The sequence below is a fragment of the Polaribacter butkevichii genome (assembly GCF_038024105.1).
Lineage (GTDB): Bacteria > Bacteroidota > Bacteroidia > Flavobacteriales > Flavobacteriaceae > Polaribacter > Polaribacter butkevichii.
In genome coordinates this window covers 1,769,388-2,000,073 of record NZ_CP150661.1, presented here as the reverse complement: position 1 = coordinate 2,000,073, position 230,686 = coordinate 1,769,388, and the positions used below count along the sequence as shown (strand labels likewise).

General features: G+C 31.4%; 177 protein-coding genes, 10 tRNA genes, 3 rRNA genes and 3 riboswitches (1 of these 193 running past the window's edge). Of the genes, 110 read left to right on the top strand and 80 right to left on the bottom strand.

Annotation, left to right across the window (positions count from 1 at the left end; genetic code table 11):
• Positions 1–127: 127 nt before the first annotated feature.
• From WG951_RS08430 to WG951_RS08420, 3 genes are all read left to right on the top strand, one after another.
• Entirely contained in the window at positions 128–1,069 is a 942-nt protein-coding gene (locus WG951_RS08430) for a GYDIA family GHMP kinase (protein WP_105050218.1), read from the top strand.
• Between the two features lie 131 nt (positions 1,070–1,200).
• Positions 1,201–2,412, top strand: a complete 1,212-nt coding sequence (locus tag WG951_RS08425; protein ID WP_105050219.1) for an NAD(P)/FAD-dependent oxidoreductase — start codon at positions 1,201–1,203, stop codon at positions 2,410–2,412.
• Between the two features lie 95 nt (positions 2,413–2,507).
• Entirely contained in the window at positions 2,508–3,062 is a 555-nt protein-coding gene (locus WG951_RS08420; RefSeq protein ID WP_105050220.1) for a thioredoxin family protein, read from the top strand.
• Positions 3,063–3,139: 77 nt separating this feature from the next.
• Here WG951_RS08420 and WG951_RS08415 read toward each other — a convergent pair whose 3' ends face one another.
• The 5 genes from WG951_RS08415 to WG951_RS08395 all read right to left on the bottom strand — a co-directional run bounded on the left by WG951_RS08415 (position 3,140) and on the right by WG951_RS08395 (position 5,611).
• On the bottom strand, positions 3,140–3,637 hold the full coding sequence (locus WG951_RS08415; RefSeq protein ID WP_105050221.1) for a hypothetical protein: 498 nt from the start codon (positions 3,635–3,637) through the stop codon (positions 3,140–3,142).
• 113 nt (positions 3,638–3,750) lie between these two features.
• Entirely contained in the window at positions 3,751–4,125 is a 375-nt protein-coding gene (locus WG951_RS08410; RefSeq protein WP_105050222.1) for a hypothetical protein, read from the bottom strand.
• Between the two features lie 214 nt (positions 4,126–4,339).
• Positions 4,340–4,573: a hypothetical protein gene (locus WG951_RS08405; protein ID WP_105050223.1), complete on the bottom strand. Its 234-nt coding sequence runs from the start codon at positions 4,571–4,573 to the stop codon at positions 4,340–4,342.
• 11 nt (positions 4,574–4,584) lie between these two features.
• Positions 4,585–5,190, bottom strand: coding sequence for a thiamine diphosphokinase (locus tag WG951_RS08400; RefSeq protein ID WP_105050224.1), 606 nt, complete (start codon positions 5,188–5,190; stop codon positions 4,585–4,587).
• Positions 5,191–5,254: 64 nt separating this feature from the next.
• The gene (locus WG951_RS08395) at positions 5,255–5,611 is read right to left on the bottom strand and encodes a MotA/TolQ/ExbB proton channel family protein (RefSeq protein ID WP_105050225.1); all 357 of its coding nucleotides are present in this window, start codon (positions 5,609–5,611) and stop codon (positions 5,255–5,257) included.
• Between the two features lie 277 nt (positions 5,612–5,888).
• Between WG951_RS08395 and WG951_RS08390 the strand changes: the two genes are divergently transcribed.
• From WG951_RS08390 to WG951_RS08360, 7 genes are all read left to right on the top strand, one after another.
• Positions 5,889–6,875, top strand: coding sequence for a sensor histidine kinase (locus WG951_RS08390; protein ID WP_340916096.1), 987 nt, complete (start codon positions 5,889–5,891; stop codon positions 6,873–6,875).
• A gap of 199 nt (positions 6,876–7,074) precedes the next feature.
• On the top strand, positions 7,075–7,797 hold the full coding sequence (locus WG951_RS08385) for a LytR/AlgR family response regulator transcription factor (protein ID WP_105050227.1): 723 nt from the start codon (positions 7,075–7,077) through the stop codon (positions 7,795–7,797).
• 28 nt (positions 7,798–7,825) lie between these two features.
• Positions 7,826–8,905 carry a diphosphomevalonate/mevalonate 3,5-bisphosphate decarboxylase family protein gene (locus WG951_RS08380; RefSeq protein WP_105050228.1) on the top strand — a complete coding sequence of 360 codons (1,080 nt, stop codon included), beginning with the start codon at positions 7,826–7,828 and terminating at the stop codon, positions 8,903–8,905.
• Positions 8,906–8,930: 25 nt separating this feature from the next.
• Positions 8,931–9,326 (top strand): toxin-antitoxin system YwqK family antitoxin, encoded by a 396-nt coding sequence (locus tag WG951_RS08375; RefSeq protein WP_146105309.1) that lies wholly within the window; start codon positions 8,931–8,933, stop codon positions 9,324–9,326.
• Between the two features lie 54 nt (positions 9,327–9,380).
• A complete protein-coding gene (locus WG951_RS08370; protein ID WP_105050230.1) occupies positions 9,381–10,307 on the top strand; it encodes a mevalonate kinase family protein in 927 nt (308 codons plus the stop codon).
• Between the two features lie 4 nt (positions 10,308–10,311).
• Entirely contained in the window at positions 10,312–11,229 is a 918-nt protein-coding gene (locus WG951_RS08365; RefSeq protein WP_105050231.1) for a geranylgeranylglycerol-phosphate geranylgeranyltransferase, read from the top strand.
• A 36-nt stretch (positions 11,230–11,265) separates the two neighbouring features.
• Complete coding sequence (locus WG951_RS08360) at positions 11,266–12,120, top strand: pseudouridine synthase (RefSeq protein ID WP_105050232.1); 855 nt, start codon at positions 11,266–11,268, stop codon at positions 12,118–12,120.
• A 286-nt stretch (positions 12,121–12,406) separates the two neighbouring features.
• Here WG951_RS08360 and WG951_RS08355 read toward each other — a convergent pair.
• The 5 genes from WG951_RS08355 to fbp all read right to left on the bottom strand — a co-directional run bounded on the left by WG951_RS08355 (position 12,407) and on the right by fbp (position 15,256).
• A tRNA-Leu gene (locus WG951_RS08355) sits at positions 12,407–12,492 on the bottom strand.
• A 347-nt stretch (positions 12,493–12,839) separates the two neighbouring features.
• A tRNA-Leu gene (locus WG951_RS08350) sits at positions 12,840–12,925 on the bottom strand.
• Positions 12,926–12,940: 15 nt separating this feature from the next.
• Positions 12,941–13,012: transfer RNA gene (locus WG951_RS08345), tRNA-Gly, on the bottom strand.
• 511 nt (positions 13,013–13,523) lie between these two features.
• Entirely contained in the window at positions 13,524–14,132 is a 609-nt protein-coding gene (locus WG951_RS08340) for a superoxide dismutase (protein WP_105050233.1), read from the bottom strand.
• A gap of 113 nt (positions 14,133–14,245) precedes the next feature.
• Positions 14,246–15,256, bottom strand: a complete 1,011-nt coding sequence (gene fbp, locus WG951_RS08335; RefSeq protein ID WP_105050234.1) for a class 1 fructose-bisphosphatase — start codon at positions 15,254–15,256, stop codon at positions 14,246–14,248.
• Positions 15,257–15,447: 191 nt separating this feature from the next.
• Here fbp and WG951_RS08330 point away from each other — a divergent pair, with 191 nt between their 5' ends.
• Genes WG951_RS08330 through WG951_RS08320 form a run of 3 tightly spaced genes read left to right on the top strand, consistent with a single transcriptional unit; the run spans position 15,448 to position 19,040 of the window.
• Entirely contained in the window at positions 15,448–15,927 is a 480-nt protein-coding gene (locus tag WG951_RS08330; protein WP_105050235.1) for a GNAT family N-acetyltransferase, read from the top strand.
• Position 15,928: 1 nt separating this feature from the next.
• Positions 15,929–17,182: an aspartate kinase gene (locus WG951_RS08325; protein WP_105050236.1), complete on the top strand. Its 1,254-nt coding sequence runs from the start codon at positions 15,929–15,931 to the stop codon at positions 17,180–17,182.
• A 52-nt stretch (positions 17,183–17,234) separates the two neighbouring features.
• Positions 17,235–19,040: a GNAT family N-acyltransferase gene (locus WG951_RS08320; protein ID WP_105050237.1), complete on the top strand. Its 1,806-nt coding sequence runs from the start codon at positions 17,235–17,237 to the stop codon at positions 19,038–19,040.
• 205 nt (positions 19,041–19,245) lie between these two features.
• Here WG951_RS08320 and WG951_RS08315 read toward each other — a convergent pair whose 3' ends face one another.
• The 5 genes from WG951_RS08315 to WG951_RS08295 form a co-directional block, all read right to left on the bottom strand.
• Positions 19,246–20,445, bottom strand: coding sequence for a glutamate-5-semialdehyde dehydrogenase (locus WG951_RS08315; protein ID WP_105050238.1), 1,200 nt, complete (start codon positions 20,443–20,445; stop codon positions 19,246–19,248).
• A 10-nt stretch (positions 20,446–20,455) separates the two neighbouring features.
• Positions 20,456–21,226, bottom strand: coding sequence for a glutamate 5-kinase (gene proB / locus WG951_RS08310; protein WP_105050239.1), 771 nt, complete (start codon positions 21,224–21,226; stop codon positions 20,456–20,458).
• Position 21,227: 1 nt separating this feature from the next.
• A complete protein-coding gene (gene proC, locus WG951_RS08305; protein ID WP_105050240.1) occupies positions 21,228–22,034 on the bottom strand; it encodes a pyrroline-5-carboxylate reductase in 807 nt (268 codons plus the stop codon).
• A 46-nt stretch (positions 22,035–22,080) separates the two neighbouring features.
• Positions 22,081–22,485: a GNAT family N-acetyltransferase gene (locus WG951_RS08300; protein WP_170062928.1), complete on the bottom strand. Its 405-nt coding sequence runs from the start codon at positions 22,483–22,485 to the stop codon at positions 22,081–22,083.
• 522 nt (positions 22,486–23,007) lie between these two features.
• Positions 23,008–23,259, bottom strand: a complete 252-nt coding sequence (locus tag WG951_RS08295) for a hypothetical protein (RefSeq protein WP_105050242.1) — start codon at positions 23,257–23,259, stop codon at positions 23,008–23,010.
• A 157-nt stretch (positions 23,260–23,416) separates the two neighbouring features.
• On the opposite strand from WG951_RS08295, the gene WG951_RS08290 reads away from it, so the two are divergent.
• From WG951_RS08290 to dnaG, 5 genes are all read left to right on the top strand, one after another.
• Positions 23,417–23,776, top strand: coding sequence for a phage holin family protein (locus WG951_RS08290; RefSeq protein ID WP_105050243.1), 360 nt, complete (start codon positions 23,417–23,419; stop codon positions 23,774–23,776).
• Positions 23,777–23,868: 92 nt separating this feature from the next.
• Positions 23,869–25,191, top strand: coding sequence for a trigger factor (gene tig / locus WG951_RS08285; protein WP_105050244.1), 1,323 nt, complete (start codon positions 23,869–23,871; stop codon positions 25,189–25,191).
• 167 nt (positions 25,192–25,358) lie between these two features.
• Entirely contained in the window at positions 25,359–26,021 is a 663-nt protein-coding gene (clpP, locus tag WG951_RS08280) for an ATP-dependent Clp endopeptidase proteolytic subunit ClpP (protein WP_105050245.1), read from the top strand.
• Positions 26,022–26,099: 78 nt separating this feature from the next.
• The gene (clpX, locus tag WG951_RS08275; RefSeq protein ID WP_105050246.1) at positions 26,100–27,338 is read left to right on the top strand and encodes an ATP-dependent Clp protease ATP-binding subunit ClpX; all 1,239 of its coding nucleotides are present in this window, start codon (positions 26,100–26,102) and stop codon (positions 27,336–27,338) included.
• 119 nt (positions 27,339–27,457) lie between these two features.
• Positions 27,458–29,476 carry a DNA primase gene (gene dnaG / locus WG951_RS08270; RefSeq protein WP_105050247.1) on the top strand — a complete coding sequence of 673 codons (2,019 nt, stop codon included), beginning with the start codon at positions 27,458–27,460 and terminating at the stop codon, positions 29,474–29,476.
• 293 nt (positions 29,477–29,769) lie between these two features.
• On the opposite strand, the gene nadE is transcribed toward dnaG, so the two are convergent.
• Positions 29,770–30,558, bottom strand: a complete 789-nt coding sequence (gene nadE / locus WG951_RS08265; RefSeq protein WP_105050248.1) for an NAD(+) synthase — start codon at positions 30,556–30,558, stop codon at positions 29,770–29,772.
• A 59-nt stretch (positions 30,559–30,617) separates the two neighbouring features.
• Here nadE and gldB point away from each other — a divergent pair, with 59 nt between their 5' ends.
• A complete protein-coding gene (gene gldB / locus WG951_RS08260; RefSeq protein ID WP_105050249.1) occupies positions 30,618–31,577 on the top strand; it encodes a gliding motility lipoprotein GldB in 960 nt (319 codons plus the stop codon).
• On the top strand, positions 31,577–31,909 hold the full coding sequence (gene gldC, locus WG951_RS08255) for a gliding motility protein GldC (protein WP_105050250.1): 333 nt from the start codon (positions 31,577–31,579) through the stop codon (positions 31,907–31,909). The genes gldB and gldC overlap by 1 nt, the downstream gene beginning before the upstream one ends.
• 162 nt (positions 31,910–32,071) lie before the next feature.
• Here gldC and WG951_RS08250 read toward each other — a convergent pair whose 3' ends face one another.
• From WG951_RS08250 to WG951_RS08220, 7 genes are all read right to left on the bottom strand, one after another.
• On the bottom strand, positions 32,072–33,583 hold the full coding sequence (locus WG951_RS08250) for an OmpA family protein (protein ID WP_340916074.1): 1,512 nt from the start codon (positions 33,581–33,583) through the stop codon (positions 32,072–32,074).
• Between the two features lie 67 nt (positions 33,584–33,650).
• On the bottom strand, positions 33,651–34,775 hold the full coding sequence (folK, locus tag WG951_RS08245; RefSeq protein ID WP_105050251.1) for a 2-amino-4-hydroxy-6-hydroxymethyldihydropteridine diphosphokinase: 1,125 nt from the start codon (positions 34,773–34,775) through the stop codon (positions 33,651–33,653).
• A gap of 121 nt (positions 34,776–34,896) precedes the next feature.
• On the bottom strand, positions 34,897–37,131 hold the full coding sequence (locus WG951_RS08240) for a polyribonucleotide nucleotidyltransferase (protein ID WP_105050252.1): 2,235 nt from the start codon (positions 37,129–37,131) through the stop codon (positions 34,897–34,899).
• 286 nt (positions 37,132–37,417) lie between these two features.
• Positions 37,418–37,687 (bottom strand): 30S ribosomal protein S15, encoded by a 270-nt coding sequence (gene rpsO, locus WG951_RS08235; RefSeq protein ID WP_105050635.1) that lies wholly within the window; start codon positions 37,685–37,687, stop codon positions 37,418–37,420.
• Positions 37,688–37,844: 157 nt separating this feature from the next.
• Positions 37,845–38,702 carry an acetyl-CoA carboxylase, carboxyltransferase subunit beta gene (accD, locus tag WG951_RS08230; protein ID WP_105050253.1) on the bottom strand — a complete coding sequence of 286 codons (858 nt, stop codon included), beginning with the start codon at positions 38,700–38,702 and terminating at the stop codon, positions 37,845–37,847.
• Between the two features lie 166 nt (positions 38,703–38,868).
• The gene (gene fbaA, locus WG951_RS08225; protein WP_105050254.1) at positions 38,869–39,936 is read right to left on the bottom strand and encodes a class II fructose-bisphosphate aldolase; all 1,068 of its coding nucleotides are present in this window, start codon (positions 39,934–39,936) and stop codon (positions 38,869–38,871) included.
• A 101-nt stretch (positions 39,937–40,037) separates the two neighbouring features.
• Positions 40,038–42,548, bottom strand: coding sequence for a BamA/TamA family outer membrane protein (locus WG951_RS08220; RefSeq protein WP_105050636.1), 2,511 nt, complete (start codon positions 42,546–42,548; stop codon positions 40,038–40,040).
• A gap of 69 nt (positions 42,549–42,617) precedes the next feature.
• Here WG951_RS08220 and WG951_RS08215 point away from each other — a divergent pair, with 69 nt between their 5' ends.
• Complete coding sequence (locus WG951_RS08215) at positions 42,618–43,349, top strand: TrmH family RNA methyltransferase (protein ID WP_105050255.1); 732 nt, start codon at positions 42,618–42,620, stop codon at positions 43,347–43,349.
• Positions 43,350–43,415: 66 nt separating this feature from the next.
• Here the strand turns inward: WG951_RS08215 and WG951_RS08210 are convergent, their stop codons facing one another.
• The 5 genes from WG951_RS08210 to WG951_RS08190 all read right to left on the bottom strand — a co-directional run bounded on the left by WG951_RS08210 (position 43,416) and on the right by WG951_RS08190 (position 48,621).
• Positions 43,416–44,132: a porin family protein gene (locus tag WG951_RS08210; protein ID WP_245893549.1), complete on the bottom strand. Its 717-nt coding sequence runs from the start codon at positions 44,130–44,132 to the stop codon at positions 43,416–43,418.
• Positions 44,132–44,860, bottom strand: coding sequence for a bifunctional demethylmenaquinone methyltransferase/2-methoxy-6-polyprenyl-1,4-benzoquinol methylase UbiE (gene ubiE / locus WG951_RS08205; RefSeq protein WP_105050257.1), 729 nt, complete (start codon positions 44,858–44,860; stop codon positions 44,132–44,134). The genes WG951_RS08210 and ubiE overlap by 1 nt, the downstream gene beginning before the upstream one ends.
• A gap of 5 nt (positions 44,861–44,865) precedes the next feature.
• A complete protein-coding gene (locus WG951_RS08200; RefSeq protein WP_105050258.1) occupies positions 44,866–45,774 on the bottom strand; it encodes a NifU family protein in 909 nt (302 codons plus the stop codon).
• 127 nt (positions 45,775–45,901) lie between these two features.
• Entirely contained in the window at positions 45,902–47,308 is a 1,407-nt protein-coding gene (locus WG951_RS08195; RefSeq protein ID WP_105050259.1) for an OmpP1/FadL family transporter, read from the bottom strand.
• Between the two features lie 44 nt (positions 47,309–47,352).
• On the bottom strand, positions 47,353–48,621 hold the full coding sequence (locus WG951_RS08190; protein WP_146105310.1) for a hypothetical protein: 1,269 nt from the start codon (positions 48,619–48,621) through the stop codon (positions 47,353–47,355).
• A 155-nt stretch (positions 48,622–48,776) separates the two neighbouring features.
• Here WG951_RS08190 and proS point away from each other — a divergent pair, with 155 nt between their 5' ends.
• From proS to WG951_RS08165, 5 genes are all read left to right on the top strand, one after another.
• On the top strand, positions 48,777–50,255 hold the full coding sequence (gene proS / locus WG951_RS08185; protein WP_105050262.1) for a proline--tRNA ligase: 1,479 nt from the start codon (positions 48,777–48,779) through the stop codon (positions 50,253–50,255).
• Positions 50,256–50,351: 96 nt separating this feature from the next.
• Positions 50,352–50,423 (top strand) — tRNA-Glu (locus WG951_RS08180).
• Between the two features lie 38 nt (positions 50,424–50,461).
• Positions 50,462–50,713 carry a 30S ribosomal protein S20 gene (gene rpsT / locus WG951_RS08175; protein WP_105050263.1) on the top strand — a complete coding sequence of 84 codons (252 nt, stop codon included), beginning with the start codon at positions 50,462–50,464 and terminating at the stop codon, positions 50,711–50,713.
• Positions 50,714–51,149: 436 nt separating this feature from the next.
• Positions 51,150–51,271: riboswitch (FMN riboswitch) on the top strand.
• Positions 51,272–51,370: 99 nt separating this feature from the next.
• A complete protein-coding gene (gene ribB / locus WG951_RS08170) occupies positions 51,371–52,027 on the top strand; it encodes a 3,4-dihydroxy-2-butanone-4-phosphate synthase (RefSeq protein WP_105050264.1) in 657 nt (218 codons plus the stop codon).
• A 146-nt stretch (positions 52,028–52,173) separates the two neighbouring features.
• Positions 52,174–52,251: transfer RNA gene (locus WG951_RS08165), tRNA-Val, on the top strand.
• 81 nt (positions 52,252–52,332) lie between these two features.
• Here WG951_RS08165 and WG951_RS08160 read toward each other — a convergent pair.
• The 11 genes from WG951_RS08160 to WG951_RS08110 form a co-directional block, all read right to left on the bottom strand.
• Entirely contained in the window at positions 52,333–52,464 is a 132-nt protein-coding gene (locus WG951_RS08160; RefSeq protein WP_317044741.1) for an ArsC/Spx/MgsR family protein, read from the bottom strand.
• 44 nt (positions 52,465–52,508) lie between these two features.
• The gene (locus WG951_RS08155) at positions 52,509–53,207 is read right to left on the bottom strand and encodes a hypothetical protein (RefSeq protein WP_105050266.1); all 699 of its coding nucleotides are present in this window, start codon (positions 53,205–53,207) and stop codon (positions 52,509–52,511) included.
• Between the two features lie 55 nt (positions 53,208–53,262).
• The gene (gene pulA / locus WG951_RS08150) at positions 53,263–55,530 is read right to left on the bottom strand and encodes a type I pullulanase (RefSeq protein ID WP_105050267.1); all 2,268 of its coding nucleotides are present in this window, start codon (positions 55,528–55,530) and stop codon (positions 53,263–53,265) included.
• A gap of 102 nt (positions 55,531–55,632) precedes the next feature.
• A complete protein-coding gene (locus tag WG951_RS08145; protein WP_105050268.1) occupies positions 55,633–56,550 on the bottom strand; it encodes a glutaminase in 918 nt (305 codons plus the stop codon).
• A 176-nt stretch (positions 56,551–56,726) separates the two neighbouring features.
• Positions 56,727–58,421 carry a lysine--tRNA ligase gene (gene lysS / locus WG951_RS08140; protein ID WP_105050269.1) on the bottom strand — a complete coding sequence of 565 codons (1,695 nt, stop codon included), beginning with the start codon at positions 58,419–58,421 and terminating at the stop codon, positions 56,727–56,729.
• 599 nt (positions 58,422–59,020) lie between these two features.
• Positions 59,021–60,484 (bottom strand): glutamate synthase subunit beta, encoded by a 1,464-nt coding sequence (locus WG951_RS08135; protein WP_105050270.1) that lies wholly within the window; start codon positions 60,482–60,484, stop codon positions 59,021–59,023.
• 4 nt (positions 60,485–60,488) lie between these two features.
• Positions 60,489–65,000 (bottom strand): glutamate synthase large subunit, encoded by a 4,512-nt coding sequence (gene gltB / locus WG951_RS08130; protein ID WP_105050271.1) that lies wholly within the window; start codon positions 64,998–65,000, stop codon positions 60,489–60,491.
• A 214-nt stretch (positions 65,001–65,214) separates the two neighbouring features.
• A complete protein-coding gene (locus WG951_RS08125; protein WP_105050272.1) occupies positions 65,215–66,456 on the bottom strand; it encodes an ammonium transporter in 1,242 nt (413 codons plus the stop codon).
• Between the two features lie 19 nt (positions 66,457–66,475).
• Complete coding sequence (locus WG951_RS08120) at positions 66,476–66,814, bottom strand: P-II family nitrogen regulator (RefSeq protein ID WP_105050273.1); 339 nt, start codon at positions 66,812–66,814, stop codon at positions 66,476–66,478.
• A gap of 116 nt (positions 66,815–66,930) precedes the next feature.
• Complete coding sequence (locus WG951_RS08115) at positions 66,931–68,220, bottom strand: ammonium transporter (RefSeq protein ID WP_105050274.1); 1,290 nt, start codon at positions 68,218–68,220, stop codon at positions 66,931–66,933.
• A 41-nt stretch (positions 68,221–68,261) separates the two neighbouring features.
• Entirely contained in the window at positions 68,262–69,257 is a 996-nt protein-coding gene (locus WG951_RS08110) for an outer membrane beta-barrel protein (protein ID WP_105050275.1), read from the bottom strand.
• A gap of 274 nt (positions 69,258–69,531) precedes the next feature.
• On the opposite strand from WG951_RS08110, the gene WG951_RS08105 reads away from it, so the two are divergent.
• Positions 69,532–70,314, top strand: a complete 783-nt coding sequence (locus WG951_RS08105) for a tRNA pseudouridine(38-40) synthase TruA (RefSeq protein ID WP_105050276.1) — start codon at positions 69,532–69,534, stop codon at positions 70,312–70,314.
• A gap of 307 nt (positions 70,315–70,621) precedes the next feature.
• Here WG951_RS08105 and WG951_RS08100 read toward each other — a convergent pair whose 3' ends face one another.
• Positions 70,622–71,764 carry an acyl-CoA dehydrogenase gene (locus WG951_RS08100; protein WP_105050277.1) on the bottom strand — a complete coding sequence of 381 codons (1,143 nt, stop codon included), beginning with the start codon at positions 71,762–71,764 and terminating at the stop codon, positions 70,622–70,624.
• Positions 71,765–71,856: 92 nt separating this feature from the next.
• On the opposite strand from WG951_RS08100, the gene WG951_RS08095 reads away from it, so the two are divergent.
• The 8 genes from WG951_RS08095 to WG951_RS08060 all read left to right on the top strand — a co-directional run bounded on the left by WG951_RS08095 (position 71,857) and on the right by WG951_RS08060 (position 79,333).
• Positions 71,857–72,924 carry an anhydro-N-acetylmuramic acid kinase gene (locus tag WG951_RS08095; RefSeq protein WP_105050278.1) on the top strand — a complete coding sequence of 356 codons (1,068 nt, stop codon included), beginning with the start codon at positions 71,857–71,859 and terminating at the stop codon, positions 72,922–72,924.
• Between the two features lie 172 nt (positions 72,925–73,096).
• The gene (locus WG951_RS08090) at positions 73,097–74,323 is read left to right on the top strand and encodes a Glu/Leu/Phe/Val dehydrogenase dimerization domain-containing protein (protein ID WP_105050279.1); all 1,227 of its coding nucleotides are present in this window, start codon (positions 73,097–73,099) and stop codon (positions 74,321–74,323) included.
• A gap of 22 nt (positions 74,324–74,345) precedes the next feature.
• A complete protein-coding gene (gene nhaD, locus WG951_RS08085) occupies positions 74,346–75,743 on the top strand; it encodes a sodium:proton antiporter NhaD (protein ID WP_105050280.1) in 1,398 nt (465 codons plus the stop codon).
• A 146-nt stretch (positions 75,744–75,889) separates the two neighbouring features.
• Positions 75,890–76,579, top strand: coding sequence for a MotA/TolQ/ExbB proton channel family protein (locus tag WG951_RS08080; protein WP_105050281.1), 690 nt, complete (start codon positions 75,890–75,892; stop codon positions 76,577–76,579).
• 88 nt (positions 76,580–76,667) lie between these two features.
• On the top strand, positions 76,668–77,060 hold the full coding sequence (locus WG951_RS08075; RefSeq protein WP_105050282.1) for an ExbD/TolR family protein: 393 nt from the start codon (positions 76,668–76,670) through the stop codon (positions 77,058–77,060).
• Positions 77,061–77,081: 21 nt separating this feature from the next.
• The gene (locus tag WG951_RS08070; RefSeq protein ID WP_105050283.1) at positions 77,082–77,969 is read left to right on the top strand and encodes an energy transducer TonB; all 888 of its coding nucleotides are present in this window, start codon (positions 77,082–77,084) and stop codon (positions 77,967–77,969) included.
• 17 nt (positions 77,970–77,986) lie between these two features.
• On the top strand, positions 77,987–79,195 hold the full coding sequence (locus WG951_RS08065) for a bifunctional folylpolyglutamate synthase/dihydrofolate synthase (RefSeq protein ID WP_105050284.1): 1,209 nt from the start codon (positions 77,987–77,989) through the stop codon (positions 79,193–79,195).
• Between the two features lie 60 nt (positions 79,196–79,255).
• Positions 79,256–79,333 (top strand) — tRNA-Val (locus WG951_RS08060).
• A 182-nt stretch (positions 79,334–79,515) separates the two neighbouring features.
• Here the strand turns inward: WG951_RS08060 and rodA are convergent.
• From rodA to WG951_RS08020, 8 genes are all read right to left on the bottom strand, one after another.
• Positions 79,516–80,796, bottom strand: coding sequence for a rod shape-determining protein RodA (rodA, locus tag WG951_RS08055; protein ID WP_105050285.1), 1,281 nt, complete (start codon positions 80,794–80,796; stop codon positions 79,516–79,518).
• The gene (gene mrdA, locus WG951_RS08050) at positions 80,777–82,663 is read right to left on the bottom strand and encodes a penicillin-binding protein 2 (protein ID WP_105050286.1); all 1,887 of its coding nucleotides are present in this window, start codon (positions 82,661–82,663) and stop codon (positions 80,777–80,779) included. The genes rodA and mrdA overlap by 20 nt, the downstream gene beginning before the upstream one ends.
• Positions 82,663–83,166 (bottom strand): rod shape-determining protein MreD, encoded by a 504-nt coding sequence (gene mreD / locus WG951_RS08045; protein ID WP_105050287.1) that lies wholly within the window; start codon positions 83,164–83,166, stop codon positions 82,663–82,665. The genes mrdA and mreD overlap by 1 nt, the downstream gene beginning before the upstream one ends.
• Entirely contained in the window at positions 83,159–83,983 is an 825-nt protein-coding gene (gene mreC / locus WG951_RS08040; protein WP_105050288.1) for a rod shape-determining protein MreC, read from the bottom strand. The genes mreD and mreC overlap by 8 nt, the downstream gene beginning before the upstream one ends.
• Positions 83,984–84,002: 19 nt before the next feature.
• Positions 84,003–85,031, bottom strand: a complete 1,029-nt coding sequence (locus WG951_RS08035) for a rod shape-determining protein (RefSeq protein ID WP_105050289.1) — start codon at positions 85,029–85,031, stop codon at positions 84,003–84,005.
• Between the two features lie 77 nt (positions 85,032–85,108).
• Positions 85,109–86,635: a bifunctional phosphoribosylaminoimidazolecarboxamide formyltransferase/IMP cyclohydrolase gene (purH, locus tag WG951_RS08030; RefSeq protein WP_105050290.1), complete on the bottom strand. Its 1,527-nt coding sequence runs from the start codon at positions 86,633–86,635 to the stop codon at positions 85,109–85,111.
• Between the two features lie 133 nt (positions 86,636–86,768).
• Positions 86,769–86,897, bottom strand: a complete 129-nt coding sequence (locus WG951_RS08025) for a hypothetical protein (RefSeq protein ID WP_262510188.1) — start codon at positions 86,895–86,897, stop codon at positions 86,769–86,771.
• Between the two features lie 76 nt (positions 86,898–86,973).
• Positions 86,974–87,426 (bottom strand): GAF domain-containing protein, encoded by a 453-nt coding sequence (locus tag WG951_RS08020; protein ID WP_105050291.1) that lies wholly within the window; start codon positions 87,424–87,426, stop codon positions 86,974–86,976.
• Between the two features lie 50 nt (positions 87,427–87,476).
• Between WG951_RS08020 and xrtF the strand changes: the two genes are divergently transcribed.
• The 5 genes from xrtF to WG951_RS07995 all read left to right on the top strand — a co-directional run bounded on the left by xrtF (position 87,477) and on the right by WG951_RS07995 (position 91,694).
• Positions 87,477–88,013: an exosortase family protein XrtF gene (gene xrtF / locus WG951_RS08015; RefSeq protein WP_105050292.1), complete on the top strand. Its 537-nt coding sequence runs from the start codon at positions 87,477–87,479 to the stop codon at positions 88,011–88,013.
• Positions 88,010–88,441, top strand: a complete 432-nt coding sequence (locus WG951_RS08010; protein WP_105050293.1) for an exosortase F system-associated membrane protein — start codon at positions 88,010–88,012, stop codon at positions 88,439–88,441. Before xrtF ends, WG951_RS08010 begins: the two co-directional genes overlap by 4 nt.
• 32 nt (positions 88,442–88,473) lie before the next feature.
• On the top strand, positions 88,474–88,872 hold the full coding sequence (locus WG951_RS08005; RefSeq protein ID WP_105050294.1) for an HYC_CC_PP family protein: 399 nt from the start codon (positions 88,474–88,476) through the stop codon (positions 88,870–88,872).
• A 155-nt stretch (positions 88,873–89,027) separates the two neighbouring features.
• The gene (locus WG951_RS08000; RefSeq protein ID WP_245893550.1) at positions 89,028–91,190 is read left to right on the top strand and encodes a TonB-dependent receptor; all 2,163 of its coding nucleotides are present in this window, start codon (positions 89,028–89,030) and stop codon (positions 91,188–91,190) included.
• Between the two features lie 96 nt (positions 91,191–91,286).
• Positions 91,287–91,694, top strand: coding sequence for a heavy-metal-associated domain-containing protein (locus tag WG951_RS07995; protein ID WP_105050296.1), 408 nt, complete (start codon positions 91,287–91,289; stop codon positions 91,692–91,694).
• Between the two features lie 103 nt (positions 91,695–91,797).
• Here WG951_RS07995 and groL read toward each other — a convergent pair whose 3' ends face one another.
• The 8 genes from groL to miaB form a co-directional block, all read right to left on the bottom strand.
• Positions 91,798–93,432: a chaperonin GroEL gene (gene groL, locus WG951_RS07990; protein ID WP_105050297.1), complete on the bottom strand. Its 1,635-nt coding sequence runs from the start codon at positions 93,430–93,432 to the stop codon at positions 91,798–91,800.
• Positions 93,433–93,493: 61 nt separating this feature from the next.
• Entirely contained in the window at positions 93,494–93,844 is a 351-nt protein-coding gene (locus WG951_RS07985; protein WP_105050298.1) for a four helix bundle protein, read from the bottom strand.
• A gap of 34 nt (positions 93,845–93,878) precedes the next feature.
• Positions 93,879–94,154 carry a co-chaperone GroES gene (locus tag WG951_RS07980; protein WP_105050299.1) on the bottom strand — a complete coding sequence of 92 codons (276 nt, stop codon included), beginning with the start codon at positions 94,152–94,154 and terminating at the stop codon, positions 93,879–93,881.
• 176 nt (positions 94,155–94,330) lie between these two features.
• Positions 94,331–94,663, bottom strand: a complete 333-nt coding sequence (gene secG / locus WG951_RS07975; RefSeq protein ID WP_105050300.1) for a preprotein translocase subunit SecG — start codon at positions 94,661–94,663, stop codon at positions 94,331–94,333.
• Entirely contained in the window at positions 94,660–95,457 is a 798-nt protein-coding gene (locus tag WG951_RS07970) for a hypothetical protein (RefSeq protein ID WP_105050301.1), read from the bottom strand. Before WG951_RS07970 ends, secG begins: the two co-directional genes overlap by 4 nt.
• Positions 95,458–95,499: 42 nt before the next feature.
• A complete protein-coding gene (gene lptE / locus WG951_RS07965; protein WP_105050302.1) occupies positions 95,500–96,006 on the bottom strand; it encodes an LptE family protein in 507 nt (168 codons plus the stop codon).
• 120 nt (positions 96,007–96,126) lie between these two features.
• Positions 96,127–97,350, bottom strand: a complete 1,224-nt coding sequence (locus tag WG951_RS07960) for a sigma 54-interacting transcriptional regulator (RefSeq protein WP_105050303.1) — start codon at positions 97,348–97,350, stop codon at positions 96,127–96,129.
• A 192-nt stretch (positions 97,351–97,542) separates the two neighbouring features.
• The gene (gene miaB, locus WG951_RS07955; protein WP_105050304.1) at positions 97,543–98,997 is read right to left on the bottom strand and encodes a tRNA (N6-isopentenyl adenosine(37)-C2)-methylthiotransferase MiaB; all 1,455 of its coding nucleotides are present in this window, start codon (positions 98,995–98,997) and stop codon (positions 97,543–97,545) included.
• A gap of 201 nt (positions 98,998–99,198) precedes the next feature.
• Between miaB and topA the strand changes: the two genes are divergently transcribed.
• The 7 genes from topA to WG951_RS07920 all read left to right on the top strand — a co-directional run bounded on the left by topA (position 99,199) and on the right by WG951_RS07920 (position 108,767).
• A complete protein-coding gene (gene topA, locus WG951_RS07950; RefSeq protein ID WP_105050305.1) occupies positions 99,199–101,715 on the top strand; it encodes a type I DNA topoisomerase in 2,517 nt (838 codons plus the stop codon).
• Positions 101,716–101,752: 37 nt separating this feature from the next.
• Positions 101,753–102,913 (top strand): formimidoylglutamase, encoded by a 1,161-nt coding sequence (locus WG951_RS07945; protein ID WP_105050306.1) that lies wholly within the window; start codon positions 101,753–101,755, stop codon positions 102,911–102,913.
• A gap of 106 nt (positions 102,914–103,019) precedes the next feature.
• On the top strand, positions 103,020–104,396 hold the full coding sequence (gene gldK / locus WG951_RS07940; protein WP_105050307.1) for a gliding motility lipoprotein GldK: 1,377 nt from the start codon (positions 103,020–103,022) through the stop codon (positions 104,394–104,396).
• A 39-nt stretch (positions 104,397–104,435) separates the two neighbouring features.
• The gene (gene gldL, locus WG951_RS07935; RefSeq protein WP_105050308.1) at positions 104,436–105,071 is read left to right on the top strand and encodes a gliding motility protein GldL; all 636 of its coding nucleotides are present in this window, start codon (positions 104,436–104,438) and stop codon (positions 105,069–105,071) included.
• A gap of 45 nt (positions 105,072–105,116) precedes the next feature.
• Positions 105,117–106,643: a gliding motility protein GldM gene (gene gldM / locus WG951_RS07930; protein ID WP_105050309.1), complete on the top strand. Its 1,527-nt coding sequence runs from the start codon at positions 105,117–105,119 to the stop codon at positions 106,641–106,643.
• A gap of 17 nt (positions 106,644–106,660) precedes the next feature.
• Positions 106,661–107,515, top strand: a complete 855-nt coding sequence (gldN, locus tag WG951_RS07925; protein WP_105050310.1) for a gliding motility protein GldN — start codon at positions 106,661–106,663, stop codon at positions 107,513–107,515.
• 181 nt (positions 107,516–107,696) lie between these two features.
• A complete protein-coding gene (locus tag WG951_RS07920) occupies positions 107,697–108,767 on the top strand; it encodes an NAD(P)/FAD-dependent oxidoreductase (RefSeq protein ID WP_105050311.1) in 1,071 nt (356 codons plus the stop codon).
• Positions 108,768–108,935: 168 nt separating this feature from the next.
• On the opposite strand, the gene WG951_RS07915 is transcribed toward WG951_RS07920, so the two are convergent.
• A complete protein-coding gene (locus WG951_RS07915) occupies positions 108,936–109,325 on the bottom strand; it encodes a DUF983 domain-containing protein (protein WP_105050312.1) in 390 nt (129 codons plus the stop codon).
• A gap of 75 nt (positions 109,326–109,400) precedes the next feature.
• Between WG951_RS07915 and WG951_RS07910 the strand changes: the two genes are divergently transcribed.
• Entirely contained in the window at positions 109,401–111,317 is a 1,917-nt protein-coding gene (locus tag WG951_RS07910; protein WP_105050313.1) for an ABC-F family ATP-binding cassette domain-containing protein, read from the top strand.
• 143 nt (positions 111,318–111,460) lie between these two features.
• On the opposite strand, the gene WG951_RS07905 is transcribed toward WG951_RS07910, so the two are convergent.
• Complete coding sequence (locus WG951_RS07905; RefSeq protein WP_146105311.1) at positions 111,461–111,856, bottom strand: hypothetical protein; 396 nt, start codon at positions 111,854–111,856, stop codon at positions 111,461–111,463.
• A gap of 69 nt (positions 111,857–111,925) precedes the next feature.
• Between WG951_RS07905 and prfA the strand changes: the two genes are divergently transcribed.
• The gene (prfA, locus tag WG951_RS07900; protein ID WP_105050315.1) at positions 111,926–113,002 is read left to right on the top strand and encodes a peptide chain release factor 1; all 1,077 of its coding nucleotides are present in this window, start codon (positions 111,926–111,928) and stop codon (positions 113,000–113,002) included.
• A gap of 289 nt (positions 113,003–113,291) precedes the next feature.
• Here prfA and WG951_RS07895 read toward each other — a convergent pair whose 3' ends face one another.
• From WG951_RS07895 to thrS, 10 genes are all read right to left on the bottom strand, one after another.
• On the bottom strand, positions 113,292–115,697 hold the full coding sequence (locus WG951_RS07895) for a glycoside hydrolase family 31 protein (protein ID WP_105050316.1): 2,406 nt from the start codon (positions 115,695–115,697) through the stop codon (positions 113,292–113,294).
• Positions 115,698–115,963: 266 nt separating this feature from the next.
• Entirely contained in the window at positions 115,964–117,871 is a 1,908-nt protein-coding gene (gene glgB / locus WG951_RS07890; RefSeq protein ID WP_105050317.1) for a 1,4-alpha-glucan branching protein GlgB, read from the bottom strand.
• A gap of 43 nt (positions 117,872–117,914) precedes the next feature.
• Positions 117,915–119,852, bottom strand: a complete 1,938-nt coding sequence (locus WG951_RS07885; RefSeq protein ID WP_105050318.1) for an alpha-1,4-glucan--maltose-1-phosphate maltosyltransferase — start codon at positions 119,850–119,852, stop codon at positions 117,915–117,917.
• 41 nt (positions 119,853–119,893) lie between these two features.
• Complete coding sequence (locus tag WG951_RS07880) at positions 119,894–121,159, bottom strand: glucose-1-phosphate adenylyltransferase (RefSeq protein WP_105050319.1); 1,266 nt, start codon at positions 121,157–121,159, stop codon at positions 119,894–119,896.
• Positions 121,149–122,369 carry a glycogen synthase gene (gene glgA, locus WG951_RS07875; protein WP_105050320.1) on the bottom strand — a complete coding sequence of 407 codons (1,221 nt, stop codon included), beginning with the start codon at positions 122,367–122,369 and terminating at the stop codon, positions 121,149–121,151. Before glgA ends, WG951_RS07880 begins: the two co-directional genes overlap by 11 nt.
• A gap of 210 nt (positions 122,370–122,579) precedes the next feature.
• A complete protein-coding gene (locus WG951_RS07870; protein WP_105050321.1) occupies positions 122,580–123,167 on the bottom strand; it encodes a hypothetical protein in 588 nt (195 codons plus the stop codon).
• A gap of 86 nt (positions 123,168–123,253) precedes the next feature.
• A complete protein-coding gene (rplT, locus tag WG951_RS07865) occupies positions 123,254–123,598 on the bottom strand; it encodes a 50S ribosomal protein L20 (RefSeq protein ID WP_068450935.1) in 345 nt (114 codons plus the stop codon).
• A gap of 94 nt (positions 123,599–123,692) precedes the next feature.
• Positions 123,693–123,890, bottom strand: coding sequence for a 50S ribosomal protein L35 (rpmI, locus tag WG951_RS07860; RefSeq protein ID WP_105050637.1), 198 nt, complete (start codon positions 123,888–123,890; stop codon positions 123,693–123,695).
• Positions 123,891–123,997: 107 nt separating this feature from the next.
• Positions 123,998–124,516, bottom strand: a complete 519-nt coding sequence (infC, locus tag WG951_RS07855) for a translation initiation factor IF-3 (protein ID WP_170062934.1) — start codon at positions 124,514–124,516, stop codon at positions 123,998–124,000.
• Between the two features lie 115 nt (positions 124,517–124,631).
• On the bottom strand, positions 124,632–126,572 hold the full coding sequence (gene thrS, locus WG951_RS07850) for a threonine--tRNA ligase (RefSeq protein WP_105050323.1): 1,941 nt from the start codon (positions 126,570–126,572) through the stop codon (positions 124,632–124,634).
• Positions 126,573–128,019: 1,447 nt separating this feature from the next.
• Here thrS and WG951_RS07845 point away from each other — a divergent pair.
• The 5 genes from WG951_RS07845 to rrf all read left to right on the top strand — a co-directional run bounded on the left by WG951_RS07845 (position 128,020) and on the right by rrf (position 133,237).
• Positions 128,020–129,537, top strand: a 16S ribosomal RNA gene (locus tag WG951_RS07845).
• An 84-nt stretch (positions 129,538–129,621) separates the two neighbouring features.
• A tRNA-Ile gene (locus WG951_RS07840) sits at positions 129,622–129,695 on the top strand.
• An 82-nt stretch (positions 129,696–129,777) separates the two neighbouring features.
• Positions 129,778–129,854 (top strand) — tRNA-Ala (locus WG951_RS07835).
• A 213-nt stretch (positions 129,855–130,067) separates the two neighbouring features.
• Positions 130,068–132,953, top strand: a 23S ribosomal RNA gene (locus WG951_RS07830).
• 174 nt (positions 132,954–133,127) lie between these two features.
• Positions 133,128–133,237 (top strand): 5S ribosomal RNA (gene rrf, locus WG951_RS07825).
• Together the 16S, 23S and 5S rRNA genes with 2 tRNA genes alongside form the textbook arrangement of a ribosomal RNA operon.
• Positions 133,238–133,880: 643 nt before the next feature.
• Here the strand turns inward: rrf and WG951_RS07820 are convergent.
• On the bottom strand, positions 133,881–136,448 hold the full coding sequence (locus WG951_RS07820; protein WP_105050325.1) for a T9SS type A sorting domain-containing protein: 2,568 nt from the start codon (positions 136,446–136,448) through the stop codon (positions 133,881–133,883).
• 546 nt (positions 136,449–136,994) lie between these two features.
• Between WG951_RS07820 and WG951_RS07815 the strand changes: the two genes are divergently transcribed.
• The 14 genes from WG951_RS07815 (at position 136,995) to WG951_RS07750 (ending at position 161,666) form a co-directional block, all read left to right on the top strand.
• Positions 136,995–139,376 carry a polysaccharide lyase 6 family protein gene (locus tag WG951_RS07815; protein WP_105050326.1) on the top strand — a complete coding sequence of 794 codons (2,382 nt, stop codon included), beginning with the start codon at positions 136,995–136,997 and terminating at the stop codon, positions 139,374–139,376.
• Positions 139,377–139,543: 167 nt separating this feature from the next.
• Positions 139,544–140,464, top strand: coding sequence for a polysaccharide lyase family 7 protein (locus WG951_RS07810; protein WP_105050327.1), 921 nt, complete (start codon positions 139,544–139,546; stop codon positions 140,462–140,464).
• Positions 140,465–140,482: 18 nt separating this feature from the next.
• A complete protein-coding gene (locus WG951_RS07805; RefSeq protein WP_105050328.1) occupies positions 140,483–142,792 on the top strand; it encodes a chondroitinase-B domain-containing protein in 2,310 nt (769 codons plus the stop codon).
• Positions 142,793–143,329: 537 nt separating this feature from the next.
• The gene (locus tag WG951_RS07800; protein WP_105050329.1) at positions 143,330–145,609 is read left to right on the top strand and encodes an alginate lyase family protein; all 2,280 of its coding nucleotides are present in this window, start codon (positions 143,330–143,332) and stop codon (positions 145,607–145,609) included.
• A gap of 26 nt (positions 145,610–145,635) precedes the next feature.
• Positions 145,636–146,010, top strand: coding sequence for a cupin domain-containing protein (locus WG951_RS07795; RefSeq protein ID WP_105050638.1), 375 nt, complete (start codon positions 145,636–145,638; stop codon positions 146,008–146,010).
• 276 nt (positions 146,011–146,286) lie between these two features.
• A complete protein-coding gene (locus tag WG951_RS07790) occupies positions 146,287–149,520 on the top strand; it encodes a SusC/RagA family TonB-linked outer membrane protein (protein ID WP_105050330.1) in 3,234 nt (1,077 codons plus the stop codon).
• 6 nt (positions 149,521–149,526) lie between these two features.
• A complete protein-coding gene (locus tag WG951_RS07785; protein ID WP_105050331.1) occupies positions 149,527–151,101 on the top strand; it encodes a RagB/SusD family nutrient uptake outer membrane protein in 1,575 nt (524 codons plus the stop codon).
• A gap of 12 nt (positions 151,102–151,113) precedes the next feature.
• Positions 151,114–152,289 (top strand): hypothetical protein, encoded by a 1,176-nt coding sequence (locus WG951_RS07780; RefSeq protein WP_105050332.1) that lies wholly within the window; start codon positions 151,114–151,116, stop codon positions 152,287–152,289.
• A gap of 22 nt (positions 152,290–152,311) precedes the next feature.
• A complete protein-coding gene (locus tag WG951_RS07775) occupies positions 152,312–153,718 on the top strand; it encodes a PKD domain-containing protein (RefSeq protein WP_105050333.1) in 1,407 nt (468 codons plus the stop codon).
• 457 nt (positions 153,719–154,175) lie between these two features.
• Positions 154,176–157,352: a SusC/RagA family TonB-linked outer membrane protein gene (locus tag WG951_RS07770; protein ID WP_105050334.1), complete on the top strand. Its 3,177-nt coding sequence runs from the start codon at positions 154,176–154,178 to the stop codon at positions 157,350–157,352.
• Positions 157,353–157,362: 10 nt separating this feature from the next.
• Positions 157,363–158,694 carry a RagB/SusD family nutrient uptake outer membrane protein gene (locus WG951_RS07765; RefSeq protein ID WP_105050335.1) on the top strand — a complete coding sequence of 444 codons (1,332 nt, stop codon included), beginning with the start codon at positions 157,363–157,365 and terminating at the stop codon, positions 158,692–158,694.
• Between the two features lie 155 nt (positions 158,695–158,849).
• Positions 158,850–159,551, top strand: a complete 702-nt coding sequence (locus WG951_RS07760) for a FadR/GntR family transcriptional regulator (protein ID WP_105050336.1) — start codon at positions 158,850–158,852, stop codon at positions 159,549–159,551.
• Positions 159,552–159,570: 19 nt separating this feature from the next.
• Positions 159,571–160,860, top strand: a complete 1,290-nt coding sequence (locus WG951_RS07755; RefSeq protein ID WP_105050337.1) for an MFS transporter — start codon at positions 159,571–159,573, stop codon at positions 160,858–160,860.
• 41 nt (positions 160,861–160,901) lie between these two features.
• A complete protein-coding gene (locus tag WG951_RS07750) occupies positions 160,902–161,666 on the top strand; it encodes an SDR family NAD(P)-dependent oxidoreductase (RefSeq protein WP_105050338.1) in 765 nt (254 codons plus the stop codon).
• A gap of 147 nt (positions 161,667–161,813) precedes the next feature.
• Here the strand turns inward: WG951_RS07750 and metK are convergent, their stop codons facing one another.
• Entirely contained in the window at positions 161,814–163,070 is a 1,257-nt protein-coding gene (gene metK, locus WG951_RS07745) for a methionine adenosyltransferase (protein WP_105050339.1), read from the bottom strand.
• A 452-nt stretch (positions 163,071–163,522) separates the two neighbouring features.
• Positions 163,523–163,634: riboswitch (SAM riboswitch) on the top strand.
• 125 nt (positions 163,635–163,759) lie between these two features.
• On the opposite strand from metK, the gene WG951_RS07740 reads away from it, so the two are divergent.
• The 26 genes from WG951_RS07740 (at position 163,760) to rpsT (WG951_RS07615) (ending at position 189,364) form a co-directional block, all read left to right on the top strand.
• Complete coding sequence (locus WG951_RS07740; protein WP_105050340.1) at positions 163,760–165,034, top strand: O-acetylhomoserine aminocarboxypropyltransferase/cysteine synthase family protein; 1,275 nt, start codon at positions 163,760–163,762, stop codon at positions 165,032–165,034.
• Between the two features lie 105 nt (positions 165,035–165,139).
• Positions 165,140–168,541 carry a bifunctional aspartate kinase/homoserine dehydrogenase I gene (gene thrA, locus WG951_RS07735; protein ID WP_105050341.1) on the top strand — a complete coding sequence of 1,134 codons (3,402 nt, stop codon included), beginning with the start codon at positions 165,140–165,142 and terminating at the stop codon, positions 168,539–168,541.
• Between the two features lie 142 nt (positions 168,542–168,683).
• On the top strand, positions 168,684–169,850 hold the full coding sequence (locus tag WG951_RS07730; RefSeq protein ID WP_105050342.1) for an O-succinylhomoserine sulfhydrylase: 1,167 nt from the start codon (positions 168,684–168,686) through the stop codon (positions 169,848–169,850).
• 124 nt (positions 169,851–169,974) lie between these two features.
• Positions 169,975–170,388, top strand: coding sequence for an RrF2 family transcriptional regulator (locus WG951_RS07725; RefSeq protein ID WP_105050343.1), 414 nt, complete (start codon positions 169,975–169,977; stop codon positions 170,386–170,388).
• Positions 170,389–170,701: 313 nt separating this feature from the next.
• Entirely contained in the window at positions 170,702–170,965 is a 264-nt protein-coding gene (locus tag WG951_RS07720; RefSeq protein WP_105050344.1) for a DUF2061 domain-containing protein, read from the top strand.
• Positions 170,965–171,579 carry a phosphoadenosine phosphosulfate reductase family protein gene (locus WG951_RS07715; RefSeq protein WP_105050639.1) on the top strand — a complete coding sequence of 205 codons (615 nt, stop codon included), beginning with the start codon at positions 170,965–170,967 and terminating at the stop codon, positions 171,577–171,579. Before WG951_RS07720 ends, WG951_RS07715 begins: the two co-directional genes overlap by 1 nt.
• A gap of 9 nt (positions 171,580–171,588) precedes the next feature.
• Positions 171,589–172,494, top strand: coding sequence for a sulfate adenylyltransferase subunit CysD (gene cysD / locus WG951_RS07710; protein ID WP_105050345.1), 906 nt, complete (start codon positions 171,589–171,591; stop codon positions 172,492–172,494).
• Between the two features lie 108 nt (positions 172,495–172,602).
• Positions 172,603–173,850: a sulfate adenylyltransferase subunit 1 gene (locus WG951_RS07705; RefSeq protein ID WP_105050346.1), complete on the top strand. Its 1,248-nt coding sequence runs from the start codon at positions 172,603–172,605 to the stop codon at positions 173,848–173,850.
• Positions 173,851–173,896: 46 nt separating this feature from the next.
• The gene (locus WG951_RS07700) at positions 173,897–175,987 is read left to right on the top strand and encodes a HEPN domain-containing protein (RefSeq protein ID WP_105050347.1); all 2,091 of its coding nucleotides are present in this window, start codon (positions 173,897–173,899) and stop codon (positions 175,985–175,987) included.
• A gap of 19 nt (positions 175,988–176,006) precedes the next feature.
• Positions 176,007–176,777: a uroporphyrinogen-III C-methyltransferase gene (cobA, locus tag WG951_RS07695; RefSeq protein ID WP_105050348.1), complete on the top strand. Its 771-nt coding sequence runs from the start codon at positions 176,007–176,009 to the stop codon at positions 176,775–176,777.
• A gap of 12 nt (positions 176,778–176,789) precedes the next feature.
• Positions 176,790–177,383 (top strand): HPP family protein, encoded by a 594-nt coding sequence (locus WG951_RS07690; protein ID WP_105050349.1) that lies wholly within the window; start codon positions 176,790–176,792, stop codon positions 177,381–177,383.
• Positions 177,384–177,394: 11 nt separating this feature from the next.
• A complete protein-coding gene (locus tag WG951_RS07685) occupies positions 177,395–177,979 on the top strand; it encodes a precorrin-2 dehydrogenase/sirohydrochlorin ferrochelatase family protein (protein WP_105050640.1) in 585 nt (194 codons plus the stop codon).
• 1 nt (position 177,980) lies between these two features.
• Positions 177,981–179,036 carry an NAD(P)/FAD-dependent oxidoreductase gene (locus WG951_RS07680; protein ID WP_105050350.1) on the top strand — a complete coding sequence of 352 codons (1,056 nt, stop codon included), beginning with the start codon at positions 177,981–177,983 and terminating at the stop codon, positions 179,034–179,036.
• A gap of 142 nt (positions 179,037–179,178) precedes the next feature.
• Positions 179,179–179,508, top strand: coding sequence for a 2Fe-2S iron-sulfur cluster-binding protein (locus tag WG951_RS07675; protein ID WP_105050351.1), 330 nt, complete (start codon positions 179,179–179,181; stop codon positions 179,506–179,508).
• Between the two features lie 9 nt (positions 179,509–179,517).
• Positions 179,518–180,276, top strand: a complete 759-nt coding sequence (gene epsC, locus WG951_RS07670; protein ID WP_105050352.1) for a serine O-acetyltransferase EpsC — start codon at positions 179,518–179,520, stop codon at positions 180,274–180,276.
• A 1-nt stretch (position 180,277) separates the two neighbouring features.
• On the top strand, positions 180,278–181,171 hold the full coding sequence (gene cysM / locus WG951_RS07665) for a cysteine synthase CysM (RefSeq protein ID WP_211296751.1): 894 nt from the start codon (positions 180,278–180,280) through the stop codon (positions 181,169–181,171).
• A 71-nt stretch (positions 181,172–181,242) separates the two neighbouring features.
• Positions 181,243–181,358, top strand: a riboswitch (SAM riboswitch).
• A gap of 47 nt (positions 181,359–181,405) precedes the next feature.
• Positions 181,406–182,404: a homocysteine S-methyltransferase family protein gene (locus tag WG951_RS07660; RefSeq protein WP_105050354.1), complete on the top strand. Its 999-nt coding sequence runs from the start codon at positions 181,406–181,408 to the stop codon at positions 182,402–182,404.
• An 11-nt stretch (positions 182,405–182,415) separates the two neighbouring features.
• Positions 182,416–182,697: an antibiotic biosynthesis monooxygenase family protein gene (locus WG951_RS07655; protein WP_105050355.1), complete on the top strand. Its 282-nt coding sequence runs from the start codon at positions 182,416–182,418 to the stop codon at positions 182,695–182,697.
• Positions 182,694–185,369 (top strand): methionine synthase, encoded by a 2,676-nt coding sequence (gene metH / locus WG951_RS07650; protein ID WP_105050356.1) that lies wholly within the window; start codon positions 182,694–182,696, stop codon positions 185,367–185,369. The genes WG951_RS07655 and metH overlap by 4 nt, the downstream gene beginning before the upstream one ends.
• A 28-nt stretch (positions 185,370–185,397) precedes the next feature.
• Entirely contained in the window at positions 185,398–185,634 is a 237-nt protein-coding gene (locus tag WG951_RS07645) for a hypothetical protein (RefSeq protein WP_105050357.1), read from the top strand.
• Between the two features lie 280 nt (positions 185,635–185,914).
• On the top strand, positions 185,915–186,871 hold the full coding sequence (metF, locus tag WG951_RS07640) for a methylenetetrahydrofolate reductase [NAD(P)H] (RefSeq protein WP_105050358.1): 957 nt from the start codon (positions 185,915–185,917) through the stop codon (positions 186,869–186,871).
• Positions 186,872–187,088: 217 nt separating this feature from the next.
• Positions 187,089–187,406: a thioredoxin gene (trxA, locus tag WG951_RS07635; RefSeq protein WP_036823499.1), complete on the top strand. Its 318-nt coding sequence runs from the start codon at positions 187,089–187,091 to the stop codon at positions 187,404–187,406.
• A 157-nt stretch (positions 187,407–187,563) separates the two neighbouring features.
• Positions 187,564–188,484, top strand: coding sequence for a DUF58 domain-containing protein (locus WG951_RS07630; RefSeq protein ID WP_105050359.1), 921 nt, complete (start codon positions 187,564–187,566; stop codon positions 188,482–188,484).
• Between the two features lie 64 nt (positions 188,485–188,548).
• Positions 188,549–188,622, top strand: a tRNA-Asp gene (locus WG951_RS07625).
• Positions 188,623–189,003: 381 nt separating this feature from the next.
• Positions 189,004–189,075: transfer RNA gene (locus tag WG951_RS07620), tRNA-Glu, on the top strand.
• Positions 189,076–189,112: 37 nt separating this feature from the next.
• Positions 189,113–189,364 (top strand): 30S ribosomal protein S20, encoded by a 252-nt coding sequence (gene rpsT / locus WG951_RS07615; RefSeq protein WP_105050360.1) that lies wholly within the window; start codon positions 189,113–189,115, stop codon positions 189,362–189,364.
• A 223-nt stretch (positions 189,365–189,587) separates the two neighbouring features.
• Here the strand turns inward: rpsT (WG951_RS07615) and WG951_RS07610 are convergent, their stop codons facing one another.
• A complete protein-coding gene (locus WG951_RS07610; RefSeq protein ID WP_105050361.1) occupies positions 189,588–190,088 on the bottom strand; it encodes a DUF456 domain-containing protein in 501 nt (166 codons plus the stop codon).
• Between the two features lie 166 nt (positions 190,089–190,254).
• On the opposite strand from WG951_RS07610, the gene WG951_RS07605 reads away from it, so the two are divergent.
• The 9 genes from WG951_RS07605 (at position 190,255) to WG951_RS07565 (ending at position 202,750) form a co-directional block, all read left to right on the top strand.
• Positions 190,255–190,617 carry a BlaI/MecI/CopY family transcriptional regulator gene (locus WG951_RS07605; RefSeq protein WP_105050362.1) on the top strand — a complete coding sequence of 121 codons (363 nt, stop codon included), beginning with the start codon at positions 190,255–190,257 and terminating at the stop codon, positions 190,615–190,617.
• A gap of 148 nt (positions 190,618–190,765) precedes the next feature.
• Positions 190,766–192,316, top strand: coding sequence for a M56 family metallopeptidase (locus WG951_RS07600; RefSeq protein ID WP_105050363.1), 1,551 nt, complete (start codon positions 190,766–190,768; stop codon positions 192,314–192,316).
• A gap of 186 nt (positions 192,317–192,502) precedes the next feature.
• Positions 192,503–192,979 (top strand): hypothetical protein, encoded by a 477-nt coding sequence (locus WG951_RS07595; RefSeq protein ID WP_105050364.1) that lies wholly within the window; start codon positions 192,503–192,505, stop codon positions 192,977–192,979.
• Between the two features lie 324 nt (positions 192,980–193,303).
• Positions 193,304–193,885, top strand: coding sequence for an RNA polymerase sigma-70 factor (locus WG951_RS07590; RefSeq protein WP_105050365.1), 582 nt, complete (start codon positions 193,304–193,306; stop codon positions 193,883–193,885).
• 119 nt (positions 193,886–194,004) lie between these two features.
• The gene (locus WG951_RS07585) at positions 194,005–195,144 is read left to right on the top strand and encodes a FecR family protein (protein ID WP_105050366.1); all 1,140 of its coding nucleotides are present in this window, start codon (positions 194,005–194,007) and stop codon (positions 195,142–195,144) included.
• Positions 195,145–195,293: 149 nt separating this feature from the next.
• A complete protein-coding gene (locus WG951_RS07580) occupies positions 195,294–198,878 on the top strand; it encodes a SusC/RagA family TonB-linked outer membrane protein (RefSeq protein WP_105050367.1) in 3,585 nt (1,194 codons plus the stop codon).
• An 11-nt stretch (positions 198,879–198,889) separates the two neighbouring features.
• A complete protein-coding gene (locus WG951_RS07575) occupies positions 198,890–200,383 on the top strand; it encodes a RagB/SusD family nutrient uptake outer membrane protein (protein WP_105050368.1) in 1,494 nt (497 codons plus the stop codon).
• Between the two features lie 2 nt (positions 200,384–200,385).
• The gene (locus WG951_RS07570; protein ID WP_105050369.1) at positions 200,386–201,366 is read left to right on the top strand and encodes a substrate import-associated zinc metallohydrolase lipoprotein; all 981 of its coding nucleotides are present in this window, start codon (positions 200,386–200,388) and stop codon (positions 201,364–201,366) included.
• 10 nt (positions 201,367–201,376) lie between these two features.
• Entirely contained in the window at positions 201,377–202,750 is a 1,374-nt protein-coding gene (locus WG951_RS07565) for a DUF4302 domain-containing protein (protein ID WP_105050370.1), read from the top strand.
• A 211-nt stretch (positions 202,751–202,961) separates the two neighbouring features.
• On the opposite strand, the gene obgE is transcribed toward WG951_RS07565, so the two are convergent.
• The 4 genes from obgE to WG951_RS07545 all read right to left on the bottom strand — a co-directional run bounded on the left by obgE (position 202,962) and on the right by WG951_RS07545 (position 208,985).
• Positions 202,962–203,963, bottom strand: a complete 1,002-nt coding sequence (obgE, locus tag WG951_RS07560; protein ID WP_105050371.1) for a GTPase ObgE — start codon at positions 203,961–203,963, stop codon at positions 202,962–202,964.
• Between the two features lie 72 nt (positions 203,964–204,035).
• Positions 204,036–205,154 (bottom strand): adenylate kinase, encoded by a 1,119-nt coding sequence (locus WG951_RS07555; protein WP_105050372.1) that lies wholly within the window; start codon positions 205,152–205,154, stop codon positions 204,036–204,038.
• Between the two features lie 97 nt (positions 205,155–205,251).
• Positions 205,252–208,227 (bottom strand): protein translocase subunit SecDF, encoded by a 2,976-nt coding sequence (gene secDF / locus WG951_RS07550; RefSeq protein WP_105050373.1) that lies wholly within the window; start codon positions 208,225–208,227, stop codon positions 205,252–205,254.
• Between the two features lie 155 nt (positions 208,228–208,382).
• Positions 208,383–208,985, bottom strand: a complete 603-nt coding sequence (locus WG951_RS07545; protein WP_105050374.1) for a hypothetical protein — start codon at positions 208,983–208,985, stop codon at positions 208,383–208,385.
• 189 nt (positions 208,986–209,174) lie between these two features.
• On the opposite strand from WG951_RS07545, the gene WG951_RS07540 reads away from it, so the two are divergent.
• Positions 209,175–210,851 (top strand): formate--tetrahydrofolate ligase, encoded by a 1,677-nt coding sequence (locus tag WG951_RS07540; RefSeq protein WP_105050375.1) that lies wholly within the window; start codon positions 209,175–209,177, stop codon positions 210,849–210,851.
• Positions 210,852–210,902: 51 nt separating this feature from the next.
• Here WG951_RS07540 and recQ read toward each other — a convergent pair whose 3' ends face one another.
• From recQ to gyrB, 4 genes are all read right to left on the bottom strand, one after another.
• Positions 210,903–213,014, bottom strand: coding sequence for a DNA helicase RecQ (gene recQ, locus WG951_RS07535; protein ID WP_105050641.1), 2,112 nt, complete (start codon positions 213,012–213,014; stop codon positions 210,903–210,905).
• 268 nt (positions 213,015–213,282) lie between these two features.
• A complete protein-coding gene (locus tag WG951_RS07530; protein ID WP_105050376.1) occupies positions 213,283–214,209 on the bottom strand; it encodes a malate dehydrogenase in 927 nt (308 codons plus the stop codon).
• A 132-nt stretch (positions 214,210–214,341) separates the two neighbouring features.
• The gene (locus WG951_RS07525; protein WP_105050377.1) at positions 214,342–215,343 is read right to left on the bottom strand and encodes a DUF6588 family protein; all 1,002 of its coding nucleotides are present in this window, start codon (positions 215,341–215,343) and stop codon (positions 214,342–214,344) included.
• Between the two features lie 264 nt (positions 215,344–215,607).
• Positions 215,608–217,545: a DNA topoisomerase (ATP-hydrolyzing) subunit B gene (gene gyrB, locus WG951_RS07520; RefSeq protein WP_105050378.1), complete on the bottom strand. Its 1,938-nt coding sequence runs from the start codon at positions 217,543–217,545 to the stop codon at positions 215,608–215,610.
• A 594-nt stretch (positions 217,546–218,139) separates the two neighbouring features.
• Between gyrB and WG951_RS07515 the strand changes: the two genes are divergently transcribed.
• The 5 genes from WG951_RS07515 (at position 218,140) to gatB/aspS (ending at position 227,863) form a co-directional block, all read left to right on the top strand.
• Positions 218,140–220,644, top strand: a complete 2,505-nt coding sequence (locus tag WG951_RS07515; protein ID WP_105050379.1) for a TonB-dependent receptor — start codon at positions 218,140–218,142, stop codon at positions 220,642–220,644.
• A gap of 76 nt (positions 220,645–220,720) precedes the next feature.
• Positions 220,721–222,484, top strand: coding sequence for a glycerophosphodiester phosphodiesterase family protein (locus WG951_RS07510; protein ID WP_211296752.1), 1,764 nt, complete (start codon positions 220,721–220,723; stop codon positions 222,482–222,484).
• 374 nt (positions 222,485–222,858) lie between these two features.
• A complete protein-coding gene (locus WG951_RS07505) occupies positions 222,859–223,125 on the top strand; it encodes a hypothetical protein (RefSeq protein ID WP_211296753.1) in 267 nt (88 codons plus the stop codon).
• Positions 223,126–223,127: 2 nt separating this feature from the next.
• Entirely contained in the window at positions 223,128–224,528 is a 1,401-nt protein-coding gene (locus WG951_RS07500) for an amidase family protein (protein ID WP_105050380.1), read from the top strand.
• Positions 224,528–227,863, top strand: coding sequence for a bifunctional amidotransferase subunit GatB/aspartate--tRNA ligase AspS (gatB/aspS, locus tag WG951_RS07495; RefSeq protein WP_105050381.1), 3,336 nt, complete (start codon positions 224,528–224,530; stop codon positions 227,861–227,863). Before WG951_RS07500 ends, gatB/aspS begins: the two co-directional genes overlap by 1 nt.
• A 278-nt stretch (positions 227,864–228,141) precedes the next feature.
• Here gatB/aspS and WG951_RS07490 read toward each other — a convergent pair whose 3' ends face one another.
• Positions 228,142–229,047, bottom strand: coding sequence for a 3-hydroxyacyl-CoA dehydrogenase (locus WG951_RS07490; protein ID WP_105050382.1), 906 nt, complete (start codon positions 229,045–229,047; stop codon positions 228,142–228,144).
• A gap of 458 nt (positions 229,048–229,505) precedes the next feature.
• Between WG951_RS07490 and WG951_RS07485 the strand changes: the two genes are divergently transcribed.
• Positions 229,506–230,686 carry the 5' portion of an anthranilate synthase component I family protein gene (locus tag WG951_RS07485; protein WP_105050383.1) on the top strand. 211 nt of this gene lie beyond the right edge of the window, so 1,181 of the gene's 1,392 nt are visible here — the first part of the coding sequence; the start codon lies at positions 229,506–229,508; the stop codon falls past the right edge of the window.

Sequence of the window (230,686 nt, the reverse complement as noted above, 5' to 3'; positions counted from 1 at the left end):
TGGCTAAAGCCAATTTGTATGTAATTTATTTTGTCATCCAGCTAAAGCTGGATGCAATTCAGCAGAAGATTGTAATTAATAAATTTATAAAAATCAATAGGTTGAAATCTATTGAAATTAAATAATAATGAAGAACTATTATTCCAACGGAAAACTTTTACTAACAGGAGAATATCTAGTTTTAGATGGAGCTAAATCTTTAGCAATTCCAACTAAATTTGGACAAGATTTAAGTGTTGAAAAAATAAAAGAACCTCAAATTATTTGGGGAAGTTTTACGCATACAGGAGCATGTTGGTTCGAAGCTGTTTTCGATTTACAAAAACTACGTTTAGTAAATTGTACATTTAATGCTGATAAAGAAGGAAATGCTGATGTAATAGCAGAAACGTTGTTAAGTATTTTGGTAGAAGCAAAAAACTTAAATCCAGATTTTTTAAAGTCAGAAAATGGGTTTATGGTAAAAACAAACCTTACATTTCCAAGAAATTGGGGTTTAGGTACATCATCAACTTTAATAAACTCTATTGCTGCTTGGGCAAAAGTAGATGCTTTTAAATTACTTTGGAATTCTTTTAAAGGAAGTGGTTATGATATTGCTTGTGCTCAGAATGATACACCAGTTTTTTATCAAATAGAAAATAAAAAACCTGTTGTAGCACCTGTTGAATTTAACCCTATTTTTAAAGAGAATTTGTTTTTTGTGCATCTAAATCAGAAACAAGATTCTAAAGAAGGAATTGCAAAATTTAGAGAACATCTCGACTGCGCTCGACATGACGTTCAAGGAAAAATAAAAAGAATTTCAGAGATTTCTGATGCCTTTTTAAAAGTTGAATCCTTAGAAAAGTTTGAGGCGTTAATTGTAGAACATGAGCAAATTATTAGTTCGATTATCAAATTGAAACCGGTAAAAGAAAAATTATTTCCAGATTATTTTGGAGCCATAAAAAGTTTAGGCGCTTGGGGAGGAGATTTTGTGCTAGTAACAGGAAATGCTGATACGCCAACGTATTTTAAAAATAAAGGATTTACAACCATTCTTAGGTATCAAGAAATGGTTTTATAACATAATGTCACATCGAGTGAATTTATTGAAGAATGAAATAAATTTGTATCGAGATGAAGATGATTTAATATAAGGTTCTCGATACAATTTTGAAAAAAATCAAAATCACTCGAACTGACAACATAGAAAAAATGAAAAAAGTAATAATTATTGGAGGTGGAGCAGCAGGATATTTTACAGCGATAAACGCAAAAGAAAATAATCCTGAATTAGATATTACGATTCTCGAAAAAGGGAAAGACGTTTTACAGAAAGTAAAAATTTCTGGAGGTGGAAGATGTAATGTAACACATGCTTGTTTTGAACCTAAAGAATTGGTGAAATTTTATCCAAGAGGAGAAAAAGAATTGCTAGGACCTTTTCATCAATTTATGACAGGTGATACTTTTGAGTGGTTCGAAAATAGAGGCGTTCCTTTAAAAATTGAAGATGATAATCGTGTTTTTCCAGAAGCAAATAAGAGTCAGGTAATTATAGATTGTTTTCAGAATGCTGTTGATAACTTAGGTATTAAAGTGTTCACAAACTGTGGTGTAAATTCAGTTTCTCAACAAGATAACAAATGGGTTATTAACACAAAAGAACAAGTTTTTGAAGCAGATAAATTAGTAATTGCAGCAGGGAGCTCTAAAAAAGTGTGGGAATTGTGCGAAACTTTAGACCATGATGTTATAGAACCTGTTCCGTCTTTATTTACCTTTAATATCAATGATAAACGTTTGGTAGATTTATTGGGAACTTCAGTACCAAACGCTACCGTAACGATCGCTGGAACAAAATTAGAAGCATCCGGACCTTTGTTAATTACGCATTGGGGAATGAGTGGACCAGCAGTTTTAAAATTATCCGCCTTTGGCGCAAGAATTTTAGCGGATAAAAATTATCAATACAACGTAGCAGTAAATTGGTTGTCTAGACCAACAGATAAAGTTTTAAATGTGCTTTTAAATTTAAAAAAGAAAGAACCTAGAAAAACAGCTATTTTAAAATCGCCATTTGCTGAGGTTTCTAAAAGATTGTGGGAACGTTTTGTAATTGCAGCAGGAATTAAAGCAACTCAGAATTGGGCAGATTTAAAGAATGCGCAGTTAGAAGGTTTAGCAAATCAGTTAACAAAAGGAGTTTTTAATGCAAACGGAAGAACTACTTTTAAAGATGAATTTGTTACTGCTGGTGGAGTAGATTTAAAAGAAATTAATTTTAAACGTTTTGAAAGTAGAAAACATAAAAACCTCTTTTTTGTAGGTGAAGTTTTAAATATTGATGCCGTTACTGGAGGCTTCAACTTTCAGAATGCGTGGACAGGTGGTTTTATCTGTGCAAATGCTTTGGCAGAGGATTAAAATATTAAAAATGTCATTGCGAGGAACGAAGCAATCTACTGTTTAAAAGAGAGATTGCTTCGTTCCTCGCAATGACAAATCAAAAGATAATTATTATGGCAAGAACAGAATCTAACGAGTTTAAAAACGGAACAAAAGCACCTGATTTTACTTTATTAAATACAGTTGATGATTCTTTTGTTTCTTTAAACGAAGCTAAAGGAGAAAAAGGAACTGTAATTATGTTTATTTGTAATCATTGTCCGTTTGTAATTCATGTAAATAGTGAGTTGGTGAAAATGGCAAATGACTATCAGCAAAAAGGAATTGCGTTTATTGCAATAAGCTCTAATGATGTTGATAATTATCCGCAAGATTCGCCTGAATTGATGAAGCAATTGGCTGAAGAAGAAAACTATCCTTTTCCGTATTTGTATGATGAAACTCAGGAAGTAGCAAAAGCCTATGATGCTGCTTGTACGCCAGATTTTTATGTGTTTGATGCTGATTTAAAAGCGGTTTATCACGGACAATTAGATGCTTCTAGACCAGGAAACGGAAAACCAGTTACAGGTATCGATTTAAGAACTTCTTTGGATAATTTATTAGAAAACAAACCTGCTTTAGAAAACCAAAAACCAAGTATGGGGTGTGGTATTAAGTGGAAATAGTTTTATGTATTATAAAAAAATAAAAACGAATCTTACAGGCCATTTTTTAGGTAAGTAAGATTCGTTTTTTATGCAGACTATGCTGCTTTACTTTGTTGTTTGCTAATTAGCAGACTATTAATTGTTTTATTCCATTTTTCTATAGAATCGAACTCGTTACCTGGCTGAAAACTAATGTCAGAATTGTAAAATTCTAGCACAATGCTTGGTTTTTTTTTGTCGATGGCACTTAACTTAAGTATTAATTTATCAAGTGTTGTTTCGTTCTTTCCTAAAGACTTACTAATGTTGTTTATCTCACAATTTTTAATAGTTGTAAGGTTTACAAACTGAAGGCTTACTTTTTCTTTTGTTTTTTGTAAAAATGAAACCGTGTTTTTAGAGGTGTCTACACCAATGGCATAATTTTCTCCTATTTCATGTTGTGTTATTTCAGAGCCATTTTTTTTAGCAAAGTCTTTAAGCGTGTTTAATAATTCTTTTTGTTTTTTCTTTTTATTGTTGTTTGTTAATACAAATGGTAATGCACATACGGCAATACATATTAATCCTATAATAGCTGTTCCTAAATCCATGTTATTTATTTTTAATTTTTTTGAGATACTAATTTTTGTATGAGACGATAATTCGCAACATAGCAGTGTTTTAATGTAACTATGCAAATGATAGTTCTAATAAAAAAGAAGTATTACCAAAAATTATGGAAAGGAAAAATAAGGTCAGACTTTCTATGTCTGATTAAAGTATTGTCTAAGTAGTTTTTATACTGTTTAAATTTAGAATTAAAGTCTAATTTATTCGCATAAGAAATTGCGATAAAATCGTCTGAAGACAATTCGAAATTAGGTAATGAAAATTCTACAAGCTCAGAAATTGAGTTTTCTGATTGCTGTGTATGTGTATAAAAAACTTTAGAAGCAGTGGTAGAAAACGTTGCTTTTTCTGTATTGGTAGAAACGTTATGCGTACCTAAATAAGGAAGTGTATTTGCAGATAGATATATTCCAGAGCAATAAATTGCAATGAGTAGAATTACTTTAAATATCTGATGCTTTTTCTTCATTATTTCTTTGTCATACAAATTACGACACTGCAAATTTAGTTTTTTTTACAACAGAATAAATTAAAAAGTGTATTTGTTATAAAATATTTAATCGCAGGGCGATAGCCAAGGGTTTAATTCCCCGAGGTTTGCCTCGAAATGAAAAAACATGTTTCGGAAGCATACCTCGTACCCTTGGGGCGAGGTTGTTGGTCTATTGTAAAATGTAACCGGATTAACCAACTTCACCTCGATGAGGTTTTAAGGCATCTCTATAGGTTTTCATGTCTTTTTCATCAACAGTAATAAAAGCAGCAAACAACATTGGGTTCTTTTCTTCAATATCAATTTCATGAAAAGTTAAGTTTTCTAAAGCTGCAAATTCTTTTAAATGAATGGTATGATGTTTTGCGGTTTCTTGTGCATCAGGCCCTCTAAAATCCCACAATAATTTTATTTTTCTACTCAATTTTTTTATTTTTAATGGTTGATGAAAATGAATAATTCTCCGCTTTCAAAAGTGATTTTTATATTATTTGTTATTGCTTTATTTCTTGTGCCAATTCTTTCTCCGAAAGTTAAATCTTCCTTATCTAAAGGATATTGCAATCCTAAAGTGCTAATGTTTTTTGCTTTAGGAAAAGGAACTAAAGAAATTGTTTTGTTTACACAGTTAGAAATAGAAGTGCTTTTATCCGCTAAAAAATAACGACTATGATTATCGAAAAAAGTAAGCTTTAATTTGTTTTTCCACTGAATTGCTGTGTGCAGGTTTCCTAAAAAATGGTCTTGTTCTTTTCCGCTTGCACCAAAAACATCAACGTTTTTAAAACCTTTATCGAAAAGGATTTTCAGCATTTTATCAAAATCTGTAAAATCTTGATTCGGAGTATGAATTATTTCAATATTTTCTGGTAGGTTTTCTATAGAATCAAAATCGCCGCTAATAAAATTAGGTTTCATTTTATTCTTTTCTAAAAATTGATAAGCGCCATCTGTAGCGCAAATAATTTCATATTCCTCTAAATTAGGAATTGCTTTTGGAGGTTCTCCGTTTAGAAGTAGAAAAACTTTTTTTGTATGCATAGAATGCAAAAATACCCATTTCAGAATTAATGAAATGGGTAATAATAAACGTTTAAAAGTGAGTTTATTTTTCTTTTAAAATAAGTCCTATAATTCCAAGTCTTGCAATTAAAAAAGTTACCATACCAAAGGCAGGAGATAGCAAAGCTATTTTTAATCCACCAGCTAAAACTCCATGAGAAATTCCATCGGTTATAGAAATGGCATCAAAGGCACCAATTAAACCAATCATCATCCCTAAAAAGCCCCAAACTAAGGCAAATAAACTAACAGATTTTATCAGTTTTAATGCTTTTCCATTTGCATCGCCCTTTAATAGCGCTTTAAGTATTAAAGAGATACAAATTAAAAGAGCAGCCAAAATTGTATACATAAATAATGGGCCACCATCGTTAAAAATATTGATAATTAAGAATTTCATAATAAGTTGTTTTTTAGTGTTAATATAAAACAAAAGTATTTTAAAGTAACTTTCTATATTTTAAAAAACGATGTTTTTAGATCATAGCGCTGTAAACTACCAAATAATTACTGTTTTTAACAAAAAGGGCTTAATTTGGTAAATGAACCTTTATTTTTAGAGTTTCGTCGCAAAAATAGCATAAGTATTAATAAAATATAGATATTGCCCATTAATGAAAAATGTAAGTCCTTTTGTTCGCTTGATTTTAAAAATAGTTTTGCACACTTTTTTTTGGGTGATTGTATATTTTTTTTACACCTATTTTTTAGGCTATGGCAGTGATAATATAAAGTATGTAAATGCATTTTCTGGATTTTTAATGCCTAGTACAATAGTTGTTTGTTACTTTTTTTTATATTATTTAATTCCTAAATACCTTCAAAAAAAGAAATATGTTTCTTTTGTTATATACAGTATCTATTCGTTTATAATATCTACAAGCTTTTTAATATTGTCTGTTTTATATGGCTTTGTATTGTTAGAAAACCCAGATAAAGAGGCTGTAATTCCTTTAACTAAAAGTTTACCTAATATAATTTTTGGAGTTTATATGGTTATTCTATTTGTTATTGTTATTGGGTTAGTGGGATACAATTATTTAGCACAAGTTAAAACAGACGATTTAAAAAGTAAGTTTTTAGAAACCCAACTCCAACTAAAAGAACAAGAATTAAAGTTTTTAAAGATGCAAATTCATCCGCACTTTTTGTTTAATTCTCTAAATACTATTTATGGTTTTGCAATCGCTAAAGCGGATGAAGCTCCAGAAATGATTTTAAAATTATCTAATTTGTTAGATTATATTTTATATCAAGCTGATAAACCTAAAGTACTTTTAATAGAAGAAGTAAATCATTTAGAAGACTATATTTCTTTAGAAAAAATGCGTTTTCATGATACTTTAAACGTTAATTTTATAAAAGAGAAACTAAATGATTCTCTTCAAATTCCGCCAATGTTATTAATTCCGTTTGTAGAAAATAGTTTTAAACATGGTGTAATTATTGATGGAATTTTAAAAGTAGACATTCAACTTAAAGTTGATGTTGATTATTTGTTTTTTGAAATAGAAAACTCATCCAAAGAAAAAGAAGATATAAATGGCGGAATTGGTTTAGAGAATATTAAAAAAAGACTAGAAATGTTGTATCCGAAGAAACATCAACTAGAAATAATTGATAAAAAGGATGTATTTAAAGTGTCTTTAAAAATTGAATTTTAATAGAGATTGTCATTTCGACCTTTTGGGAGAAATCACATAAAGTAACTCAACATTGTGTTATCACTGTTATGCGACTTCTCACGCTGTTCGAAGTGACAAGACAAGTTTTGGAGGTTTTTTTTACCCGGTTTGTCATTTCGATAGAATGAGGTACGGATGATGAGAAATCTCATTTTATTTAATCAAATACAGTATAAAAATGAATATAATTAATTGTGTTATTGTTGATGACGAGCCAGTCGCAAGAAAAATTATAGAAACTTTTGTGGCTAAAATTCCGAATTTAACTTTAGTAAAAAGTTGCAAAAACGCCATGGAAGCTTTCGAGATCGCAAATTCTAATAATATAGATTTATTCTTTTTAGATATTAATATGCCAGACATTTCTGGTTTGTCTTTGGCTAAATCAATAAACAAGAAGTCTAAAATTATTTTTACAACTGCTTACAGAGAATATGCTGTTGATGGTTTCGATTTGCAAGCGGTAGATTATTTGTTAAAACCTATAGCTTTTGATCGTTTTTTACAAGCCGTTAATAAGTTTTTTGAAACGCAAACTGTTATTGTGAAACAAGTGGATGTTGAGGAAGTGCCAGTTAAGAATGATTATATTTTTGTGCGTTCAGAACGTAAAATGGTAAAGGTTAATTTTGATGATATTCTATATGTTGAGAGTTTATCCGATTATATCAAAATTCATACAAAAGACATCGTTTTAGTAACTAGAGAAACGATTAGTAATTTGGAAATGAAATTGCCTTCTCAACAATTTTTAAGAATCCACAGATCTTATATTATCAATTTAAGTAAGGCTGATTCTTATACGAATGAATTTATTGAAATTGAAAAAAATGCAATTCCTATAAGTAGAACGTACAAAGAAAATGTACTTAAAAAGTTAAACGGAAATTCTTTGAAATAGTTTTATCTTTGAGGCAAATTTTAGAAGTTTGGATACAGCACAATTTATTTCAAAATCAAATAACAATTCGGTAGAAAAAGCAAGCTTTACGTGGCAAACACCAAGTAATATTGCGTTGGTAAAATATTGGGGAAAGAGCAATCCGCAAATACCAAAAAACGCTTCTATTAGTTTTACGTTAAACAATTGTCATACCATTACTACAATTGATTTTGAGAAAAAAGAAACATCAGAAAAAGTAGATTTCGATTTGTTTTTTGAAGGAAAACAGAAAGATGCTTTTAAACCAAAAATTGCAGAATTCTTTACAAGAATACAAGAATATTGTCCGTATATTTTTGATTATAAAATGACCATTAATTCAGAGAATTCTTTTCCGCATTCTAGTGGTATTGCTTCTTCCGCAAGCGGATTAAGTGCCATTGCTATGTGTTTAATGAGTTTAGAGTCTGCCTTAAATCCTGATTTATCAGCAAAAGAAATCAACCAAAAAGCCTCTTTTTTAGCACGTCTAGGTTCTGGAAGCGCAAGTAGAAGTATAGAAGGACCAATGGTTGTTTGGGGAAATCACCCAGAAATAGAAGGCAGTTCAGATTTGTTTGGTGTAAAATTTCCTTACAAAGTACATTCGGTTTTCGAGAATTATCAAGATGCTATTCTTTTAGTAGACAAAGGCGAAAAGCAAGTTTCTAGTACTGTTGGTCATAATTTAATGCATGAGCATCCGTATGCAGAAAGTCGTTTTACACAGGCTAATGATAATTTATCAAAAATATCAGAGATTCTTAAAAACGGAGATATAAAAGCTTTTATCGGTTTGGTAGAAAGTGAAGCCTTAACATTGCATGCAATGATGATGACAAGTAATCCGTATTTTATTTTGATGAAACCAAACACGTTAGAGATTATCAATAGTATTTGGGCATACAGAAATGAAAACAATAGCAATATTTGTTTTACGTTAGATGCTGGTGCAAACGTACATGTTTTGTATCCGGAGAATGAAAAAGAAGCTGTAAATCAATTTATAGAAAAAGAACTTTCTAAATACTGTCAAAAAAATCAGTATATTTATGATTCTGTGGGGTTTGGAGCGAAAAAAATGTAAAAAAATAATAAAAAAACACTCTTAAATGAAAACTTTTGTAAAGTTTATGCCAATGCTCGTTTTTCTTTTTACGATATCCGTAGCGGCACAGAAAACCACTTGGTTAGACGCTAATTTAAAAGAAACTAATCAGGCAAAGTCTGTTTACTATAAAGTAATTTCTTCAAATAATAAAGAAGTAACTTTTTTTTACAAAAGTAGTAGTATTTTTAGAAATATTGGCTATTCTAAAGGAGTGTTTGATGGGGCTTTTTCTGAATTTTATGAGTCTGGTGAGTTAAAAACTTCTGGCAGATATGAAAACGGATTAAAAGAAGGTGTTTGGAAAACCTATTATAAAAACGGAAAAAATAAAGAAAAAGGGAAATATGTAAAAGGAGAAAAGGTAGGAGTTTGGAAAACTTTTTACAAGAATTTTTAATAATACCACCTTAACATAATATGTTGTATTTTTGCAGTACTATAAAAAAGAAAAATGAAAGGACCATTATTTTATGCTAAAATCCTTCTCTTCGGAGAATACGGAATCATCAAAGATTCTAAAGGTTTAGCAATTCCGTTTAACGCCTACCGAGGAGTTTTAAAAACTGATTCTAATTTATCTGGAGAGCCTAAAGTTTCCAATCAAAATTTAGAACGCTTTTATAAACACTTATCTTCTTTAAAAACAGATTTAGTTTCTTTTAATTTAAAAGAATTAAAAAAGGATATAGATAACGGTATGTATTTCGATTCATCAATACCACAAGGTTATGGTGTTGGTAGTTCTGGAGCTTTAGTGGCATCTATTTATGATAAGTATGCAGCTGATAAAATAACGGTATTAGAAAACTTAACAAGAGATAAGTTGTTAAAGTTAAAAGAAGTTTTTTCTTTAATGGAATCTTTTTTTCATGGTAAGAGTTCTGGTTTAGATCCTTTAAATAGTTACTTAAGTTTGCCTATTTTAATAAATTCTAAAACCAATATAGAGCCTGCAGGTATTCCTTCTCAAAAACAAGGTAAAGGAGCCGTTTTCTTGTTAGATTCAGAACAAATAGGAGAAACCGAGCCAATGGTAAACATCTTTATGAATAAGATGAAAAATGAAGGGTTTAGAAAAATGATTAGCGAGGAGTTTGCAACAACAACAGACGCTTGTATTGAAGATTTTTTAGGCGGAAATGTAAAATCGTTATTTGGTAATGTAAAATCATTGTCTAAAATTGTTTTAAAGAACTTTAAACCGATGATTCCTGATGCTTTTCATAAAGTTTGGGAAAATGGAATTATCAGTAACGATTATTACCTGAAACTTTGTGGTTCTGGAGGTGGTGGTTATATTTTAGGTTTTACAGAAGATTATGAGAAAGCTCAAATAAGTCTTAAAAATTACAAGTTAGAGTTGGTTTATAGATTCTAGTTTTATGCCCAGTTTTAAAGCAAAAAGATTCCTTTTTAAACTTTTTAGTTTAGTTTCAGTTATAAGAGGCTATAATATTCTTGTTTTAGTTTTAGCACAATACTTAGCGGCTATTTTTATTTTTTCACCTAAAAACACACTTAGAAGTGTTGTTTTTGATGTAGATTTATTATACATCGTTCTGGCAAGTATCTGTGTGGTTGCAGCAGGATATATTATCAATAATTTTTATGATGCAAAAGTAGATAGAATTAATAGACCTTTAAAAACAGGCATTGATAATTATGTAAAGCAGTCTACCAAACTAAAACTATATTTTACTTTAAATTTTTTAGGATTTATTTTTGGTCTTCTTATTTCTGGTAGGGCAGCTTTATTCTTTGCCATCTATATTTTTGCTATTTGGTTTTATTCGCATAAGTTAAAAAAGTATCCTTTTACGGGGTTGGTTTCTGCCACTATACTTACAATTCTTCCTTTTTTTGCTGTATTTGTGTACTTTCAAAACTTCTCAAAAATAATTTTTGTGCATGCAATTTTTTTGTTTTTGGTAATTATGGTAAGGGAATTACTAAAAGATTTACAGAACATGAAAGGGGCAATAGTGAATGATTATGATACTTTTCCGGTAGTTTACGGAGAGGTAAAAACAAAACAGTTATCAATATTTTTATTGCTATTAACTTTGTTTCCTGTAGTTGTTTTGTTTAGTTATCCTGCGTTAAGTTATATGAGATATTATTTTTATTTTGCTTTAATTGTGTTGGTTTTTTTAGGGTTTTATCTTTGGAAATCTACAGAAACAAAACAATATAGAATGATGCATAATGTTTTGAAAGTGTTGCTTTTAATAGGTGTTTTTTCTTTAATTTTTATTGATACCTCTCTAATTGTAGAAAAAGTAATAGACAGATTGAATTAAGATTTTTTATGCGTATTTTTGCAAAAATTTTAAGTAATGAATTCAAATAAAAACTCGTCGAGAGGACGACAAGAAGGTAAAAAAAGCACTCCACTAAGTAGAAAAAGTAAACCTTTAGCTAGAAAGAGTCCTAAAAAAACTTTTACCAAAATTAAAGAAACTCCAAAATCTGATGAAACATCAGGAATCCGTTTAAACAAATACATTGCAAATTCAGGAGTATGTTCTCGTAGAGAGGCAGATACTTATATAGAGCATGGTAGTGTTGAGGTAAACGGAAAGCTTGTAACAGAAATGGGGTATAAAGTTCAGCCAGATGATATTGTTCGTTTTGATGGAACTTCTATTACGCCAGAACAAAAGAGGTATATTCTTTTAAATAAGCCTAAAAATTACATCACCACTATGGATGATGATAGAGGAAGAAAAACCGTAATGGAATTGATTTCAAATGCATCTAAAGAAAGAATTTATCCTGTAGGTAGATTAGATAGAAATACAACAGGTTTGTTGTTGTTTACAAATGATGGTGATTTAGCTAAGAAACTAACGCATCCAAAACACAATGTTCGTAAATTATATCACGCATCTTTAGATAGAAAACTAGAGTTAAGAGATTTAGAGAAATTACGAGGAGAAGTTATTATTGAGGGTAGAAAAGTGTTTATTGATGCTGTTTCTTATGTAGATGGTCAGCCAAAATCAGAAATAGGTATCGAAATACATTCTGGTAGAAACAGAATTGTTCGTAAGATTTTTGAACATGTAGGTTATAAAGTAAACAAACTAGATAGAGTTATTTTTGCCGAATTAACAAAAAGAAACTTACCAAGAGGTAGATGGAGAGAGTTAACCAATTTAGAGGTTTCTAATCTTCAGATAATGAAATAGAATCATTTAAAATCCAGCTTTTAGTTGGATTTTTTTTTTGTCTTATTTTAAGATGGTTTTATCATCTATATGAACTTACTTTAAAGTGATAGTTTTTTCAGTTTATATAAAACTTGTTAGGGGTATTTAATGTTTTTGATTTTCTTAATCTAATAGAATTAACAACTTAATAATTAAACTCACTTAGTTCTCGTCAATGGAAAATAGTGAGTTTTAAATAGGGTTAGCCCGAAAGCTCCTAAAAGCAAAAAACCGTTGAAAATCGTAAGATTAACAACGGTTATTGTACTGAAGGCGGGACTTGAACCCGCACGGCCATTACTGACCACTGGATTTTAAGTCCAGCGTGTCTACCAATTCCACCACTTCAGCATTGGTATTTTATGTAGTAAAGCAAAAAAAATATACATTTTTAATATGATATACTTTTTACTTTATTTTTTTAAGAACTTTTATTATTACTCTTGTTTTTAAGAGAGGTGCAAATATAGTGTCTTTTTATTATAAAATCACGATTTTTAAGATAAAAAAACACTTTTTATTTTATTTTTTAAGAAGTAATTTTTGTTTAGGTGGTAACTGGTTTATTTCTATGTGTTTAACTTTTTTAAAAAAAATATAAAAACTTAAAATTATTGAATTTTTAAAAAAAAGAAGGAAGTTTTAAGTTTGTAAAAGCAAAAAACCGTTGAAAATCGTAAGATTAACAACGGTTATTGTACTGAAGGCGGGACTTGAACCCGCACGGCCATTACTGACCACTGGATTTTAAGTCCAGCGTGTCTACCAATTCCACCACTTCAGCATGGAAATTGAACAGAGCGAAAGACGGGATTTGAACCCGCGACCCCCACCTTGGCAAGGTGATGCTCTACCCCTGAGCTACTTTCGCAGTCATTATTTTAAAAGAACTTTTCTTTTTGTTACTCTTATTTCTAAGAGCGGTGCAAATATAATATCTTTTATTGTTTTGGCAAATTTTTATTTAATTTTTTTTTGTTTTTTTTAATAAGTTTGAATTGCTTACTAAACGAATAGTTTTTTTTAATTTAAAGAGTAGTCAAAATTGTATAATCAGTTCTTTAGTTTGTCAAAATAACCTTGCTTAAAGATTAAATTTTATTATGAAAAAAAAGTTTTTTAACGGTTTTTTTTTAATGAATTGATAACGTATGATTATGGTCTATATTTTTTAATTAGAGTTAAATATAGTGTTTTAAAAGTAATTGTTAAAGGTGTTTTATCAAGAAGAATAAGTAAGATGTTTTTTAGAGATCATCTGGTAACCATATATTCTTAATAAAAAAAGCATCCTAAATTAAGGATGCTTTTTACTATATGAAATTTAAGTAAAATCACTTTATCCGTTAAGATTTAATGATTGCTTAAAGCAACTGTGTTGCTTATTTTGCTGCTGCGTAACGTTTTTCAACTTCGTTCCAGTTAATTACATTAAAAAATGCATTAATATAATCTGGTCTTCTGTTTTGGTAGTTTAAGTAGTATGCATGTTCCCATACATCTAATCCTAAAATAGGAGTTCCTTCACAAGTTACACCTGGCATTAATGGATTGTCTTGGTTTGGAGTAGAACAAACTTCTACTTTACCTCCAGGTAAAACACATAACCAAGCCCAACCAGAACCAAATTGAGTAGCTGCTGCTTTAGAAAAAGCGGCAATAAAATCATCTTTAGTACCAAAAGCCGCTTCAATAGCATCTTTTAATTCACCAGATAAATATCCTCTATCATTTGGGTTTAAAACTGTCCAGAATAATGAATGATTGTAAAAACCACCACCATTATTTCTAACAGCTCCATTGCTCATATCTAAATTAGCAAGAATATCTTCAATAGATTTTCCTTCTAAATCTGTACCTGCAATTGCATTGTTTAAGTTGTTTGTATATCCTTGATGATGTTTTGTATGGTGAATTTCCATAGTTCTTGCATCTATATTAGGTTCTAAAGCATCGTAAGCATATCCTAATTCTGGTAATTGAAAAGCCATTTTTTTATATTTTTTAAAAGTTAGTATATTATATTGAACCGTAAAATTAACTATAAAAATATAGTTTTACAAGAAGATTACGGTGTGATAATTTATTACAGTATAAAGAAGATTTATTCTCCGTGAATCTGCATAAATTCTTCTAGTTGGTTTACCATGTTTTTACTTCCACAAATAAAAGGGACTCTTTGATGTAACTCAGTAGGTTCTACATCCATAGTTCTTGTATAACCGTCAGAAGATTTACCGTTTGCTTGTTCTGCTATAAACGCCATTGGGTTACATTCATACAATAAACGTAATTTACCATTTGGGTTTCTAGAACCTTTTGGGTACATGTAAATTCCTCCTTTAATCATATTTCTATGAAAATCAGAAACTAATGAGCCAATATATCTACTTGTATATGGTCTGTCTCCTTCTTCTTCCTGACAATATTTTATGTATTTTTTTACTCCTAAAGGAAAATCTAAATAGTTTCCTTCATTTACAGAATACATCGTACCGTCTTCTGGAAACTCCATGTTTGGGTGTGATAAATAAAATGAACCAATTGCAGGGTTTAATGTAAAGCCATTAACACCGTCTCCGGTGGTATAAACAATCATTGTAGAGGTTCCGTAAACAACATAACCTGCAGCAACTTGTTCACTACCTTTTTGTAAAAAATCTTCTAACTGAACCGGAGTTCCTGTTGGAGTAATACGTCTATAGATAGAAAAAATGGTTCCTACAGAAACATTTACATCAATGTTAGATGAACCGTCTAAAGGATCTATTAAAACAACATATTTGTTTTGATGGTTTTCATCGTTACTATTAATAGAAATAAAACTGTCTTCTTCTTCACTAGCAATACCACAAACAATGTTTCTTCTGGTTAGCGTTTGAATAAATTTATCATTGGCATACACATCTAATTTCTGTTGATCTTCACCTTGAATATTTGTATCTCCAGCTGCACCAATAATATCTACTAAACCAGCTTTGTTTACTTCGTGGTTTACCACTTTTGCTGCTAATCTAATTGAATTTAAAAGACTTGAAAGCTCTCCAGAGCTATATTTAAAAGCATGTTGATTTTCAATAATAAATTCACCTAAAGTTTGTTTTTTTACTGCCATGTTGCTTAAAATGTTATTTTTTTAACAAATATCTATTTTTTTTAATTATTATCTGACTTTTTGTATCTGTTTTTGGGTAATAATTGCTATTTATTTTGAAATTTTTAAACAAATCAAAAAATATTGTATAAAATATTCAAATATTTTTAATGGATATGAAAAGAACTATCTTTGATTAAAATTTGTAAAAAATGGATTTTATTATAAGAAAAGGAGTAGAAAATGACATGGAATCTGTGTTCGATTTAATTACAGAATTAGCCGTTTTTGAAAAAGAACCGGATGCCGTAGAAATAACTGTAGAAGATTTAAAAAAAGATGGTTTTTCTGAGAATCCTAAGTTTAAAATTTTTGTTGCAGAACAAGAAAATAAAATTATTGGTATTGCTTTGTTTTATGAACGTTATTCTACATGGAAAGGTAGATCTATTCATTTAGAAGATTTAATAGTTACAAAAAGTAAGCAGAAAATAGGGGCAGGAAAAGCATTATATACTGCTGTTTTAAAATATGCGTACGACAATAATTTTAATAGAGTTGCTTGGGAAGTTATCGATTGGAATACCAATGCAGTAGAATTTTATAAAAGTACAGGAGCCACTTACTTAAATGATTGGTCTGTGGTACAAATGAACAAAGAAAACTTATCAAAATTTATTCAAAATAATTAAAATGAAAATTTTTAAATTTGGTGGAGCGTCAGTAAAAGATGCAGCTAGTGTAAAAAACGTAACTGAAATTTTACAAAGTGAAGGAACAGAAAGTACATTAGTTGTAATTTCTGCAATGGGTAAAATAACCAATGCTTTTGAAGAAGTAATAGATGCCTACTATAATAAGACAGATTTATTGTCAGAAAAATTAGGTATTGTAGAAGATTTTCATAAAAACTTAATGAATGATTTATTTGATAAAGATGATGAAATTTATAAAGAAATAGATATCCTTTTAGGGGAGTTAAGTTGGTTTTTAGCAAGAAACACTTCGCAAAGATATAATTATGTATATGATCAAATTATTTGTTTTGGAGAGCTTTTATCAACCAAAATAGTAAGTGCTTATTTAACAAAAATTGGTGTAGAAAATAACTGGTTTGATGTTAGAAATTACATAAAAACAGATAGTAATTATAGAGATGCTAAAGTAGATTGGGATTTAACTCAAAATATTATTACTAATAAAATAGACAAGCAAAAATTAAATATAACACAAGGTTTTATTGCTGCCAATGATACAGAAAACACCACCACTTTGGGTAGGGAAGGGTCTGATTATACTGCAGGTATTTTTGCCTACTGTTTAGATGCAGAAAATGTAACTATATGGAAAGACGTTCCAGGAGTTTTAAATGCAGATCCAAGAGTATTTACAGATACTACTTTATTAGAACAGATATCTTATGAAGAAGCAATAGAAATGGCATTTTACGGAGCCTCTGTAATTCATCCTAAAACTTTACAACCCTTAGAAAGAAAAGACATTCCGTTGTTGGTTCGATCTTTTATCAACCCAAAAGAAAAAGGAACAAGAGTTTCTAAAGGAACTAGGTTAGTACCATATATACCCTGTTTTATTGTAAAGAAAGATCAAATTTTAGTATCTATTTCTGCGGTAGATTTCTCTTTTATGGTAGAAGATAATATTAGTTATATTTTTAAGAAATTACACGAATATCAATTAAAAGTAAACTTAATTCAGAATTCGGCTCTTAGTTTTTCTGTTTGTATCGATAATAAGTTTAATAAGTTCGATGCTTTTTATGAAGAGTTAAAAACTCAGTTTAAAATTGATGTTCAAAAAGGAGTAGATTTATTTACGGTTCGTCATTTTGATGATAAAGCAATTACAAGTATTGAAGAAAAAGGAGTATCTTTATTGACGCAAGTGAATAAGGAAACAATTCAAATTGTTTTAGCTGCAAATTAATAATGTAATAATTCTTTTTTAGTATGTTTGCAGTTCCGTCTAATTATAATTTATGGCATTAGTAACATCTAAAGAAATTGCACAAGTAATTGGTTTACATAAACTTGGGTTTTTGGGAACTTTTATTGGGTGGGTTCTGTTAAGAATACTCCGCATCTCTGCGATCAATAGAATATACGAAAAAAACAAAAATAAGACTGATTTAGATTTTTTAAACGGTATTTTAGATGATTGCAATATCAATTTTGAAATTCCTGAAGAAGATTTAAAAAGAATTCCTAAAGAAGGACCTTTTATTACCGTCTCTAATCACCCTTTGGGTGGTATAGACGGTGTTTTACTGTTAAAATTACTGATAGAAAAAAGAGATGACTATAAAATAATAGCCAACTTTTTATTGCATAGAGTAGCGCCTTTAAAGCCTTATGTAATGCCTGTAAACCCTTTTGAAAATAGAAAAGATGTAAAGTCTAGTGTTTCGGGGATTAAAAGTGCATTGTTACATTTAAGAGAAGGAAATCCTTTAGGTATTTTTCCTGCAGGAGAAGTTTCTACCTATAAAGACGGAAAGTTAAATGTAGACAAACCTTGGGAAGAGGGCGCTGTAAAGTTTATTAAAAATGCAAATGTACCTGTAATTCCTATTTATTTTCACGCAAAAAACAGCCGTCTTTTTTACTTTTTGTCAAAAATATCAGACACGTTAAGAACCGCAAAATTACCATCAGAAGTTATCTCACAAGGAGGTAGAGTTATTAAGGTAAGAATAGGAAAACCAATTTCTGTAAAAGACCAAGAAGAGTATAAAGATATTTCTTCTTACTCTGAGTTTTTAAGAAAGAAAACCTACATGTTGGCAAATCCTTTTGAGAAAGCTAGTAAATTAATTTCTACGCAAAACATCAAAATAAAAAAATCAGCTAAAAAAATTACACCTCAAAAAAGTACAGATCTATTTGTAAAAGAAGTAGCTGCTTTAAGAGAAGGAGAGGGTAGGCTGTTAGAAAGTAAAAACTACGAAGTGTTTTTTGCAAGTGCAAAAGAAATTCCTAATTTATTACATGAAATTGGTAGGTTAAGAGAAATTACTTTTAGAGATGTAGGCGAAGGAACAAACAAGGCAATAGATTTAGATAAATTCGATAAATATTATCACCATTTATTATTATGGGACAGAGAAGCAAAATGTTTAGCTGGTGCTTATAGAATGGGGCTTGGTAAAGATATTTATAAGAAATTTGGTATTAATGGTTTCTATATTCAAACCTTATTTAGAATAGAACCAGAGCTTTTTCAGATGATGGAAAACACCATAGAAATGGGGCGTGCTTTTATTATAGGCGAATATCAACAGAAACCAATGCCATTATTTTTATTATGGAAAGGAATTGTACATGTTACATTGCGTTATCCAGAATATAAATTTTTAATGGGTGGTGTATCTATTAGTAACCAGTTTTCAGATTTTTCTAAATCGTTAATGATAGAGTTTATGAAATCTCATTATTACGACCCATATATTGCCCAATATATTTATCCGAAGAAAGAATTTAAGGTAAAATTAAAAGATGCCGATAAAGATTTTGTGTTCGATTCTACAAAAGCAGACATGCAAAAGTTCGATAAAATTATCGACGAAATAGAACCAGGAGCATTAAGAATTCCGGTGTTAATTAAAAAATACGTAAAACAAAATGCACGCTTGGTGGCCTTTAATGTAGACCCTAAATTTAATAACGCAGTAGATGGACTAATGTATATTAAAGTGGCCGACATACCAGATAGCACTGTAAAACCTGTGATGGAAGAATTTCAGGCAGAGTTAGAGCGTAAGGCTACAGAAATGCAAAATAAGTAATAAAACTAATTTTTATTTGGGCGTTCCCCAAAAGGTGGCGGGATTTACGTTACAAGTCCTCGGTCGTTCCTCCCTGTGGGCTTTTCACTGCAATCCCTAACGCGAGCTTGTTTATATAAATAAGTTTTCTAATTATTTTTATAAACTTCTGATTTCCCTTTTATTAAATAGGGAAATCAAAAGCGAACATAGTTCATAAAATATCTTATACACGTACGTTACCATCTCCAATAATATAATATTTATTGGTCACTAATTTTTTTAACCCTAACGGACCTCTGTGATGCAACTTGTCTGTACTAATAGCTAATTCTGCGCCAACACCTAACTGACCTCCATCTGTAAACCTTGTAGATGAATTTTTATACACAGCAGCACAATCTACTTGTTCCATAAAACTTTCTGCACTTTCATCATTTGTGGTCATTATGGCTGCAGAATGTCCTCCGGAATATTTATTAATCTTTTCGGTAGCTTCGTCTAAATTTTCTACAGCACCAATACAGCATTTTAAAGCTAAAAATTCTTCTTTCCAAACACTCTCTTCAGAAATAATAGCTTCGTCTTTTAATATTTCTTTTACGCTTTTATCAACCAAAATAGTTACATTTTTTTCTTTTAAAACAGCTTCCAACTCTTTTAATTTTTTAGTGTAATCTTCTATGTTTTTGTTGATGAGGATTTTATCTAAAGCATTGCATGCAGAGATTTTAGCTGTTTTTGCATTAATAATAACGGCTAAAGTTTTGTTCCATTCTGCACTTTTATCAATATATATAAAGTTATTTCCTCTACCGCTAATTAAAACTGCACAAGTTGCATGTTCTTTTACAAAACTAATTAAGCGTTCGCCACCTCTAGGTACAATTAAATCTAATTGTTCTGTTGGGTTTTTTAAAAACGCTTGTGTTTCTGTTCTGTCCATTTGTAAGAACTTTATATAATCTTCACTTAGCTTATTTTCGATTAATGCCTTGTGCCAAAGAGCTACTAAGAACTTGTTACTATGTATGGCTTCTTTACCACCTTTTAGTAAAATTCTATTATTAGATTTAAAAGCTAAAACGGCAGCTTCTACGGTAACATCGGGTCTAGATTCGTAAATAATCATAATGGTGCCAAACGGAGCCGTTTTATTAGTAACTTTTAATCCGTTTTCTAAGGTTTTATGACTAATAATTTGATTTACTGGGTCTTCTTGCGCTTTTACTTCATTGATGGCTTTTATCATTCCATCAATTTTTTGATCATTTAAAATCAAACGTTCAAACATTGCTTGATCTTCTTTGTTAAAAGCGTCTAAATCTCTTTTATTGGCTTTTAACAAAGCTTCTCGATTTTCATCAAGAATTCTGGTCATGCTTTTTAATACGTTATTTTTAATGGTTGTATGTAATAATTTCATCTTATAGGTTTTAAAGTGCCACTTTTGTACCGACAGACTTTCCGTCAATAATATCAATAATCGTGTTATCCCTTTTTCCATTTGCTATATAAGTAGGTATGTTGTTAGAGGCTGCTTCTTGTGCATAATCTAATTTAGAGCCCATTCCGCCTCTGCCTTCACCGGGTTTCTTATTACTGTCTTTTATATATCTATCTAAATCTTCATCCGGATTTACATTGGTAATTAAATTACTACTTTCTGCTTCTGGATGTCCTGTGTAGAGTCCGTCAATATCTGTTAGAATAATTAATTTATCAGCATTTATTAACTGAGCAATTAAACTCGCTAACTCATCATTGTCAGAAAACATAGACATGGTAACAGAGACTGCGTCATCTTCATTGGCGATGGGAATGACTCCTTCGGCCAATAAACCTTCACAACAATTAATCATGTTTTGTCTGTGTACACCCGGAGTAAAATCTCTCTTTGTTGGTAAAACTTGTGCACATTTCATTCCGTAATCATTAAAAATATTGTAATAATGACGCATCATTCTTGGTTGTCCAATAGCAGAATATACTTGTCTTCTTTGTGTTTCGTTTTCTATATTAGAAGCTCCTAAAACTTCTTTACCAGCAATTACAGATCCAGAAGAAACTAGGATACAAATAATTCCACGTTCATATAATTCTGCAACCTGTTTTACTAAGCGTCTTAAAACAGGTCTAACAATTCTGTTATCCTTGTTTGTCATAACGTTGGTACCTACTTTTATTACGATTCTTTCTTTATACATTTTAATGTTCTTTACCCATTTCTACAGCTCTATTAAAAGCGGCAAAAGCGGCGTCTTTAATTAATTCGTTTACATTATTATCTTCCATAGAATCTAACGCAGCACGTGTTGTACCGCCTTTAGAAGCTACTTTTTCCATCCAAGAATTTGGCGATAAATTAGATTGGTTAAACAATTCTATAGCACCTGTAAAAGTCTGACTGACCAATACAGAAGAATCATTTTTAGAAAACCCCATTTTTAAGGCGGCTTCCATCATACTTTGCATAAAGTAAAATACATAAGCAGGCCCACTACCAGAAATCCCTGTAGATGCATCAATCAATTTTTCACTACTTACTTCCATAGATTTACCTGTGGTATCTAATAGGCTTTCTACAGTTAATTTTTCTATTCTAGATACTTCTGCAGAAGTTACATAAGAGGTTAAACCTTTACCAATTTGTGCTGGTAGGTTTGGCATTGCTCTTACTATTTTGTTTAGTCCAGAATATTTTTTGATGTTTTCTATGTTAACACCCGCCATAATAGATACAATAACCTGACCCGGTTTTGTAAATGGTTTTAGTGCTTTAAATAGATTTTCTGCATGATATGGTTTTACTGCAATAAAGATAATGTCTGCTTTGGGTACACAGTCTTCTAGTTCCTTAAAGGCATCAAAGTGAGATATTTTGTTTAATTCTTCTAGCTTTTCTGTAGATTTATCTAAAACCATGATGTTTTTTTTCTTTAACAATCTAGATTTAGACATTCCCTGGGCATATGTTAAGCCCATATTACCTGCTCCAATTACTAATATTTTCATTTTGTTTATTTTAAGTATTACTATTTTTAGCTTTTTATTTTGTAAACTATTTGTGCAATGTCATTTGAATTTTTTTTGATTCAAACCCGTTTTTCTTAAATAATTCAATGGCATTATTATCCTTATGTATGTTTAGCGATAAGTTACCGTTGCAATAATTGGTTGCTTTTTTTATTAATTTTGTTGCAATTTTTTGTTTTCTAAAATCTCTGTGAACAGCAAGATAAGTTATCAGATTTTCTGCTTGATACTCATTCATGCCTGTTTTATTGATAATAATTGCGCCAATTATTTTGTCTTTTTCTTCTATAATAAAAGCATAACCACCTAGACTAGAAGTTTCTTTTGCAGCATATAAAAGTGATTTTCGAATAGCACTTTTTTCATTTTTACAACCTTCTAAATGTTCGTGTAAAAACTTTAAAATTTTATTGATATTTAAGTATGACATCCTTGTAAAGGAGTCAAAAGTTTTGATAATCATTATATGTATTGATTTAATTTATCTAAAACGATAAATAATGAAAAGCCGAAAAAGCTATGTAAAAAGGTGTTAAACGAACTGTTTGTTTAACTAAAAAAAGAAGGTGTAAGTTTTTAGACTGATTTCTAAAAACTTCTTACTAAAAATTGAATATTCTAAAATTATTCAGTTTTTGTATCCTTGCTTAGAAGTACGCAAAGGTACAAAAATCATATGCCACAGTCAAATTATATAGGGTTTAATAAGGAGAAGTGGTTATTTTTACATTTTTAGATGTAGCTGAAATTGTGATAATTAAGTTGTTAAAAACGTTTAATTATCACTTGTATTTGAAGGTAATCTTGTTGGTTTTAAGTATTGCATTCATCCGAAGAAAGAATAGGTGTTTTGATCTTTTATAAGATGGTATGATAAACTTAGAGTTTAAGTAAAACTAATAAAAATTGACTATGTTTACTGGCTAGTAAAGCTTTTTGAATTAGGTTTTTATTAAAAAGGCTCCTTAGGCAATGCTTTTAAGTTGTTAATATATCTAACTTCGTTAAACGGTTTTTTACGCTCTAAAACATCTAATAATTCTATAGCCATACATTGGCTCATAAATTGTTTCGACTCTGTTTTATTGTAACCTAGATCCATTAACCTCTTATAAGTTATGCTTGCTTCTTTTGGATTGTTCTCTCTAATTTGATTTTCAATAATTTCAAATATCTGATTTTTTAAAGGATCGTTTGTGTTCATTTTTTTAACCGTTTAGTTGATAAATTTAATTTAATACGTGTAGCTAAGGTATCTGTTTTAAGTTTAAAAACAAACCAATTATTTACAAAGCATGACAAAAATGCAGACTTTTTCCTTTGGTATAGTTTTCGCATTTAATGTTGTAAATTAAAAGAGTATGAAAACATTTTTAAAAATTTTATTAACCGCTGTAGCAGTTATTGTTTTGGCTAATATTTTACCAGGCATCTCTGTGGCAGGCTATACATCTGCAATTATTGTAGCAATTGTAATTTCGTTATTAAATATGTTTGTGCGTCCGCTTTTAGTCTTTTTTACGTTACCAGCAACCATTGTTACTTTAGGTTTATTCTTGTTTGTAATTAATGCCTGTATAATTTTATTGGCAGATAAATTAGTAGATGGTTTTGCGGTATCAGGATTCTTTACTGCTTTATTATTCAGTATTTTGCTATCTATTTTTAGATCAGCATTATTTTCATTACTAAAAGAGGATCGTAGATCAATAGAAAACTAAATAACATTACTGAAATAGAAGTATTTAACATTTGTGCAATCAATTAAAATGATTAATTTTGCACTCGATTTTTTTAAGATAAAAGACAAGAAATGAATATTACAAAAGAAAACATTGATGCGTTAAACGCAGTTGTAAAAGTAGATATTGTTGCTGATGATTATCAAGCAAAAGTAACAGGTTTATTAGAAGATTATCGTAAAAAGGCAGATGTTCCTGGTTTTAGAAAAGGACATGTACCAATGGGGATGATTAAAAAGCAGTACGGTAAATCTATTATGATAGATGAAGTAAATAAGCTTTTACAAGAATCTTTAAATAAATTTATAGCAGAAGAAAAATTAGAAATGTTAGGTAATCCTTTACCTAGAATGACTGAAGATTTTAATTGGGATGCTGATGTTTTTTCTTTTGAATTTGAATTAGGTTTAGCACCTGTTTTTGATGTAGATTTAAAATCTAAAGACAAAGTAACACAATATAATATTATAGCAACAGATGAATTACTTGACGAAGAAGTTAAGAACATTCAAATACGTTACGGTAAAGTAACTGCTATAGATGAAGCTACTGAACAATCTAATGTAACAGGAACTTTTGTTAATGAAGAAAACGGAATTAACAAAAAATCTACTTTTTTAGTAAACGATCTTAAAGGAAAGAAGAACGAAAAGAAAGTAATTGGCGCTAAGGTTGGTGACGTAATTGAGTTAGAAACTAAAAAGTTATTTGAAGACGATCATAAATTACAACACATTTTAGGTGTAGAGCATGATGTAATTCATGATTTAGATGTAACTGTAACTTTAACGATAGAAGAAATTACAAAAACAGAACCAGCAGAGTTAGACCAAGAGTTGTTTGATAAATTATTTGCAGACGGAAGTGTAACTTCTGTAACTGAATTAAGAGAAAAAATTAAGGAAGACGCAGAAAAGCAATTTCAACAACAAGGAGATCAACAATTATTAAACGCCGTAACAGAGCATTTAGTAGAAAATACAAAGTTTGATTTACCTTCTGAATTCTTAAAAAAATGGTTAAGAACAGCAGGTGAAAAACCTTTAACAGAAGAAGAAGCTACTGCAGAATATGATAAATCAGAAAAAGGTTTACGTTATCAATTAATCGAAGGAAAAGTGATGAAAGATAATGACATCAAAATCGATTATGCAGAATTGGTAGACTATGCAAAAGGATTTATCCGCACGCAAATGGCTCAATTTGGTAACATGAATCCAGAAGAAAAAGAATTGGATGATATTGCCGGTAGAATTTTACAAAATCAAGAAGAAGCTCAAAAATTACAATCTCAATTAATTAGTAATAAATTATTAACTTTTTATAAAGAGAACATGAATTTTAAATCGAAAGAGCTTTCTTACGAAGACTTTATTAAAGAAGTATATAAATAAGACATTGTTTTTTAATGTCACCTCAAGCTCAGTCGAGAGGTTTTTAAATAATAAAAGATAAAAAACCTGAGTTGTTAGATTCAGGTTTTTTTAGCGACAAACTCAAACAAAATAGTAAGAAATAGTTCTTATATTTACAGTATTAAACTTAAAACAGCATCACGAAAATGGATTACGGAAAAGAGTTCGAAAAATACGCAACAAAACATCACGGAATTAACAGCAACTATTACGGTAAGATTACAAGTAGTGTAACGCCATATATTATGGAAGAACGCCAGATGAACATTACGCAAATGGATGTTTTTTCTCGTTTAATGATGGATAGAATTATCTTTTTAGGAACAGGGATTAATGACCAAGTAGCAAATATTATTCAGGCTCAGTTATTGTTTTTAGAAAGTGTAGATGCTAACAAAGATATTTCAATTTATATTAATTCTCCAGGAGGAGGCGTTTATGCAGGTTTAGGTATTTATGATACTATGCAGTTTATAAAACCAGATGTAGCAACAATTTGTACAGGTATGGCAGCTTCTATGGGAGCCGTTTTAATGTGTGCAGGAGCAGCAGGTAAACGTTCTGCATTGCCACACTCTAGAGTGATGATTCACCAACCTTTAGGAGGTGCACAAGGACAAGCTTCAGATATCGAAATTACTGCAAGAGAAATTATAAAGTTAAAAGGAGAGTTGTATGATATTATTGCAAATCACTCTGGTCAATCTGTAGAAAAAGTACACAACGATTCTGATAGAGATTATTGGATGAAAGCAGATGAAGCAAAAGCTTACGGAATGATTGATGAAGTTTTAGCAAGAAAGAAGTAATTATTTAGCAATAAGCAATAGGCTTTATGCAGTAAGCGCTGCGTAAGGCATAAGGCATAAAGCCTAAAGCCATTTAGAATGTCAAAAGAAGAAAACTTAGAATGTTCGTTTTGCGGACGAAAAAAAGCAGAAACAGACTTGCTAATTGCAGGAATGGATGCTCATATTTGCGATAAATGTATAGAACAAGCGCATGGTATTGTACAAGAAGAAATTTCTGATGCAAAATCGAGCGATTTGTCTAAAGATTTAATGCTAAAAAAGCCAAAAGAAATAAAAGAATTCTTAGATCAATATATTATTGGTCAGTTAGAAACCAAAAGAGCAATGTCTGTAGCTGTTTATAATCATTACAAAAGATTATTACAGAAAAAAGAAGATGAAGATGATGTAGAGATTGAAAAATCAAATATTGTTTTAGTTGGAGAAACAGGTACAGGGAAAACTTTAGTAGCAAAAACAATTGCAAGAATGCTAAACATTCCTTTTGCAATTGTAGATGCAACCGTTTTAACACAAGCAGGTTATGTTGGTGAAGATGTAGAAAGTATTTTAAGTAAATTATTGCAAGCTGCAGACTACGATGTAGAAAAAGCACAAAGAGGGATTATCTTTATTGATGAAATAGATAAAATTGCCAGAAAAGGTGATAATCCATCAATAACTAGAGATGTTTCTGGAGAAGGAGTACAGCAAGCTTTATTAAAATTATTAGAAGGTACAGTTGTAAATGTTGCACCTAAAGGTGGAAGAAAGCATCCTGAGCAAAAATTTATAGAAGTAGATACTAAAGAGATTTTATTTATTGCTGGTGGTGCATTTGCAGGAATCGAAAGATTTATAAGCAAGCGTTTAAACATGCAGGCTGTAGGTTTTGGAGCCTCTTTAGATGAAGATAAGGTAGATGAAGAAAACTTGTTGCAATACATTATTCCCTCAGATTTAAAAGCATTTGGTTTAATTCCAGAAATTATTGGGCGTTTACCTGTTTTAAGCTACATGAATCCTTTAGATGCTAAAACGTTAAGAGCTATTTTAACAGAGCCTAAAAACGCTATTATTAAGCAATATTCTAAGTTATTTACAATGGATGATGTTGCCTTTACGATAGAAGAGGAAGCTTTAAATTATATTGTAGAAAAAGCAGTAGAATATAAATTAGGAGCAAGAGGATTACGTTCTTTATGTGAAGCAATTTTTACAGACGCTATGTTTGATTTACCAAGTTCTAATGAAAAAGAATTTAATGTAACCAAAGAATATGCAGAAGCAAAATTGACAAATTCAGCTTTAAAAAAGTTAAAAGCAGCTTCTTAAAATTTAAGAAAAATAATGATAAAGCCTCACTATTAATTTAGTGAGGTTTTTTAGTTTTATAAATTATATGAAATAAGATAATTCTTATCTTTGTAATCCCTTTCCAATAAATTAAATTCATGATATTAAGAAGTACCATAGACCGCATTTTTGAAACTGCAAGAGTAGAAGAGGTTATTGGTGAATTTGTTCAGCTTAAAAAAGCAGGAAGTAACTTTAAAGGGTTAAGCCCCTTTACAGATGAAAAATCGCCTTCTTTTATGGTGTCTCCCGTAAAACAAATTTGGAAAGATTTTTCTACAGGTAAAGGAGGTAATTCTGTTTCCTTTTTAATGGAACATGAACATTATACGTATCCAGAAGCTCTAAGGTGGTTGGCAAAAAAGTACAATATAGAAATAGAAGAAACAGAGCAAACTTCTGAAGAGAAGGAGCATATGAATGAACGCGAAAGCATGTTCTTGGTTTCTACTTTTGCCAAAGATTATTTTAATAATGTAATGTTAAATACCAATAAAGGAAAAGCAATAGGGTTGTCTTACTTTAAAGAGCGTGGTTTTACGGATGAAACTATTAAAAAGTTCGAATTAGGGTATTGTATTGATGAATGGGATAATTTTACAAAAGCAGCTTTAGCAAAAGGATACGACTTAAAGTTTTTGGCATCAACAGGATTAACCATTGTAAAAGAAAACAAGCAGTTCGACCGTTTTAAAGGACGTGTAATGTTTCCGATTCACTCTATGTCTGGTAGAGTTTTAGGTTTTGGAGGACGTATTTTAACTGCGGATAAAAAAGCAGCCAAATATTTAAATTCACCAGAAAGTGATATTTACCATAAGAGTAAAATTTTATATGGATTATACCAAGCAAAAAAAGAAATAGCCAAACAAGACAATTGCTTTTTGGTAGAAGGATATACAGATGTAATTTCTTTTAATCAATCTGGTGTAGAAAATGTGGTGGCCTCTTCTGGTACCGCTTTAACTCCAGATCAAATTAGATTGATAAACAGACTAACCAAAAATATTACGGTACTTTTTGATGGAGATGCAGCAGGTATTAGAGCTTCTATTCGTGGTATCGATTTAATTTTAGAGCAAGGAATGAACGTAAAAGTAGTTCAATTTCCTGATGGCGAAGATCCAGATAGTTTTGCTAAAGCAAACTCAAATGCAGAATTAAAGAAATATTTAGAAGATTCAGCACAAGATTTTATCAATTTTAAAGTATCTCTTTTATTAAAAGATTCTAACAACGATCCTATTAAAAAGGCAGGCGTTATTAGAGACATTGTAACCAGTATTTCTAAAATTCCAGATGGCATTCAACGAGAAGTTTATGTGCAAGAATGTTCTAGAATTATGGATATTTCTGAACGTGTTTTGTTTAGTGAATTGGCACAGTTATTAAAAAAAGGAGCGCAAGAAAAAAGTAAAGTTAGCAGACAGCAAAATAATACTCAAGAAGACCCAAATCAGCCACCTCCTGGATATTTTATGGAGCAAGGTAAAGGTAAAATGGGATTGGTAAAAGGAGGAGCTGCTACTTCTCAAAAAATTGATCAACTTTCAATTTTAGAAAATGAAATTATTAAAATTTTACTTTTATACGGTAACGAAGAGGTAGAGTTTGTAGAAGAAGTTATTCATGTAGATGAAGAAGGAAGAGAAGAGATTGGTACAAGAAAATATGAAAATACAGTTTCAGCAGAAATTTATGTGCATTTGCATGAAGATGAAATAGAATTTTCTAATCCGCTTTTTCAAGAAATTTATACAGAGATAATTCATCAATTAAACCAATTAGAAAAATTAGATATTGATGGTTTAATTAATCATAAGAATTCTGAGATTTCTACCATTGTAACTTCTATTTTAATGGAGAAAGAAAATCCAAATAGACAGTTAAGTGATTGGGAAGGTCAAAACATAGAAGTTAAATCTGCCTTAGAAGTTTTAGCAAAAGATGTAAACGATGTTGTTTATAATTTAAGAAGAGTGTTAATTGGTGAAAAGATAGAGGAGTTGATGGATGACGCTGTTAAAAACCAAGGGGCTACTATAGATTTAGAAGTTATAAAAAACTATACAAGTCTGAAAATGAGGCTTTTTGAAAAATTGAACAGAGTAGTGTAATATTAATAAATTGTAAAATAGGGTGTTTAACCCCGTAGTTGCAATTTATAATTAGATAGAATTATTGTATATTGCACCCGCAGAAAGAAAAGCCAATATTACTATGAAAACACTATTACAATTACTAAAGATTATTCAGTTATTCATATTGCTACCATTTGAAATCTCGAAAGGTTCTAAGAAAAGAGCTTACATGAAGATTAAAAAAATGATGGTTGCGGCAAATATTTTGTAACAAAAGTCTTTAAAAAAACCTTAATTTAACCAAATTAAGGTTTTTTTATATAAGAATTTTATTTTATTTCTTTTGGTATTTCACAAATAGGAATTGGTAACATTTTATGTTGGTTAATTCTATTTAATCTTGAGTAAATTTTAAAGACTTCTTGATTTCTTCCTTCAAAATTTTCTTCAGATTTCCCTAACTCTTGCATATTCATAGCCCACTCCAGTTCATCGTAAGAAGCTCCTATTTGATCTTCATCTGTTCTACTATCTCCAAATAAACCATCTGTTGGTTGTGCTTCTTGTATAGAATTTGGTACTCCTAAAAAAGCAGCTAATTCATAAACTTCAGATTTCATTAAATCTGCAATAGGACTTAAATCTACACCTCCATCACCATATTTTGTGTAAAAACCAACACCAAAATCTTCTACTTTATTACCCGTACCAGCCACTAAGTAACCGTGTAAACCTGCTAAATAATATAAAGTAGTCATTCTAAGTCTTGCTCTAGTGTTTGCAAGTGATAAATCTACCGTTGCAGAAGGAGCTACGTTTGGTATTACGTTTTTAAAATCTTCAAAAGTAGATGTTAAATCAACTTTTACATCAGATACATTTTTAAAATTACTTTTTAACTGGGTAATATGTTCTTGTGCTCTAGTAACCTGACTAGGTGCTTGGTGAATGGGCATTTCTACACATAGAGTAGGAAATCCAGTTTTTGCGCACAAGGTAGATGTTAAAGCAGAGTCAATTCCGCCAGAAATTCCAATTACAAATCCTTTTACTTTTGCATTTTCAGCATATTCTTTTAACCATTTTATGATATATTCGGCAACCTTTTCCGTCTTCATTGATAAACTATTTTAGTATTTTTAGCGTTCTTAAATATAAAGACTAAGATACAAAGAATATGAGATTTTATTTTATGAATTTAATGGTTTTCTGTATGTTTTTTTCATGTTCTGATAAAAAAAATAATCAAATTGATGTTTCAACTATAAATGTTGATTTTTCGGTAAAAAGATACGAAGCTGATTTTTATAATTCAACAGAAAATGATTTACCAATTCTTAAAAAAAAGTATCCGTATTTGTTTCCAAAAGCATTTACAGATAGTTTGGCAATTGCTAAGTTAAATAATAAAGATGAACAGGAATTATTTAGTGAAACTCAAAAGTTGTATAAAGATGTTTCTAAATTAAAAATAGAGTTATTAGATCTTTTTAAGCATATTAAATATTACAATACCAACTTTAAAGCACCTAAGGTAGTTACAATGATTTCTAACATTGACTATGTTAATAGAGTTATTTATGCAGATAGTTTGTTGTTTATTTCTTTAGATGTTTATTTAGGAAAAACACATAAATTTTATTCAGATTATCCAAAGTATATTAAAGAGAATAATACTAAAGAAAACATAATTGTTGATGTTGCAAATTCTATCATAAAAAAACAATTAGTGTCTTTACCTAAAAGAAGTTTTATGGATAAGATGATTTATGAAGGGAAAAAGATGTACCTATTAGATTTATATTTACCAATTATTTCAGATAAATTAAAAATAGGATATTCAAAAGAAAAAATGGATTGGGTACTTGCTAATGAAACGGATATTTGGAAATATTTTATTGAAAAGAAATTGTTATTTAGCACAGACACAAAGTTAAATAAAAGATTTTTAGAGAATGCTCCTTTTTCTAAGTTCTACTTACAGAACGATACGCAATCTCCAGGAAGAATAGGAGTGTGGTTAGGATGGCAAATAGTGAGGTCATATATGCAAAATAATGATGTATCTTTGCAAGAATTATTAATAATTGATTCTGAAGAGTTATTCAAAAAATCAAAATACAAGCCTAAAAAATAATGTCAGTAAAACATAATTCACAAATTAATTTCGAAATTGGTTTAGACGAAAACAAAGTTCCTGAAGAAATTTCTTGGACAGCAAAAGATGGAGATATACATAATGAAGCATCAAAAGCTATTATGATTTCCGTATGGGATCATAAGAAAAAAGATACTTTACGTATGGATTTATGGACAAAAGATATGCCTATAGATGAGATGAAACAATTTTATCATCAAACATTAGTTTCTATGGCAAATTCTTTTGAGCGTGCAACAGATGATCAAAAAATGAGTGCAACTATGAGAGATTTTTGTGATTACTTTGCAGAAAAATTAGAGTTGAAATAAGTAAAATATTATTCTTATTAAATAAGGTTGTTCAATTAATTTGAATAACCTTATTTTTTTGTGCTTACAAGAGTTTATTTAATCTTTTAAAAACTAAAATCTCATCAAAAAAAAAAAGGGGAGACTACATTGTAGTCTCCCCTTTTTTATAAGATAAATTAATTATTCATCAATTCTTTCTACAGGTCCAATTGCATCAATTGGTTTAATTTCAACCCTTCTGTTTAATTGTCTTCCGCCAGCATTAGCGTTAGAGAATTTAGGTCTAGATTCACCATAACCTTTAGGTGTTAATCTGTCATTAGCAATACCTTGCTTAATCATGTATTTTCTTACACTTTCTGCTCTTCTTTGAGATAAGTACAAGTTGTATTTATCACTATTTCTATCATCAGTATGACCTTCAATAACAAATTTAACATCTGGTATTTTTTTCATTAACATAATAATTTGATCAATAGTACTGTAAGAAATTAATTTAATTTTATCGCTATTGGTATCAAAATAAATACTAGTTGCTAATAATCCAATTTGTTGCGTAATATTAACTGGAGGTACGGCTTCTTGCTTAGGACATCCTCTGTTTTCTACAGGACCAGGAGTATTTGGACATAAATCTTTTGCATCCATTACACCATCTCCGTCTGAATCTTCGTTTAAAGGACAACCTTCATTTGAAACAGGACCATACTCTAAAGGACATTTATCTTTATAATCTGGTAATCCGTCTTTATCTGCATCTACAGCTTGACCATTACCATATACCATTGCACCTTTAGGTGTGTTTGGTTCTACATCTAATTGATCCATTACACCGTCATTATCTGTGTCAATAATTTTAAATTGATCTCCAGGAACTGGATCTTTAGCCCAAATGATGTATTCTTTTTTCTTTCCTAATTTTAAAACAACCCCTAAACTAGTAACAAAAAAGTTTTCCCAGTTTTGTTTGTCAGAAATTGCTGCGTCTAAATGATCTTCATTATTAAAGTACATTCCTGTTCTAAACTCAACATCTAAGCGTCTGCTTATTCTTCTTTTAATACCTAATTGTGTAGATAAATAGATAGAACTTGCTTCACTTACACTATTTCTGGCTGGGTTATATCCAAAATCTGCATCAGAGATTTTTACGTAAGAACCATCTGCTAATCTATCAAATAAAGCAGAATCGTATTGGTGGTATCCAACACCAAAGTATCCAGAAATATTCCAATTTCTTGTGTCTCTTCTATAAAGGTTAGAAAAACTTACAATTAAGTTTAATTCTGCACCATAAGCGCTCCCTTCAAATTTCATGTTGTCTCTAATAACACCATTTGGTACGTAAGCAAGACTGTATGTGTTAGAAAAATATTGAGCTCCACCAGACATTTTGTTGTAGGTAGCTTTAAATTCTAATCCTAATATTGGATTAAACATTTTATCTACATAAACATACCCTCCAAAATTCCAATAATTAGTATCATCACTGGTACCAATAGAGCGTAAATCTCCATGCATAATAAAATTACTAAATCCACCTCCAATAGCCCATGTGTTACTCTCTTTAATAACATCTGTAACTTTTACATCTGTACTATCTTTGTGAATAATTTTGCCATCATTAGATTGACCAAAAGATTGAGCAATAATAATAGTACTAAATAGAATAAATAAATAAATTCTCCTCATTTTAATTTGATTTTTTGTTTTAAACAATACAGGGGAATGATTCCCGCAAAAATATAATTTTTTTTTATTAGAAATGCTTTATTTTGTTAACAATATTACTATAGTCTTCTTTATTATTTACAAAATCCATTTCTGATACATCTATAACTAATAAATTTAGACTTTTTTCAGTTTTAATAAAACTTTTATAACCGTTATGTATTCGTTTTAGATAGCTAGGTTCTATTTTTTGTTCATAATCTCTACCTCTTTTTTTAATATTTTCTAATAGTCGATCTGTGTTTTGATATAGATAAATATAAAGATCTGGTTTTGTAATTTCTTTATACATTAAATCGAACATTTTACGGTATAAAAGGTATTCTTCCTTTTGTAATGTAACTTGCGCAAAAATTAAAGATTTAAAGATATAGTAATCCGATACAATGAAGTTTTTAAATAAGTCGAATTGTGCTAAGTCATCGGTTAGTTGTTGATATCTGTCGGCTAAAAAACTCATCTCTAAAGGGAATGCATATCGTTCTTTGTCTTCGTAAAATTTTGGCAAAAAAGGATTGTCAGCAAAACGTTCTAAAACCATTTTAGCATTAAATTCTTCAGAAATCATTTTTGCTAAAGAAGTTTTACCGGCTCCAATATTTCCTTCTATTGCTATATAATTGTATTTTTCGGAAATAGGAATTGGTCTTTGTAATTTGTCTTTTATTTTTGTGATGTCTGAAGTGTCATTGCAATTTTGTAAACAGTCATCAATTTGTTTTTTTTCTGTTGGATGAATAACGGTTGGAGCTACTTCTGCTAATGGAATCATTACAAATTTTCGTTGCAACATTTTAGAGTGTGGAACGATTAGTGTTTTAGAAAAGAGTATGTCATTATCGTATAACAAGATATCTATATCTATGTTTCTATTTTGGTATCCTTCTTTAGAAGAGCGCTGTCTTCCTAAATCATTTTCTATTTTTAATAGAGAACTCATTAAGGCTTCAGGTTGTAGATTGGTAGAAATTTTGATGCAAATATTAAAGAAATCATCTCCATCAAAGCCCCAAGAAGGCGTTTTATATATTGATGATATTTTTTGAATTACACCAATGCCATCATCTATTAAATTAATAGCATTTTGTAGGTTTTCTATTTTATTACCTTGGTTTGTTCCTAAAGATAAATATGTTGTTCGATGTATTTTCATAAAGCGATACAAAGAAAATAAAAGCATTTAGATAATTAGCTATAAACAAAAAAAATCGCCAAAATTAATTGGCGATTTTTAAAATTATGAATAAGATACTGAAACTAGTTCAGCATGATATTTATTCTTCTTTTCTTGGTGCTCTTGGTTTTCTGTCATCACGTCCGCGATTATCTCTGCTTCTGTTATCACGTCCACCAGAACGTTTGTCATCTCTAGGTGGTCTTGCTACATAACCTTCTGGTTTTGGTAACAATGCTTTTCTAGAAACTTTTTCTTTACGAGTTCTTGGGTCAAGTCCAAAGTACTTCACATCAAAAACATCACCCATGTTTACTACATCGGTTACGTTTTCTGTACGTTCCCAAGCTAATTCACTTACGTGTAATAAAACTTCGTTTCCTGGAGCCTCAACATATTCTACTACAGCACCAAAGTCTAACATTTTAATTACTTTAACTTCATAAGCGCTACCAACTTGTGGTTTGAATAGCATTGACTCTATACGAGCAATTACTTGTTCTATTCCTGCTGGATCGGTTCCTAAAATTTCAATAATTCCTTCTTCGGTTACAGCGTCTTCAGTTATAACAATTGTAGTTCCTGTTTCTTTCTGTAATTCTTGAATATGTTTACCAGATGGTCCAATAAATGCACCAATCATATCGTTAGGGATACGTCTGTTTATCATTTTCGGAGCATGATCTTTTACTTCTCCGTTTGCAGTTGCAATAGTATCAGTAATTTTTCCTAAAATATGGAAACGTCCATCTCTTGCTTGTTTTAGTGCGTTTACTAAAATTTCGTAAGAAAGACCTTTTACTTTAATGTCCATTTGACAAGCAGTGATTCCTTCTGTAGTACCAGTTACTTTAAAGTCCATATCTCCTAAGTGATCTTCATCGCCTAAAATATCAGATAAAACTGCATAACGGTCTCCATCAGAAATTAATCCCATTGCAATACCAGATACAGGTCTAATCATTTTTACACCAGCATCCATTAATGCCATTGTACCTGCACAAACAGTTGCCATAGAAGAAGAGCCGTTAGACTCTAAAACTTCAGAAACTACTCTCACTGTATAAGGACAATCTGCAGGAATCATTCCTTTTAAACCACGTTGTGCTAAGTTACCGTGCCCAACTTCTCTACGAGATGTTCCTCTTAAAGGTCTTGCTTCACCTGTACAAAAAGGAGGGAAGTTATAGTGTAAATAGAAATTTTCTTCACCTTCGTAAGATGGCATATCTATTTTCATTGCATCTCTTGATGTTCCTAAAGTTACGGTTGCTAATGCTTGCGTTTCTCCACGAGTAAAGATTGATGAACCATGTACAGATGGTAAATAATCTACTTCACACCAAATTGGTCTAATGTCTGTTGTTTTACGTCCGTCTAAACGTAAACCTTCAGATAAAGTTAATTCTCTAACAGCTGCTTTTTGAGATTTATTAAAATATTTACTCACTAAATCTCCGTAATCTTCTAATTCTTCTTCTGTAAAAGAAGCTATTACTTCTTCTTTTATTTCAGCAAATGCGTTTGTACGCTCTACTTTAGAAGTTCCTTTTTTAGCAATTGCATAACACTTATCGTAAGTAAGTTCATTTATTTTAGCTGCTAATTCTTCATCTTCTCTTTCTCCTTGGTATACTCTTGTTTCTTTTTTACCAAAAGCTTCTGCTAATTTAATTTGAGCAGCACATTGTACTTTAATAGCTTCATGGGCAAATTTAATTGCATCTGCCATTTCTTCTTCAGAAATTTCATCCATTTCACCTTCCACCATCATTACAGAATCTGCAGAGGCTCCAATCATCATATCGATGTCAGATTCTGCTAATTGCGCTCTGTTAGGGTTGATAACAAATTCTCCGTTAATACGACCAACTCTTGCTTCAGAGATAGGGCATTCGAATGGGAAATCTGATAATTGTATAGCTGCAGAAGCTGCTAAACCTGCTAATGCATCTGGCATAACATCTTCATCATGAGACATTAACTGAATCATAACTTGTACTTCTGCGTGGTAATCCTTTGGAAATAATGGACGTAAAACACGGTCTACAAGACGCATTGTTAATACTTCTCCATCACTTGGTCTTGCTTCTCTTTTAAAGAAACCTCCAGGATATCTACCTGCAGCAGCAAACTTTTCTCTATAATCTACTGTAAGTGGTAAAAAATCAACGTCTGATTGTTTGTAATTAGAAACAACTGTACATAATAACATTGCTTTTCCCATTTGAACAACAACAGAACCGTGCGCTTGTTTCGCTAATTTACCGGTTTCTAACGAGATGGTTCTTCCATCTCCAAGGTCTATAACCTCTCTAAATACTTTTGGAATCATAAATTTTAATTCTAATTTTTTTAATTTGTTTGTTGTTGTGTTGTTGTATGTTGTTACAATGGAAATTCAAAAATGCTGTTACTATTTTTGATTTTTTTTTCTGCTTTTTACAGAAATAGTGGTTAATAAATTTAACCTTTTTTATATAAATTCTGTTTGTTAGTCAGAATATATTATTTTTTTAATTCCTTTTAATAGGGAATACAAATTTACTATTTTGTAGCAAGCTACAAGGATTTATTGTAAAAAAAAAGAGGCACGTTTATAGAGCCTCTTTTTGTAAGAATTATTTTCTAATTCCTAATTCTTTAATTATTTCACGATATCTTACAATATCAGTTTTCTTTAGATAATCTAATAAACTTCTACGTTTACCAACCAACATTACTAATGAACGCTCTGTATTATAATCTTTACGATTGTTTTTTAAGTGTTCTGTTAAATGGTTAATTCTGTAAGTGAATAATGCAATTTGACCTTCTGAAGAACCAGTATCGTTTTTTCCTTTACCGTGTTTTTCGAAGATGCTTTCTTTTACTTCTTTAGTTAAATACATTCCAATATTATTTAAATGATTATTATGTATATCAATGATAGATTTCATTGAAGCTGCAAATATATAATTATTTTTTTAAATAGAAATGCTACCGAAGTTGTTCTTTTAATTGTTTTGCTGTAAAATAGAAAAAGCTAGCAAATGCTAGCTTTTTGTTTTATGATCTAACAGGTATGTTTTGTATTAAATCGATATACAAATTAACTTGTTTTTTTAAGTTTTTACGTTCGTAAATTGCATCTAGAAACCCATGTTCTAAAACAAATTCTGATTTTTGAAACCCTTCAGGTAAATCTTTACCTGTGGTGTCTTTTACTACTCTTGGTCCTGCAAAAGCAATTAATGCATTTGGTTCTGCAATGTTAATATCGCCTAACATGGCATAAGATGCTGTAGTACCTCCTGTTGTTGGGTCTGTGCATAATGAAATGTAAGGGATGTTAACTTCTGCTAATTGTGCTAATTTTGCAGATGTTTTAACTAATTGCATTAATGATAATGAAGCTTCCATCATTCTTGCTCCACCTGATTTTGAAATCATTAAAAAAGGAATCTTATTTTTTATTGAATAATCGATAGCTCTTGCTATTTTTTCTCCAACAACAGACCCCATTGATCCTCCAATAAAAGCAAAATCCATGGCTGCAATTACAATCTCTTTTCCTAAGGATAAACCTACTGCAGTTCTAACGGCATCTTTTAATTTTGTTTTTTCTTGGGCTGCTTTTAATCTGTCTGGATATTTTTTGGTGTCTTCAAATTTTAAAGGGTCTTTAGATGTAAGGTTTGCATCTAATTCTTTAAACTTGTTTTCGTCAAAAAACAATTCGAAATATTCTTTACTACCAATTCTTACATGGTATCCATCTTCTGGACTTACATACAAGTTTCTTTTTAATTCTTCTGTATCTATTATTTTTCCGCTAGGTGTTTTATACCACAACCCTTTTGGAGTGTCTTTTTTATCTTCTGTTGAAGTCTGTATTCCTTTATCCGTTCTTTTAAACCAAGCCATACTAGTTGTTTTGTTTTATGTTCTTTCTAATTTATCAAAAAATAAATTGGAAGCACAAATGTAAAAGTTTTTTATTTAAAGTACCCTTTTTGATGTCTAAAGTCATAAAAAAAAGCACTTTGATAGTATCAAAGTGCTCTTTTTTTCTATTTAAAATGATAACTTTTTATAAAGTATCAATGTTATTTAAGTCTGTAAAGGCTTGTTTTAAACGTGTTTTAAAAGTTTCTTCACCTTCACGTAACCATTTTCTTGGGTCGTAGTATTTTTTGTTTGGTTGGTCTGCTCCATCAGGATTACCAATTTGAGTTGCTAAATAAGCTGCTTTACTTTGCATGTAGTCTCTAATACCTTCTGTAAATGCAAATTGTAAGTCTGTATCAATATTCATTTTAACAACACCGTAACCAATTGCTTCTCTAATTTCTTCTAAAGTAGAACCAGATCCTCCGTGAAATACAAAATCGATATGATTTTCTTCTACACCATATTTTTTTGTAATAAATTCTTGAGAATTTTTTAAGATTTTTGGAGTTAATTTTACGTTTCCTGGTTTGTATACACCATGTACATTACCAAATGCTGCTGCAATTGTAAATTGAGGAGAAACTTTTAATAATTCTTCGTAAGCAAAAGCAACTTCTTCTGGTTGTGTGTATAGTTTAGAGTCATCTACATCAGAGTTGTCTACACCATCTTCTTCACCACCTGTAATACCTAATTCAATTTCTAAAGTCATACCCATTTTACTCATACGAGCTAAATATGTTTTACAAATTGCAATATTTTCTTCGATTGGTTCTTCAGATAAATCAATCATATGAGAACTATAAAGAGGTTTACCTGTTTCTTCAAAATGTTTTTCCGAAGCATCTAATAAACCGTCTATCCAAGGTAATAATTTTTTCGCACAGTGGTCTGTGTGTAAAATTACTGGTACTCCGTAAGCTACAGCTAATTCATGAATGTGTTTGGCTCCGGCAACAGCACCTGCAATAGCTGCTTTTTCTCCTTCGTTAGACAATCCTTTACCTGCATTAAATTGAGCTCCACCATTTGAGAACTGAATGATTACGGGTGCATTTAAATCTCTTGCTGTTTCTAAAACACCATTTATTGTGTCAGAACCAATAACATTTACTGCTGGTAATGCAAATCCTTTTTCTTTAGCTAGCTTAAAAATTTCTTGAACTTCTTTTCCTGTTGCTACTCCAGGTTTAATATTATGACTCATGGTTATTTTTTTTTATCATTAATTTACTCATCAAAAGTACTAAAAATACAGGTGAATATAAACATAAAATAACGAAAACGTTATAGGCTTTGTAGTAGATTTTAGAAGGGGTAGTTGATACCAATATTGTAAACGGCGTTGGCAAAGTTGTAGTTTTTAAACCATTTATTTCCAGTTAAATAAGGTTCGTATGTTTTAAAACCAACATCTAAGCGTAGTATTAAAAAATTAAAGTCTAACCTTGCGCCAAAACCAGAACCAATGGCAATATCTTTTAAAGATGATGAATTATTGAATTTCGATTTTTCATCAACAAAATCAGATCCGGTTATGTCCCATATATTTCCTGCATCTATAAATAAGGCTCCTTTTAGTTTGCTAACTACATCAAACCTATATTCTGCACTTGTTAAGAATTTAAGACTACCTACATTATATTCTAAACCCGTGTTGGTGCTTCCTGGGCCTAATTCGTATGTTTGCCATGCTCTAATATCGTTAGAGCCTCCTGCAAAGTAGCTTTTTGTAAAAGGAATATCTGAATTGTCGTAAGGAATTATTGCTCCTAAAAATGTTCTAAAACCTAAAACAGAGTTGTCACCAACGTCCCAAAATTGTTTGTACTCAAAGTCTGTTTTAAAGTATTGTGCCAAGGGGATATTTGCAAATGTTTTTTTATTATTTGCGTTTGTTTTTTTTGATAGTAGCCCTAATATATTTCCAGAATTTGCAACCCTAATTTTAAAAAATGAAAAATTATTATCGTTAAAGTTTGTTTGACTGTTAAATGTATAGGAATAGGCAAGAACAGGTATTAAGAAATCTGATGTTATAATATTATATCTGTTTAAGATATTTAAAGCAGTATTGTATTCGTCTGGATTTGTAGTTTTAAAACCTGTTGTGTTGTCGGCTACTTTACCCATAAAAGAAAGCGCCTCTGTTACTTGGTTGCTTAAATCGGACGAAAGTGGGTAATTTGTTGTAGTGTTATTAGCAATATCGTAAGCTTCTGCTACTTTGTTAAGGTTAGTAAACTCAGAACTGTAAATGTCAAAATAACTACCAATGTTTAAATTCTGAATGTACTGTGTGTTAAAAATTTCTAATTGAATTGTTTTTTTGGCGTTAAATTGCCATTTGTAATCGGTTAAAAACGTAAATGTTTGTCGGTCTAAACCAATATTTTTTTGAAAGCTAGATCCAATTGAAAATAAGGTTCTTGGAGACATTTCCTTAGGGACTAATTTATTTAAGCCAAAAGGAGCAATAAATCTTGGTATTTCTAAAGAAGCATCTACTCCGGCTTCCCAACCTGGGCCACTGTTAGAATTAAAATAAGAGCCTAAAAAAGAAAGTTTTAACAATTCGGCACCTCTAAAGGCATTTCTATTGGTTATAGAAAACTTGGCAGAAGAACCAATGTTTCTAATATTAGAATGTGTTATTTCTGTTTCGAAACCTAAAGTATATTTTTCTATAGGGGTTAAAAAAATATCCATTTTTAATTCATTGTCCGTTCCTGAAATTTGGCTGAACTTGATATTGGTAGATTTAAAGTTTTTAAGAGATTTTAAATGGTTTCTTGTTAAATTTCTTAATGTATCTTTATAGATGCTGCCTGGTTTTAAAAAAATAGATTGTGCTAAATATTTTGGATTGTATTTTAGCTTACGATATGCTGAAAAATTGATTCCTTTATAATTAATAGTATTAGATGGTGTTTCTCCTTTTTTTACAAAAGAATAATCTGTAAAAACATTTACCTTTGTTACTTTTTGTACTTTATATGGAGTGTTAATATAGGCTCCTTCTATTTCTTTTAATCTATTGCCTGATATTAAAAAATCTACATTTGTTTTATAATCTGTCCTTGTAGAGTCTACATAAAAACCAATTGCAGATTCTGTAAAATTATAAATACCATTATTTCTAAAAAGTTTTAAAACTCTACCAGCCTCGTTTCTAAATATTTTGTCATTGTATTGGTTGCCTGTTTTTAACAAAGAAGATGTGCTAGAATTGGTGTAAATAGAATCTAATACAGGAGATTCTATTTTAAAGTTTATACTGTCTAGTAGAGTAGGTCTGCCTCTTTTTATATTATAGGTTACAGTTGCTTTTTTGTGAAGAGAATCTTTATTTATTTTAGAGGTAACTTTAGATTTAAAATAACCTTGATTTTTGTAATACGTTAATAAATTATTTTCGGTATTTTTTATTTTTCTCTCGCTAATAATTGCGGGACCCTGGTAATTTAAAAACCATTTATTTAAGCCGATAAAAGATTTTGCGTATGCAATACTTTGTTTTTCTGAAAAAACATTTTTAATAAAATTATAAGAGCGAGGGTTTTTTTCACCCCATTCAGAGGGCGTTTTTGGCTTATTCGGGTTTCCTATATTATGAAAGTACAATCCTACAGGTAAATTTAGAAACTTCGAATTCGGTTTTTGAAGGATATATTTTTGAATATCGCTGCTTTTATTTCTAATGCTATCAACATAAATATAATTTTGAGTAAGCATGTGTTCATCTTCAGCTACATGCTTTGTAGAATTGCATGAAACTAAAATGAGTAAGAATAAAAATGATAAAGAAAGTTTTTTCATTAATTTAGCAGTGCTATCAATTTCAAAAATAGTATTTTTCGCCGGTTTATTTCCAATTACAATCAATTAATGACTATATCTAAAAATCAACTTAAGTTAATAACAAGTTTATCTCAAAAAAAGTATAGACTAAAGCATAAATTATTTATTGCTGAAGGGGTAAAAGTTGTGCAAGAACTCTTAAATTCTTCATTTGACCTTGAAACACTTTTTTGTACTCATGATTTTACTTTTGATGTTTCAGGTGGTGAGGTAGTACAGGTGTCTGAAACTGATTTAAAGAAAATTAGTAATCTAAAAACACCTAATAAAGTTTTAGGGATTTTTAAGATTCCTGATGAAAAACCTTTTACAAACAATGGTTTAATAGTTGCTTTAGATGCTATTAATGATCCGGGAAATCTAGGTACTATTATTCGCTTGTGCGATTGGTTTGGAGTTGATGAATTAATTTGCTCTAAAGATACGGTAGATTGTTACAATCAGAAAGTAGTGCAAGCAAGCATGGGGTCTTTAACAAGGGTTTCTATTCGCTATGTACATTTAACTGACTATTTGTCTGAAACGAATTTAGCTACTTTTATTGCGGACATGGATGGGGAAAATGTATATAAAGCAAATTTACCAAAAGATGGTATCTTAATTATGGGGAATGAAGCAAACGGTGTTTCTGAAGAAATAAAAACCTTAATTTCTCATAAAATATCTATTCCTAGATTTGGTAAGACTCAAGAAACAGAAAGTTTAAATGTTGCTACTGCAACGGCAATTTTATTGAGTGAGTTTAAACGTGGAGTATAGTATTTATGGATGCTATAATTTTAGGTTGAATAACTTGGTAACTATTTTTAAATTGTACAATTTTTTTTATTCAAAAGCAAGGGTTAGAAACACACCACGAGTTCCTAAATAATTTATGGGTGCCGTCCAAGGGCTATTAACATCTTTATCGTACTTTAATTCACTTGGTAGTGCAAATACACCTCTTATTGAAGGAGAGAATTTAAAGTAGTATAAGTAAATATCTATTCCCACGCCCACCTCATACATAAAGTTATGAGTCTTCATTCTAAATTGTCCTTGGGCATTATCGTCAGAGTTATTTTCGTTACTAGAAAAATTATAGTTATAAGAAACTCCTCCTAATACATAAGGTCTAATGTTTTTATACCTGTCTGTACTAAATTTAAATATTAAAGGTACATGTAAATAGGTAGAGCTAACGTCTCTAACGCTATCTAAAGGCACAGAGCTGTAGTTTTTTATATGATTAAAATAAATTTTCTTAGAATTGGTCATTAAACCTGGTTCTAAACGTAAGTTTAAATTTTTATGCAAACGCAAATCGGCAATTAACCCCACATTAAAACCAGCAGAAGTTTCAATTGTAATGTCTGCATCGGGTATTCCAGAATTTTTGTTGTAACTAAATTTAAAATCATTTTGGTTTAAGCCTAAATAAAAACCATAATGCAATGTTCTTTTATCAAAAGTAGGTAGGTATTCAACTTTTTCTCTTTGCGCATAAAAAGCAATAGAAGTTAAAAGGAAAAAACCGAATATTATAAATTTCTTACTCATCATTATTTACTTGCTGTATAAATTGTAGCTACCCCAAAAGTTACTGGTGTATCTTCTGTATGTGTAAACCCATTTTTTTGTAAAATATTGTTGAAAGCTTCGCCAAAAGGAAAAGAATTTGCAGTTTCTGATAAATATGAATACGCAACTTTATCTTTAGAAAACAATTTACCAACAACAGGTAAAAATAAATTAGTATATAATTTGTAGCCCTGTTTAAAAGGAAACTTGGTTGGGTTAGAGGTTTCTAAAATAACCAAAACACCTGTTGGTTTTAAAACTCTAGCTATTTCTTTAATTCCTTTCTCTAGATTTGCAAAATTACGAACGCCAAAAGAAACGGTAATCGCATCAAAAGTGTCGTTTGCAAACGGCATTTCTTCAGAATCGCCAACAATCATTTCTATTTTATCAGAAAGATTTTCTTTTGCAATTTTTTGTTTACCAACCTCTAGCATTCCTTCAGAAATATCTAAACCTACAATTCTGTCTGGATTTAAAGCAGCCATCATAATTGCTAAATCTCCAGTACCTGTAGCGATATCTAAAATTTGTTTTGGATTGTTTTGTCCAATAATTTTTACTACTTTTTTACGCCATTTAACATCAATCCCTAAAGAAATAACTCTGTTTAAACCATCGTAGTTTTCAGAAATATTATCAAACATTTGAGCAACTTGCTCTTTTTTTCCTAATGCTGAATTTTTATAAGGCTTGATTGTTTTCGACATATTTTTTATCCGTTAATTGCTACTACTTCGTTAATTTGATTTGGTAACATTTCTTTTAATAAACTTTCTATTCCGTTTTTTAAGGTAGCTGTAGATGATGGGCAACCGCTGCAAGCTCCTTGTAAAACTACACGTACCACCTTGTTTTCTTCGTCGTAAGAACGGAAAGCAATATTACCTCCATCACTAGCAACAGCAGGCTTAATGTATTCATCTAAAATGTCAGAAATTTGTGCAGAGATACCTTCTAGTTTTACTTCTGGTACTTCAACTTTATTTTCTGAACTTGGTTTTTCTTCTGATGGTAGTTCTTTAATAATGGTTTTTCCTGAAACTAAATATTCCCGGATAAAAGTTCTTACTTCTGTAAAAACCTCATTCCATTCTACCATATCATATTTGGTAACAGAAATGTAGTTATCAGAAATAAATACTTCTTTTACAAAAGGAAAGTTAAAAATAGCTTGCGCTAAAGGAGACGATTTGCTCGCTTCGTCTATATTTTTATATTCAACATCGGTTTGTGTTAAAGACTTATTACTTCCAAATTTCATAACTGAAGGATTTGGAGTAACCTCTGCATACACTTCAATTGCTTCTTTTTTAGAAGTTGGTGCTTCATTTACCACAACACCTTTATCGTTTAAATAAGCTTCTATTTGTTCTTTTACTTCTTCCTGAACATCTATCCACTCTAAAATATCGTAACGTTGTATCGCAATAAAATTAGCGGTAATAAAAATTTTCTTTACAAAAGGTAAATAAAATAATTGTTGTGCTAAAGGAGAGTTTTTAGCGTCGTCTATGTTGTTATACTCGTAACTACCTCCATTAATTAAAATTTGATTGGTATTAAATTTTATAATGGTATTGTTTGTAGTTTCTTGAATGGTAATTTTTATATCTTGTGTCATACTAAAAATTGAATTGCAAAATTAAGGGAAAAAAGGGAAATAGAATTGGTTTTGATATGATAAATAAAAATTCCGCTAAAAGAGTTGTTTTTTCTCTTTTAACGGAATAAAAATTTATAGGTAAAGCTTACAAGTTTAAAGTAACAGTAGCTGTAATTGTTTTATTGTCTATTTTTAATGATGCTGGGTCTACTGAGTCAAATCCAGAGTAGAAATTGTATAAGTTAGTCCTATTGTTATCACTAAAAGCAAAATCTAATTTAAAGCCACCAAAATTATAACCAGCCCCTAAAGAATAACCTTTTAGGTTGTTTTTACCTTCAGTGAATTTGCTTGGGTCTTGCTCGTATTTATAACCAGCTCTAACACTAGCTCTATCAAAACGCCATTCTGTACCTAAATTAAAAGAGTGTGTGTTTCTTAAATCATTTTCAAAAAATTGATTTTCATCAGTAAAATTGCTACCTTTCAATTTCATGTTTTGATAGCTTCTATTAATGTAATCTAAACTGATTAAACCATCTTTTCCAAAAATAAAAGCGGCACTTGCGGTTAATTTACTTGGTGTTTTTAATTTGTATAATAATTCTTGGGTTGGAAAGTATCCTCCAGAAGTGTTATCGTAAACGTCATTACTATTACTAACCGCTATTTCTGTATCTCCAAAAAAGGGGATTTCATTTATTCTATTACCCTCATTTTCTGTAATGTTTGTGCTTTCAATTATTTCTGAGTACCAAGTAGGAGTTTGGTAGGCAAGTCCAAATCTAAAATTTGAATTTACTTTGTAAATAAATCCTGCGTTAGCAGAAAAACCAGTTCCTATTGTTCTGTTTTCTTGATAATAATTTGCGTCTAAATCATTACCGTTGCCATCATTATTAAATTCTGTTAATAGTGATTGTTGACTAAAATCTAGGTCGTAAAAATTTAAACCTAAACCTAGGTACAATCTATTTTGATGCACAGAAGAAAAAGCAACATTAAATTCGGATATTTCTCCACCATAATTATTTGCAAAACGTTGTTCATCAGCAATATCATAAGATAGGGTAGGTGTGTTGTTATCTAAAGGAAAATCTCTAAATGTAGCGGTACCACTATTTCCTTGCGCTATAAAACTGTTTTCAAAATCTTTTGTAATTCTGTAGTTAAAACCAATGGCAAATTTACTCCAATCAGATTTGTAAGCACTATCAAAAACTAATACGGCTCCCGCATGAGAAAGATTAAAAAATTGATCTTTTGTTTTTAATGAATTTCCGTAATAGTTAGTATTTATATTTGTATTTCTAGAGTTAAACGTTCCAGAAAATGTGCTGTTTTGAAAAACGGCTATACCAGCAGGGTTTATGTTTATAGAAGATACATCGCCACCTAATGCACCAAAGGCACCACTCATAGATGTAAAACGCGCAGATCCATTATCATCATTTTGAGAAAATAAAACACCTAAATCTTGGTATCCTAAAGATTGGGCATAAGATGTAATAGAGACTATAAATAAGGTTGCTATTGTTATGATTTTTTTCATACTACTATTTGTTTGTAATTCTTTAAAGAGAAATAAGTGTTTTATTAACCTCTTCTTCTAGATGATGTTGAAGAACTTCTAGAACTACTTCTGCTAGGGGTACTTCTTGTTGATGAACTTCTTGTAGAAGATGATCTTGTAGAAGATGAACTTCTTGATGAAGGTGTGTAGGTACTGTTTCTGCTAGAGGAAGTGGTCGTGCTTCTTCTTGGAGAAGTACTTCTTGTTGTGCTTCTTGTAGAACTAGAACTTCTCGTTGTTGTTGGTCTACTTGTGCTTCTGGTAGAAGTGTTGGTGCTTCTTCTGTTTGTAGATGAATTAGCACTTCTAGAAGTAGAAGGTGTTGATGATCTTCTAACTACTACAACTTGTCTGTTGTTTTTAGTACTTGTATTGCTGTTTACACTAGCGCTATTTCTTCTTGTAGAAGAGCTATTTCTGGTACTTCTTGTAGGGTAGGTACTTCTTCTAGTAGTATTAGAGCTTCTTCTTGTGGTTGTAGAGCTTCTACTTGGTGTAGTGGTGCTGCTTCTCCTTCTAGATGTACTTGTAGGTTGTTTGCTTGTAGTTGTACTTCTTCTACTATTAGTTGTTGTACTACTTCTTCTACTTGTTGTACTTCTATTTCTTGAGTTAATAGTACTGTTTCTTCTATATGAACTATTACTTGTATTTCTTCTTCCGTAGTTATTGTTTCTGTAAGTATAATTGGCATATCTATTATTGTACCTGTAAGCATTTCTATAGCCATAATAATAAGGTTGATAATAATATGGTGTATAAAAACCTACATTCCAAGCATAATAATTATGGTAAGGGTGCCAATAAGGATTGTAATTCCAAGCGTAACCTCTGTAGTTCCAATTTCTGTATCCCCAAGTATCAAAAGTATTATAACCGTAGTAATTATTCCAATAAGGACTATCAATCACATTAACATTTACAACTACGTCATTGTTGTCATTTTGTCCCCAAGGTTGGTTTTGCTTATAGTTTAATGTTTCATCAATATCATCTTCATCAATATAAATAGTATCTACAGAATTGTATTCATCAACATCTGTAAAAACATCATTTGTACCTGAGTTCTCTAAACTATTTAGTTTGTTTAAAAAATAATTATCATTGTAGTCATCATATCCATCTTGGTCAACAACAATTACTTTTTTAGATTCTCTATGTACCGTTTCATCTCCATAGATACCATCATCATTAAATGTACTTTGATAAGTTCCGCAAGAAACCATTACTAAACTTGTGGTTAGTAAAATTAATAGTTGACTTAGGCTGAGATTTATATATGGTAGTTTCATGATGAATATATTTAGATGAATACTTATTTTATTACTTAAATGTAGTTAAAACTCTTTTAATTATAGTAGTTTTGTACTGTTTTTGTAAAATATAACTAATTTTTAACGAACATTTACACAATAAAGGTAACAATATTTGTGCCAAACTTTTGATTATGAGTAAACATTTAACGAAAAGAGCCGACGATTATTCTAAGTGGTATAACGAGTTAGTAGTAAAAGCAGATTTAGCTGAAAACTCTGCAGTTAGGGGTTGTATGGTTATTAAACCCTATGGTTTTGCCATTTGGGAAAAAATGCAAGCAGAACTAGATAGAATGTTTAAGGAAACAGGGCACGAGAATGCTTATTTTCCACTGTTTGTTCCTAAAAGTTTGTTTGAGGCGGAAGAAAAAAATGCCGAAGGTTTTGCTAAAGAATGTGCTGTTGTAACACATTACCGTTTGCAAAACGATCCTGACAATCCTGGTAAATTAAGAGTAGATCCAGAAGCTAAATTAGAAGAAGAATTGGTGGTAAGACCAACATCTGAAGCGATTATTTGGAATACTTATAAAGGATGGATTCAATCTTATAGAGATTTACCTTTATTAATTAACCAATGGGCAAATGTTGTACGTTGGGAAATGCGTACACGTTTATTTTTGCGTACAGCAGAATTTTTATGGCAAGAAGGGCATACAGCGCATGCAACAAAAGCAGAAGCAGTAAAAGAATCTAGACAAATGCAAGATGTCTATGCTACGTTTACAGAAAATTTTATGGCAATGCCAGTAATTAAAGGAGTAAAATCTGATAGCGAGCGTTTTGCAGGTGCAGAAGATACTTATACTATAGAGGCTTTAATGCAAGATGGTAAGGCTTTACAAGCAGGAACAAGTCATTTTTTAGGACAAAATTTCGCAAAAGCTTTTGATGTAAAGTTTACCTCTAAAGAAGGGAAACAAGAGTATGTTTGGGCAACTTCTTGGGGAGTGTCTACTCGTTTGATAGGTGGTTTAATTATGACGCATTCAGACGATTTAGGTTTGGTTTTACCTCCTAAGTTAGCGCCTATTCAAGTAGTAATTGTTCCTATTTATAAAGGAGAAGATCAATTAGAGGCTATTTCAGAGAAAATGAATGTAATTGTAAAAGAATTGCGTTTAAAAGGAATTTCTGTAAAGTTTGATACTAGAGATACTTATAGACCTGGAGCAAAATTTGCAGAGTATGAATTAAAAGGGGTACCTGTTAGAATAGCTATTGGTAACAGAGATTTAGAAAACGGAACTTTAGAAATTGCAAGAAGAGATACTTTAGAAAAGCAAACCGTTGCGCAAGATGATGCAGTTTCTTATATTGAAAATCTTTTAGAAGAAATTCAAGAGAACTTATTTAAAAAAGCAATCGATTTTAGAAAAGAACACACAACAGAGGTTGATACGTTTGACGAGTTTAAAAAAGCAATAAAAAATACAGGTGGTTTTGTTTCTGCCCATTGGGATGGTACAGAAGAAACTGAAGATAGAATAAAAGAATATACAAAAGCTACCATTAGATGTATACCTAATGATGCTAAAGAAGAAAAAGGTGTTTGCGTTTTAACAGGAAAACCGTCTTCTAAAAGGGTGCTTTTTGCAAAAGCGTATTAATTTTTGAAAAAAAAACATTTTTTTTTCAAAAACTATTGCAAGATATAAAAAACATTGTATATTTGCACCCGCAATTGAGTTATGCTTAATTGTTATGGTCCGTTCGTCTAGGGGTTAGGACGCATGGTTTTCATCCATGTAACACGGGTTCGATTCCCGTACGGACTACAAAGTTTTAATATAAAAAACTAAATAAATTAAGAATTATGGCAAATCATCAGTCAGCATTAAAGAGAATTAGAAGTAACGAGGCTAAAAGGTTGCGTAACAAATATCAGCATAAAACTACTCGTAATGCTGTTAGAGATTTACGTTCTGCAGAAGATAAAAAAGATGCAGAAACTAAATTAGGTAAAGTTATTTCTATGTTAGATAAGTTAGCTAAAAATAACATTATCCATAAAAATAAAGCGGCTAATTTAAAATCTAAATTAACAAAGCACGTTGCTGCAATGTAAGATTTTATTAGTTTAAAATTTAAAACTCTGAATTCATATTCAGAGTTTTTTTTTGCTTTAAATTTAAATAAACCTAACAAAGTTAGAGCGGTCTGGTTAAAACTCATTCCTATAGTTAATAACCTTTCTAAGTTCTGTTTTGATGTAGTTTGTATTTCTTTTAGTATTAAGATGTATTTTAAGTAGAGCTTTAGTTCTATTAAATTTATTTTGAAGACATTATTTGCTTTAGTCTTATATCGTAAATATTTATTCCTCTTTAATAATTTATCTAAAGTGTCTTTGTTTGATGATTCTGTTTGTAGTTTGGCTGCTATTTATAAATAGATTTATGGGTTAACTTATAACTATTTTATGTGTTTGTCTTTAATGTTAAAAAAGTTTTTTAAGGTTTAAGAGTTTCTCTAAATAGAAAATTATTGGTTAAATTTGTAGTGAATTTCTTCAGGGCAGAGTGTAATTCTCTACCGGCGGTAAAAGTCCGCGACTCCCTTAAAAAGGACTGATTTGGTGAAACTCCAAAACCGACAGTTAAAGTCTGGATGAGAGAAGAAAAGGTTTATTACTTAACTATACAATTGATGTAAATTAGTTGTGTATTGTATTGTTGTACACTTTGCTCAGAAGAATTAATATAAATACTTAAAAGTAGCAAAGATGAATAATTTAAATGCATTTGGAAAAAACAGCGTAGAAAGAGTTAATAATGCTGTTAAAAAATTACAAAAAGGTTTTGGAGTTTTACTTGTAGATGATGAAAACAGAGAAAATGAAGGTGATATTATTTTTTCTGCAGATAAAATGACGGAAAAGGACATGGCTTTAATGATCCGAGAATGTAGTGGTATAGTGTGTCTTTGTTTAACGGAAGATAAATGTAAAAGTCTAGATTTAAAACCAATGGTTATTGATAATACCAGTAAAAATCAAACGGCATTTACGGTATCAATAGAAGCAAAAGAAGGGGTTACTACAGGGGTATCTGCAAAAGACAGATTACAAACAATTAAAACAGCTATTTCAGAAAAAGCAAAACCAGAAGATTTATCACATCCAGGTCATGTATTTCCTTTATTGGCACAAAAAGAAGGTGTTTTTAAAAGAAGAGGTCATACAGAAGGAAGTATCGATTTAATGAAAATGGCAGGGTTAAGAGATGTTGCTGTTTTGTGTGAATTAACCAATGAAGACGGAACAATGTCTAGACTTCCGGAAATTTGTAATTTTGCAAACAAACAAAATATGAAGGTTGTTACCATTGAAGATATTTATCAATATAGAATGATGACTGAAAAAAAATGCAGAGTTATTTGAAATGGTAAATTAACAAAATACATTTATAGATTAACTTATAAAATAGATCCTTTAATGATTTGTTGTTTAATTAATAGAAAAATTAAAAAATATTTTATGTTTTTGTTTGGTATATCTAAAATGTATGTTATATTTGCAGCCGCTTAGGGCAATTAGCTCAGTTGGTTCAGAGCATCTCGTTTACACCGAGAGGGTCGGGGGTTCGAATCCCTCATTGCCCACCAAAGTAAAAATCCTTCACATTTTGTGAAGGATTTTTTGTTTTTAAATTTAATACTGCTGGCTTTAAGTACAAGTTGTTTGCTTTATTTGGCGAGTAATTTAATTACATTTTCTATTGGTCTTCTAAGAACAGCTTTATCTCCTTTAACAATAATTGGGCGTTCTATTAATTTAGGAAATTGCACCATTACATCTACCATTCTATTTATGATAATTTTTTTATTTACGGCTTACAATGGTAAATAATTGGAATTTTTAATCAACAAATTAACATCAACCGGGTTTCTCCCTTTTTTTCCTTTGGAGCTCTATGAAGACAAGGAAGTACTTTGCTTTCTGGATGATCGATGGCTAGTTTCCATAAATGACCTATGCCTAAATTAATTATTTGTGCCTCTGGTTTTGCTTGATAATGTAAATCAAAGAAAAATTCACTTAAAAAAGATTCAAAACCAGCATCATCTCCATCATATAATTTTTTGAGTTCTGTTCTTATTTCTGGAATCAGTATTTTCTGTGTGGCTTGTGCATTTGATAAAATATCACTTGCTTCACCATGATACGTGCATAAAAAAGTATCGGTTGGTATTGGTGATCGATCTACATGAAAAGAATATACATCGGTTGGTAAAAACGGAAAAGCATCATCTCTTTCATAGCATTTAATAAGATTAATTGTAGGAGATGCACCATGACTTTTTAACAACTGAAAGTCGTTTAAAAGAATAGTACGTGCCAATTGGCCTTCTTTACTCAATTGAAGTTCTAAAAGTGCTTCTGGAGTAAGTTCTGCCATGTTTTCTGAGATTGGTGCTTTTTTAACAATTTCAGAAAAATCACCCATTAAGTTACGGCTCCAACACATTGCATTTATTTGTCCTTGAAAAGGAATAGAAGCAAGGTCTTTAAAATTGCTAACCTGCTGAATTTGATTTTCTGGTAGGTCCAAATGAATCATATTATTTTAGAGCTTTGTGTTGATGTATAATTGTTTTAATTGATAAATTTTTACTTTAGAAATAAATTAACCTTGATACCTCTTTTAAAAAGAATAACAAATATTTTTCTAAAGCATCATTTTCTTTAGATTGAACGGTCATTAAAAAAGAAGATTTAAGTTCGATGGTATTATTATAAAGTGCTTCTTTTTCGTTTAAATCATTCCATAGATTATCCCAAAAAGCAATAACATCATTAGAGTTAGATTCAATTTTAGAAGCAGCATAAGCAGCTTTTAACCTTTCTTCGCAATTTATAAACCTACTTCTAGCATCACCAGTTTCAATAAAAAGTTTTTCTACCAAACCTAAAAGTTTTTCTTTATAGTATATTTCTTTGGCATTCATTTTTTTCTGAAACAAAATCATCATAGAAATAGCAGGAACAGTTACAGTGTCGCTAACACTTTCTTTACCTTCAAAATCAAAAGAATCTTTAATTACTGCAACTTTATAAGATTGGTTTAGCTCATAATTTATATCTCGATTTTGTCCGTTAAAAATTACCAATATTTTAGACCATGAGTCATTATTTGCATTGTTTTTTAGCAGATAAGAAACCAAACCATCGTCTATTTTTTTAAATTTTAAATTGTCTTGAACCTCCTTAGCTGTTGGCATTCTAAAAGCAGGATGCAGTTTTCTTAATTTAATAAGGTTTTTGTAGTAAGATAAAACATCAGCATTTACAATCTTTAAATTCCAATCAATTTCATTAATAGCATCAGGAGATTTGTATGAATTATGATCTCCTTTTTTAGTGCTCATTATTTCTGAACCCTCGTGTAAAAAAGGCGTGCCCTGAGAAGTCATTACAATGGCGGTAGACAATTTATGCATTGCCTTAATTTCTTCTGCAGAAGCATCTGGTCTAGATATTTTTAATTTATCGAATAAGGTAAAATTATCATGACAAGAAACATAATTAATTGCTTGCCAAGGTTGTTGAGCCCAGGGAGCTTTCGAATAATTTACGTATTCATAATTTACTTGTGGATGCTCTATGGCACCTACAATTCCGCATTTAATAGATTCTTCGGTAAATTTTGCACCACTAACAAAACCTGTACTTTCATCTTCAAAAACGGCTCCTTTTATAGCATCTCTAATATCATCAGAAAAAGCAGCAATTTGTGGCATTTGCGAAATATGTTTTTTTAAAGCACGCTTTTCTTCTGGTAGCGGAGAGCTACCACCAACCCAACCTTCACCATAGATAAGTGCATTGGGGTTTATTTTTTTTACTTCATTGGCAATTAAATTCATAGTTTCTATGTCGTGAATTGCCATTAAATCAAAACGAAAACCATCTAAATGATATTCCTCAGTCCAATATTTTACAGACTCAACCATAAATTTTTGAGTCATTTTTCTTTCTGAGGCAGTTTCATTACCACAACCCGATGCGTTAGAATAACTACCATCTTCATTAAATCGATAATAATAACCTGGGTTTTCTAAGTTAAAATTAGAGGTTTCTTTTACACCAGTATGATTATAGACAACATCTAAAACAACTCCGATACCTGCTTCATGAAAAGCCTGTACCATAGTTTTAAATTCGTTAATACGTACTTCTGCTTTAAAAGGATCTGTAGAAAAAGAACCTTCTGGAACATTGTAATTTTGAGGATCGTAGCCCCAATTAAATTGTGGGGTTTCTAAATGGGTTTCATCAATAGAATATTGATCAAAAGTAGGTAATAAGTGCACATGTGTAATTCCTAATCTTTTTATATGATCTATAGCGGTAGGTACATCTTGCGTACTTTTTACGCCTTTTTCAATCAGACCTAAATATTTACCTGGGTAGGATGAATTGGCTTCTTTTTGAATGGTTATATTTCGGATATGAAGTTCGTAAATAACCGCATGGTTTGGCACGTCTAATAACACATATTTGTCTTTCTCCCAATTTTTAGGGTTCGTTTTATCAGCATTTAAAACCATGGCTCTGTTTCCGTTTACACCAACTGCTTTAGCGTAAATTCCGGGAGTTTCATTTAACCAAGATCCATCAATGTAGGTTTGATACGTATAATAGGTTCCGTCTAAATCTCCGTCTATAGTTTTTAGCCAAATACCATTTTCTTGCTCAATTAAATCTACAGTGTCAAAAGCATCAGAATCATTACCTGTTTTATATAAATTTAGTTTTACAGCAGTTGCTTTAGGAGACCAAATTTTAAAAGTAGTTTTTTCTTTAGAGTAGTCTAACCAAAGACTTTTATCTGTTGTAGGGTATTCTTCAAAAGAAGAAAATTTTATAGAAGCTTGTTCCATTTCATATAAGATTGAAAGTAGAAAGTTCCTCTTTTTTTTTGAAACCTACAACAGAATCTGGATAAATATTTTAAAGGAATTTTTAAACTTTTTAAGTATTATTTAAAAAATAGAAGAAGTAGTTTTAGAGGTAAATTTCTCTAAAAACAACATTCCTTTATAAGAGTTTCCTTTGATGTTTAACTTCGGACTCCAAACGGCAATACAATATTGATCTGGATGAATGGCTACAATACCACCACCAACACCACTTTTTCCTGGTAAACCAACCCGAAAAGCAAACTCGCCAGATTCATCATAAAAACCACAAGTAAGTAAAATAGCGTTTATTCTTTTTGCTTGACTCATCGTAAGAACGCGCTCTCCTTTATGTGTTACAAAATGATCATCAGCTAAAAAAAGTACAGTTTTAGAAAGTTCTTTACAAGTCATTTCTAAAGAACACATATTAAAGTAAAAATCTAAGACCTCTTCTACATCATTTTTAATGTTGCCAAAAGATTTTATAAAATTACAAAGTGCCACATTTCTATATCCAGAACCTTTTTCTGAGAGTGCTACTTTCTCGTTATATTTTAAAGTAGAAATGTTAGAAATTTCTTTACAGAAGTCTAAAAAGTCTTCTTTTGGGTTTTTAAGGTGACTTACCAATACATCGCAAATTACAATTGCACCAGCGTTTATAAAAGGGTTTCTAGGTTTACCTAAATCGGCTTCTAATTGTAGTAAGGAGTTAAACGGATTTCCAGAAGGTTCCACATCTACTCTGTCCCATAATTTTCCGCCTTCAAATTTATACGCTAAGGTTAATGATAAGATTTTAGTAATACTTTGTACCGAAAACTTTTTGTTAAAATCGCCAACACCAAAAGATTCTTTATCAATAGTTGTAATATTTACACCAAAATTTTCAGGATCTACAAAGGCTAATTCAGGAATATAATTGGCTACTTTACCACTATGAGGTGTATTTTTTACTTCTAAATAAACGTCCTCAATTATTTTTTGATACTTCTCCATTCTTATTGATGTTCTTAGTAATCACAAACCTATTCTAAAATTATGTAAGAAACAACATAAAAAGACATCATAAAAAAAAGGAACTACATTGCTGTAATTCCTTTTGTAATTTATGAGATTCCTCAATCGCCTAAAAAGGCTCATTTCGGAAAGACATTTAGTAATAAATAATATTGTTACACAAGCTCTACAAACAAACCTTCATCTGTTTTAGACACCTTTGCAACTTTATGTTTTGTTAAACCTTTAATGGTTTTATCCCATTTTTTGTTAGATAAACCAGACTTTACTTTTAAGTCGTTTAGATCTATTTTTTCTGCTTTGGTAACAATCGCTAAAACAGCTTTTTCATCGCTATTTAATTCTACTGCAGCCGCTTTTTTCTCTGGTCTCATTTGAGGGAAGAAAAGAACTTCTTGTATAGATTGGTTGTTTGTTAAGAACATAATTAAACGGTCCATTCCAATTCCCATTCCAGACGTTGGCGGCATACCGTATTCTAAAGCTCTTAAGAAATCTTCATCAATAAACTCAGTTGCTTCATCATCTCCTTTTTGAGCTAATTTTAATTGATGCTCAAAACGCTCACGTTGGTCAATTGGGTCATTTAATTCAGAATATGCATTGGCAATTTCTTTACCACAAACCATTAACTCAAAACGCTCTGTTAACTCTGGGTTGTCTCTATGTTCTTTACAAAGCGGAGACATTTCTTTAGGATAATCGGTAATAAAAGTTGGCTGAATGTAGTTTCCTTCACATTTCTCACCAAAAATCTCATCAATTAATTTTCCTTTTCCCATTGTTTCATCCACAGGAATATTCATGCCTTTAGCAGCTTCTCTAATTTCAGCTTCTGTTTTACCTGTAATATCAAAACCAGTAAAATGTTTAATAGAATCTGCCATTGTTACTCTTGCATAAGGCGCTTTAAAGTCTATTTTGTGTTCACCAAAAGTAGCTTCAGAAGTTCCGTTTACAGCAATAGCACAATGCTCTAAAAGTTGCTCAGCAAAATCCATCATCCAATTGTAATCTTTGTAAGATACATAGATTTCCATGGCTGTAAATTCAGGGTTATGAGTTCTGTCCATTCCTTCATTTCTAAAGTTTTTAGAAAATTCATACACACCATCAAAACCACCAACAATTAATCTTTTTAAATACAATTCATTAGCAATTCTCATGTATAATGGAATGTCTAATGAGTTATGATGTGTTATAAAAGGTCTTGCTGCTGCACCTCCAGGAATTGGTTGTAAAACCGGAGTTTCAACTTCAAAATAACCAGCATCATTAAAGAAAGAACGCATTGCGTTAAACAATTTAGTTCTTTTTATAAATACTTCCTTTACGTGTGGGTTTACCACTAAATCTGCATAACGTTGTCTGTAACGTAATTCAGGATCTGTAAAAGCATCATAAGTAACACCGTCTTTTACTTTTGGTAAAGGCAATGGTTTTAAAGACTTACTTAACAATGTAAAGTTCTTAACACGCACTGTTTTTTCGCCTACTTTAGTAGTAAACAATTCCCCTTCTATACCAACAAAATCACCTAAATCTAGTAATTTTTTAAAAACATCATTGTACAACGTTTTATCCTCACCAATACAAATTTCATCACGGTTAAAATACACTTGTATTCTACCTTCTCCATCTTGCAGTTGTGCAAAAGAAGCTTTTCCTTGTATGTTAATAGACATTAGTCTACCAGCAATAATTACCTTTTTTCCTTCAGCATACTCTTGCTTTATCTTTGCCGAATTTGAATCTATAGGATATAAATCTGCAGGATAAGGATTGATGCCTAAAGCGCGTAATTTTACGAGCTTTTCTCTACGTACAACTTCTTGTTCTGATAATTGCATTTGCTGTTTAGTTTTCTGATGTTTATTTAAGATTGCAAAGATACAATCAAATGAATTAATAGACAATTGAGAATAAAATAAAAAACAACATCTTTATTTGAGAATATTTAAAAACATCGTATATTTGTCGGCTGCTTTTTGTTAGGGCAGCATTAGTTGTGTTGTTTTGGCGCTTTAGTAAAAGCGTCGTGGTTTTGTTAACCAATGGAAAGCTTCCCTGAAACGGGACGCTTTTTTTTATGTCTTTATTTTTTTGTGCTATTTAAAATTAGGACTAATTGCTTTGTTTAAAAGCTTTTTAGTGAGTATTTAAATTGATGATTGTTTTGTTAAGTAAATTGTTTTTATAAGGATAATTTGGATCTTGTAGAAGGTTTTTTTATGTTAACTTTTTTTGCGTGAAGGATAGAAATGAAAAGCCCACAGTGAGGTACGAACGAGGACTTGTAATGGATAGCCTGACCATTTTTAAGCGATATTTTAATGTTTATAAATTGTGTTTTTTAAAAATGGGCACGCCCTAAAAAAATAGTTTCTATAAACACAAAAAAGGCATCAGTTAATACTGATGCCTTTTTATAAAATATATTTTTAGATTCTTACATAGCTACTAAATCGCCAGAAGCATCTTTGGTAGGTAATTCTGTTTTACCCATCAAGAATAAATCTACTTGTCTGGCAGCTTCTCTACCTTCTGATATTGCCCATACAATTAAAGATTGTCCACGACGCATATCTCCGGCAGTAAAAATGTTTTTTACGTTTGTTTGATATTTTCCGTATTCCGCTTTGTAGTTAGAGCGAGCGTCTGTTTTAAGACCTAATTTGTCTGCTAAAGTACTTTCTGGACCTGTAAAACCTAGTGCTAATAAAGCTAAGTCACATGGCCAAGTTTTTTCTGTACCTGCAATTTCAATTAATTGTGGTCTTTCTCCTGGAACCATTTTCCATTCTACATTAATTGTTTTTAAGGCAATTAATTTTCCGTTTTCATCTTTTACAAATTCCTTTGTGTTGATTAACCAATTACGTTCTACACCTTCTTTATGAGAAGAAGAGGTTTTTAATTGTAATGGCCAAAAAGGCCAAGGAGTTGTAGGTGAACGGTGTCCTGGAGGTTTTGGCATAATTTCAAAGTTAACAACAGATTTTGCTCCGTGTCTGTTTGAAGTACCAATACAATCTGAACCTGTATCTCCACCACCAATAACAATTACGTTTTTGTCGGTAGCAAGTACTCGCTCTTTTACTTCTTTACCAAGTACTACTTTTGTTTGTTGTGTTAAAAAATCCATTGCTTGTACAACTCCATCAGCATCGATACCTGGAGTTGGTAAGCTACGTCTTTCTGTAGATCCACCACATAAAACAATACTATCAAAAGCTTTTAGGTCTTTTACATCGTAATTAACACCTACGTTTACGTTGGTTTTAAATGTAATTCCTTCTGCTTCTAAGATGGCAATTCTTCTGTCTATGATTCCTTTTTCTAACTTAAAGTTAGGGATTCCGTAGCGTAATAAACCACCAACTTCATCATCTCTTTCAAAAACAGTAACTGTATGACCAGCTCTGTTTAATTGTTGTGCTGTTGCTAAACCTGCTGGTCCAGAACCAACAATAGCAATTGTTTTTCCTGTTCTATTTTTTGGCGGTTGAGGTTTAATCCAACCTTCTTTAAAGGCACGTTCTACAATGTTTTTTTCTATGTTTTCAATAGAAATTGGATCTTCTATAATACCTAATACACATGCTTGTTCACATGGGGCAGGGCATAAACGACCTGTAAATTCTGGAAAATTGTTTGTAGAATGTAATATCCATGAAGCTTTTTTCCATTCTCCTTGGTGTACCATATGATTGAAATCTGGTATTAGATTTCCTAATGGACAACCACTATGGCAAAAAGGAATACCACAATCCATGCAACGTGAACCTTGTTTTGTTATTTCGTCTTCAGAAAGAGGAACCGTAAATTCCTTATAATTTTTTACACGATCTTTTACAGAAGTATAGGCTTCATCTTGTCTTTCAAATTCTTTAAATCCTGTTATTTTTCCCATGAGATTATGCTATTGTTAATTCTTCGAACATTGGTTCTTCTGTTTCTATACGTATTAATGCTTTCTTGTATTCTGTAGGCATTACTTTTACAAAGTTTTTTAAACTTGTATCCCAATCAGCTAACAAAGCAGCACCTCTTTTACTATCTGTATATAAAACGTGTTTTTCTATAGTTGCTTTTAATTCTGCTGCATCGTCTTTACTAATTTCTTCAAACTCTATGGTTTCTGTATTACAAAGTCCATTTATAAATTTGTTTTCAGGGTCGTAAACATATGCAATACCACCACTCATACCTGCTGCAAAGTTTCTACCTGTTTTTCCTAAAACAATTACTTTACCACCGGTCATATATTCACAACAGTGATCTCCAACTCCTTCTACAACAGCAGTTGCACCAGAGTTACGAACTGCAAAGCGTTCTCCTGCAATTCCGTTAATGTAAGCTTGTCCTGCTACTGCTCCGAACATACAAACATTACCAACAATAATATTGTTTTCTGCTAAGAAATCTGCTCTTGCTGGTTTTTTAACAATTAACTTGGCTCCAGATAAACCTTTACCTAAATAATCGTTTGTATTACCTTCTATGGTGAACGTTAATCCGTGTGCACCAAAAGCTCCAAAACTTTGTCCTGCAGAACCTGTAAAGTTGATGTTTAAGGTATCTTCAGGTAAACCTAAATGACCGTAAATTTTAGAGATTTCATTACTAACTATGGCTCCAACAGTTCTGTTTGTGTTTTTGATTGGATATGCTAGGTTCATTTTTTCTTTTCTATACAAAGCTCTATGTGAATCTTTTAATATAGTAAAGTCTAAAACGCTTTCTAAATTATGATCTTGACTTTCTGTATTTCTTACCGTCATACTTCTATAAGAAGTTGGTCTGTGTAAAATACTAGATAAATCTAAACCTTTTGCTTTATAATGCTTAATAGCGTGATTTGCGTTGATTTTATGAGTTTGACCAACCATTTCAGCTAATGTTCTAAAACCAAGTTGTGCCATAATTCCTCTTAATTCTTCTGCAATGTAGTAGAAGAAGTTAATTACGTGTTCTGGTGTTCCTTTAAAGTTTTTACGTAACTCTTTATCTTGAGTTGCAATACCAACCGGACATGTATTTAAGTGACACTTACGCATCATAATACAACCAGAAGCTACTAAAGGAGCGGTTGCAAAACCAAATTCCTCAGCACCTAATAATGCAGCAATAGCAACATCTCTACCTGTTTTTAACTGACCATCACATTCTACAACAATTCTACTTCTTAAATCATTAAGAACTAATGTTTGTTGTGCTTCTGCTAAACCAAGTTCCCAAGGTAAACCTGCATGTTTTAAAGAGGTAAGAGGAGACGCTCCTGTACCACCGTCATAACCAGATATTAAAACAACATCTGCTTTTGCTTTTGCAACACCTGCTGCAATTGTACCTACACCAACTTCTGAAACTAATTTTACATTAATTCTAGCTTCACGATTTGCATTTTTTAAATCGTAGATTAATTGTGCTAAATCTTCAATAGAATAAATATCGTGATGTGGAGGAGGAGAAATTAATCCTACAAAAGGAGTTGAATTTCTTGCCGCAGCAATCCAAGGTAAAACTTTAGCTCCAGGTAATTGACCACCTTCACCAGGTTTGGCTCCTTGAGCCATTTTTATTTGAATTTCTCTTGCGTTGGTTAAATAATGAGAAGTTACCCCAAATCTACCAGATGCTACTTGTTTAATAGCAGAGTTTCTACTATCTCCATTGATGTCTTTTTGAAAACGTTTTCTATCTTCACCACCTTCACCAGAGTTAGATTTACCACCAATTCTGTTCATAGCAATCGCTAAGTTTTCGTGCGCCTCTCTAGAGATAGATCCGTAAGACATTGCACCCGTTTTAAAACGTTTTACAATTTCTGTCCAAGGTTCTACTTCTTCCAATGGAATTGGGTCTAAGTTGTCGAACTGAAACAAACCACGAATTGTCATTAAATTCTCTGACTGTTCGTTAATTGCTTTTGCGTAAACGTTATAACTTCCTTGATCACTTAATCTTACAGCTTGCTGTAGTTTAGCAACTGTTGTTGGATTAAATAAGTGACGTTCACTATTTCTTCTCCATCTATAATCTCCACCAACATTTAAACCTAAGTTTTTGTCAATTTGATTATCTGGATATGCTTGTTTGTAGCGTTGATCTATTTCTTTTTCTATTTCATACAAACCAATACCTTCAATTCTAGAAGCAGTATAAGGGAAGTATTTTTCTACAAAAGGAGAGTTGAAACCTACAATTTCAAAAATCTGAGAACCTCTGTAAGAATGTAAAGTAGAGATTCCTATTTTGTTCATTACTTTTAAGATTCCTTTTCCAATTGCTTTGTTAAAGTTATCAACTGCTTTTTGTTCATCCATACCAGTAATGAAGCCTTCTTTAACTTGCATTCTAATAATTTCATTTACCATATATGGGTTTACGGCACTTGCGCCGTAACCAAATAAAGTAGCAAAATGATGAGGTTCACGTGGTTCTGCAGATTCAATAATAATATCGAAATGAGAACGCTTGCGTAAACGGTTTAATTGATGGTTTACAAAAGAACAAGCTAATAAAGCTGGGATAGGAGCAAGCTCTTGGTTTACACCTCTATCTGAAAGAATAATAATATTATTCTTTTGTTCTAAAGCTTTTTCAACTTGAATAACAATATTATCTAAAGCATCTTCAAGACCATTTAAACCTTGTGCTTTTGGATATAATATTTGTATTGTTGCTGCTTTAAAGCTTTCTATATCTATGTTTCTAATTTTTTCTAAATCTGCATTAGAAATAACCGGATTCTGAATTCTTAATTTTCTACATTGTCTGTCTGTAATGCTGAAAATGTTTCTATCTTTTCCTAAATTTAAACTAATATCTGTTACAATTTCTTCACGAATACCATCTAAAGGAGGGTTTGTAACTTGTGCAAATAATTGTTTAAAGTAGTTAGATATTAATTGAGGTCTGTCTGATAAAACAGCTAAAGGTGTATCTATTCCCATAGATCCTAAAGCTTCTTTACCAACAATTGCCATTGGTGTAATTACTTCCTGAATATCTTCAAAAGTGTAATTGAATAAACGTTGACGCGTTTTTACATCAATAGATTCTATAGGGCAAGTTTCTCCGTTATAAGGTACGTCTTTTAAGTGTAAACGAGTATTATCTAACCATTCTTGATAAGGTCTTTCAGAAACAATTTTACTTTTTATTTCTTCATCCTCAATGATTCTTCCTTCGTTCATGTCTACCAAGAACATTTTTCCTGGTTCTAATCTACCATGTTCTTTGATGTCTTCTGGTGCTACATCTACAACACCAATTTCTGATGACATAATTAAACTACCGCTTTTGGTAACGGTATATCTAGAAGGTCTTAATCCGTTTCTGTCTAATAAAGCTCCAATATAGTCTCCATCTGTAAAAGGTACAGAGGCAGGACCATCCCAAGGTTCCATAATACAACCATTGTATTCGTAAAAAGCTTTACGCTCTTTAGACATGGTTTTGTGTTTTTCCCAAGCTTCAGGAATCATCATCATCATAATTTCTGGTAAAGAACGGCCTGTGTGAGTTAACAACTCAACAACCATATCCATAGAAGCAGAATCTGATTTTCCTGGTAATATAATTGGAAATAATTTTTCTATTTGTGGACCAAAAACATCGCTTTTCATGATTTCTTCACGAACACGCATTCTACTAACATTACCACGTAAAGTGTTAATTTCTCCATTCTGACACATGTGTCTAAATGGTTGTGCTAACTCCCAAGTTGGCATTGTGTTGGTAGAAAAACGTTGGTGTACTAATGCCAAACGTGTTACTAAATCTATTGCTTGTAAATCTTTATAATAAGGACCAATATCTTCTGGCATAATAATACCTTTATAGATGATAGTGGTTAATGATAAACTCGGAATGTAGAAATATTTACTTTCAGAAATTTTAGATTTTCTGATGGCATGTTCTGCAATTTTACGAGCAGCATATAACTTAGCTTTAAAAGTAGCCTCGTCTATTTCTTCTGTTTTACCTATAAATAATTGTTCAATATTTGGTTCAGAAGCTAAAGCAATTTCTCCTAATTGAGAAGAGTCTACAGGAACTTCTCTCCATCCTAAAATGGCGAGTCCTTGTTCTTTAATTTCGTTTTCAAACGTGGTTTTACAAAAATCGTATTGATTGCTAACCTTAGGAAGAAATACCATACCAACCGCATATTCTCTTTGCTCTGGAATAGGAAAGTCACAAACTCTTTTGAAATAGTCGTGAGGAATATCTATCAATATTCCGGCTCCATCTCCTGTTTTTCCATCAGCACTAACACCACCTCTATGTTCTAGTTTAACTAGAATTTCTAGTGCATCGTGTATAATTTGATTTGTCTTTTCTCCATTTAAATTACAGATAAAACCAGCACCGCAATTTTCGTGTTCAAACTCTGGTAAGTATAATCCTTGTTTCTCCATATTGTGTTCAATTATATATACAAATCTATGTATTTTATTGAAAAGGACTCAATGTTATTGTTATTTTAATGTGATTTTTATGATGAAATCAATAAAACATAGCAAAAAGTTTACTTATGACAATGTGGAGCATTTTTATTATCAAATTCATAAAAACAGGAAAAGTCCGTAAATAATTAAATTTACAGACTCTTCTTTTATGTTTTTTGGGTGATTAATGCTCGTTTAATCGGAAGTCAGGATATGCTTCCATACCATGTTCATGTGCATCTAAGCCTTCTATTTCTTCTCTTTCACTTACTCTAATACCCATTGTTTTCTTTAAGGTAAATAGGATGATAAATGAAGTTACTAAACAGAATACCGCATAACAGGCAACTCCTATTAGTTGGCTAATAAACTGATCTACACCTGCAAGGTTACCAAATAATCCAACAGCTAGGGTTCCCCAGATACCACATACTAAGTGAACAGCAATTGCACCAACAGGATCGTCTAATTTTAATTTATCGATTAAACTAACAGCAAAAACAATTAAAGCTCCGGCAATAGCGCCAACTAAAATTGCATCTGTAGGAGACATTTGATCTGCTCCTGCAGTAATACCAACTAATCCTCCTAAAATACCATTTAAGAACATTGTTAAATCTAAATTTTTATACATTATTGTAGATACAATTGCAGCTATAACACCTCCTGCAGCAGCAGATAAACAAGTAGTAACTAAAGTTAAAGAGGTTAATGTTGGGTCTGCAGATAAAACAGAACCTCCGTTAAAACCAAACCATCCTAACCAAAGAATTAAAACTCCGGCAGTTGCTAAAGGAATGTTGTGTCCAGGGATAGCTTGTATTTCTCCATTTTTAAATTTTCCAATTCTTGATCCTAGAAGGCAAACAGCTACTACAGCAGCCCATCCACCAACAGAGTGTACTAAAGTAGAACCAGCAAAATCGTAAAAAGGTGTTGATAATTGATCTAAAAATCCACCACCCCATTTCCAAGAACCTGCAATTGGGTACACAAAGCCTACGTATAAAATAGCAAAAATCATAAAAGGAAGAATTTTCATTCTTTCTGCAACGGCACCAGAAACGATGGTTGCAGCTGTAGCAGCAAACATTCCTTGAAATAAGAAGTCTGTCCAGTATGTATATCCAGAGTTGTAGGTAAGGTCTAGAGCGCCTTCTGCGGTAAGTGGAGATGATAATCCAAATCCTGCAAAACCAATAATTCCAGAAGATCCATCAGCAAAACCAGGGTACATTAAGTTAAAACCAACTAATGCGTATAGTAGTAATCCAATGGTGATAATAAATATATTTTTAAATAATATGTTAAGTGTGTTTTTTTGTCTTGTTAAACCAATTTCTAAAAATGCAAAACCTGTGTGCATAAAGAAAACTAGTGCTGTACAGATCATCATCCATACATTGTTTATTGTTAATAATTCCATAATAAAAATTTGTAATCGTTTATTTTAAAGTTTGTCCGCCTTTTTCTCCTGTTCTTATTCTGTATGCTTCTTTTACATCGCTTACAAAAATTTTACCATCACCTACGTCTCCTGTAGAAGCTGCTTTTATAATTGTATTAACGGTAATTTCTTCAAAATCATCATTTACAACAATGGCTAAATGTCTTCTTTGTATGTCGCTTGTACTGTAGCTAACACCTCTGTAAACATGGCCTTCTTTTTCGTTTCCTAAACCGGTAACATCCCAGTAAGAGAAAAAGTTTACACCAACTTCAAGCAAAGCGTCTTTTACTGCTCTAAATTTTGACTTTCTAATAATTGCTTCAATTTTTTTCATGATAGAATTAATTGTTTTTTTTGTTAATTGTTTTTTTTCGTATTAAAATCACATAACTTAATTGAATAAGTTATGTGATTTTATAAAAGAATAACTGCTAATTTCTTTTTTATATTTTATTTGTCATCAAATTCTCTTTGTCTTACTCCTGGGTAAGCAATAGAACCGTGTTCATGTACATCTAAACCTTCGATTTCTATTTCTTTGGTAACACGTAATCCCATTGTCTTTTTTAAGATTGTAAAAACAATAAAAGATAAAGTAATAGACCATACCGCGTATGCTAAAACTCCTGTTGCTTGAACACCCAATTGAGAAGCTCCACCACCATTAAATAAACCAATAGCAGTATCACCATCTACCCCCCAAAGACCAATAGCTAACGTACCAAAAGCACCAGCTACACCGTGTACAGATGCGGCACCTACGGCGTCGTCAATCTTTAATTTCTTTTCAATGAATTCAATAGAGAATACTACTAAAACACCACCTAATAATCCTGTTAATACAGCTCCTTCTGTTGTCATGTTTCCACAACCAGCTGTAATACTAACTAAACCAGCTAATGTTCCGTTTAATGTTTGTCCTAAGTTTGGTTTTCCGTACCAGATCCAAGTAGTAATTAAAGCACCTAGTCCACCAGCTGCTGCTGCTAAATTGGTAACTAAAACTACGTTTGATGCAGCAATAGAATCTGCTCCACCCCAAGCTAATTGAGATCCTCCGTTAAAACCAAACCAACCAAACCAAAGGATAAATACCCCTAAAGTTGCTAATACTTGGTTATGACCAGATATTGGTAAAACTTTACCGTCAACATATTTTCCAATTCTAGGTCCTACCATAAATGCAGCTACTAAAGCAGCCCATCCACCAACAGAGTGTACAATAGAAGATCCTGCAAAGTCAATGAAACCTAGTTTAGTTAACCAGCCTTCACCTTGCCATTGCCATCCACCTGCAATTGGGTAGATTATTGCTGTCATTACAATAGAGAAAACAATGTAGGTTGTGTATTTAGTTCTTCCTGCGATAGCTCCAGATACAATTGTTGCAGCTGTTGCAGCAAACATTGTTTGGAAGAATAAATCAGCTCCTTCTCCTTGAAATAAACCGCCCCAGAAGAACCATCCGTTAGAGGTGTCTCCGTACATTAAAGAATAACCTACTAACCAAAAAATTAAAGATCCAACACAAATGTCTAGTAAGTTCTTCATTGCAATGTTAACTGCGTTTTTAGATCTTGTCATACCAGATTCTACTAATGTAAATCCTGCTTGCATTAAGAATACTAAGATACCTGCAATAAGCATCCAAAGCATTCCCATATCTCCGTTTATTTGTTCAACAGCTGCTGTAACTTCTGTTGCTGGAGTATCTTGAAATAATGTTAAAAATAAACTCATATTTATAAATTTTAGTTAGTAAAGTGCTTTGTGTTCTTTTCTTAGAAAGAGTATACTGCAGCCATTGTTAAAGTAGAAGTGCTTTTTTCTGTAGGAAAAGCTTCAATAATATAATCGTCAGAAGAATCAAATCTTAAGTCAGTTATAAACTTTAAGTTACTTGTTAAGTTGATGTTAGAAGTTAAGGTAAATGCAGTTACATTACTATCAGCACTTCCTGCAGAAGTTGTAAAAAATTCTGGTCTTAATCCTAAAGAAAATTTGTCAGAAAAAGCATTTTGTAAGTAAAGTGCTACTCCTTTGTATCCTTCATCATCGTCGCTAGAATTTGCGTATGCTGCGTTGATACCTACGTAAAAAGTGTCAGATAAATCAAAACCACCTGTATAATCTAAAAAGATCCAGTCTGTTGCAGAACCTGCAGCGTATGCACCAGTAATAAAGTTTAAGTATTGACCTTTGTATCCAATTTGAGCTCCTAATTGAGTGTCGTCTGTAAGGTTACCGTCTGCACTAGAAATTCCGTGTGCGTTTGTTACGGCTAACATAAGAGATAAATCTTCAGAAACAGCGTAATCTGCCTTTATACCTGTATGAGAAAAAGGTCCTGCGTTAAATAAGTAAGATACCGTGTAGTTAAAGTTAGCAGATGGGTTGATAACTTCATATCCTAAAAAGGTATTGAATTGTCCTGCAGTAAGTGTTAATTTATCAGTTACATTGTAGTATGCGTATAATTGATTAATTGCTCCTGCCATGTTTGCATCATCTGCTCTAGGTCCAAATGCAATATCAGCAACAACTCCTGCTTTTCCTTTTTCATAAGCAAATACAGTATTTGCAAAACCTAAACCAAAAGCGTTTGCGTTTTCTGGGTTAGCTATTAATATACCAGGAGTTCCTGGGTCTTTTGTAAAATTAGTAGTTCCGTATACGTCAACTGTTCCGCTTAATGTGAAAGTTCCTTCGTCTTCTTTTTCTTGTCCAGTTACTATTAAGCTTGTTGCTAATAATAATGTAAAAATTACTTTTTTCATAATGTTTGTTCTTTTTGTGTTAAATGAATTTTTATTAATTGAACTGTGTCAAAAGTAAATATTAAATTGAAACTGGCAAGGGGTGTGTTTTTAAAAATACTTGTTTTTGAGTTTAGACCCTCAAAAAAAGGGGGGTTAATTTGAGATAACTTCATTTTGAAGTTTTTGTAGGGTGTAAAATGTTGGGTATGTAAAAATGGGTGTCAAAATTTTAGGATATTCATAAAAATGAACCTTTTGTGAAAAAAAATGCAATTATTGTACATTTGCACCTATGAAATATTCATTTTCTTATATAATTAAGTTACAATTTCTCGGTTTTCGTTTTTCTGGGTGGCAAAAACAAACAAACGCTAAAACATTGCACGATATGGTAGATAAAACCTTGTCTTTTGTTTTTGAAGATGTTAATTACAAAACGATTGGTGTAGGTAGAACGGACGCTAAGGTTTCTGCAAATACCTATTATATTCAGATGTTTACAGATAAGCTTGTTAGTGAAATTGGGTTTATAGATTCTTTAAATGCTAATTTTTCTCCCGATTTTAGAGGTGTTTCTATAAAAAAAGTAGATCGAAGTTTTAATGTGATTAACTGTGCTAAGGTAAAGGAGTATCATTATTATTTTTCTTTTGGCGAGAAGAATCATCCCTTTTCGGCGCCTTTTATTGTAAATGTTGATGAAAATCTTGATCTTGATTTGATGTTAAAAGCAGCAAATCTTTTTGAGGGAGAACATTATTTTCATAAATATTGCACAAGACCTAGTGCACAAACGATTTTTAAAAGAGTGATTGATAGTTGTGAAATTGTAGAAAATGATGTTTTAACGGCTAATTTTTTTCCTGAAAAATCGTATATATTTAAGGTGAGAGGAAAAGGATTTTTGCGATATCAAATTAGATTGATGATGGCAACGCTTTTTGAAGTAGGAAAAGGAAATTTAGATTTAGAATTTATTGAAGCTTCCTTAAAAGAAGATAACGATAGGAAGTATATGAGAAACAATGCGCCTTCTTCTGGTTTGCAGTTGTATGATGTTGAATTGGAGTTTTAAGTAGGGTTTGTGTATTGTGGCGGATATTTGTTTGTGTTTTAGGGCGGTAAAATTAGTTGGTTATTTAAATGTTGATGGCAAGTAGTTGCGTGAGCGATAGCAACGGCATCCTTTTTAAAAGGTTGGCAAATAAGTGTAGTTTGCTTTTTAATTGTGAGTATTTTGCAAAAAAGAGGAAACTTTGCGATAATGTATTTAAAAAGATATAGTGAATAGCGCGGTTTTTGTTTTTCTCAAAAACACGCCCAAAATAAAAATCCACCTTATAGTAAGATGGATTTTTTTATAACTTATATATAGGTGTTGTTTATCCTTTGATTATTCCTCTAGAAATTACAATTTTCTGAATCTCAGAAGTTCCTTCGTAAATTTGGGTGATTTTAGCATCGCGCATTAAGCGTTCTACGTGGTAGTCTTTTACAAAGCCGTTTCCTCCGTGAATTTGTACGGCTTCTACGGTGTGCTCCATGGCAACTTTACTTGCGTATAGTTTTGCCATTGCAGAAGACATGTCGTAATTATTACCTTGGTCTTTGTCCCATGCCGCTTTTCTAACCAGCATTCTTGCAGCTTCAATTTCTGTGTGCATGTCTGCTAATTTAAAAGCAATTGCTTGGTGGTTGCAAATTTCTGTGCCAAAAGCTTTACGTTGTTTTGAGTATTTTAAGGCTAGTTCGTAAGCGCCGGCAGCAATACCTAAGGCTTGTGCGGCAATGCCAATTCTACCTCCAGAAAGTGTTTTCATGGCAAACTTAAAGCCAAAACCATCTTCACCAATTCTGTTTTCTTTGGGTACTTTTACATCGTTAAATTGTAAGGTGTGTGTGTCTGAGCCACGGATTCCTAATTTGTCTTCTTTTGGACCAATGTGAAAACCTTCAGTTCCCTTTTCTACTATAAAAGCGTTGATGCCTTTATGACCTTTTTCTCTGTCTGTTTGTGCAATTACTAAATAAACATCTGCACGACCACCACTTGTAATCCAGTTTTTTGTTCCGTTAATTATATAATGATCTCCTTTGTCTTCTGCGGTGGTTGCTTGTGAGGTTGCGTCAGAACCAGCTTCTGGTTCGCTTAAGCAAAAGGCGCCAACAAATTCTCCTGTTGCTAATTTTGTTAAATATTTTTGCTTTTGATCTTCATTTGCATAAGCTTCTAATCCGTAACAAACTAATGAGTTGTTTACGGAAACAATTACAGAGGCAGAGGCATCAATTTTAGAGAGTTCTTCCATAATTAGTACGTAAGAGATGGTGTCCATACCGCTTCCTCCGTATTTTGGATCTACCATAATACCTAAGAAACCAAGGTCTCCCATTTTTTTGACTAATTCTTGTGGAAATTCTTGCTTGTTGTCTCTTTCTATTACGCCAGGTAATAATTCTGTCTGCGCAAAGTCTCTTGCGGCATCCCGAATCATGATGTGTTCTTCTGTTAAACTAAAATCCATCTGTATATATTTTTGTTATATTCGTAAAATCTTGTTTCAAAGATATCGATTTCGTAACATATTATCAATAAGGTTTTGTTATTTTTACATATATGAATATAGGTAGTGTTTTTGTAATAGGTTTAATGTCTGGTACATCTCTAGACGGAATTGATTTGGTGTATGTGAAGTTTGATAAAAATAGATATCAAGATTTTGATATTTTACATTCGGAAACGGTTGCTTATTCAGAAAAATGGAAGTCTACTTTGCAGAATGCAATTGCTTTTTCTTCGGATGCTTTAAAAAGTTTAGATATTGCTTATGGCAAACTGTTGGGAGAGGTACTTAACGGTTTTATTGATAAATTTAATATTGATAATATCGATTTTATAGCGTCTCATGGTCATACGGTTTTGCATCAACCACAAGACGGAGTTACGCTTCAGGTAGGCGATGGGCAAACCATTGCAAATGCAACCAATCTAAAGGTTATTTGCGATTTTAGAACGCAAGATGTACAGTTAGGTGGTCAAGGAGCTCCTTTAGTACCAATTGGTGATGAATTGTTGTTTTCTGATTATGGGTTTTGTTTAAATTTAGGAGGCTTTTCTAATATATCTTTTCATAAAAAGGGTAGCAGAATTGCATACGATATTTGTCCGGTAAATATTGTTTTAAATTTTTATGCCAATAAATTAGGTGTAGATTATGATGAATCTGGAAAAATTGCATCAAAAGGAAAAATTAATAAAGAGCTTTTAGAAAAATTAAATGCACTTTCGTTTTATACAAAAGCACCACCAAAATCTTTAGGGTTAGAGTGGGTGCAAGAAGTGGTTTTTCCATTAATAGATCAATTAGAAACAAATGTTTCATCGATATTAAGAACTTTTGTAGAGCATATTGCCATGCAAATAGGTAGTGTAATTGCAGGTAGCAATTCGGTGTTAATAACAGGTGGGGGTGTTTTTAATTCCTTTTTACTAGAAAGAATAGCTTTTTATGCTCATATTAAAATTACGTTAACAAGTAGTAAAATAATTGACTTTAAAGAAGCGCTTATTTTTGCGTTTTTAGGGCTTTTACGAAGTGATGGAAAGGTAAATTGTTTAAAGTCTGTAACAGGTGCTAGTAAAAATCATTCTTCAGGCGAAATTTTTTATCCGAATAGAAAATAAAAATATTTGAACAATCATTTTTTTACTGTAAGTTTGTAGGGTATGAACTTAATAATAATCTAAATAAAATTTAATGAATCAACTTTAACTTTTCCCCTGAAGGGGATTTTAATAGCAAATTAAAATTGTTTGAAAAAGCAAAAAGAAAAGTTAATTTATATAAAATTTTATTATGAAAGAATTACTAAAGATATACGAGAATAAGCAGCCGGAAATAGTTTTTAATTGGAAAGATTCTGAAACAGAAGCAGAAGGTTGGACAGTAATAAACTCATTAAGAGGAGGTGCCGCAGGTGGTGGTACAAGAATGAGAGAGGGTTTAGATATGAATGAAGTTCTGTCTTTAGCGAAAACAATGGAGGTTAAATTTACCGTTTCTGGGCCCGCTATAGGAGGTGCAAAATCTGGGATAAATTTTAACCCGAATGATCCTCGAAAAAAAGGAGTGTTAGAACGTTGGTATAAAGCGGTGTCTCCGTTACTAAAAAATTATTACGGTACAGGTGGTGATTTAAATGTAGATGAGATTCATGAAGTAATACCAATGACAGAAGATGTTGGTGTTTGGCATCCTCAAGAAGGGGTGTTTAATGGTCATTTTAAACCAACTGAAGCTGACAAAATTAACAGAATAGGACAATTGAGACATGGCGTGATAAAAGTCATAGAAAGCAAAAAATATTCTCCTGATATTTCGGTTAAATTTACAGTTGCCGATATGATAACTGGTTTTGGTGTTGCAGAAGCTGCACGTCATTATTATGATATCTATGGAGGAACCATTGTTGATAAAAGAGCAATTGTACAGGGTTTTGGAAATGTAGGATCTGCAGCAGCTTATTATTTAGCGCAAATGGGCGCAAAAGTTGTAGGGATTATAGATAGAGAAGGTGGTGTAATAAATGAAGATGGTTTTTCTTTTGAGGAGATAAAAAAAATGTTTTTACATAAAAATGGTAATACATTGGTTGCAGAAAACATGATTCCTTTTAAAGAAATTAATGAGCGAATTTGGAGTTTGTCTTGTGAAGTTTTTGCACCTTGTGCGGCTTCTAGGTTAATTAAACAAGAGCAAATTAACCAAATGATTGAAACAGGTTTAGAAGTGATTTCTTGTGGAGCGAATGTGCCTTTTGCTGATAAAGAAATTTTCTTTGGGTCGATAATGGAAGATACGGATAAAAAAGTGAGTCTAATTCCTGATTTTATTTCCAATTGCGGAATGGCAAGAGTTTTTGCCTATTTTATGGAAAGAAGAGTAGAAATGACAGACGAAGCAATTTTTGAAGACACATCAAATACAATAAAAAGAGCATTGCAAAGAACCTTTGCTAGAAGTGCATCAAAAACAAAAATAAGTGAAACAGCGTTTGAAATAGCGCTTAAAGAATTGATATAAATTAAATAAACAAGTAACTAAAATGGAGTCAGTAATTATTATTGTATTTGTAATGGGGTATTTAGCCATTACCTTAGAGCATAATTTAAAATTAGATAAATTAATCCCAGCCTTAATAATGATGGCGTTTTGTTGGGCATTAGTAGCACTTGGGGTAGATAATTTTACACAATGGTTTGACTCTAGTAAACATAGTTTGGTAGATGGATTTGCTTCTTTTGATCATGTAGAAAAATTACACATGGTAGAAGAAACCTTATTACATCACTTAGGTAAAACAGCCGAAATTTTAGTTTTCCTTTTAGGAGCTATGACAATTGTAGAAATTATTGATTATTTCGATGGTTTTTCTACAATAAAAACTTATGTAAAGACCAAAAAGAAGTCTAAAATTTTATGGATTTTTTCTATCCTTGCTTTTGTTTTATCTGCAATTATAGATAACTTAACTGCTACAATTGTATTAATTTCTATTTTACAGAAAATTGTTAAAAATAGAGATGAAAGAATTTGGTTTGCAGGTTTAATTATTATTGCTGCAAATGCAGGTGGTGCTTGGTCTCCTATTGGAGATGTTACTACAACAATGCTTTGGATTGGTAAAAAAGTAACTACCTTAAAATTAGTAGAATATTTATTGTTACCATCATTTTTATGTATGGCAGTACCAACTTTTATTGCCTCTTTTTTACCAGCCTTTAAAGGTGAAATAGATTTTGAGGAAGAAGTAGATAAACCAAAAAGTCAGCATAGTGCAAGAATGTTATATTTAGGATTAGGTGCTATTGTTTTTGTGCCAATTTTTAAAACCATAACTCACTTACCTCCTTATGTTGGTATGATGTTGTCTTTAGCAGTTGTTGCTACTTTTGCAGAAATTTATAGTAGATCTAAATTCTCTTTAACAGATTATGATAATGAAGCAGAAGCAGGTGCGCACCATAGTCCTGTACATCATTCTTTGTCTAAGATAGAAATGCCAAGTATTTTATTTTTCTTAGGTATATTAATGGCAGTTGCAGCGTTAGAGTCTTTAGGTATTTTATATGATTTTGCATCAACATTACAAGATACAGTGCCAATGATGGGAACAGAAATACATGTGCCAGGTGTTACAGGTGTATCTGATTTAGTAGTATTGTTATTAGGTGTAGGCTCTGCAGTGATAGATAATGTGCCTTTAGTAGCTGCTAGTTTAGGTATGTTTTCTGAGCCAATAGATAATGAATTATGGCACTTTATTGCATTTTCTGCAGGTACAGGAGGATCTATGTTAATTATTGGTTCTGCTGCAGGAGTTGTGGCAATGGGAATGGAAAAAATAGATTTTTTCTGGTACTTTAAAAAAATATCTTGGTTAGCGTTAACTGGGTTTTTAGTAGGTTCAGCTACTTTTATGATTACAAGAACACTTTTTTAATTGATAAAAAATAAATATAGAAATGTCATTTTGTTTTCATACAGAATGGCATTTTTTTTGATATAAAGAAAAATCTATTCTTTTCTATTGAAACAATTTAAAAAAGGAATAGTCGTTACTTAATTAGAACTTAAAAAGAGAATTAAATGTTGTCATTTTTTCAAGAGAATAAAGAAATTTTAGAAGAAGCTGTTTCAGAAGAAAAAACGCTTTCTATCTATAACTTAATTATGGATGGTGGCTTAGGAGGCCAAATAATAATAGCAATTCTATTTGTATTGTTAACTGTTGGTATATATATTTATTTTGAACGCTTTTTTGCAATAAAAGCGGCATCAAAAATAGATGAAAACTTTATGAATCAAATTAAAGATTTTGTTTCTAACGGAAAATTAGAATCTGCAGATGCACTTTGTAAAAGTAAGAATACACCAACAGCAAGGTTAATTGGTAAAGGAATTTCTAGAATAGGAAAGCCTTTAGATGATATAAATAAAGCCATTGAAACAGCAGGGAAGCTAGAAGTTTATCAACTAGAAAAAAATGTGAGCGTTTTGGCAACTATTGCAGGTGCAGCTCCAATGATTGGTTTTTTAGGAACTGTAATAGGTATGATTGTAGCGATACATGAAATTGCAAATGCAGGCGGTCAAATAGATATAAAATTACTTTCTGATGGTTTGTATACCGCAATGACAACTACCGTTGCTGGTTTAATAGTAGGTATTATAGCGTATATTACATACAATCACTTAGTGGTAAGAACAGACAAGGTAGTGTATCAAATGGAGGCAAAATCTGTTGAGTTTTTAGATTTATTAAACGAACCAGTATAAAAAGCTCAAGGTTTAAAATTTCTGGTTTAAAGTTTTACAATGAACCTTAATTTTTTGAATATTGAATTTTAAATTTTGAATACAAAGTATGAATTTACGAGGAAGAAATAAAGTAGACCCAACATTCAATATGTCGTCAATGACAGATATTGTTTTTTTATTGTTGATATTTTTTATGCTTACATCAACTTTAGTAACAGTAAGTGCTATTGATGTTTTGTTGCCAAAAGCAGGTGGTAAAACAGAAAATAACAAATCTGTGGCAGTATCTATAACAAGTGAATCTTTGTTTTATATAGATAAAACAAAAGTAAGTGCCTCTAATTTAGAAAATGAAATATTAAAAAGTGTTGGTGCAGATAAAAAGAAAACCATTATAATTAGAGGGGATAAAGATGTGCCTTATAAAAATGTAATGCAAGTAATTGACATTGCTAATAAGAACAAATTAAAAATGATTTTGGCTGTAAAAGGGAAATAAGTTTTCTAGCACACAATATAAATGCAAATATTAGATACCACATACAAACGTAAATCTGCTGTAATTACAGCGGTTATTCTGCTGCTTTTAATCTTCGGGATTTTTAACTACGGAATGCATTATTTAGACCCGCCAGAAGAATATGGAGTGGCAATTAATTTTGGAACTTCAGAGGTAGGAAGCGGTAAACCTGTGGAGGATACTAAGAAAATTTCTGCCCCAAAAGAAGTAGAAGAACAAAAGGTTGTAGAAGAGGAAGTTGTTGAAGAAGAAGTAAAAGAAACGCCGAAAGAAATTGTTAAAGAAGATCTTATAACAGAAGAAACAGTTAAAGATGTACCTGTTGTAGAAAAAGTAAAAGAGGTAAAAAAAGAACCTGTTAAAAAGATTGTAGAAAAAAAGAAGGAAGTTAAAAAACTAGTAAAAGAAGAGGTTAAAAAAGAAATTCCTAAAGAGAAGCCAAAACCGAAACCATCAAAAGCAACCCAAGACGCTTTAAATAATTTATTAAACGGGAATGCTTCCGACGGAAAGCCTCAGGGAGAAGGAGATGATGACAAACCCGGAGTAAAGGGAAAAGTAGATGGAGATCCAAGCTCCTCTAAATATTATGGAAATACAGGAAGTGGTTCTGGTGGCGATTATAACTTAGCGGGTAGAAAAGCACTTTCTAAGCCAAAAGTACAACCCGATTGTCAAGAAGAAGGTACGGTTGTTGTACAGATTCAGGTAGGTAAAAACGGAAAAGTAATTTTTGCAAAACCAGGTTATAAAGGAAGTACAAATACGGCTTCTTGTCTACTAAAAGCAGCAAAAGAAGCAGCCTTAAGAACCAAATGGAATCCAGATGAAAAAGCACCTGCAAACCAAGTAGGAACTATTATTTATAAGTTTTCTTTGTCTAAATAATCACGTATTTTTGTCGTATGAATTATCAACAAACATTAGATTGGATGTTTGCACAATTACCGATGTACCAAAGAGAAGGTAAAACAGCATTCAAAAAAGACTTAACCAATACTTTAGTACTTTCTAAAGAATTAAATTTTCCAGAAAAAAAGTTTAAATCAATTCACGTTGGTGGTACCAATGGTAAAGGGTCTACAAGCCATATGTTAGCTTCTATTTTGCAAGAAGCCGGTTATAAAGTGGGCTTGTATACATCTCCTCATTTAAAAAACTTTACCGAAAGAATTAAAATTAATGGAGTCGAAGTTTCCGAAAAGAAAGTTTCATCCTTTATAGAACAACATAAAGACTTTTTAGAAAAACAAAGACTGTCTTTTTTTGAAATGACGGTGGGTTTGGCTTTTGATTATTTTGCTGAAGAAAAAATAGATATTGCTATTGTTGAAGTTGGTTTAGGAGGAAGATTAGATTCTACAAATATTATTACCCCAGAAGTTTCTGTAATTACCAATATAGGTTTAGATCACACACAATTTTTAGGAGAAACGTTGCCTGAAATAGCTTTTGAAAAGGCAGGTATTATTAAGAGTAAGATTCCTGTTATAATAGGGGAAGAGCAAGAAGCCGTAAAAAGTGTTTTTATCGCTAAAGCGGATGAATGCAATGCGCCTATTTATTTTGCTTCGGATGATAATAAAAGCTATAAGACGGATTTGTTGGGAGATTATCAGCAAAAAAACACAAAAACAGCCGTTGCTGCTATTAAGAAGTTAACTGGTTTTTCTATATCTACAGAAAATATTGAAAAAGGGTTGCTGAATGTTGTAAAAAACACCAATCTAAAAGGTAGATGGCAGATTTTACAAGAGAACCCAAAAGTAATTTGTGATACGGCACATAATAAAGACGGATTAAGTATTGTGCTTAATCAATTAAAAAAAGAATCCTTTAAAAAAATACATTTTGTTTTAGGAGTAGTTTCTGATAAGAAGTTAGAAGAGGTTTTACCACTTTTTCCAAAAGAAGCAGCGTATTATTTTTGCAAGCCAAACATTCCCAGAGGTATGTGTGAGGCTGTTTTACAAGAAAAATCGAAAGATTTTGGTTTGATAGGAGAAAAATATTCTTCAGTAGAAATTGCTTATAAAAAAGCATTACTAGAAGCTAATCAGGAAGATATCATCTATGTTGGCGGAAGTACTTTTGTGGTGGCAGAAATTATTTGAAGAAAGTTTGTTTTTTTATTTGGTATATCTAAAATCTATACTATATTTGCAACCGCTTTAGGGCAATTAGCTCAGTTGGTTCAGAGCATCTCGTTTACACCGAGAGGGTCGGGGGTTCGAATCCCTCATTGCCCACCAAAGTAAAATCCTTTACATTTATGTAAAGGATTTTTTGTTTTTAAGAATTAATATTTTAATATTTTTGGGACTCAAGGGATCAAGGGATCAAGTCAAAAAGTTGTGGTAATCTTTTCTTTTGAATATAGTTTATTGATATAAAAACAAAATTAAAGAGACATCTTAATAAATAAGGCTCTCTTTTACCAATCGTAGTTTTTATGTGCATCTAATCTAATAAAGATAAATAGTAAGATTGTAAACCCCCACAGAGAAGACCCTCCGTAGCTGAAAAATGGTAGCGGAATACCAACTGTTGGTAATAAGCCTATAACCATCCCTATATTTACTATAACATGAAAAAAGAGAATGGAGGCAACACTGTAGCCGTATATTCGTCCAAATTTATTATTATGAGTTTCTGATAGGTAAATTATTCTATACATCATCAACATAAATAAAATAATAACAAGACTGCTGCCTAAAAAACCCCATTCTTCACCAACAGTACTAAAAATATAATCGGTGTGTTGTTCGGGCACAAAATCTCCTTTTGTAATATCTCCTCTTAAAAAACCTTTACCTGCCCATCCTCCAGAACTAATTGTTAATTCAGATTGATAAGAATTATAACCGATATTGGTTTTGTCTGTTTTTAAGCCTAATAATACTTCAAAACGATCTCTATGGTGTTGTTTAAAGATATTATTGTACGCAAAGTCAGTTCCAAATGTAAAAAGAGTTGTAATTACATATATGGCTAAAACTTTGTGCCAATTAAAACGGAGAAATCTTTTACCACCTTTATAAACAGCATAAATAACTGCCATTGTAATTAAAATAAACAAGAACAATAAAACAGAAAGATATCCATATAAAATGGTTAAAATAAAAAGGAGTATAAATAACGATCCAAAAATGATGTAGTTAAGTGTTAATCCTTCTCTGTTTAAAACAAAAAAGAAGGCTAGATAAATTAAAGCAGAACCTGCATCTGGTTGTAAAGTAATTAAAAGTGCAGGTGTAAAAATAATTATAAAAGCCTTTATTTGGTTTTTAATTAATCCTAAATTGTATTGTCTATCACTTAATAGTTTGGCAACGGCAAGGGCAGTAAAGGCTTTTACAAACTCAGAGGGCTGTAAACTCATGCCTCCAAAGCTAAACCAAGATTTTGCACCATTTATTTCTTTTCCTAGTGGAAATAGAAGAATTAATATTATTAATGAGATGATGTAGAGTATACTAGAGTATTTTTCGTAAAATTTTGAATTAAAAAAAAGGATGATAACAATTAGTGGTACGCTTAAGGTTATCCAAAGAATTTGTTTTCCGTATTTTGTTGAAAAATCTAATATCTGATGATTTTCTTCTGTTTTTGACGCAGCATATATATTCATCCATCCAAAACCAACAAGTATGGTGAATAAAAAAACTAAAATCCAATCGATTTCTGCAAAAATGTTATTCCGTTCCTGTCGCAATGTCTTTTGGTTTTTGATTTATCTTGGCGTAAATATCTTCTAAACTTAAGTTTAACATGCGTTGCTCTCTATGTTTGTCTGCTTTAGAAATTTTACCAGTTAAATATTTTTCAATGAGTAGACTGGTAATAGGAGCCGCTATAGTAGAACCGTAACCTCCGTTTTCTACAAAAATAGCCAAAGCAATTTTAGGGTTTTCTTTTGGTGCAAAAGCAACTAATATAGAATGATCTGGAAGTTGAATTTTTTGACCATCAATTCTTATAAAGTTTTCTGCAGTACCTGTTTTTCCACAAATTTCAATACCTTCTACTTGGTTGTATTTTCCTGTACCTGTTTTAAAAACTTCATGCATTGCTTCAATAACCGGAGTAAAATATTTTTTGTCTATGGTTGTGTGTTTTGCAACGGTATATGTAGAATCTTTTATAGGTTTCTTATTCACTTCTTTTAATACATGTGGTGTGTAAAAATAGCCTTTGTTGGCAATTGCAGCGGTAAAATTAGCTAATTGAATAGGAGTTGTTAGTACTTCACCTTGTCCTATTGCATTTGATATTGTTGTAGATCCATTCCAATGGTATTTATAGACACCATCATAATATTTCCCACTCGGTATTAAACCTGGGCTTCCTGCCGGTAAGTCGTAGCCTAAATAATTACCCAAACCAAAACTGCTAATGTGTTTTTTCCAGGTATCTAATCCTTCTGATGGGTTGTTGTCTTTTTCTACAATTCTTTTATACGTGTTAGAAAAGTAAGTGTTACAAGATTTTGCAATAGCTGTTTTTAGTTTTATGGGTCTTCCTACAATTCCGCAATGGCAGCCCATAAAAGCACCAGCTCTGTTTCCGTATTTAAAACCATGATAACATTTAAAACCCGTTTCTTCTGTAATAACACGTTCTTGAAGACCTATTAAGGCATTCATCATTTTAAAAGGAGATCCAGGTGCATAGGTAGCCAATAAGCCTCTATCGTATGAGGGTTTGCTAATGGTGTCGTTAAAAAGTAGTATTGAGTTTTTAGATCGTTTTCTACCAACTAACATATTAGGGTTGTATGAGGGAGCTGTTACCAAAGCTAAAATTTCTCCGGTAGCAGGTTCTATAGCAACTATACCACCTCTTTTTCCTTTCATTAATTTTTGTGCATAACGTTGTAATTCTATGTCTAAAGTTAAAGTAAGGTCTTTTCCGTTTTGAGGTAATGTGTCATATTTACCATCTAAATAAGATCCAGTAACTCTATTTAAATTGTTTCTTTGAAGGTATTTTTTTCCTTTATTTCCCCTAAGATAATCTTCATACTGTCTTTCAATTCCATCTTTTCCAATTAATTCTCCTGGTTGATAATAAGGATTTTCTTTTGCTAACGTTTCATTTACTTCACCAATATACCCTAATACATTTGCAGCTGCATTTATTGGATATTTTCTAATAATTCTTTTTTGAATAAAGAAACCGGTGTATTTATGTAATTTTTCTTGAAGAAAAGCAAAATCTTCTTTTGCTAATTGTTTTAAAAAAACAGAAGGCAAATAAGAGGCGTAATTATTTGCTTTATGAAACCTTTTTAAGAAGTCCTCTTTGTCTATTTTTAATAGGTTACAAAACTCTATGGTGTCTAAAGGTTTAACTTGGTTGGGTTGTACCATAACATCGTAAGAAAGTTGGTTTGCAACTAATAGCTTTCCGTTTCTGTCGTATACATAACCTCTTTCTGGATAATTGTACTCGATTTTTACAGCAGAATTGTGTATTGGGTCATAGCTATCACCTCTAATTATTTGAAGTTGAAAAAGTCTTCCAATAAAAATGATACCAATAAGTGTAATTAAAAAATAGAGTAAAAAACTTCTCTTCATTATTCGTCTTTGGTAAAAATATAGGTTCCTATAAAAAATAATATCAAAGTAAATACACTAGAATATAATGTATTAAAAAAAACCATTGATAAATTTAGAAAGCTAAAATTAGCAAAAGAAAAATAGATAAGGTGATGAATTATTGTTAAAGTTACTACATAGTTAAAAACTTTACCAAAAGATTCTGATTTTAAAGTAAAGAAAGGGTAATCTGCAGGCATTTTTCTAAAATAAACTCTTATAAAAAATAATCTGATATAAGCGATAAACAACGTTGCAAATGCATGTATTCCTCCTGAATCTGAGAAGAAATCAACAAATAACCCTAGTAGAAAAGAAACGAATAAGAAAGTAAATCTTTCTTCCTTTACGGGGTATAGAAATACAAATGCTATATATAAATATGGGTTTATGTAACCTAAAAAATTAATGTTATTTAAGACTAAAACTTGCAAAAACAGCAAGAATAAAAAAAAGAAAATTTGATTAATACTTTTATTCATTACTTGTGTTTTCTAAAGATTGTATTTCTTCTTTATCTAAATTTCTAATGATATAAACATAACCAAGATTACTCATGTCGTTAAAAAGTTGTACGTCTACTTTGTTGTCTGCGGTATTACCGTGGTTTATTTTAGAAATGGTTCCAATAGGTATTCCTTCTGGAAAAATTGTAGATTTACCATCGGTTTCTATGGTGTCTCCTATTTTTAATGGAGCTTGTCTTGGTATGTCAGAAAGTTGTACAGTTCTATAATTACTACCGTCCCATCCTAAAGTTCCAAAGTAATTACTGTTTTTTAAGCGGGCATTAATTTTACTATTCTTATTTAAAATAGATTGAATTCTTGTGTAATTATTAGAAGTATTTTCTGTTATACCAATAACACCTCTGCTATTTATTACAGCCATTTCTTTGTCTATTTTTTGATTTTTACCTTTATTAATGGTTAAAAAATTAAAAGATTTCGAATAGTTGTTATTGATGATTTTTGCTTGGGTATAAGTGTATTTTTGATGGTATTTAGAAGAATCTACAATCATAGAATCCTTAGAAAAAAACAATTTATTTTTTTCTAATTGATTTTTAAGCTTTGTATTTTCTATCGATAAAAATTCATTTTCAGTCTTTAACCCTAGGTATTCTGTAGAGTTAGCTAGAGTAGTGTAAAGCCCACCTGTAATATTATTTGCAGAGTTTACAAATTTACTCTTATGAAAATTAAGGTTATTAAAAGTAAATGTTAGCGCAATGAGCTCTAACAATAAAAAAAACAGAAAATACTTAAACTTCTGAAAAAAATAGATAATCTGTTGCATTGTTAGAACTTAAAAAACACTATTTCATTAATACGTTTTTGTATTTTTTTAATTCTTTTAAAGCAATACCTGTTCCACGAACTACAGCTCTTAACGGGTCTTCAGCTACATATACAGGTAAATCTGTTTTTCTAGACAAACGTTTATCTAAACCTCTTAGCATAGAACCTCCTCCTGCTAAATAGATACCAGTGTTGTAAATATCTGCCGCTAATTCTGGTGGCGTTTTAGATAAAGTTTCCATAACAGCATCTTCAATTCTTAAAATAGATTTGTCTAATGCTTTGGCAATTTCTCTATAAGAAACTTGTACTTGTTTTGGTTTTCCGCTTAATAAATCTCTACCTTGAACCAACATTTCATCTGGTGGAGTTTCTAAATCTTCTGTAGCGGCACCAATGGTAATTTTTATTTTTTCTGCAGTTGTTTCTCCAACATGTAAATTGTGTTGCGTACGCATGTAATACATAATATCATTTGTAAACAAGTCTCCTGCAACTTTTACAGATTGATCGCAAACAATACCACCTAAAGCAATCACAGCAATTTCTGTTGTACCACCACCTATATCGATAATCATGTTTCCTTTAGGCTCCATAATATCTATACCTACACCAATAGCAGCAGCCATTGGTTCGTAAATTAAATAGATTTCTTTGGCATTCATGTGTTTAGCAGAATCACGAACAGCTCGTTTTTCTACCTCTGTAATTCCTGATGGAATACAAATAACCATTCTTAATGCTGGTGGAAATAACTTCTTTTTGATAGATGGAATTTGTTTTACAAATTCTTTAATCATTTGCTCAGAAGCTTCAAAATCTGCAATAACTCCGTCTTTTAAAGGACGGATTGTTTTAATATTTTCATGGGTTTTTCCTTGCATTAAATTGGCTTCCTTTCCAATTGCAATAATTTCTCCAGTAATCCTATTTCTTGCAACAATAGAAGGGCTATCAATAACCACCTTTCCATTGTGAATTATTAAAGTATTTGCGGTTCCTAAATCAATCGCAATATCTTCAGTCATAAAATCGAAAAAACCCATAAAATATCTTTGTGTTTTATTTTTGATGTAACCTTACAAACTTACTAAAATTCTGAGTGTAAATTACATATTAATCATTAATGTTTAAAATGTCTTGTTCCTGTCATAACCATAGATAAATTATGCTCATTACAATAATCGATACTTAATTGGTCTTTGATAGATCCACCAGGTTGAATAACACTTTTTATACCTGCTTTATCTGCAATTTCTACACAATCAGGAAAAGGGAAAAAAGCATCACTTGCCATTACAGATCCGTTTAAATCTAATTTAAAAGAATTTGCTTTTTCAATAGCTTGGTTTAAAGCATCAACTCTACTTGTTTGTCCTGTTCCTCCTGCTAATAATTGCTTGTTTTTTACAAGTATTATAGTGTTCGATTTTGTGTTTTTACACAATTTAGAAGCAAATAACAAATCATCTAACTCATTTTGAGTTGGTTTATTGTTAGTAACGTACTTTAAATCTGCTAATTTGTCTGTAATACTATCTTTATCCTGAACTAAAGAACCATTTAAACAAGTTCTTACAGTTGTAGTAGGTAATGCAGTGTCTTTCTGAATTAAAATAATTCTATTTTTCTTTCCTTTTAAAATAGTTAAAGCCTCTTCAGAAAAAGAAGGTGCAATTACAACTTCGCAAAATAAAGAATGAATTTCTTCTGCTGTTTCTTTATCTATTTCTGTATTTGCAATTAAAACACCACCAAAAGCAGAAACAGGGTCTCCTGCTAAAGCATCTACGTAAGCTTGTTTTAAGGTTTCTCTTTGTGCAAAACCACAAGCATTATTGTGTTTTAAAATTGCAAAAGTTGGTGCTTCTCCTTTAAATTCTCCAATTAAATTTACGGCAGCATCAACATCTAATAGATTGTTGTAGCTTAATTCTTTACCATGTAGTTTATCAAACATAGCATCTAAATCTCCAAAGAAATATCCTTTTTGATGAGGGTTTTCTCCGTAACGTAAAACATTAGAGTTTTGTTCACTTGCTTTATAAACGATTTCATCTTCGTTAAAATAGTTAAAGATAGCAGTGTCATAATGAGAAGAAATATTAAATGCTTTTGCAGCAAATTTCTTTCTTTGAGAAATTGTTGTTTCTCCGTTGTTTTCTGAAATAATGTTTAAAAAGCCATCATATTGATCCATAGAAGAAACAATAAAAGTATCTTTAAAATTCTTTGCAGCAGCTCTTATTAAAGAGATTCCTCCAATATCAATTTTTTCAACAATATCTTGTTCAGATGCTCCAGAAGCAACTGTTTTTTCAAATGGATATAAATCTACAATTACTAAATCTATTTGTGGAATATTATATTCTGCTAACTCTGCAACATCGCTTTCGTTGTCTTGTCTGTTTAGAATTCCTCCAAAAACTTTTGGATGCAATGTTTTAACTCTACCACCAAGTATAGATGGGTAAGAGGTAACCTCGTCTACCGGAATTACGTTGATTCCTAAATCTTTAATAAATTTCTCTGTTCCACCTGTAGAATAGATGGTTACATTCAATTCATTTAATTTTTTTACAACTGGTTCTAGACCGTCTTTGTGAAATACCGAAATTAATGCGGATTTAATTGTTTTTGAAGTGCTCATTTAGTGTTGTGTTGTTAAGCGTGCAAATTTAGGAAAACCAATCTTCTAAGACAATAAAAGATAGTAACAAAACAAGCAAGTAATTAACAACAAACGATTAATGATATTTTTATGATGAGAAAACAGAAAAATGCTACTCAGCATTGTCTAAAAAATCTCGAAACCAAACAATAAAATGATCTAAAATAGAGTCGTTTTTAATATCAGGATTAGATTCTGAGTTTTTTGAAAGAAATGTGGCAGAAGATTCGTGTTTTCTCATTGTTTTAAGACTTGATAATTAGAAATTATATTATATTCATCAAATCTAAGAATAATTTAAATAAAAATCAATAAAATCAAAGAATCTTTGGTAATTCTTTGCAAATGTACTCTAAAAAAGCTTCGTCTTTTGCGGAAAATGTATTTGCAGTATGAGAATCTATGTCTATTTGACCAATATTTTCTCCGTTCACAAAAATAGGTATTACAATTTCAGATTTCACTTTCCATCCGCAAGAAATATAATTGTCTTGTGCAGAAACGTCTTGTACTACAAAGTTTTCATTACTTACAGCAACCTGACCACAAATACCTTTGCCAAAAGGAATAATGGTGTGTTCAGTTTCTTCTCCGGTGTACTGCGCTAGTTTTAATTCGTTTTTATCTCCGTTTTTAAAATAGAAACCAACCCAATCATAGTAAGAGATTTCTTTTTCTAAATAATCACAGATAGCTTGTAGCTTTTCATCTTTTGTTTTATTAGATAAAATAATTTTGTCTATTTGTTCTTGTAAAATTTCTATATTCATTTTGTATATTCGTTCTAGATATAAATGGCTAAATTAAATTAAAAATTATTGTGAAAAAAAATAAAAGTATCATCATTTTTCTGATTAAGTTTTTTGTTACTTATTTTTTATTAGTAACTTTTTATAATAGTTACTTACAAAAGTCTCAGCAAAAAGGTGATGTTTTTAAAACTTCATCAATAACAAAAGCGGTAGCAGATCAAACTGTTAAAGTGCTTTCCTTTTTTGGTTATCAGGTAGCGGCTATTCAGCATGATAAAGAAGTATCTGTTAAATTAATTATAGAAGGGCAATATACAGCAAGGGTTATCGAGGGGTGTAATTCTATTAGTTTAATTATTCTATTTATTTCATTTATTATAGCCTTTTCTGGGGCTTTTAAAGCTACTTTTCTATTTGCCGTTTTTGGTAGTGTTTTTATTTATATAGTTAATGTGTTAAGAATAGCTTTTTTAACAGTTATGATTTATAAATATCCACATAAAGTAGGGCTTTTACATGATTTAGTTTTTCCTGCAATTATTTATGGTACTATTTTTCTACTTTGGGTAGTGTGGGTTAATAAATTTTCTAATTTCAAAAAATGAATAAATACATTAAAATAGCACTCGTTTTAATTCTTTTTCTATTACTATTTGTGGTAAGATCAGTTAGTTCAGAATTATTTTATGATCCTTTAGTAGTGTATTTTAAAAATGATTATTTATATAAAAGTGTTTATAATGTAGATATCTGGCGTTTAACTGTAAATATGTTTTATAGATATTTGTTAAATTCGATAATATCATTAAGTTTAATTTGGGTGCTTTTTGAAAGAAAAGATTATCTTAAATTTTCTAGTTTTTTCCTGATGATTGCCTTTATGATTCTTATTGTGGTTTTTGTATTTTTAATTCGTGATAATTTTCAAAGCGGTTATTTACTCCCTTTTTATATTCGTAGATTTATCATTCATCCAATATTTTTGTTAATATTATTACCTGCATTTTATTATCAAAAATTAAGTAATAGATAATTAAATTATCTTGTTGTAAATTTGCAAAAGCAATGAAACAGTTTTTTTCTAAAATAGCGTCTTTTTTATTAGCACTTTTAGTGTTGTTTTCTACCTTTTCTTTTACGGTAGAAAAACATTATTGTGGAGATTCTTTAATGGATGTTTCTTTTGTAGGGAATGTAGATAGTTGTGGAGATGAAATGGAAGCAATTAATGTAAAGAAAAATTGTTGCAAAGATGAAGTTCATCATATTAAAGGTCAAGACCAGTTAAGACAAACTCAAATAGATGATTTTGATTTTTCTAAACAACAGTTTTTAGTTGCTTTAGACGTAGCTTACAGCAATCTATTTGTAGAAAAAGAATCTCAGAAAACCCACTATAAAGACCTTTGTCCGCCAAATGTTCACAGCGATTATCAGGTTTTGTATCAATCTTTTTTAATTTGATTTTTAAATTATTATTTCAGATAGATTCCTTTTTTTAAAGGAAACTTAGAAGTGTGATTAATAAAATTTAAATAATGATAAAAAAGATATTAAGTAGTTTCTTTCTACTTTTTCCATTCATAATTTTCTCTCAAACAACTTTTAAAGGGATGATTATGGATAAAAATACCCCAAAAGATAATTTAGGGGTAGAAGGAGCAAGTGTGCATTGGTTGCATACAAATGTTAGTGCTATTACAAATAAAAAAGGATGGTTTTCTATTCCTTATAAAGAAGAATATAAGAAATTAGTTGTAAATTATTTAGGTTATAAAACCGATACAATTTCAATAACAAACCTAAAAGCTATTCATCATTTTTTAACGGAACAAAGTGAGTTAAAAGAGGTAATTGTTAAAGCTAAAAAGAAGGCAACTTATAAATCGTTCTTGTCAACGACTAATATGTTTACTGTTAATTCAGGCGAATTATTAAAAGCTGCTTGCTGTAATTTGGCAGAAAGTTTTGAAACCAATCCATCTATAGATGTTAGTTTTTCTGATGCTTTAACGGGTACAAAGCAAATACAAATGTTAGGTTTAACAAGTCCGTATTTGTCAATTACACAAGAAAATATTCCTTCGGTAAAAGGTGCGAGTCAGGTTTTTGGAATGACATTTACACCTGGTACATGGGTAGAAAGTATTCAAATTACAAAAGGAGCGGGTTCTGTAGTAAATGGTTATGAGAGTATATCCGGACAAATAAATGCAGAATTGGTAAAGCCTTTTTCTGATAATAAATTCTTTTTAAATGCCTATTCTTCTTTAAATGGTAGGTTAGAACTAAACACACATTTTAATCAAAAAATATCCGATAAATGGGCTACAGGTGTTTATATTCATGGAAACTATAGAGGAGAAAAGTTTGATAAAAACAACGATAATTTTCTAGACAGTCCTTTGGCTAATCAGATTAATGTTATGAATAGATGGCAATATATTGATGTAGAAAAAGGTTGGGTGAGTTTTATAAATGTTCGTTTTTTAAATGATGAAAAACAAACAGGCGAGCTTAATTTTAATCCTACATTAGATAAAGGGACAGTAAATGCATGGGGAAGTGAAATAGACACAAAACGTTTTGAAACTTCAGCAAAATTAGGCTATGTTTTTCCTGAGTTGCCTTTTCAAAGTGTGAGTCTTCAGTTTGCCTATAGCAATCATCAACAAGATTCTTATTTTGGACTAAGAACTTACGAGATAGAACATGAAAGTATCTTTTCTAACATTATTTTTAACTCAATCATAGGAGATACCAGAAATAAGTTTAAAACAGGTATTAGTTTTACGCATGATAATTACGAAGAATTGGTAAGTATTACTAATTATGATAGAAAAGAAACATCTGCAGGTGCCTTTTTTGAATATGCCTTTGATAATCTAAACGATTTTAGTTTAACGGCAGGTTTGCGTATAGATACTCATAATTTATTAGCAACTTTTGTAACGCCAAGAATTCATGCAAGATATGTACCTTGGGAAAATAGTGTTTTTAGGGCTTCAGCTGGACGAGGGAAAAGAAGCGCAAATATTTTTGCGGAAAATCAACAATTTTTTGCAAGTTCTAGACAAATAAAGGTTGATGATGTTGGTGGTAATGTCTATGGGTTAAATCCGGAAGTTGCCTGGAATTATGGTGTTTCTTACATGCAGAAATTTAATATTTTTGATAAAAAAGGAGATATTACTTTTGATTTTTATCAAACAGATTTTACAAACCAAGTAGTAGTAGACTGGGAGAATCCGCAAGAAATATCATTTTATAATTTAAAAGGAAATAGTATTGCCAATAGTTTTCAAGTAGAAGTAAATTACAACATTGCGCCGTATTTTAATTTTAGAACCGCGTATAAATATTTCGATATTTCTACAGAATATATAGCTGGTAATTTGCAAAAACCAATGCATCCTAAAAACAGGTTTTTTGCCAATCTTTCTTATGAAACTCCGGCGAAAGAAACTGGGGCTCAATGGAAATTTGACGTTACCTTTAATAATATAGGTAAACAACGTTTACCAAATACAGCTTCAAATCCTGCACAATATCAATTGCCGTCACATTCAGATTCTTACCAATTGTTAAACGCTCAGATAACCAAGGTGTTTTCAAACAAATTTGAAATGTATGCAGGTGTAGAGAATTTGACCAACGTTCAACAAGAAAATCCTATTTTAGCAAGTGATGATCCTTTTGGTTCGTATTTTGATAGTACCATTGTGTACTCGCCAATTTTTGGAAGGGCAATGTATGCTGGTTTACGATTTAAAATTAAGTAATAATTAAATATAATTAAGAGGAACAAAGCAACTTCATTAACGTAATAAAACACACAGAATGTTGAGTTGTAGTTCTTATAAATAAAATCAATAAAAATGAAAAAAATAATTTTAGTATTCAGTTTGTTTTTGATCGGGTTTTCGGTTCAATCACAAGAAGTAAAAAAGAAAAAAAGTGCAAAAATTACCTTTGAGGTAGATGGTATTTGTGGTATGTGTAAAAAAAGAATAGAAACTGCTGCTTTAAAAACTAAAGGCGTAAAATTTGCAATTTGGAGTGTAGAAACACATCAGTTAAATTTAATTTTAGATGAGCGTAAAACAGATGTAGCAACTGTGCAACAAAATATTTTAGCAGTTGGTCATGATGTTTTTGATGCTGATGATAAAAAAGTTGTGGCAACCACAGAAGCGTATAATTCTGTACATCCTTGTTGTAAATACAGAGATGAAGAAATTATCTTAGACCATAATGGAGATTTGAAAAAACAAAAGAAACAGTAATTTAATTTATTTAAATAAAAAATCCGATAGAAATAGTTCTATCGGATTTTTTTATTCTCATTTTTTACAAAATAGTAAAAAACTTATCTGTAGTTCTTTGTTTCTACATCATTCCTGGCATTCCACCACCCATTGGAGGCATACCTGCAGCAGGAGTATCTTCTTTAATTTCTACTAAAGCACATTCGGTTGTAAGAATCATACCTGCAACAGATGCAGCGTTTTCTAATGCAACACGAGTTACTTTTTTAGGGTCTATAATTCCTGCTTCTAGCATATCAACATAAACATCGTTTTTAGCATCGTAACCAAAGTCTTTTTTACCTTCTAAAACTTTATTAATTACTACAGAACCTTCACCACCTGCATTTTCTACAATTGTTCTTAAAGGAGCTTCAATTGCTCTATTTACAATTTGTACACCTGTAGTTTCGTCTAAGTTATCAGTTGTAATTTTTTCTAAAACTTTTTTAGCACGCACTAAAGCAACACCACCACCGGCAACAATACCTTCTTCAACAGCAGCTCTTGTAGCATGTAAAGCATCATCAACTCTGTCTTTTTTCTCTTTCATTTCTACTTCAGAAGCAGCGCCAACATATAAAACGGCAACACCACCAGCTAATTTAGCTAAACGTTCTTGTAGTTTTTCTTTGTCGTAATCAGAAGTTGTAGTTTCTATTTGTGCTTTTATTTGGTTTACTCTTGTTTTAATAGCTTCTGCATTACCAGATCCATTTACAATAGTAGTATTGTCTTTATCAACAGTAATTGTTTCTGCTGTACCTAATAAGTCTAAAGTTGCGTTTTCTAAAGAGAAACCTCTTTCTTCAGAAATTACGGTTCCACCTGTTAAGATTGCGATGTCTTCTAACATTGCTTTTCTTCTGTCTCCAAAACCAGGAGCTTTTACAGCAGCAATTTTTAAACCACCACGTAATTTATTTACCACTAAAGTAGCCAATGCTTGTCCGTCTACATCTTCAGCAATAATTAATAATGGTCTTCCAGATTGAGAAACTGGTTCTAGAATTGGAAGAATTTCTTGTAAGTTAGAAATCTTTTTATCAAATAATAAGATATAAGGATTTTCTAAATCAGCAATCATTTTATCTGCATCTGTAACAAAGTAAGGAGATAAATAACCTCTGTCAAATTGCATACCTTCTACAACATCAACATAAGTTTCCATTCCTTTTGCTTCTTCAACAGTAATAACACCTTCTTTACCTACTTTAGAAAAAGCAGTAGCAATTAACTCGCCAATAGTGTTATCGTTATTTGCAGAAATAGCAGCAACTTGTTTTATTTTGTCTGAAGAATTACCAACTTTTTTAGTTTGTTTTTCTAAATCAGCAATAATTGCAGCTACAGCTTTGTCTATTCCACGTTTTAAATCCATAGGATTTGCGCCTGCAGCAACATTTTTTAAACCTTCTTTTACAATTGCTTGAGCAAGAACAGTAGCAGTAGTTGTACCATCACCAGCTAAATCGTTGGTTTTAGAAGCTACTTCTTTTACCATTTGCGCACCCATATTTTCTAACTCATTCTCTAGCTCAATTTCTTTTGCTACAGAAACTCCATCTTTAGTAACGGTTGGAGCGCCAAAAGATTTAGAAATAATTACATTTCTTCCTTTTGGACCTAAAGTTACTTTTACTGCATTTGCTAAAGCATCAACTCCACGTTTTAATCCGTCTCTTGCTTCAATATCAAATTTTATATGTTTTGCCATTTTTTAAATATGCTTTATGCTTTAGGCTATATGCTGTTAGCAAAAACCGAAAGCTAGTTTATTATTTTAATTTTTGTTTTAAGGAATAAATTTTCCTTTTTATTATATTAATTTCTTCAGTTAAATTAATAAATGATGTTTCATTAATATAATTTAAATCTTTTGAAAGAATTAATTGATATTCAACTTCTGATGCAGAGCCTAAAGCTATTGTTAAAAAACGATTGAATTCAGCGTCACTATCTCTACCACAACCTTCACTAATGTTGGTTGGTATTGAAGATGAGGCTCTTCTTATTTGGGAAACAAGACCATATATTTCATCTTTAGGATAAGACTTTGTGGCATCATATATTTTTAATGTAAATACATGACTTAGTTTCCAAATATCATATTTTTTAAAATCTTTCATAGCTTAAAGCTTATTGCATAAGGCTTAAAGCGAATTAAATAATTGCTAAAATGTCGCTTTCACGCATCATTAAATAATCTTTACCTTCTAACTTTAAATCAGTTCCACCATACTTGCTATATAAAACAGTGTCACCAATTTTAACGGTTAAAGGTTCATCTACTTTACCATTACCAATGGCAACAACAGTTCCTTGTTGTGGTTTTTCCTTTGCGTTATCTGGTATAATTAATCCCGACGCTGTTTTTGTTTCTGCTGGAGCAGGTTCTACAAGAACTCTGTCTGCTAAAGGTTTAATGTTTAATCCCATTTTTATAAATTTTGATTAATTAAAATATGTTTTACGTTTGTTAAATGGTCAGAAATTGTGCCATTACGTTAAAACTGACAATTTTTCTTTGATTGATTTTATTGCTGAATTTTAAGCATAAAAAAATGCCAACGTGTCATTTTCGTTGGCATTTTTAAAGTTGTTTTAACGGATAATTATTTTAAACTATCGTTCGTTGCAGGAGTTGTGTTTTCTACTGGAGTTGTAGTTTCAATACCATCTAAAGTATTTTTTAACTCAAAATTGTTGTCTCCATCTCTTGGAATTGCAAAATTTGCTAATAAAATTAATGCAAACATAGCAATTGCTAAAGTCCAAGTTGTTCTGTCTAAAAAATTGTTAGTGTTTTGTACACCACCTAAAGATTGTGCTCCACCACCTCCAAAAGAAGAAGATAACCCTCCACCTTTAGGATTTTGAACCATCACTATTAAGATTAATGCAATGGCTACAATCAAAATTAGAATTAAAAATGCTGTGTAACTCATGATTTATTTTTTTGTAAAATTTGTATTCTTTTAATTTGGTCTGCAAAGAAACCACTTTTTTCTGGATATTTCAAACTTAAAATTCTATAAGCTTGCATTGCGTTTTCATACTTTTTTTGTTCTAAATAAACTTTTGCCAAAGTTTGGGTCATTAAAGAAGAATCTTGACTGTTTTTTGCAACGGGTACTGTTACTATTTTATCTTTAGCTAAAGGGGTTATTTTAGGGTTGTTTTCTATGAAATTATTGATTAATTCTTCTTTCTTGTTAGGTTTTTCAACCTTTTTAATGGTTTCTTTTACTTCTCTTACAATTGGTTTTCTGGTAGAAATCTGAAGCCATTCTCTAAAGGAGTGATTTTCTGTTGATGAAAAAGGAATTGGTTTTCCGATTTCTAATTCAGATTTTATTTCTTCTACTTTTATTTCATTTGTTTTTTCTGAAGCTTCAATAGGCTTTTTTATAGCAGGTTCTGTTGTTGTGGAACTTATTTTATTTATTTTTTCTTCTGATATTTTTTCAACAATCTGTTGATGAATATCTTCTTTTTGATTGTTAAAGTCGTTAGAAGTAATGTAGTTGAATAAAACCGTTCTGTCTGTGGTGTATGAAGCGGTAATTTTTAATTCGTTATTATATTTAAAGCTATCTTGGTTTTTTAATCCTTTTAAATACAGGGCTCTGGCTGTTTGAAAATACGGATATTTTTCAACAACAGCTTTTAATTCAGCAGTTTCTACTTCCTGAATTTTAGTTTTGTGTTCTATTAGATTTATAAAAGTGGCTGTTTTCAAATTGTGTCTTTTTTCAATGTTGAAGGTTAAACCTTGCTTTGTTTACCATTTGGCAACAGAAGCGTTAAAGATATCTTGTGTAATTCTTTCTAAAATTTCATCAAAAGCAGCTTCTAAAACACTATCAGTAAGTTGTGCATCAGCAGCGAAATCTGAGTAGAAAGAAAATTGTTTTTCAAAGTCGTCTTTTTCTACAAGCTTATTTACAAAACGAACGTTAACCGTAATGGTAAGTCTGTTTTGCGCTGCTGTTTGGTCAGACGTTGCACTCATTGGTGTAATTCTATATCCTGTAATTTCTCCACTAAAGTATAAATCTCCATTAGAAGTTACTGTAGTTAAGTTGGTTTGTCTGGTAAATAAATCGAGCATTTCTTGAGTAAAACGCTGACTTAAATTAGGTTCTACTAAAGGTGCTTGGTTAGGAAAAAAATCTATTTGCAAAGTTTTTGCGTCTCCTGTGCTTCCTCCTGTAAAAGAATAAGCGCCACAAGCCACTAATAGTAACGAGCTAATTGTAAATAGCGTTATGTAAAATATTTTTTTCATCGATTTTGTATGGTCGAGCGCAGTCGAGACCTAAAATAGTTACTTATTATAACCTCCCGACTGCACTCGAGGGGTGTTTTTTACGCTTAAACGTTTTAAATTTAAACAATTGTGTGCGTTTTATAAGTCGTATTGTTTAATTTTTCTATATAATGTTCTTTCAGAAATCCCTAGTTCTTTGGCGGCTAACTTGCGTTTATTGCTGTTTTTTTCTAGAGATTTTTTTATCATTTCTATTTCTTTGTCTTGTAAAGATAAAGACTCATCCTCTTCAATAGTCTCAATAAAATCATAATCTTTTTCTGTGGCAGTGTTTTGAGGAATGTTCATAACTTCTACGTTATGATCGTGCATGTCTTTGTTTTCGTACATCTTTTCTATTAATTGATGATGTTCTTCTTGCACTTCTTCTACATTACCACTCTTCATTAAATCTAACGTTAACTTTTTTAAGTCGTTGATGTCATTACGCATATCAAATAAAATTTTATACATAATATCGCGTTCGGTAGAAAAATCATTTTCTTTTTTGCTTCCAATAATTGCAGGTAAATTTCCATTATTATTTGGGAGGTATTGTTGTAATTTTGCTGCTGTAATGGTTCTACTTTCTTCTATAACAGAAATTTGTTCTGCTAAATTTTTTAACTGACGGATATTTCCTGGAAAACGATAGTTTAATAAAACTTTTACAGCATTTTCATCTAAGCGAATAGATGGCATTCTATATTTTTGAGCAAAATCTGCTGCAAATTTTCTAAATAATAAGTGAATATCTTCATTACGTTCTCTTAAAGCAGGTAAATTAATTTCTACTGTACTTAGTCTATAATATAGGTCTTCTCTAAATTTTTCTTTTTGTATGGCAGACAACATGTTTACGTTGGTTGCAGCAACTATTCTAACGTTTGTTTTAATTACTTTAGAAGAACCAACTTTTATAAATTCTCCGTTTTCTAAAACACGTAATAAACGTACTTGTGTTGTTAAAGGTAATTCGCCAACTTCATCTAAAAAAATAGTACCGCCATCTGCAACTTCAAAGTATCCTTTTCTGTCTTGTGTTGCTCCTGTAAAAGAACCTTTTTCGTGGCCGAATAATTCACTATCAATAGTTCCTTCTGGAATTGCACCACAGTTTACAGCAATGTATTTTGCGTGTTTTCTGTGTGATAATTGATGTACTATTCTAGGAATACTTTCTTTACCAACACCACTTTCTCCGGTAACTAAAACAGAAATATCTGTAGGCGCAACTCTAAGTGCTTTTTCTAAAGCTCGGTTTAAGTGAATATCGTTACCGATAATTCCAAAACGTTGTTTTAATGCTTGTAAGTTTTCCATTTTCTCTTTTTTGAAACAGGATTATAATGTTGCTTTTTTGTTAATTGATACCAAAAATTCAATTCAATTTTTTAATGCTGTGTTTTTTATAAATATGCTTAGCCCTGATTGAAGTGACATCCTTTTTATTTTTCATAAAAAGATATAACCTTTCGGCTACGCTCAAGATGAACTCCAAGCAGGAAATAGCTTCTAATTATTGTCAGAATACCCAATGACGGTTCCTTTTAGGGTTGCAGACGTACAATCTTCTACTTTTACCATTACAAAGTCTCCTAATTTGTAATTACCTTTTTCAAAAACGGCAACTGTGTTTTGTGTATTTCTACCTTTCCATTCATTTGGGTTTTTCTTAGAAGTACCTTCTATTAAAAATTCTTCTACTTTACCTAAATGTTGTTGGGTTCTATATAATGCGTGTTCTTGTTGTAGGTCGATTATTTCTTGTAATCTTCGTTTTTTTGTTTCGAAAGGAACATCATCTTTCATTTTTTTAGCAGCTAAAGTTCCCGGTCTTTCAGAATATGCAAACATAAAACCAAAGTCGTATTTTACATATTTCATTAGCTCTAAAGTATCTTGATGATCTTGTTCTGTTTCTCCACAAAAACCAACAATCATATCTTGTGATAAAGACATTTCTGGAACTATTCTAAAAATATTATCAACTAGTTCTATGTATTCTTCACGTGTGTGTTGTCTGTTCATAGCTTTTAACATATTATTACTTCCGCTCTGAACTGGTAAATGAAGGTATTTACAGATGTTTTTGTGTTTTGCCATGGTGTGTATAACATCTAAACTAATATCTTGAGGATTAGAAGTAGCAAAACGAAAACGTGTTTTTGGAAATTGAGTTGCACACATATCTAACAACTGTGCAAAATTTACGGCAGTTGCTTGTGCTATTTCTGTAGCTTTATTAAAATCTTTTTTTAAGCCGCCTCCAAACCATAAGAAACTATCTACATTTTGACCTAAAAGTGTAATTTCTTTAAAATTTCTATCGACCATAGTCTGAATTTCTTCTAAAATACTCTTAGGGTCTCGACTTCTTTCTCTACCACGAGTAAACGGAACTACACAAAAAGTACACATATTGTCACAACCTCTTGTTATAGAAACAAATGCTGTAACTCCGTTAGAATTTAACCTTACAGGAGAAATATCTCCGTAAGTTTCTTCTTTAGATAAAATAACGTTAACCGCATCTCTACCCTCATTAACTTCTGCTAATAAATTTGGTAAATCTTTGTAAGCATCAGGACCAACAACTAAGTCTACTATTTTTTCTTCTTCTAAAAATTTTTCTTTTAAACGTTCGGCCATACAACCTAAAACACCAACTTTCATGTTTTTGTTTACTTGTTTCACAGCGTTGTATTTCTGTAATCTTTTACGTACCGTTGTTTCTGCTTTTTCTCTAATAGAGCAAGTATTTACCAATACTAAATCTGCTTCTTCAAGAATTTGAGTTGTATTGTAGCCTTCTTTGTCTAAAATGGCCGCAACAATTTCACTATCATTCATATTCATTTGACAGCCATAGCTTTCTATGAATAATTTTTTAGTGTTATGTTTTTTATTTTCTGTTACAAGTGCTTTTCCTTGTATTTTGTCGTCTATGATTTTTTCTACGTGTTCCATCTATCAATTTATCATTTGAAGGTGTGCAAAGATACAACCAAATTTGATTTGTTGTGACAAATTGGCAGAAAAATTATGGGTCTTGTTTTAATAATAATTTATTGAAAATTGATGAAATAATTTTTTTTTACAAAAAACTAACTACTTTTGCAACTGAAAAAAGTACGTTTTTAAAGCGTTTTAGCGACAAAAGAAAGATAAATGGCAAAGAATTTAGTAATTGTAGAGTCACCAGCAAAAGCAAAAACCATCGAAAAATTCCTTGGAAAAGATTTTCAAGTAGAATCGAGTTATGGTCATATTGCAGACTTACCATCCAAAGAATTGGGTATTGATGTAGAAGGAGATTTTAGTCCAAAATATATTATTTCTGATGATAAAAAACCAGTAGTAAAAAAGTTAAAGGCGTTAGTAAAGAAAGCAGATACTGTTTGGTTAGCGAGTGATGAGGATCGAGAGGGAGAAGCAATTGCGTGGCACTTAAAAGAACAATTAAACTTAAAAGAAGAAAATACAAAACGTATTGTTTTTCATGAAATAACAAAAAATGCCATTTTAAAAGCGGTCGAAAATCCAAGAGATATAGACTATAATATGGTAAATGCACAGCAAGCACGTAGAGTTTTAGACAGACTTGTTGGGTATGAGTTATCGCCAGTTTTATGGCGTAAGGTTAAAGGAGGCTTATCTGCCGGTAGAGTACAATCTGTAGCAGTTCGTTTAATTGTAGAAAAAGAAAGAAGTATTCAAGAATTTAATGCAGAAACACATTATAAGGTTGTTGCAGAGTTTTCTAATGTAGAAGGAAAAACTTTTAAAGCAACCATACCAAAGAATTTCGAGTCTAAAAAAGGAGCCGAAAATTTCTTAAAATCGTGTGCCAATGCAGATTTTTCTATTGCAGAGTTAACAAAAAAACCAGCAAAAAAATCTCCAGCAGCTCCATTTACAACGTCTACTTTACAGCAAGAAGCTTCTAGGAAATTAGGTTTTCCTGTGGCAAAGACAATGCAAGTTGCACAGCGTTTATATGAAGCCGGTTTAATTACCTACATGAGAACAGATAGTTTAAATTTATCTGTTGATGCAAGAAATGCAGCTGAGGAAGAAATTACCAATTATTACGGAAAAGAATATAGTAAACAACGTGTTTTTAAGACGAAAGCCAAAGGGGCACAAGAAGCGCATGAGGCAATTAGACCTACCAACATGAAAATGCACTCTATAGCTACTGAGTACGATCAAACGAGATTGTATGATTTAATATGGAAAAGAACACTAGCTTCTCAAATGAGTGATGCTCAATTAGAGCGAACTAATTTTAAGATATCAAATTCAGAAAACGCAAAAATCTTTACAGCTAATGGAGAGATGATAAAATTTGATGGGTTTTTAAAAGTGTATTTAGAAGGGAACGATAATGAAGATGAGGAGCAAGCAGGTATGTTGCCTAACTTAAAAGTTGGCGAAGAATTAACCTACTCTTTTATAAATGCAACACAACGTTTTACAAGTCCGCCTTACCGTTTTACTGAAGCTTCTTTGGTTAAGCAACTAGAAGAACTAGGTATTGGACGTCCGTCTACGTATGCACCAACAATTTCTACAGTACAAAGAAGAGGTTATGTAGAAAAAGGAGAAGATGAAGGAGTGGAAAGAAATTATGAACAGATGGTTTTATCTGAAGGAACTGTAAAAAGTTTAGCCTTATCAGAAAAAACAGGTTCAAATAAAAATAAATTAATTCCTACGGATATTGGAAACATTGTAAACGACTTTTTAGTTGCTAACTTTTCTAATATTTTAGATTTCGGATTTACTGCAAGAGTAGAAAGTTCTTTTGATGATATTTCTGAAGGAAACGAAGATTGGATAGAAATGATTAAAGGTTTCTATACAAAGTTTCATGATAATGTAGAGGATGTTAAAGAAAATGCAGAAAGAGAAAGTGGTGAGCGTATTTTAGGAAAACATCCGGAAACAGGGAAAACGGTTTTAGTTCGTCTAGGTAAATTTGGACCGATTGCACAAATAGGAGCGCCAGAAGATGAAGAAAAAGTATTTGCAAGCCTAAATAAAGATCAAAACTTAGGAACCATCACCATGGAAGAAGCATTAGAATTGTTTCTGCTTCCTAAAACGTTAGGTGCGTATGAAGATGAAGAAGTTATTGTTTCTAACGGACGTTTTGGACCTTATATTCGTTTCGGAACTATGTTTGTTTCTTTGGATAAAGGAGAAAACCCAATGGAAGTTGATTTGGCAAGAGCAATAGAGCTAATTGTTGCAAAGCAAAAAGCAGATGCGCCAATTTATTTCTATGAAGATTTACCTGTACAAAAGGGAGTTGGACGATTTGGACCTTTCTTAAAATGGAATTCTATTTTTATCAACGTAAGTAAAAAATACGATTTTGATAACCTTACTGATGACGATATTATTGAATTAATTGAAGTTAAAAAACAAAAAGAAATAGATAAAGTAATTCATAATTGGGAAGATGTTGCCATTCGTGTAGAAAAAGCACGTTGGGGGCGTTTTAATGTAATTAAAGGAAAGATTAAAATAGAATTACCCAAAACTACAGAAATAGAAAAACTTTCTAAGGAAGAGGCTGTAAAAATGATTGAAGCCAAAACCCCAAAGAAAAAGGTAGCTAAAAAGAAGCCTGCAGCAAAAAAGAAAACTACGGTAAGAAAAACAACAAAAAAGAAGTAAGGATTTATTACCTTGCCTTTCGTATTAAAAAAAATTGATGAACCAAGACTTTTTAACCCCCGTAAAAGATTCGGTTGTAGCGCATTTAGCGTTGCAATCTCCTGCATGCCTGGGGAAAAAAATTAGAATTCACACAGAAGAAGAAGGTTTTCCGGATTTGGAGAGCGTTCAGATTGCAATTTTAGGAGTGCAAGAGGATCGAAATTCTGAAAATAATTTTGGATGTGGAGAAGATTTACACTTTATCCGAAGAAAATTATATGAATTATTTCCAGGGAATTGGAATACTCAAATAGCCGATTTAGGAAATGTTTTAAAAGGAAACTCCGTATCTGATACTTATTTTGCGGTTTCAAAAATTATAACAGACTTACTTAAAAAAAATATTATTCCGGTTATTATAGGTGGCGGTCAAGATCTTACCTACGTAAATTATAGAGCCTACGATTCTTTAGAGCAAACTGTAAATATTGCCGCTGTAGATAGTCGTTTCGATTTAGGTAATTTAGATGATGAGTTAACTTCGCAGTCTTATTTGAGTAAAATAATTATGCAAGAACCCAACAACTTGTTTAATTACAGTAATGTAGGTTATCAAACTTATTTTAACTCTCAAGAAGAAATTCAATTATTAGATAACTTATTTTTTGATGCTTGCAGATTAGGAAATGCAAAACAATTAGAAAATATTGAGCCTGTTTTTAGAAATGCCGATATTGTTTCTATAGATTTGGGTTCTGTAAGACAAAGTGAGGCACCTGCAAACAATAATGCTTCTCCAAATGGGTTTTATGGAGAAGAAATTTGTGCTATTTCTAGGTATGCTGGTTTAAGTGATAAAGTATCTTCATTCGGGATTTATGAGTACAATTCTAAGCTAGATAACAACCATCAAACAGCACATTTAATTGCGCAAATGATTTGGTATTTTGTTGAAGGAGTGAATTTTAGAGTAAAAGATTATCCTTTTTCAGGAAAGGAAAATTATCAGAAATTTACCGTGTTATTAGAAGATGATGATCCTTTAACTTTTTATAAAAGTAATAAATCTGGACGATGGTGGATAGAGATAAAAATTTTATCAGATAATAAATACAAAAGACATGCGTTAATACCATGTACATACAATGATTATATAGATGCAACCAAGCAAATTATTCCTGAAAAATGGTATAAAGCGATGCGGAAATTAGTGTAATAAAAAAGATATTAGAATAATAGAACGTTAAAAAGCAATTTGCTTATTGTTTTTTAACAAAAAAAATAATAGGTTTACGGACTTTATAGTAAAGACATTTTAAAATATGAAGAAAGCAGCAATATTTGCACTTTTAATAGTAGTTTTTTACAGTTGTGGCTCTAATGATAGAGGAGAGTTGGTAGGAATTAAGTCTAAGAAAAAATGGTTTTCAGAAAAACCATTTGGTATGGCTTTAATTCCTGGAGGTGCCTTTACAATGGGTAAACAGGATCAAGATATTATTGGTACTATGAACTCGCCAACTAAAACAGTTACTGTTAGACCTTATTACATGGATGAAACAGAAATTACAAACAATGAATACAAAGAGTTTGTATTTTGGGTTAGAGATTCTGTAGTAAGAACTAGATTAGGTTATCAACAAGAATTCTCTGCAATGATGGGGGCTCCAGATCCAGGAGAAACAGCACTTACTGGAGGTATCAATGATTATGCATTTGCCGTTGTAAAAGATACAACAGGTGCAAATGCTTATGAAAGATATATGTTTGATAACTACACAAGTTTAGCGTTTGATTCTGATTCTATTAGACCCTTAAATTGGGAGCCAGAAATTATTTGGAAAAAAGATGATTTTCCAGATGTAGATTATGTAGAGGTAATGGATTCATTATTTGTTCCTAGAGAAGAAGCTGTTGATGGTGTTCGTTCTTTTAATGTAAAATATTTAAAATATAAATACACTTGGTTTGATAGAGATAATGCTGCAAGAAAAGGTGGTAATAGAAGAGACTTTGTAAAAACAGAAACATTAAATATTTATCCAGATACTACGGTATGGGTTAAAGATTTTAATTATTCTTATAATGATCCAATGCATCAAGATTATTTTTATCATCAATCTTATGGAGATTATCCTGTAGTTGGGGTAAATTGGAGACAAGCGAATGCTTTTTGTAATTGGAGAACTAAGAAAAAGAATGATTATCTAAAAAGTAAGAAAAATGCTACGGCGGTTCCTGATTTTAGATTGCCTACAGAAGCAGAGTGGGAATACGCTGCACGTGGTGGATTAGAATTTGCTACTTATCCTTGGGGAACCGGTGGTACAACGAGTGATAGAGGTTGTTTCTTAGCAAACTTTAAACCTGTAAGAGGAGATTATGCAGTAGATGGAGCGCTATATACGATGGAGGCAAGATCTTTTAATGCAAATGATTACGGATTATACAACATGGCCGGTAACGTATCTGAATGGACAAGCACTGCTTATAATTTATCTTCTTATTATATGGCTTCAACAATGAACCCTAATGTAGAAGATAGAAAAAATAAACGAAAAATAATTCGTGGAGGTTCTTGGAAAGATGTAGCTTACTTTTTAGAAGTAAGTTCTAGAGATTATGAGTATGCAGATACCGCTAGAAGTTATATTGGCTTTAGAACCGTACAAAACTATATTGGTACAACAAACAAATAAATAATAAAAAAAATAACAAAAAAAAAGAAAAATTACATTATGGCACAATCAAAATCTTACAAAAAAACAATGAATTTCGTTTACGGAATGGGAGCGGCAGTTGTAATTGTTGGAGCATTATTTAAAATTCAGCATATGACTTTGGGTCCTATTACTGGAGGAATGATGTTAACAATTGGTTTATTGGTAGAAGCAGCCGTTTTTGCTGTTTCAGCTTTTGATACTCCAGAAGATGATTTTGACTGGTCTAAAGTATATCCTGAGTTAGGAGAAGACAGTTTAAAAGCAGAAAAAGAAGAAGTAGGTACACAAGGAATGTTATCTCAAAAATTAGATGATTTATTAAAAGACGCAAAAATAGATGCTTCTTTAATGGCTAGTTTAGGTAATAGCATGAAAAATTTTCAAGGAGCTGCAGAAGGTTTATCTGCTGCATCAGAATCTATTTCATCAACAAATAAATATAACGAGCAAGTTTCTATGGCAGCCGTTCAAATGGAAACTTTAAATAACTTATATAAAGTACAGGTAGAAAATACTGCAAAACAATCTGAATTAAATGGATCAATTGTAGAAAATACAGAAAAACTAAAAGAGCAAATGGAATCTTTAGCAAAAAACTTATCTTCTTTAAACGGTGTTTATGGAGGTATGCTTTCTGCAATGTCTAAATAATAATTAGTTTACTAATATAATTTTAACTTAAAAAAACTAATTAGAATGGCAGGAGGAAAAATGTCCGCAAGACAGAAAATGATTAACTTAATGTATCTTGTGTTTATTGCAATGTTGGCAATGAATATGAGTAAAGAAGTTTTATCATCTTTTGGTTTTATGAACGAAAAGTTGAGTGAAAATAATATTTCAACTACAGCTAAGAACAATGAAGCGTATGCTAATTTAGCAACTAAAGCTTCTGAACAAGCTGCAAAATTTGCAGAATTAAATAAAGAGGCGGTAAAGATTAAAGAGTATTCTTCAAATTTTTATGCATATTTAGAAGAATTAAAATCTAAAATGACTGCAGATATAGAAGATAAAAAGGATTACGAATCTATGGATAAAACAGCCTTTTTAGATGAACATTTCTTTAAAGGTGATAAATTTACTGCGGAAGGGCAAGAATTTTTAGATAAAGTAAACGGATATAGAACAGACGTAACAAATGCTTTAGGGAAAGATAGTAAGTTTGCGCCAATATTAGCAAAGAGATTCTCTACAGATGATGTAAAAAATAGAGATGGAAAAACTATTAAATGGTTAGATTATAGATATAAAGGGTTTCCTTTAGTTGCTTCTTTAACAAACTTAACGCAAATGCAAGCTGATATCAAAAACACAGAAAGTGATATTGTATCAGATTTATTAGGTGGTAAAATGGAAGAAGCGTTGTCTTTAAACAACTATAAGGGTATTGTTGCTTTAGATAAAAACGCATATTTTGCAGGAGAAAAAGTTACAGGTAAAATCGTATTAGGTCGTTATGATGCTACTATGATTCCGGATAATGTAACTTTAAATGGTAAAGATTATAAAAACATTCAATCGGGTCAAGTAATTATTGATATGCCGTCTGGTAATATTGGAAATCATGATATTAAAGGAAAAATTGCTTTTACACAAAATGGAGAAGTAGTAGAAGTTCCTTTCGAAAGTTCTTATTCTGTAATTCCACAACCAGGTGATGCTGTTGTTTCTGCAGATAAGATGAATGTTGTGTATAGAGGTTTAGATAACCCTATTTCAGTTTCATTACCAGGTGTAAGTGACAATAACTTAAGAGTTTCTGCTAGTGGAGGTACTTTAAAAGGAGGTAGAGGTAAATATAGTATTAGACCTGCAGGAGGAAATGTAGCTACCATTAACGTAAGTGCTACCTTAAGTAATGGTAAATCTGTAAATTCTAAGGCTACTTTTAGAATTAAAGATATACCAGCAGCTATGGGGTCTGTAAGAGGACAATACGGAACCGTTAGAATGCCTAAATCAGGTTTGTCTTCTGCACCAATTGCAGCAGGATTGCCAGATTTTGAATTCGATTTAAATATTAAAGTACAGAGTTTTAAAATAAAAGTACCAGGTCAATTAACAATTATTGTAAATGGATCTAGTTTAAATGCAGCGGCAAAACAAAAATTGTCTAAAGCAAAGAGAGGAGATATCATTAATATTTATGGTATTAAAGCTACGGCTAATGGGTATAATCTTAAAAAAGTATTACCAGTTAATATAGAGTTAACAAACTAGAAGTTAAAAAATAAAATATGTTTAAAAATTGTTTACTATTATTTTTCGGTTTGATGATAAGTGGTTCAATAAACGCACAAATAGGCTTATTGAATGCTAAAGAAGTAGATCAAATAGGAAAGAAAAACGAGCAACAAATTGCTGCAGATAATGATGCACCTTTAGCCTATGGATATGTAGACGATAGAGATGTATTATGGTCTAAAGTTGTGTGGGAATTTATTGATTTAAATCAAAAAATAAATTTACCATATTATTTTCCTATAGATAAATCTAATATTTCTCCGAATAGAAGATCTTTATTTGATACCCTTATTAAAGGTATTAAACAAGGTAAAATAAAAGATGCTTATTCAGATTCTTTCTTTACTTCAAAAATTTCTGAAAACGAAATACAATCTAGAATGTCTAGCATTAGAGAAGAAAACGGTTATAGCGATACTATTAGATTACAATCTCAAGATGTAGAAGGCTATATGATTAAAGGAATGTGGTATTTTGATAAACGTCAAGGTGAATTAAAATATAGATTGTTGGCATTAGCTCCAATGGGGAAAGATGTACAAACTTTAGGTGTTCAAGATATAGAAGACGAACAATTGTATGAGTTATTTTGGATTTTTTACCCATCTGCAAGAGACGTTTTACACGAAGCAAAAGTGTTTAATCCAAAGAATGCATCTCAACCAATTTCTTTCGATCACATGTTAAATGCAAGAAGATTTAGCAGTACCATTGTAAAAGAAGAAAACATTTACGGTAACAGATCTATTTCAGATTATGTAAGAGGTAATTCTTTGTTCCAATTATTAGAAGCAAATAAGATTAAAGAAGACATTAGAAATAGAGAAATGGATATGTGGAATTACTAAAATTTCAATATTTTAAAAATACAAAACGTTCCAATTTATTTGGGACGTTTTTTTTTGTAGCTATTTCCTGCTTTCCACTATATCTTTTTACAGAAAAAGTAAAAAGGATGCCGTTTCAATCAGGGCTAAACATTTTAGAAAGACCAGTAATAATTAATTCAAATTCACGTATTTTTATCCCATGAAAATAGATTACATAATAGTTGGTTTAGGTTTAGCTGGTTTGGCTTTTGTAGAAGAATTAATTGCCGCAAAAAAAACATTTTTAGTCTTTGAAGATGATTCTCAAACCTCTTCATTAGTTGCTGGTGGCGTTTATAATCCGGTAATTTTAAAAAGGTTTACACCTGTTTGGAACGCTAAAGAACAATTAGAAGTTGCACTCCCTTTTTATAAAGGTTTAGAAGAAAAACTAAACATTACTGTTGATCAAAAATTTGTAATCAAGAAATCTTTTAAATCTATAGAAGATCAAAATAACTGGTTTGGAGCTTTAGATAAACCAAAGTTAGTGGCATATTTAGACCCGAAATTAGATAAAAACTCTTATCATGGAGTTATTGCCGATTTTAGTTTTGGAAATGTAAATGAAACAGGAAGAATAGATACAGAAAAGTTAATAACTGCTTACAGAGCCTATTTAGCATCCGAAAATCATATTCGTTTTGAACAATTTAAACATGACGAACTAATTATTGGTGAAGAATCTGTAAACTATAAAGATATTGAAGCTTCTAAAATTGTGTTTTGCGAAGGATTCGGAATTAAACAAAACCCATATTTTAATTATTTACCGATTAATGAGGCAAAAGGTGAGTTATTAACCATACATGCACCAGAATTAAATATCGATTTTTTATTAAAGTCAACACTTTTTGTAATGCCTTTAGGAGACAATACTTATAAAGTAGGCGCTACTTTTAATTGGACAGACAAAACATCTGACCCTTCGGAGGAAGGAAAAGAAGAATTGGTAGAAAAGTTAAAGAAAGTAATTACTGTTCCTTATACAATTGTATCTCAATCTGCAGGAATAAGACCTACCGTTTCTGGTAGAAGACCTTTGGTGGGGATTCATCCAGATTATGCCAATTTAATCGTTTTAAACGGTTTAGGTACTCGTGGTGTTATGATTGCACCAACAGTTGCTAAAAATCTTTACAATCACTTATATAATGATGAAAGTTTAGATGAAGAAATAGATATTGTTCGTTTTAAACATTTAAACGTTAAGAATTCTAAAAAAGGCTAATTACTACAATTATCTTTTAGGTTTGCAATATGCGTTAAGGATAGAGCGGTTTGTTTGAGCTCTTTTTTAGTGTTGGTTCGAGTGAATTTGTTTTTCAGCAAATTTGTATCGAGAACTATCACTAAAAAAAGCGAGTAGCGAAAGCCTGTTTAAACGCCCAAAAAGACATTATTTTTCTTTTTTAGAGAATTTTTTGTCGTAATGCGCAAACATATTTATCCATATTATTCTAGATAAGCGCAAATTAATTGGTGCTAATACCAACAATGAAATTACAATTACTGCAAAAGATTGCAATAGTGTTGCTCCAAATATGAGTACAGAAATTAAGAAGGCAACAATAGAAATACCAACTGTTAACCCGTAGTTTACGTACATTGCTCCATAAAAGAATGATGGTTCCATCATATATTTTAAATCACAATTTGGGCAATGCTCATGTAATTTGGTAACTTTATTGGGGTTTAGTGTAAATTTATACTCAAAGAATGCACCTTCATGACATCTAGGACACTTAGCATTAAAAATACTATATAACTTGGTTCCTTTTTTAAACATAATAGACTATAAATTTGTATACTTTTGCAAATATAGAGTTTTAAACTTTTTTTTAAGTAACAATTATTACATTAGATGCTAAACGTACACAACTTAACAGTTTCTTTTATGGGAACTGATTTATTTTCGGGAATTACTTTCAAGTTAAACAAAGGAGATAGAATTGGTCTTATTGGAAAAAATGGAGCAGGAAAATCTACACTTTTAAAAGTGCTTTCTAAAGATATAGAAAGTAGTGGTGGTACCATGGCTTTTGATAAAGATATTAGAATGGGATTTTTAAGACAAGATATAGATTTTGTTGAAGGAAGAACTATTTTAGAAGAAGCGTACCAAGCTTTTGTTGAAATTAAAGAAATTGAAGTTAAACTTGATGAAATTAATGAGCAACTGGCTACAAGAACAGATTATGAAAGTGAAGGGTATACAGAACTGATTCATGATTTAACAGACAATACAGAGCGTTACGAATTACTTGGTGGGTATAATTACCAAGGTGATACCGAAAAGATTTTACAAGGTTTAGGTTTTCAGAGAGAAGATTTTGATAAAAAAACTGATACTTTTTCTGGAGGTTGGAGAATGCGTATTGAGTTGGCAAAACTATTGTTACAGAATAATGATATTTTGTTATTAGATGAGCCTACCAACCACTTAGATATTGAGTCTATTATTTGGTTAGAGAATTTCTTAAAAGGATATTCTGGTGCTATTGTATTGGTATCGCATGATAAAATGTTTTTAGACAATGTAACTAATAGAACTATTGAAATTTCTTTAGGTCAGATTTATGATTATAAAAAACCATATTCTGAGTTCTTATTATTAAGAGGAGAGATTAAGGAAAAGCAGTTACAAGCTCAGAAAAACCAAGAAAAAGAAATAAAGCAAAAGCAACACTTAATTAATAAGTTTAAGGCAAAAGCAAGTAAGGCTTCTATGGCACAATCTTTAATGAAACAACTTGATAAAGTTGAGTTAATAGAGGTTGACCAAGACGATAATGCTGCTATGAATGTACGTTTTGCCATTTCTAAAGAACCTGGTAAAATTATTGTTGAAGCAGAAAATCTTTGCAAAAGTTATGGAGATAAGCATGTTTTAGAAGATGTAGACTTATTGATTGAGCGAAATAGTAAAATTGCTTTTGTTGGTCAGAACGGACAAGGAAAATCTACATTGGCTAAAATGATGGTAGGAGAAATTCCTTTTGAAGGACATTTAAAACTTGGTCATAATGTAGAAGTAGGATATTTTGCTCAGAATCAATCTGAGGAATTACCGCCAGAAAAAACGGTATTAGAGATAATGGAAGATGCTGCTACTGATACCAACAGAATGCGTGTTAGAGATATGTTAGGTTCTTTCTTATTTGGTGGAGATGCTGTTGATAAAAAGGCAAAAGTACTTTCTGGAGGGGAAAGAAATAGATTGGCATTGTGTAAATTATTATTACAACCTTTTAATGTTTTAATAATGGATGAGCCAACCAACCACTTGGACATTGCCTCTAAAACCGTATTAAAAGAAGCTTTAAAACAGTTTAACGGAACCTTAATTGTAGTATCTCATGATAGAGATTTCTTACAAGGATTAACAGAAACTGTTTATGGTTTTAAAGACAAAGTGATTAAAGAGTATTTAGGAGATATTGATTATTTCTTGGAGCAACATAAAATAGAAAATCTTAGAGAGGCAGAAAAAAGAACGGTTGTAAAAGTTGAAAAGGATTCGTCTAAAAAAGAATCTCATCAATTATCTAGAGATCAAGAAAAGCAATTAAAGAAGCTAAAGAACAAATTGTCTAATATAGAAACTGAAATTGCTGATTTAGAGAAAGAAATTGCAAAAATAGATTTGGAATTAGCTGAAAATTATGATGAAGTTTCGGCAAGACCTAATTTCTTTGAAAAATACAAAGCTAAAAAAGCAAAATTAGATGCTAAAATGGAGGATTGGGAAAAAGTAGAAGCAGAAGTTTCTAGTTTTTAATCTTAGTTATATTAAAAAATGAAAACTCCTTATTTAAATCTTAAATAAGGAGTTTTTTATGTTTTACATTTAATAGAAAATACCCAATTCTTTATAAGAATTTGGTATTGTATCTTTCAAAAACAAAATCAATTTTAAAATCATCAGCAGAAACAATTGCCTTTAATTTGATTATTTTCTAAATAGTATTTTATTTTTTTTGGAAATTCATTCTTCGAATTTTCACAAACAAAAGAAGTAGCAGATTGTTGTGTAAATTTAAATAATATTGGGTTTTCATTTAGGCCTTCTACTTTTAAAAAAAGAGTGTCTTTTATGGTAACAATACTCAATATTTCCTTAAAAGTAGTGTCTTTTTCTTTTAAGGTATAACCTAAACCTTTAAGGTTTCTATGCCAGGTTTCATAAGTAATACTACCTTCTTTATCGTTAATACGTACCCAATTTCCAATTAAGAAAGTTGGTCTTTGTACTTTCTTTTTTTCTTGTTGACAAGAAATCAAGCATAAAAAACAACACGAAAATAGTAGTAATTTCATAAAAATAGTTTGCTTTGTTCAAATATAGCCATAAAAATTGTAAATTCGCAATCCAAGAAAAGACAGAAGATGTTAGATAAATTAAGAATTGTAAAGCAGCGTTATGATGAAGTTTCTGATTTAATTATTCAGCCAGAAATCATCATGGATCAAAAGCGTTATGCGCAATTGATGAAAGAATATAAAGATTTAGGTGATGTTGTTAAAAAAGGGGATGAATACCTAAATTTAACAAACAATATAGAAGAAGCAAAAGAAATTCTTGCAGATGGTTCTGATGCCGAAATGAATGAGATGGCGAAGATGGAAATTGAAGAAGCCAATATTAGAATTCCTCAATTAGAAGATGAAATTAAAGTATTATTAATACCCAAAGATCCTGAAGATTCTAAAAATGCTGTTGTAGAATTACGTGCAGGAGCAGGTGGGGATGAAGCCAGTATTTTTGCAGGAGATTTGTTTAGAATGTATTCTAAATATTGCGAAAGTAAAGGTTGGAAAGTTTCTACGGTAGATTATTCTGAAGGAACAAATGGTGGCTTTAAAGAAATTCAGTTTGAAGTTTCTGGAAATGATGTTTACGGAATTTTAAAGTTTGAAGCCGGTGTGCATCGTGTACAAAGGGTTCCGCAAACAGAAACTCAAGGTCGTGTACATACATCTGCTGCAACTTGTATGGTTTTTCCAGAAGCAGAAGAATTTGATGTTGAGATTAATCCAAAAGAAGTACGTATCGATTTTTTCTGTTCTTCAGGTCCTGGAGGTCAGTCTGTAAATACAACCTATTCTGCAGTACGTTTAACGCACATTCCTACAGGTTTGGTGGCACAATGTCAAGATCAGAAATCGCAGCATAAAAATAAAGAGAAAGCATTTAAAGTGTTGCGTTCTCGTTTGTATGATATGGAATTAGCAAAGAAAAATGCCGAAGATGCTTTAAAACGTGGTTCTATGGTTTCTTCTGGAGATAGAAGTGCTAAGATTAGAACTTATAATTATGCACAAGGTAGAGTTACAGATCATAGAATTGGTTTATCATTATATGACTTACCTAATATTATGAATGGTGATATCCAAAAAATTATAGATGAATTAATGCTTGCAGAGAATACACAAAAATTAAAAGGATTAGGAGACGGAATATAGTTCTCTTTAAATATTTTCATAAAAAGAAACCTCAAAACTTAGTTCTGAGGTTTTTTTATGATCTTAAACAAAATAAAAAGTGATGAAAGTTTTATTAAAACTATTCATCACTTTTTTACATTTAACAAAGATTAAGGAATCTTAAACAAGTTGTGTTATGTTTGGGGGTAAAGATTGCTTACACTACAAATATATATGTGTTCTATAAACCTCACAATACCCATTTATGGGGTTTTTTACTTCACCATTTTCAGTGAGTCTACTAACTGAAAATGGTGAGATTTAAATTTTATTTTCCTAATAAATGTAACTCTGTAAATCCTTTATCTATAAGTATAGACTGGTTTTTAGTAAGATTTGCTTCGTTTAACGGAATTTTTACATTATCTATTTGTACAGTCGTAATTTCGAACGGTAAATTATGGAATACAATATTAAACTTGGTATAAGCTGCATCAAAGTCTCCTTGTTTGTGTTGTTGTATAATTAATTCTTCTTTTTTACCTGTTACTTTAAAAGTACGTAAACTAAATCTACCTTTTTTATAATCATAACCATCATGTGCGTCATCATATAATTGAGAAGATTCTTTACCTTCTTTATAATATAGGTCTAAAGTAATTTCATCAAATTCTATTTGATCAACGTATTGTTGAACAGGGTATTTTGGTATAACAGCTCCTTCTTTAATAAATATTGGCATGCTGTCTATATCTGAATCCACCCACATTTCTTTACCTCCTTCTACAAGTTCTTCTGTCCAAAAGTTATACCATTTACCTCTAGGAATATACATTCTTCTTCCTTTGGCATTAGGTTCTAATATTGGACAAATTAAAATCTGTTCACCGTAAACAAATTCATCACTTCTATGGTGTGTAGATGTATCTTCTTGATCGTATAAAACTAAAGATTTTAAGATTGGCGTTCCATCATTTATATATTTCCAAAAAGCAGTATATAAATAAGGTAACAATTGGTATCTAAGTTCTACGAATTTTCTTACAATATCTGTAATCTCATCACCAAAAACCCAAGGTTCTTGATCTCCATGATCTCCAGAAGAATGCACTCTACAAAAGGCATGAAATACACCTAACTGAATCCAACGTGCAAAAAGTTCTCCTTGAGGTTGTTCTGCAAATCCACCAATATCAGATCCTGCAAAAGAAAAACCAGACATTGCCATTCTTTGTGCTTGGTTGTTTGCTATTGATAAATGTTCCCAAGTGGCAACATTATCACCCATCCAAGTAGAAGTATAACGTTGTGCACCAGAATATGCAGATCTAGTAATTACAAAAGGTCTTTTTGGGTATGCATATTTTTTTAAACCGTGGTAGGTAGCACGTGCCATTTGAGTTCCATAAATATTGTGTGCTTTTCTATGAGAACAAGGGTTGCCATCAAAATCATGACGAACATCGTCTGGAAAAGATTTATTTGGTACATCCATTACAGCAGGCTCGTTCATGTCATTCCAAACACCTTTTACTCCAATATCTTCAATTAACTCTTGAAACAATCCAGACCACCATTCTCTAACTTCTGGTTTTGTATAATCTGGAAAATAACATTCTCCAGGCCAAACTTTACCTTTCATATATGGTCCATCTGCACGTTTACAGAAATAATCTTTATCTAAAGCTTCTTTAAAAACATCGTATTCTAAATCTATTTTAATACCTGGATCTATAATTACAACAGTTTTAAACCCATCGTCTTCTAGTTCTTTTACCATTCTTTTTGGGTCTGGAAAATAGTTTTTATCCCAAGTAAAACAACGAAAACCATCCATATAATCTATATCTAAATAGATAGCATCACACGGAATTTTTAAATCTCTAAAAGTGTTGGTAACTTCTTTTACTGTACTCTCTGGATAATAACTCCATTTACATTGATGAAATCCTAAAGCCCATAATGGAGGCAAAGCATGAGGTTTTCCTGTTAAGTCTGTATAATTTTTAACAACGTCGTCCATTTGTGGACCGTAAATGAAATAATAATTCATTTCACCACCTTGTGCCCAGAAACTAGCTACATTTCTTCTTTCGTGTGCAAAATCGAAATGAGACTTAAACGTATTATCAAAGAAAATACCATAAGATTTACCACCCTGTATAGCTGTGTAAAAAGGAATAGCTTTGTAAATAGGGTCTGTATCTTTACCAAAAGCATAAGAGTCTGTTGCCCAATTTTCAAAACGTTTTCCTTTTAAGTTAACGTCTACAGGTTTATCACCTAAACCGTAAAAGCTTTCTGCTCTTTGGCACGCTTTACTCATTTTTACGATGTCACCACCATATTCATAGCTTTCTTCCCAATGAAAACCAATTTCATCTTCGTTAATTAGTTTTAAGTCTATGGCATCAAAAAGTTTAACTTGTAAACTACTTTTTTCTATTTTACAAATTAATTTTGATGTTGTAACAATGTAATGCGTTTCATCTTCGGTAACGTCTAGAAAATAATATCCTCTAGAAGCGTGTATTGTTACACCATAAGAAAAATCATTTTCAAATTTACCTGTTGTAGAATATCTAAAACGGATAACACTATCTCTAACTACAGTTAGTTGTAAAATTACATTATTCTTTGTGGTAAAATATAATGTGTCTACATCTTTTTTGTAGCTCACAATTTCTGAAGGAAACAAATTTCCTTTTTGTTCTAACTCTGTATTAACAATCATAATTTTGGTTGTTTATTAAATCTTGTAAAATTCGAAAAAAAAATATGTAACAACATTGCTTTTTATGTTTTTTTCGATAATGTATTTGTCTATTTAAGAAGTAAAAATATTGTTTATTTATTTAAAAATAAACAGAATACATTTTCTTTCATGTATTGTTGAAAGATTTTTTAAAGTCTTAAAATTGACTTCTTTTTTTGTGATTTATAAAAAAATAAACCCTCTTTTTTATCATAATAAAAGGATATAAAAAAGAGGATTTGTTGTTATTTGTACTTAAATGCTATCATTCCTAATGGAGGTAAGTCTAATTCAATAGAATGCTCTCTATTATTCCATACCTTTTTATCTGAAGTTAATTTTTTATTTTTATAGTTTCCTGTTCCGTTATATTTTTTAGCATCACTATTAAAAACTTCTTTTAAGGTTCCTGTTTTTGGTAACCCAATTCTATAGTTTTCTCTTGGTACTGGTGTTAAATTTAAAATAACGATTACATTATCTTTTTCGTTTACTCCTTTTCTAATATAAGACATTACAGAGTTTTCGTGGTCTCCATGATCTATCCATTCAAAACCTTCGTGTGAGAATTGTTTTTCATGTAAAGCAGGTTCTTTTTGGTATAATTTATTTAAGTCTTTTACTAAATTTTGTGCTCCTTTATGTACATCGTAATCTAATAAATGCCAATCTAAACTACCATTAAAATTCCATTCAGAAGTTTGACCAAATTCACCTCCTTGAAATAATAATTTAGTTCCTGGGTGTGTAAACATCAAACTATATAAGACTCTTAAGTTTGCAAATTTTTGCCATTCATCACCTGGCATTTTATTTACAATAGATTTTTTACCGTATACCACTTCGTCATGAGATAATGGCAACATAAAATTTTCTGTAAAAGCGTAATTTAAACTAAAGGTTAATTCATTTTGATGATGTTTTCTGTAAATAGGTTCTTTTGCAAAATAATCTAGTGTATCGTGCATCCAGCCCATCATCCATTTCATACCAAAACCTAAGCCACCATCATAAATTGGTTTAGATACTTTAGGAAAAGAAGTAGATTCTTCTGCTATTGTTTGTACATCCGGAAAGGCTTCATAAACAGCCATATTCATTTCCTTGATAAAATTTATGGCATCTAAATTTTCTCTACCACCAAACTCATTTGGTTCCCATTCTCCTTCTTCTCTCGAATAATCTAAAAATAACATAGAAGCTACCGCATCTACTCTTAATCCGTCGGCATGATATTGGTCTAGCCAAAAGATAGCATTACTAATTAAAAATGCTTTTATTTCGTTTCTTCCGTAGTTAAATATTAAACTTTTCCAGTCTTGGTGATATCCTTTTCTTCTGTCTGGATGCTCGTATAAATGAGAACCATCGAAGAATCCTAATCCATGATCGTCTGACGGAAAATGAGAAGGAACCCAATCTAACAAGACTCCAATGTTTTTTTCGTGAAACGTATCTACCAAATATTTAAATTCATCAGGATAACCAAAACGAGATGTTGGTGCAAAATAACCTGTTAATTGATATCCCCAACTTGGGTCGTAAGGATATTCCATAATTGGCATAAATTCTACATGTGTAAAATTCATTTCAGATACGTAATCTACCAATTCATCGGCTAGTTCTCTATAACTTAAAAATCGATTTTCTTCAATTTGTTTTTTCCAAGAACCTAAATGAACTTCATATACAGAAAAAGGCGCGTCTAAAGCGTTATTCTTTTTTCTGTTTTTCATCCATTTTTTATCCTTCCAAGAGTAATCATCTTCCCAAACTTCCGAAGCTGTTTTTGGTGGATGTTCGCATCTTCTAGCAAAAGGGTCTGCTTTTTCTGTGGTAATATTGTTATTGGCACTTCTTATTTTGTATTTATAAATAGCTCCTTTACCTACATTAGGTATAAAACCTTCCCAAATACCGCTTCCGTCCCAACGTACATTTAGGTGATGTTCTCCTTCTAACCAGAAATTAAAATCACCAATAACAGATACTGATTTGGCACTTGGTGCCCAAACGGCAAAATAAGTTCCTTCTATACCATCTACAGTAATAATGTGCGAACCAAATTTTTCGTATAAACGATAATGTTTTCCTGCCTGAAAAAGGCTAATATCAAATTCTGTAAAAAGACTGTGTACTTTTGTTTGTGCCATAAGTTATCTTTTAAAATATAGTTTTGTTTGGTAGTTTTTATAATTACTTGTTGATTTTAAAAATATGAAATGGTAGTGTTGCATGTAATTCAACATAATTCCATTCATTATACCAATCGTAGCAATTTCTTGTTACCAAATCTTCTACTTGCACTTTTTGACCATTATGAATTTTTAGGTCATGAAGTGGTAATTGTATAGAACCAGATTGAGAATTATAAGCATCTAAACTTATAATTGTTAAGGTTTCATTACTTCTGGTATCATTCCATTTATAAAAAGCAATTATTTGATCATTACCAGTTTCTACAAACTTTATATTATTTGTTTGTTGATAAGATTCTTGCTCTTTTCTAATCTGATTAATTTTAGTAATTAAAGTAGTCACTTTATTTTGTTTAAACCAATCGTAATGACAAAGTTGAAATTTTTCTGACATATAATATTCTTCCTTTCCAGGAATAGGATCGCTTATCATTTGTTCAAAAACAGGGCCATAGATACCAATATTAGAACTTAAGGTTGCAGCCAATACATATCGTTGTAAGTATTTACTTTCTGGAGCACCTTGTAAATGAAACGGATTAATATCTGGCGTATTTGGCCAGAAATTAGGTCTCATATATTCTTTTTGATTTGTTTTGGTGAGTTCGTTTACATACTCAATTAATTCATGCTTAGATTCTCTCCACGTAAAATAAGTATACGATTGTGTATATCCTTGTTTTGCCAATTGTTGCATTACTTTAGGTCTGGTAAATGCTTCAGCTAAAAACAATACATCGGGATGTTGTTTTTTTACTTCTGCAATAATCCAACCCCAAAAAAAGTACGGTTTTGTATGTGGGTTATCAACTCTAAAAATATTAATTCCACAATCTATCCAATAGAATAACGAGTCTAAACATTCTTGCCAAAGATTTTTAAAATCTTTGCTTTCCCAATAAATTGGTAGAATGTCTTGATATTTTTTTGGTGGATTTTCTGCATATTGCACAGTACCATCTGGCCTCCATTTAAACCAATCTGGATGTTCTGTTACCCATGGATGATCTGGGGCAGCTTGCAATGCGTAATCCATTGCTACTTCAATACCCAATTCTTTTGCTTTTGCAACTAAGTTTTTAAAATCTTCTAAAGAACCTAACTCAGGATGGATGTCTTTATGACCTCCGTATTTAGACCCAATTCCCCAAGTAGAACCAACATCGCCATCTTGTGCAACTGTGGTGTTGTTTTTTCCTTTTCTATTTACTTCTCCAATAGGATGAATAGGAGGGAAGTATAAAGTATCAAACCCCATTTGGGCAACTCTTGGTAATATTCTGTGGCAATCGTTAAAAGTACCGTGTTTTCCTTCTTGTTCTGATGCGGAACGAGGAAAGAATTCATACCAAGTACTAAATCTTGCTTTTTTTCTGTCTACATAAACATTATATTCTTGAGAAGTTTCTGTTAAAAATTTTTCAGGATATTTTTTTAAAATTGATGTTAATCTTTCTGAAACAGCTTCTTTAATGGCTTCTGAATAGGTTTTATCATTTTTAAAAATGTAAATTAAATGTAATAAATAGTCTTTTTCTTCAGGGGCAACTTTATCTACAATAGCAACTAAAAGTTCTGCACCTTCTAAAAGTTCTGAATTTACATGTTGAGAATCATCAATTTTTCTACCTAAACCATGTTGCCAATTTAAGGCATAGTCTACCCATCCTTCAATTTTATAAGAATAAAAACCTTGTTTTGATGTTTGAAAACATGCAGTATATTCATCATTACAAGTTGGTGTCATTCTAATGTCTGACCATTTATTATCTTTTTCATGTTTGAATAATAAATTAGCCTGAAGTACATCATGACCATCAACTAAAACATCTGCAGTTACATTTACAATTTCGTCTACAACACGTTTAATACTAACTTTTCCACTATTTAATTGTGGGGCAATATTTTCTATTACAATTCTACTTTGATTTTGCATTAATTAGGTTCATTTAAATAATAAAAAAGTAAAAATTTATTTTATCCGATGTTGGTTCCTTTTGGTATAGTAGCATCTTTTTTAATAACTACAATTCCTTCTTTAACCATATAAGTATCTGTTTCTATATTTGGTATATGTGGACCTCCGTTAATTCTAACATCATCACCAATTCTACAGTTTTTATCTATAATACAGTTGTGTATGTAACATCTTTCTCCAATTCCCATCATAATTTCAATATGATTTTCAGAAATTTCATTTAAAGTTTCATAAGAATCATTTCCCATCATATAGGTGTTAGATATTAGAGAGTTTTTACCAATTCTAGAACGAATACCAATTACTGATCTTTCTATTTTTTCAGCATGAATAATACATCCATCTCCAATTACAGCTTTATTTAAAATAGAACCTGCAATTTTAGAAGTTGGTAATATTCTTGGTCTTGTGTATATTCCTTTTTCATCATATAAATTAAATTGAGGAACATCGTCTGTTAACCCTAAATTTGCTTCAAAGAAAGAATCAATATTTCCAATGTCTGTCCAATATCCTTCGTATTGATAACTTAATGTTTTGTGTGTTTCTATAGCTTGCGGAATAATTTCTTTACCAAAATCATTGGTATCTGGATTTTTCATCAATTCAACTAATAGATCTCTATTAAATATATAAATACCCATAGAGGCTAAGTAATTTCTACCTTGCGCTTTCATTGCATCACCTACATCAGAAGTCCAATCTGGCAATAATTCAGCAGCTGGTTTTTCTATAAATGATGTAATTATATTTTCGTCATTTGTTTTTAATAAACCAAATTGTGTAGCATCTTTAGCATTTACAGGATAAGTGGCAATAGAAATTTCTGCACCACTTTCTTCGTGTTTCTCAATCATATGGTTAAAATCCATCTGATATAATTGATCACCAGAAAGAATTAGGGCATATTCAAAATCATTTTCTAAAAAATGGAGCATACTTTGTCTTACTGCATCAGCGGTACCTTGAAACCATTTGTCGCTATGAATTGTTTGTTCTGCGGCTAATACGTCTACAAAAGCAGAGCTAAAAAAACTAAAGTGATAAGTATTTTTAATATGAGCATTTAAAGAAGCAGAATTAAATTGGGTTAATACATACATTCTTTTTATATCAGAATTGATACAGTTAGAAATAGGGATGTCTACCAATCTATATTTACCTGCAATTGGTACAGCAGGTTTAGATCTATCTTTTGTTAAAGGATATAATCTTGAACCTTGTCCTCCACCAAGAATAATTCCTAATACTTTATTATTTATCATCGCTTTCTTTTTTTAGTGATTTATATAATGCTTCTACTTGTTTTGCTATTGATATCCAATCGAAATGTTCTTCAACTCTCTTTCTTCCTTTCAGAGCCATAGATTCCCTTAATTTAGGATTATTAATTACTTTATTTACTCCTTCAGCTAAATCTTTAGCAAATTTATCTGGGTTTATAGGTTCAAATGGTGCAGAATTTTGTTGTTCTACAGGTATAAGTAACCCCGTTTCATTATGTACAACAACTTCTTTAATGCCACCAACAGCACTTGCAACAACCGCAGTGTTACATGCCATTGCTTCAATATTTATAATACCAAAAGGTTCGTAAATGGAAGGGCAACAAAATACATCGGCATGAGAATATAATTGAATAATTTCTTCTTTAGTAACCATTTTATCAATCCAGATTACGTTTTTACGAGTTTTTTTAACTTCGTTAACGGCGTCTTTCATTTCTTTACCTATTTCAGGTGTATCTGGCGCCCCAGCACACAATACTATTTGAGTATCTGGGTCTATATATTTTATCGCATTTACTAAATGAATAATTCCTTTTTGTCTAGTTATTCTTCCAACAAAAAGTACGTAAGGTTTGTTTTTATCAACACCGTATTCATCTAGTGTGGTTGTTTCTGGTGTTGTAATGTATTGTTGTAAGTTAATACCGTTATAGATTACTTTAATTTTACTTTCGTCTACGTTAAAATGTTTTAAAACATCTTGTTTGGTTTCCTCAGAAACAGCAATTAAAGCATCAGCCATTTCAATAGCTGTTTTTTCTATCCAAGAAGATGCGTCGTAACCACGCCCAAGTTGTTCTCTTTTCCAGGGTCTTAAAGGTTCTAATGAGTGTGTAGTAATTACTAATGGTATGCCATAGCAAAGTTTGGCAACGATTCCTGCAAAGTGAGAATACCAAGTATGGCAATGCACAACATCTGCATCTATAGGGTCTGCATTCATGTGCAGACCTGTACTTAAAGTCTGAAAAACAGCTTTAAGCTTATCATCAGAATTCTCAAAAATAGGATTTTCGTAAGGAAAACCTTTTACAGTAGGATTGTTAACGGTGTCACTTTGGTCTCCAAAACATCTTACATCAACATGCATAAGTTTTGCTAATTCTGTTGCAAGATATTCTACGTGAACACCAGCTCCACCATATACGTAAGGAGGAAATTCTCTAGTATAAAAAAGGGCTTTCATAAAATTTTAGTAATTAAATTCGATTAGTTATTTTAAGCATCAAAAGATAAGAAAATACTATTTAATGTACTAAAAAAAGTATAACATTTTATTTGTGAATCTCTATTATTATGAAACTCTTAATATTAAGATGTTATCTTCTATGGTCTTTATAAAATTATGGCTAGAATTTATTGAATATGTTTATATGTGAACCCTTATTAGAAAAAATTAACTATTTCTCTGTTTATTAATTTCGTCTTGTAATTGTCTTCTAAGTTTTTGTTCTTTTTCTAATGTGTTTTTTCTATGTTTTTCAAATTCTTGTTCAATTTCAGCTAAATTTTCTTTAGCTTCTTTTGTAAGCACATTACTTCTAGAGAACTTAAATATATAATAGGATAACGCTAAAATTAATAATAAAATTAAGCTCCATATTACAAGGTTATAAGTTGTTTTACTTAACTGTATACCTACAATAGAAATAGAATTTTCTTTTATTAAAGCGGCATCTAATTCTAATTTAGTTTTAGCTAAAAGGTTTTTATTTTTTTCAATATTGTCCTTTTCTGCTTTTAATAAATTATTTTTTTCAGAGATTATTTTTTTTGAAGACTTAAGTGAATCTAAAACGTTTGATTTTAAACGTTGATAACGATCTCTACTGATCACTTTATATACTTGATATGTAGTTGATGTTCTGTAAATCTTATCAAATTGACCTTCAATAGAGTTGTTTTCGGTTACTTCTTCTGTGTTTTCTTGTGCAAAAGATAAAGTAGATACTAGTAATAATAAAGTTATTAAAAATGATTTCATTGTTAGTTTTTTTTACGTGCGTAAATTTATAAAAAAAAAACCCAAACTTTATGTTTGGGTTTTTAAATATAAGCAAGTATTATTATTTATTTAATTTTTTCTACAACTGCCTTAAAAGCGTCTGGGTTGTTTACAGCTAAATCTGCTAAAACCTTACGGTTTAATTCGATTTGATTAGCTTTCACTTTTCCCATAAACTGAGAGTAAGACATTCCGTGTAAACGAGCTGCAGCGTTAATACGCACAATCCATAAAGAACGGAAGTTTCTCTTATTGTTTTTACGGTCTCTGTATGCATAAAGCATACCTTTTTCAACTGCATTTTTTGCTACTGTATAAACGTTTTTTCTACGTCCGAAGTAACCTTTTGCAGCCTTCAAGATTTTTTTTCTTCTTTTTCTTGAGGCTACTGAATTTACTGATCTTGGCATAATTTCAATGTGTTTTGTAGTAGGCGATTCATTTAAGAATACTTTTTATTTTTGGCCTAACTCCATGGTTAATAATTAAATTCCCTGGTTAAACTTACTTTAAGTTTAACATTTGCTTAATGTTAGACTCATCTGCTTTATGTACTAAACCATCATGAGTTAACTTTAATTTACGTTTTTTAGACTTCTTTGTTAAGATGTGACTTTTAAACGCGTGCTTTCTTTTGATTTTTCCAGTACCAGTAACTTTAAATCGTTTTTTGGCGCTAGATTTTGTTTTCATTTTAGGCATCTCTCCTTCGTTTTTATCTTGCTTATAAGACATTATTTCCGAAACAAGTTTCAGAAACTTTTTTATATCCTACAAAGTTTTTAACCCTTGTAGCTATGTTGTAATAATTATTTTAACTTTTTAGGGGCAATAAACATAATCATACGTTTACCTTCTAATTTTGGTAACTGTTCTACTTTACCATATTCCTCTAATTCTTGGGCTAATTTTAATAATAAAATTTGGCCTTGTTCTTTAAAAATAATAGAACGTCCTTTAAAGAATACAAATGCTTTTAACTTAGCTCCTTCTTGTAAAAATTTAACGGCATGTTTTTTCTTAAACTCATAATCATGCTCATCAGTTTGAGGTCCAAAACGTATTTCCTTAATCGTTACTTTTGTTGCTTTAGATTTTAAGGCTTTCTCACGTTTTTTCTGCTCATACAAGAATTTCTTGTAATCAATAATTTTACAAACAGGTGGTTTAGCTTTTGGTGATATCTCAACCAAATCTAACTCCTGTTCTCTGGCCAATTCTTTAGCTTTATCTAAAGGATATACACCAACTTCTATATTCTCGCCCACAAGACGAACTTCGTCAACATATTTTATTTTCTCATTAATCCTATGTTGATCTTCTTTGATTACTCTTAACGGTCTTCTTGACCTGCTTCTACGAATTGCTATGACTTATAAATTTTAAGTTTAACTTATGGTTGTTTTCCAACCTTTTTATGTTCTTGATGAATTTCAAAATTAATTAAAAATTCTTCAATGTTTTACTTTCTTCTGCTTTAATTAAAGAAATAAATTCTTCAATTGTAAATGTTCCTAAATCCCCTTCACCGTGTCTTCTTACAGAAACTGTGCCGTCTTGTTCTTCTTTTTCACCAACAATAACCATAAATGGTGTTTTGCTAACTTCTGCATCTCTAATCTTACGACCAGTTTTTTCACTTCGGTTGTCTACGAGGGCGCGAATTTCGGAATTTTCTAACGATTTTAAAACTTTTTCTGAATATTTCTGATATTTATCACTGATTGGCAATAAGATAACCTGATCTGGAGTTAACCAAAGAGGGAAGTTTCCTCCCGTGTGCTCTAGCAATACTGCAATAAATCGCTCCATAGAACCAAACGGTGCTCTATGTATCATAACAGGTCTGTGCAATTGATTATCTGCTCCTTTATAGGTCAAATCAAAACGTTTTGGCAAATTATAGTCAACTTGTATCGTTCCAAGTTGCCAACTTCTTCCAATGGCATCCTTTACCATAAAGTCTAATTTCGGACCATAAAAGGCAGCTTCACCTTCTTCAATCACAAAATCTAAACCTTTATCTGTTGCAGCACTTATAATTGCATTTTCAGCAATTTCCCATGTTTCAGTATCACCAATATATTTATCTGGGTTACTTTTATCTCTAATAGAAACCTGTGCTGTAAAATCTTCAAAACCTAAAGAACCAAAAACATATAAAACTAAATCTATAACATCTTTAAACTCTTGGTCTAATTGTTCTGGTGTACAAAAAATATGCGCATCATCTTGCGTAAAACCTCTAACTCGTGTTAAACCATGCAGTTCTCCACTTTGTTCATACCTATAAACGGTACCAAATTCCGCAAAACGTTTTGGTAAATCTTTATAAGAATAAGGTTTAAAATTGTAAACTTCACAGTGGTGAGGGCAGTTCATTGGTTTCAATAAAAACTCCTCATCCATTTTAGGTGTTTTTATAGACTGAAAACTGTCTGCGCCATATTTTTCATAATGCCCAGAAGTAACATATAATTCTTTCTGACCAATATGAGGCGTCATTACCATCTCGTAACCCGCTTTTTTCTGTGCTCTTTTTAAGAAATCTTCTAAACGTCCTCTTAACGCAGCTCCTTTAGGTAACCATAAAGGTAAACCTGCACCTACTTTCTGAGAAAAAGTAAATAACTCTAACTCTTTACCAAGTTTTCTGTGGTCACGTTTTTTAGCCTCTTCCAATAATTCCAAGTATTCAGTAAGCATTTTTTGTTTAGGAAAACTAATTCCATAAACACGCGTTAACTGATTATTTTTTTCGTCACCACGCCAATAAGCACCAGCAACACTCATTATTTTAATAGCTTTTATAATCCCAGTATTAGGTATGTGTCCTCCTCTACATAAATCCGTAAAATCACTATGATCACAAAAAGTAATATCCCCATCCGTTAAGTTTTCAATCAACTCAACTTTATACGCATTATTTTCTTCTTTATACAAAGACAAAGCATCTGCTTTAGATACAGATCGTAAAGAAAACTCATGTTTACCACGCGAAATCTCTAAAAATTTCTTTTCTATACTAGAAAAATCTTTATCAGAAATAACATCATCTCCTAAATCAATATCATAATAAAACCCATTTTCAATAGCAGGTCCAATCGTTAATTTTGCCTTCGGATAAAAACTTAATATAGCCTGGGCTAAAACGTGTGCAGATGAATGCCAGAAAGCTTTCTTTCCTCCAGCATCATTAAACGTATATAAAATTAAAGAACCATCCGTGGTTAATGGGGTAGTGGTCTCAACAGTTACGTCGTTAAAATTTGCCGATATCACATTTCTAGCAAACCCTTCACTAATGCTTTTTGCAACATCCATCGGAGTGCTATTTTTAGCAAACTCCTTAATAGTTCCGTCAGGTAAAGTAATTTTAATCATTTAATGTCTAATATTTGAGAATGCAAAGATATTAGAAAACAATATTTCATACAATATATATGTGTACTTATTATTAATAACAATTTTAGTAAGGTTTTTCTTTGTATATAATCAGGTTTTCCTTTTTGGTGTTCCCTTTTTTTGTTGAGATATAAAAAAGAGTAGGGTTTATATATATAGGTACACTTTTTCAATTCAAATAAACTTATAGAATAAAAAAGGTCGGGCTTTCCACTATATCTTTTTGCGAAAAGCAAAAAGGATGCCGTTTCAATCCCTAACACAAAGCCTGTAATTGTAATTAGCAAGAAGAAAACAAGCCTACAAAGAACAATTTCAACAAATAGCCACCCCATTTGTTCTTCATATAAAAAAACGTCATTGCGAGGCACGAAGCAATCCCTTTATTCTAGTAAATTAAGCTTCTGAGCAAATCGAAGCCTATGTATTCAACAGAAACTTACACGATACTTGTCTTCTAGTAATCCGTTTTTTTTAGATTTAATTCTGTTTACAAAGTTTCTACTTCATCTATAAGAGACCTTTTTCACGATTTTCGTTGTATTAAAATTAAAAAACAATCATTTACAGGCTTTATTTAAAAGCAAAAAAACAAATCCAAGTAACTAGGTGAAGCTATTTCAAAGATAAAGTTGACGAGAGTAGTAGTCGTTTTATCTAAAATTAGAGAACAAGAAACCTATTTAGACTAAATTTTCAGCTGACACTCTTTCCTTTTTTTAATGTTCTTATGTTGTAAAAAGTAGCAATTATCCCCAAAACCCAGATAAAACACAGTAACCTTAAAAAAATAACCAAAAAAATATTTCATGTAACTTACTAGAAACAAAATAATTAGGAGAAGTATGTAAAATAAACAAAAAAAAAGGGTTAAAAAATAGTTGTTAGATTAAAAATGTGTTGTAAGTTTGCAGCCGCTAACAGCAATATTAGTTTGTTAGTCACGTTCATTGAGAGTTTGTAAATCGAGTGAAAATTAAGGAGTTAAACCGGTAAATTTGCAAAAATTTTATCAAAAAAAACTTTAATTTTTATTAGGTTGGTTTGTAAAAAACGTTGTATGTTTGCAGTCCGAAAATTTCGGCAAAAAGTTCAGTGTTTTTTTACAGGTAAAATAAAATAAAAAAAAGTTTATTTTTTTATTGTCAGATTAGAAATAGTTTGTATGTTTGCAGCCGCTAAGAAATACAGCAAAACGATCAGAGAAAATTTGGAATAATCATTAAAACGATTAGTTAGTTCGATTCTAACATTTCTACAAAGTTGAGTTAAAGGTAAAGATTGAGTTTTATGACTTGTCGGTGCCGACTCGGCACAGTTCATTGAAAATATTGAAATTGACAGCGTAATTAAAGAGTAGAATAACCACATTATTAGATTAATGTAAAATTCTTTTGAAACTTATTCATTAAAATATTTAAAATATACAATGAAGAGTTTGATCCTGGCTCAGGATGAACGCTAGCGGCAGGCTTAACACATGCAAGTCGAGGGGTAACATTGTGCTTGCACAGATGACGACCGGCGCACGGGTGCGTAACGCGTATAGAACCTACCTTTTACTGGAGAATAGCCTTTAGAAATGAAGATTAATGCTCCATAGTATTGATTAATCGCATGATTAATTAATTAAAGATTTATTGGTAAAAGATGGCTATGCGTCCTATTAGTTAGATGGTAAGGTAACGGCTTACCATGACTGTGATAGGTAGGGGTCCTGAGAGGGAGATCCCCCACACTGGTACTGAGACACGGACCAGACTCCTACGGGAGGCAGCAGTGAGGAATATTGGGCAATGGAGGCAACTCTGACCCAGCCATGCCGCGTGCAGGAAGACTGCCCTATGGGTTGTAAACTGCTTTTATACAGGAAGAAACACTGGTATGTATACCAGCTTGACGGTACTGTAAGAATAAGGACCGGCTAACTCCGTGCCAGCAGCCGCGGTAATACGGAGGGTCCGAGCGTTATCCGGAATCATTGGGTTTAAAGGGTCCGCAGGCGGTCGATTAAGTCAGAGGTGAAATCCCATAGCTCAACTATGGAACTGCCTTTGATACTGGTTGACTTGAGTCATATGGAAGTAGATAGAATGTGTAGTGTAGCGGTGAAATGCATAGATATTACACAGAATACCGATTGCGAAGGCAGTCTACTACGTATGTACTGACGCTGAGGGACGAAAGCGTGGGGAGCGAACAGGATTAGATACCCTGGTAGTCCACGCCGTAAACGATGGATACTAGTTGTTGGGCATTAGCTCAGTGACTAAGCGAAAGTGATAAGTATCCCACCTGGGGAGTACGGTCGCAAGACTGAAACTCAAAGGAATTGACGGGGGCCCGCACAAGCGGTGGAGCATGTGGTTTAATTCGATGATACGCGAGGAACCTTACCAGGGCTTAAATGTAGTCTGACAGCTTTAGAGATAGAGTTTTCTTCGGACAGATTACAAGGTGCTGCATGGTTGTCGTCAGCTCGTGCCGTGAGGTGTCAGGTTAAGTCCTATAACGAGCGCAACCCCTGTCGTTAGTTGCCAGCATGTTATGATGGGGACTCTAACGAGACTGCCTACGCAAGTAGTGAGGAAGGTGGGGATGACGTCAAATCATCACGGCCCTTACGTCCTGGGCCACACACGTGCTACAATGGTATGGACAATGAGCAGCCATCTGGCAACAGAGAGCGAATCTATAAACCATATCACAGTTCGGATCGGAGTCTGCAACTCGACTCCGTGAAGCTGGAATCGCTAGTAATCGGATATCAGCCATGATCCGGTGAATACGTTCCCGGGCCTTGTACACACCGCCCGTCAAGCCATGGAAGCTGGGAGTGCCTGAAGTCGGTCACCGCAAGGAGCCGCCTAGGGTAAAACTGGTAACTAGGGCTAAGTCGTAACAAGGTAGCCGTACCGGAAGGTGCGGCTGGAACACCTCCTTTCTAGAGAAAGATGGTGAGTTACAAAAAAAGGTTTTTTTTACTCTTTGCTGTTAATTTTAAAATAAAAAAGTATTAAGCTATTCTAGTCTCGTAGCTCAGCTGGTTAGAGCGCTACACTGATAATGTAGAGGTCGGCAGTTCGAGTCTGCCCGGGACTACAAATAACTAAAATACTAAGGAAATTCTGGAAGTAAGAGGATTCTACATTCATAATTTAGGATTTATTCTGAATTTCATAATGGGGGATTAGCTCAGCTGGCTAGAGCGCTTGCCTTGCACGCAAGAGGTCATCGGTTCGACTCCGATATTCTCCACCAGGTCAATTAACAATGACCGTTTAACATTGATCAATTTTGTATTGATAATTGTTAACTGATAATTGTTTAATTGAAAGAAAGTTCATTGACATATTGGTAAAATGATATCGTAAGAATCAAATAGATAGAGAACGATTAGATTTATCTAATCAAAAATTTTTTTATAAAAATATAAAAGAGTTCATTGTAGAAGCAATTCTACAGCAAAAAGTACAATAAGTTAAGTAAGGGCGTATGGCGGATGCCTAGGCTCTCAGAGACGACGAAGGACGTGATAAGCTGCGAAAAGCTACGGGGAGGGGCACATACCTTTTGATCCGTAGATATCCGAATGGGGCAACCCGTCATGTTGAAGACATGTCACCACGTAAGTGGGGTAAACCCGGTGAACTGAAACATCTAAGTAACCGGAGGAAGAGAAAACAATAGTGATTCCGTTAGTAGTGGCGAGCGAACGCGGATTAGCCCAAACCAAAGTTGTTACGGCAATTTTGGGGTTGTAGGGCCACGATATTCGAAGATAAGTGAATTAGAACTGTTTGGAAAGACAGACCATAGAGGGTGATAGTCCCGTAAAAGTAAGCAAATTTAAGATAGTGGTACCCTGAGTAGTGCGGGACACGAGTAATCCTGTATGAATCCACCGGGACCATCCGGTAAGGCTAAATACTCCTGAGAGACCGATAGTGAACTAGTACCGTGAGGGAAAGGTGAAAAGAACCCTAAGTAAGGGAGTGAAATAGAACCTGAAACCGTACGCCTACAAGCGGTCGGAGCAACTTCGAGTTGTGACGGCGTGCCTTTTGCATAATGAGCCTACGAGTTACTGTTTCTAGCAAGGTTAATTGATTAAGTCAAGGAGCCGTAGCGAAAGCGAGTCTGAATAGGGCGCTTTAGTTAGTAGTAGTAGACGCGAAACCGAGTGATCTACCCATGGGCAGGTTGAAGCTGTGGTAACACACAGTGGAGGACCGAACCAGTTGACGTTGAAAAGTCTTTGGATGACCTGTGGGTAGGGGTGAAAGGCCAATCAAACTCGGAAATAGCTCGTACTCCCCGAAATGCATTTAGGTGCAGCGTTGAGTAAAAGTTTTATAGAGGTAGAGCTACTGATTGGATGCGGGGGCTTCACCGCCTACCAATTCCTGACAAACTCCGAATGCTATAAAATGTTTCTCAGCAGTGAGGGCATGGGTGCTAAGGTCCATGTCCGAGAGGGAAAGAACCCAGACCATCAGCTAAGGTCCCCAAATATATGTTAAGTTGAAAAAACGAGGTGAAATTGCTTAGACAGCTAGGATGTTGGCTTGGAAGCAGCCATTCATTTAAAGAGTGCGTAACAGCTCACTAGTCGAGCGATTTCGCATGGATAATAATCGGGCATAAACATATTACCGAAGCTATGGATTAACGTTGAAAGACACGTTAGTGGTAGGGGAGCATTGTAACCTGGGTAGAAGGTGTGCTGTGAGGCATGCTGGACTGGTTACAAAAGAAAATGTAGGCATAAGTAACGATAATGGGGGCGAGAAACCCCCACACCGAAAGACTAAGGTTTCCTCAGCGATGCTAATCAGCTGAGGGTTAGTCGGGTCCTAAGGCGAATCCGAAGGGAGTAGTCGATGGATAACAGGTTAATATTCCTGTACTTCTTATAATTGCGATGGGGTGACGGAGTAATGAAAGCACCGCGAACTGACGGAATAGTTCGTTGAAACATGTAGCTATTAGTTTTGTAGGTAAATCCGCAGAATTAGGTGAAGTGTGATAGTACCAAGCGTCTTCGGACAATTGGATAGTGTGCCTAAGGGCTTCCAAGAAAAACCTCTAAGCTTCAGATTATAAGAACCCGTACCGTAAACCGACACAGGTAGTTGGGATGAGAATTCTAAGGTGCTCGAGAGATTCATGGCTAAGGAACTAGGCAAAATAGACCCGTAACTTCGGGAGAAGGGTCGCCCTGTAGCAATACAGGGCCGCAGTGAAAAGGTCCAGGCGACTGTTTATCAAAAACACAGGGCTTTGCTAAATTGAAAGATGATGTATAAGGCCTGACACCTGCCCGGTGCTGGAAGGTTAAGTGGAGGGTTTAGCTTCGGCGAAGATCTGAAATGAAGCCCCAGTAAACGGCGGCCGTAACTATAACGGTCCTAAGGTAGCGAAATTCCTTGTCGGGTAAGTTCCGACCTGCACGAATGGTGCAACGATCTGGACACTGTCTCAGCCATGAGCTCGGTGAAATTGTAGTATCGGTGAAGATGCCGATTACCCGCAGCGGGACGAAAAGACCCCGTGAACCTTTACTATAGCTTAGTATTGGCTTTGGATAAGTAATGTGTAGGATAGGTGGGAGACATTGAAGCGGCGTCGCTAGGCGTTGTGGAGTCGTCCTTGAAATACCACCCTTTGCTTATCTAGAGTCTAACTCAGAGATGAGGACAGTGCTTGGTGGGTAGTTTGACTGGGGTGGTCGCCTCCAAAAGAGTAACGGAGGCTTCTAAAGGTACCCTCAGTACGCTTGGTAACCGTACGTAGAGTGCAATGGCATAAGGGTGCTTGACTGAGAGACATACAGGTCGATCAGGTTGGAAACAAGAGCATAGTGATCCGGTGGTTCCGCATGGAAGGGCCATCGCTCAAAGGATAAAAGGTACTCCGGGGATAACAGGCTGATCTCCCCCAAGAGCTCATATCGACGGGGGGGTTTGGCACCTCGATGTCGGCTCGTCACATCCTGGGGCTGGAGAAGGTCCCAAGGGTTGGGCTGTTCGCCCATTAAAGTGGCACGCGAGCTGGGTTCAGAACGTCGTGAGACAGTTCGGTCTCTATCTGCTGTGGGCGTTAGAAATTTGCGTGGATCTGACTCTAGTACGAGAGGACCGAGTTGGACTGACCTCTAGTGTACCTGTTGTTTCGCCAGAAGCATAGCAGGGTAGCTACGTCGGGAAGGGATAAGCGCTGAAAGCATATAAGCGCGAAACCCACCACAAGATGAGATTTCTTTAAAGGGTCGTTGGAGATTACAACGTTGATAGGTCATAGGTGTAAAGGCAGTAATGTCATAGCCAAGTGATACTAATAACCCATAGACTTATGTACGCTTCCCGCCGAAAGGCGGGAGCACAGACTCTTTATTTATAAGACGATTTAGATATTATTTTACCATATGTTAACTTATACTTTAGCAAAAGCTAAAGAGTTATGAGTTATAAGTGTTGAGTTATGAGTTGGAAAACTTTAAAACTTGGAACTTTAAACTTAGAACTAAAATCTTAGGGTGGTTATAGCATTGGGGCTCACCTCTTCCCATCTCGAACAGAGAAGTTAAGCCCAATAGCGCCGATGGTACTGCATTTATGTGGGAGAGTAGGTCGCCGCCTTTCTTTAATACGGACTAATGTCCGTATCTTTAAACCTCAATTCTTAACGAATTGAGGTTTTTTTATGCATGAAAATTAAGGGTATATTAGGATTTTACACTACCAAAAATAGTTTGACTCCATTTTTTAGACTATTAAGGTGTATACTTGTGTGGTCTGTTACTTTTATAGGTGATTTGTAATAACTTAATCATATATAGTTTACATAATCGTAAAATTGAATTCTTATTGTGTTTTTTATAGATTTAATTTCTTTTAGCACTTTCTGTATAAAATTATTGATTAATCTTATAATAATTTTTATCGTTTGTTTTGATGTAAAAAAGTATTTAATTTTATGAGGGCAAGTTTTCTATTATTTGGGTACATTATTATGCCTTTTAAATATCTTTCTATAACTTATGGTTGTTTTTTGCGTGAAGGATTGCAGTGAAAAGCCCACAGTGAGGTACGAACGAGGACTTGCAACGTAAAGCCTGACCATTTTTATTACGAATTATTATTTCTATTAAGATTCTTCAATAAAAAATGGGCACGCCCTAGATATTAATTAATTGATTTTTTATGGTAGAGATAATCTTTAATCATAAAAAAAACCTGATACAATATGTATCAGGTTTGCTTCTTTAATTATTTTTTTATAAAATTATTGTTTTATTATTTTTTTGGTATATGTTTTACCGCTTGTACCTTGTGTTGTTATTAAATAGAGTCCGTTTGTGTATTTTGAGAAGTTTAAACCTACTGATTCTTCATCTGATTTATATTTTTCTGTAAATACTGTAGCACCATTTGTATTTATTATCTTAATACTTTCTATGGTATCATTTTCTAGTCTTATTATTGTATTATCTATAATTGGATTGGGATATACACTTGCTTTTTGTAGAGTGTTTGTGTTTTTAGTTGATTCTTGACCATTAGGTGTTAATCCATTTAATATAGCATCTATAATTTCTTGCTCTTGAGCGTCTGTTAATCCTGCATTTTGATTTGTTTTACTATTAAAGGTTAATTGATATGTAAAACCGCTATCATAACATCCACAAGCAGGTGTATACATTCCTATGATATATAACTTATTATCATTAAAAGTATAACCAGGGTAATTAGTTGTTAAACTCCATGTATTTGTTGATGTTGTACCTGCAAAAGGAGGCAAATTACTACCAGTGTTATTACCATGTGCAAAGGTGCTCCAATCTATTACTATAGAAGGATATGAAGATACTTCTGCAACATACCAATGATAATCTGTACAGTTACCATGTAATTTATCATCTGTTGTTCCGTTTGAATTTAATGAACCTGTAATAGCTTTTGTAAGACCATCATGTTCTACTGTAATTGCTAAATTTGGGTCTTCTACTTCGCCTACATAAATATCATCTATAGCTAAATCATTTCCATCTCCATTACCTGTTTCATTTAAAATTATCTTTACAGTTTCTGTTGTACCTGTTGCAGTAAAGTTAATTGTTTCTGTTTGCCATGCGCAAGGGTCTGTAGTTGCCATGTTAACGGTAAACATTGCGTTAGAACTTGCTGCTTCTAAGGTTACTTGTGGTTTTATATCAAAGGTACATTGAGGCATGTTTTTAAAATTAGCACATACTTTATATGTTTTACCTTTTTCTAATCCTGTTAATGTTTGTTCCCATACGATGCTTGAACCTGCTTGTTGTGTTTTTCCGTTTACTACCAAAAATTTATTATTGCTAGCATAGGTTGTTGGGTCTGAGCAATAAGAGTGATCTTTAATATTTGCTCCGAAAGCGGTTGCTGTTGTTGTTACATTGTATTCTCCTGGAAATGTTGTAGCTGTTTGAGAATAATCGCTAGAAAAACCTGTGTTTCCTGCTTCAAAATTTGCATTGTCGACTAAGTTTGTAGCATCACAACAATAAGCTCCATCATTATTATCACAAAAACAAACATCATTATTTATTCCAGGTGTTTGTCCATCTTGAACTCCTAATACTGGATTTGAAGAATATTGTGTTACTGTTTGTAAATTTCCATTTAAATCTACTAAATCAAAAGTTAATTTAGTTACTATATCGTAACATGTACCAGAAGTTTGGTTTGGAAACAATGCTGCTGCTATATTAAAAGAATAGTTATTTGATGTAATTGTAGGTGTATTATTTGTTGCAACAATTGCGTTGCTTTGATAAATATCTAGCGATATGTTTACATTAACGGCACCTTTAGGAACATCAAAACTACCACCATAAGTGTTTTTTTCATCGATACATTCTTTTCCTTTTAAATCTAAATCGATATATCCTTCATTGGTGTTTTTACATTCTTTACATACATCATCTATATAGGTATACCCTTTATGACCACCTGCAGAACAATCTGAATTAATAAACATTACCACAACCTCTTGACCTATTTTACTAGATAAGTCTAAATATGCACAACGCCAGTCTCTATAATAAGTTCTTCCAGAATTTACGGCATTAATAAATGGGTTACTTGGGTTACCGATATCTATTATTTTATCTATAGTATTACCAGACATATCTACTGCTTCTGCGGCAAAAAACACTTCAGATCCGTTGGCATCTCCATTGGTTCCAGAATGACTTTTATCCATTACTATAGCATATTGAAAATAATATTTAGCATTTTCTGCTGTAACTACAAAACGTTTTGCCACAGCTTCTGCACTGTGACCTGCAGCATCATTACCTAGACGTAAAGATTTTGTTCCTGATGTACCGGGTGCAGTTCTTTGTAACGGATAAGATGGACTAGCTGTTGATATTATAGGGTCTAGACCAGAAAGCTGAATGGATGTATGATTTTGACCATGTGCAGGACCTGTAAAAGGTAAAGCTGCTACACCTGGGTTTAAAATTAATCCGTTTTCTATAGGTAACGTTTGTATAGAATGTTTTAATCCTATACCTGTCCATCCAGCATAATCATCTTCGAAACCACCATTTTTACATGCATTTTCTGATAATGGAATTTTATCTAATATAGATTTTATTTGTGCAGAAGATTTTAATGTTGGTTTGTATTGATCTTCTATAAAAATATTAATTTCTTTAGCTAATCTTGGTTTAGTCCATTGTATATCATATTCGTAGTTTAATTTACGTTCTTTTATTTGAATAATAGTGTCTTTGTAAATTTGTGCACTTACTACATTGGTTATTAGTAATAGTGCTACAAGGATAAATTGTGTAGTTGTTTTCATAATGTTTGGTTTAAATTTCCTACTCTTAATTGAAGACTTTTCGGATACCGTCTTTGTGTTTGTTTTATAAAATACTTATTTTTATAAATGATGTTTTTTGTACACAAACTCTTGGTTTGTTTTTAAATTTGATAATTTCTTATTCAATTGTGTTTTCATGATTTTTAGGTATTTGATTAGTTTTTCAAATTTAGTTTGTTCTTTTAACTCTAAGTACAGGCGAATCCTCCTTTAATAAAGGTATTTACACTGTTTTATAAATTGTAGTTGTTTAGAGTATTCTTATTGCTTAGTAACTAGAGAGATAGTTGTTTTTGTAGCATATGCATATTTGAAGGAATGTATTAGTTTCTACTTATTTTAAACAATTTTTAGAAACTAATCACTAAATGGGAAGATTTAGTTAAATTAGAAATGATAAAGTAGTGTTTTTTTTTATTTGATATAAATTTGTATGTTTGGTTAACCAAATTGGTTTACCAGTTTGTTTTTTGAAACAGATTTATTTTTTTGGATTTACAATATCTATATCTAATTATCATTTTTATGAAAAACATTGTCTTTATACTTATCATTATTTTTACTTTAAGAACTGTTAATTTTTCTGCTCAAGAACAAATAGTGTCTAATATTACAGAATACAATAACACTATTAAATCAGCAAAAGCCGGAGATATAATTGTGTTAAAAAAAGGAGTTTGGCAAGATGTTGAATTAAATGCATTTGGAAAAGGTGAAGAAGGAAAACCAATTTTAATAAAAGCGGAAGTTCCTGGAGAAGTAATTATAACAGGTAATTCTACTTTAAACATTTATGGAGAATATGTAATTGTTACTGGTTTATGGTTTAAAGATGGGCATTCATCCTATAAATCGGTTGTACAGTTTAAAAAAGATTCAAAAACTTTTGCTAACAACTGCCGTTTAACAAATTGTACTATTTCTTATGTTACCGTTGATGATGGAATAAAAGATCATTGGGTAGACCTTTGGGGTAAGAATAATAGAGTTGATCATAATAACTTTACAGGAAAAACGAGTCCGGGTACAACTTTGGTTGTTTGGCTTAAAGGACAAGAACATACAGAAAATAATCATAGAATAGATAATAATATTTTTGGACCACGAGAAGAATTAGGTACAAATGGAGGTGAAACCATTAGAATTGGTACCAGTACCAACTCTAAAAAATCTTCGAAAACTTTAGTAGAAAGAAATGTTTTTGCCAATTGTGATGGAGAGATAGAAATTATTTCTAACAAGTCTGGAGACAATATTTATAGAGATAACTTATTTGTAGGTAGTAAAGGTGCTTTAACTCTTAGGCATGGTGATAATGCGTTAGTAGAAAGAAATGTGTTTTTAGGAAATGGTGTTTCTAAAACAGGGGGAGTTAGAATTATAAATTCTAATCATATCATTAGAAATAATTTATTTGTTGGTTTAGAAGGTGATGGTTTTAGAGGACCAATTGTAGTTATGAATGGTGTACCAAATTCGCCTTTAAATAGGTATGAACAAGTTAAAAATGTAGATATTCAGAATAATACAATTATAAATTCGGGGCCTATTTCTTTTGGAGAAGGTAAAGATTCCGAAAAAACGTTAGCTCCTATTAATACTAACTTTTCTAATAACTTAATTTATAATACCAAAACAGGGAATAACATTTTGTTTGTTGATGATGTTTCTGGCATTAACTTTAAGAACAATTATATAGATGTACCTACAAAACAAAATTTAGAAGGTTTTATCGCTACAAAAATAGATTGGAAGGAACTTGGGGCTTTTCTTATACCTACAGCAAATAACCAAAATTTACTAGTTACTTCTAAAAATGATAAAAGTTTTAATAAGGATATTACCAATGCTGTTCGTACAGTGTTTACTGCAGGTGCTTTTAATTTAGATTCTAAAAAACTACCCAAAGCTTTAAAGTTAAGAGCAGGTACAACTTGGACACCTACTATTGTTGCTCCAATTGTAAAACCTGTTGAAATTTCGGTGGCACCAGGTATAGAAACACTAAGAAAAGCAATTGATAAAGCAGCACCAGGATCTATATTAAATTTAACTTCTGGAGAGTATATTTTAGAAAAGAAAATTAAAGTTTCTAAAAATATTACAATTGTTGGAGACAAAAATGGAGAAACAATTATAAAAGCAAAAAAAGATTTAGATAAACCTATTGATTATCTTATTAGAGTTAACGAAGGAGTTCATTTAAATCTTAAAAATGCTATTTTAGATGGAGAAAATTCTAATTTAAAATATGCTATTGTTTCTCCGGATAAACAAGAAGCAGGGTTGTATAACTTGTTTGTAGAACATGTTACGTTTCAAAACTTTACAAACAAAAAAGGAGGAAGTGTCTTTAAGGCTTATAATGGTACTCAAGCAGATACTTTAAGTTTTAAAAACGCTAGTTTTAAAAATAATTATAGGGGTTTAAATTTATCTTATGATAAAGATATTATGGGTAAATACAATGCAAATACTATTATTATAGACAATTCTATTTTTGAAAATATTGAAGAAGCAGCTATAAATTATTACAGAAAAACGGTAAGCCCAGAAATACCAGGAGGAAATTTAATTGTAAAAAATTCTATTTTTAGTAATGTTTATAATGATGAAAAAGGTAAAATTATTAGAACAGACGGAATTGGAAGTGTAGAAATTACAAATTCTGTTTTTGAAAACAGTTTTAAAGTTACAACTCCTATTTCTTTAAAAGGATCAAATAATAGTATTTCTAATTGTTTAATTTATAACAGCGGTTTTGTAAAATTAAGCGGCAAAGCTAAAAAAGAAAATATACTTTATAAAAACCCAAAATGGGAAGATAAAGCTCTTTTTATCCCTAGTAAAAAATCTTTATTATTAAAGAAAAATAATAATATTGATACGATAGGTCTCATTAATTAAGGACTGTTTTTATTTAAAACTACTTAATAATCAATTTGTTATTTTTTCTGATGATTAAGGCATGAAAACAACATCTGCTCTAAATTTTCCGCTCTAAATTTTTTAAAATCAAATTAAGTGCATATATTTGGTAAACCAATTTGGTAAACCAATTATATGCATTTTTTATGATTCTCAAAAAAACAGTTTTAGTTTTTACTTTCTTAAGTTTTTTTACACTGATTTGTTGTACTTCTAAAGATGATGCTATAGAAGAATTACCCGTTAAAATTGAAGAAGAAGATAATAATGAGGGAGACAATTTGGTAAATTATGCAGATATAGATTTTTCTATTTGGAAAGTAACTTTACCTGTAGATGAAGATAACAATGGTAGTCCGGATGAATATAAACCAGATGAATTAATAAATGGAAAATACAGAACTATAAAAGCTGTACAACCCTACATGTATGATGATACAACAGATGCTTCTATTGTTTTTTATGCATTTCCATTAAACGCTACAGCTAATAGTAAGTATTCTAGAACTGAATTAAGAGAGTTAATTAAGCCTTCTGACTCTAAAGTTAATTGGACTTTAGAAACTGGTGGAACTATAGTGGGGAAATTGAAAATGCTAGAAGTCTCTAAAGACAAATCATCTTCTAGTGAATATCATAGAGTAATTGTAATGCAAATTCATGGTGTTATTTCTATTGAAGATATGCAAAAACATGGTTTTTCATCAAATAATGGTCCACCTTTAATAAAAATGACCTGGATTGATGGAGATTTATGGGTTTATAAAAAATCTTTGGTAAACGAAAATACAACAGGAAATAATCTATTAGATGTATCTAGTAGTACTTGGACTGACGAAAAATACAATATGGGTACCGTAGGTTTTAATGAGTTTCAATTTAGTATTAAGGCAACTAAAGGAAAAATCGAATTACAACTAAACAATGAAAATCCTTATATTTATGAAGACATAAGTTTAGCCAAATGGCCTTTTCAAAATTATTACAAAGCAGGAAATTATCTGAATACAACAGATTCGGGTGCTTTTTCTAAATTAAAATATTATTCTTTATCAGTATCACATTAATCATTTATATAAATTTTTATGAAAAAATCATTTCTAATTATCAGTTTATTTTTAACACTTCTTTCTTGTAAAGAAAATGTTACAAATGAAATTATAGTAGGTAATAATTCAGAATTAATTGAAGCAACAAAAAATGCAAAAGCAGGTGATGTTATTGTTATTAAGAACGGCACCTACAAAAATGTAGAAATAGAGTTTATAGGTGATGGAACAAAAGAAAAGCCTATTGTTTTAAAAGCAGAAACACCAGGTAAAGTTTTTATAGAAGGGGTTTCTAATTTAGAAATTGGTGGTTCTTACCTGCAAGTAAGCGGACTTTATTTTAGAAAAGGGTATTCGCCAACAAAAGACGCTATTGCTTTTAGAGTAACAGAACATAAAGTAGCAAATTATAGTAAAGTTACTAATTGTGTAATTTTAGATTATAACCAATTACAGAGAGATAAAGATGATTTATGGGTTCAGTTTTATGGTACACACAACGAATTAAGTAATTGTTATATTGCTGGTAAAACAAACGGAGGACCAACAGTAAGAGTAGATTTAAAAGGAAACCAAAGTATTAGAAATTACCACAAAATTATAAATAATCATTTTGGGCCAAGACCAAGAAAAGGTGGAGCTAGAGGAGAATCTATACAATTAGGAAGTAGTTTTACATCTATGTCTCCAAGTAACACAACGATTGCAAATAATTTATTTGAAGAATGTAATGGTGAAGTTGAAATTATTTCTAGTAAAACAAATTTTAATATCATTAAAAACAATGTCTTCTATAAAAGTGAGGGTTCTGTAGTTACTCGTCATGGTAATTATGCTACCATTGATGGTAATTATTTTATTGGTGACGGTATTAATAAACAATTTGGTGGAATTAGAATTGTAAACACAGGTCACTGGATTATCAATAACTATTTTTATAATATTATTGGAGAAAATTTTAGAAGTCCGTTAGCCGTTATGAACGGAATTCCTAAATCTCCATTAAACAGATACAATCAAGTAACAGATGTTGTAGTGGCATATAATACTTATGTAAACTGTAAATCGCCTTGGCAATTTGGTGTTGGAACAAATATTGCACAAGCCGCAGTGTTGCCAAAATCAGAAATTCGTTCTGCAAGAGCATTAAGAACTGTTGTTGCAAATAATGTAATTTATAATAAAACAGGAGATAAAAACCCTATTATAGAACATGATAAAGCTGATGGTGTAACTTTTAAAAATAACATTATTAATAATCAGGGTGTAGATTTTGATAATGCTAAAAGAATACAAGCAAGTAAATTTGAGTTAACAAAATTAAGTGAAAACATCTACATTCCTCAATTAGAAAGTGGTTTAGAGATTTATGATGGGTTTGGTTTTGATACCATTACCGAAGATCTTTTTGGGAATTCTAGAACAAAATCAAATTCTATTGGAGCAACCATTCAAGGTCAGTTAAAAGACCCTTTAATTTTAGATAAAACAAAATATGGAGCAAACTGGTATTCTAATGTAATAGAAGTTAAAGAACCTACAGTTATTGTGGTTACAACTGCTAAAGGAGATTTAGAAGAAAAAATTGCAGCAGCAAATCCAGGAGATATTATAGCTTTAAGCGCAGGTAAATATACGGTTGATAAATCGATTGTAATTAATAAAACAATTACCATTCAATCTAAAGAAAATGAAAAAGCAGAAATTGTTTTTACAGGATTAGAGAACGGACCAGCATTTGAATTGAATCCTTATGGTGTTTTAAATATCAAAAACATTGTACTTACAGGAAATGGTAAACAATTACTTTTTGCAAGTTTAAAAGAAAACATGTTTAATCATTTTGGTTTAAGTGTAACCGGATGTGAAATTAATAACTTTAATTATGTTTTAAAAGCTTACAAACAAACATTTGCAGAAACAATTACTTTTACAAATACGTTAATTTCTAATTGTGAAAACGGAATTGAATTATCTGAAGAAACAAATGATAGAGGAGATTACAATACAGAATATTTAACTATTGAAAATTGCAACTTTATAAACGTACAGCAAAACGTCATAGATTATTATAGAGGTGGTTATGATGAGTCTACTATTGGTGGAAACTTATTAATAGCTAATAGTACTTTTACAAATTGTGGAAGCAAAGAAAAAAACGGTATGTTATTAAATCATAGAGGTATTGTAAATGTTAATATTACTAAAAATGTATTTAAAAATAATAAAGTTAAATATGTTTCTATTTTATGGGGAGCAAAAAATAATGTAGAATCTAAAAATACATTAAGTAATTCTGGTAAAATAAAAACTGAAGAAAATTTAGTAATGAAATTGATGTATTAATTCTCATTCCCCCGCCCATTTTTTATGATATTAATTAGAAGTTTTCTTTTGTTTTAATTTATAAAATTGGATTAGTTAGTTCCGTAAAAATATTTATCAAGTAATTTTTTGAATTAGTTACTTTATAAAGCCCATTTATTTTATTAGATGGGCTTTTTTTTGCTGTGTTTTTTATTAAAAGTTACTTTTTACAAGCTTATTTATGTTAAATCCATTTATTTCTATCTTATTATTTTGTTAAAATATCAAATAAGCATATATTTGGTAAACCAATTTGGTAAACCAATTTAATATTTATGCTGTAGTTAATAGATTTATCATCAATTATTATAGTTTTTTTTGAGTAGGTTTATTGGAATTTAACTCTAAAAATGATTTAGAAAAGGTAAATACATTAGAGTAATAAGTTTTTTGTAATATATGTAGCAATTGGTTGCTTTATAGATTTAGCAAATTTTGTGTTACAAAAAGCAAAAAATACTTGGTTAAGATAAGAAATTGATAAAAAGATATAAAAATTATTGCTAAAAAATAAACATGAAATTAAAACAGCACATACTATTAAATTTTGCACTTGTAATCATTGTTTTTACAATGTTTTCATGCAATAAAGAAACAACGACTGTTTCAGATAGCAAAAAGGCTACTTCAACTTCAAACCAACATCCTAATTTAATTTTAACGGCACAAGGAGTTAAAGATATTAGAGCGCAATTAGGTACTATTCCTGTTTTTGATAATACATTAAAAGCGGTTAAAGAAGAAATAGACGCAGAAATTGCCTTGGGAATAGAGACTCCAATACCTTTAGATTATTCTGGTGGTTATACACATGTTCGTCATAAACGTAACATGATAGTATTACAGAAAGCAGGTGTTTTATATCAAATTTTAAATGACGAAAAATATGCAAAGTATGTAAAAGACATGTTAATGCAATATGAAGCGATGTATAAAACTTTACCATTGCACCCAAAAACAAGATCGTATGCAAGAGGTAAGTTGTTTTGGCAATGTTTAAACGATGCAAACTGGTTGGTTTATGTAAGTCAAGCTTATGATTGTGTGTATAATTATTTGTCAGAAGAAGAACGCAATAAATTAGAAACAAACTTATTTAAACCCTTTGCAGATCATATTTCTGTAGATAGTCCTCAGTTTTACCAAAGAGTTCACAATCATAGTACTTGGGGTAATGCAGCGGTTGGTATGATTGGTTTGGTTATGAATGATGCAGAATTAATTGATCGTGCTTTGTACGGAATTAAAGATTTAAAATTAGATACCAAAGAAAAAGATGATGATGGTGGTTTTTTAAATAAAAATGGTAAAGCAGGTTTTTTAGCAAATATAGAAGAACCTTTTTCTCCTGACGGATATTATAATGAAGGGCCTTATTATCAACGTTATGCTATGTATCCTTTTTTAGTTTTTGCAGAAGGTTTACATAACGTAAAGCCAGAGTTAAAGATTTTTGAATATAAAGAAGGAGTGCTTTTAAAATCGATTAATGCACTTTTAAATTTATCTGATGCAGATGGAGATTTTTTTCCATTGAATGATGGTCAAAAAGGGATGTCTTATTACAACGATGCTTTGGTTACTGCGGTAGATATTTCTTATTATTTTGGTAAACAAGATGCGGGTTTATTAACAATTGCATCAGAGCAAAATAAAGTTTTATTAGACGATTCTGGTTTAGCTGTGGCATTGGGAATAAAAAATGGAAAAGCAAAACCTTTCGAAAAAAAGTCTATTAATTTATCTGACGGACCAGAAGGTAAACAAGGTGGTGTAGCCATTTTAAGAAACGAAGATATTGAGCTTGTTTTTAAATATGCATCACAAGGTTCTAGTCATGGTCATTATGATAAATTATCATACTCATTATACGAAAAAGGAGATGAAGTTATTCAGGATTATGGTTTAGCTCGTTTTGTAAATATTGAACAAAAAGGTGGTGGAAATTATTTAAAAGAAAACAAAACTTGGGCAAAACAAACCATTGCGCATAATACTGTAACCCAAAATGAAACTTCTCATTATGGTGGTAAATATGAAGTAGGAAGTCAAAATCATCCAGACTTGCATTATTTTTCTTCGGATAACAAAAATGTACAAGCATCAAGTGCAAAAGTAACCAACACCTATCCTGGTACAGATATGCAAAGAACGGTAGCGGTTATTAAGGATGAAGATTTCGAAAAACCTTACGTATTAGATATTATGAAAGTAAGCTCTGATAAAGCAAATCAGTACGATTTTCCATATTATTTTTTAGGTCAGGTTTTAAATACTAATTTCGAGTATACCATACCAAAAACATTAAAACCTTTAGGGAGTAAAAATGGATATCAACATTTATATCTAGAAGGTAATGGTAAATCTAAAGAAAGCAACGCTAAATTCTCTTGGTTAAATAAAGGTAAGTTTTATACTTTATCAACTATTTCTAATGCTAAAGATGAAATACTTTTTACAAGAATTGGTGCTAATGACCCAGATTTTAATTTACGAAGAGAAGCTGCAATAATGCTAAGGAGAAAAAACACCAAAAACACACTTTTTGTATCAACAATAGAGGCGCATGGTAGTTATAGTCCTGTTTCAGAATCAGCAATTAACTCTAAAAGTAATATTAAAGAAATAAAAGTGGTTTTAGATACTGTAGACTATACTGTAATTTCTATTACAACTCTAAAAGGTAATACAAAACTATTTATAACAGCAAATACAAATGCTTCTAAAGAAGCAAAACATACTTTAAAAATCAACAACAAGAATTTTACTTGGGTAGGTTCTTATTATTACAAATAAATTTAAAATAAAATAAAATGGGAAAAATGAATAGATTCAGTGACAAATATGTTATTTCAAAAGAATTAGAATGGGAAGAACTTGGAGGTGGAGTATCAAGAAAATTCTTAGGTTACGATAATCAAATTATGATGGTAAGTGTAAAATTTGATAAAGGAGCATTAGGTGCACCACATCAACATTTTCATACGCAAGCTACTTACTGTGTATCTGGTAAATTCGAATTTGAAATTGATGGAGAAAAGAAAATTGTAGAAGCAGGAGATGGTGTTTACATAGAGCCTAATTTATTGCACAGTGCAGTTTGTTTAGAAGCAGGACAATTAATAGATACATTTAGTCCGGTAAGAGAAGATTTCTTAACAGGTGAAGGCCCATCTTATTTTGGAGATAAGGCATAGAATCATTAAGAAAAATCTGCTAGCCATTACAAGAGGTTAAAATAGTTTTATTTGAATATGGAAATTCAGTTGATTTTCCGCCTCATGTATTTTGTGATGCAGCATGTAAAAAAGTAGATATACTAATAGCTGTTTTTGTTCCTGTTAAAGAGATTTTTATGGAATAAATGATAGTGTATAGATACTTAAATTTAGCAGTATTTAATTTAAAAAGGAGATTGACTTTTTTTGAAAATTAAATGTTTTTTAAAGAAAAATAATTCAAAACAATTAATAATGAACTTAAAAATTACACTAGTATTTATTGCAATGCTTCTTTTTAGTGCGGTAAATTTTGCACAAGAAAGTGTTACAGTTACAGGTAATGTTATGTCTAAAACGGATAGTGAGCCCATTTTAGGAGCCAATATTATCCTTGTAGGAACTATAAAAGGAACAAGTACAGATTTTGATGGTAATTATAAAATTAGCGTTAAACCTGGAGATGTTATTCAGTTTTCTTACTTAGGTTTCAAAACTAAAACGGTAACTTTTACAAATCAAAAAACAATTAACGTAGCACTAGAAGAAGATTCTAATATTTTAGATGAAATTGTTGTGGTTGGTTACGGTAATCAAAAACAAAAAAATGTAACAAGTGCTTTAACAAAGGTTTCTGGAGACGATCTTCAAAACCAAGCAGTATCTCGTGTAGAGGATGCTCTTAAAGGTAGAGTTGCAGGTTTAAGAATTCAAGTAGTATCTTCAGAAGCAGGTGGAGATCCTAAAATTACTTTAAGAGGACCTGGTTCTGTTACTGGTTCATCTTCTCCTTTAATTGTGGTTGATGGTGTTATTTTAGGTACAGATTCTGATATTTTAGGTTCTATAGATAATAATAATATAGAGTCTATAAGTGTTTTAAAAGATGCTTCTTCTGTTGCTATTTACGGTTCTCGTGGTGCAAATGGGGTAATATTAGTAACCCTTAAAAAAGGGATAGCTGGTAAAACAAGATTCTCTTACAATACTTATATAGGGTATAGATATGCAGATAATAACGACAACTTTAATACAACCATCGCTCAAGAAAGATCTAGATTAGATGGTTTACAAAGTACAGTAGATGCAATTTCTCCAAACAGTATTAACTATAGTAGAATTATTGGCGATTATAATACAGCTTATGCAGAGTTAGAAGCTATGGATTTTATTGCATCATTAGGAGGTGGAGAAAGAAACCTACAAGACGAAGTTTTTGATGGTGGTTTTACAAAGAGTCATTCTTTTGCAGTAAGAGGTGGGTCTGAATTAACAAGTTATTCTGCTTCTTTAGGGTATTTAGAAGATGAAGGTATTGCACTAACAGATAATTTTAATAAATATAATGTTAGGGTAAAAATAGACAGTAAATCAAAAAATAAAAAAATTAAGTACGGGGCTAGTATTCGTGTAAATTATAACGATCAAAAAAAGTTACCAGCTAGATTTACAGATCCATTAAGACAAATGGGGCATGTGCCTTTATATTTAAATGAAGAGCATTTAAAATATGTAACTAATTTTTCTACCGATGTTGGTGTTTCTACTGATGCAGGAAAATTATTTGAAAACTTAGGTGTTGGTAGTTATGGTTTTTCTAGAGCTTTCGATCATGTTTTTACAGTAGATCCAAACAATCCTAGAGCAATTGCAAGAGATCCTAATACAGGTTTACCAACAGTTAGCCCTTTAACTTCTGGAGGTTTAACTTTGTCTACAACTAAAAACGTACACCCATTAGTACACTTTTTAGAAAGATCTAGAACCAAAAAGAAATTAAGCTTAAACGCGTCTTCTTATATAGAATTTGAATTGGCAGACGATCTTCATTTTAAACAAACGGTATCTGGAGTTTTTAGACATAATAAATCTAACGAAGCAGACTATTTATATGGTCAAGAAAATAGAGATCAAGAAGCTTATAGATTAGAAAGAAGAGATGAGTTAAATCAATATACATTTGAATCGCTTCTTAGATATAAGAAAACTATCGGAAAACATAACTTTAGTCCAGTTATTGGATTCGAATATATGCAGAGTGATAATTACAGACAAGAATCTGAAGCAGTAGGATATACCAACGACTTTAATAATAATATTGCAGTTGCAGATGGTGGTACTACTTATACCGATAACGCAAGCGAAAAACTTGTTTCGTATTTTGGAAGATTAGATTATAATTATGATGAAAAATACTTATTTCAACTATCGGTAAGAAGTGATGCAAGTACAAGATTTGGTCCAAATTCTAGAACAGGATTTTTTCCAGCAGCATCTTTAGGTTGGGTAGTAACTAACGAAAAGTTTTTTCCATCAAATGATATCGTTTCATCTCTTAAAATTAGAGCTAGTTATGGGGTTTCTGGATCGAATCAAATATCTAGTAATATTTTTGAATCTTTATACAGATTTGAAGAAGCATTTAGTACTGTTAGTTATAATGGTAGTACTGGTGTTAAGGGAATTACTTTGGCAAACCAAATTCTTGGTTGGGAAAAATTAAAAGAATTTAACCCAGGTATCGATGTTAGATTTGGTAGAGGAGGTTTCTTAAGCTTAACAGCAGATTATTATACAAGAACAAGTGAAGATTTATTATTATTTGCACCTACTTCTGCTACTTATGGTACAGATAACTGGTTGCAAAATCTTGGTGAGGTAAAAAATGAAGGTGTAGAGCTAGAATTAAGTTCTAGAATTATTTCTAATGAAAACTTTCGTTGGAGTGCATCTGGACAATTTTCTTTAAATAGAAATACCGTAGAAAGTTTAGGTAATAATGAGCAAATTATTTCTAGAATAGATCAAGATACAAGACCTACAGAGTTTATTGCTAAAGTTGGGCAACCAATTACTTCTTTTTATGGATGGGTATATGATAAAGAAATTCCGTTAGAATGGGTAGACAATCCTTTTAATAGATTTAACAATAAATATGCAGATGTATATGTAAAAGATTTAAATGGTGATGGTGTAATTGATGATGATGATAGAACAGAGTTAGGTAGTCCGTATCCAGATTTCGAATGGGGATTTAATTCTGATTTTACGTTATATGATTTTGATTTCTCTTTTCAAGTTCAAGGATCTCATGGTGCAGAAGTAAGAGTAGCAGATTTAGATCAATTATATTTTGAGAGTGAATCTGCAGTAAATGAAGTTTCTAATTTTCCGGATAAAGATATGACGGTTCATAGAAGATTTACAGATGATCACATACAAGATGCTTCTTTTGTAGCTTTAAGAAATTTAACAATAGGATATACTTTACCAGAATCATTATCTTCAAAATATAATTTTGATAAATTAAGATTTTATTTAACAGGAGAAAACTTATTATTCTTTACAGCTAAAGGATATGAAGGATTTAATCCAGAAGCAGCTGGTCAAACATCAGATAACGCAAATACTCCGTTAACCGCAGGTTATCAAAGAGGAGATGGTCCCGTGGTTAAAACAATTTCTGCAGGTATTAACTTTCAATTTTAATCAATTATGAAAAATATATATAAAAATATAATAGTTTGTTTTTCTTTTATGGCTTTGCTAACAAGCTGTGAAACAGAACTAGACCTTAGTAACCCTACGGCGCTTTCTCTAGAAGAATTACTGCAAACTGATGATGGTTTTATAGCATTGTCTAACGGAGTTTTAGATGCTTATCAAAAAATTCCTGCAAATGAATTCTTATTAACAGAGTTAAGATCAGATAATGTAAGAGCAAATTCAGAAAACGGAAATTTCCCTGCAATTAGTGCTTATAATGTAGATCCAAATAATGGAGATGTTGCAACATATTATTCTAATAATATGCATGCCATTAAACATGCAAATACTATTATCGATAACCGATTTTTGGCTCCAGAAAGTCAGCAATATACTGTTGGTGAGGCTTATTTTATGAGAGCTTTATGTCATTTTAATTTAGTAAGAGCGTACCAAAACGTACCTTTTATAGACAAGGTTTTAGATATTACAAGTGAAGAAGCATTAGATTATCCTCAATTGCCTGAGGCAGAGGTTTATGAAAAAATTATAAATGATTTTAAAACTTCTATAGCTTATTTAAACGATGCGCCTAGAAATAGATATAGACCCTCTAAAGGAGCAGCAATTTGTTTAGCAGCTAAAGCATATTTAAGTCAACCGAATCCAAATTATTCTGAAGCAGAGCTTTTATTAGCATCTGTTGTAGAAAACAATGGTACTTATGGATATAATTTATTGTATACAGAGCGAAGTAATGCTGCAGATTTTGATGGTAACACAGATGTTTTAACGGATCAAGAATATTACGCAAACCTAATTATAGATTATGGTCATGTATTCGGAAATCAAATTTCTGATGGATACACAGACGGAGTATTAGATGGATCTTGGTCTAACAATGCAGGATTTGAAATTAATAACGAAGTAATATTTTCTATCGCTTATGACTTAGTAAGTAGTGATAATTATGTAACTAGTGATAGTGGTTTAAATGACCAAGTGGAAACAGATTCTGAATCACATAGTTTTGCTATGACTTTGCAAGGACCATCTAACGGTGTAAATATTGCAACTTTAGATTTCTTAGAGGTTATGAATCCAGAATTACAACCCGTAAGATTTTATGCAAGTATTGATGCTTTATCTTATGACCCTACAAACATTACAAATGATACTTTTAATGCTAAATTTCCTACAGACGGAGAAATAGGAGACAATGATTGGATTGTTTTAAGATATGCAGATGTGTTGTTGTTATATGCGGAAGCAATAATGGGAAACAATGATAGTACTACAGATTCTAGAGCAATTGAAGCTTTTAATGAAGTTAGATTTAGAGCAGGTTTAGAAGAAGTTGCCAACTTAACAAAACAACAGTTGTTAGATGAAAGAAGGGTTGAATTTGTATATGAAAATCAACGTTTATATGATTTGGTAAGGTTTGGTGTTGCTGATGAGGTTTTAACAAAATTTTCTACAGAAAACAGTTTAAACTATACAAGTCCAAAAAAATACCTTCCATTTCCTCAAAGAGAAATAGACAATTTACCTAATTTTTATTCACAGAATAGTGGATACTAAAAACGCATAATTATGAAAAAACATTTGTTTAAATTAAAATATATTGTGTTAGGGACATTCTTATCTCTAGCCTCTTGTGTTAATGATGATTTACCTGGAGTTGGAGATTTAGAAGATTTTACAAATCCAACGCCTTTTTATACTGTAACAGACGTAACCACTTCAGAATTTGATTGTAGTGATGTTGAGTTATGGGCTAAGTACGAATTCAATTTTCAAGCAGGTTCTAATTTAGCAGTAAACGGTACACATTATGATTGGTCAGTAACTCCTTCAGAAGGAGTTACTTTAATCAATAAAGATTTACCTATTTTAAAGCAATCAATAGATGCAGAGTTAGCTTCGGTTGTGGCATTAGAAAAAGAAATTGCAAAACTAGAGTTTAAAATACCTTGCGAAGCAAATCAAGATAAAATTGATGTTTTAGAAGCGCAAATAGCAGACTTACAAGTTCAATTGCAATTGGCTAAAGATGAGGTTTCAGAAGAATCAGCACAAATTGTAGCAGGTTTAGAAACTCAAATTGATGAATTAGTAGATGCAACATTGCAAGATCAAGAATTAATTTTTTCATTTCCAGAACCAGGAGAGTATACAGTTGGTTTAACTGTAACAGATAACCTTGGTAAATCTGCATATACAGAAAAATTAATAACCGTTAATCAAGCAGTACCTACAATTGCAGTACCAGAAATAGGAGAGCCTGGTTTTGAAGACAATAGTTTGTTTGATGGAAGTGGAGATGGTAGAGATTCTTGGAGAGCACCTAGTTCTTCATTATGGGGTTCTGTTTTTCAAATCAACACTAAATCAGAAGGAATTTTACCAGAAGGTACACAGGCAGCTAAATTTCCTTCAGACGGTACAAGATCTATGTATCAAGAAATAGAAGTTACACCAGGGGCAACTTATGTGTTAACTTATTTTAGTGCATTTAATTTAGATAGTGCAGACGGAGAAATGACAGTATCTGTTTTAGTGCCTACAACGGGTTCTTATACAGAATCTTTGTTAGCAGAGAACATTATTGCGTCTAGAACGGATACTGGTTCAGGTAGAGTTGCAGATGTTTTTAAAAAACACGCAATTACATTTGAGGCAGGAGACAATGAAACTGTTATCATTTATGGACGAAATAAAAATGATGAAATAAGAATAGATTCATTTGATATAATAGTTAAACAATAATTTAAATCTAAAATTAGATATTATGATTTATAAATTTATTAAAAAATTTAATAGAAGTGTTTTGGCACTATCTTTTATACTTTTAGGTTTTGTGTCTTGTTATGATAATGGGTACGAAGAATTTGTGCCACCAACAGGAAACATAAATAACATTCAACCTAGCACGCTTTTTACTACAAGTACAGATGCAAACGATAATTTAACCATGGTGTTTAGAAGTTATTCTACAGATGCAGCTTCTTATTTGTGGGATTTTGGAGACGGAACCTCATCTACAGAGGCAAATCCAGATTATACCTATGCAAAAGGTGGTGAGTATAAAGTAAAATTAACCACTACAAGTACAGATGGTTTGGTTGCTGTAGATTCATCTATAGTTGCACCGGTTTTTGTAGATTTTAACTTTACAAGTGTAGATTCTAAAGTAACTTTCGAAAATTTAACTTCTGGTGCAAAATCATTAGTTTGGAGTTTTGGAGATGGTGAAACAGTAACATGGGAATCTGAAGATACAGAGTTAGATGCAGATTATAATCCTGCTTACATTTATAAAACCGCAGATACATTTGTAGCTACTTTAACGGTAACTACTTTTTTAGATGTAGAAGTTTCAGTTTCTAAAAATATAGAAGGATTGGTGTTGTCTACAGTGCCAGATTTTACTTTTGATGTTAATAGTTTAGAGGTTCAATTTACAGATGCTTCTTTATTTGCGGTGTCTTATAGTTGGGATTTTGGAGATGGAACGTCTTCAACAGAATTAAACCCTAAACATACTTATGCAACAAAAGGAACTTATAATGTAACTTTAACAACAACTAATGAAGCTGGTGTTTCTCAAAGTATAACTCAAGGAGTGCCAGTTGGAGGTGTAGATGCTACCTTTGCAGCTGTAATTTTGAATGGTACTATAGATGAATGGGTACCAGGTGTTTATCATAAAGATGATAATAATGACGCTTGGGAACCAGTTCCTCCTTCTAAATTTAAAAACGGTCAAGAAAGTCCGTATGCTTGGTCTAATTCAGATCTTAAATCTAATGCAGGTATTAAGGCGGCAGGTATTACAACATCAGAAAATACTGGTACACATGCTTTAAAGTTTAGTGGAGCAGAACGTAGAGCATATCAACCTTTTAAGGTTGAGGTTGGAGTAGAGTATACTATTTCTATGTTTGTTAGAACAGAAACTACAGATGATTTTACAATATATATGCTTAATAATGAGGTTTCTGATGAAAGTGATTTAACTGGTAATAGTGATGCTGTTTATGTTGTTTCAGGAAATGATAATAAATACAAAGAATATACTTTTACTTTTAAAGCAACTACAGAAACAGCAGTGTTTTATGCTGTACCATTTAGTGGAATTAGTAGTTCTAGTGAGGTGTATTTAGATGATATTAGTATTACTACACCTGGTTTTTAACTCTTAGAATGAATGTTATATTATTTTAAGTGTAATTTATATTGCCTTAAATAATAAAATAAGTATAGGCAATTACATGTCTATAAAATATAAATTACACACATTATAAAAATTATAATGTGTGTAATTTTTTTTTGAAAAAAAGATTTAAACTCATTCCTTTTTTTTACCCTCTTTATTTTTTATATCCAATTTTATATAATGGCTATTTTACTTTAGTAATTAGTCTTTTATGAAATAATTAACAAATAGTTTTTTTATTTCAAAAAAAAGCATATATTTGGTCAACCAATTTGGTCAACCAATTTGGTTAACCAGAAATTTTGTTTTGAGATTCTGTAGAACAATAAAACATTAAGTAGTAAGTGTAGCAGTATTTATATTTAAGATGTTCTATTAGATCTCATTATAATTAAAGATTAATGTATTAATTCAAAACAATTCAAAACAATTAACTATGAACTTAAAAATTAAGTTAGTATTTATTGCAATGCTTTTCTTAAGTGCAATTAATTATGCGCAAGAAAGCATTATGGTAAAAGGAAGTGTTACGTCCAAGACAGATGGTGAGCCGATTTTAGGTGCCAACATTATTATTTTAGGGACAACAACAGGAACAAGTACCGATTTTGATGGTAATTACCAATTAAAAGTAAAATCGGGTCAGGAATTAGAGTTTTCTTATTTAGGGTTTACTTCTAAAAAAGTAACTTTTACAGGTCAAAAAACTATTAACATTGTCTTAACTGAAGATGCTAGTTTGTTAGACGAAATCGTAGTAGTTGGTTACGGTACTAGTAAAAAAAGCCATTTAACAGGTTCTGTTTCTAAAATAGGAGGAGAAGATGTTGCTGCTGTACAGGCTGCTCGTGTAGATGATGCATTAGCGGGTAAATTAGCAGGTGTGTTAATTCAAAACCAAGATGGTTCTCCAGGAGCTGCTCCAAAAATTAAAATTAGAGCATCTTCATCTATTTCTGGTAACTCTAACCCATTAATCGTTGTAGATGGATTTCCTATTTCAGGAGGTTTAGAATCTGTTAATTCAAACGATATTAAAAGTTTAGAAATCTTAAAAGATGCGGCTTCAGCTGCAATTTATGGTTCTAGAGGTGCAAATGGTGTGGTTTTAATTACAACTAAAAAAGGAAAATCTGGTAAAGCTAAATTTAGCTATAATGCTTACACAAGTATATCTAGTAAGTATAGAGATAATATACTTAAATCAGGTCCAGAATGGGCTGCATTTTCTAGAGAACAAATTGCTGCAGGTAAATGGGATTTATCTCAAATTGATCCAGAATTTGTAGAGTATAGATTAAGTGCTTACGAAAATTCACCAGGAGCTATAAGTCCAGAAGATTGGCTTTTTCAAAACGGATCTACAAACAGTCACGATTTTAGTGTAAGTGGAGGTTCTGAAGACATTAGTGTTTTTGCTTCAATTGGGTATCAAGATGCAGAAGGGGTTGTAATTACTCAAGGTTTCGAGAGATTAAATGCACGTTTAAATGTAGATGCTAAATTAGGAGATAAATTTAAAGCAGGAATAAGTTTTAACGGTTTTACCTCTAAAAGAGATATTTTAGGTCATGATATGAGAGATTTATTAAGAGCTACACCTGTATATCCTATCTATCATACTGCAGAATCTATTGCATTTGTACAAGATTTAGATACGAAAGCACAAGCTTTAGGTCTTGATGGTTTTGATAAAGGTTATAGAGGTTCTGGTTATGAAGCAAATAGTATTTATGCTTTAGAGCCAGGTATGGCAGCTCAAGATTGGCATTATGGAAGATCAAATAACGGTATTGGAGGGTCTGGTGATGCAGGACCTGCAGCAAAGTTAGACAATACAGAAAGTTGGGAAAAAACATTTTTTGGTAACGTAAGTTCTTATTTAGAATATCAAATTATAGAAGGTTTAAAAGTTAAAACAGTATTAGGTGGCGATTATAAAGATACGCAAACTTATGATCACAGATTAATTGGGTTTGATTCTAGAGCAAGATCTGCACAAACTTTCAGAGATCAAGTAGATTTAAAGGTAACATCTGTTTTAAGTGAAACTACTTTAAGTTATGTAAAAGAAATTGGAAAGCATGATATTTCTGCCGTTGCAGGTATCGAGTTTCAAACAACAAAATTTAAAGGTACTCGTTTAGATGGTGCTAATGTACCAGACAATGCTATTCTTAATTACAATCTTTTTAATCCAGCAGATATCACGGTAACAGAAAGAGATGAAACTAGAGCTAGAGAGAGTGTTTTTGGTAGAGTTACTTATGCTTATGATGATAAATATTTAGCTTCTGTATCTGTTAGAAGAGATGGGGATTCTCGTTTTGGAGCTAATAAGCAATATGCTGTTTTTCCTGCTGTATCTTTAGGTTGGAATGTACATAAAGAATCTTTTTTACAAGATAGCGAAACATTAAGTAAATTAAAATTAAGATTTAGTACAGGTTCTTTAGGAACAACGTCTTTCTTAGGTTCTTATGATGCATTAAGTCTTTTAGACCCATCAGCAACAATATATGGTACAGGATTTTTAATCCCAGAAAATGTTGCTAATGCAGATTTAACTTGGCAAACAAATACAGAAACAAATTTTGGTGTTGATTTTGGATTTTTAAACAATCGTTTTACGTTTGGTGTAGATTATTATACATCTGATATTAAAGATATCTTAATAAACCAAAGTGTTTCTGAAGTATTAGGTACTTCATCTGTAGTACTTAATTCTGGAGATGTAAGAAGTTCTGGAGTTGAATTTGAATTATCAGCAAAAATATTAAGCAATGATAATTTTTCATGGAGTATGGGAGCTAACTTATCTACTGTTAGTACAGAAATTACAGACTTAGGTGGTTTAGATGAATTACCTCAACAAGTTTACGGGCAAAGTGGTAGAGGTGCTGTTTTTAGAAATTATGTAGGTGGAGAAATTGGTGAAATGTGGGGATTAGAAACTACAGGAGAAGTTGAAATGCTATATTTAGAAGATGGAACAAGAAGCCCTAACAATCAGTCAGGAGAATCTTATGTTGTAGATCAGAATAATGATGGTGTAATTGATAGAACAAGGTCTGTTGAAGATGGAGGTGATTTAGTTAAAATAGGACAAAATACACCAGATTTTTATTGGGGTATGACGCATAATTTAAGCTATAAAGATTGGGATATGTCCTTACAATTTCAAGGATCTCATGGTGCAGAAGTTTATAATGTAGACCCACTTTATTATGGTTCTCAATGGGGAGGAAGATTAGTAGATAGCTTTGATGCTAACAATGATGGAATTGCAGATCATAATGGAATGCATTATGAAGCAAATAGAAATCAAACAGACGCAGCGATACAAGATGCATCTTATATTGCATTAAGAAACTTAACTATTGGTTATACAATTAAAGATGAAATTACTAGTAAAATAGGTTTAAGCTCTGTAAGATTATATGGTGCAGCTACAAACTTACTTTACTTTATGGCAGACAATTATACTTCTTATAACCCAGAAGGTATACAAACTGCAGGAAGTGATTATTTAGGGCCAACAACATCTGGTGCTCAAGTAGGTGCAAGTCCAATTGTAAGAAGTTTTACTATAGGTTTAAATGTTAACTTTTAATTAAAAAAAAATGAAAAAAATATATATATTAATTTTGTCAATGCTTTTTATAACAGCATGTTCGACAGATTTAGATCAAACACCACCAAATTTAGCCGGTGCAGATTCATTAACAGATTATGATGGGGTTTTAAATGCAGCATATTTCTATCAATTAGGTACTGTTACTCCGTTAGCAATTATGGGAGATTTTAGAGCAGACAATGCATTTATGTTCGAAGCTCCATACACAGAGTTTGATACTTATGGTCCTAATTTAACGACTATGGAAGATCAATTCTTTAGACCTTTTTACGCAGCTTCATATAAAACGATATTAAGTGCTAATAATGTAATTGAAAACTCTACTAACGCAACAGAAGTAAGAGAAGCAAAATTTTTAAGAGCCTTAGCATACTTTAAGTTGGTAAAAGTTTTTGGAGCAGTTACTGTAAATTTATCTGCAACTCCAAGTACAACAGATACTTCTATCTTAGTAAGACAGCCTGCTATAGATATTTATAATAATGTAATTATTCCAGATTTAACAGATGCAATGGCATTAGATGCAACAATAGTAGAAGGTAGAGCATCTAAATTTGCAGCGCAAGCTTTATTAGGTAAAGTATATGCTACTATGGGAAATTATGTTAGTGCAGAGCCACATCTTGCAGCTGTTGTAAATGGTGCAGAAAGTGCTGGTATTAGCTTAAAAGAAAACTTTAAAGATATTTTTGGAGCAGCAAATGAAATTGGTAATTCAGAAATTATATTTTCTACACAAGTATCTAGCTCTATAGAAGATGAGTATTCTCCTGCTTCTAACTTTTGGAACTGGTTTGTTGGTGATGATCCAAAATCAGATTATCCAGTAGATCCAGATTTAATTGCAGCTTTTGATGCCAGTGATGCTAGTGGTAATACAGATTTAAGAAGAGAAGTAACTCTTAGTGCAGATGGAAAAACAGCGATAAAGTTTCCAAAAGAGGGAGATTTAGGACCAGAACATGATTGGATTGAAATAAGATTAGCAGATGTTATTTTATTGTATGCAGAAGCTTTAAATGAAAATGGAAGTACTCCTGTGGCAATAACAGCAGCATTAAATCAATTAAATAAAATTAGAAAAAGAGCAGGTTTAACAAATTCTACAGCAATAACTAAAGAAGCAGTTAGAACAGCAATTGCAAATGAAAGAAGATTAGAATTGGCTTTTGAAGGTCATAGATGGTTTGATTTAGTTAGAACAGGTACAGCACAGTCTGTATTAGGTTTTACAGATCCTAATTATTTATTGTTTCCGATTCCTGTTTCTGAAATTTTAGCAACACGTGGAGTAATTACGCAAAACACTGGTTACTAGAGTAGTTAACAAAGTATTTAATTTTGCTGGTATTTTTTACCAGCAAAATTAAAATACAATTTATGTATGTCATTAAGTTCAACAAAAGAGATTTGTTTTTTATATATTTACGCCGTCAAACTGGTTAACCAGTTCTATTATTAAAAATCTAGAATATGAAGTTAGAAGTGCTTACAAAAAATGAAAATCAAAAGGTTCAAAAGGAAATTATTATTGGTATCCGGGATTTAATTAATTATAAAAATTTAGAACCGGGAGACAAGTTACCCTCTGAAAGAATGCTTTCCGAAAAATTTAATGTAAGTAGAAGTAATGTAAGAGAGGCAATTCATAGATTAGAGTTTTATGGTTTGTTAAAATCTAGACCACAAAGTGGAACTTTTGTAGCCAATATAGGTGTTACTGCCTTAAACGGAATGATTGAAGACATTATAAGGTTAGATGAACCAGAATTTAAATCTCTTGTTGAAACAAGAATATTATTAGAATTAAAAACATCAAGATTAGCTGCTTTAAGAAGAACTGAAGGCGATTTGCTTAAATTGAATGAAGCACTTGAAGCATATAAAACAAAAGTAATAAACGGAGAAGATGCTGTACAAGAAGATTTATTGTTTCATTTAGCAATTGCAAAAGCAAGTGGTAATAGCACAATGAATACGTTTATGCTAATTATTACGCCAGAAATTATTACAAATTTCAAGAAACATCATGTGTGTGATGCAGACTTAGCACAAAGAGGAATCAGTGATCATCAAGCTATTTTTGATGCCATCAAAGAAAAGAATCCTCAACTAGCAAAACAAAAAATGAAAGAGCATTTTAAAGAGCTCTATATGTATTGTTATAACGTCTAACATAAATAAGTATATAAATATGAAAGTAAAAGGATTAAGGTGGTTTATTATAGGACTTATCTTTATAGCAACTGTAATCAATTATATTGATAGAAGTGCATTAGCAATTATGTGGGGAAGTAATGACCAGCCAAATTCAATCTCTGGTTCATTAGACCTTACAAAAAGTGATTATGGTTTAATTTTAAATATTTTCATGGTGTTTTATGCACTAGGACAATTATTTTCTGGTAAACTATTTGATAAAGTTGGAACAAGAATTGGTTATGTAATTAGTATTGGTGTTTGGGGGCTATCTTCTTTTCTTCACTCTACTGTTCGTGGTATTGTAGGGCTTACATTCTTTAGAAGTACATTAGGTCTTTCTGAAGCTGGTAACTGGCCAGGGGGAGTTAAAAGTAATGCAGAATGGTTTCCTATTAAAGAACGTGCCATTGCACAAGGATTATTTAATGCCGGTGCTTCTATTGGTTCGGTAATTGCGCCGCCATTTATTGCTACATTATATGTTGCTTTTGGTTGGAGAACTAGTTTTATGGTAGTGGGGTCTTTTGGTTTACTTTGGATTATTCCTTGGTTATTAATTAATAAAGCAGGACCAAAAAAACACCCTTGGATTACTCCAGAAGAACAAAAATATATTTCAGAAGGTCAAAGTCAAGCAGATCAAAATGCAACAGCAGATACAAAAGGTAAAAGCTTAAAAGAAATTCTTTCTCATAGAGAATCTTGGGCAATTGTTGTAGGGCGTTTCTTTTTAGAACCAATTTGGTGGTTATTTGTAGGTTGGATGCCTCTTTACTTGGCAGATGTTTACGGTTTTAATGTAAAAGAAGTGGGTATGTTTGCTTGGGTGCCTTATGTAGGTGCTGCTCTAGGTAGTATTGCAGGTGGATATGTCTCAGGACAAATTATATCAAAAACAAATTCAATTGATAGAGGACGAAAATTAACAATATTAATTGGTGGAGTTATCATGTTCTTAGGCTTAGTTGCTACAGTGTTATTTGGTGATTCGCCAGAGCGTTTTGTTGCAATTGTATTTTTTGTATTATTTGGTTTTCAGTTTGCAATTGGTAACGTACAAACATTACCAAGTGATTTATTTAGCGGTAAATCTGTAGGATCATTAGCTGGTTTAGCAGGTATGGTTGGTGTGTTTTCTGTAATATTGATGAACTTTTTAGTGCCAATAATTCAAGAAAAATTTTCTTACACGCCAATATTTGTTGCTATTGCTGCATTTGTGCCATTAGGTTTAGGAGCCATTTATTATTTCGCACGAGAAATAAAATCAGTAGAAGAATAAAGAATAAAAATTAATAAAAACAATAATTATAATATAAAGTCATGAGTAAAATAGAAAATAAAGTTGCTGTAATTACAGGAGCTACAGGAGGAATAGGTTTTGCAGTTGCAAAAAGATTAGGAAAAGATGGTTATACTGTAATTTTAAACGGTATTGAAGATGAAGCAGGAGCTGAAAGAGTTAAGGAATTAACTGCAGAAGGAATTACTGCTGAGTATTATGGTTTTGACGTTACTAAAGATGAAGAAGTAACAGCAAACATTACTAAGATTGGTGAGAAATATGGTAAAATTGATGTTTTAGTTAACAACGCTGGTGGTTTAGGTGGTAGATCTAGATTTGAAGAAATGACTACTGAATTTTACAGATTTGTTATGGCTTTAAACCTTGATTCTGCATTTTTTGCATCTAGAGCAGCAATTCCATTTTTAAAGAAAAGTGAAAATGCATCTATCATAAACTATACATCTAACGCAGCTTGGAATGCAGGTGGACCAGGAGCTGGAATTTATGGAACATCTAAAGCAGGTGTACATGCAATAACAAGAGCTTTGGCAAAAGATTTAGCAGAATATGGTATTAGAGTAAACGCAGTATCTCCGGGTACAATTGATACTCCTTTCCATGCTCAAATTAAAGCTACTAAACCAGAAGTGTTTGCTTCTTGGGCTAATAGCATTATGTTAGGTAGATTAGGGCAACCAGAAGATGTTGCAGGTGTTGTAGCTTTCTTAGCAAGTAAAGATGCTGCTTTTATTACTGCAGAAACTATCCAAATTGGTGGTGGTCAAGCATTAGGTATCTAATTAAAATTTTATTGGGGATTCCACATTTATTTAAAACCGTTTTGTAATTTTTTACAAAACGGTTTTTCTTTTTAAATGATTATTGATAACAAAAAAGCCTTTAGAAAATGAATTCTAAAGGCTTTCTTTATTTTAATACAGAAGTTTCTATAATTTAAAAGCTTCTTTTATAGCGTCAACATAATCTAGTTTTTCCCAAGTAAAAGTTTCTACTTCCTCAGAAATAGTTTCTCCCATTGGGTTTGTAAATGTAACTGTTTTTACTTCTGGTGTTCTACCCATGTGACCATAAGCAGCAGTTTCAGAATAAATAGGTGATCTTAATTTTAAACGTTTTTCAATAAAGTAAGGACGCATATCAAAAATAGATTCTACTATTTTACTAATTGCTCCGTCAGATAAATCTACGGTTGCAGTACCATAGGTTTCAACATTAATACTTGTTGGTTTAGCAACACCAATTGCATAAGAAACTTGTACTAAAACTTCTTTACAAAGTCCGGCAGCAACCAAGTTTTTAGCAATGTGTCTTGTTGCATAGGCTCCAGATCTATCTACTTTAGAAGGATCTTTTCCAGAAAAAGCTCCACCACCATGTGCACCTTTTCCTCCATACGTATCTACAATAATTTTTCTTCCTGTTAAACCAGTATCTCCATGAGGTCCACCAATTACAAAAACACCTGTTGGGTTAATGTGGTAAGTAATGTTATCTGTAAATAATTTCTGAATATGAGCAGGTAATTTAGCAACCACTCTAGGAATTAAAATTTCAACAATGTCTTTTTTAATTTTTGCTAACATCACATCATCAGACTTGTCAAAATCATCATGTTGTGTAGAAATTACAATAGCATCAATTCTCTGTGGCACGTTATCGTCAGAATATTCTATAGTAACCTGACTTTTAGCATCTGGTCTTAAGTAAGGGATGTCTTTGTTTTCTCTTCTTAGTTCAGCTAGCTCAATTAATAATCTATGAGACAATTCTAACGCTAAAGGCATGTAGTTTTCTGTCTCATCAGTTGCGTAACCAAACATCATTCCTTGGTCTCCTGCACCTTGATCTTCTGGGTTTGCTCTATCAACACCTTGGTTAATATCTGGAGATTGCTCGTGGATGGCAGATAAAACTCCACAAGAGTTTCCGTCAAACATATAAGCTCCTTTTGTGTAACCAATTTTGTTAATTACATCTCTAGCAATTTTTTGAACATCTAAATATGTTTTAGATTTTACTTCTCCTGCTAAAAATACTTGACCTGTTGTTACCATTGTTTCACAAGCAACTTTACTTGTTTTATCAAATGCTAAAAAGTTATCGATTAAAGCATCAGAAATTTGATCTGCAATCTTGTCTGGGTGTCCTTCAGAAACACTTTCTGAGGTAAATAAATATGACATAATAAATCTTCTTTTATAGTATTAAAAATGATTCCTTAATGCATAGCAAAAAGGGTTCTTTAAAATTTGTCTATCCTGTGTAAACAGGAATAAAGAAAAATAAAAAGAGATTGCATTGGTCGCTAAAAGTAGTAGAAAATTACTGCTTTAGCATTTTTTGTTTCGGCAGATAAAAAAAATCTGCGTCAGAGGTTGCAATCAGTTCAAATTTTTCCTCTTAAATTCTTTGCAAAGTTACATTATAAATTTACATATCATAACTTTTCATAATAATATTTTATTATGGTATTATCAATAAAATAGAACAGGCTGTTTATAATTTATTTGATAAAGATAAAACAGCGTCTTTTTATGTGATATTTCTATTTATTTAAAAATAAATTGATTTTTACTTGGATATTAAATTTTTCTAAGCATATATTTGCATTCACGAAGTTCAATAACTTATTGAAATGTTATCAAGAAAGGCGGAGGGATTAGACCCATTGAAACCTTAGCAACCCTTTAGCAATAAAGAAGGTGCTACATTCTACCCAATTATTTTTACGATTGGATAGATAACAAAAACGAAATTTCCTGTTCTGGAAAGTTCAATTTTCTTAATAACATTTTTCTAGTAAGTACATCAACAAAGTTGATGCATTTGACTTTTGGTTTAATCATTTATTAACTCAAAAAAAAATAGAAAAATGAGTACGTACAAATTAGCAACAAACGCATTACATGCAGGACATGATGTAACACAAAATGGAGGAACAAGAGCAGTTCCTATTTATCAAACATCATCATATGTTTTTAACAACTCAGAACATGCTGCAAATCTTTTTTCATTAAAAGAATTAGGATTTATTTACACACGTTTAAATAACCCAACAAACCAAATTTTACAAGATCGTTTGGCAGCTGTAGAAGGCGGAATCGGAGCGGTAGTTTTTGCATCTGGTACAGGGGCAATTGCAACAGGTTTGTTAACGCTTTTAAAAGCAGGAGATCATATTGTGGCTTCTAGCAGTTTATATGGTGGAACCTATAATTTATTAAGTGTTACCTTACCAAGATTAGGTATTACAACTACGTTTGTAGATGCATCTAACCCAGCAGAGTTTAAAAAAGCTGTTCAAGATAATACTAGAGCATTTTTTGTAGAGTCTTTAGGGAATCCTAAATTAGATGTTTTAGATTTAGAAGCAATTTCTGTAGAGGCTAAAGCAGCTGAGGTTCCTTTTATTGTAGATAATACAGTGGCTACACCAGCATTATTAAACCCAATTAAACACGGAGCAAATATTGTAATTCATTCTTTAACAAAATATATTGGCGGACAAGGAACGTCTTTAGGAGGTGCTATTATTGATGCAGGAACTTTTAACTGGGCAAATGGTAAGTTTCCAGAATTTACAGAACCTTCTGCAGGTTACCATGGTTTAAAATATCATGAAGCTCTAGGTGCAGCAGCGTTTACTTTTAAATTAATTTTAGAAGGTTTACGTGATTTTGGTGCAGCTTTAAGTCCAACAAACGCTTTTAATATCATTCAAGGTTTAGAGACTTTACCAGTTAGAATTAAACAACATTCAGAAAATGCATTGGCATTAGCTACTTGGTTAGAAGCGCAAGAAGAGGTGGCTTGGGTAAATTACCCTGGTTTAGCTAGCAGTAAATACAAAACGTTAGCAGATAAATATTTGCCAAAAGGGCAAAGTGGTTTGGTAACTTTTGGTGTAAAAGGAGGTTTTGAAGCAGCTAAAGTAATTGCAGATACTACAAAAGTATTTTCTTTATTAGCTAATATTGGTGATACAAAATCATTAATTATTCATCCAGCTAGTACAACACATCAACAATTAGATGAGGCTGCACAAGCAAGTGCAGGTGTTAGTCAAGATTTAATTAGATTGTCTGTTGGTATAGAAGATTTAGAAGATTTAAAAGCAGATTTAAAAGCAGCTTTTTCAAAAATATAATAAATAGGTCTCTTTGAGTGCAGTCGAAAGGTTGTTTTTGTATTAGAACAAATGAGTTCTTGACTGCGCTCTAACAGACACATAAATTTAAAATTTAGCCAATAATTGAAACATCAACTAGAACATATCAAAATAAAAGATTTTACCACAGAAACGGGTGCTTTAATTTCTGAAATGAACTTGAGTTATCAAGTTTTTGGTCAAGAATTAGGAGATGCTCCTATTATTTTAATTAACCATGCATTAACGGGTAATAGTGATGTTGCTGGTAAAAATGGTTGGTGGATTGATATTGTTGGTAAAGATAAGGCTATAAATACCGATGTTTATACCATTTTATCTTTCAATATTCCTGGAAATGGGTTTGATGGTTTTTTGATTGATAATTATAAAGATTTTATAGCAAGAGATGTTGCGAGAATTTTTTTACAAGGATTATCAGTTTTAAAAATTGATAAACTATTTGCTTTAATAGGCGGGTCTTTAGGAGGCGGAATTGCTTGGGAAATGATGGTTTTAAATAGCCAATTAACCAAACACTTTTTGCCAATTGCAACCGATTGGAAATCTACAGATTGGTTAATTGCAAATTGCCAGATTCAAGAACAGTTTTTAGTAAATTCTAGCAATCCTGTACATGATGCGCGTATGCACGCAATGTTGTGTTACAGAACACCAGAGTCTTTTAAAGAGCGTTTTCATCGTTCTAAAAAAGATAATTCAGATATTTTTGATGTAGAAAGTTGGTTGTTGCATCACGGTAAAAAGCTGCAAGAACGGTATCAATTATCTTCTTACAAGTTAATGAATCAATTATTAAAAACGATTGATGTTACTGTTGGGGGAAAAAAAGATATTGAAATTTTAGATAAAGTGAATGCTAATATTCACATTATTGGGGTAGATTCTGATTTATTTTTTACTGCGGAAGAAAACAGAGAAACGCATAAAAAGTTAGCATTAACAAAAGATAATGTTACGTATAATGAAATAAACTCTGTGCATGGTCATGATGCTTTTTTAATGGAATATGACCAATTACAGAAAATTATTGAGCCTATTTTTAATAAGGATTATAGAGAAAAGAAGATGAAAGTTTTAAAATTTGGAGGAAAATCTTTAGCCAATGGCAAAGGATTAGAAAATGCAATAGAAATTATTGCAAGTAAATATAAAGCCGGTATAAAAATTACAGTTGTTGCTTCTGCAAGAGGGAATTCTACAAACGAGTTGGAAGCTATTTTAGATAAGGCGGCATCAAAAAAAGAATATAAAACCAAGTTTGATAAGTTTAAAGAATATCAACTAGCACCAAATAGTGCTGTTGATTTTTCTGAAGAATTTTCGAAATTAGAAACCATTTTTGAAGGTGTTTCTTTATTGGGAGATTATAGTCAGAAAATTAAAGATGAAGTTTTAGCACAAGGCGAACTATTATCTGTAAAATTATTGGCAAGTTTATTAGAAAAAGAACAAATTTCTGCAAATGCAGTAGATTCTAGATCTTTAATTATTACGGATGAAAATTTTGGAAATGCACAACCTATTACAGCGGTTTCTAAAGAAAATGTAATTAGTTATTTTAAAGAGCATGACAAGATTATTAATATTGTTTCTGGTTTTATTGCATCAAACAAAAAAGGAGAAACCACTACTTTAGGTAGAAACGGTAGTAATTATACAGCTGCTTTATTAGCAAATTATTTAGATGCAGATGAGTTGCAGAATTACACACACGTTAGTGGTATTTTTACGGCCAACCCAGATTTAGTAGCAGATGCTAAAAAAATAGAACAATTATCGTTTTCAGAAGCGAATGAATTGGCCAATTTTGGAGCAACTATTTTACATGCAAAAACCATTATTCCTTTATTAGAGAAAAACATCAATCTTAGAATTTTAAATACATTTAATAAAGAAGATAAAGGAACTTTAATTACGGCAGAATCATCTGCTAAGGGAATTAAATCTATTTCTACAATAGAAAACGTTGCTTTGCTGAATTTTGAAGGTAGAGGTTTGTTAGGTAAAGTTGGTGTTGATGCACGTATTTTTAAAACTTTAAGTGATCGGAATATTAGTATTAGCATTATTGCGCAAGGTTCTTCAGAAAGAGGAATTGGGTTAATTATTGATGCAGATAAAGCACAAGAAGCAGTTGCGGCTTTAGAAAGAGAATTCGAAAATGATTTTTATTCGCAAGATGTAAATCATATTTCAATTGTAAATAATGTGGCTGTAATTTCTATTATTGGTCAAGATTTAAGTGAGTTTCATCATCCTTATAATGCCTTAATTAAAAACCAAATTGTACCTGTCTTATTCAACAATACGGTAACAGGTAAAAATGTAAGTTTGGTGGTTAGAAAAGATCAATTGCATAAAGCCGTAAATGTAATTCATGGTCAGGTTTTTGGAGTGACCAAAAAAATAAACATTGCCGTTTTTGGAAAAGGTTTGGTTGGAGGAACCTTAATTGATCAAATTATAGAAAACACACAATCTGTTTTAGAAAGAAGAAAACTACAATTAAACGTTTTTGCAGTAGCAAACTCTAAAAAAGTATTGTTAAAAAAAGACGGAGTTTCTAAAGATTGGAAACAGAATTTGTTAGAAAAAGGAGAAGAAAATGTAAATGTTGATGACATTATTGCTTTTGCAAAGGCCAATCATTTCGAAAATTTAATAGCAGTAGATAATACAGCAAGTGTAAATTTTGTAAGTAATTATATTCCTTTTATTGAGGCAGGTTTCGATTTGGTGTCTTGTAATAAGATAGCCAATACGTTGTCTTTCGATTTTTACAAAGAAGTAAGAGCTAAATTAAAAGAATACAAAAAGCAATACTTGTACGAAACAAATGTTGGTGCAGGTTTGCCTTTAATTGATACGATTAGATTGTTACATGAATCCGGAGAGAATATCACCAAAATTAGAGGTGTTTTTTCTGGGAGTTTAAGTTATTTATTTAATAATTTTTCAGCTAAAAATGCTCCTTTTTCAGAAATATTAAAAGAAGCTATTGATAAAGGTTTTACAGAACCAGATCCTAGAGAAGATTTAGGAGGAAATGATGTCGCTAGAAAATTACTGATTCTTGCAAGAGAGTTAGAATTAGAAAACGAATTTGATGAAGTTGAAATTAAAAATTTAATTCCAGAAAATTTAAGAGGTGGTTCTGTTGCCGATTTTTTAGGTAATTTAGAACTATTGAATGATGAATATCAAACGTTAAAAGAGAATCAACAACCAAATCACGTTTTACGTTATATTGGAGAATTAAGTGGAGATTTATCACAAAATAAAGGTAACTTAGAGGTAAAGTTAGTGTCTACAGAACAAAGTACTCCTTTGGGTTCGTTAAAAGGTTCTGATGCCATTTTTGAAATTTATACAGAATCTTACGGAGAACAACCAATTGTAATTCAGGGAGCAGGAGCGGGAGCAAGTGTAACGGCAAGAGGTGTTTTTGGGGATATTTTAAGATTAGCAAAACATAATAATTAAAACAATAGGCAGTTTTCAGTTAGCAGTATTCAGTCAATCACGATTATCTAAAAATAGTCAAGAAAAAAGAGACAAGTGTATAGATTAACTTGTCTTTGTTCTTGATTCTAAAAGCGATAGCGGTCTAACAATCTAATAAACAATGAGCAAACATTTCGAAACAGAAGCAATTAGAAAACAAACAGAAAGAAGTCAGTTTTCTGAACATTCTACACCATTATATTTAACATCAAGTTTTGTTTTTGATGATGCAGAAGACATGCGTGCATCCTTCGCAGAAGAAAAAGAACGTAATTTATACAGTCGTTTTACAAACCCAAATACCACAGAGTTTGTAGATAAAATTGTAGCGATGGAAGGAGCAGAGGCAGGTTATGCTTTTGCAACCGGAATGTCTGCAATTTTTTCATCATTTGCAGCTTTGTTAAGTGCAGGAGATCATGTGGTTTCTTGTAGATCTGTTTTTGGTTCTACACATAGTATGTTTACTAAGTTTTTACCAAAGTGGAATATAGAAACCTCTTATTTTAAGGTTGATGAAGTTGATTTGGTAGAAAGCTTAATTAAAGAAAATACAAAGATTCTTTATATAGAAACACCAACAAACCCTGCTGTAGATATTTTAGATTTGGATTTAATTGGTAAAATTGCTAAAAAGCACAACCTTATTTTTATTGTTGATAATTGCTTTGCAACACCTTACATTCAGCAGCCTATAAAATTCGGAGCAGATTTAGTAATACATTCTGCAACTAAATTAATTGACGGACAAGGAAGAGTTTTAGGAGGTGTAACAGTTGGTAGAGCAGATTTAATGCGAGAAATTTATCTTTTTGCAAGAAATACGGGGCCAGCAATGTCTCCTTTTAATGCTTGGGTTTTATCAAAAAGTTTAGAAACGTTATCTATTAGAGTAGAAAAGCATTGTGAAAATGCTTTAAAAGTGGCTGCTTTTTTAGAGAGCAATGAAAATGTTGAGTTTGTGAAATACCCATTTTTAAAATCGCATCCTCAATATAAAGTAGCTAAAAATCAAATGAAATTAGGAGGGAATATTGTTGCTTTCGAAATTAAAGGCGGAATTGAAGCTGGAAGAAAATTTTTAGATGCTATAAAAATGTGTTCATTATCTGCAAATTTAGGAGATACAAGAACAATTGTAACACATCCATCTTCTACAACACATGGAAGATTGTCTTTAGAAGATCGTTTAGAAGTTGGTATTACAGATGGTTTGGTGCGTGTTTCTGTAGGTTTAGAGCATGCAGATGATATTATTGCTGATATTAAACAAGCTTTAGATTTATAATTAATGATAAAAAAAACATGACCTGCAGAGGTAATTAAATCTGTAGGTCATGTTTTTTTTGCTTAAAAAAGTTTATCCTACTATTTTAGTATAGTAATTCTATTAAATTATGTAGTTTTGTAGTATGCTATCAAAAAAAACAAAATACGGAATTAAAGCGCTTACTTATTTAGCAAGACAGGAACATAAAACGCCTGTTTCTATTTCTATTATATCTAAAAGTGAAAACATTTCTTTAAAATTTTTAGAAAGTATTTTGTTAACACTTCGTAAAAACGGATTATTAGCTTCTAAAAAAGGAAAAGGTGGTGGTTACTATCTTTTAAAAGAGCCTAATGAGATTCAAATGACAACGGTTATGAGAATTTTAGATGGTCCTATTTCTATGATTCCGTGTGTGAGTCTTAATTTTTATGAGAAGTGTGATGATTGCCCTGATGAAAAAGCTTGCTCTGTGCATAAATTGATGGCTCAGGTTAGAGATAGTTCTTTACAGATATTTAAAAACACAACTTTGGCAGATTTATGTAACTGCTAAAAACATCCTTTTAATTACTTTTATTATTGTCTTTACCAAGAATAAACAGCCAATTAATGGTTCTTTTTATTGGTAGGTGTCTTTGCGTTTTTTACTTATAATTAAGTTTTTACAATCACTTTATATAATTTCTATTACTATATCCTTGTAGTGGTTAAAAATTCATAAATTTTACACCTTTTTTTTATTAATCTACTAAATCTATAGGGTTTAAGTAATTTTTAAGATTTTATCTCGACTTTTTATATAGAATTGATGTATGTTTGCATACCCTACTAAAGCAGTAGGATAATTATTTGAATTAATTTTTTTTATGATTTTAGACCAAATCATTTTTAGCAAAAAAGCACAGAGTAAAGGTTTTGAGAAAGATAAGTCTTCCGAAAAACCTTTGCGAAGTGTGCTAAAGGCATTAAGTTGGAGAGTTGTTGGAACGTTAGATACCTTAATAGTATCTTATATTTTAACAGGGGAAATTGCCCTGGCAACTTCAATAGCATCAGTAGATTTTGTAACAAAACTAATTTTGTATTTCTTTCACGAAAGGATATGGAATAAAATAAAATGGGGGAAATAATGAGCCTAGATTTAGATAAAATAAACAAAGACCTTAAAGGTAAAAGTCCAGCAGAAATTATTTCTTGGGCTATTTCTTTTGCAAAAAATCCAGTAATTACAACCAACTTTAGACCTTATGAAGTGGTTATTTTAAAAGCGGTTACGGATGTGAAAAAAGATATTAAAGTAATTTGGTGCGATACAGGTTATAATACCGTACAAACGTATAAGCATGCAGAGGAAATTATAGAAAAATTGAATTTAAATATTCAGTTATATACACCAAAACAAACGGCAGCTCATAGAAATGTAGTTTTAGGAGTTCCTTCAATAGAAGATCCAAAACATGTACTTTTTACAGAGCAGGTAAAGTTAGAGCCTTTTGCTAGGGCAATGAAAGAGCATCAGCCAGATGTTTGGTTTACAAACCTAAGAAAAGGTCAAACAGCTTTTAGAGACAGTATAGATGTTGTTTCTGTAAGCAAAGACGGAATTATAAAAGTAAGTCCTTTTTACAATAGTACAGACGAGGAGTTAGATGCGTATTTGGTAGAAAAAAACTTACCAAATGAGTTTACGTATTTCGATCCAACAAAAGTAGAAAGTAACAGAGAATGTGGTTTACATATCTAAAACATAATTATGAGTAATAAAATAATACAAGTAGATGCTTTAGAAAGTGAAGCAATTTATATTTTTAGAGAAGTTGTAGCGCAGTTTGAAAAACCTGTTCTATTATTTTCTGGAGGAAAAGATAGTATAACTTTAGTACGTTTAGCGCAAAAAGCGTTTTACCCAGCCAAAATTCCTTTCCCTTTAATGCATATTGATACAGGTCATAATTTTCCTGAAACAATAGAGTTTAGAGATCGTTTAGCAAAAGAATTAGGTGTTGAGTTAATTGTAAGAAATGTACAAGACAATATAGATTCTGGTAGAGTAAAAGAAGAAACGGGTAGATATGCAAGTAGAAATATGTTGCAAACAGAAACGTTGTTAGATGCAATTGAAGAGTTTGGTTTTGATGCTTGTATTGGAGGAGCAAGAAGAGATGAAGAGAAAGCAAGAGCAAAAGAAAGAATCTTTTCTGTAAGAGATGATTTTGGTCAGTGGGATGAAAAAAACCAACGTCCAGAAGTATTTGATATGTTAAATGGACGTATCGATTTAGGGCAGAATGTACGTGTTTTTCCAATTTCTAATTGGACAGAATTAGATGTTTGGTCTTACATAGAACAAGAAAATATCGAAATACCATCAATCTATTTTGCACATAAAAGAAAGATTTTTGTACGAGACGGAATGATTTGGTCTGCAGATGATGCCGTTGTTTTTAGAGATGAAGAAGAAGTGGTAGAAGAAAGAATGGTTCGTTTTAGAACTGTTGGAGATATGAGTTGTACAGCAGCTGTTTTATCCGACGCAGTCGATATTGCAAAAGTTGTAGAAGAAATTAGAGATTCTTCAATTTCAGAAAGAGGCGCAAGAATAGATGATAAACGTTCTGAAGCAGCAATGGAGAAACGTAAACAACAAGGATATTTTTAAAATTTGTGAAACAAATTTTATGCTATAAGTTACAAGCTTTAAGCAAGAAACAAATTAGATAATACAAGTTGCCTAAAGCTTATAGCTTGAAGCATAAAGCATTAAAAAATGAAAGTACTAAAAATAGCAACAGCAGGAAGTGTAGATGATGGTAAGAGTACCTTAATTGGTCGTATTTTATACGATACAAAATCATTGACTGACGATAAATTAGAAGCAATAGAAGAAAAAAGTAGACAACGTGGTTTTGACTATTTAGATTTTTCTTTAGCAACAGATGGTTTAGTTGCAGAACGTGAACAAGGAATTACTATTGATGTTGCACATATCTATTTTTCTACACCATCAAAAAGTTTCATTATTGCAGATACACCAGGTCATATAGAGTATACAAGAAACATGGTTACTGGTGCTTCAACAGCACAAGCTTCTATTGTTTTAATTGATGCAAGAAACGGCGTTATAGAACAAACTTACAGACACTTTTTTATCAATAATTTATTGAGAATTAAAGATGTTGTAATTGCTATCAATAAAATGGATTTAGTTGATTTTTCTGAAGAGAAATACAACACAATCAAAAGTGAAATAGAATATTTAGCAAGTAAGAGTGAGTATAAAGGACAAAATTTAACGTTTATACCAATGTCTGCTTTACAAGGAGATAATGTGGTACATAAATCAGAAAATACGCCTTGGTATAAAGGAGAAACTTTAATGCATCATTTAGAGAGATTAGATCTAGATGATATTGCAGATGATTCTCAAACTCGTTTTCCTGTACAAACAGTAATTAGACCTAAAACAGAAGAATATCATGATTTTAGAGGGTATGCTGGTAAAATTTATGGAGGAGATTTAGCTGTTGGAGATGAAATTGCCGTATTGCCTTCTCAAACAAAATCTAAAATTAAAAGTATTAATTTCTTTGATAAAGAATATGAAGTTGCAAAAAGAGGAAGTTCTGTTACTGTTACTTTAGAAGATAATGTAAATGTAAGTAGAGGAGACATGTTGGTAAAAGTAAATGAAGAACCAACAATTGCTAAACAACTAGAAGCAACAATTTGTTGGATGGATAAAGAGCCTTTACAAGCATCACAAAAATATTATATAAAACATGGTGTAAATGATGCGCAAGCAAAAATTACGCAGTTATCTAGTATTATTAAAACCGATTTTTCTGGTATTGAAGAAAATCCTTCGGAATTGGTGTTAAATCAAATTGGTGATATTCAATTAAAATTGAGCAAGCCATTGTTATTTGATTCTTATAAAAATAATAAATCTAATGGATCTTTTATTTTAATCAATCCAAAAACAAACAATACAGTAGGAGTTGGTTTTATAAAATAAACCAATTTACAAACCAACCATTACCACCAACCACCAATATTAAGCCATGCAAAGTTTTAGAACAGAAATAGAAAATCCAATTGTGGAAAGAGATATTATTGAGTTAGCAGATAAAATTGCTGCATTCAATAATCTACAAATAGATGAAGAAAAATTTAGAAGTTTACGTTTAGCTAGAGGAGTTTACGGTCAGCGTCAAGAAGGCGTTCAAATGATTCGTATTAAATTGCCTTATGGTAAAGTAATGAGCAATCAATTACGTAGAATTTCTGATGTTTCTGATGAATATTCTAGAGGTAGATTGCATATTACTACACGTCAAGATATTCAAATTCACTATGTAGATTTACAAAGAACTCCAGAATTGTGGGCAGAATTAGAAAAAGATGATGTTACTTTACGTGAGGCTTGTGGTAATGTTGTAAGAAACGTAACCGCGTCAGAAACTGCAGGTATAGATGTAGATGAACCTTTTGATGTTTCTCCGTATGCAGATGCTTTGTATAAATTCTTTTTACGTAACCCTATTTGTCAAGAAATGGGACGTAAATTTAAAGTGTCTTTTTCTTCTACGGATGAAGATACTGGTTTATCATATTTACACGATTTAGGTTTTATTGCTAAAATAGAAAACGGAGTAAGAGGTTTTAAAGTGATGGTTGCAGGAGGATTAGGTTCTCAACCAAGACATGCAGAAGAATTATATAGTTTTTTACCGGCAGATAAAATCATTCCGGTAATGGAAGGAGTTTTAAGAGTTTTTGATCGTTATGGCGAGCGTAAAAGTAGAGCCAAAGCAAGAATGAAATTCTTACTAAAAGATATTGGTTTAGATGCTTTTAAAAACTTAATTGAAGAAGAACAAAAAGCAATTGAGTTTAAAACGGTTGCTATAGATGCTGATGCTTATGTTGCATCAACACCTGTTTCTGTAAAAGCACCAGAAGTAGTAATTAAAGATCAAGAAGCTTTTGATTTATGGAAATCAACAAACATTATTCCGCAAAAACAAGCAGGATATGTGGCAATCGGAATTAAAGTTTTATTAGGAGATTTTTATACAGACAAAGCACGATTGTTAGCAGATTTAGTAGATAGATATGCTGCTAGAGAAATTCGTTTAACATTGCGTCAGAATATTGTAATTCCTTTTGTAAAGGAAGATTTAGTACCATTTTTCTATCAAGAATTAGAAAAATTAGGTTTTGTAGAGGCAGGTTATAACAAAGCAGTAGATATTACAGCGTGTCCAGGAACGGATACTTGTAATTTAGGTATTGCAAGTAGTACAGGTATTGCCGAAGAGTTAGAAAAAGTAATTGCAGCAGAATATCCTCAATATTTAAAAAGAGAAGATCTTGTTATAAAGATTAGTGGTTGTATGAATGCTTGTGGACAACACAATATGGCAAACATAGGTTTTCAAGGAATGACAGTAAGAACGCCAGATAAATTGGTAGCGCCAGCGTTACAAGTTTTATTAGGTGGTGGAAACTTAGGAAACGGAAATGCATTATTTGCAGATAAGGTAGTAAAAGTACCAAGTAAAAGAGGACCAGAAGCATTGCGTAGAATTTTTAACGATTTTGAAGCAAATGCTAATGGAAAATCATTTGTAGAGTATTATAAAGTAACAGGAGAACGTTATTTTTATGATTTATTAAACGATTTACAAGATGTAACTAATTTAACTCAAGAAGATTTTATCGATTGGGGAGAAGAAGAAAAATACGTAAAAGAAATTGGTATAGGAGAGTGTGCAGGAGTAGTAATTGATTTAATTGCAACGTTATTTTTTGAAAGTGACGAAAAAATTGAAAATGCTAAAGAAGCTTTTGAAAATAAAGTGTATTCTGGCGCTATATACTACGCGTATCAATCTATTGTAAATTCTGCAAAGGCCTCATTATTAGCTGCAGATAAGAAAACAAATACCCATGCAGGTATAGTATCTCAATTTGATGAAGAGTTTGTTTCTACAGAAAAAATAGATTTAGGGTCTACTTTTGCCGAATTGATATATCAAATCAATAAATTTGCGCCAACAGCAGAGTTTGCTGAGAAGTATATAAATGATGCAAATACGTTTTTACAAAAAGTAAGAGCTTTTAGAAATGCAGAAACAGCAATTGCATAATAAGCAATAAAGGAATAAGATGAGTATTAAAACACCAAAGTTAACCGTTGTAGGCGCAGGCCCTGGAGACGTAGATTTAATCACAGTAAAAGCCATTAAGGTTTTAAAAACTGCTGATGTAGTATTATATGATGCTTTGGTAAATGAAGAACTCTTAGCGTATATAAATCCGGAGGCAGAACAAATTTTTGTAGGTAAACGAAGAGGGTGTTACACGTATCAACAAGAACAAATTAATGAGTTAATTGTTGCACGTGCAAAAGCTAGCGGACATGTGGTTCGTTTAAAAGGTGGAGATCCTTTTATATTTGGTAGAGGTGCAGAAGAAATGGAGTATGCAGCTAATTTAGGTTTAGAGGTTGCAGTTGTTCCTGGTATTTCATCATCGTTGGCAGTGCCAGCATATCAAAATATACCTTTAACAAAACGAGGAAGTGCAGAAAGTTTTTGGGTAATTACAGGAACCACTAAAGATCATAAAATATCTAATGATATTGAGTTGGCTGCAAAGTCTAACGCAACTATTGTTGTTTTAATGGGAATGAGTAAATTGCCTCAAATAGTAAAATTATTTCAGGCAGAAGGTAAAAATAATTTACCTGTAGCAATTATTCAAAGAGGAACTACTTCTAGAGAAAAAGTAGGAATAGGAACCGTAGATACAATCGAAAAAATTGTTGCAGATAATGAATTGAAAAATCCGGCAATTATTGTGTTAGGAGAAGTTGTAAAACATAGAGACCTGTTAAATAAAGTTAGAGAAAAAGAGGCTTTAAATAGGTTGCTATAATAATTAATAAAGGTGAAGGAAAAGGTTAACAGATCTATAAGGGTTACAAAATATGTAGTCTATAAAGAAACTTCCTTTAATTATAAAGAAGGCTTTTGGTCTTTTATAGGGGCTTTTTTTGGGATAGGATTAATTGCATTTATACAATCGTTTTATTTATCTGATGTAGAAAATGTGTTTTTAATTGGTTCGTTTGGGGCTTCTTGTGTTTTAATATACGGAGCAGTACAAAGCCCTTTGGCACAACCAAGAAATTTAATAGGCGGTCATGTATTATCTGCCTTTGTAGGTGTAACAGTATATAATTTAGTGCCAAACATTATTTGGATTGCGGCTCCATTAGCAGTTTCACTTTCAATTATTGTAATGCAGTGTACAAAAACGTTACATCCACCTGGTGGAGCAACAGCATTAATAGTGATTATTGGTACAGAAAAAATTAAATCATTAAGTTATATGTACGTTCTGTCGCCAGTATTAACAGGAACACTTATTTTATTTTTAGTAGCTCTTGTTGCTAATAATATGAATAAAAATAGAGTTTATCCTTCTAGCGGAAAGTACGTAAACGGGGTAAGAAAAAGAGTATTAAAAATTGGAAGCTAAATTAAATGACGATAGAAAGAAATAATTTATATCCTATTTTTTTAAAAACAAAAAACCTTCAAGTTTTAATTGTTGGAGGAGGTTTTGTGGCAGAAGAAAAATTAAATTTCTTGTTAAAATCGAGTCCAGATGCAAATGTAACCATGGTTTCGCCTATGTTTAGAGAAGGAACCAAAATTTTAGCAGCAAAAGGAAACGTAAAATTTATCAACGAAAAATATCATAAACGTTACTTAAAAGGAAAACATATTGTTGTAGCAACAACAGATATTCCTACAGTAAATGAAAAGGTGTATAAGCATTGTAGAAAGCGAAGTATTTTGGTAAATGTAGCAGATAATCCACCGTATTGCGATTTTTATATGGGCGGAATTGTTACCAAAGGAAATGTAAAAGTAGCTATTTCTACCAACGGAAAATCGCCAACAACAGCCAAAAGATTACGTCAGTTTTTTGAGGATGTAATTCCAGAAAATGTAGACGATTTGGTAAAGAATTTAAACGAATTTAGAAAAACAATAAAAGGAGATTTCGAACAAAAAGTGGAAACGCTAAACGAATTCACCAAAGGATTAATAGAGAAAAAAGAATCTTAAGATGATTACAACAGATATACTAATTATTGGAGCAGGACCAACAGGGTTATTTACCGTTTTTGAAGCAGGTTTATTAAAACTAAAATGTCATTTAATTGATGCATTACCACAACCAGGTGGGCAGTGTTCTGAGATTTATCCAAAGAAACCTATTTATGATATTCCAGCATATCCAGAGATTTTAGCAGGAGATTTAACGCATAAATTAATAGAACAAACAAAACAATTTGAACCTGGTTTTACATTAGGTGAAAGAGCCGAAACTATTGATAAACAAGAAGACGGAACTTTTATTGTTACGACCAATAAAGGAACAAAACATCATGCTAAAATTGTAGCAATTGCGGGTGGTTTAGGGTCTTTTGAACCAAGAAAACCATTAATACCTAATATTGCAGATTTTGAAGATAAAGGGGTAGAGTATATTATTAAAGAACCAGAATTATATAGAGATAAAAAAGTAGTGATTTCTGGAGGTGGAGATTCTGCTTTAGATTGGGCAATTTTCTTATCGGATGTTGCTTCAGAAGTAACTTTAATTCACCGAAGAAACGAGTTTAGAGGCGCTTTAGATTCTGTAGAAAAAGTACAAGAATTAAAGAATTTAGGAAAAATTAGAATGATAACTCCTGCAGAGGTAAAAGGAATTGTTGGTACAGATAAAGTAACAGGCGTAGCTGTAGAGAAAAAAGGAGAAGATGCCTTTATTATAGATACAGATCATTTTATTCCTTTATTTGGGTTGTCTCCTAAATTAGGTCCTATTGCAAATTGGGGATTAGAAATTGAAAAAAATGCAATTAAAGTAAACAATGCATTAGATTATCAAACAAATATTCCAGGAATTTATGCCATTGGTGATGTAAACACCTATCCAGGAAAATTAAAGTTGATTTTATGTGGTTTCCACGAAGCAACATTAATGTGTCAAAGTGCTTACAAACGTATTTTTCCGAATAAAAAGTATGTAATGAAATACACAACAGTAGGTGGAGTAGATGGTTTTGATGGAACAAGAAAAGAAGCGCCAAAGGCTGTTGTAAAAGCTATAGAGTAATTAAAGTTTTACACGCTGTAAGGTTTTAAAAGTCTTGCAGTGTGTAAAAAAGGTTTTCAGAATTTAAATCCTTTTTAGTTATCACTAATTTTTGTTTGGTTTACGTAACTTTGCAGAAAGAATATTTAAAATAAAAGAGTAGATGCAAGACATCAATATAAAAATAACTGATAGAAATGGTGTAACGCATGATGTTGTTGCGCCTACAGATATGGCAATGAATCTTATGGAAGTGGTTCGTTCTTACGAATTAGCAGAAGAGGGTACTATTGGTATTTGTGGTGGAATGGCTATGTGTGCTTCTTGCCAGTGTTACGTAAATTCAGATCATGAATTGCCAGAAATGACAGATGATGAAGATGCTATGTTAGCAGAAGCATTTAATGTAGAAGACAATAGTAGATTAGGCTGTCAGATACAAATGACACCAGAAATGGAAGGATTGGAAGTTACATTAGCTCCAGAAATTTAAGGGCTAAGAATGAAGCAAACAGAAGAAAAAATAGTGTTTAAAGATTACAGCATGTGTTTAAGAGATGCTGTAGAAACGTTTACCAAAGATATTATCAATAATTTATTTGATGCAAATCATTTGGCGGAAAAAGGTGCGCAAACAAAACATAGATTTCTAAAAATTTTAGAGCGATTATCCATTGAAAATGGTGAAGATATTTGGGCTACTTTCGAAAATTCTTTTGTAGAAATTAGACAAAGATTAGATTTAGACGCAATTGCTGCAGAAAAAAATGATCCTGCTGCAAAAAGTTTAGAAGAAGTGTATTTAGCGTATCCAGGTTTTTATGCCATTGCAGTACATCGTTTAAGTCACCAATTATTAAAACAAGAAGTACCGGTATTACCAAGAATGATGAGTGAGTTTGCTCATAGTACAACAGGTACAGACATTCATCCAGGTGCAGAAATAGGAGATTCGTTCTTTATAGATCATGCAACAGGTATTGTTATTGGAGAAACAACGCATATTAAAGAAAATGTTCAGATTTTTCAAGGAGTAACTTTAGGAGGTATCCAGGTTAAGAAGAGTTTAGCATCCACCAAAAGACATCCAACCATAGAAAGTGGTGTTGTTATTTACGCAAATGCAACTATTTTAGGAGGAGATGTTGTTATTGGTAAGAATTCTGTTATTGGAGCAAATGTTTGCATTACAGAATCGGTTGTAGAAAATTCTGTAGTTACAGTAGAATCGGAAAATAATATTTTTCAAAAAAGAAAGTAAGATGAAGACTAAAAGTATCATAGATTTTGTTGGAAATACACCACTTGTAGAAGCTAGAAATATCTTTAAAAAAGAAGGTGTTACTTTATTATTAAAACTAGAAGGGAACAACCCAGGTGGAAGTGTTAAAGATAGAGCTGCTTATTATATGATTTCTGAAGCAATTAAAAGAAAAAATATAAAGAAAGGAGATACTTTAGTAGAAGCAACAAGTGGAAACACGGGTATTGCATTGGCTTTAATGGCAAAGGTTTTAGGTGTAAATATGGTTATTACCATGCCTGAAAATTCTACCAAAGAAAGAGTACAAACTATGCGTGCTTACGGAGCAAAAGTAATTTTAACTCCAGCAGATAAAGGTATTGAAGGAGCAATTGACTATGCTCTAAAGTTAAAGTATAAGAAAGGATATTTTCGTTTAAATCAGTTTGATAATTTTGATAATCCAAAGGCACATTACAATACAACAGGGCCAGAAATTTGGAGAGATACAGAAGGAGAAGTAACACATTTTGTGTCTGCTATGGGAACTACCGGAACCATTACTGGTGTTTCTGATTATTTAAAAGAACAAAACAAAAATATTACCATTATTGGTGTACAGCCAAAAGATGGTGCAAAAATACCAGGCATTAGAAAATGGCCACAAGAATATTTACCAGCCATTTTTAAACCTAAAAAAATAGATCAAGTATTAGAGGTTAGTGAAGAAGAAGCTATAGAAGCAACACATCGTTTAGCAGAAGAAGAAGGCATTTTTGCAGGAATGAGTAGTGGTGGTGCGGTTGCAACGGCATTAAAAGTAGCAAATTCAATAGATAAAGGTGTAGTTGTAGCAATTATTTGCGATAGAGGAGATCGTTATTTATCATCAACTTTATTCGAAAAAGAGTAGATTTTACAAATAGATTCTGCAAATAAAAAAATATTCCTTTTATTTGCAGTTCAGTTCATAAACTTATTGATACGTTATCACGAAAGGCAGAGGGATTAGACCCGCTGAAGCCTTGGCAACCTCTCATATCTTGAGAAAGGTGCTACATTCTACTTTTAGTTTTTAAAAATTAAAAGACAGATAACAGCGAAAAAATTACCTTTCCTGATGACATATTGATAAAAATATCAAAAAATGTCAAATATATACAAAGCTTTACAAGAACGAATTTTAGTGTTAGATGGTGCCATGGGAACCATGCTACAAGCTTATAAATTTACTGAAGAAGATTTTAGAGGAGAACGCTTTAAAGACTATCCAACACCTTTACAAGGTAATAACGACTTGCTGTCTATTACGCAACCAGAAGCAATAAAAACCATTCATGGTAAGTATTTTGAAGCTGGTGCAGATATTGTAGAAACCAATACTTTTTCTGGTACTACCATAGCAATGGCAGATTATCAAATGGAAGATTTGGTATATGAATTAAATTATCAATCTGCAAAAATAGCTAAAGAAGTAGCAGATGCATTTACAGCAAAAGAGCCGCACAAACCACGTTTTGTAGCAGGTTCTATTGGGCCAACGAATAGAACTGCTAGTATGTCTCCAGATGTAAATGACCCAGGTTACCGAGCGGTTACTTTTGATGAGTTAAGAATTGCTTACAAACAACAAACAGAAGCTTTGTTAGATGGTGGCGCAGATTTGTTATTAGTAGAAACGGTATTTGATACATTAAATGCAAAAGCAGCTTTATTTGCCATAGAACAAGTAAAAGAAGAAAGAAATATAGAGGTTCCAATTATGCTGAGTGGTACCATTACAGACGCTTCTGGTAGAACGTTATCTGGTCAAACAGCCGAAGCATTTTTAATATCGGTTTCTCATATTCCATTATTATCTGTAGGATTTAATTGTGCTTTAGGAGCCAATTTATTGCAACCTCATTTACAAGCAATCGCAAATAAAACAGATTTTGCTATTTCAGCACATCCAAATGCTGGTTTACCAAATGCTTTTGGAGAATATGATGAAACTCCAGAAGAAATGGGCGAACAAATAGAAGAATATTTAAAGAAAGATTTAATTAATATTATTGGTGGTTGTTGTGGTACATCACCAGAACATATTAGAGTGATTGCAAATATTGCAGCAAAATATAAACCTAGAGTAGTAGGTGGTTTGTAATTTAAATTAAAGTGGTACTAGAAGTAGCAATTTTAAATATAAAAGAAGGATTGTCTAAAGACTTTGAAGCGGCTTTTAAGCAAGCGGAAAAGGTTATTAGTACTCAGAAAGGATATGTTTCTCATCAGTTAAAAAAATGTGTTGAGCAAGAAAATAAATTTATCTTACTCGTAAACTGGGAAACAATTGAAGATCACGAAGACGGTTTTAGAAAATCTAACGAATATCAAAAATGGAAAGAGTTATTACATCATTTTTATAAACCTTTTCCAACAGTAGAACATTATATATGAAAGTGAAACAAACAAAATACATGAAATTGTCTGGTTTAGAACCATTAATTCTAAACGAAAGTAGCAATTTTATAAACGTAGGAGAACGTACAAATGTAGCCGGTTCTCGTAAGTTTTTAAGATTGATAAAAAACGAACAATTTGATGAAGCGTTAGATATTGCAAGACACCAAGTAGATGGTGGTGCGCAAATTATCGACATCAATTTTGATGACGGTTTAATTGATGGAAAAGAGGCAATGGTTCGTTTTTTAAACTTAATTGCAGCAGAACCAGATATTTGTAGAGTGCCAATTATGATTGATAGTTCTAAATGGGAAATCATAGAAGCAGGTTTGCAAGTTGTACAAGGTAAATGTGTTGTAAATTCGATATCACTTAAAGAAGGAAAAGAAAAATTTGTTTGGGAGGCAAAACAAATAAAACGTTACGGAGCAGCCGTAATTGTAATGGCTTTTGATGCAGAAGGACAGGCAGATAATTATGAACGTAGAATAGAAATTGCTAAAAAATCGTACGATATTTTAGTAGACGAAGTAGGTTTTCCTAGCGAAGATATTATTTTCGATTTAAATATATTTCCGGTTGCTACAGGGATGGATGAACACAGACGAAATGCCATCGATTTTATTGAAGCAACACGTTGGGTAAGAGAAAATTTACCCAATGCAAGTGTAAGTGGTGGTGTAAGTAACGTGTCTTTTTCTTTTAGAGGAAATGATGGAGTACGAGAAGCAATGCATTCTGTTTTCTTGTATTATGCTATTCAGGCGGGTATGAATATAGGTATTGTAAACCCTGCACTTTTAGAAGTGTATGATAACATTCCTAAAGATTTATTAGAACGTGTAGAAGATGTAATTCTTGATAGAAGAGAAGATGCTACTGAGCGTTTGTTAGATTTTGCTGAAACAGTAAAAGGATCTAAAGTAGAAAAAACGGTTGATTTATCTTGGAGAGAAAACCCTTTACAAGATAGAATTACACATGCTTTAGTAAAAGGTATTGATGCTTTTATTATTGAAGATATAGAAACCGCAAGACAAGAAGCAGAAAAACCAATTGATGTTATAGAAGGGCATTTAATGATTGGTATGAATGTGGTTGGTGATTTATTTGGAGCAGGAAAAATGTTTTTGCCACAAGTAGTAAAATCTGCTCGTGTAATGAAAAAAGCAGTAGGATATTTAAATCCGTTTATAGAAGCAGAAAAAGGAGACAAGCAAGAGCCGGTTGGTAAAATATTAATGGCCACTGTAAAAGGTGATGTGCATGATATTGGTAAAAATATTGTAAGTGTTGTTTTGGCGTGTAATAACTACGAAATTGTAGATTTAGGAGTAATGGTTCCGCCAGAAAAAATTATAGAAATGGCCATTAGCGAACGTGTTGATGCTATTGGTTTATCTGGTTTAATTACGCCTTCGTTAGATGAAATGGTGTATTTAGCAAAAGAAATGCAACGTCAAAATTTTGTTTTACCGTTGTTAATTGGAGGTGCAACAACCTCTAAAGCACACACGGCAGTTAAGATTGATACACAATATAGCAATGCGGTTGTACATGTAAATGATGCTTCTAGAGCAGTAACGGTAGTGGGAGATTTGTTAAATAAGAAATCGAGCCATTTATATACTGCGAAGTTAAAGAAAGATTATGATGAGTTTAGAACTAAGTTTTTAAAACGAGGTAAAGAAAAATCTTATATTTCTATAACAGAAGCACGTAAGAGAAAATATAAAATTGATTGGGAAACTTCAGAAATTGTAAAACCTAGAGAATTAGGGATTCAGGTTTTAAAACAACTAAGTTTAAAAGAATTATTGCCATTTATAGATTGGAGTCCGTTTTTTAGAAGTTGGGATTTACATGGTAAATTTCCAGATATTTTAACAGATAAAGTTGTTGGAGAGCAGGCTACCATTATGTATACCGAAGCCCAAGAAATGATTAAAGAAATCATAGCAAAACAATTGTTAAAACCTAAAGGAATTTTTGGATTGTTTGAGGCAAATTCTATAAATGACGATGATATTTCTATTCAGAAAAAAGGAGAGGAAATAGCAATCTTTAGAACCTTACGTCAACAATTAAAGAAAAGAGAAGGAATTCCAAATCATGCTTTGGCAGATTTTGTTGCCCCAAAAGAAACTGGTAAAACAGATTATATGGGGGCCTTTTGTGTGGGTATTTTTGGTGCACAAGAATTAGCAGAAAGCTATAGAGCAAAAGAAGACGATTATAACGCAATTATGGCACAAGCCATTGCAGATCGTTTTGCAGAAGCCATGGCAGAATATTTACATAAGCAAGTAAGAACCAAACATTGGGGATATGATATTGATGAAGGTTTAACAAATGACGATTTAATAAAAGAAAGTTATAAAGGAATTAGACCTGCACCAGGATATCCTGCTTGCCCAGATCATTTAGAAAAAGAAACGATTTGGGAGCTGTTAAAAGTAGAAGAAAATATTGGTGTTACTTTAACAGAAAGTATGGCAATGTGGCCTGGAGCTGCTGTTTCTGGTTATTATTTTGCCAATAAAGAATCTAAGTATTTTGGTTTGGGTAAAATTACAGATGATCAGGTAACAGATTATTTTACAAGAAAAGGAATTACAAAAGAAAAGGCTAGAAAATGGTTACACCCTATTTTAGCAGAAGAATAAAGTTAGTTCTTCTTTTAATAGATAAAGTATGAGTTTTATAGAGTTACATTTAGGCAGTTATGTTATTTCTCATGGTTATGATAAAAATAACAAAGAGATAATGACGCATGTTGTTGCGGAGAAATTTGGAAAGAAATTAATAGCAACATCACGAATTAAATCTTTAAGCGAAAAATATATCTTAACGGATTATGTAGATGGAAGATGGATATATTGGGAGTATAAAGAAGATTTTGAAGATGTGAAAAAACTACTAAATAGGTAGCGTTAGCGATTGAAACGGCATCCTTTTTTTGTTTAAAAAAAGATATAGTGTAAAGCGCGACCCTTGTGGTAACGCCCAAAAAATGAATAAAACATTAAATTAACAATTTGTTACATTTAAATCAATAAATAATACAATAGGAAAGTACATTTTTGCGGAAAATTTAAGAAATGAAAAGATATAGAATAGAATTAAAATTCCTTCTACAGTTTTTATTGTTATCGTTTTCTGCATTAGTTGTTGCTTACTTCTATTAAATACTGAAATAAATTCAGCATAAATGAAAGTTACAGATCACATTAAAAATGCAAACGGAAAAACGTTATTTTCTTTTGAAGTAATTCCGCCACAAAAAGGAAAAAATATTCAAGATTTATATAACAATATAGATCCTTTAATGGAATTTAAACCACCTTTTATAGACGTAACCACGTCGAGAGAAGAGTACGTGTATTTAGACAAAGGAAACGGACTTTTAGATAAGAGAATTACAAGAATGCGTCCTGGTACTGTGGGTATTTGTGCTTCTATTATGCACAAGTATCAGGTAGATGCTATTCCGCATTTATTGTGTGGAGGTTTTACAAAAGAAGAAACAGAGTATGTTTTGGTAGATTGTCATTATTTAGGATTGGATAATGTAATGGCGTTGCGTGGCGATTCTATGAAAGATGAGCCGTATTTTAAACCTGTAAAAGGAGGAAATGCTTTTGCAACAGAATTGGTAGGTCAAATTGCAAACTTAAATAGAGGGCAATATTTACATGATGATGTGCTTGTAGAACATTATTCTGATTTTTGTATTGGTGTTGCTGGGTATCCAGAAAAGCACATGGAAGCACCTTCTTTAGTGTCAGATTTAAGACGTTTAAAAGAAAAAGTAGATGCAGGTGCAGATTATGTGGTAACGCAAATGTTTTTTGATAATAACAAATATTTCGAGTTTGTAAAAGCAGCTAGAGAAATGGGGATTAATGTTCCTATTATTCCGGGTATTAAACCTTTAGCGGTTAAAAGGCATTTACAAGTTTTACCACAAGTTTTTAAAATAGATTTACCACAAGATTTAATAGACGCTGTAGATGGTTGTAAGGATAATAAAGCGGTAAGACAGGTTGGTATTGAGTTTGCAATACAACAATCTAAAGAATTATTAGCAGCAGGAGTGCCCGTTTTACACTATTATTCTATGGGGAAGAGTGATAATATACAGGCAATCGCATCGGAATTATTTTAAAAATAAAAAATTGTTTTTCTTTTAAAAAAGAAAATATTAAAATAAGAATTCATTAAAAAAAAGGCATGTATTAGTCGCTTTTTAATGAATTTTTTATTTTTAAGATAAGTACTATTTATAGACAAATAAGAAAAAGTAATTTTTTTGAAAACAAGAAAGTAAATAAAATGATTACTTTTGTAACTCAAAACAGAAATAACAATTTAAAAATATAAAAATGGCATTAGAAATAACAGACGCAAACTTTGACGAATTAGTATTAAAATCTGATAAACCAGTATTGGTAGATTTTTGGGCAGCTTGGTGTGGACCATGTAGAATGGTAGGACCAATTGTTGATGAAATTCATGCTGAGTATGAAGGAAAAGCTATTGTAGGTAAAGTTGATGTTGATGCTAACCAAGAATTTGCAGCAAAATATGGAGTACGTAACATACCAACTGTTTTAATCTTTAAAAACGGAGAGGTTGTAGATAAGCAAGTAGGTGTTGCGCCTAAAAATGTATATACAGGTAAAATTGATGCGGCTATATAATTAGTAGTATTCATTTTTTAATAAGATAAAGGTTTGGCTAACGTCAAACCTTTTTTTATTTTAGGTGTTTCGTAATTATTGTATTTAGAAGATTTGTTCTTGATTAGTAAAAGCGATTACAGATAATTTAAGAAGAGCTTAAAATATTAAAGCAAATATGAATTTATCCGAAGTAAAGTCGTCAGAAATTAAAAATCTAGACTTGTTGGCAAAGCAAGTGGTAGAAGGTTTTGTAACCGGAATTCATAAAAGTCCGTTTCATGGGTTTTCTGTAGAGTTTTCTGAGCATAAATTATACAATAAAGGAGAAAGTACACGGCATATAGATTGGAAATTATTTGCTAAAACAGAGAAGTTATATACCAAAAAGTATGAAGAAGAAACCAATTTAAGATGTCATATCATTATAGATAATTCTGCATCTATGCATTATCCTATTGTTAAAAAGCAAACGGTAGACTCTTTAAATAAAATTGGTTTTTCTGCAATAGCAGCAGCGTCTTTAATGGAAATTTTAAAAAGACAAAGAGATGCTGTTGGTTTAAGTATTTATGCTGATACCTATGAGTACTATGCGCCAGAAAAAGGAAGTGAGCGCCATAGAAAAATGTTATTACATCAATTAGAGCAATTATTAGTTTCTAAATCTAGCACATCTACGGAAACTTATAAATATTTGCATGAAATAGCAGAGAAGATACACAGGCGCTCATTAATTTTTGTTTTTACAGATATGTTTCAGCCCTATAAAGATAATGAGATTCTTTTTGAAGCTTTAAAACACCTTAAATATAACAAACACGAAGTTATTTTGTTTCATACCTATGATGGGGAAACAGAATACAACTTCAATTTTGATAATGTTCCTAAAAAGTTTATGGATGTTGAAACAGGAGAGGAGATTAACGTGTATGCCGAAAACGTTCGGGAAAAATATAAAGAATTAGTTGATACTTATTTTAATGAGTTGAAAAATAAATGTTTACAATATAAAATTGATTATGTGCCGGTAGATATTCATACAGGCTATAATGCTATTTTAACGGCTTATTTAATAAGTAGAAAAAAAAATAATTAATTTTTTCTTATTTTATGTTGTGTATGTAAAAATACATTGTATATTTGCAACCGCTAAAAGCAACGGTCTGGTAGTTCAGCTGGTTAGAATACCTGCCTGTCACGCAGGGGGTCGCGGGTTCGAGTCCCGTCCAGACCGCGAAAAGCACTTCATTTATGAGGTGCTTTTTTTGTTTATATATCTATTTTAAATAATTATAGGTTTTACTTTCTTTGTTTTTTTTAAATACAATTTTCTTTTACATGAAGATTAATTTTAAACGACTTTCTTAATCTATTAGGTTAAACTTAATATTCATGTGTGATTTTTTAGAAAAAAAACAATTTATTTTTTTAAAAAAAATTAAGTTAAAAACAACCTTACCACCTGATAATGAGTATTTTGTGTGTTTTTTTTGTGTATGGGATATTTTGTTTTATTATTTTTATTAAATAAAATAGCGATGTTTTAGAATGTTTTCTTGCAAGAATTAAAAAACATTGTATATTTGCACGCGCAATTATAAATTTTAATTGTTATGGTCCGTTCGTCTAGGGGTTAGGACGCATGGTTTTCATCCATGTAACACGGGTTCGATTCCCGTACGGACTACAAAGTTTTAATATAAAAAACTAATAAGTTAAGAATTATGGCAAATCATCAGTCAGCATTAAAGAGAATTAGAAGTAACGAAGCTAAAAGGTTACGTAACAAATATCAGCATAAAACTACTCGTAATGCTGTAAGAGACTTACGTTCTGTAGAAGATAAAGCTGATGCTGAAACTAAATTAGGTAAGGTTATATCTATGTTAGACAAGTTGGCTAAGAATAACATTATACATAAAAATAAAGCAGCTAATTTAAAATCTAAATTAACAAAGCACGTTGCTGCAATGTAAGATTTTATTAGTTTAAAATTTAAAGCTCTGAATTTATATTCAGAGCTTTTTTTTGTTTAAAATTATATGATTCGACTTCATTTAGGTAGAAAAGTAAAACTTGTTTTTTATCCTATTTATAGAAAACATTTAAGGTTGCTTTATTTTTATAGCTTACTAGCTTACTTCTTAGAAATCTCTTAATTTCTGTAAAATTGATAATTTTTTAAAAATGGAAATAGCACTAAAAGAAAATACTCTTATATTTCCAAAACTGAATTATAAATAGCACAAAATAGATGGCTGCAATAGAAAATTTAATAGTAGCTGAAGCTAAAAAACCAAGAAATGCACCAAAAGAAGCTTTTAATGCTCGGTTTGTGTCTTTGCTATCATAAAGTAATTCTCCTATAAAGGCACCCAAAAAAGCACCAATTAACATTCCGAATGGAATAGGAGAGAACAAACCGACAAATAAACCAATGGTAGTACCGTAAACCCCATATTTTGTGCCGCCAAAACGTTTTGTGCCCATTCCTGGTATAAAGTAATCGAGAATCCAAATTAGAATGGCAACGGCTAAAGTAATTCCTAAAAAAGTCCAATCCATCGGAATTATTTTAGTGGAATGTAATAAAAGTAAGCCTACCCAACTTGTTAAAGGTCCGGGTAAGACGGGTAAAAAAGCCCCAATAATGCCTAAGCAAACAAAAAGGAAGCCTAGTAGCAATAAAAATATATCCATAAAAATTTTAATAATTATACTGGTTTATTGTCTATAAACATTACAGTTTTCTAATTATAAGACGATTATAGTTAAGTTTTGTTACAAATATTATTAACTATAAAATTAGTTTAAACTAAATATTTAGTTATATTTGCATTATTGAACTAAAAACTTAGTTATAATTATGAGCAAACAATTAACAAAAGCAGAAGAGCAGATTATGCAAGTCTTATGGGATTTACAAGAAGCATCTGTAAAAGAAGTGATAGATAAATTACCAGAACCCAAACCTGCATATAATACCGTTTCTACCATTGTTAGAATTTTAGAAACGAAGGAATTTGTAGATCATAAACCAGTTGGAAGAGGTTTTTTATATTTTCCAATAATAGAAAAAGAAGCATATAGCAACCAGAGTTTACACAAATTAATGAACGGTTATTTTGATGGTTCTTTTAAAAGTATGGTTTCCTTTTTTGTGAAAGAAAATAAAATGGATGTTGCGGAATTAGAATCTATTTTAAAGGAAGTGAATAAGAAAAAGTAGGCAGTCTTTCAGTATTCAGTTGGCAGTATTTCGTCACAGTTTGCAGTTTACAAAACCTGTCATTCTGATGAGATACGAAGAGGAATCTCATTTTAGATTTCTCAATCGTCTAAAAAGACTCATTTCGAAATGACATTAAAAAAAAGCTATGATAAATTATATTCTACAAGTCATATTATTTCAAGTATTATTTTTGGCTATTTATGATTTCTTTTTAAGTAAAGAAACCTTTTTTACAAAAAACAGATGGTATTTAATTAGTACACCCATTGTATCTTTTATTTTACCCTTTATTAAAATTCCGACGTTTCAAAAAGCGGTTCCAGAAGAGTTTATTATTTATTTACCAGAAATTGTTTTATCACCAGAAAAAGTTATTCAGGATGTTATTCAAGAAACGAGTTTGTATCAATCTATAAATTATGCACACCTTTTATTTTGGTTTGGATTCAGTATTTTTTTGATGCTTTTTTTAATAAAATTGTTTAAAATAACAAACCTAATTAGAAGAAGCGAACTTGTAAAAAAAGCGAATCACACTTTAGTTCTAATACCAAATCAAACCAAAGCATTTTCTTTTTTCAACTTTATCTTTATAGGAAAAGAAATTCCAAAGTCTCAACAAGCACAAATTATTGCACACGAATTGGTGCACAGTAAGCAAAAGCATTCTTTGGATTTATTATTCTTCGAATTTTTAAAAATCCTAATGTGGTTTAACCCAATGATTTTTATTTATCAAAAGAGAATAACACTCATTCACGAGTATATTTCTGACGAAGTAGCTGCAAAGTCTGAAACAAAAGAAATTTATATCAATAACTTATTATCCAACTTTTTTCAAGTTGAAAACATTGCCTTTGTGAACCAATTTTATAAAAAAACCTTAATCAAAAAAAGAATTATTATGATGAAAAAGACACAATCAAAAAAAATGAATCAGTTAAAGTATTTGGTGTTAATTCCGGTATTGGCGAGTATGTTATTTTACACTTCTTGTGTAGAAAATGAAGTAAAGGAAGATGTTGTTGTAAAAAAAGAGTTGCAAACTAGATACTTTGAAATGAAGGATGGTGTAACTGCTACAAAGGGTAAAAATGAAACTTATTTGGATTCTTATTTTGGATCTAGAATTCCTGAAGGAGTAGAAGTTAGTGTGAGTGACCTTACTGTTGAAGAAAGAGAGGAATACGATGAAATTATGAATAGATTTAATTCTGTAAAGAATGAAAAATATTCTACCATGTATAAACATAAGATTTATAAAAAGAAAAATGGAAGAAAAACTTTAGCAACCATTCTTGATTTTTCTAAAATGCCAAGAAATAGTGAGGAACAATTGGTAGAAACGGAAGAAGTTTCATTTATGGCTATAGATAAAGTACCAACTTTTCCAGGTTGTGAATCTGGTGATAAAGATTGTTTTTCTATAATGGTTAGAAAACATTTTACAAGAAATTTTAATGCAGATTTACCAAATCAATTGGGTTTAAAAGCAGGGAAGAAAAGGATTTTTATAGGTTTTAAAATTGATAAAGAGGGGAATGTAGTAGATGTAAATGTAAGAGCACCACATAAAGATCTTAAGGAAGAAGTTATTGGGGTAATGAATACGTTGCCTAAAATGATTCCTGGTGAACAAGATGGTAAAAGAGTAGGTGTAAAATATTCAATTCCGGTTTCAATAATAGTAAATTAATACATCTATGAAAAGGAAAAATTAAGTGTATAATTATTTGAAATAGTTAAAGTCGAGGTGTAAGCTTCGGCTTTTTTATTTTAAATATAAGTTGTTTTAAAACTAAAAAAGGGCTTTATTTTTCTGTCTAAAAAGTTTAGAACACAAGTCGACAAAATTTAGTAAATTCACACTCTAAATAAAAGTATGTTTTTAAGGGGTTTATCTTTTTTACTAATGTTGGTTTTTATCACTTCGTGTGATTTAATTTGTCCTCCAAAGGATAAAAATACAGTAGATTTAGATACTATTGTAGATTTTTCTTCGGTAGATACTTTTCCTTCTTTTAAAACTTGTGATGCGATTATTGATAAACAAGAAAAAATGGATTGTTTTAGAACAACCATTCATCAGAAAATAGGTTCGGAGTTGCAAAAAAACTCATTGTCTATCAAGGAGTCTATTGATGAAATTATTTATGTTGATTTAGTTATAAATGCAGAAGGAGTTTTCTTGTTAGGTGCTATTCAGTCTTCAGATACCATAAAAAGAGAATTGCCCAAACTAGATAGTTTACTTAAGGCATGTGTAGAGAAATTGCCCAAAATTTATCCTGCAAACAAAAGAGGTATCCCCGTTACTACAAAATATAGGTTGCCAATTAGAATTCAATTAAAAGAATAAAAAAGATAGAATTTATTATTAATTAGTTATTTTTTTAATATAGAGAAAATAGCTTTATTTTAAAGCTATTTTTTTTATAGATATGCTTTTTTTTTAGTGCATAATTTATTTTTTAAATGATTTTTATATAGTAAATATAGCGGTTTCGTAATAATTGCTTTACAAAATGAGAATTATGGTAACATTAAATTAATTTATATTTAATGTTTTATATTTACGGTAATAAAAATTCTTTTTAACCTTCTTTGTCTTATAAAATAAGAATAAGTTCTTGTTTTATAAGACAAAAGTATTTTTAGAAATAAGTAAATTAGTATAATTTTTATGAACAACCATTTTTTAATAGCGCAAATAAAAAAGAAAGATACCGTTGCTTTTAAAAAATGTTACGATTTATTTTTTCAGGATTTAGTAATTTTTGCTAATAGATATGTATCAGATTTTTCAGTTAGTGAAGATGTTGTTCAAGAAGTATTTGTTTATATATGGGAACACTCAGAAAAAATAGAAATAAAAACATCATTTAAAGCCTACTTATTTGTGATGGTTAAAAATAGATGTTTGAATCATTTAAAAGCTATAAAAATTACTGATAACCAAGATTACATAGAGTATAGTAGGTCTTTAATTGATCGTGTAGAAATACTTAATTTTACAGAAGAGAACAATACTCTTTATTTAAAGGTTTTAGCAATTGTAGATGAGATGCCATTAAAAATGCAAAAAATTTTTAAATTAAAGTTTATAGAAGATTATAAGTATAATGAAATTGCAGAAGAACTAAATATTTCTCTAAATACGGTTAAAACACAGTTAAAAAGAGCTAAAATAAAGATTAATGATTCTTTAGTGATTTTGCTTTTTTGGTTAATATTTATCAATGTTTTTGTCTTGATGTTAGTTTAATTTGAATTTTTTTTAAAATTTATTGCTTTTTTTGTCACCCTTTTTTAGTTTTACATTGTCTTTAGTGTATAGTATTTAATTACAAATTATAATTACACTTAAAAAAAGACATTTTTAAAATGGAATTTTTCTTAATAATAAAAAAGATAAACAATACGCTTTCTGAAGAAGAAAACGTAGAGTTTGATAAATGGTATTCAGAATCTGAAAAACATAGAGCGTATTTTAAAAGTGTACAAGCAAACAAGAATTCTGAAAAATACCTTTTTGATAAAGAAAAGAATTGGAATGCAATAAAGGGTAAAGCAAAAATCACAAAAAAAACAATTTGGAAATATTATGCGGCAGCAGCTTCAATTGCATTATTATTTTCAATATCTTATTTGTTAAATCCACTAAATAAAAAAGTAAAAACGTCAAAAACAACTATTCATTCAGGTTACAGTAACAAGGCTATATTAACTTTAGATGATGGTAAAGAAATACTTCTTTCTAATGATCATAAAATAGAAAATGCTCTTTTTAAAAGTGATGATAAAAGTATTGCATACAAAAAAAACAGTACAAAGGAATCTAAAGAAGTTACAACTCAACCTGAAATTACCTACAATTACCTAACAACAAAAAAAGGAGGAGAATTTTCTTTAACCTTGGCAGATGGAACTAAAGTGTGGTTAAATTCAGAATCTAAGCTTAAATATCCGGTAAACTTTATTAAGGGACAACCAAGAACTGTAGAGTTAATTTATGGGGAAGCTTATTTTGAAGTTTCATCAAGTAAAAATAATTTTGGAGATGGCTTTAGTGTTTTAAATTCTTTACAGAAAGTATCTGTTTTAGGAACCCATTTTAATATAAAAGCATATCCAGATGATCATTTAATAACTACTACATTAATAGAAGGTAAGGTAGTTGTAGAAAATAATAAAAACCATAAAATGTATTTAGAATCTAATCAAGAGATAACTTTAAATGTCTTAACATTAGAAATGCAAAAGAAGTACGTAGATGCAAAAGATAAAATTTATTGGGTAAATGGGTATTTTAATTTTGAGAATACTTCTTTGTTAGAAATCACAAAAATACTTTCTAGATGTTATGATGTTAACATCTCTTTTGAAAATCACAAAATAGAAGATTTAAGATTTAATGGAGTTTTAAGTAAAAAGCAAGATATAAAATCTGTCTTAGATGCAATTATAAATACAACAGATATTACTTATGAAATAAATAATACAAAAATTAAATTTAGAAAATAAAAAGGAACGTGGTTTACCTATCTCTCACAATATTAAAACCACAATTCCTTAGGTTCATGCTTATTAATAATTAAACACTTAACAAATTTATGGAAATTAAATTTATTGGAGACTTTTTTCTGTTGCGAAAAAAGCTATTAACAACTATTATGAAAACGTTCATATACCTATTCTGCGCAATCTCGTTTGCATTTGTGCCCAGCGAGGGAGTTTCTCAAAACGCAAAAATTAAAATAGACACAGATAAAACCATATCTGTAGAGGAAGTTTTTGACTTAATTAAAAAGCAAACAGATTACACGTTTGTTTACGAAAACAGTATCTTTAAAAAACTACCTAAAGTTAGTTTACACAAGGGTATTATTATTGTAAAAGATCTTTTAGATAAAAGTTTAGAAGCAAGTAATGTTATTTATCAATTTAATAAAAATGGTTCAATTTTATTAAAGAAAAAACCAGTACAACAAAAAGTTTCTGGTGTTTTAGTTGATGATAAAGGCATGCCGGTTATGGGAGCATCTGTACGTGTAAAAGCAACAGGTGTTGGTACGGCTACAGATTTTAATGGAGAATTTTCTATACCAGCTTCTAAAGGAGATGTATTGGTTTTTCAATCTTTAGGTTTTCAATCTAAAGAAGTTGTGGTTGGTAGTTTGTTTGTAATAAAGGTAATCTTACAAGAATCATCAGAAAACTTAGCAGAAATTGTTATCACAACAGGTTACGATAAAATTAACAAGAAAAGTTTTACAGGAGCAGCAACAACAATTAAGTCGGCAGATTTAAAAATTGATGGTATAAATGATGTAAGTAGAATGTTAGAAGGTAAAGTAGCCGGTGTTGTTGTACAGAATATTACAGGAACTTTTGGTGCAGCACCTCAAATTACAATTAGAGGTTCTTCTTCTGTTTTTGGTAACAATAACCCATTGTACGTTATAGATGGTGTGGTGCAAGAAGATATTGTAGAGCAAGATTTAGATGCCTTAACTTCTGGGGATGCTTCTACTTTAATTAGTTCTTCTATTGCAGGTGTAAATGCTACAGATATAGAAAAAATAGATATTTTAAAAGATGCTTCTGCAACCTCTATTTATGGTGCAAGAGCAAGAAATGGAGTTGTAGTTATAACTACTAAAAGTGGTAAAAGAGAGAGCCCTTTAAAAGTAAGTTATACTTTAGAACAAACAGTAAGAGATATTCCATCGTATTCTCAATACGATATTTTAGACTCTAAAGAAACCATTGGTGTTTTAGAAGGCTTAAGAAGTCAAGGTTATTTAAGATTACCAGATGTAGGTAATTCTAGATTTTCTGGAGTTTATGGTATTCTAGAAAAGAAAATTAATAGCTATTCTAATGGTGGTTTTGGAGTGCCAAATACGGCAGAAGGAAGAAGTGCTTTTTTAAAGGATTATGAATTAGCAAATACCAATTGGTTTAAAAAATTGTTTAGACAGTCTTTAATGCAAAATCATACACTAAACTTTACAGGAGGTGGAGAAAACAATTCTTTTTATGCATCTATAGGTTTTTTACACGATCCAGGGTGGTCTGTTGCCGATAAAGTATCTAGAATAACAACTAATTTAAAGAATACATTTTACTTTTCAGATAAGTTTAACTTATCAATTGCTACAGTTGCCTCTGTTAGAAATCAAAAAGCACCAGGTTCTTTTAATAGAGAAGCCAATGTTGTAGACGGTCAGTTTAGTAGAAATTTTGATATTAATCCATTTAGTTATGCATTAAATACTTCTAGAGCTTTAAGACCAAGAGATAATGATGGTAATTTAGAATATTACACAAATAATTGGGCACCGTTTAATATTTTAGAAGAATTAGAAAACAACACATTAGATTTAGATGTAAAAGATATTCGTTTTCAATTAGATGCTTCTTATAAAATATCAGATAATATTACATACGATTTAAATGCATCTGCTAGATACGTAAATAGTGTTAGAGAGCATCAAATTAGAGAAAACTCTAATGTTGTTAAAGCTTATAATGCCGATGAAACAAGTGTAATAGCAAATGCAAATATCTTTTTATATAGAGATCCAAATAATTTAGATGCAGTTCCTGTTCCTGTTTTTCCAGAAGGAGGTTTATATCGTAAATTTGATAACAGTTTAACCTCTTATTATGTTAGAAATAGTTTTCAGTTAAAAAAAGAGTTTAATGAAAAACATGATTTTAATGCTTTATTAGGTCAAGAATTAAGATATGTAGATAGAAATAACGAGAATTTTACAGGCTATGGTTTGCAATATGAAAATGGATTTGTACCATTTACAGATGCTAGATTATTAGAAAAAGTAATTGCAGAAGGAGGAAACTATTTTGGCTTAGGAAGAGATAGAGAAAGAACAGTAGCTTTCTTTGGTAGAACAACTTATACTTACAATAACAAATATGTTTTTTCTTTAACAGGAAGATATGATGGCTCTAACAGACAAGGTAGAAGCACCAAATCTAGATGGTTGCCTACAGGTACTGTAAGTGCAAAATGGAATGCAACTGAAGAGAATTTTATACAAAAATCAGACGTTATTAATAACTTGCAATTTAGAGCTTCTTATGGTTTAAGTGCTTCTCCTGGTCCTGCTACCAACTCTTTGGCTATTTTTAGAAGTGAAATTACAGATAGATTAACACCTACGGAAAGAGAAACGTATTTAGATATTCAAGATTTAGAAAACTCAGAATTAACTTGGGAAAAACAAAACGAATTAAATATTGGTGTAGACTTAGGTTTATTTAATAATAGAATTCAATTTACAGCAGATGTATATAAAAGAGATATTTTTGATAATATAGATTTTGTAAGAACTTCTGGTATTGGAGGTGAATTTGTTAAAAGAGGAAACAATTCTGATACCACTCAAAAAGGTATCGAATTTGCTTTAACATCAACAAACGTAAAAACAGATAATTTTAGTTGGACTTCTTCTTTTAATTTCTCTTTTTTCGATCAAAAAATAACAAAACTTCAAAATACACCTAGAGTAATAGATGTTGTTGGTTTACAAGGAGGGCAGTTAGAAGGATATCCAAATAATTCTTTATTTTCTTTTCAATTTGATGGATTAAATTCAGACGGTATTCCAACATTTGTTTTACCAGAAGGAGATAACCCTGTTACCGATGTAGATTTTCAAGACAGTTCTAATATTACAGATTATTTAGTGTACAATGGTTCTGTGTTACCAAACATAGCGGGGGGTATTTCAAATTCATTTAAATATAAAAATTGGGATTTGAATATGTTAATTACAGGATCTGGTGGTAATGTGGTAAGGTTAAACCCTTCTTTAGATAACTTTTATTCTGGTACAAATGTATTTACAAAAAGTAGTGTAAATAGATGGCTTTTACCTGGTGATGAAAATGTTACCAATATTCCTAAAGTTATAGATGTTAGAGATAATAATATTTACAATAGTAGCGATTTATCTAGAGCTTATAATGCTTATAATTTTTCTGATGCAAGAGTTGCAGACGGAGATTTCTTAAGAATGAAAAGTATTTCTTTAGGATATAGTTTTAATAAAGATGTATTAGATAAACTAAGCCTTTCTCATTTAAAAATAAAATTTCAAGGAACTAACTTGTTTTTATTGTATTCAGATGATAAATTAAATGGTCAAGATCCAGAATTTTATGGCACAGGTGGTGTTGCTTTACCTATAACTAGACAGTTTACAATGTCTTTAAATATTGGACTATAAAATAAATTATAATGAAAAAAATACAGACAAATATTTTAAAAATAACCACAATTATATTTTTATTTTTAATAATTAGTTGTGATGATTATTTATCTGAATTACCAGATAATAGAGCAGAAATAGATTCTCCAGAAAAAATAAGTGGTTTAGTTACCGGTGCTTATTCAGAAGGAAATTATCAATTAATGGCAGAAATAATGTCAGACAATGCTACTTCTAGATCAAATATAAGAAGTTACATAAATGTTTTTCTTGGAGAACAAATGTTTACTTGGAGTACTAGTTTAGCTGATGACCAAGATACACCAACATTTTTTTGGTCTAATACTTATGAAGCAATTGCACAAGCTAACCAAGCTTTAGCTTCTATAAAAGAATTAGAAGGACAATCTAATTTAGATGCGCAAAAAGGAGAAGCTTTGCTAGCAAGAGCATATGCACATTTTATGTTAGTTAATTTTTGGGGTAAACATTATAATCCAACTACTTCAGAATCAGATTTAGGAATTCCTTATGTAACAGAACCAGAAACGGCTTTAATACAAAGTTATACTAGAAATACAGTTGCAGAAGTGTATGATTTGGTAGAGAAAGATTTATTAGAGGGAATGGATTTAATACAAGATAGAGAAAAAAATGCTAAATTTCATTTTTCTAAAGCAGCTGCAAATGCTTTTGCTACTAGGTTTTATCAATATAAAGGAGATTGGGTTGAGGTTATTTCTTATGCCAATAAAATTCTTACCAATCCTAAATCGCAAATAAGAGATTTACTTGCATATCAAAATTTATCTTATTCGCAAAGAACACTTCAATATAGCAATTCTTTAGAAGATTCAAATATTCTTGTAAGCTCTACAATGTCTTGGTGGGCAAGAAATTTTTGGAGAACTAATTATGGGTTATCAAATTTAAATTCTGATGCCATATTTGAGGCAGACAACCCTTTTGGTAAAGGTTGGGCTTATGATATTTTTGGTTCTGTAGAAGGGTTTAATTTACCTAAGTTTGATGAGTATTTTAAAATAACAAATCAATCTGCAGGTACTGGTAGAGGTTTTACTAGTCAGGTTTTATTTGGTTATGATGAAGTACTTTTAAATAGAGCAGAAGCTTATGCTATGCTAGAAGATTATACTAACTGTTTAAAAGATTTAAATGATTTTTTATCAAAGAAAACAGAAGGACATGATAGTGCTACAGATGTTTTAACTGAAGAGATGGTGGTTAACATGTTTCCTGTAACAAAAGATGAATTAACGCCTTTTTATTCTTTTAAAGATGATAAACAAATTTCTTTTATTAATGCTATTTTAAAATTCAGACAAAAAGAATTTTATCACGAAGGGGTAAGATGGTTTGATGTTAGACGATTTAACATTGCCATAAAAAGATATTATAGAAAAGAGGATAGAGATGTAGAATTGGCTAAAGAAGATTTAAGAAAACAATTACAAATACCAGAGTCTGCAATAAACTTTGGATTAACACCAAATCCTAGATAATTATGAAAAAATTATATATATACATTACAGTACTATTTTTAGGAATTATAACTGCTTGTAATCAACAAGAAGAGGCTTTAACAGATAGCAATTTAAATACTCAAACACCAGATTTAAATTCTACAGATCTGTGGTTAAGAGAAAATTTTACCAATCCATATAATATTGATGTTAACTATCAATGGGATGAAGGTAGAGTAGATTTAAATAGGTATTTATTTCCTCCAACTTTAAATAAAGTTGTGCCTGTTATGGAGGTTGTTAAAAAAGTTTGGATTGATACTTACACTGAGTTAGGTGGTGAAGATTTTGTAAAAAAAATTGCACCAAGAGAAATGGTTTTAGTTGGTGGTTTAAATTTAAACCCAAGCGGAACAAGAACTTTAGGTTTTGCTGAAGGAGGAAAAAACATTGTTTTATTTGAAACTGATTTAGTAGATGTAAAAAGTAAAAACGGTGTTGTAGAATTTATTAGAACTATTCAGCATGAGTATACGCACATTTTAAATCAGCAAGTGCGTTATGATGAAGAAGCATTTAAACAAATAACACCAGGAGGTTATACTGCACAATGGTTTAATCCTGCAGATGAACAAGAAAGGTTTGATATTGCAAACAGTCTTGGTTTTATTACCGATTATGCTAGGTTAAATGAGAATGAAGATTTTGCAGAAATGGTAGAAACAATGCTTACTAATAATGCTACAGAATATCAAGAACTTCTAGACAATATTAAACGTAGAATTATATCTAATGCGGTTTCTAATGCTTTAGACAATTTAGGTAGTAGTGCTTCGCAAGCAGAAAAAGATGCTGCAACACAAGCCGCTACCGTAACAGCAACTCCACAAGCAGATAATGCTATTGCGCTTATAAAAGCAAAAGAGGCAATTGTTGCAGAGTACTTTAAGAAATCTTTTAATATAGATTTATATGAGTTACAGCAATTAGCTACAGATAATATTTTAGAAGCAATTAAATAAAACAAATAACATGAAAAAATTTAAAATAAATAAATATCAATTAATTTTAGCTTTTTGTCTTGTAGTGTTTAACAGCTGTCAAGATAATAGTGATCCAGAACTGTTGTTTGATGATGTACCAACAGTTAGAATTGAAAAGAGCATATCCGAGTTAAAAACATCTCTACAAAGCTCAGAAAATGGTTGGAAAACAACTTATTTTACAGATGATACAGAACTAGGTGGTTTTACTTTTTTATTCGATTTTATAAGTGATTCAGAAGTTATTATGGATTCTGATTTTGGAACACCAGACGTTTCTACAGCTAGTTTGTATGATATTACATTGGGGTCTACCATTAAGCTTACTTTTACAACAAAAAATGTAATTCATGAGCTATCAGATTCAAATAATTATCCTGATGATGACCTTAGAGGGCAAGGTTATAAAGGTAGTTTCGAGTTTTTATACTTTAAAACAGACGGAGAAGATATTCTTTTTAAATCTAATAGAGACAGAGATATTATCATCCGTTTTTCTAAAGCATCTAAAGAAGATTGGGCTGGTTTAACAACTCAAAACAGATCAATGTTAGAAACCAATATTCCAATAGATCCATTAAAATCTGTTTTTAGAAACTTAACTTTAGAAAGTGGTGGTAAAACTACTTTATATAGTTTTTCTTTTAACGATGCTAGAAGATTTGCTACCGTTACAGCAATAACAAAAGATGCTGAGAAAACAGATCTTAGCTTTGGCGTTGCACCTACACCTACGGGGTTTATTATTAGTCCTGCTTTAGAAATAGACAATGTAACTTTAAACGAGTTTGTTTATAATGTAGAAAGTGATGAATTTGTGGCAGAGGTTGATGGTGTTAAATTGACTTTAAATTATGCTGATGAGTTAAATTTTTTATTACCTTTTTATGATTTTGGAAATGAGCCGAGTGGTAATAATAGTATTAGAGTTTTAAGAACAAATAGTGACTTTACATCTATAGACCAATCTAGTGAGCCTTTTGTAAATTTCTTTAATGATTTTGTACAACATTTTATAGATACTCAGTCTGGGCGTAGAATCTCTAGAGTTTATATTCGAAATTTAGATACAGCTCCTTATGTACACATTTATTATTTTTCTGGGGCTAATGAATTTTCTTTGAGATTTCCTTGTACATATACTATTACAGAAACAACTATTGGTAATAAAATTGTCAAACTTTTAGAAACAGTACCTGTTAATACCAGTAGAAGAAGCGGAGCATTACCATTGTTAGAGTTCTTATTTAGAGATAGTGGTTTTTATATACAGAAAAAAGAAAATTTAAATGCAAATCAAAATACATTTGGTTTAATACCTGTTGATGATACTACAATGCTTGCTCAGTGGTATGATTTTTAAATATTTAGTTCCCCCAATTTTTTTCAAGTAAAAAAAGAACCTTTTTATATATAAAAAGGTTCTTTTTGTTTTCTGTAAGTATTAAGTAATCTATTATTCTTTTCTAATTTTACCATGAAAAAAAAGGTTATAATTAATGCTAAATACATGAATTACAACCTTTTAATCTATATGTAGATTCTAAATTTAACTTCTTAAAAAATAATTTTTACTATGACACTGTTTGGTTTAACATTGCCCAAAGTTTATCTTTTAATTCTTGTAAACCAATTTCAGCTACAGATGATATAAAGATGGTTTCTACACCTTTAGGTAAATCTGCTTTTATTTCTGCTTTTAATTCTTCATCTAACATATCCGTTTTAGAAATAGCCAGTAACCTGTCTTTGTCTAATAATTCTGGATTGTGTTTTTTAAGCTCATTTAAAAGAATTTCGTATTCTTTATTAATATCATCACTATCTGCAGGAACTAAGAATAACAAAGCAGAATTACGTTCTATATGACGTAAAAAACGATGTCCTAAACCTTTTCCTTCTGCAGCACCTTCTATAATTCCAGGAATATCTGCAATTACAAATGTTTGATGATTTCTATGTTCTACAATACCTAAGTTAGGTTTTAGCGTTGTAAATGCATAATCTGCAATTTTTGGTTTTGCAGAAGTCAAAACAGATAATAAAGTAGATTTTCCAGCATTTGGGAAACCAACTAAACCAACATCTGCTAATAACTTTAACTCCATTCTAAACCAACCATCAAAACCATCCATACCAGGTTGTGCGTATCTTGGTGTTTGATTGGTAGATGATTTAAAGTTCCAGTTTCCTAGACCTCCTTTTCCTCCGCGTAATAAAATTATTTCTTTTTGGTGCTCTGTAACTTCAACAATTACTTCATCTGTATCTGCATCTTTTATAATAGTCCCTAAAGGAACATCAATATAAATATCTTCTGCATCTGCACCAGAACTTCTACTAGCGCTTCCGCCACCACCACTAGCTGCTCTAAAATGACGTTTAAACTTTAAGTGAAACAAGGTCCACATATTTTTATCACCGCGTAAAATAATGTGTCCTCCACGTCCACCATCTCCACCATCGGGTCCACCTTTGGTAATATACTTCTCTCTATGCAAGTGCATAGAACCTTGGCCTCCTTTACCAGAAGAAGCATAGATTTTTATGTAATCGACAAAATTTCCTTCAGTCATAATTGTTGTTTAAGCGTGTAATTAATTTTAGTTTACCTATTAAACTTTTACACAATTTAACAGTTAAACGGTTTATAAAGTATCAAATACTTTAGCAATACGTTGTGTAATTTCATCAATAGAACCTACACCGTTAATTCCGTAGTATTTATCTTGAGCGTCAAAATAATCCTTTAAAATAGCTGTTTTTGTATTGTATTCGTTAAAACGATTTCTAATTTTACTTTCATCAGTATCGTCTGTTCTACCACTTGTTTTTCCTCTTTCTAATAAACGAGTTACCAAAGCATCTTCTGGTACTTCTAAAGCAACCATACCGTTTATTTGTTCTCCTTTTTCAGCTAAAAAAGTATCTAAAGCTTTTGCTTGAGACTCTGTTCTAGGAAAACCATCAAAGATAAAACCATTAGCATCTGCATTTTTTTCTACTTCTGCTTTTAGCATATTAATAGTTACTTCATCCGGAACTAAATCTCCTTCATCCATATATTTTTTAGCTAATAACCCTAATTCTGTTTGGTTTTTAATATTAAAACGGAATACATCTCCGGTAGAGATATGTACCAAGTTGTACATGTCTTTTAAAAATTCTGCTTGTGTTCCTTTTCCTGCTCCTGGAGGGCCAAATAATACGATGTTTTTCATTTTGGGTTGTGTTGATAATTGATAAATTGCTGGGTAATTTCTACCCAAACCATTGTAATCTAATCCGTAACCAACAATAAATTTATCTTCAATACTTTTTCCGACATAATCTATTGGTAGTTCTTTTTTAAATACATCTGGTTTAAAAAATAACGTTGCAACTTTTAGTTGTTTTACGTTTTTATCTCTAAAGATATTATAAATTTCTTGAAGTGTATTTCCTGTGTCTATAATATCTTCTAATATAATTACAGTTCTTCCTGTTAAGTCTTCATTAATACCAACTAGCTCTTTTACGTTGTCTGTAGATGAGGTTCCGTTATAGGAAGCTAATTTTACAAATGAAACTTCGCAGTTTCCGTTAAATTCTCTAATAAAATCTGCAGCAAATAAAAAACATCCATTTAGGATACCTACAAAAAGAGGAATTTCGCCTTTAGGCAAATCTGCTTTTACTTGAATTGCTAAATATTTTACAATAGCGGCAATTTCTTCCTGATCTATATAAGGTTTAAAGTGTAAGTCTTGAAGTTTTATAATACTCATTAGATTGCAAATTTAATAACTATATGTTGAATGAAAAAACCGTTTTTAATCTGATAGTTACAAATTAAAAACGGTTTTAATATCTCTTAAAATAATTTTAATTATTTTTTTCTTCTTTTTTAGAAGTATCAAACATTACTGGTGTTGCCACAAATAATGATGAATATGTACCAACTACTACACCAACAATTAATGCGAACATAAATCCTTTAATAGAATCTCCTCCAAATAAGAAGATTGCTAACATTACTAATAATGTTGTTAAAGAAGTATTTATGGTTCTCCCTAATGTAGAGCTCAATGCTTTGTCTACAACCTCACTATATTTCCAGTTAGGATGTGTACCAGTAAATTCTCTAATTCTATCAAAAATTACCACCGTATCATTTAGAGAGTAACCGACCACCGTTAGAATTGCTGCAATAAAAGATTGTCCAACTTCCATATCAAAAGGCATAAAGTTGTAAGTAATAGAGAATACACCTAATACAATTAAAACATCATGGAAAACTGCAACTACAGCACCAATAGAGAAAGATACCTTTCTAAAACGTAATAATATGTATAAGAAAACTACTAATAAAGATCCTAGAACTGCATACAATGCTGATGTTTTAATATCATCTGCAATGGTTGGTTCTACTTTCATGTAGCTCATTACACCAGAACCTTCTTTTTCAAAACCTGGCTTAAAGTCTTCGTAAGAAGTGTTTCCTAAATAAGATTTTAATCCTGTAAATAATGCATTTTGAACTTGGTCATCTACATCTTGTCCTTCTTCGTCAATTTTATAAACCGTTGTTATTTTTAATTGATGATCAGAACCATATGTTTTTACTTCTGGAGCAGTACCAAAAGCGTCTTTTAAGGTAGATGCAACTTCTGTTGCGTTCATTGTTTGGTCGAAACGAACAACATAAGAACGTCCTCCTTTAAAATCTACACCTTGTTTTAATCCGATAGAGAATATAGAAATAATTCCGGCAAGAATTACAGCACCAGAAATGAAGTATGCAATTTTACGTTTTCTTAAGAACTCTACATTTATGTTTTGGAACCATCCTTTAGAGATAGAAGTGTTAAATGTTAAGTTACCACCTTTATCAACAGCTCTGTCAATTAATAAACGTGTAATAAATACAGCAGTAAATAAAGAAGTAGCAATACCAATCATTAATGTTAATGCAAAACCTTTAATTGGTCCTGTACCAAAAACATATAAAATTACACCTGTTAAAAGAGTAGTAATATTTGCATCTATAATTGCAGATAAAGCTCCTTTAATAGAGAAACCTTCTTCTACAGATTGTTTTAATCCTTTTTTAATAGACAAACTTTCTTTAATCCTCTCAAAGATAATAACGTTTGCATCTACAGACATACCAATGGTTAAGATAATACCTGCAATACCAGGTAATGTTAACACAGCGTTGAAAGAAGCTAAAATTCCAAAAATAAATAAGATGTTTACTGCTAAGGCAATATCTGCGTATAAACCAGCTTTACCGTAGTATAAAATCATCCAAACTAATACTAAGAAAATAGCCAAACCAAATGACTGAATACTGTGATCTATAGATTCTTGACCTAAAGATGGTCCTACAACCTCTGCTTGAATAATTCTTGCAGCTGCGGGTAATTTACCAGCTTTTAAAACGGTAGCAATATCTTCTGCTTCAGAAATTGTCATACTTCCACCAGAAATAGAAGTTCTACCACCAGTAATAGGTAAGTTTACAGAAGGCGCTGTATATACATAGTTATCTAAAACAACAGCTACAAATTTACCTTGGTTATCAGTAGTCATTTTAGCCCATTGTTTAGTGCCAGAACTATTCATAGTCATACTAACCTCTGGTTTGTTTAATTGGTCAAATACTTGAGAAGCATCTAAAATTACATCACCTTCAATTGTAGCTCTATCGTTACGGTTTCCTTTAATAGCATATAATCCTATTAATTCTGTTCCGTCTGTACTTTTATTGGCTTTATAGTCCCATAAGAATTTAACGTATTTTAATTCGTTAGGTAATAAAGCTCTAACTTCTTTTCTTTTTAATAAACTATTTACAGTAGCAGTATCTAAAACTCTAGCCTGAGCAACTAAAGAGCTCATTTGTTGTTGAGATTGTGCTACATTAGGATATAAATACGTAAAAAGGTTTTTTTGATTTACGTCTGTAGAATCTTTTGTTTCACCTAATAAATCATCAATATCATCTTTTTTAGTAGAATCGATTGCTTTTTCTAAAACGGTGTTGTCTTTTAAAATTTCTGCAACTTTACTATTTGCTGTAAAAAAGAAATTTTGAATTTCTGCATTGGTATATACTTCCCAAAATTGTAATTCTGCTTTACTAGTAATTAATCTAGTTACACGCTCAATATCTTTTGCTCCTGGTAATTCAATTTGAATTCTTCCAGAATTTCCAATTCTTTGAATGTTAGGTTGTGTAACACCAAATTTATCAATTCTACTTCTTAATACTTCAAAAGCAGTACCAATAGAACTGTTAATTTCTTCTTGTAATGTTGCTTTAACAGTAGCATTACCTTCATTAAAAGTAATTTTCTCACTTAAAGCTTTGGTTCCAAAAATAGATGGATCACTTAATTTAGTGTCTCCTGCAACTTTTTCAAATTCTTGAAAAAATAAGTCTAAGTATGTAGCATTACTGTTTTTTTGAGCTTCATCTGCCGCTTCTAAAGCCTGGTTAAAAACTACGTTTTTAGAATCGTTAGATAAACTTTTTAAAACTTCTTTTACAGATACTTGTAAAATAGCATTAATACCACCTTTTAAATCAAGACCAAGATTCATTTCTTTGTCTTTTACATCATTGTAAGAGTATTGTGTAATACCTAAGTTTATGATGTCTTTGTTGGCAACACTATCTAAGTACTTTCTTTCAAAAGTAGCTCTTTGTCTTGCATCTGTATCAGCTCCTTTACTTTCTGCATAACTAACTGCGTCATCTTCAACCTTATTGGCTAAAAACGTAAATGATAATTGATATAAACTCACTAATCCAAAAAGGATTGCGAATAACTTAATAAGTCCTTTGTTTTGCATGTTCTTTATTTTATTGTCGACTTTTTTTTAAAACGAGCAAATATATAGTTTCTCGTATAACCTGACAATTATTTTTGTTGATTGTTTTTGTGTGATTATGAGTGTGATACTCATTAATTTAAAGGGAATGAAAAAAACATAAGTCAATATGTTTTTTAGCTGGTATAGTTTTTGGGTCCCGCTCTAACTTCAGGTTCTTTGTATGAAGTTCTATCCTTAGAAAATGGATGGTTTTTACTGATTTTGTAGGCTGTTTTAAAAAGTTGATCTGTTTTGTATGGGTCAACATTTTTGGCAAGAGCATAATAATCTAAAGTTGTAAATCTGTCTGAATTATACTTAATTTCAAATACAAATTTATCATCTAAATTAGAAATATCCGTTTGATTTTTTAATTCATAGATATCAATATTGTAATTAGAAGAATTTTCACTTTGTTCTTCGTTGTCAGAATCTTTATTTAAAACGAATTGAGTGTCCTTTACAAGTTCTTTTTTAACAGCATCAATAGTAATAGTACTATAATAAGAAATTTTTAAAGTACCTTTTTGGGTTTTGTTGATGGTTATATTTGCAACACCTACTTTTAATAGTTTTTCTTTTACGTTTGCAATAGTGTTTTCTATATCCTTATCGTTTGTTTTAGAGTCAACAAATTCTAAAGCAATTTCTTGATTAGGTATAGAAACCTGATCTTGGAATGCTCCGAAGTAAATGAATAATAAAAATAAAGTACCAAAGTACCATTTTGCTTGCATGTGTCAAATATATAAAAAAGATTGCTTTCTACTTCTCAAATAAAGCATCTTATTTTAACATAAAAATTTTTTAGTTAATTGTGTTATCTGTAATTTTTTAATATAAAAACATTCTATTTTTATAAAGTTTTAAAATTGATTATATTTAATCACTGAAATTGATAATGTAACGAGGCGTAAATTATAAATATGACACATTTAACCGATATTCAAATTGCACAAGCAAATACCATTCAACATATTACAAAAATTGCTCAAAAATTAAGTGTAGATGATGATGAATTGGAAATGTATGGGAAATATAAAGCAAAACTACCTTTATCTTTAATTGATGATGAAAAAGTGGCTCATAATAATTTAGTATTGGTGACGGCTTTAACACCAACTCCTGCTGGTGAGGGAAAAACAACGGTTTCTATTGGTTTAACCGAAGGGTTGAATAAAATAGGAAAACAAGCAACAGTGGTTTTAAGAGAGCCTTCTTTAGGGCCTGTTTTTGGTATGAAAGGTGGAGCTGCTGGTGGAGGATATTCTCAGGTAATACCTATGGAAGATATCAATTTGCATTTTATAGGTGATTTTAATGCGGTAGAAAAAGCAAATAACTTATTGTCTGCTTTAATTGATAATAATATACAGAGTAAAACCAATAACTTAAATATAGATCCTAGAACTATTCTTTGGAAAAGGGTTATTGATATGAATGATAGAGCGCTGCGAGATATAACGATAGGGCTTGGAGGGACTTCTAATGGTGTGCCAAGACAAGATGGTTTTAATATTACACCGGCTTCTGAAGTGATGGCTATTTTATGTATGGCGTCTGATTTAGAAAATCTAAAAAAACGTTTGGGCGATATTTTTATAGGATTTACTTTTGATAATAAACCCGTTTTTGCACGTGATTTAAAAGCAGAAAATGCCATGGCTATTTTGCTTAAAGAGGCTATTAAACCTAACCTTGTACAAACGTTAGAAGGGAATCCAGCAATTATTCATGGCGGACCTTTTGCAAACATTGCACAAGGAACCAATACAATAATAGCTACAAAAATGGGGTTGTCTTTGTCTAATTATGTGGTAACAGAAGCTGGTTTTGGTGCAGATTTGGGGGCGGAAAAGTTTTTAAATATTAAATCTACTTTTGCAAAATTGAATCCTAAATGTGTGGTTTTGGTTGCAACAATTAGAGCTTTACGTCATCATGGAGGTGCTAAAAAAGAAGCATACAATACGCCAGATTTAGAAAAGGTGATAGAAGGGTTTAAAAATCTAGAAAAGCACATAGAAAATATTAGAAAGTTCCATATAGAGCCTGTAGTGGCGATTAATTCGTTTACTTCCGATACTAACGAGGAGGTTAATTTTGTAATAGATAAATGTGCAAGTTTAGGTGTTGAAGCTGTTTTGGCTGAAGGATGGGCAAAAGGAGGAAAGGGGACAATCAATTTAGCAAAAGCTGTTGTAAATATTGTTAAAAATAAAGCAAGTCAATTTAAACCTTTATATGATTGGAAAAGCCCAATAAAGGATAAAATAGAAATCATAGCTAAAGAAATTTATGGAGCAGTAGCGGTGGAGTATAGTAAGTTGGCACAATTAAATTTAAGAAGAATTGATAGATTAGGGTTTAATGATTTTGCTATTTGTATGGCTAAAACACAAAAATCATTTTCAGACAATCAAACGTTAATTGGTAGGCCAGAAGGTTTTACGGTAACTGTTAGAGAAATTGAAATTGCGGCAGGAGCACAGTTTGTTATTCCTATTTTAGGAAAAATGATGAGAATGCCTGGGTTGCCAACTATTCCAGCATCAGAAAATATGACAATTGATAATGATGGTGTTATTTCTGGATTGTCTTAAATAGAGTTTTCTCTTTTTTTGTTTTTAGAGAGTCTATTTTTTTAATCAGATCTATTCATTCTTTAGGATGAGCGTAATGCTAAGTCTTATTTCTCCGTAAGAAACTTCTTCGTTTAGTTTGTCGTAAATTGGTTTCAGTTCTATTTTTCTGTCTAATTCATTAAAAGCAACTCGTACTTTGTCTACCACTTTTTTATCTACAAGTTTTTCTAAATTCACATTTTTTCCTTCCATGTATAGTTGAGATAAATGTGAAAATATAGTGGTTATAGATAAACTTCTTTCTTCTGCAATTTCTGCAGGATTTAATCCCGAATTATATAAATTAAAAGTTTTTTGTATGGTGGTAATTTTTCTGGGTTTGGCTACGTTTTTAAATTTACGAATTACAGTCATAAACTCCTCACCATATTTTTCCATTTTATTCATTCCTACCCCAGAAATTGCTAAAAATTCATTTTCTGTTGTTGGAAGCTCACTTGCCATTAATTTTAATGTTTTATCGTTAAAAATAATGTAAGCGGGCATTTTTTCTTCCTTAGAAATGGCGTATCTTATTTTTTTAAGTTCTGTAAATAAATCTTTATTTGTTTCTCCTTCAGTGGTAATTTTTGGTGCTTTTTCTTTTTTCTGTTTATCATCAATTTTTACAGGGGTGGTTAAGCGTATTTTTTTTTCTCCTTTTAAAACTTCCCACCCGATGGGTGATATTTTTAAAGCAGAATTTTCGCTATACATAATTTCTATAAGACCTTGATTTGCCATTTGAATTACATAATCTCGCCAATCAAAAAAGCTAACATCTTTACCAATTCCGTAGGTTTTTAAATTGTAATACTGTTTTGTGTGAATGTCTGCATTATTACTGCCTCGTAATACATTTATTAACATGGTAATTCCGTCTTTTTCTTTCATTCTAGCAATTCCCGAAAGTGCCTTTTGAGTTAAAACAGTACCGTCAAAATCTTGAGGTGGATTTTCGCAAACATCACAATTGCCGCAATTTTCAGTAAGGTGTTCTCCAAAATAGGATAATAATATTTTTCTTCTGCATGATTTTGCTTCTGCAAACTGAAGCATCCTATTTAGTTTTTCTTTTTGCATGGCACTGTTTGCGCCGCCATCTGCAAATTGGCTGTACAACACAAAATCTCTCATGTTGTAGTATAAAATGGTTTCTGATGGTAATCCATCTCTTCCTGCTCTTCCTATTTCTTGATAATAACCTTCTAGGTTTTTTGGTAAATTATAATGAATTACAAAACGAACATTCGATTTGTCAATTCCCATCCCAAAGGCGATAGTGGCAACCACTATTTTTACATCGTCATTTATAAAATCGGTTTGCGTGCTTTCTCTTTCTTCATGATTCATTCCTGCATGATAAAATGCAACAGAATGCCCTTCTTTTTTAAGGTAGTTTGCTACTTCCTCTGTATTTTTTCTGCTTAAACAATAAATAATACCGCTTTCGTTTTTTCTTCGTTTTATAAAACTGGTAATTTCTTGTAGTTTTTTCTTTTTCTGTACTTGTCCTCTTACTTCTATACTTAAGTTTTTTCGGTCAAAAGAAGAAATAAATAATTTTGAATTTGTTAAACCTAGTTGAGTTTCTATATCTTTTCTAGCAGATTTATCCGCCGTGGCGGTTAATGCCATAAAAGGTACGTGTGGTATAGAATTTCTAAATACTTTTAGTTGTGTATATTCAGGTCTAAAATCATGTCCCCACATACTTACACAATGGGCTTCGTCAATAGCTACTAGTTTTATGTTGAGTTCTTTTAACCAGGTATTGCTTACTGATATTAATTTTTCTGGTGATAAATATAATAATTGTATTTCTTGATTGATTGCTTTATTTATGACTTCGTTTTCCTCTTGTGGAGAATTAGAGCTGTTAAAGAAATCCGCTTTTATTCCGTTTGCCTTTAAAGCTTGTACTTGGTCTTTCATTAATGAAATAAGTGGGGAAACTACAATGGTAATTCCATCAAAAATTAATGCGGGGATTTGAAAACAGATAGATTTTCCTCCTCCAGTTGGCATTAATACAAAACTGTCTTTTCCTTCTAGGGTTCTGTCTATAATTTCTTCTTGTAAAGGACGAAAATTCTCGTAACCGTATATGTTTTTTAAAAGAGTATGTGTTTGCTTTTTCACTTTTTCAATAATTAGAATGCTAAGATACATGTTATCTGTAAATCTATAAGAAGATTGATTATTGATGTTTTAAGTACAGTATAAATCTTTGAAATTATTATGGTTTTAGAAAAAGTATACGGACTAAGTTTAATGTAATAGGAGTGGAGCTTTTTATTTTGATAAACGCTGTTTCTAACAAATAGTGAAGTATAAAAAAACCTCAAAGAAAATGTCTTTGAGGCTTTTAAATATTAAATGCGGTGTTAGATAAAATCTATTAATAGATTTATAATTCTAATAAACCGTTAGTTGCTTTTACACCAGCTGCAGATTCTACTAATTTTGCTTTTTCAGCATCTGTTAAGCTAATTTCAACAATTTTTTCAATTCCGTTAGCACCTAATACACAAGGTACACCAATTGATAAATCGCTTAAACCAAATTCACCTTCTAATAATGCAGAACAAGGGAATATTTTTTTAGTATCACAAGCAATTGCTTGCACCATTGCAGAAACTGCTGCACCTGGAGCGTACCAAGCAGAAGTACCTAATAAACCAGTAAGGGTTGCACCACCAACTTTAGTGTCTTGTACAACTTGATCCATACGTTCTTCAGATAAAAACTCTGAAACAACAACACTATTTCTAGCTGCTTTTCCAATTAATGGTACCATTCCTTTATCTGAGTGACCACCAATAACCATACCGTCAACATCAGAAATAGGAGCTCCTAAAGCTTCAGCTAATCTGTATTTAAAACGAGCAGAATCTAAAGCACCACCCATTCCAATAATTTTATTTTTTGGTAAGCCAGTAGTTTTATGAACTAAATATGTCATCGTATCCATTGGATTCGATACTACAATAATAATTGTATTTGGAGAATGTTCTATTAAGTTTGCTGAAACTGTTTTTACAATTCCTGCATTAATTCCAATTAATTCTTCACGTGTCATTCCTGGTTTACGAGGAATACCAGAGGTAATTATACAAACATCAGAATTTGCTGTTTTAGAATAATCACTTGTGCTTCCTGTTATTTTTGTATCAAAACCATTTAAAGAGGCAGTTTGCATTAAGTCCATTGCTTTACCCTCGGCAAAACCTTCTTTAATGTCTAAAATAACTACTTCTGCTGCGAAGTTTTTAATTGCGATGTATTCTGCACAACTTGCTCCTACTGCACCTGCTCCTACTACTGAAACTTTCATATATATAATTTTAAGATTTATAATAAATTTTAACTCTAACAAAAATACGAAATTTACTTAAGATTTTAGTTCTTTAAAAGCAAAAAGACACCTTAAAAAGGTGTCTTTTTGCGAAAAGGATTTCGAGCTTTTCTATCTAATACTAAATGCAATACCTGCCGAAACTGTATTGTATTCTTGTAGAGTGTAATCTGCAAATATTTTAAAGAAACCTAAGCTTAATCTTGCTCCAAGAGTTGTTTTAAAACTTGCTGCAGAAAATTTTAAATCTGGTGGAGTTAATTCTTCTTCATTAGAACCTCCTTTATCGTAAGTATACGTTCCGGTCATTTTAAAGTCGCTGTTTCCAGAACCATAACCAATACCTCCATAAACATTTATAATTGGAAAGTTTAACGAAGCCAATGCTTGTACATTAAATGCTTTTAAATCAAATTCTGCAGCTCCGTTATCTATGTCGAGTTCTTCATTGTCAGTGTTTTCAAAACCATATATTACGTTTAAAGTAGTGTAAGATGCAAGTAAAGATACATGTAGAGGTAGTTTGTCTAAAGGTCCAAACCAGCTGGTAATTTCTTTCTTTAAACCTAATCCTATCATTTTTGCGCTTCCTCCATCATCACCAAAATCTGTTTCAGGGAAATATCTAACCATTGCTTCAAATTTGTAAGGTAAACCTATGTTTAATTGTAATGTTGGTGCGGGTACAGCGCTTACGGGTAAGTCTTCTGCAATACCTCCTGGCATTTGTATAGAGATTGTTTCTCCATCTTTTGTTACGGTATACGTGTTTCCTTCACCTTCTCCCATTAATGTTGGCCCTGTATAAACCCCGTCATTATTTGTATTATGTGTAAGTCCGGTTGCGGTAAATATTTCTTTAGATGAAGGAACTAAAGCGCCACTTGCTCCGATAGTTAAATCGAATCCTAAAACTTTATGTACTTTGGCAGTGTGTGCCCATCCATTATTCATAGAGTATATAAAACCTTCCATTGCAGGAGCAAAATAGCCTTCAAGAATTTTTTTAGCATCCTCTTGTCCTCCTAATATAATTTCCTCAAAACCATCTTGAGCTTTGGTGTTAAATGTTAAGGTGAATACACCTATAAATATTAAAATTCCTTTTTTCATTTTGTAATATAGTTTAGTTTGTAATTGGTTAAAATTTACTGGCTTTATCGGCTAAAATAGAAAAATATATCAATAAGTAAAGTTTAATGAGGTTATAAACGGTTAAAAACGGGTGTTTTTCATTAGTAGTAAGTAGGCTTTTATTTTTTAACTGTATCTTTTTAAAGAAATAGCTGTCTAAGAAACTTGATAAAAGTATCAAAAAAAAACACACACTTCTACGAGTAGAAATGTGTGTTAAATAAAATTATTTAGGTTGAAATTTTATACGTCTATATTAGCGTATTTTGCATTTCTTTCTATAAAATCTCTACGAGGCGGAACATCGTCTCCCATTAGCATAGAGAAAACTCTATCTGCTTCTGTAGGACTGTCGATTACCACTTTACGTAAGGTTCTAAATTCAGGATTCATGGTAGTGTCCCAAAGTTGTTCTGCGTTCATCTCTCCAAGACCTTTATATCTTTGAATAGCAACATTACCACCCATTTGCTGTGCAATAACATCACGTTGATTATCATCCCAAGCGTATTCTCTTTTTTGACCTTTTTTAACTAAGTATAATGGTGGTGTTGCAATGTAAATATAACCTTGCTCTACCATTTCTCTCATGTATCTAAAAAAGAACGTTAATATTAAGGTAGCAATATGCGATCCATCTACATCGGCATCACACATAATAACTACTTTATGATAACGTACTTTAGATAAGTTTAAGGCTCTTGGGTCTTCTTCTGTACCAATAGAAACACCTAAAGCAGTAAACATATTTTTGATCTCTTCGTTTTCAAAAACTTTGTGTTGCATTGCTTTTTCTACATTCAAAATCTTACCACGTAATGGTAAAATGGCTTGAAAGTTTCTATCTCTACCTTGTTTTGCTGTTCCACCTGCCGAATCTCCCTCAACTAAGAAAATTTCACATTGTGCTGGGTCTGTTTCAGAACAGTCAGATAATTTACCAGGTAAACCACCAATAGACATTACCGTTTTACGTTGTACCATTTCTCTGGCCTTACGTGCTGCGTGTCTTGCGGTTGCTGCTAAAATTACTTTCTGAACGATGATTTTTGCATCATTCGGGTTTTCTTCTAAGTAATCAGCTAACATTTCTGATACTGCTTGCGAAACTGCAGAAGTTACCTCTCTGTTACCTAATTTTGTTTTTGTTTGCCCTTCAAACTGTGGTTCTTGTACTTTTACAGAAACAATAGCGGTTAATCCTTCACGGAAATCATCACCAGCAATATCAAATTTTACATTTTTAAGTAAGCCAGATTCATCAGCATACTTTTTTAAAGTTCCTGTTAAACCACGTCTAAAACCAGATAAGTGTGTTCCACCTTCGTGTGTATTAATGTTGTTTACATAAGAATGTAGGTTTTCTGCATAAGAGGTGTTGTATACCATGGCAACTTCTACAGGAATACCGTTTTTCTCACCTTCCATAGAAATTACAGAACCAATTAATTGCTCACGTGTAGAATCTAAATATTTAATAAATTCTGGTAAACCTTCATCAGAATGAAAAACTTCTGATATAAAGTTTCCTTCATCATCTGTATTTCTTCTGTCTGTTAATGTAATGGTAATACCTTTATTTAAAAAAGATAATTCACGCATACGAGTAGACAAAGTCTCGTAGTTGAATTCTGTGGTTTGCTTAAAGATAGATTTGTCTGGTAAAAAAGTAACAATTGTACCTGTAAAATCTGTTTCTCCAATAGTTTTAACAGGATATAAAGCTTTACCTTTTTCGTATTCTTGTTCCCAAACTTTTCCTTCTTTGTGTACAGTTGCTCTTAAATGATCTGATAATGCATTTACACAAGAAACACCAACACCGTGTAAACCACCAGAAACTTTATAAGAATCTTTGTCGAATTTACCACCGGCACCAATTTTTGTCATTACAACTTGTAGTGCAGAAACGCCTTCTTTTTTATGGATTCCTACAGGAATACCACGACCGTTATCTTTGGTTGTAATTGAGTTGTCTTCATTTATGGTAACATCAATTGTATCACAATAACCTCCCATTGCTTCATCAATAGAGTTGTCTACAACTTCGTATACTAAGTGGTGTAAACCACGTATTCCTACGTCTCCAATATACATGGAAGGACGCATTCTTACGTGTTCCATTCCTTCCAGTGCCTGAATACTGGAAGCGTCATAATTATTTTTATTCTCTTCGCTCATTATATAAAGTGAATTATTAATTTTTTAGATTGCTGAAATTCGTTTTTAAAAAATAAATTTCAGTAATCTCAAATTTACGGATTTTAAAGTGCTTTTAAAGTGTTTTTAGCAATTTTGTTTAAAAATTATCAACATTTGTTGATTTCTTAAAAGTGGCTTAAATGGCTTAAAAATGGTTTTAAAATTAATTTTAATATTTTTTGTTTCTTCTTGAAAATCAGAATGATTAAAAGTGGCTTAAATCTTTTGTTTCTATATTGTAAAATAGGGGGTGTTTTTTGTTTAATGGAATAATAGCGTATTATTTAGATTGTATTTATTACCATAGAGTAAGTTAGTATCGTTTTGTTAGAACAAGATTTCTGCCTCGGTAAAATGATTAAGTAGGTGTTATTCAGCTGTACATATTTAGGTTTTTTCTGAGAAAAACAAACCCTATTAATATGTTTAATTTTTTGTGTTATTGTTTCGTGAATTATTTGTAAAAAATGGGGTCTAACTATTTAAAAAGTAACTATTGTATGATTTTAAGTTAACAAGAGTCTTGCTTCACAAAGATAAATTTGCATTCTAATTAATTTTAAACTCAATAAAATGCATTTTAAATTTTTATTTACTTTTTTAACACTCTTTAGTTTAATTAGTATAAAGGCACAAGATGTTAGCGTATTAAAAGGAACTATAACCACAGAGCAAGGAGAACCTATTGTGGGGGCAAATGTTTATATAAAAAAATTGTCTTTAGGTGCAACTTCTAATGAAAATGGAGAATTTATATTAGAGAAAATTGCAAATGCGTCTTATGTTGTTGAAGTTTCATATTTAGGATATAATACAATTATAAAGAAAGTATTAATTAGTAATTCAGAAACAATTGAAAACTTTAGTTTAAAAGAAAGTTCATATATGTTAGAAGGTGTTGTGGTAACATCTCAGAAAAGAGAGCAAAAGAATAAAGATGTTCCAATTGCTATTACTTCTTACGGAACAGATTTTATAGAAAATCAAGGGACTTTTGAGTATGATGCTTTATCAGAATATGTACCTGGTTTTCAAGTGCAGATTCAAAGTGTTAATAATCCCGGAATTGTTATTAGAGGAATTACAAGTGATAGTGGAGATTCTAGAGTAGAACCAAGAGTTTCTATCTTTCAAGACGGAGTTTCAATTAGTAAATCTAGAGGATCTGTTGTAGAATTGTATGATATTGAACGTGTAGAGGTTTTAAAAGGTCCGCAAGGAACCTTGTTTGGTAGAGGAGCACAAATTGGTGCCATGCATATCATACAAAATAAAGCAAAAAATGAAACATCTGGAGCTGTAAAAGTTGGTTATGGTAATTACAATCAGGTTTTAACAACAGGGTATTACAATACACCTTTGGTGGATGATAAATTGTTTTTTAGAGCTGCCGCAATTTACAATTCTAGAGATGGTTTTATCGAAAATGTTTCTGGTGGAGATTTAAACGGAAAAGAAACACTTGCTTTTAGAACATCATTTAAATATCTAATAAATGATAATACAACTTTAGATGTTATTGCAAACTGGCAAAAAGATACGCCTCCTGGTACTTCTTTTAAAAGTGGAACTTATGCGCCAATTGGTGGCGATACAAACCCAAATACTTTTGCTGATTTAGAAAGAGGAGAAGAATTAGGTTTAGATAGAACTGTTTACGGTGTTACAGGTATTTTAAAACATGAGCTGAATGATGTTTGGGGTGTTACTTCTACAACCGCTTATAGACAATTTGATTCTAATGAAGCTTTTGATGCTGATGGAACTGCGGCTCCTGCTCTTTATTTTAGAGAAATTGCTAAAGGAAAACAATTTAGTCAAGAGGTTCGATTTAATTTTGATACAGATGAGAAGTTTAGAGGTTTCTTTGGTGGAAATTTTTTCTTTGAAGATGGTTCGCAAGAAGTACCATGGGAATTGGATGAGAGAAGTTTTGGTGTGTTACTTTTAAATCCTACTGCTTTTGTTGTGAATGGTGTGCCAACTTTGTTGTCAAACATACCTAATGATTCTGCAACATTTGGTGCAATAGCAGGTGCTCCTTTAAGTTCTTATAATAAAGAAACGTATACTAATTTTGGTAAAAATTATTCTGGCGATGTTTTTGCGGATGCTTCTTATGATGTTACAGATAAATTATCGATTACTTTAGGGTTAAGAGCTACTTGGGAAAACATTAATGCGGCTTATCAAGTAGAAGATGCTGCTACTCCTTCTAATTTAGGGTATTTAACAGGAAATCATCCAAATGTATTATTTGCAAGTACCAACGGAGAAAAGATAGAAGCAAGTGATAATTTTTTATCAGCAGTTGGTCGTTTCGCAGTAAATTATGATGTGAATGATAATATTACTTTTTTCGGAACAGCTGCAAGAGGAAGAAGACCTAACGTTATTAGTGTTACAGCAACGGAAACAAATATATTATCTGATGAAACAGTAATGTCTTATGAGGTTGGTGCAAAATCGTTGTTCTTAAATAATAGATTACAGTTTGATATCAATGGGTATATGTATGATTATTCTAATTTTCAAACAACAATTACCAAGTTTGAAGATGGAAAACTTGTGTCTACGCCAGAGGATAGTGGAAATGCAAGTACATTTGGTTTTGAAGCAGCTACGCAATTTGCTTTTACAAAAAGTAGCAGTTTCTTTGCAAACTATGGGTATATAGATGCTTCTTTTGATGATAAAGATGCTAATGGAAATGAACAAGCTTTAGCTGGAAATACATTTAGATTAACCCCTAAGCACTCATTCTCTTTAGGTTTTAATATCAACCCAAAAATCAACAAAAATTTAGATTTCTTTTTTAGACCAACATATACCTATAAGTCTAAAGTGTTTTTTGAAGAAACCAATTTACCTAATATTTCACAAGAGGGTTATGGAATTTTAAATTATAAAGTAGGGCTTACTATAAACAAAATGTATGAGCTAGGTTTTTATATGAACAATGCTTTGGATAAACAATACATTATTGATGCAGGTAATACAGGTGGTGCTTTCGGAATTCCGACTTTTATTGCTGGTCCACCAAGGTTCTTTGGAGCGCAATTAAAAATAAAATTTTAAGGTTTAAAAATAAATAAGAAAGACTGCTAAAAATGTATTTACAATTTTAGTGGTCTTTTTTTTAATTATAATAACAATGAAAAAAAATATTTTATCGTTTCTTTTTTTAATACTGTTTATTACTGTTGTTAAAGGACAAGAAGTTGTAAATTTAGCTGCTTTAGAAAAAAGTATAAATGATAAAGAAGCTCATGTTAAAGGAATGAAATCAGGAAATGAAGCCAGAATTATTTGGTCAGAAAATTATAAGGAAAAACAATCTCCTATAGCGTTTGTGTATTTACATGGTTTTGGTGCAAGTGGTAGAGAAGGGGAGCCGGTAATGAGCATGCTTTCTAAGAAATACAATGCAAATGTTTACCTATCTCGTTTAAAAGAACATGGTTTGGGTAGAGATGATAACTTTATAAATTTAACACCAGAAAATTATATCGCTTCTGCTAAAGAAGCTTTAGAAATAGGAAAAAAGATTGGTAAGAAAGTTATTTTAGTAAGTACATCAACAGGTGGAACTTTAAGTTTAAAATTAGCATCAGAAGATGCTTCTATTTTAGGATTGGTAATGTATTCTCCGTTTATCGGACTTAAAAATCCTGCATTTGCAGCCATTGTAACTCCAGAAGGAAAAGCCGGATTTATAAAAATGAATCACGGTGAAATTATCAAGCAAAAAAGACCTGAAGAAGAAGCTAAATATTGGTCTACTTCTTATCATGTTAATGGGTATGAAGCTTTAATAAAAATGTTAATCAGCAACATGACTCCGCAAACATTCTCTAAAGTTAAGATTCCTGTTTTTGTAGGGTATTATTATAAGAATGAAGAAGAACAAGATCAGGTAGTTTCTGTGGATGCAATTCTAAAAATGTATGAGGGTATAGGTACTTCTGTTGATAAAAAAAAGAAAGTAGCTTTTCCGAAAGCCGGAAATCATGTAATTGCGTGTGATTTAAGATCGAATGATTGGGAGAGTGTATACAATGAAACTGTAGCTTTTATTGATGCAACTATTTTAGAGAAAAAGCAGCAATATGATTTTGAATTGCAAGGGCATAGAGGTGCAAGAGGTTTATCACCAGAAAATACAATGCAAGCTTTTGAAAAAGCATTAAATTTAGGTGTAAATACCATAGAGTTAGATGTGGTTATTAGTAAAGACAACAAAGTAGTGGTTTCTCATGAGCCTTGGTTGAATGATGAAATTACGTTAGATGCCAAAGGAAATCGTATTACAAAAAAAGATGCTGCTGCTTTTAATATGTATAAAAATAAGTATCAGAAAATAAAGAAATATGATGTTGGTTCATTAGGGAATCCTAAGTTCCCTGAGCAAGAAAAAGTTGCTGCTTACAAGCCCTTGTTGTCTGAAGTAATTGCTTTTGCTGAAACTAAAAACACTGAAATTCTTTATAATATAGAAATTAAAAGTACGCCTACGGATGAAAAAGATGGATTTCAACCTACTGTAGCTAAATTTTCAGATCTTGTAATAGCGCAATTAAAAAAAGCAAAATTACCTGTAGAAAGAATCGTTATTCAAAGTTTTGATCCTAGGGTTTTAGAATATATTCATAAAACGTATCCAGAATTTACGTTGGCATTTTTAACGTATCAGAATGATTTTAAAACAAACATGCAGATGTTAAGTTTTGTGCCAGCAATTTATAGTCCATATTTTGTGTTGTTAAATAAAGAGGAGGTTGCTAATATTCAGAAAAATAATATGAGAGTTATTCCTTGGACAGTAAATAAGAAAGAAGATATGATTAACTTGTTAAATATGGGGGTAGATGGTTTAATTACAGATTATCCTAATATTGCAATTCCTTTAAGAAAGTAAGTTTTTTTTATTATAAATAGTGAAGTCCCCCAATTTTGCCGTTGTATTTATAAGGAACCTACTATTTAATTAGTAGATTTCTTGTAAATAAACTTTAATATTTTGTTATATCAATAAATAAACAAGGATATATTAGAAATATTGTAAAGGTTGTATAAAATCTTAAAAAAGAAGATTGTAAACGACATTTTCTCTATATATTTGACGTCAATAACGTTACAATGATAAATAATAATAACAATCGTAATTTCAATAATCCTAATTGTTAGGGTAGGGAGGTTGTTGTTTATAGATATATACATAAAGCCTTCCTAATCGGAAGGCTTTTTTCATGTTCTGAACTTGTTTCAGAATCTTAATTAAAAAATAAAGAAATGAGCAAAATAATGACGGTAGACATTTTGTCTAGTATTAAAGGAGCAGAGCCATCGGAATCGGTGAATCAATTGTTTGAGGTAATTAAAAATGCAAATACATCAGATAATAACGTGAATACCAATCATAACAATGCTGTAACTTTAGATGATTTAAGAGAAGATATTGTTATTGATAGTCCGCAGGCAGAAAAACAAATAATTATTGAAAACTTTCCGAAAGAAAAGAATGGTTTTTTAGTAGTTTCTAAAGTGATAGAAGAATAATTATGGAATCGCAAATACATAAAATTCACCAACAATTGGTGAACAAAGAAATTTCGTGTACAAAACTGGTACAAGAAAGATTAGATTTATTAAAATCGAACACACACAATACCGTCAATTCACTTTTAGATACCTTGGCGCTAGAATTAGCTGCTAAAGTAGATGCTAAAATTGCAAGCGGACAAGAAATTGGTTTGTTAGAGGGAATTCCGTTCGGAATTAAAGACGTGTACATGGTACAAGGAACTTTAACAACGGCGAGTTCAGATTTATTAAAAAAGTACAAATCGCCTTACACGGCAACTGCCATTCAAAAATTATTTGATGCAGGCGCAATACCATTAGTAAAAGAAAATTGTGATTCTTTTGGACACGGTTCTTCTTCTGAAAACACCATTTTCGGAGCCGTTAAAAACGCAATCAATACAGATTTAGTTTCTGGAGGTTCTAGTGGGGGTTCTGCAGTAAATGTAGCCAAAGATTTTACGGTATTTTCAATTGGTGGAGATACAGGAGGTTCTGTTCGTCAACCGGCAGGTTATAATAATGTCTACGGATTAAAACCAACGTACGGAAGAATTTCTAGATACGGATTAATGGCGTACGCATCGTCTACAGATTGTGTTGGCCCAATTGCAAAATCGATTGAAGATATTAGAATTGTTTTAAATGTGATGAGTGGTAAGGATATTAAAGATCAAACCACGTATCAATCGGAAGCAATCTCTGAAGCAACTATTTTAAATGCTGATGAAATAAAAACTGTTGGATACTTTAAAAATTTCATCGAAAATGATGCGATTGATGCAAAAGTAAAAGCGGATTTTTTAGCAACCATAGAAAAAATAAAAGCCAAAGGAATTGAAGTAAAAGAATTAGATTTCTTTGAGTCTGACACCTTAGTTTCTACCTACTATACTTTAGCAATGGCAGAAACAGCATCGAATCTATCTAGATTAGATGGTACCAATTACGGAAACAGAATAGAAGGCGATACTTTAAAAGATACATATTCTATTACACGTTTAGAAAATTTCTCGGAAGAATCTAAACGTAGAATTGTTGGTGGGAACCAAGTATTATCTCAAGGTTTTTCTGATGAAATTTACTTAAAAGGATTAAATGTAAGAGATCAAATTATAGCTAATTTTGAAAAAGATTTTAAAGAAGTTGCTATTATTTTATCACCAGTAACACCAAATTCGCCACCAAAAATTGGCGATAGTTTAAAAGATCCTTTAGCAATGTATTTGTCGGATGCCTATACGGTTGGTTTTAGTTTAGGGCAATTGCCAACGTTAACCGTGCCACAAGGAACAGAAACAGGATTACAAATTACGGCAGCAAAAAATAATGACGAACTTGTTTTGAAGTTTGCTAACTTCTTAAAAGATACGATATAATGGAACTGGAACAATTAAATGAGCTTATAAAAAAGCACGACTTAGAGTTAGTAATCGGTATTGAAACTCACGTTCGATTAAATACAAAAACAAAGTTATTCTGCTCTTGTGCAAATCAAGAAATAGAACAACCAAACCAAAATATCTGTTCAGTTTGTACAGGGCAAATGGGGGTTTTACCTTCTATAAATAAAGAGGCAATTACAAAAGCTATTTATTTTGGAAAAGCAGTAAAATCTACTTTTTCTAATGAAGTTATTTCTTGGGATCGTAAACATTATGAATACCCAGATAATCCAAAGAACATTCAGATTACACAGTTTCATAATCCTGTAATACCAGATGGACAAGTTTCTTGTTATAGAAATGATGGTTCGCAATTTACAGTGAGCTTAACGCAAGTTCACATAGAGGAAGATGCTGCAAAATTAATGCACGAAAAGAAAATTTCTTTAGTAGATTTTAACAAAGCAGGAGTTCCGTTAATAGAAATTGTAACAGATCCTTGTATTCGTCATATAGAAGATGCATCTACGTATGCACAGTATATTCAAAGAATTGTTCAGAATTTAAAAATATCTGAAGCTAACTTAGAAAAAGGGGAGTTTAAATCGGATGTTTCTGTATCGCTTCGTAAAAAACACACGTATGATTTAAACCCAAGAACAGAAATCAAAAACTTAAATTCTTTTAAGTTTATGGTAGATGCTTTAAAGGAAGAAATTGAAAAGCAATTAAGTTATTACGTAGAAAATAAGGCATTTAGACCAGACCAAACAACGGTTTTATGGGATGCAGATTTAAAGCAGACTAAAACCATGCGTAAAAAGGAGTTTGAGGCAGATTATCGTTTTATTTCTGAGCCAGATTTACCTTTTGTCAACATTAAAAAAGTAGTAGAAAGTATCGATGTAGATATCAGTTCATTGCCTTTTGCAGTAGAATCTATTTTGATAAATGGGGGTGTTTTACCACAAGATGCTAAGTTTTTTACTGCAGATTCTTTGCGTTCAGAAGTTTTTGTTGCTATCAATAATAAAATAAATGATGCTTCTTTCGTTGCCAAAACATTGGTAAATAATATTGGTGCAGATGAATATGAGAATATTCATAGTGTTGATCAATTAATTGAGATTTTTCAATTATTTAAAGACGATAAAATAACGTCAGTTTTAGTGCAAAACGGAATTACATCGTATTTAAAAGATAGAACTTTCGATTATAAAAAGTACTTTGAAGACAATACAATTTCTGAAGATAAAATTAAAGATGCCGTTGCAAAAGTAGTTTCAGAAAATGAAGCAACTGCAAACGATATTAAAGCAGGAAACCAAGGTAAAGCAGGTATTCTTGTTGGTAAAGTTATTGGTATTATTGGTAAAGGAGCTTCAGGGAAAGTAATTCGTCAAGAAATATTAAATGCTTGTTCTGCGGATGTTATAACGACTACGAGTGCAGCTGTAGCTGATGAGTCAAAAGCAACTAGCGATCAGCCAAAAGCAAAAATAGAAGAAGAAACGTTACCTCAAGTTCCGATTATTATAAAAGAGGAATATAGAACTCATAAAATTTCTCAATTATCGGAAGACTCAATTAATGATGAGGTTACTTTATCTGGTTGGGTTTCTAGTGTTAGAGATCATGGTGAATTAATTTTTATTGATTTACGCGATTCTAGCAATCAAGTTTTTCAAGTACGTTTAAGTAGAGAAACATTTCCTAACTTAGATGAGCTTGTAAAGTTAAAATCAGAATCTGTAATTTCTGTTACCGGAGTTGTAGTTAAAAGAAATGAAGATGATTATAACGCAGGTTTAAGAACTGGTAAATTAGAATTAGAAACGTCTGCTTTAGATATTTTAAACTTATCTAAAACGCTTCCTTTTGAAATAAAAAGAGCGATGAAATCGAACGAGAATGTTCGTTTTCAATATAAGTTTTTAGATCATAGAAATGATGAGGTTCGTAAAGCTATTGTGAACCGTCATAGAGTAATCAAGCTAATGCGTGATATCTTAGACGAAGAAGAGTTTTTAGAAATTGAAACGCCTATTTTAACGGCTGGTACAGACGAAGGAGCAAGAGAATTTATTGTGCCTACAAGAAAACAAGCGGGTTCTTTTTACACGCTTCCGCAAGCGCCACAACAATTTAAACAAATGTTAATGGTGGGTGGTTTTGAAAAATATTTTCAAATAGCACGTTGCTTTAGAGATGAAGATTCTCGTGGAGACAGACAACCAGAGTTTACACAATTAGATATAGAAATGGCATACGCAAGTATGCAGCAAATTATCGATTTAAATACCAAAATGTTTAATGAGATTGTGAAGAAAATCTATGGTAAAAAATGGGTTTTACATCCTTTTGAAGTAATTACGTATAAAAACGCAATGGATAAATATGGTTGTGATAGACCCGATTTACGTTACGGATTGCAAATGCAAGACATTACGGATATTGTAAAAGATACCACATTCCAAGTTTTTAGCAAACCAATTGAAGAAGGCGGAATTGTAAAATGTATTAAAGTTTCTGCAGCTGAACAAGGAAATAAAAGAGCTTCTAAAGGGCAAATTGAAAACTTAACTGCAATTGCACAACAAAATGGATTAGGTGGTTTGGCATATATTATTGTAAATGAAAATGATTTACAGTCGCCAATTATTAAGTTTTTAGGAGAAGAAATTGCAGCAAATATTATAAAAGCTACAGATGCTAAAGTTGGTGATATTGTATTTTTCTCAGCAGCAGATTATGCAACAGCAAACAAAGCATTAGATGCTGTTCGTCAAGAAATGGGACGCATTTTTAAATTGATAAATCCTAAAGAATTAAGACCAGCGTGGGTGGTAGATTTTCCAATGTTTGAAAAAACAGATGAAGGAAGATGGACATTTACACACAACCCTTTTTCTATGCCAGCAATCTATGACTTAGAAAAGCACATGACTGGAGAAGGAGAAGAAATAGGAACTATTATAGCGCAACAATACGATTTAATCTTAAACGGTTATGAGATTGGTGGAGGTTCTGTGCGTGCACATAAGGCAGAAATTTTAGAAGCAACCTATAAAAATATGGGTTATGATAAAGAAGAAATGATGAAAAGTGTGGGTACAATGTACAAAGCTTTTCAGTATGGAGCGCCACCACACGGAGGAATTGCTTGGGGAGTAGATAGATTAATGATGATTTTAGAAAAGAAAGCTTCTATTAGAGAAGTAATGGCTTTCCCTAAAACAGGATCATCAGAAGATTTATTGTTTAATGCACCTTCAATTTTATCTGATAAAAAGGTAGAAGAAATGAATGTTAGAATTATAAGGAAATAGTCTTTTAAGAATTCTTGAAAATATTAAAATCTCGCGAAAGCGAGATTTTTTTTGTTTGGTTAAATATGATGTTTTCTATGATTTAAAAAGGAGAACTAATAAAAATGTAGTAAGGCTAAGTTTGGCCTGTGGTTAAATGAATACTTAATTTTTTTGTAAAGTCAAATCAAAAATATTTGGCAGACTTTATTAAAACACACTTCAAAAAAAGCCTAAAAGCTACTAAAGACAAAATTTATGATTAAGTATTTAAGCTGCTAATAAGTAGAGTTAAGTTGTTATGGTTTTATTTTTAAGAAATCAGAATCTAAGAATCTAGGGTTTGGATACTTGTAAAAACCTTCACCTGTAGAAATACCTAATTTATTTTTATCAATAAAATTTTCTTTCAAGTATTTTACCGTTTTAAAGGCAAGTGGTTCTTGTGTTTCTTCTGCAGATGATAAGTTAATATTATAAACCGTGTTTATACCAACAGTATCTAATATTGCAAAAGGACCAATTGGAGCTCCAGTAGCTTTCATCCATGTTTTATCAATTGTATAAGGGTCAGACACTTCTTTAACTAATAAGTCTAAGCTAGCGCTTAATAAAGGTACTAATAATGAGTTTAATATATATCCAGGTTGCTCTTTGTGTAGAGGTAATGGTAACATTCCTATTGCTTTAGCAAATATAATTAAGTCTTTAAAAATTTTAGGGTCTGTTGTAGGGTGTCCCATTATTTCTGCCGTGTTATGTTTCCAAATATTATTAGCAAAATGTAAAGCTAAAAACTGCTTTGGTCTTCCTGTGGAATCAGCAAGTTGACTTGGTAGAAGTGTAGATGAATTTGTAGCAAAAATTGTTTTTTTGGGAGCAACTTTAGCTAAGCGCTCATAAAAACTTATTTTTATTGCTATATTTTCTGGAATAGCCTCAATCAATAAGTCAGCATCTTTTACGGATTCTGTTAAATTTGAAGTATAAGTTAAGTTTTTAAAGGTTATATCTAATTGTTCTTGAGTTGCGTTTAAATCTGATTTAAAAGCCTTAGCGATTATTTTAAATTTTGATTTTGCTTTTTCTAAAACTTCATCATTAATATCGTAAATAGTTACGTTAAAACCTTGAAAAGCAATTTGAAAAGCAATTTGATAACCTAAAACACCACTTCCAGCAACAGTTATATTTTTATATTTCATTTTATTTTTGCTAACATAGTGTATCAATATTATTGATGCATTATATATTGTTTAGATGTACATAAAGTTACCATTTTCAATCAAACTAAACAATTCTTTTTCAGTTTAATAATGATTTTATTTTAAATAAAATCTATCTAAACATTGCCTATTTTAAAAATCTATCTTATTTTTGTTTCAGAATGAAAAACAATACAAAAAATACTTGGTGGTGGAACTCTCTTAATTCATAAGTGAGAAGAATCCTATATGTATATATAACATAAATTAAAAAAGGCTTATCTCACGATAAGCCTTTTTTTTATGATGATTTTTTAAATCATCCAAAGTAAAAAAGAATAGACAAATGTTCCCTCGAGCATTACTAAAACCAAAATATATTTGGTTGAAAGTATCGAACGCAGTTCTCGAGAGGTTCTAAAAAGGTCTCGACTGCGCTAGACCAAACAAAAAGTAACATGAAAAAATTACAGTTTAAAACAATTCACAAAACAAAGATTGCAGATACCGTTACACCGGTTGGTTTGTATTTGCGTTTTAGAGATAAATACGCTAACACTTTGTTGTTAGAAAGTTCAGATTATCATAGTAAAGAAGAAAGTTTTTCATTTATTGCGGTAGAGCCCATTTTAACGATGAAAGTGGACGATTATCAGTTTTCTGTTTCTCATAAAGGAACACAACTAGATCAGCAACCTATCAACAAAAACTTTTATGAATTGTTTGATAAGTTTACCAATGCTATAGATTTAGAGTGTCCAGCCGAATTAAAATCGTTCAACGGATTGTACGGGTATACAACCTTTGATTCTGTTCAGTATTTTGAGAATATTCAATTTAAAAACAAAAAAGCACCCTCTGCAATTCCAGAAATGCAATACAGTTTTTACCGTTTTATTATTGCCATCAATCATTTTAATGATGAAATGACGCTGATAGAAAATGTAGAAGAAGGTACAGCATCTCGTATTAAAGAAGTTCAAACTATTATAGATGCACAATCTTTTAATACACAAAAATTCGAAATTGTAGGCGAAGAAACTTCAAATACAACAGGAGAAGAATTTATCGATTATGTTAGAAAAGCAAAATCACACTGTAAAAGAGGTGATGTTTTTCAATTGGTTTTGTCACGCCAATTTCAACAAAAATTTAAAGGAGACGAATTCAATGTTTATAGAGCATTACGTTCTATAAACCCGTCGCCATATTTATTTTATTTCGATTACGGTTCATTCAAATTAATGGGATCTTCACCAGAAGCACAAATTAAAATTTCTGCAGGTAAAGCCACTATCAATCCTATTGCAGGTACGTTTAGAAGAACGGGCGATATGGCAGAAGACATTAAGTTGGGTAAAAAATTATCCGAAGATAAAAAGGAAACGGCAGAACACGTAATGTTGGTAGATTTAGCCCGTAACGATTTAAGCAAACATGCCGATAAAGTTACTGTTGAGGTATTTAAAGAAGTGCAGTATTTTAGCCACGTAATTCACTTGGTTTCTACGGTTAGAGGTAAGATTAAAGGAAACCCAATAGAAATTGTTGGAGACACTTTTCCTGCCGGAACCTTAAGTGGCGCGCCAAAGTACAAAGCAATGGAGTTGATCGATAAATATGAAAATCAAACCCGTGG

Bases quoted from the DNA above. Each gene is read 5' to 3' on its own strand.
- WG951_RS08430 (WP_105050218.1), top strand. From the start codon at position 128: ATGAAGAACTATTATTCCAACGGAAAACTTTTACTAACAGGAGAATAT.
- WG951_RS08425 (WP_105050219.1), top strand. From the start codon at position 1,201: ATGAAAAAAGTAATAATTATTGGAGGTGGAGCAGCAGGATATTTTACA.
- WG951_RS08420 (WP_105050220.1), top strand. From the start codon at position 2,508: ATGGCAAGAACAGAATCTAACGAGTTTAAAAACGGAACAAAAGCACCT.
- WG951_RS08415 (WP_105050221.1), bottom strand. From the start codon at position 3,637: ATGGATTTAGGAACAGCTATTATAGGATTAATATGTATTGCCGTATGT.
- WG951_RS08410 (WP_105050222.1), bottom strand. From the start codon at position 4,125: ATGAAGAAAAAGCATCAGATATTTAAAGTAATTCTACTCATTGCAATT.
- WG951_RS08400 (WP_105050224.1), bottom strand. From the start codon at position 5,190: ATGCATACAAAAAAAGTTTTTCTACTTCTAAACGGAGAACCTCCAAAA.
- WG951_RS08395 (WP_105050225.1), bottom strand. From the start codon at position 5,611: ATGAAATTCTTAATTATCAATATTTTTAACGATGGTGGCCCATTATTT.
- WG951_RS08385 (WP_105050227.1), top strand. From the start codon at position 7,075: ATGAATATAATTAATTGTGTTATTGTTGATGACGAGCCAGTCGCAAGA.
- WG951_RS08375 (WP_146105309.1), top strand. From the start codon at position 8,931: ATGAAAACTTTTGTAAAGTTTATGCCAATGCTCGTTTTTCTTTTTACG.
- WG951_RS08370 (WP_105050230.1), top strand. From the start codon at position 9,381: ATGAAAGGACCATTATTTTATGCTAAAATCCTTCTCTTCGGAGAATAC.
- WG951_RS08365 (WP_105050231.1), top strand. From the start codon at position 10,312: ATGCCCAGTTTTAAAGCAAAAAGATTCCTTTTTAAACTTTTTAGTTTA.
- WG951_RS08360 (WP_105050232.1), top strand. From the start codon at position 11,266: ATGAATTCAAATAAAAACTCGTCGAGAGGACGACAAGAAGGTAAAAAA.
- WG951_RS08340 (WP_105050233.1), bottom strand. From the start codon at position 14,132: ATGGCTTTTCAATTACCAGAATTAGGATATGCTTACGATGCTTTAGAA.
- fbp (WP_105050234.1), bottom strand. From the start codon at position 15,256: ATGGCAGTAAAAAAACAAACTTTAGGTGAATTTATTATTGAAAATCAA.
- WG951_RS08330 (WP_105050235.1), top strand. From the start codon at position 15,448: ATGGATTTTATTATAAGAAAAGGAGTAGAAAATGACATGGAATCTGTG.
- WG951_RS08325 (WP_105050236.1), top strand. From the start codon at position 15,929: ATGAAAATTTTTAAATTTGGTGGAGCGTCAGTAAAAGATGCAGCTAGT.
- WG951_RS08320 (WP_105050237.1), top strand. From the start codon at position 17,235: ATGGCATTAGTAACATCTAAAGAAATTGCACAAGTAATTGGTTTACAT.
- WG951_RS08315 (WP_105050238.1), bottom strand. From the start codon at position 20,445: ATGAAATTATTACATACAACCATTAAAAATAACGTATTAAAAAGCATG.
- proB (WP_105050239.1), bottom strand. From the start codon at position 21,226: ATGTATAAAGAAAGAATCGTAATAAAAGTAGGTACCAACGTTATGACA.
- proC (WP_105050240.1), bottom strand. From the start codon at position 22,034: ATGAAAATATTAGTAATTGGAGCAGGTAATATGGGCTTAACATATGCC.
- WG951_RS08300 (WP_170062928.1), bottom strand. From the start codon at position 22,485: ATGTCATACTTAAATATCAATAAAATTTTAAAGTTTTTACACGAACAT.
- WG951_RS08295 (WP_105050242.1), bottom strand. From the start codon at position 23,259: ATGAACACAAACGATCCTTTAAAAAATCAGATATTTGAAATTATTGAA.
- WG951_RS08290 (WP_105050243.1), top strand. From the start codon at position 23,417: ATGAAAACATTTTTAAAAATTTTATTAACCGCTGTAGCAGTTATTGTT.
- tig (WP_105050244.1), top strand. From the start codon at position 23,869: ATGAATATTACAAAAGAAAACATTGATGCGTTAAACGCAGTTGTAAAA.
- clpP (WP_105050245.1), top strand. From the start codon at position 25,359: ATGGATTACGGAAAAGAGTTCGAAAAATACGCAACAAAACATCACGGA.
- clpX (WP_105050246.1), top strand. From the start codon at position 26,100: ATGTCAAAAGAAGAAAACTTAGAATGTTCGTTTTGCGGACGAAAAAAA.
- dnaG (WP_105050247.1), top strand. From the start codon at position 27,458: ATGATATTAAGAAGTACCATAGACCGCATTTTTGAAACTGCAAGAGTA.
- nadE (WP_105050248.1), bottom strand. From the start codon at position 30,558: ATGAAGACGGAAAAGGTTGCCGAATATATCATAAAATGGTTAAAAGAA.
- gldB (WP_105050249.1), top strand. From the start codon at position 30,618: ATGAGATTTTATTTTATGAATTTAATGGTTTTCTGTATGTTTTTTTCA.
- gldC (WP_105050250.1), top strand. From the start codon at position 31,577: ATGTCAGTAAAACATAATTCACAAATTAATTTCGAAATTGGTTTAGAC.
- WG951_RS08250 (WP_340916074.1), bottom strand. From the start codon at position 33,583: ATGAGGAGAATTTATTTATTTATTCTATTTAGTACTATTATTATTGCT.
- folK (WP_105050251.1), bottom strand. From the start codon at position 34,775: ATGAAAATACATCGAACAACATATTTATCTTTAGGAACAAACCAAGGT.
- WG951_RS08240 (WP_105050252.1), bottom strand. From the start codon at position 37,131: ATGATTCCAAAAGTATTTAGAGAGGTTATAGACCTTGGAGATGGAAGA.
- rpsO (WP_105050635.1), bottom strand. From the start codon at position 37,687: ATGTATTTAACTAAAGAAGTAAAAGAAAGCATCTTCGAAAAACACGGT.
- accD (WP_105050253.1), bottom strand. From the start codon at position 38,702: ATGGCTTGGTTTAAAAGAACGGATAAAGGAATACAGACTTCAACAGAA.
- fbaA (WP_105050254.1), bottom strand. From the start codon at position 39,936: ATGAGTCATAATATTAAACCTGGAGTAGCAACAGGAAAAGAAGTTCAA.
- WG951_RS08220 (WP_105050636.1), bottom strand. From the start codon at position 42,548: ATGAAAAAACTTTCTTTATCATTTTTATTCTTACTCATTTTAGTTTCA.
- WG951_RS08215 (WP_105050255.1), top strand. From the start codon at position 42,618: ATGACTATATCTAAAAATCAACTTAAGTTAATAACAAGTTTATCTCAA.
- WG951_RS08210 (WP_245893549.1), bottom strand. From the start codon at position 44,132: ATGATGAGTAAGAAATTTATAATATTCGGTTTTTTCCTTTTAACTTCT.
- ubiE (WP_105050257.1), bottom strand. From the start codon at position 44,860: ATGTCGAAAACAATCAAGCCTTATAAAAATTCAGCATTAGGAAAAAAA.
- WG951_RS08200 (WP_105050258.1), bottom strand. From the start codon at position 45,774: ATGACACAAGATATAAAAATTACCATTCAAGAAACTACAAACAATACC.
- WG951_RS08195 (WP_105050259.1), bottom strand. From the start codon at position 47,308: ATGAAAAAAATCATAACAATAGCAACCTTATTTATAGTCTCTATTACA.
- WG951_RS08190 (WP_146105310.1), bottom strand. From the start codon at position 48,621: ATGAAACTACCATATATAAATCTCAGCCTAAGTCAACTATTAATTTTA.
- proS (WP_105050262.1), top strand. From the start codon at position 48,777: ATGAGTAAACATTTAACGAAAAGAGCCGACGATTATTCTAAGTGGTAT.
- rpsT (WP_105050263.1), top strand. From the start codon at position 50,462: ATGGCAAATCATCAGTCAGCATTAAAGAGAATTAGAAGTAACGAGGCT.
- ribB (WP_105050264.1), top strand. From the start codon at position 51,371: ATGAATAATTTAAATGCATTTGGAAAAAACAGCGTAGAAAGAGTTAAT.
- WG951_RS08155 (WP_105050266.1), bottom strand. From the start codon at position 53,207: ATGATTCATTTGGACCTACCAGAAAATCAAATTCAGCAGGTTAGCAAT.
- pulA (WP_105050267.1), bottom strand. From the start codon at position 55,530: ATGGAACAAGCTTCTATAAAATTTTCTTCTTTTGAAGAATACCCTACA.
- WG951_RS08145 (WP_105050268.1), bottom strand. From the start codon at position 56,550: ATGGAGAAGTATCAAAAAATAATTGAGGACGTTTATTTAGAAGTAAAA.
- lysS (WP_105050269.1), bottom strand. From the start codon at position 58,421: ATGCAATTATCAGAACAAGAAGTTGTACGTAGAGAAAAGCTCGTAAAA.
- WG951_RS08135 (WP_105050270.1), bottom strand. From the start codon at position 60,484: ATGGGAAAAATAACAGGATTTAAAGAATTTGAAAGACAAGATGAAGCC.
- gltB (WP_105050271.1), bottom strand. From the start codon at position 65,000: ATGGAGAAACAAGGATTATACTTACCAGAGTTTGAACACGAAAATTGC.
- WG951_RS08125 (WP_105050272.1), bottom strand. From the start codon at position 66,456: ATGGAATTATTAACAATAAACAATGTATGGATGATGATCTGTACAGCA.
- WG951_RS08120 (WP_105050273.1), bottom strand. From the start codon at position 66,814: ATGAAAAAAATTGAAGCAATTATTAGAAAGTCAAAATTTAGAGCAGTA.
- WG951_RS08115 (WP_105050274.1), bottom strand. From the start codon at position 68,220: ATGAGTTTATTTTTAACATTATTTCAAGATACTCCAGCAACAGAAGTT.
- WG951_RS08110 (WP_105050275.1), bottom strand. From the start codon at position 69,257: ATGAAAAAAGTAATTTTTACATTATTATTAGCAACAAGCTTAATAGTA.
- WG951_RS08105 (WP_105050276.1), top strand. From the start codon at position 69,532: ATGAAATATTCATTTTCTTATATAATTAAGTTACAATTTCTCGGTTTT.
- WG951_RS08100 (WP_105050277.1), bottom strand. From the start codon at position 71,764: ATGGATTTTAGTTTAACAGAAGAACACATCATGATTCGGGATGCCGCA.
- WG951_RS08095 (WP_105050278.1), top strand. From the start codon at position 71,857: ATGAATATAGGTAGTGTTTTTGTAATAGGTTTAATGTCTGGTACATCT.
- WG951_RS08090 (WP_105050279.1), top strand. From the start codon at position 73,097: ATGAAAGAATTACTAAAGATATACGAGAATAAGCAGCCGGAAATAGTT.
- nhaD (WP_105050280.1), top strand. From the start codon at position 74,346: ATGGAGTCAGTAATTATTATTGTATTTGTAATGGGGTATTTAGCCATT.
- WG951_RS08080 (WP_105050281.1), top strand. From the start codon at position 75,890: ATGTTGTCATTTTTTCAAGAGAATAAAGAAATTTTAGAAGAAGCTGTT.
- WG951_RS08075 (WP_105050282.1), top strand. From the start codon at position 76,668: ATGAATTTACGAGGAAGAAATAAAGTAGACCCAACATTCAATATGTCG.
- WG951_RS08070 (WP_105050283.1), top strand. From the start codon at position 77,082: ATGCAAATATTAGATACCACATACAAACGTAAATCTGCTGTAATTACA.
- WG951_RS08065 (WP_105050284.1), top strand. From the start codon at position 77,987: ATGAATTATCAACAAACATTAGATTGGATGTTTGCACAATTACCGATG.
- mrdA (WP_105050286.1), bottom strand. From the start codon at position 82,663: ATGAAGAGAAGTTTTTTACTCTATTTTTTAATTACACTTATTGGTATC.
- mreD (WP_105050287.1), bottom strand. From the start codon at position 83,166: ATGAATAAAAGTATTAATCAAATTTTCTTTTTTTTATTCTTGCTGTTT.
- mreC (WP_105050288.1), bottom strand. From the start codon at position 83,983: ATGCAACAGATTATCTATTTTTTTCAGAAGTTTAAGTATTTTCTGTTT.
- WG951_RS08035 (WP_105050289.1), bottom strand. From the start codon at position 85,031: ATGGGTTTTTTCGATTTTATGACTGAAGATATTGCGATTGATTTAGGA.
- purH (WP_105050290.1), bottom strand. From the start codon at position 86,635: ATGAGCACTTCAAAAACAATTAAATCCGCATTAATTTCGGTATTTCAC.
- WG951_RS08025 (WP_262510188.1), bottom strand. From the start codon at position 86,897: ATGAGAAAACACGAATCTTCTGCCACATTTCTTTCAAAAAACTCAGAA.
- WG951_RS08020 (WP_105050291.1), bottom strand. From the start codon at position 87,426: ATGAATATAGAAATTTTACAAGAACAAATAGACAAAATTATTTTATCT.
- WG951_RS08010 (WP_105050293.1), top strand. From the start codon at position 88,010: ATGAATAAATACATTAAAATAGCACTCGTTTTAATTCTTTTTCTATTA.
- WG951_RS08005 (WP_105050294.1), top strand. From the start codon at position 88,474: ATGAAACAGTTTTTTTCTAAAATAGCGTCTTTTTTATTAGCACTTTTA.
- WG951_RS08000 (WP_245893550.1), top strand. From the start codon at position 89,028: ATGGATAAAAATACCCCAAAAGATAATTTAGGGGTAGAAGGAGCAAGT.
- WG951_RS07995 (WP_105050296.1), top strand. From the start codon at position 91,287: ATGAAAAAAATAATTTTAGTATTCAGTTTGTTTTTGATCGGGTTTTCG.
- groL (WP_105050297.1), bottom strand. From the start codon at position 93,432: ATGGCAAAACATATAAAATTTGATATTGAAGCAAGAGACGGATTAAAA.
- WG951_RS07985 (WP_105050298.1), bottom strand. From the start codon at position 93,844: ATGAAAGATTTTAAAAAATATGATATTTGGAAACTAAGTCATGTATTT.
- WG951_RS07980 (WP_105050299.1), bottom strand. From the start codon at position 94,154: ATGGGATTAAACATTAAACCTTTAGCAGACAGAGTTCTTGTAGAACCT.
- secG (WP_105050300.1), bottom strand. From the start codon at position 94,663: ATGAGTTACACAGCATTTTTAATTCTAATTTTGATTGTAGCCATTGCA.
- lptE (WP_105050302.1), bottom strand. From the start codon at position 96,006: ATGAAAAAAATATTTTACATAACGCTATTTACAATTAGCTCGTTACTA.
- WG951_RS07960 (WP_105050303.1), bottom strand. From the start codon at position 97,350: ATGGAAAACTTACAAGCATTAAAACAACGTTTTGGAATTATCGGTAAC.
- miaB (WP_105050304.1), bottom strand. From the start codon at position 98,997: ATGGAACACGTAGAAAAAATCATAGACGACAAAATACAAGGAAAAGCA.
- topA (WP_105050305.1), top strand. From the start codon at position 99,199: ATGGCAAAGAATTTAGTAATTGTAGAGTCACCAGCAAAAGCAAAAACC.
- WG951_RS07945 (WP_105050306.1), top strand. From the start codon at position 101,753: ATGAACCAAGACTTTTTAACCCCCGTAAAAGATTCGGTTGTAGCGCAT.
- gldK (WP_105050307.1), top strand. From the start codon at position 103,020: ATGAAGAAAGCAGCAATATTTGCACTTTTAATAGTAGTTTTTTACAGT.
- gldL (WP_105050308.1), top strand. From the start codon at position 104,436: ATGGCACAATCAAAATCTTACAAAAAAACAATGAATTTCGTTTACGGA.
- gldM (WP_105050309.1), top strand. From the start codon at position 105,117: ATGGCAGGAGGAAAAATGTCCGCAAGACAGAAAATGATTAACTTAATG.
- gldN (WP_105050310.1), top strand. From the start codon at position 106,661: ATGTTTAAAAATTGTTTACTATTATTTTTCGGTTTGATGATAAGTGGT.
- WG951_RS07920 (WP_105050311.1), top strand. From the start codon at position 107,697: ATGAAAATAGATTACATAATAGTTGGTTTAGGTTTAGCTGGTTTGGCT.
- WG951_RS07915 (WP_105050312.1), bottom strand. From the start codon at position 109,325: ATGTTTAAAAAAGGAACCAAGTTATATAGTATTTTTAATGCTAAGTGT.
- WG951_RS07910 (WP_105050313.1), top strand. From the start codon at position 109,401: ATGCTAAACGTACACAACTTAACAGTTTCTTTTATGGGAACTGATTTA.
- WG951_RS07905 (WP_146105311.1), bottom strand. From the start codon at position 111,856: ATGAAATTACTACTATTTTCGTGTTGTTTTTTATGCTTGATTTCTTGT.
- prfA (WP_105050315.1), top strand. From the start codon at position 111,926: ATGTTAGATAAATTAAGAATTGTAAAGCAGCGTTATGATGAAGTTTCT.
- WG951_RS07895 (WP_105050316.1), bottom strand. From the start codon at position 115,697: ATGATTGTTAATACAGAGTTAGAACAAAAAGGAAATTTGTTTCCTTCA.
- glgB (WP_105050317.1), bottom strand. From the start codon at position 117,871: ATGGCACAAACAAAAGTACACAGTCTTTTTACAGAATTTGATATTAGC.
- WG951_RS07885 (WP_105050318.1), bottom strand. From the start codon at position 119,852: ATGCAAAATCAAAGTAGAATTGTAATAGAAAATATTGCCCCACAATTA.
- WG951_RS07880 (WP_105050319.1), bottom strand. From the start codon at position 121,159: ATGATAAATAATAAAGTATTAGGAATTATTCTTGGTGGAGGACAAGGT.
- glgA (WP_105050320.1), bottom strand. From the start codon at position 122,369: ATGAAAGCCCTTTTTTATACTAGAGAATTTCCTCCTTACGTATATGGT.
- WG951_RS07870 (WP_105050321.1), bottom strand. From the start codon at position 123,167: ATGAAATCATTTTTAATAACTTTATTATTACTAGTATCTACTTTATCT.
- rplT (WP_068450935.1), bottom strand. From the start codon at position 123,598: ATGCCAAGATCAGTAAATTCAGTAGCCTCAAGAAAAAGAAGAAAAAAA.
- rpmI (WP_105050637.1), bottom strand. From the start codon at position 123,890: ATGCCTAAAATGAAAACAAAATCTAGCGCCAAAAAACGATTTAAAGTT.
- thrS (WP_105050323.1), bottom strand. From the start codon at position 126,572: ATGATTAAAATTACTTTACCTGACGGAACTATTAAGGAGTTTGCTAAA.
- WG951_RS07820 (WP_105050325.1), bottom strand. From the start codon at position 136,448: ATGAAAACAACTACACAATTTATCCTTGTAGCACTATTACTAATAACC.
- WG951_RS07815 (WP_105050326.1), top strand. From the start codon at position 136,995: ATGAAAAACATTGTCTTTATACTTATCATTATTTTTACTTTAAGAACT.
- WG951_RS07810 (WP_105050327.1), top strand. From the start codon at position 139,544: ATGATTCTCAAAAAAACAGTTTTAGTTTTTACTTTCTTAAGTTTTTTT.
- WG951_RS07805 (WP_105050328.1), top strand. From the start codon at position 140,483: ATGAAAAAATCATTTCTAATTATCAGTTTATTTTTAACACTTCTTTCT.
- WG951_RS07800 (WP_105050329.1), top strand. From the start codon at position 143,330: ATGAAATTAAAACAGCACATACTATTAAATTTTGCACTTGTAATCATT.
- WG951_RS07795 (WP_105050638.1), top strand. From the start codon at position 145,636: ATGAATAGATTCAGTGACAAATATGTTATTTCAAAAGAATTAGAATGG.
- WG951_RS07790 (WP_105050330.1), top strand. From the start codon at position 146,287: ATGAACTTAAAAATTACACTAGTATTTATTGCAATGCTTCTTTTTAGT.
- WG951_RS07785 (WP_105050331.1), top strand. From the start codon at position 149,527: ATGAAAAATATATATAAAAATATAATAGTTTGTTTTTCTTTTATGGCT.
- WG951_RS07780 (WP_105050332.1), top strand. From the start codon at position 151,114: ATGAAAAAACATTTGTTTAAATTAAAATATATTGTGTTAGGGACATTC.
- WG951_RS07775 (WP_105050333.1), top strand. From the start codon at position 152,312: ATGATTTATAAATTTATTAAAAAATTTAATAGAAGTGTTTTGGCACTA.
- WG951_RS07770 (WP_105050334.1), top strand. From the start codon at position 154,176: ATGAACTTAAAAATTAAGTTAGTATTTATTGCAATGCTTTTCTTAAGT.
- WG951_RS07765 (WP_105050335.1), top strand. From the start codon at position 157,363: ATGAAAAAAATATATATATTAATTTTGTCAATGCTTTTTATAACAGCA.
- WG951_RS07760 (WP_105050336.1), top strand. From the start codon at position 158,850: ATGAAGTTAGAAGTGCTTACAAAAAATGAAAATCAAAAGGTTCAAAAG.
- WG951_RS07755 (WP_105050337.1), top strand. From the start codon at position 159,571: ATGAAAGTAAAAGGATTAAGGTGGTTTATTATAGGACTTATCTTTATA.
- WG951_RS07750 (WP_105050338.1), top strand. From the start codon at position 160,902: ATGAGTAAAATAGAAAATAAAGTTGCTGTAATTACAGGAGCTACAGGA.
- metK (WP_105050339.1), bottom strand. From the start codon at position 163,070: ATGTCATATTTATTTACCTCAGAAAGTGTTTCTGAAGGACACCCAGAC.
- WG951_RS07740 (WP_105050340.1), top strand. From the start codon at position 163,760: ATGAGTACGTACAAATTAGCAACAAACGCATTACATGCAGGACATGAT.
- WG951_RS07730 (WP_105050342.1), top strand. From the start codon at position 168,684: ATGAGCAAACATTTCGAAACAGAAGCAATTAGAAAACAAACAGAAAGA.
- WG951_RS07725 (WP_105050343.1), top strand. From the start codon at position 169,975: ATGCTATCAAAAAAAACAAAATACGGAATTAAAGCGCTTACTTATTTA.
- WG951_RS07720 (WP_105050344.1), top strand. From the start codon at position 170,702: ATGATTTTAGACCAAATCATTTTTAGCAAAAAAGCACAGAGTAAAGGT.
- WG951_RS07715 (WP_105050639.1), top strand. From the start codon at position 170,965: ATGAGCCTAGATTTAGATAAAATAAACAAAGACCTTAAAGGTAAAAGT.
- cysD (WP_105050345.1), top strand. From the start codon at position 171,589: ATGAGTAATAAAATAATACAAGTAGATGCTTTAGAAAGTGAAGCAATT.
- WG951_RS07705 (WP_105050346.1), top strand. From the start codon at position 172,603: ATGAAAGTACTAAAAATAGCAACAGCAGGAAGTGTAGATGATGGTAAG.
- WG951_RS07700 (WP_105050347.1), top strand. From the start codon at position 173,897: ATGCAAAGTTTTAGAACAGAAATAGAAAATCCAATTGTGGAAAGAGAT.
- cobA (WP_105050348.1), top strand. From the start codon at position 176,007: ATGAGTATTAAAACACCAAAGTTAACCGTTGTAGGCGCAGGCCCTGGA.
- WG951_RS07680 (WP_105050350.1), top strand. From the start codon at position 177,981: ATGATTACAACAGATATACTAATTATTGGAGCAGGACCAACAGGGTTA.
- WG951_RS07675 (WP_105050351.1), top strand. From the start codon at position 179,179: ATGCAAGACATCAATATAAAAATAACTGATAGAAATGGTGTAACGCAT.
- epsC (WP_105050352.1), top strand. From the start codon at position 179,518: ATGAAGCAAACAGAAGAAAAAATAGTGTTTAAAGATTACAGCATGTGT.
- cysM (WP_211296751.1), top strand. From the start codon at position 180,278: ATGAAGACTAAAAGTATCATAGATTTTGTTGGAAATACACCACTTGTA.
- WG951_RS07660 (WP_105050354.1), top strand. From the start codon at position 181,406: ATGTCAAATATATACAAAGCTTTACAAGAACGAATTTTAGTGTTAGAT.
- metH (WP_105050356.1), top strand. From the start codon at position 182,694: ATGAAAGTGAAACAAACAAAATACATGAAATTGTCTGGTTTAGAACCA.
- WG951_RS07645 (WP_105050357.1), top strand. From the start codon at position 185,398: ATGAGTTTTATAGAGTTACATTTAGGCAGTTATGTTATTTCTCATGGT.
- metF (WP_105050358.1), top strand. From the start codon at position 185,915: ATGAAAGTTACAGATCACATTAAAAATGCAAACGGAAAAACGTTATTT.
- trxA (WP_036823499.1), top strand. From the start codon at position 187,089: ATGGCATTAGAAATAACAGACGCAAACTTTGACGAATTAGTATTAAAA.
- WG951_RS07630 (WP_105050359.1), top strand. From the start codon at position 187,564: ATGAATTTATCCGAAGTAAAGTCGTCAGAAATTAAAAATCTAGACTTG.
- rpsT (WP_105050360.1), top strand. From the start codon at position 189,113: ATGGCAAATCATCAGTCAGCATTAAAGAGAATTAGAAGTAACGAAGCT.
- WG951_RS07610 (WP_105050361.1), bottom strand. From the start codon at position 190,088: ATGGATATATTTTTATTGCTACTAGGCTTCCTTTTTGTTTGCTTAGGC.
- WG951_RS07605 (WP_105050362.1), top strand. From the start codon at position 190,255: ATGAGCAAACAATTAACAAAAGCAGAAGAGCAGATTATGCAAGTCTTA.
- WG951_RS07600 (WP_105050363.1), top strand. From the start codon at position 190,766: ATGATAAATTATATTCTACAAGTCATATTATTTCAAGTATTATTTTTG.
- WG951_RS07595 (WP_105050364.1), top strand. From the start codon at position 192,503: ATGTTTTTAAGGGGTTTATCTTTTTTACTAATGTTGGTTTTTATCACT.
- WG951_RS07590 (WP_105050365.1), top strand. From the start codon at position 193,304: ATGAACAACCATTTTTTAATAGCGCAAATAAAAAAGAAAGATACCGTT.
- WG951_RS07585 (WP_105050366.1), top strand. From the start codon at position 194,005: ATGGAATTTTTCTTAATAATAAAAAAGATAAACAATACGCTTTCTGAA.
- WG951_RS07580 (WP_105050367.1), top strand. From the start codon at position 195,294: ATGAAAACGTTCATATACCTATTCTGCGCAATCTCGTTTGCATTTGTG.
- WG951_RS07575 (WP_105050368.1), top strand. From the start codon at position 198,890: ATGAAAAAAATACAGACAAATATTTTAAAAATAACCACAATTATATTT.
- WG951_RS07570 (WP_105050369.1), top strand. From the start codon at position 200,386: ATGAAAAAATTATATATATACATTACAGTACTATTTTTAGGAATTATA.
- WG951_RS07565 (WP_105050370.1), top strand. From the start codon at position 201,377: ATGAAAAAATTTAAAATAAATAAATATCAATTAATTTTAGCTTTTTGT.
- obgE (WP_105050371.1), bottom strand. From the start codon at position 203,963: ATGACTGAAGGAAATTTTGTCGATTACATAAAAATCTATGCTTCTTCT.
- WG951_RS07555 (WP_105050372.1), bottom strand. From the start codon at position 205,154: ATGAGTATTATAAAACTTCAAGACTTACACTTTAAACCTTATATAGAT.
- secDF (WP_105050373.1), bottom strand. From the start codon at position 208,227: ATGCAAAACAAAGGACTTATTAAGTTATTCGCAATCCTTTTTGGATTA.
- WG951_RS07545 (WP_105050374.1), bottom strand. From the start codon at position 208,985: ATGCAAGCAAAATGGTACTTTGGTACTTTATTTTTATTATTCATTTAC.
- WG951_RS07540 (WP_105050375.1), top strand. From the start codon at position 209,175: ATGACACATTTAACCGATATTCAAATTGCACAAGCAAATACCATTCAA.
- WG951_RS07530 (WP_105050376.1), bottom strand. From the start codon at position 214,209: ATGAAAGTTTCAGTAGTAGGAGCAGGTGCAGTAGGAGCAAGTTGTGCA.
- WG951_RS07525 (WP_105050377.1), bottom strand. From the start codon at position 215,343: ATGAAAAAAGGAATTTTAATATTTATAGGTGTATTCACCTTAACATTT.
- gyrB (WP_105050378.1), bottom strand. From the start codon at position 217,545: ATGAGCGAAGAGAATAAAAATAATTATGACGCTTCCAGTATTCAGGCA.
- WG951_RS07515 (WP_105050379.1), top strand. From the start codon at position 218,140: ATGCATTTTAAATTTTTATTTACTTTTTTAACACTCTTTAGTTTAATT.
- WG951_RS07510 (WP_211296752.1), top strand. From the start codon at position 220,721: ATGAAAAAAAATATTTTATCGTTTCTTTTTTTAATACTGTTTATTACT.
- WG951_RS07505 (WP_211296753.1), top strand. From the start codon at position 222,859: ATGAGCAAAATAATGACGGTAGACATTTTGTCTAGTATTAAAGGAGCA.
- WG951_RS07500 (WP_105050380.1), top strand. From the start codon at position 223,128: ATGGAATCGCAAATACATAAAATTCACCAACAATTGGTGAACAAAGAA.
- gatB/aspS (WP_105050381.1), top strand. From the start codon at position 224,528: ATGGAACTGGAACAATTAAATGAGCTTATAAAAAAGCACGACTTAGAG.
- WG951_RS07490 (WP_105050382.1), bottom strand. From the start codon at position 229,047: ATGAAATATAAAAATATAACTGTTGCTGGAAGTGGTGTTTTAGGTTAT.